The following is a 225,858-nucleotide window of genomic DNA, read 5'->3' as shown; positions in this document are numbered from 1 at the left end:
GTTACGCGCGCCGACGTACACGTTATTGACGTCGATAAGCAGCCGGCAGCCGCTGACCCGCGCCATCTCGTTGAGGAACTCGGCCTCGTCCATCTCGTGCGGCAGGGCAAGGTAATGCGCGGGGTGTTCGATCGCGATCGCACGGCCCAGCGCGTCCTGTACGCGGCCGATATTCGCGCACACCGACGCGAGCAACTGCCGCGTGCGCACGGCGGGCAGCAAGTCGGGCAGGTAGACGCCGTCAAGCCTTGACCACGCCAGATGCTCGGACACCAGCGCAGGCGCAAGTTCGAACACCAGTGCGGCCAGTTGCGAGAGGTGCGCGGCGTCCGGCGCGTCAGGACCTGCCAGCGACAGCGACACCCCGTGCAGCGACAAGGGGTGCGCCTCGCGCAGGCGGCGCAGCCACGCGCGGCGCGGCCCGCCCGCAGCCAGATAGTTTTCCGGGTGCACCTCGTACCACAGCCCCGTCTCACGCGCGGCAAGCGCGTCGTCGAAATGCTGCGGCTTGATGCCCAGCCCTGCGCCCAGTCTCATCGCTGCCCTCTTTTCGCGCTATTGCGCGCTGTTGCCGCCGTCCACCGGCAAGGCGACGCCGGTGATGTAGGCGGCCATGTCGCTGGCCAGAAAGACCACCGCGCGCGCCACGTCCTCGCCGCGCCCCAGCCGCCCGAGCGGCACCCAGTCCCTAGCGCGCGCTTCGGCCTCGGCCGCCGGCGTCACCGACGCCATCCCTTCGTACTGGCCGTTCGTCCACCACTCGACGACGGTGTCGCCCGGGCACACCGCGTTGACGCGGATCTGGTCGGGCCCCAGGTCGAGCGCCATCGCCTTGCTCATCTGCACCAGCGCGCCCTTGCTGCTGCAATAGGCGACCGCGCCGCGCCCGCCTTTCAAGCCCCAGTCGGACGCGTTGTTGACGATCGCCCCGCCACCTTGCGCGCGCATCACGGGGATGACCGCGCGGGCCATGCGCCACGCGCCGACGACGTTGATGTCGAGGATTTTCTGCCAGTCGGCCTCGGACGAGTGTTCGGCGTCGGCGAGGAAAATCCAGCCGGCGTTATTGAACAGTACGTCCAGCCTTCCGGCCTGCCGGACGACGCGCTCGACCACCCGTTCGCAGTCGTCGGCCACCTGGTGGTCTGCCGACAAGAAGCGGATGCCCTCGGCCTCGAGCGCTGCGCCGGCCTCAGCGCGCCGACCGGTCACGTACACGGTCGCGCCCAGGCTTTTGAACAGCTGCGCGGTCGCCTTGCCTATCCCCGAGGTGCCGCCGGTGACCAGCACCACCTTGCCGCCGAAATCCAGTAAGTCCAGCATCGCCCACACCGCCCCTTATGACTTGCAGATAACCCGACTCTATCGCAGATCAGGCCCGGGCCAGGCGTTGCCGTGTGGCACGCTGGCCCGGGTCCGGCGATCAATTGGCGGTCGGCGTCAGCGTGCCCATACCCTTGGGCGTCTTGATCGTCGTGCAAGTGCCCTTGGCGACGTATTTCCACGCATTGCCCTGATAGTCGGCCTTGGCGGAACCTGCGCAGCTGGTGCCGGCGCCGGCCTTGCAGTCGTTCTTGCCGGCTTCGGACACGCCGTAGCATTTCTCCTTGGCTGGCTCGCTCGCCAGTGCCGCGCCGCTTGCCATCGCCGCCAGCGCAGCGGCCAGGGTCAGTGTCGTTGTCTTGTTCATGGTGTACTCCTTTGTATGCGTGAAGCCACAGGCAGAATGCCCGCGACAGCTTGCCAATTCGCACCGCACCGCCCGGCGGTTACAGTGGGGGAAAATTATTTCGTGCCGGCTGTAACCTGCACGGGCTGGGCCACGAATCCACCATCACAAGGGGGACTATGCACGACAAGGAAGAGGCGCTGAGCGCGCTGTTTGCAGCTGCGCTCGGCGGCGACGCCGCGGCGTACCGGCGCTTTTTGCAGCTGGCGGCGCAGGTGTTGCGCGCCTGGCTGCGCCGGCGGATGGCGCAGACGCCGGACGAGGTGGAGGACGTACTTCAAGAGATCCTGCTCGCGCTGCACAACCAGCGCGCGAGCCACCTGCCCGGTCAGCCGCTGGGGCCCTGGCTGTTCGCCATCGCGCGCTACAAACTGGTCGACTACTGGCGACGCCACGGCAGGCGCGCGCCGCACTTGCCGCTTGACGACGAACATTTCGAGCTGGCCGCCGCGCAGCCCGAAGAGGAAAACACCGCGCACGACCTCTCAAGGCTGCTCGCAGCCCTGCCCGAGAAACAGCGCGAGCCGATCCGGCTGGTCAAGCTCGCCGGGCTTTCGGTCAGCGAGGCTGCGGCTGAAACCGGCATGAGCGAGTCGGCGGTCAAGGTCGGCATCCACCGCGGGCTGAAGGCGCTCGCAGCGCTGATAAGGAGAGAGAAATGAAGACCGACGAGCTGATCACCCTGCTCGCCGCCCGCGAAGGCGGCGTTGCCCCGGCGCGGCCACTCGCGCGCGTCTCACCCGCGCTGGCGGCAGGACTGGCCCTCGCCCTCGCGGGGACGCTCGCGCTGTTCGGGGCCAACCCCGACCTCGCGGCCGACGCAAGCCACGCCAGCTTCTGGGCGAGGCCGCTGTTCGCGCTCGCGCTGCTGGCTGCCGTACTGCCGCCGCTGGCTGCCTGCGCGCGGCCAGCCGCCCGTGCGCGCCTGTGGCCGCTCACGCTACCGCTTGCCGTCCTGTGGCTGGCTGCCGCGCAGCAGCTGATGTCCGCGCCCGAGGGCACGCGCGCCGCGCTGCTGCTGGGCGACAGCTGGCAGGCCTGCGCGGCGAGCATCCTGCTGCTTGCGCTGCCGTCGCTGGCATTGATGCTTACGGTGCTGCGCACGATGGCGCCGACCCGGCTTGCCTTGGCCGGCGCGCTCGCCGGGTTGGCCTCCGGCTGTCTCGCCGCGCTCGCGTACTCGGTGCACTGCCCGGAGCTGGCGCTGCCGTTTGCCGCGCTGTGGTATGTACTGGGGATCGTGCTGTGCGCACTTTCCGGCGCCTGGCTCGGCCCGCGGGTGCTCGCGTGGTAGCGTCAGCGCACGCTCGCAAGCCAGTCGGTCACGCGCGCGGCGGGTACCTTCTGCAGCGCGCACAGCAAGGCGTGGTCGGTCCGCTTAATGCCGTGGCGTTGGGCCAGCAGCGCCTGCAGGCGAATCAGCAGGTGCGCGGTCATCTCGCTGTCGGCCAGCGCGCGGTGGGCGCGGCCGCTGACGGGCAGGCCGAGCCAGCGGCCCAGCGTGCCCAGCTTGTGGTCGGGTGCCTCGGGCAGCAGGCGGCGCGCGAGCAGCAGCGAACAGGCGAAGTCCTGGCGGCGGGCGGCGCCGACCAGCGACAGTTCGTGGTCCCAGAACTTGCGGTCGAACGCCGCATTGTGCGCGACAAGCGGCGTGTCGCCGACAAAGTCCGCCACCTCGCGCATCACCCGCGCCGCCGGCGGCGCCTCGCGCAGCATGGCGTTGCTGATGCCGGTCAGCCGCTCGATGTCGCGCGGCACAAACACGCCGGCGTTCATCAGGCTCTGGTAGTGGCCGACGATGCGGCCCTCCTCGACCAGCACCGCCGCGATCTCGGTCGCGCGGCAGGCGGTGGACGGCGACAGGCCGTTGGTTTCGAAGTCGATGACGGCGATGCGGCCCATGTTGAAACGTACCGGTGGCAGGAAAGCCGGCTAGGATGCCGCGATGCGCGGCAAAAGGCAAAGGACTCCGCATGCTGATCAGGCTGACCGACAGGACGGCGCCCGCGCCGTCCGAGATCACTCCCGAGGCGCTGTGGCGCAGCCGGCGCGACGTACTGCGCGGCGCGGCCGCCGGCGCGCTTTCCCTGTGGCTGCCGCCGGCGCTTGCCGCGCCGCTCAAGGCCAGCCCCGGCCCCTTCCAGGCCAGCGAAAAGCCGAGCACCTTCGACGAGATCACCCGCTACAACAACTTCTACGAGTTCGGCAGCGGCAAGGAAGACCCCGCCAAATACGCGGGATCTCTGGTGGTCCGCCCGTGGACGCTGACCGTTGGCGGCCACGTGCAAAAGCCGCTGACCCTCGACTACGACGCGCTGTTCCGCGTCGCGCCGCTGCAAGAGCGCGTCTACCGGCTGCGCTGCGTCGAGGGCTGGAGCATGGTGATCCCCTGGGTCGGCTTTGAATTGTCCGCGCTCCTGAAGCAGGCACAGCCAACCTCGAAGGGCCGCTTCGTGCAATTCGTCACACTGGAGCGCCCGTCGCAGATGCCCGGCCAGCGCACCGGCCTGTTGCCCTGGCCCTACCGCGAGGGCTTGCGTATCGACGAGGCGATGCACCCGCTGACCCTGCTCGCAGTGGGCCTGTACGGGCAGACCCTGCCCGCGCAGAACGGCGCGCCGATCCGGCTGGTGGTGCCGTGGAAGTACGGCTTCAAGAGCATCAAGAGCATCGTCGCCATCAACCTCGTCGAGCACCAACCGACGACGACCTGGCAGAGCGTCAACCCGCGCGAGTACGGTTTCTTCGCCAACGTGAACCCGGCGGTCGACCACCCGCGCTGGAGCCAGGCCAACGAGCGGCGCATCGGCGAGTTCGGCCGCCGCCCGACGCTGCCATTCAACGGCTACGCCAGAGAGGTTGCCTCGATGTACAGCGGCCTCGACCTCAAGCGCTGGATATGAGCGCGAGGCGTGTCTGGCAGGCGCTGCTGATAGCGCTCGCCGCGTTGCCGGCGCTGATCACGGTTGTCGAGGTGCGGGCGGGCGTCGCCGACCCGGCCGACTACCTGACCCGGCAAAGCGGCTGGTGGGCGCTGGCGTGGCTGCTGGCGACCCTTACCGTGTCGCCGCTGGTGGCCGCCCTTCACGCGCCGGCCCTGCTGCCGTTTCGCCGCACGCTGGGGCTCACCGCCTTCGCGTACGCGAGCGCCCACCTGTCCGTCTACGTCGCGCAGGTCGCGCCGACGCCGTCCGTCGTGCTGGACGACCTCATCGGCAGCCCGTATATCGTCGCCGGCTTCGCCGCGTGGCTGCTGTTGCTGCCGCTGGCCGTCACCTCGAGCAAATACTGGATGAAACGGCTGGGTCGTACCTGGGCACGCCTGCACCGCCTGATCTACCCGGCGGTGGCGCTTGGCTGCCTGCACTACCTGTGGCTGACCAAGTCAGACTACCGCGAGCCTGCGCTGTTCGCCTTGCTCGCCGCCTTGCTTCTGGCGTGGCGGGTCTGGCGCTGGCGGCGGCGGGCGGGCACGCCTTGACGTGACAGCGGCATGCACTGAGGGCGCCTTTCGGATATGCTCGCTGCGGGGCAAACCATAAAAGGAAAAACCATGAGCATGATCCGATTCGAGGTGTCCGCCGGCGTCGCGTCGCTGACGCTGGACAGGCCCGCCGCCTTCAACGCGCTGGACACCAGCGGCATCCTCGAGCTCTCCGCGATCGCCGCCGAACTCGCCCAGCGCCGCGACGTGCGCGCGGTGCTGATCACCGGCAGCGGCAACAAGGCGTTCTGCGCCGGCGGCGACGTGTCCACCTTCGTGCGCGAGTCCGACCGCGTCGGCACCTTGCTGCAGGAGATGACCGACCCGCTGAATATCGCCGTCGCCCGCCTGATGCGGCTGGACGCGCCGGTGATCGCCGCGGTCAACGGCGTGGCCGCCGGCGTCGGCCTGAGCCTGGTCGCGCTCTCAGACCTCGCCATCGCCGCCGACAGCGCGCGCTTCACCACCGCGTACACGCAGATCGGCTACACGCCGGACGGCGGCTCGAGCTGGCTGTTGCCGCGGCTGGTCGGCCAGCGCCGCGCGATGGAGCTCTACCTGACCGGGCGCACCTTGAATGCCGCCGAGGCGCTCGACTGGGGTCTCGTCAACCAGGTGGTCGCCCCCGAGGCGCTGGAAGAGAGCGCACGCAGCCTCGCCGAGCGCATCGCCCGCGGGCCGACCGGCGCGTACGGCAAGGTCAAGTCGCTGCTGCTGGAGACGCTCGCCAACCCGCTGGAAGCGCAACTGGCGCTGGAAGCGCGCACCATCATCGCGCAGAGCCAGACCAATGACGGCCGCGAGGGCGTGCGCGCCTTCGTCGAGAAGCGCACACCCGACTTTCGCGGCGGCTAAGGCGTGCGTGCGGCCGGCAACGCGCTGATGCGCGCGCTCTTCGCGCTGGCTGGCACGCTCGCGCTTATCGCCGGCGTGTTGGGCATTTTCCTGCCGCTGTTGCCGACCACGCCCTTCGTGCTGCTCGCCGCGTTCTGCTACGCGCGCAGCTCGCGCCGGGCGCACCGCTTCCTGCACGAAAACCGGCTGACCGGCCCCATCCTCACCGAGTGGCACACCCACCGCGCAATGCCGCCCGGCGTCAAGCCGTGGGCGATCACGCTGACTCTCGCCTCGTTCACGCTATCGATCGCGCTGGTACCCGCCACAGGCCACCGGCTGATGCTGCTGGCTTTGCTGGCGTGCATTTTGTGGTTCTTGTGGCGGGTGCCGGTGCGCGCGGACGCGCCGCGCGCCCAGCCGCCTGCCTGGCTCGCCGCGCTCGCCTCGCCCGTGCTGTCGCTCGCGCGCGACTTCCGGCCCGCCTACCTGCCGCCCTTGCTGGTTTACCTCGCCGCCGGCCTGCAGGGGATCACCGGCATCGTCGGCACCTTCTTCGTCAAGGAGCAACTGGGGCTCTCTGCCGAATTCCTCGCCGCGCTGGGCTTCTGGACGCTGGTGCCGTGGTCCTTGAAGATGCCGATCGGTCATCTGACCGACCTCATGTGGCGCTACAAGGCCCTGCTGGTTTACCTGGGCGCGCTGCTGGTCGGCGCAAGCCTCCTCATCATGGCGCTCTTGTTGGGCGAGCCCGCGTACATGGCAGGGATCATGACGCCCGCGCGCTGGTACGTGCTCGCCAGCCTGCTCGCGCCGACCGGCTACGTGCTGCAGGACGCGGTCGCCGACGCGATGACCGTCGAGGCGGTGCCGCACTTGCACTCGGACGGCAGCGCGCGCAGCGAAAGCGAGACGCACGCGATGCACGCGACCGTACAGACGCTCGGTCGCGTCGCGCTGATCGGCGGCACCGTACTGGTCGCGCTCGCCAATATGTGGATCTTCGACGGCGCCGACGCGCTGCCCGCCATCGAGCGCGCCGCGCTCTACCGCGACGTTTATCTGGGTGCGCTGGCAATCCCGCTGGTTTCGGTGTCGGGGGTATTGTTCGGCGCCCACCTCAAGCGGCGCACACGGGCGCGGGCCTTCAAGGCAGGCCTGTCGCTGGCCGACGCCCGTGCGCTCTCGGGCGACTTGCCCGGCAGCACGCGGCCGAACTGGCCGCTGCTGGCGGGCAGCGCGCTGTTTGCCGCATTTACGCTAGCGATGGGGCAGTCGGGGCTCGCCTACGCGCAGGAGATCGTGTTCGGCGGTTCGCTCGCCATCCTCGCCTGGCTGATGACGCGGCTCACCCGCGAGCAGGACAGGGCGACGCGCGCGACGCTGTGGGGCACCGCGCTGGTGGTGTTCGCGTTTCGCGCGGCGCCGTCACCCGGCGCCGGGGTGACCTGGTGGAGCATCGACGTGCTCGGCTTTGACGCGCAGTTCTTCGCGCTGCTCTCGCTGATCACCGGGGTGCTCACGCTCGCCGGCATGTTCGCGCTGCGCAGCTTCATGGGGCGGCACGGCATGGTACGCATCGTGCTGACGCTGACCGTGGCGCAGGCGCTGCTGTCGCTGCCGACGCTCGCCATGAGCGTGGGGCTGCACGAGTGGACGCGTGAGGTAACCGGTGGGGTGGTCGACGCGCGCTTTATTGCGCTGGTCGACACCGCGTTGTCCGGGCCGTTCGGCCAGATCGCGATGATCCCGATGCTCGCGTGGATCGCCGCCAGCGCGCCACCCAACCTCAAGGCGACCTATTTCGCGGTGATGGCGTCGTTCACCAACCTTGCGCTGTCGGCGTCCGACCTGCTGACCAAGGCGCTCAACCGCCACTACGTGCTCAGCCGCGAAGTGCGTGACGGCGCAGGCAAGTTGCTGACCGCCGCCGACTACACGGCGCTGACCCCGCTGCTGGTCGCAACCCTCCTGCTGGGCGTACTGCTACCGGTGCTCGCCGTGGTGGCGGTGCGTGTGATGCGGCTGCGGACCGCGTAAAAGCAGACGGCCGCGCAAGCGCGGCCGTCGTCGGTCAGCTTTGCCCCTGCAGGCTCAGAACAGCATCTCTTTCTCGATGCCGTGCTGGCGCAGGAAACGGCGCAGCCGGTCCAGCCCCTCGAGCTGGATCTGCCGCACCCGCTCACGGGTCAGCGCGAGTTCCTGCGCGAGTTCTTCCAGCGTCGCCGCCTCGCCGCCGTCCAGCCCGTAGCGGCGCTGGATCACCATCCGCTGCTTTTCGGGCAGCTGGGCGAGCCAGTCCTGCACGTAACGCTCGACGCGCTGGCCGTGCAGGCTGACGTCGGCGTCCTCGTGCTGCTCGTCGGGGATAGACTCGCCGACCGTCAGTTGTGGGTCGATATCGAGCGGCGCGTCGAGCGAGGTCACCCGCTCGTTCAAGCCCAACAGGCGGGTCACCTCTTCCAGCGGTCGGCCGACTTCGGCGGCCACTTCCTCCGCGCTCACCTCGCGGCCGAGCTTCGCCTCCAGCCTGCGCGACGCACGCAGGCAAACGTTGAGCTCCTTCACCACATGCACCGGCAGGCGGATGGTGCGCGACTGGTTCATGATCGCGCGCTCGATGCTCTGGCGGATCCACCAGGTCGCGTAGGTCGAGAAGCGGAAGCCGCGCTCGGGGTCGAACTTCTCCAGCGCATGCATCAGGCCCAAGTTGCCCTCCTCGACCAGGTCGAGCAGCGGCAGGCCGCGGTTGTGGTAGTGCTTGGCGATATTGACGACCAGCCGCAGGTTATGGCGGATCATCTTCTGGCGCGCCTCGAAGTCGCCGGCCACCACCTTGCGCGCGAGCTCGAGCTCTTCATGCGGCTTGAGCAAGGCGCTGCCGCCAATCTCGGTCAGGTAGATCTGCGTGACGTCCTCGGACAGGTAAAGCTCGCCTGCCTCCTTGCGCGTAGTCGCCTCTTCGGCCGGCTTGCCCTCCTCGGCGGCCTCTTCGATGACTTCTTCTTCGAGTTCCTGTACCTCGTCCAGATCGAATTCGTCTTGCATCGCTTCTCCCCCTTGTTGTGATGTAAGCGACCTGCCCTACCCGGCAGATGGATCAGATCATATCCATCTAAAACCATCCTCATCAACTAAATTAACCACAAAGACAGAAATGTTCATTCAAGCCATGCCAACAGTAACATGCCTCTGAAAAACCACTTCATATTCAAGGCCTAACCCACTCCGAACCCGCCCTCGTTGTTGTCGCCATCCAACAGCCACACCGCTCAGCGGGTTGCAGCGGGCGCCGACGCCTGGGCACCGCCGAGGTCCGGGAACAGCGTGTATTCGACCGGAGAGTCCTTTTTCAGTTGCGCCAGCAAGCGGGAAACCTGTTGCTGCCGCTCGCGCGAGAGCAGGAACTGCTCGATCTCGCCGGCCGCCTGTGCCTCCGTGCGCGGCGCCTGTTCGACACCGGCTACCCGCAAGACGACCACCCTGTCTCCCTCGGCCAGGGTCAGCGACTGCCCGGGCGCGAGGGCGGCCAGCTTCTCCAGCACCCCCAGCGGCACCTGCTCGGCAGCGACGGTGCCGGCCTCCGCGTTGAACGGCAGCTTGCGCTCCGATGCCCACTGCGCGAGCGACTGCAGGCTCCCCCCGCCGGCCAGCAGGCGGTCCACCTCCTCGGCCACGCCCTTGCGGTTTTCCAGCGTCAGTTTCTGCAACTGGTACAACTTGCGCTGGGAAAACAGCGCCGGATTGTCCGCGTAGTAGCGGGCCACCTGCTCGGGTGTCGGCCGGGCCAACTGCGCGACCTGCGTATCCAGCCACGCCTTGGCCAGGATGTCCTGCCGGGCACTGTCGAGCGCGAGCATGATTTTCGGGTCCTGGTCGAGCTTGTCGGACAGCGCGCGCTGCACCAGCAACTCCCGTTCGACCATGCGCTTGAGCACCGACTTCTGCACCTCCTCGCCCTCGCCCGCCAGCCCCGCTGACAGGGTCGGCATTGCCGCGTTGAGCTGGTGGACGGTCAGCTCCGTCTCGCCAACCCGGGCGGCGACTTGCGAGGCCGGTGCCTTTTTCTCGCCGCAAGCTGCCAGCGCCAGCGCCACCGACAAGACCAGCACCCCCTCTTTCAATCGGAACTTCATCATCGATCATCCGTTTCCATCACAATTAGGTTCAATCGGTATGAACGCTGCCGGCGCGGCAAGACAACCAGGACTGGAACATCAGCACGCACCATAATTGCAGCGGCCAGTGCCGGCGGCCGCTCAGGTGTTCAAGCCAGGCCGCACGGACCCGCCCGGCGTCGAAATAGCCTTCGGCACGCAGCCTGCGCTCGTCCAGCAAGCCCTCTGCCCATTCACGTAGCGGCCCCTTCAGCCACTCGCCCACCGGCACGCTGAAACCCTGCTTGGGCCGGTCGACCAGCGCTTGCGGCACATGCCGGTACAAAAGTTGCCGCAAGATCCACTTGCCCTTGCCGTCACGGATCTTCATCGACATCGGCAGGCGCCACGCAAGCGCCGCCACACGGAGATCCAGCAGGGGGACCCGCGTCTCCAAGCTGACCGCCATGGCAGCACGATCAACCTTGACCAGCATGTCGTCCTGCAGCGAAGCCTGGGCGTCGACCAGCATCATCCACTCGGCGAACGACAAGCCCGACAGCGTTGCGTGCTCCGCGTCGATCAGCACCGGGGGCTCCCGGCTGCCCAACACCAGTTGGCCGGGCGACTTCCACAAGGACATCACGCCCCGATAGAGTTCGGCGGACGAGCGTGCCTCCAATGCGTCGGCAAGCTTGTGCATCTTGTCCCCCAGATGGACCATCCTCATGGATGCCGGCAGCAAGGGAGAGAGCCACTTGTTCATGGCATCCCAGCCCCCGACAGGCACGCCCACCATCCCGCTGGAGACCAGCCCTCGCATCGGGCCAGGCAACCACTGCAAACGCCGGTTCACTTTCTGTGCCCACGGGTAACGGTTGTAACCGGCAAACAGTTCGTCTCCGCCATCCCCGGAGAGCGCAACGGTGACTTGCGCACGGGCAAGTTTGGCGACCAGATAGGTCGGGATCTGGGAGGGGTCCGCAAAAGGCTCGTCGTAGATCTGCGGCAGCGCTGGGATCAGCCGCAATGCGTCTTCGGGCTTGACCCTGAATTCGGTGTGCTGGGTGCCCAGGTGAACAGCGATCGCTCGGGCGTGAGCGGCTTCGTCGAACGCGGCCTCGTCAAAACCGATGGTGAACGTCCTGACCGGCTGGCTGCTCTGAGACTGCATCAGCGCCACCACCAGCGACGAATCGATGCCGCCCGACAAGAAGGCGCCGACCGGGACATCCGCCAGTTGCTGGCCCCGCACCGCCTCGGACAGGGTCTGCGCGAGCAAGTCGATCGCCTGTTCGTCCGTCCCGGTAAAGGGCGCACGCCGGCCGGACTCGCTGACCGCCTCGAGCGACCAGTAGGGGACCGGCTGGATCGAACGGGCGTCGTCGGACGTACAGGCATACGGAATGGTCAACGAACAGCCCGATCCCAGTTTTGAAATCCCCTGATAGATCGAGAAGGGCGCCGGCACATGCCCGAAGCGCATCATCAGGGCCAAGGCGTCTCGGTTGACCGGCGCCGAAAACGACGGGTGCGCTTCGATGGCCTTCAGCTCAGACGCAAAAAAGAACCGCCGCCCGTTCCAACCGTAGTAGAGGGGCTTCTCGCCGAAGCGGTCCCTTGCGAGAACCAGGGAACGTGTCTGCCGGTCCCATAGCGCCAGCGCAAACATGCCGACGCATTCGCGCAGCGTGTCCTCCACGCCCCAAGCTTCAAAACACGCGAGCAGCGTCTCGGTATCGGAATGGCCGCGCCAGGCATAGGCGGAGCCCGCCAGCCGCGCCCTCAGTTCGAGGTGGTTGTAAATTTCACCGTTGAAGACGATGACGTAGCGCCCTCCGGCCGAAACCATGGGCTGGTGCCCGGCGGGTGACAAATCCAGGATGGACAGCCGGGCGTGGCCGAGGGCAACCCCTGCATCGGCATCCATCCATACGCCGGAATCGTCCGGGCCTCGGTGATCCAGCGCTTTGGTCATGGCCTGAATGACCGCCGAGTTGTCAGGGTGCAGACACTCAGGCTGGGTGAAGCCGACAATTCCACACATACGCCCTCCAGACTCCCATCACGCGTAGGGGGAGCAAAAAAATGAGCCGGTCACATCGCCTTACAAGCGCCACACGGAAAAACCGGCGTCGCCGAGCGTGGCTGGGTCAAATACGGATTTGACGTCGACAAAAACCCCGCCAGGTACCAGTTTCTGGGAAAAGTCCGCCGCCCCCATGGAGAGAAACTCCCGGTGCGCCACCGCGGCTACCAGCAGCTGGGCTTGCGGTACGTCCGACCACCGGCAGGTTTCCACGCCGTACTCGCGGGCCACCTCATGCGGGTCGGCCAAGGGATCGACCACCTTCACGTCAACACCGTAACTTTCAAGCTCGCTGACGATGTCGAACACCTTGGAATTGCGGATGTCCGAACAGTTTTCCTTGAAAGTCGCACCCAGCACCAACGCTCGCGCACCCTTCACAGGGAAACCTGCCGCGATCAGCCGCTTGACCGATTGCTCCACGATATATTTGCCCATGCCGTCATTGATACGACGGCCGGCGAGAATGATCTGCGGGTGGTAGCCGAGCATTTCCGCCTTGTGCGTCAGGTAATAGGGATCCACCCCGATACAGTGCCCGCCGACCAGACCGGGGCTGAAGCGCAGGAAATTCCACTTGGTGCCTGCGGCACGCAGCACTTCAGCCGTATCAATGCCGATCCGGCCGAAAATGATCGACAACTCGTTCATGAAGGCGATATTCAGGTCCCGTTGCGTGTTCTCGATCACCTTGCACGCCTCGGCCGTCTTGATCGAACTGCAACGGTGAACCCCCGGCTCTACGATCGATTCGTACAAGGCAGCCACCCTGTCCAGAGTCGCCCCGTCATCACCCGACACAACCTTGATCACATTGTGCAGGCGGTGATCCTTGTCGCCCGGATTGATCCGCTCCGGCGAATAACCGACATGGAAATCCTGCAACCAGCTCAAGCCTGACGTCTTTTCAAGCTCGGGAATGCAGACTTCCTCGGTCGCGCCCGGATAAACAGTCGACTCGTAAATCACGACACAGCCTGGCTTCATGTGCCGCCCGACCGTCCTGCTCGCCAAGAGCAACGGGTTCAAGTCGGGAATGCGGGCGGCGTCCACCGGAGTCGGCACCGCGACGATGATGAAGTCGGCCTCGGCGAGCATGGCCGGGTCAGACGTATATTCGGCAAGCCCTGCCGAGGCCATTTCCTCGTCGGATAACTCTCTGGACGGGTCCTGCCCGGCCTGGCAACTCATGACCTTGTCGGGCAGCACATCAAAGCCGATGGTGCGCCTCGTCTGCCCGAAGGCGACCACCAGAGGCAAGCCAACATATCCCAAACCGACTACGGCGACCGTTTCCATCGCTCCCCCTCAAATCCATGCCAGTGATTGCGGCGCCCGGATCAAGCCAGACACCGGGAGAAATCAGCCCGTTTGCTTGTCTGCCCGGCGGACGGCGGAAAACCCATTGCGCATAGCCGTGCAGCACCAACGCACCACACACCAACCACTCCGGGTTTACCTCAACCAGTAACAACCCGTTATGGGTTTTGTTGATCCAGCCCTCCGTAAAACCCTATGTCATGAACCTATGCCCGGCAAGGCCGCCCGCTCGCCTCACAGCGATTAACAACAAAAATATAAATAAAATCAAAGCATTTCAATGGTTTACACCTACGAAAACATACGCGATAGTGCCTGCCTTCTAGCTACTTGTGCGCAGCGGGTCGTCATGCCCGGGCGCAGGAATGATGTGGATGCAGTCTAAGAATTTATTGCTGGTAATGTTGTTATCGTTCGCTGTGACCGCCTGTGGTGGCGGTGGCGCAGCCGGGTCGTCCGGCCCGAATGACAGCGGGAATGTTACCCCTCCCACCACGAGCAACCCCGACACGGGTGGTAGCAACCCAGACACCGGTGGTAGTAATCCCGACGCCGGTGGGAGCAACCCCGACACGGGAGGCAGTAACCCTGACAACGGAGGCACCTATCCGGATGCGGGCGGCAATGGAAATTCGGGCAGCGGAGGCGAGGAAGTTACGCCGCCGGAAACGTTACCGCCGATGACGGGCAATACGTTCATCGCCTACGCACCTTACTGGGCGACTATCGGCGACAATCAGGTACTGGTCGATTTGGGTGCGAGCAAAATCACGCATGACTTCGGCGGCAGCGTCCCTTTCTTCAACCCGGAAATTGGCCGTTCGGACATTATCACCATCAACGTATGGAACCCACAGACCCAGTCGGCCCAAAATGTGATGGGGCACAGTCTGACCAACGAGGGCGTCAAGGATCGCGTGTTCAAGGACGGCGATTTCACCGCGATCGGCGTGGTGGCGGGCGACGGCATCGTAGAGGAAAAGCTGCGTACACAGGTCAACGCGTTTCGGATTTCGACCCGCAAACACTATGAATGGCAGATGAAGTTCCGCTTGGGGGGGCGTCGCCTCGGCCAACCGTGGCATATGGCACCGGCGGGTGAGTCACCGGGAACCATCTGGCAACTCAAGACCATCGGCTTCGGTCCCGCGTTGGGAATGGTGGTTGACACTGACCCGAACAACCCGAACAGGATTCAACTGCACTTTGACGCGCGTATCGACCCGTCGCAAGGTGGCAAGCGTCTCACACAGATCGGTAACCTCGACCCGAACGCCGAACAGGACGTACGGATCGAGACCTACCTCGATGAGCGCACGGTAGCGCAGGGCGGCCGTGGCTTCCTGAAGATCACGGTCAACGGGCTGGTGCTCTTCGACCAACAGATGCCAACCGTGCAGGCTGGTGCGACCAGTCCGTACAACTGGTCGATGGGGATGTATCTGTACACGAACACCCGCCCGCTGTCGTACGACCGTTTCATCTACTTCCGGACCGCGCGTCTGGTCGACCTTTCGTAATACTTCAGTCCAAAGCCGGGGGGTCAGCGGCCACCCGGCTTTTCGCGCAGGCGAAAAACGTGGCGCCCGGCCACTCCGTTAAAAAGGGCAAGTTCTTCATCACTGAAAGCCCTGCAGATCAGACAGGACAGGGTGAACCCGGCAGCCGCGGCGAGCCCAGTCAGCACAAGCTGCCAAACAGCAGCCCCTGCGAACGGGAGTGCCACGAAATAGGCGGCCACGGCGGACGCCAGCATGCGCAGAAACCCTTGGGCGTCAAGGAGAAAATGCTGCCTGAGCGTCAACATGAATATCAACGCACCGACAAAAACATAAGCCGAAAACAGGATCGCTGCCACGGTCGACCAGATACCCAGCGCCAGTTCTCCCCCCAGCCAGAATACAGCAAGCCCCAAGGGTGTCAGACACGACGCGTAAAAACACAGCCGACTCTCGTCGTTGACCATCGCAACGGTCTCCAGTAGCAAGCGTTGCGAGTATGGCAACAAGAACAGCATCAAACCGAACGACAAGAGTCCTGTCCCCTTGACCTCCCCTCCGGACAAGTAGAAGACAATCGGCTCGCCGGCGACCAGAAATACCACGAGCAAAGGCAGCAGCACGAACAAATTGACCTTGCCAGCCATGTTGACCATTGCCGAAAGCCCAGACTTAGATTCCAGTCCGCTCGCCACCAACTTCGGTTGCAGGATGGAAAAAAACAGTGTCGCTGGCAGGTAACGGGCGACCATTTCGACCAGGTTCTTAACGAAACCAAACACACCGGCCGCCTCCGGCCCCATGGTCTTTTGCAACAGGACAGTCAACAGCGTCACACCGCTCGCTTGAGTCACGAGCGTGGCAAGATACAAGTTGAAGCCAGCTCGCCACATACTGTCCCAACCTGGCTCACGCCAGCCTGGCACTGGCGTGGCAGCGCGATGGCGCAGGAAGTGGCGCAGGCAAAACAAGGACCACGCGAGCGCCAGCGACGACGCCAGAATTTCAAGCCAGATGACTTGCTGCAAAGAAACCCGTCCCTGCATCCATAGAAAGATCAGACCGGCGAGTTGGATGAGCAGTTTGATCAGCAGGACTTTCCTAGTATCGTTTTGCCGCATGCAGACGCTGAAGGTCTGGTCACGGATCAGCCTGCCCACGCCCTCCACCAGCATCAAGAACGGTAGCCAGACAAATACCTGACTGTACTCGCTCAACGCCAGCCACTCGACCACCCAGCCAAGGAAGACTAGCGTCAACGAGGAAACCAGCACGATGCTTCCCGCGTACACGCTGATCTGTCGGCGCAGGAAGCGCCTCAGGGCACGGTCAGGTGCATGCAGCACGAACTCGGGCAGGTAGCGATAGCCGGCGCCGTGCATGCCCATGTCAGCGAGGGTCAACATCAGTTCCATTGACGCGATCATGGCGACGTACGCCCCATACTCGGGCAGGCTCAGCGCACGCACCATCACCATCAGCAGCAGGAAGGTGAGCACCGCGGAAAGCAGTTTGCCGCCGACAAAGTGCCAGGCATTCCGCTTGAGGACGTCCGCCGAATAGAACTGGGGCATTCTATTGCGCTCGCGCACCCTTCCCCAGCGTGGCGTACAAGCCCGCCAGCAAACACTCGGCAACGCCCTGCACGCTATGCAACTCCCGTACTGTCCTGCTGCCCCCCTGTGAAAGCTTGCGCCACAAAGACCCGTCGTCGCGCAGACGCCTGACTGCCGCGACAAAGTCTTGCGCCTCGCGGCAGACCAGGCAGTTTTCTCCGTCGTCAAGGTCGTAGTGCGCGTTGGGCGAGAGCACAGGCGTTCCGGCATTCCACGCGTCGCCGATCAAGCCCCAGTTGCTGGAGACACCGGCAGAAAAAACAAAACTGGCCGAGGCAAGCTGCTGCATGGCTTCGCTGCGCGAGCAGGACTTCAGGTAGCTGACCCGGTCCGGCCATCCCTCCCGCAAGGCGCGTAGGGCATCCTCGCCTTGCCTGTCCGTCGCGGGGCCAATGATCCGTACCCGGATGTGCGGGTCGCCCGCCAGCAAGGCACTGACGTGACGCTTCAGGTTTGCCGCACCCTTTGGCTTGCTGATTGAACCGATGTAGATGCCGAGTTCCGGGTCGCGTTCAGCGACAGGCATTCCGGAAGTAACGGCCGGATGCGGCCACGGCAGGTAGAACACCTTCTCGCCCAAAGGGTGCCTTGAATTACAGTCAAACTCTTTGGGGTTCGAGCACACCATCGCGTCAATTTCCATGAGTAGACGCCGGGCACGCCGCTGAACCGCAAAAGGACGCAAGGCCTCGATACCGAGGTACTGGCGACGCGGTAACGCCAGATGTCGATCTGACAAAAACTCGTCATGCACCAAGACGGGCACGGAGAGCCGCTGCCTGATTTGCTGTGCGGCATCCAGGATCGGCGAAGTCGCACAAAAGATCAGGTCCGGCCTCTCCTGTTCGGCCACCGCGATCATCTTGTCTATAGATTCCTGTGAGACCAGCGAAGCGTCCAGCCTGAACACTTCCAGGTTTTCACTGCTTTCGTGGTCAAGCGCAGCGACATGCCCCTTTAAGCGATCCTTACGGGACGCAAATACAGAGCACTTCACCTGCCCGCTCTGGCACAGCAGTTGCCAGACCATCGCCATCTCGTTCAGTCGCCAGTCGAACGCCGGGTAGATCGCCAGTACCTTGATCATGCTACCCCCCGACGCTGACTAGCGGCTGTTGAAAGCCCGAGCCGGCGCCCTGTGATGCGGCAGCCGGCATCAGGCGCTCGACCAGCTCCCGTGTCGAACGGATGTTCGAGGCGGAAGAGGCGCCGAACACCATGGCTTCGACGTTCGGCAATTGGCCCAGCCAGCGGATCGCCTCTTCGGCGGGGATCGCACCTGAGGCAAAAACCGACATCGCGACCGCCCTGAACCCGCCGCCGCGCAGCAAACGCTCGTATTCGTCGACGCCGCCACACATGCGAAAACCGATCTTGTTGATGTTGGAGCAAACGATCGGATTCTCGACGCCGGCTTCACGCAAGACCGGCAGCAAGGCCGGAAGATTCATGGTGATAAAGCCCGGCTCGGCCCCATAACGTTTCCTCACATGCTGAGCGAACACCCGGAACGCATCCTTGAAGCCCAGTCCGAGCAAGAGGTCGACCACCACGTTCTGCAGGAAGACCACCGGCGTATTCAGCCCCTCGAACATCTTCATCTCGGAATCGATCAAGAGCGTGGTGATGCCCTCGATATCCTTGGTCGCCAGCGACTTGCCACCACGCAAGGCCGCATTCAACAGCCCTTCGCTTGGCAAGAAGCGCCGGATGGCCCCGACCATGCCGTCTTCGGTGACCGCGTTCGCATACTTGTGCGCGTAAGGCATACACGGATAGAACTGGTAGCTTGCATAGCGGCTCGGGTTGGCCCGCATATGGTCGGCCACCTGGGCGATCCGGTCATGCGTCGTACACATGAAGGTGCGGATACCCTGGTCGAACGCGCAGTCGAGCACGTCGATCACTGCAGAAATTTCCTGGAAGCGCATGCTCTGCGCACGCGCCTTCTCTTCGGACATATGGTTGATACCGAAGAACTGGTTGTCGCCAAACAGTAACCTGTCCATATTCCCCCCTCGCCGTCTTTGTTCAGCCGAAAATGAAGCGCTTCTTCTTGGGTGCCGTCACCGGTGCCCCGCTGGTCGTCGACGCGCCCTTGGCCGCATCGGCGACCAGCATGGCCAACACCTTGTCGGTGGCCAGCGCCGAGGCGAAGTCGTTGACGTTGTCCGCGGCGGCCTGCATCTTGATCTTCGCAACGAAATAATCGATCTGTGCGGAATACTCCTCGCCGCGCACGTAGAACCACACGGGCAGGGTCAGGTCGGTCGTGTAGCGGATATTCCAGCCCTGCGTGTAGCCCTCGGGCAACACGGCGTTGTTGCGCAGGAAAACCTGACATTCCTGGCGGTCGGCACGGATCCGTCCCAGCTTGCCCAGCACGGTGACACTGGTGCTCATCTTGCGGAACGATTCGTCGCTCCAGCTGACCGAGAGCTGGGCGCTCACTCCGTCCGGGTAGTACAGGGTCGAATACACCTCGTCGTCGACATGCTCGGAGAACACCGGGTTGAGGATGGTCCCGCCCACGCCCTGCGGGGTACCCAGATACCAGGTCAGCAGGTTGAGCGGGTGTGCCGCGTAGTCGTACAGGCAACCGCCACCCTTGCCGTGCTCCGCCCGCCAGGTTCCCCCTTTTCCCTTCAGGACGACCGGGCCGTAAGCCTCGACCTTCACATGGGTCACCTCGCCGATCACGCCTTGCGCGAGCAGGCGCTGCACCTCCTGGAAGGCACCGACAAAGCGGTTGTGGTAACCGACCTGGTTGACCAGCCCGTTTTGGGCGGCCATCTGCACCAGCGCCTCGCCCTCGTCACCATCGAGACAGAACGGCTTTTCGCAGAACACGTGCAGGCCGCGCTCCAGCGCCTGCCTGACCATGGTCGCGTGCAGGCTGGTCGGCGTCGCGATCACCACCGCGTCCAGCTCGACCTCGGCGAGCATCGACTGGTAATTGGTATACGTCTTCAAGCCGGTGTACTTGCCCAGCACGTCAAGCACGTACCCGCTGGCGTCGCAAATCGCGCACACGCGCACGTCGGGGTGCGCGTTGATGATCGCCAGATGCGACAAGCCCATTTTGCCAAGCCCCACTACCGCAACCCTGATCGGTAACGTCGTCATGCGCCCCACCTCAACTTGAATGAATGAATTGCCGGACGGCCTGCAACAGGTCCGTTCGCGCATGGCTTGCCACGTCTATCCTGCCCGCGCGCCAAGCGCCCGCGTCCAGCAACGACACCAGCTGCGCTGCCTCTTCGGCGATCGTGATGCCGGGCTTGTCGCGCAGCCACTGCGCGGTCGCCAGTTGATGGCCGCTGGTCACCTCGCCCAGATCTGGCCGTCTGGGCAACAGCAACAGCGGCCGGTCAAGCTCGGCGGCGGTGATCACCGTCCCCATGCCAACATGCGACACAACCAGGTCCGCCTCGGCAAAATGCTGGCGGTACGACTTGGGCGTGAGCATGGGTGAGGACGAAAAATTTTGCGGCGTCTCGGCGCCGTCGCCGATCTGGGCGAACACCTCGGCCTGCGGAGTGCGGGCGGCCCAAGCGTCGACCGCCCGCACAAGTCGCGGGAACGGCAGCATGGAACCGACAGTGAGGAAGACTTTCACAGCAGGCTTCCCCGGTACTCGGGGCCCTGCTCTTTGGCCAGATGCGGCCACTGGGTCAGCCAGAGGTCGGCATAGCGCCTGGCCTTGCGCCCCGACAAGGACAACTCTTCGACGTTGGCGACGCTGTCTATCCATACGGTGCGCATGCCCAACAGCCGCGCAAGCCTCAGCGCCAGCAAGCCGGGCGCCGACCCGGTCGTCACCACGACCTGCGGACGCTCACGCAACAGGATGCCGACCAGGGCAAGCAAGGCCCGAGGAAGGCTCGCAAGATGCAGGCGGCTGACGTCCGAGATGGCGTAAAAGCGCGCATCGGCCACGTCGTCCCGATACATCGCCTTGACCCCGACGAAGACCACCTCGCAGCCGGAAAAGGCCGGAACCAGACGCATCATCTGCGTCCAGTGTCCACCGCCCGACGCGACCGCAAGCACCTTGAGTTTCATGTTCACCCCGGCAGATTGAGTTAAGCGGCAGGCTGCAAGCGATGGCGGCTGGGATTACTTGATCGCGCACTCGCGGTAGACCTTCTCCAGCCTGTGGATGACAGGCTTTACCGCGTAATGCTGGTTGACCCGCTCGAGCCCCAATGATGAAAGCATAGATGCAAAACAACTGTTTTCAAGAAGGCTTTTCAATCCATCGGCCAGGGCATCCACGTCGCCCGGTTGGAACAGCACGCCGCAGCGCCCGTCTTCCAGCGCCTCCGGGATGCTGCCGACCCGCGAGGCGATGACAGGAACGCCGGCAGCCATCGCTTCCAGGATCGAGATCGGCAAACCCTCGAAATAGGAAGGCAAGGCCAGGACTTCCGCCCCGGACAAGAGCCGCTGCTTGGCGTCATCCTCCACCCACCCTGTCAGGCGCACAGCGTCGGCCACGCCAAGTTCGGCCGCCAGTTGGCCGACCTCATCCAACTCGCCGTCTCCCGCCAGTACCAGCGACACGTCCGGGAATTCGGAACGGATGCGGGCGAACGCCCGCACCAGGTCGTATACGCCCTTTTTCTGCCGCAAGCGGCCAAGGAACAGGATGTAGCGCGTCGTCGCTGATACTTCGCACATGCCTTGGACAGGCTCGACTGGGTTGGTCAACACTTCGACCTGTGCACGGGGGAAAACATCCGAAAACCTATGTTTCCAGCCTTCGGACAACACCAGGACCAGGCGGGCATGGTTCAAGGTCTGCTCAATCAGGTAGCCAGACAGCTTTCCGCGCCGCTGTTGGTAAAAGTCGAGGAATTCGCCGCAATGGACGTGGACGATGTACGGGACGGAAAAAGCCCGCGCGAACGCGCACAAAATCGACTTGCGACCGAAGCTCCCGTAGGACGCCGTATGCACATGCAACAGCGCCACTTCTCGGCCAAGCAGCATGGCCAACAGCTTCCATACCGCAGGAACGAAGACCCTGAGCTGGCTGAGCAGGCCCGGGTTCCGGTAGGTTTCCAGGTAAACGACATCGTGCCGCTCGAACAGGCCGAACTTGCGGTAGCAGCGCACCACGCTGGTCATTCCACCAGGCGATTGCAAGGCCACACCTGCCATCACGATTTTCTTGTCGCCAACCACACCTAACTCCCCTGGACAAAGCGATCGAAAGCCAGCGTGCCATCAACTACCAGCCAGCCGCAGCCACCGTGCAAACTGCGCATTATCTAGTTCAGACCTCAAAAAGCTCGGCCAACTGCCCCCGCTTTTCCAGCGCGTGATACACCGCAGCCAGTTGCCGGCCCAATACGTCGTAACTCCTGAGCGCGTAGACCGCCTGCGGCGCGCGTTCAGCCATTTGGGCGAGCCTGTCCGGGGTGGACAGCAAGCCCAGGATCGCGTCGGCAAATGACTGCGCGCCAAAGGGCACGCTGACCCCGCAGCCGGTTTGGGCCAGCAGCCAGGCCTGGTCCGGCTGGTCGTTGGCGACCACCGGCAGGCCATGGGCCAGATATTCGGCAACCTTGGTCGGCGAACTCACCTCGTACACCCGGCTGCGTGGAATCTGCGACAGGCCGATCGCGGCTGCGCGCAGGTAGCGGTGCGCGTCGGCCTGCGACAACCAGCCGGTCACCCGCACACAATCCGACAACCCTCGGCCGGAGATCTGCGCGGCAAGCCACGCCCGGTCAGAGGCCAATTCGGAGTCGCCGACCAGCATCAGCACGGTATCGGGGCGTTGCGCCCGTACGAGCAGCATCGCATCGAGCAACACCTCGGGGTGGCGCAGGCGCTCAAGCGCGCCCAAGTAGACGAGCAGCGTCTTGTCCCGATAAAAGGGGTCGTCCATGGCCTCGGGCTGTGGCTGGCCTGGCTGCATGTCCACGCCCATCGGCACCGCGCTGATGCGCTGGGCCGGTACGCCGTAACCGGCCAGCACTGATTTCATTGCCTCGCTCTGCGCGAATACATGGTCGGCGCGCGGCAGCACCACCCGGTAGAGCAGCCAGAAGGCGAGCCCCCCGCGGATGCGCCACAGCAGCCGCTGCAGGTGCGACGAGCTACTGGGCACCCGTCCGCCCCCCAGGTCCTGCCACATCTCGGGAAACGGCAGGGACAGCCAGTAGTAGAAAGGCAGGCCGAACAGGCGGGCGATCAACAGCCCTGCCGCGGCGCCCAGGATGCGGTCGCGCACCTGCAAGGCGTCGTAACCGCCTTGCCGGCACAGGCGGTAGGCGTCGATCAGCGACAGGAACTTGACCGCCACCCGTCCGATACGCGAGTACACCGACCGCGCGAAGACGCGCCCGCCGCCCCAGGTGGCGGGAAGCTTGGGGTCGCGCTCGCCAACAAGGTCCGACTGGATGCCGGATTGCGGCAACACCTTGCCGAACAGCACGGCAAGGTCCGGCCGCAGGCTAGGACAGGGCTCGCGGGTCAGGTACAGCAGCTTCATCGCGCACGCGCTCCTTCTTGACCAGCCAGGCGAGATACCCGGCCGCGAAAGCAAACAACACCTCGAAACTCGACGCGACGATCAGCGCGTCGCTGTACCACAACATCAGCAGGAAGCAGCACGCCGCCGTCTGCAGCGCGGCCGCCAGCCCCGGCGCAACCGTTACTCGCATCGCGGCACGCAGAATGCCGAGCAAGGCAAGGCAGAACAGCAGCGCGCCGGCGAGGCCAGCGTCCCATAACAGTGTCGAGAGCGTGTTCAGGTTGATATTCATCAGCGGGTAGCGCAGCGACAGGAAACCGGCCTGTAGCGTATGTGGGGCGCTGTACGAGGCGCCAAGACCGTGGCCCAAAAAAGTCTGCAGCGGGTTGTGCCAGCCGTGCTCGGCAAACCAGAAGGTGATCGCCGTCGTGCGGTTGAGGCTGTAGCGGTCGGCGTAACCATGGGTACCGAAGTTGTACGCGATCGCCTGCATGAACTGCTGTTCGGGCGTACGCTCCCCTTCGTTGAAGAACACGAAGTACACCCACATCAGTGCGACCATCAGGCAGGCGAGCAACAGCACCAGCAACACAGCTAGCCAAGGGCTGCTCCTGATCACGTCGCGGTACGCGAACAGCAGCACGACAGGCAGCAGGATCAGCACCACCTTGGTTTCTCCCAGCAGCAGCGGCGCGCACAGCACGACCGTCGCCGCCAGCGCGGCGCCTGCCGAAAGGCTTTTCTTGTGCCAGGCGGCCAGGGTGCCCGCCAGCACGCACAAGAGGAACATCGCCATCGTGCCGCTCGCGCCGCCGCCGGTCATGCTCGCCTCGAAGCTGCCGCTGACGATGTCGATCGGCACCACCCCGCCGGCCATGCCGATGCGCAAGGGAACGAGGAACAGGTACTGGTAGAGCGCGAATGGCAGTTGCAGCAGCGCAAGCCAGAACAGGAAGCGGCAGCAGCGCGCCAGCAGCCGCTCGCTGTCGGCGTTGACCGGCAGTGCAGCGATAAACAACAGCAAGCCAAAAAACTGGAAGATCCGTTTCCAGCCGGCCGCCGACTCATTCAGCGTGCTGTCTGCGGGCAAAGAGGCGAGCACGGCGTAAACCGGCAAGGCAGCCAGCAGCCAGACAAAGACCGGCATACCCTCGCGTGCATCGGCCTCCAGCAGCAGGCGGACGAGGGCGATACCCAGCAGCATTACGCCCAGCAGCGAGAATGCCCACGACAGTTTGACGAGGCTGGGGAAAAACAGGCCGACCGGCCCCATCACCAGCAAGGTGCCCACCAGCAGCAGCCAGACGATCAGCTGGGGGTTCAGAAGCAGCGCAAGGCCCGCGACCGTGCCGAGCAGCAAGCCGAGGTGGACCGGGTTGCCGCGGGCGATCAGCATGCCGGCGGCCACCGCCAGCAGCGCCGACACGGCAAAGGCCACCATCTCGGGGAGGTACGCCTTGAGCCGGGAGAGGGTTTCCGGCCACCTGTCGCGCAGCGTCAGCACGCTAGCCATGCGCCCTCCCGAAGAACCTGGCGCAGGCGTGCGCGTCAAGCACGCCGTACAGCGCCTGTGCGAAGTCGCGGTGCAGCGCGTAGGAGGCCGCGTCGTCCGGGCCGATGCTCGAGACGCGGAACAGCAGCCCATCCGGGATCACCCCGGACAAGCCATACGCCATCTCGGCCATCTTCTTGCTGCGCCGACCGCGCACCACCTCGTCGCCTACTAGCGACCAGTAGGTGACCGGCTCGCGACGGTAGCCACCCAGCGTCATGAAGAGTTCGCGCACCGGCAATTGCCGCCCGGGCAGCGCGAGCGTCGCGTCGCGCGCGGCCTCTTGGCGGAAGCCCTGCGCCGGATAACACACCTCCGGGTAGTGCAGTTCCATGCCGTCGCGCTGGTCGCGCCCGTAGGCGAGCGACAGCATGATGCGCTGCCCCTCGTCGTTGACGTAGACACGCGAGAGCGTGTCGGCGTAGATGCGCGAGAGTTCGCTTTGCTGCTGCGGGTTCACCACCTGCCGCGCGGCACCGGTATCCACCCGCCACGCGCCGAAAGCCTGCGGCAGCTGCGACGAGAGCGCAGCCGCGGGGCGGCCGGCGGCGAGCAGGCGGGTCGGTGTCGCCGCCCACGCGGCCAGCGCGGCGCCGCCCATCAACGCCGAAGCAAGGAAAGCCCGCCGGGTTTGCCTGCTCATGACGTACTCCTGGCGGGCAGGCGCAACAAGGCGTCGGTCGCGATGATCATCACGAGGGCAAGCATGAACAGCACGAGGCCGGAGAAGCCGTGCAGGAAGCCCTGCCCGGCGGCGTCGCCGAAGTAATAGGTGATCAGCACCAGGATCAGCACCCTGAGCACGTTCGCCATGAAGCTGATCGGCACGATCAGCAAGGCCAGCACCACATTGCGCGACCAAGAGGCCGTACGCACCAGGTTCAGGTACAGAAGCCCCATCGCCTCGAGCGTGAACAGCGTCTGCAGCCCGGCGCAGGCGTCGGCGACCAACAGCTGGTAGGGTCCCACCTGCAGGATCACCCCGCTGCGGGCCGCCGGGTAGCCGAAGAGCTGCAGCAGCCACTCGACGACGACCGATACCGCAAGCTTCATCGGGCCGGTCAGCGCGTCGACCACGGCCAAGGGCAGCGGGATCAGGAACAGCATGAAAAAGAGCGCGAACCATACGAGACGCAACGCCTGCGCACCGAGAAAGAGCAGCAACAGCGCGGCGAGCAGCACGGGAAAGGCCCCAACCTCGAACAGCAGGATGCCCTGCGAGCGGCCGAGCACATAGCCAAGCAGGGCAAGGATCAGCAGGCTCCAGCCGGAGCGCGGCGCGGGACGCGCTTCAAGCGCCAGGAGTTCGCCCCGCTTTTGCCAGAACAGCCAGCACACGACGGCCAGCACCAGCGGGCCGTGCCCCTGCTGCTCGTGCTGCCACACGCCACCGTACAGCCGCCATACGGTCGGCAGCAGCAGGGCGGCGAGGCCGGCAGCCACCAGCCAGCCTGCGGGCGGCAAAAGCCGGATCGGTGTGGAAAGCGGCTTGCTGGTCGACATCGCGCCCCCCTAGCGGTTCATCACGCAACCGGCCAGCTCGACGCGTGCCTGGCGCAACTGGGAGACCAGGCTTGCGAGCGGACGCGCACCGGTCTGGCCGGCGCGCGCCAGCACCACCGCCAGCCCCGCCGCGTGCGCGACGCGGATCGCGTCGCTGCCCTCGCCCGCCGCAGTGGTATCGATCAGGATCACGTCGAAATGCTTGCGCACCAGCTCGATCAGCTCGCGCAGGCGGCCCCGGCTCAGCAGTTCGAGCGGGTTGGGCGGCACCGCCCCGCCCTTGAGCACGGTCAGGTTGGGCAACTCGGGAATCACGTCGATCGCGTCGTTGAGCGCGCAATGCCCGGCCAGAAGGTTGGAGAGGCCATAACGGTTGTCCAGGCTAAAGAGCTGGTGCAAGGCGGGCTTGCGCAGGTCGGCGTCGATCAGCAAGGTCCGCTCGCCCATCTGCGAGAAGAGCACCGCCAGGTTGGCCGCGACGTAGCTGCGCCCTTCGCCGTGCCCGGGGCTGACCAGCGCCAAAGAGCGCGTGGTGCGGCCCTGGCCGAACACGTCGATCAAAAGCTGGCTGCGCAGGCTGCGCAGCGCCTCGCAGCCGGTCGCGAACGGGTCGAACAGCGCGAGCAGGGACGGATGCAGCTTGCTGTGCCCGGCCGGCAGGTAGGCATAATCGTAGCGGCGGGACAGCGCGCGCATCAGCTCGTCCTGACTGATCAGGCCGAGGCTGACTGCCGCCTCGCCAAAGCGCGCGCCGCTTCTGGCCTGCTCGTCGGCGACCTGCTCAAGCTCCCCGGGACCAAGCAGGCCTTCGGCCTGCAGCAGCTCGCCCAGTCTGGGCTCGCTGCCGTTGGCGATTTCACGCGCGCCCAGGCGCTGACCGGTCTCAGCCATGCGATTTCTCCCCTAATTGTGGTGCGCCCGGCGAGCCCAGTCGCTTGGCCGTTTTCTCGGCCGCCGGCCTCACCCGCTGCAAAGACCCGATCTGCGCCACCCCGCAAATCTCGACCAGCTCGCCGTCGAGGCGGACGCGCCTGTCGGAGAGCTCGCGCACCAGCATCGCGACGATCGCGAGCACCAGACCGACCACCGCCGCCACCACCAAGTTGAGCAGGATCTTGGGGCTTGCCGGCATCAGCGGCGGCTCGGCGACGCTCAGCACGCTGACGTTGGTCTGCACCATCTGCGACTCCAGACGGCTTTGCGCGGCGCGCGCGCTGACCGCGTCGTACGCCTTCTGCGCGTTGGCGACTTCCAGCTGCAGCACGCTGATCTCGTCGCGTTCCTTTTTCAATTCGAGGATCTTGGTCTTTTGCTGCGCAATGGCCGCCTGCAGGTCTTCGGCGCGATAGAGGCCGGCCTTGCCGCTGGCGCCGAGCGAGGCACGCACGCGGGCGATCTCGGCCGACAGCGAACCCTTGAGTTCGGCGAGCTGCGCCTGCAACTGGCGCACCTGCGGGTGGTTGACCCCGGTGCGCGCGACCTGCTGGCGCAGTTCGGACTCCAGCCTCGCCACCTCCCCGCGCAACTGGACCACCAGCGGGTTTTGCAGCACCTCGGGCAGGTTGCCCGATTGCGCGGTACGCGCCTTGCTGTCGGCTTCCATCTTCTGCGACTCGACCTGGGTCAGCAGCGAAGACAAATCGTTCAAGCGCGCCGTCTCGAAGTCGAGCCGCTCGTCGCTGGCGACGATGCCGGTCTTCTGCTGGAACGCGGAGAGCGCCAGTTGCGCCTGCTCCAGCTGTTCGCGCTGCAGGCGCACCTGTTCGTCGAACCAGCCGGCGTACTGCTGCGCCGGCGCCGCGCGCAGCTGGATGCTGGTGTCGATATACGCGCGGGCAAACGCGTTGGCCGCCTGCGCGGCGAATTCCGGCGATTTGGCGACGAAGTCGATATTGAGCACCGTGCTGTCGCGTACCGGGTTGACCGACAATGCCTCCCTCAACTGCTGGCCGACCCAGCCCGCAAAATCGGCCTTGCCGCCGGTTTCTGCCATCCACTCGCCGCGCAGTACGGGGTCCTTCTGCAGGCCCAGCATCTGCGCGGCACGTGCGGCGACCCGCTCACTCTTGATGATGTCCATCTGGGTCGCGAGGTAGCTCGGCTGCATCAGGCCGGGCAGCACCATGCCGGCGACCGGGTCGGGCGACTTCACGTCGAGCACCACGGCGGTCGACGCCACGTACTGCCTAGGCAGGGCCAGGCTGATCGCCAAAGCCGAGAGCACGGTCAGCGCGAGTACCCATACGCCGAGCTTCCAGCGGGCACGTACGATCAACAGCAGGCGTTGCAGGTCCATGGTTCCTCCCGCGCTCAGAACAAGCTTTCCGGCACGTAGATCACGTCGTCCGGCTGTATCTGCGCGTTCATGTCGAGCTTGAGCGGCTGGAAGCTGCCGTCGGCCGCGCGGCGCTCGACCTTGAGCGAACGTTCGGTACCGCGTACGGTCGGTCCGCCGCCTTGCGCCAGCGCCTGCCTGAGCGTCATGCCGCGCTCAACCCGGTAGGCGCCCGGTCGCTGTGCCTCGCCGTAGATGTAGTAGACCGGCGCGCGGTCGACGAAGAGCACGTCGCCCGGCTGCACCACCAGCGTGCCGGCGCTGCCGCCTTGCGCCGCACGGTAGATCGCCGGCACGTCGATTTCGGTACGGAAAGGTTTGCCGTCGCGCGCGCCGGTCAGCACCACCAGGTCGGCGCCGCCTGGCGCGACGCCCCCCGCCTGCGCAAGCAGGTCGGTGACCGTGGTGTTGGCGGTCTCCAGCGGGAATCGGCCGGGGCGGTTGACCTGGCCCAACACGGAAGCCTGGTTGCCGCGCACCTGCAGCAAGGCGATATTGACCTGCGGCTGCTGCACATAGCCGCCTTTCTTGAGGGCGGCGGCGAGCAGCGCCTCGGCGCCATCCAGCGGCAGGCCGCCGACCTTGACCTTGCCAACCAGCGGGTAGCTGATGAAGCCGCTCTCGCCGACGCGGGCGTCGAGCGTCAAATCCGGGTTCTGGAACACCTGCACGCGGATCTGGTCACCCGGCGCCAAGCGGTACTCGTCGGCTTGCGCCGCCTGGGCGGCGCCGGACAAGGCCGCTGCGCACAGCAGCAGGGCCTGGCCGCCACGGCGATAGACTGACTTCGACATGTTTGTCTCCTCGTTAGGACCAAGCGGCCATTGCCTTCGCCTGACCGGGCAGCAATAACGGCCGATGATTATTGATAGAACACCGACAAGTTCTTTCAATATGTAAATCAAATTGACATGGCAGGATCAGAATGCCAACGCCACGCCCAGCCAGTAACGCTGCCGCGCATAGTCAAGTCCCGGGTAGCTCGAACTGCGCTTCTCGTGCTGCCACTGGGCACTGAGGGCGAGCGGATCGGTCAGCTGCCAGTCAAGCGCAAGCCCGGCCACCCGCGTGCGGTCGTCGCGCTGGCCAAGCCCGGGCAGGGCCTGCTCGTAATCGGCGCGCGAATGCTGGTAATTCGCCCGCGCGCTCAGGCGCTGGCTGATCTGCCAGCGCGGCTCGACCAGCCAGTTGCGCACCGTCCGCGAGCGGAACACGAGCTGCGACTCGACCGCCTGGTCGGCCGATACGGTCAAATCGACCTTGCTCGTGATCTGCCAGCGCGCCCCGGCTTGCCAGGTATTGCCCGAATAGTCGGCGCCGCCTTGCTCGTAGCTGCGCGACAGGCGCCCCCAGCCCAGATGGGCCTTGAGCTTCGCGCTGTACGCCCACTCGGCGTACAGCCGGGTATGCCGCTCGTCAAAGTCACCCTGCACCTCTTCTTCGCCCTGCCCCATGCGCTGCATAAGCTCGACGTAGCTGCCCTTGCCGCTCAGGTAGCGCAGGCCGAGTTCGGCCGTGCGTACGGTTTCGTCCGGCGTCGCGGTGAGCGCGCTATAACTTGTCTTGTCGCGACCGAGTGCGCCGTTCAGCGCCCACGACGGGTGAAACTGCCATTGCACGGCCGCACGCTGGGTGTCCTGTTTTTTGACGTTGACCGCGCGCGCGCCGAACGCCGGGTCGGTCAGGTCCGGACTCTCTTCGCGCGAGAGCCTGAACTCGCCGCCCAAGTCGTTGCCCAGCCCCCATTGCCACTGCGCCTGATACGGGGTCGCGGTGAAGTCGTTGTTGTCGTAGTCGCGGTAGCGGTAGTCGACGACGCCTACATCCACCAGCACGCGCTGCCGGCTCCACTGTTTGTCCAGCCGCACGCCGGCGTCGAGCCGGGTCAGCCAGTCGCCGGCCGGGTCCTGCGGCCGGGCGAACAGGTTGTCGTCGTGCTCCAGACGCAAGCCGGCCCGCCACTGCACGGTGTCCAGCGCGTCGGCGCCGGCCTGCCCGTACAAGCCCAGCAACAGCGCCGCCAGACCGACCCTTCCGGCACGACGCCGCAAATGCATTACCCGCTGTTGACCTGACATCCCGGATCCCCCCTTGCTCTGGGCACGCATAGCGGCCCGCTCAATGACATTGCTCTTTTTTATGAATCGTAGAACAGGCTTGGCAATTGTCATTGCATGCGCGTCAATCGGCGGGACAAGCGTCTCGCGCAACACAAGGCGCGAGTATCTTCAGGCGCCACCCCGTTCTCGCAGATGAACGGCGGACACGCCTCCCCGGCCGGCACAGCGGCGCTGGCGACGAGCATGACTGCCGTGCACGGGGCAAAAAACCACCTCAATGCCCGGCTTCCTCTGCCACCGGCAACCGATGGCTGCCCGGGTCGCTCGCCGGACGCCCAAGCAGTTCGCTGTCTATCCGGTCGAGCAGCCGCGCGCTTTTCACCGCGTCGAACTTGCGCGCGAACAGCGCGCCCGAGGCGGAAAACCGTTCGAAGTCATCGTCGGCGGTCAGCACGGCCGGCGAGCCGTCGTGTCCGCACTCCCAGTCGAGGTACCAGGGCAGCGGACGGTGCGGCGCAGGGAGCGCGCCATGCAAGGTCGTGAAGAAGAGCTCGCCACTGATCAACACCTTACGGAAGAAAGCCTCGAATTCCGGGTTTTCGGCGAGCCAGGCAAAGATGCGCCGCCAGTAGTCGGCCGGGAAGATGGTCCACCCCTCGCCGCCGCTGATCTTGCCGACGCACGGCGGCACCTTGCGGCGGACAAAATAGGCATCGAGGTTACAAAGCCATAGGCGAAAGGTCTCGAACGAAGCAAAAATCTTTCGCGGGTTGAACGTAGGCAGCAGCAATACGTCCATCCCCTTGCGGGGCGGACTCTGCAGCGGCAAGAGGCGACGGCTGAGGCGCCAAGAGAGGTGGTGGCGGTGAAACCTCTCCCCGAACCAGCTCAGATAACAGGTACCGGGTGACGCCTCGAGGAAATGGCGGATCGCCTGCGGCGGCTGCAAGGGGTAGCTGCTGCCGCACATGGTAACGATGTAGCCTTCGCAGGCGTCGGCGAGCGCGGCCCGCGCGCCGGCCAGGAAGGCCTCGACCAGGCCGTAGCCCCCCCAGTGGCAGCCGTAGCGCGTCTGGACGTAATGCACGTCGGCGGCGGGCGGCAGACACGCCTCGAACGGGGCAAGGTCGACGCGCGCGTCGATATGTATGTAGAAAAACACGTCGGGCGCGCGCAGCGCGTCGACCAGCCGGCTGAGGAAGGCCGGCTGATGGTAGGCGACGATCACATAGCTGATCAAGGCCAGCCTCCCGTTGCGCCCGCGGCCTGCGCCAGGCCGATCGCCACCGCCGGGTGGTCGGCCAGCTCAACCCCGCCCCGCATCAACATCTCGCCCGCTTCGACGGCGCGGGTGAGCCGCGCACCGGCGAGCAAGCCCAGCGGCACATGGCGCGGATGGGTGGCCAGCTCGATGGCGACGCCGCGCACCTCGAAACTGCCCGCGCCACGGTCAAGGCAGGTACCCGCCGGCAGATCGCGCTTGGCAACGGCTGCCATCCCAAGGCGCGGCCGGGTACCGTTGTTGAGCAATACCGGGCCGCCGGCGAGCAGGCGGCGCACCGTCTTGGCCACCTCTAGCGAGCAGAGGTGGTAGGGCTTGACCAGCAGGTAGTCCGGCCCCGGCCCCAGCTTGAAGTACTCGAGCAAGGCGGCCTGGTCCTCGTCGTGGCGGGCGACCACGAACACGCCGGTCGGCGCCCAGCCGTCGGCGAGCACGTAGTCGGACAGCACCCCGCCGCGCGCACGGGCAAGCTCCGCCAGGCTGGCCGCGCCAACGGCCAGGCTCTTGGCCGCTGGACCGGCCAGCCCCGCGCACGCGATGCCCGCGCCCAGGCCGTTGCCGACCAGCACCTGCTCGACCTGCACCTTGCTGCCGTCGGTCGCGCCGGTCGCGTTGGGCACGCTGATGCCCTGACGCGCAGCCCAGTACGCCATGTTCTCCGGCGAGGGGTTCAAGTCGAGAAAGCCCTTCATATTGCCGTACACCAAGGGCGAAAAACCCATCGCGCGCGCGTCCTCGGCCAGCGCGGCGAGCGAGCCGGGCTGGTCGCCCTCGGCTTCGCTGAACGCGCCCAATGTGGCGAGATACGAGCCGGTGGTGACGTGCAACTCGGCGTTGAGCGTCGCCACCGGCCGGCCGGCGCCAAGCGCGCGCGCGCAGACGTCGGTGCCGTGCAGCACATCGCCCGTCATTTCCACCACGATGTCGGCGCTCTCTATCAGCGCGTCGGCCGAGTCCGTCAGCAAAGCAGGCGCGAAGCCCGTCACGCTGCCCAGCGGGCGCCGGGTGAGCACGCCGGACAACGCAAGGTCCGGGCAATGTTTGGAGAGCATACGCGCGAAGCTGGCCGCCATCGGCCCGGTGCCGACCAGGCCGACGCGGGCAACCCTGCCGCCCTGCCCGCCATGCCAAGGCCCGACGCTCATTCGATCACCTCGATCTCGGGGCAGAACACCACGAAGCGCCCGCCCCACTCGCGGATGCCGGCAAATTTCTGCATCAGCTCGTCGCGCCAGTTCCACGGCAACAGGATCAGGTAGTCAGGCCGGTCGATGAACACCTGCTCGGGCGACTTGACCGGGATGTGCGAGCCGGGCAGATACATGCCCTGCTTGGCCGGCGTATGGTCGACCGTGTAGCGCACCGTGTCGCCACGCACCCCCAAGTAATTGAGCAGGGTGTTGCCCTTGGCCGGCGCGCCGACCGCGGCGATGCGCTTGCCCGCGCGCTTGGCGTCGATCAGGAATTGCAGGATCTCCTGCTTGCGCGCGACTACCCGCTCGTTGAAGTCGAGATAGGTCGCAAGCTGGTCCAGCCCCGCCTCGCGCTCCTTGGCCAGCAGCGCGGCTACGCGCGGGCTGAGCGCGTGACGGCCGGTGTCGGCGCGCTGCGCGTAGACGCGGAGCGAGCCGCCGTGGGTCGGCAACTCCTCGACGTCGAAGAGCGCAAGGCCGTTCGCTTCGAGGATCTGCTTGAAGGTCGTCAGCGAGTGGTAATAGAAATGCTCGTGGTAGATGGTGTCGAACTGCAGCTTCTCGAGCAGGTTGAGCGCGTGGTGGAACTCGAAGGTCGCGACGCCGTTTTCTTTCAGCAGGATGGCGAAACCGCCGACAAAATCATTGATGTCGGGCACGTGGGCGACCACGTTGTTGGCCGGCATCAGGTCGGCGGCGAAGCCCTGTTCGCGCAGCCGCGTGGCGTACGCGCGGCCGAAGAACTCGACGTTGACCGGGATGCCGAGCGCGCGCGCAGCCTGGGCGGTATCCAGCGTCGGCTCGACGCCGAGCACCGGAATGCCGGCTGCAAGGAACCAGCGCAGCAAGTAACCGTCGTTGCAGGCGATCTCGACGACCAGGCTGTCGCCGTTCAGGCCGAAACGCCCGGTTACCTCGCGCGCGTAGTCGCGGGCGTGGGCAAGCCAGGTGTCCGAGCAAGAGGAGAAATACGGGTAATGCTCGGAGAAGATCTCGCTCGCCTCCTCGCTGCCCGGCGCCTGCACCAACAGGCAGTGCTCGCATACCAGCGCGCCCAGCGGATAGAAACGTTCCATATCGTTGGACTGCTTCTCGGCGCGCAGCGCGTTCGACAGGGGCTGCATGCCCAGGTCGGCGACCACATGGTGTGCGGAATGTCCGCAGAAACGGCAGTTGGTGTGCATGTTTTCCCCCTCTCGCTGGTCTGAGGCCTGTTCAAAGTCGATACGACGGTTGAGGCCCGGATTGTGTATGGCGGGTTCTGCCCGCGCGCCTAGTACGCCTGCTTGTCGCCACCCACCACCGTCAAGACGGTGCGCAGGATGATCTTGATGTCGAGCAACAGCGACCAATGGCGCAGGTAGTCGAGGTCGTAATCGATGCGCCGGCGCATCTTGTCCAGCGTGTCGGTCTCGCCGCGGCAACCGGAAACCTGGGCAAGCCCGGTGATGCCGGGGCGCACCTTGTGCCGCACCATGTAGCCCTTGATCAGCTTGCGGTACGCCTCGTTGTGCGCGATGGCGTGCGGGCGCGGGCCGACGATGCTCATCCGCCCCTGCAGCACGTTGATGAACTGCGGCAACTCGTCGAGCGAGGTGCGGCGCAGAAAGGCGCCAAACCGCGTGACACGCTGGTCGTTACGGCTGGCCTGCCGGATCTGGCCGCCGTCCTCGCACACCGTCATCGAGCGGAACTTGTAAACGACGATCTCGTGGCCATCGAGGCCGTAGCGGCGCTGGCGGAACACCACCGGCCCCGGCGAGGTGAGCTTCACACCCAGCGCGATCAGCAGCATCGGCACCGAGATCAGCACGAGGATCAGCGAAGCGAGCACGAGGTCGCTGCCGCGCTTCAAGAGCGCGTTCCAGCCGACGAAGGGCGAGTCGCACACCGCGATCACCGGCATGCCGCCAACCGTCTCGATGCGGCCCTGGATCAGGTCGGTGACGAACACGTCGGGGACGAAGTGGATGGAGGCGGTGGTGTCGCGCAGCGCGTCCAGCAGTTGCAGGATGCGCGGCTGGCTCGACATCGCCAGCGTGATGTAGATGTGGCCGACATGGTGTTCGCGCACGTACTGGGCGACTTCCGCCATCTTGCCCAGCCTGGGCAGGCCGGAGTGGGCGGTGCGCTCGCTCGGGCGGTCGTCGAAGAAACCGAGCACCCGGCAAGCCGCGCTCGGGCTGCACGCAAGGTAGCGCGCGAGCACTTCACCATGCGCGGTAAGCCCGATGAAGATCGCCTCTTGGGCGAAGCGCGCGCGCAGCGGCGGCAGCACCAGACGCAGTAGCAGCTGGCCGAGCACGGCAAACAGGGGCGGCAGCGCGAGGGCAAGCTCAAGGTGCGGGTGACCGAATACCCCGGCCACGCCGAACAGCCGCACCAGCGCGGCCAGCGCGGCGACATTCAGGAGCCAGCGCCAGATGATCGCCGAGAACAGCGCGGGCAGGCTGTCTTCCAGACGGCTGCGCCCGGGCAGGTTGCACGCGAACACCAGCGCGGCGAGCAAGACGGCCGGCAGGCCCACGCGCCCCTGCACCAGCAGCGCAGCGCACAGCATGCCGAGCGCGAAGGCGGCCGGGTCGGTCAGCGCCGACACCGACGCGGCGACGCCGGCACGCCTTGCCGGCCTCAGCAGCGGGGACAGCTGCTGGGCTGGGTGCGGCTGCTGCGAGAAGAAGGATTGCTTGTCCATGACGCCTCGCTGGGTTAGACGGTTGCACTTGCTGCATGCATGTTTCATAGGCAGGCAAAAAACACGTGTCAAACCAATACGCACATTCAAAACATGTGCTTATCAGGGCAGCGGCAGGTAGCGATAGGGCAAGACGAAAGCCTTACGGATAAATGGTTCCGAGACGTGAAAAAGCAAACCGCCCGCAGGCTCGGTACGGCCTGCGGGCGGTTCGGGAGGTGGGTGAAAAGCTTAGCGCAGCCGGGCGATGTCCTTCGCCTCCCAGTGCGGGAAGTAGCGGCGCACCAGCGCGTTGAGCTCGACCTCGAACGCGCGGTAGTGGGCGAGTTCGTCGCCCGCTGCGCCGGCCGCGTCCGCGAGCGGCTCGCGCACCATGCCGGCGGCGGCGGTCGCGTTGCTCGCGCGGTCGATCAGGATGAAGCTGCCGGTGCCGCGGCACGCGGCGTACGCGTCGACCACCACCGGCGCGTTAAGCAGCAGTTCCACTTCGGCGATCTCGTTCAGCTGCAGGGTGTCGGCCGCCACCTTTTCGCGGGTGTTGACGTCGACGCGGTGGCGGATCGCGCTGACGCGGCCGGCCACCGTCTTGCCGGCGAATTTCACGCGGTATTCGCGGCCGACTTCCAGTGCGCGGGTGTCCAGCCACACCAGGTCCGCGGCGAGCGCCTGCACGGCCCACGGCTGGGCTTCGACCGCCTTCACCAGCATGTCGCCGCGCGAGACGTCGATTTCGTCTTCCAGTTGCAGGGTGACCGCCTGCTGCGCGAAAGCCGCCGGCAGCGCCGCCTCGAACGCGACGATAGCCTTCACCCGGCTCTCGGTGCCGGCCGGCAGCACGCGTACGGTGTCGCCGACGGCGACACTGCCTGCGGCGATGGTGCCGGCAAAGCCGCGAAAGTCGAGGTTGGGCCGGTTCACGTACTGCACCGGCAGGCGGAACGCCGAGAGCGCCGTGTCGTGGCCGACCTCGACCGATTCCAACAGCGACATCAGCGTCGGGCCGTCGTACCACGGCGTGTGCGCGCTCGGCTCGACTACGTTGTCGCCACGCAGCGCCGAGATCGGCACGAAGCGGATGTCGGCAAGCCCCAGTTCGCCAGCGAAGGCCAGGTAGTCGGCGCGGATGCGCTCGAACACCGCCTCGTCAAAGCCAACCAGGTCCATCTTGTTGACGGCGACGATCAGGTGGCGCACGCCCAACAGGCTGACGATATGGCTGTGGCGGCGGGTTTGCGTCTTCACGCCGTAGCGCGCGTCGATCAGAATCACCGCGAGGTTGCAGGTCGACGCGCCGGTCGCCATATTGCGCGTGTACTGCTCGTGCCCCGGGCAGTCGGCGATGATGAACTTGCGCTTGTCGGTGCTGAAGTAGCGGTACGCGACGTCGATGGTGATGCCCTGCTCGCGCTCGGCGGCCAAGCCATCGACCAGCAAGGCAAGATCAATGTCGCCGTCGGTGGTGTTGAACTTCTTCGAGTCGCGCTCGATCGCGGCCAGCTGGTCCTCGAAGATCAGCTTGGAGTCGTGCAAGAGGCGGCCGATCAGCGTGCTCTTGCCGTCGTCGACGTTGCCGCAGGTGATGAAGCGCAGCAGGTCCTTGTGCTCGTGCTCGGCGAGGTAGGCGTGGATATCCTGGGCGATCAGTTCCGATTGGTGCGACATGGGGTGTTCCTCGTTGTGCTGCGGACGCGGCCGCTCAGAAATAGCCTTCGATCTTCTTCTTTTCCATCGACGCGCTCTGGTCGTGGTCGATCACCCTGCCCTGGCGCTCCGAGGTGCGCGTGAGCAGCATCTCGCGGATCACGTCGGTCAGGGTGTCGGCCTCGCTCTCGACCGCGCCGGTGAGCGGGTAGCAGCCGAGCGTACGGAAGCGCACCTTGCGCTTATGGATGCGCGCCTTCTCCTCGTCGCTCAGGTAGTCGAGGATGCGCGCGTCGTCGATCATGATCAGCGCGCCGTCGCGTTCGATCACCTCGCGCTCGGCCGCGAAATACAGCGGGACGATGTCGATCTTCTCCAGCCAGATGTATTGCCAGATGTCGAGCTCGGTCCAGTTCGACAGCGGGAACACGCGGATGCTCTCGCCACGGTTCACGCGGGCGTTGTAGAGGTTCCACAGCTCGGGGCGCTGGTTCTTCGGGTCCCAGCGGTGGTGGCTGTCGCGGAAGGAGAATACCCGCTCCTTGGCGCGGCTCTTCTCCTCGTCGCGGCGCGCACCGCCGAAGGCGGCGTCGAAACCGTACTGGGAGAGCGCCTGCTTGAGCGCCTCGGTCTTCATCACGTCGGTATGCCGTGCCGAGCCGACGGTGAACGGGTTGACGTTGTCGCGCACGCCCTGCTCGTTGGTGTGCACGATCAATTCCAGCCCCATCTCGCGGGCGACGCGGTCGCGGTGCGCGATCATGTCGCCAAACTTCCAGGTGGTGTCGACGTGCAAGAGCGGGAACGGCGGCTTGCCCGGCCAGAACGCCTTGCGCGCCAGGTGCAGCATCACGGCGGAATCCTTGCCGATCGAGTAGAGCATCACCGGCTTGTCGAATTCGGCCACCACTTCGCGGATGATATGGATGGACTCCGCCTCCAGCTGCTTGAGGTGGGTCAGTCTGTGTTCGCTAAGCGTCATCGGTGCTCCCGGCCGGCCGCGCCGGCTATTATCCTGTCATGACGGGCAATCTACCCAAGTGGGTCGGCCCGCGCAAAACCGTCTGGATATATCCATATGGCCGGGCATTATTCAATCAATAGACACTTCGGGAATAACAAGTAGGCGGGCGGCGGCGACCTAGACTGTTATCATTGCGACCTGACCCATGACCGCCATGCACACCCAGCCCGACCCCGTGCGTCGCACCCTGCTTGAGGCCCTGGCCGCCGCCGGCGCGCTGGCCCTGCTCGCCGGCTGCCGATCGCCCGTCAAGACGATGACCGCCCAGACTCCGACCCCGACACCAACCCTGCCCAACCTGCCCGCCTTCACCGCAGCCGGCCCGACGCTGCGCGTGGTCGCGCCGTCCGGGCTGATGCCCAGCGCCGCACGCGCCGAGCGCGGCGTGCTGCGCCTCGCCCGTGCCGGCTACCAGCTCTCCAACACCCAGTGCTTGGCGCGGCGCTACCAGCGCTTTGCCGGGACGGACGCCGAACGCGCGGCCGACTTCAACGACATCCGCGCGGGCGACGTGCCGAAATTCATCCTCGCCGCGCGCGGCGGCTACGGCGCGATGCGCCTCCTGCCGTGGATCAACTGGCAGCGGCTGTGCCCGCTCTTGAAGGAGGCCGGTACGCTAGTGATGGGCTTCAGCGACTTCACCGCGATCCAGATGGGCCTGCTCAGCCAGGGCGGCGTGGTAAGCTTCGCGGGGCCGATGCTCTACAGCGACTTCGGCGCCGAGGCACCCAGCGTGCTGACCATGAGCGACTTCGTCAGCACCACCACCGCCCGCCCGCTGGCGATACGCGTCGAGGCGCCCTTCTCGCCGACGCTGAAGGCCGAGGGGGTACTGTGGGGCGGCAACCTGACCGTGCTCGCCCACCTGGCGGGCACGCCCTACCTGCCGAAGATCGACGGCGGCATCCTGTTCATCGAAGACGTCGGCGAGCAACCCTACCGCGTCGAGCGCATGCTGCAACAGCTCAACCTCGCAGGCGTTTTAAGCCGCCAAAAGGCGATCGTGTTCGGCGACTTCGACCAGACGAACATCCGCGACTACTACGACAGCTCGTACACGCTCGCGACCGTCGCGTCGCATGTGGGTCGCGTCACCGGCGTGCCGGTGCTGACCGGCTTTCCGTTCGGCCACACCAGCAACAAGGCGACCTTCCCGCTGGGCGCCCACGCAAGCCTCACCTCGGACGGCGCGGGCTACCGCGTCACCTTCCCCGACTACCCGACCTACCCGCTCGCGGGCCTGAACACCGCCGCGCTGACCGAACTGATGTAGCGACCGGGCGGGGCGGCGCCTTGGCGGGTATAATCCGCGCCTTGTCTGTCGCCTGCCGCTCCCGCACCATGTCCCTGAACGTCGCCGCCCTGAAAAAAGCCCTGTCCGACTGCCTGATCCGCGACCGCCACGCCCTCAGGCGGCGCCTCGCGGACGCCGAGAAGCGTGTCGCGCGCGGCCAGGACGCACAGCGCCTGTTGAAAGAGACCGCCGAGCGCATCGAGCGCTCGCGCCAGAAGGTTGAGACGCGGCGCGCGGCGCTGCCCGTGCCGCGCTTTGACGACGCGCTGCCGGTCAACCAGCGCCGCGACGAGATCCGCGACGCCATCGCCCAAAACCAGGTGGTGATCGTGTGCGGCGAGACCGGCTCGGGCAAGACCACCCAGCTGCCCAAGATCTGCCTCGAGCTTGGCCGCGGCGTGTTCGGGCTGATCGGCCACACCCAGCCGCGGCGCCTGGCCGCACGCTCGGTCGCCAGCCGTATCGCCGACGAGCTGGGCAGCGCGCTTGGCGAGACGGTCGGCTTCAAGGTGCGCTTCACCGACCAGCTCTCCGACAAGAGCCTGGTCAAGCTGATGACCGACGGCATCATGCTCGCCGAGACGCAGACCGACCGCTACCTCGAAGCGTACGACACGATCATCATCGACGAGGCGCACGAGCGCAGCCTGAACATCGACTTCCTGCTGGGCTACCTCAAGCAGCTGCTGCCGCGCCGCCCCGACCTCAAGGTGATCGTCACCTCGGCGACCATCGACGCCGAACGCTTCTCCAAGCATTTTGACGGCGCGCCGGTGATCGAGGTGTCCGGCCGTACCTACCCGGTCGAGGTACGTTACCGTCCGCTCAAGTCGCGCGACGAGGACGACCGCGAGACCGAGATGGAAGACGCGGTGGTCGACGCGGTGGACGAACTGTCGCGCCTAGGCGCGGGCGACGTGCTGGTGTTCCTGCCCGGCGAGCGCGAGATCCGCGACACCGCCGAGAAGCTGAGGAAGTCCGGCATCAAGGGCTACGAGATCCTGCCGCTGTTCGCCCGCCTCTCCAACGAGGAGCAGCAGCGCATCTTCAAGCCGTCAGGCGGCCGCCGCGTGGTGCTGTCGACCAACGTCGCCGAGACCTCGCTGACCGTGCCCGGCATCCGCTACGTGGTCGACACCGGCCTCGCCCGCGTCAAGCGCTACAGCCCGCGCGCCAAGGTCGAGCAGCTGCTGGTCGAGAAGATCTCGCAGGCGGCGGCGCGCCAGCGGGCCGGCCGTTGCGGCCGCGTCGAGGCCGGGGTCTGCGTACGCCTGTATGACGAGGAAGACTTCAACGCGCGCGCGCCGTTCACCGACCCCGAGATCGTGCGCTCCAACCTCGCCGCGGTGATCCTGCGCATGGCCTCGCTCGGCCTTGGCCGTGTCGACGCCTTCCCCTTCCTCGAGGCGCCGTCCGGCCGGCTGGTCGCCGACGGCTACCAGGTGCTGCACGAACTGGGCGCGGTCGACGACGCGGGCGAACTCACCGCCACCGGCAAGGAGCTCGCGCGCATCCCGGTCGACCCGCGCGTCGGGCGCATGCTGCTCGCCGGCCGCGACTTCGACTGCGTGCGCGAGGTGCTGATCATCGCCTCGGGCCTGTCGATCCAGGACCCGCGCGAGCGCCCGTTCGACGCGCGCGAAGCGGCCGACCGCGCGCAGGCACGCTTCGCCGACGAGCGCTCGGACTTCCTGTCCTACCTCGCGCTATGGGACTTCTTCCAGGACGCGGTGCGCCACAAGAAGTCGAACCGCCAGCTGATCGACGCCTGCCACGCGCACTTCCTGTCGCACCTGCGCCTGCGCGAATGGCGCGACCTGCACGCGCAACTGGCCGAGATCGCCAACGACATGGGGCTGATCCGCCGCGAAGACGCGCACGCGGCCGCGCCCGAAGTGCCGCAGCAACTGGGCGACAAGAAGCGCCGCCAGCAGGAGGCGCTGCACTACGAGAAGCTGCACAAGGCGCTGATCACCGGCCTGATCGGCAACGTCGGCCAGAAGGCGCAGGAGGGCGACGACTACACCGGTGCGCGCGGCAGCCACTTCCACGTTTTCCCCGGCTCCGGCCTGAAGAAGGCCAAGCCGAAGTGGCTGGTCGCCGCCGAGATCGTCGAGACCAGCCGGCTGTACGCGCGCTGCGTCGCCCGCATCGAGCCCGAGTGGATCGAGCCTTTGGCACCGCACCTCGTCAAGTACCACTACTTCGACCCGCACTGGGACAAGGCGCGCGGCGAGGTGGTCGCCAGCGAGCGGGTCACGCTGTTCGGGCTGACGCTAATTGCGCGCCGCCCGGTCAGCTACGGGCGGATCGCGCCGGAGGAGGCGCGCGAGCTGTTTATCCGCGGCGCGCTGGTCGACATGGCTTATGTCAGCAACGCGCCCTTCTTCCAGCGCAACGCGCAGCTGATCCGCGACGTCGAGGCGCTCGAACACAAGGCGCGCCGCCAGGACGTGCTGATCGACGAGGACGCGCTCTACGACTTCTACGCGCAGAAGATCCCGGCGCATGTCGTCGACGCGGCGAGCTTCGAGGCGTGGCGGCTGGACGCCGAAAAGGCCGACCCCAAGCTTTTGCACCTGACGCGCGAAGAGCTGATGCGGCACGCCGCGCAGCACGTGACGGTCAACCAGTTCCCCGAATGGTGGGAACACGCCGACGGGCGCATGCGTCTGCGCTACCGCTTCGAGCCCAACCATGTGCTGGACGGGGTGACCATCGACGTGCCGCTAACCAGCCTCAACCGGCTGGAGGCCGCGCCGTTCGAGTGGCTGGTGCCGGGCATGCTGCGCGAGAAGCTCACCCTGCTTATCAAGAACCAGCCCAAGCAGATCCGCCGCCTGTGCGTGCCGGTGCCCGACTTCGTCACCCGCTTCCTGTCGGGGGAACCGGACATGGACGCGCCGATCGCGCCGCAACTGGCACGCTTCATCCTGCGCGAGAGCGGCGGCGTGCGCGTCGACGAGGCCGGCTTCTACGCGCACCCCCTGCCCGAGCATTTGCTGTTCAACTTCCGCGTCATCGACGACGGCAAGCAGGAGATCGGCCTCGGCCGAGATCTTGCCGCCCTGCAAAAGCAGTTCGGCCAGGCCGCGCAGCTGACCTTCCGCGACACCAGCGCAGAATTCGAACGCGAGAACGTCATGGCGTGGGACATCGGCGAGCTGCCCGAATCGATCCAGTTCGCGCGCGGCCGCCAGCAGCTGACCGGCTACCCGGCGCTGACGCTGGAAGCCGAGGGCCGCGTCGCGCTGCGCCTCTACGACACTGAACTTGCCGCCACCCGCGCGCACCGCAAGGGCGTGGTGCGCCTGTTGCAGTTGCAGCTGAAGGAGCAGGTCAAGCAGCTGGGCAAGGGGCCGTCGGGCTTCCAGCAGGCAGCGCTGCAACTAAGGGCGCTTGGCAACGCCGACGTGCTGCTGGACGACGTGCTCGCGTGCATCTGCGACCGGGCATTTGTCGGCGACGACGCGCTGCCGCGCAGCGAAAAGGCGTTCAACGAACAGAAGGCGCGCGCGCGCGCGCGCCTGCCGGCGGTCACCCAGGCGGTGATGGGCTACCTTACGCAGGTCGCGGCCGAATACCCGCCGCTCGCCGCCCGCATCGCCAAACACAAGCTGGGGTGGGAGCTGAAGGGGCAGCTCGACGCGCTGGTCTACCCGGGCTTCCTCGCTGCGACGCCGTGGGCGCAGTTGCCGCACCTCACGCGCTACCTGAAGGCGATGGGGCTGCGCATGGACAAGCAGGTGACGAGCCCGCAGCGCGACGGTCAGCGCGCAGCCGAGATCCGCGAATTGTGGCAGCGTTGGGAGGCGCGCGTCGCGGCGGACAGCGAAACGGGCGAAGCGTCGGCCGAGCTGCTCGCGTTCCGCTGGCAGATCGAGGAGCTGCGGGTCAGCCTGTTCGCGCAGGAGCTCAAGACGCCGTACCCGGTCTCGCTCAAGCGGCTGCAGAAGGTGTGGGAGGCGCTTCCACGCGGCGGCTAACAGGTTTTACTACTTGATCTGGATCAAATATCCTTTCAGCATCAAGTATAAAATGACAACGAGAATAGTTAACACCTCCCGTCATGCAGTCACCCCGCGCTTCTACCGACCACACGCGCAGGCGTTTGCTCACCGGCTGCGCCTTGGCCGTGCTGTCCGCGGCTTTGCCTGCCTGCGTATCCGAACCGCCGCTCAAGCTGTCGACCCATCCGTGGCCAGGCCACGGCTTCTTGTGGCTGGCCCAGCAACAGGGCGTGCTGGCAGCCGGCGGCGTGCGCCTGATCGAGCTCGCTTCTGCCAGCACCTCGCTGCACGCGCTCTCGGCCGGCATCGTCGACGCGGCGACGCTGACGCTGGACGAGGTGCTGCGCGCGCGCGCCGGCGGCATCCCGCTCACCATCGTGCTGGTGCTCGATAGCTCGGCCGGTGCCGACATGCTCGTCGCCCGCGATAAGGTAGCCGACCTCTCCGCGCTCGCGGGCAAGCGCATCGGCTTCGAGCGCTCGGCAACCGGCGCGCTGATGCTCTCAGGTGTACTCAAGGCAGCCGGGCTATCCGCCGCCGACGTCGAACTGGTCGACGTCGGCATCAACATGCAGGAAGCAGCATGGCGGGCGGGCAAGATCGACGCGGCGATCAGCTACCCGCCGGTTGCCACCCGCCTGATCAAACACGGCGGGCACGTGCTGTTTGACAGCCGCAGCCTGCCGGACACCATCTTCGACGTGGTCGCCGTACGCGAGGAGGCCCTGCTTGCCAAGCCGGCTGCTGTCGCCACGCTGATCGACGCGCACCTGAAGGGCGTCGACAAATGGCGCGGCAGCAATGCATACCAGCAACACATGCTCACCCGCTGGTTGGGGCTGCCGCCTGCCAAGGCACGGCGGATTTTTGACGGGCTCAAGCCATGCGACACGGCGGAGAATCTGCGCCTGCTAGGCGGCACCTCTCCCTTGCTTGCCCAAGTGGCAGACACGCTGGTGTTAAAGCTCGCCGCCGAAAACATCGATGCACGCGCGAACGGCCCGACGCCACTGATCGACGCCACCCATTTCCCCGAGCACGCCCGATGAAACGCCTGCTAACCCTGCGTCTGATCCTGCCCCTGTCAGTCATGTTCGCAGCCACGCTATCCATCTTTGTCGTGTTCGTCGGCGTACGGCAAGCCGAACGGGGCGCCCTGGCTGAAGCCACCGAAGCACATCTGCGCGAGGAAGGCGCCCGCTTCGCCCGCCTCGCCGACGAACTGCGGCTCAGCCGACCTGACCTGCTGCAGTCTGAAATCCTGCTCGCACAGGCGCGGCATGACGACGTGCGCATCGCACTGGTCGACTCCGCAGGCAGCATCCTGCTCGGTGGTCCGAACATGCCCCGAGGCAAGGACGCCGCCGAGGTGCTGCCCGGCTGGGACAGCCGCCGCTTCGAGCGTGCCCGCCAGGGCCTGGAAGCGCAACTCGACCCTGACCCGGCCGCGCGTATCACCCGTATCATGGTGCCCTACCAGATGCCGGCACCGCCCGGCATGATCAGCAACCGCGAAAAGGGCGTGGTCTGGATCAGCCACAACTACCGGACTGAAGAAGCGCAACGGCTGCAGGTCCTGCTGGCAAGACGCCTTGCCGAATGGGGGGGCATGCTGCTGTTCGCCGCGCTGTTGTCATGGTGGCTGCACCGCTACGTCGCCCGCCCGCTGACGACCATCGCCCGCCACGCCGAAAACGCGCATCTGGTCGATGACTACCAGCCGCTGTCCGAGCAAGGCTTCGCTGAGCTGGCCACCCTCGCCCGCGCGCTCAACTCGGGGGTCAGACGCATCCGCCACGACCGCTCGCGTCTGATCGAAAGCAACGAACAGCTCAAACTCGCGCAGCAGGTGTTCGACAGCGCCGCCGAAGGCATCGTGGTCACCGACGCGCAAAGCCGCATCCTCGCCGTCAACCCGGCCTTCTGCGAGATCACCGGCTACAGCGCGGCCGAGGCCGTCGGCCAGAAGCCGTCCATGCTCTCCTCCGGCCGTCAGGACGTCACGTTCTACCGGCTGATGTACGCCGCCCTAGAGCGCGACGGACGCTGGCAAGGGGAACTGTGGAATCGCAGGAAGTGTGGTGAAATCTACCCCGAGTGGATGACCATCCGCGCGCTGCGCGCGCCCGATGGCGGCATCGAACGCTTCGTCGCGCTGTTCAGCGACCAGGGGCTGATCCGCCAGGCGCAGGAAGAGGCGTGGCGCGCCGCCCGGGTCGACGCGCTGACCAGCCTGCCCAACCGCCAGCAACTGATCGAAAAGCTCACCGAAGCGCATGACGACCCGCGTGCGCTGATGCTGCTTAATATCGACCGCTTCAAGGAATTCAACGAAGCGCGCGGCGTCGTCGCCGGCGACGAACTATTGAAGGCGCTGGCCGGACGACTACAGCAGGTCGCCCCGCACGCACTCGTCGCCAGGCTGACCGCAGACGAGTTTGCGATGCTGGAGCGCTCGACCGGACTGCGCGAGGAGGACGAGGCAACCCGCCTGCTGCAGCTGGCGGTCGCACTGCAACAGGCGCTCGGCGACGGCGTGGAAGTGGGAGACGAGACGCTCAGCCTGTCGGTCAGCATCGGCATCGCGCTGGGCGAGGCCGGCGACGACGCGCACGGGCTGATGCTGCACGCGCAGACGGCGCTCAGCCGCGCCCGCGCGCATGGCGGCGGCCAGATCGCGTTCTTCGAACAATCGATGGGCGAACACGCGCGCTCGCGCTATACCCTGCAGCGCGAATTGCGCCACGCGATCAGCGACCAGCAGCTCGAACTCTACCTGCAGCCGCAACTGGACGCCGACGGACGCACCGTCGGCTTCGAGTCGCTGGTGCGCTGGCGCCACCCCGAGCGAGGCCTGGTGCCGCCGGGCGCCTTCATTCCGCTCGCCGAAGAGAGCGACTTGATCGTCGAGATGGACAACTGGGTGCTCGAAGAGAGCGCACGCGCCCTCGCCCGCCTCGCCCGTGCCGGCCTGGCGCAAGGCATCTCGGTCAACCTGAGCCCCCGCCACTTCAGCCAGCCGGGCTTCGTCGACAAGATCCGCGCACTAATCAGGCGCCACGGCTTTGCCGCGCGCCGCCTGACGCTGGAGATCACCGAGGGGCTACTACTGGAAAGCCTGGGCGCCGCGCAGGAGAAGATGGCGAAGCTCAGGCAGGACGGCGTAAGGTTCTCGATCGACGACTTCGGCACCGGCTACTCGTCGCTCGCCTACCTGAAATCCCTGCCGATCGACGAATTGAAGATCGACCAGCGTTTCATCCGTCCGCTGCCGGGCAGCGAGGAAGACATCGCGCTGGTCGACGGCATCGTCTCGATCGCGCGCAGCCTACGCTTCACCGTCGTCGCCGAAGGGGTGGAGACCGCCGAGCAAAGCGCCTGCCTCGCTGGCCACCCGGGCCTGTTGCAGCAAGGCTACCTGCACGGACGGCCGGCGCCGGCCGAGGAATGCCTCGCACGCCTGCTCAGGGCGGGCGTGAACGCCTGAATCAGCGCAACAGCAGGAACTCGACCAGCACGTTCTTGAACACGAAGCCGGTCACGCCGGTGCCCAGCGCCAGGAACAGCACGAAAGTGCCGAAGCGGCCGGCGCCGGACTTCTTGCCCAGGTCCCAGATGATGAAGCCCATGAACAGGATCAGCCCGCCCAACAGGACGACCATCGACAATTGGGTGAATTGTTCTTCGCTCAGCGTGGCAAGGTTCATGGCGTGAAGCACCGCGTGGACAGGTATTGACCTGGATCATACCGCAACGCAGCAGCATGGTCTGCCCCGGCGAGGCCCGCGCTCACGCGCCAGTCCGGCACCAGTTGTTGGCTGCGACAATCCCGCCGTCCGGGGAATGGAACCCCGCACAGCCCAGAATGCTGTCGAACAGCTCTTCGTGGCGCCTGGGCACCGGCTGCTTCGCCAGTTCGCGCAAGCTGGCCAGCCGCGCCCCGCCCGCCGCCGCAAGGTAAGGGTCCGACATCCACACCATCATCGGCACACTGAACTGCTCGGGCGGCGCGACCTCGCGGGGGGTCGCATGGAAATGCATGCCCTCGTCGATCGATTCGCCGTGGTCCGCGGTATAAAACAGCACGGCCTTGCGCCCGCGCAGCGTGTCCAGCACCGACTTCAGGAAGTGGTCGGTATAGAGCAGGCTGTTGTCGTAAGCGTTGATGAGCTCCGCACGCGAGCAGCTGTCGTCGATGTCCGTACACTCGGGCGACCAGCGTGCAAAGGCGCGCGGGTAGCGCTGCGAGTACTGGTAGTGCGACCCCTTGGTGTGCAACACCACAAGATGGCGGCCGTCCGGGTGCGCCTGCAAGGAGCGCTGCAGTTGCGGGACCAGCAACATGTCGTCGACCGGCTTGCCCCGGTTGTCCTTTTCCGCGGCGATCATTTCGCGGAACAGGTAATTGTCTGCGTTCAGGCTGTTGTAGAACCACAGCTCGCTTTGCATCGCGAACAGCTCGGCGCTGAAGCCCAGTGTTTTCAGCGTGGAGAACACGTTCTTTTCACGCAGGGTACGCCCGGCGTCGTCTGCGGCGCCCCCCTCGCGCACGAACATGCAGCGCAGGGACAGCTTGGTCGCGGTATCGCAGGCGCGCCCGTCAAACAGCACGAGGTTGGGCTCCCTCGCCATATTGCGCATGGTTTCACGTCCGTACCCCAGCGCACCGACGTGGTCCGCGCGCGCGGTCTCGCCGATCACGAAGACAATCGTCACGTCCTCAAGCGCAGGCTCTGACAGGTAAGTGAAGCGCCGCGCGGGCTCGAAGAGCCGTTCGCTTGCCCGCTGCTCGGCCACCCGGTTGTAGGCGACCATGCCCAAGCCCGCGACCCAGTTCACCGGTAGGTAGCTATGCGCAACCACCCCCGCCGCGCTGGGCAGGTCGGCATGCAGGCTGCGCCCGGCTTCCGCCCGCGCCTCGATCACCTTCAGCGGAATCACCGCCGCCAGCAATGCAAAGGAGAGCCTGCCAAGCACAGGCCAACGCCTGCGCCGGCAACGGACGGCGTGCCAGAACGTCGAGGTCAGCGCGACCCGCCACAACAGCACGACAACCGGCAGCGCGGTGGCCAGCAGCCAGAGCAGGAAGTCCGCGCCGACCGACTCTCTGGACAGGTCGATGTCGGTCGTCAGCACGGACGCCATCACGCCGTAACCGATCACCACGTCAAACAGGGTCATGTAGTAGGCGGCCGCCGCCGAGAACAGCACCATCAGCGTCGCACCGGCGCGCCACAGCATCGAGCCGCCCAGCGAGAGGATGCCCAGCAGCAGGTAGCTGATGGCGACCATGCTCACCGCCTCCAGCGCCACGCCAGGCAAGGCGGCCGCCCCCTCCCCGCCGAAGAGGCGGCGGATGAAGACGTCCAGGTTGAGCAGGCCGCCGATATAGAGCGCCAGCCACAGGGAAACCGCGGATTCGGAAAGGGCGGGCGCAGGAAGCTTCATTGGATGGCAAGCCGTCGCGAGCGTCAGGGCCGCCATGCTAGCACGAAATGCCAATAGGATTTCAAGCGTCACTACCGACCGCACAGCCAGACCGCAGGTACAAAAAAACCCCGCCATCAGGCGGGGTTGTCCTGCTGACTTCCGGCTTACACCAAGACCGTCTTCGCCTCTTCCACGTATTCCTGGATCTGGTCGAAGTTCAGGTACTTGTACACCTCGGCGCCCTTCTCATTGATGATGCCGATGTTGGACTGGTACTCCTCGACCGACGGGATCTTGCCCAGCTTCGAGCAGATCGCCGCGAGTTCGGCCGAGCCCAGGTACACGTTGGTGTTCTTGCCCAGACGGTTCGGGAAGTTGCGGGTCGAGGTCGACATCACGGTCGCGCCTTCGCGCACCTGCGCCTGGTTACCCATGCACAGCGAGCAGCCCGGCATTTCCATGCGCGCGCCGGCGCGGCCGAGCACGCCGTAGTGGCCTTCCTCGGTCAGTTGCTTGGCGTCCATCTTGGTCGGCGGGGCCACCCACAGGCGCACCGGGATGTCCTGCTTGCCTTCCAGCAGCTTGGACGCCGCGCGGAAGTGGCCGATGTTGGTCATGCACGAGCCGATGAACACTTCGTCGATCTTGGTGCCGGCAACTTCGGACATGAACTTCACGTCGTCCGGGTCGTTCGGGCAGGCGACGATCGGCTCCTTGATGTCGGCCAGATCGATCTCGATCACCGCGGCGTACTCGGCATCGACGTCGGCCTTCAGCAGTTCACCCTGCTCGATCCACGTTTCCATCGCCTTGATGCGGCGCTCGAGGGTGCGCGCGTCCTGGTAGCCTTCGGCGATCATCCACTTCATCAGCGTGATGTTGGAGCGCATGTACTCGACGACCGGCGCCTTGTTCAGCGCGATCGCGCAGGCTGCGGCCGAACGCTCGGCGGCGGCGTCGGACAGCTCGAACGCCTGCTCGACCTTGAGGTCGGGCAGACCCTCGATCTCGAGGATGCGGCCGGAGAAGATGTTCTTCTTGCCGGCCTTGGCGACGGTCAGCAGGCCCTGCTTGATCGCGTAGAGCGGGATCGCGCCGACCAGGTCACGCAGGGTGACGCCCGGCTGCAGCTGGCCCTTGAAGCGCACCAGCACCGACTCGGGCATGTCGAGCGGCATCACGCCGGTGGCGGCGGCGAACGCCACCAGGCCGGAGCCTGCCGGAAAGGAGATGCCGATCGGGAAGCGGGTGTGGCTGTCGCCGCCGGTGCCGACGGTGTCCGGCAGCAGCAGGCGGTTGAGCCAGCTGTGGATCACGCCGTCGCCCGGGCGCAGGGACACGCCGCCGCGGGTGCTGATGAAGGCCGGCAGATCCTTGTGCATGCGCACGTCGACCGGCTTCGGATACGCCGCGGTGTGGCAGAACGACTGCATCACGAGGTCGGCCGAGAAGCCCAGGCACGCCAGGTCTTTCAGTTCGTCGCGGGTCATCGGGCCGGTGGTGTCCTGCGAGCCGACGGTGGTCATCTTAGGCTCGCAGTAGGTGCCCGGGCGCACGCCCTGGCCTTCGGCGAGGCCGCAGGCGCGGCCGACCATCTTCTGCGCCAGGCTGAAACCCTTGCCGGAGTCGGCCGGCTGCTTGGGCAGGCGGAACTCGGTGGACGCGGCAAGGCCAAGCGCCTCGCGTGCCTTGGCGGTCAGGCCACGGCCGATGATCAGGTTGATGCGGCCGCCGGCGCGTACTTCGTCGAGCAGCACTTCACTCTTGAGCGCGAAGTCGGCGATCTTCTCGCCGGCCTTCTCGACCTTGCCTTCATACGGGTAGATGTCGATCACGTCGCCCATCTCCATCCTGGAGACGTCGACTTCGATCGGCAGCGCGCCCGAGTCTTCCTGCGTGTTGAAGAAGATCGGCGCGATCTTGCCGCCCAGGCACACGCCGCCGAAGCGCTTGTTCGGCACGAAGGGGATATCCTCGCCGGTCGCCCAGATCACGCTGTTGGTCGCGCTCTTGCGGCTGGAGCCGGTGCCGACCACGTCGCCGACGTAGGCGACCAGGTGGCCCTTCTGCTTCAGATCTTCGATGAACTGGATCGGGCCGCGCTTGCCGTCTTCTTCCGGCTTGAACGCCGCGTCCGGACGGGTGTTCTTCAGCATCGCCAGGTAGTGCATCGGGATGTCCGGGCGGGTGGTCGCGTCCGGTGCCGGCGACAAGTCGTCGGTGTTGGTCTCGCCCGGCACCTTGAACACGGTAACGGTGATCTTCTGCTGCACGGCCGGACGGCTGGTGAACCACTCGGCGTTCGCCCAGGATTCGACGACTTCACGCGCGTGGGCGTTGCCCTTGTCCATCTTCTCCTTCACGTCGTGGAAGGAATCGAACATCAACAGGGTCTTCTTCAGGCCGGCCGCGGCGACGGCAGCCACCGCCTCGTCGTCCAGCAGGTCGACCAGCGGCTGGATGTTGTAGCCGCCGAGCATGGTACCCAACAGTTCGGTCGCCTGCGCGCGGGACAGCAGCGGCGTCGCGACCGAGCCTTCGGCGACGGCAGCCAGGAACGAAGCCTTGACCTTGGCCGCGTCGTCGACGCCCGGCGGCACGCGATGCGTGATCAGCTCGACCAGGAAGTCCTCTTCGCCGGCCGGCGGGTTCTTGATCAGTTCGACCAGGTCGGCGGTCTGCTTGGCGGACAGGGGCAGCGGCGGGATGCCCAGCTGTGCGCGTTCGGCGACGTGCTGGCGGTAGGCTTCGAGCATGGTTCTTACCTTTGCGTTTGTTGATTTGACTTGGGCGGCGGACGCACCACCGCGCTTTACGACACGGGCCTTAGCGTAACGCCAGCGACCCCGCTAAGACAAAGGATTATTCGCCACAGCATCTGTGAGTTAAACTCACAAGCATGAACACCTACCCACCGCTGAACGCCCTGCGCGTATTCGAGGCTGCGGCAAGGCTGGAGAGCTTTTCCGCCGCCGCCGAAGAGCTGTTCGTCACCCATGGCGCTGTGAGCAAGCAGATCAGGCAGCTGGAGGAATGGCTGGGGACCACGCTGTTCGCGCGCAGCGGCGGCCGGGTGCGCCTGACCGACGCCGGCTGGCGCTACCTCGTACAGGTGCAGGACGGCCTCGACCTGATCGCCAACGCGACCAGCCAGCTGAGAAACGCTGACCGCCCGCGCCGGCTAACCGTCAACTCGACGCCGACTTTCGCCATGTTCTGGCTGATGCCGCGCCTCCACCGCTTTCGCGCGCGCCACCCCGAGGTCGAACTGCACCTGATGAGCTCTGACCGCGACATCAGCCGGCTCGACACCCCGTTCGACATCGCGATCCGCCGCGGCCCGGGCGACTGGCCCGGCCACATCGCCAAGCCCTTCCTCGCCGAACACGAACTGCCGCTGATCCACCCGCGCCTCGCCGCCGGGCAGCCCATCCGCCACGCGGCCGACCTCGCCCGCCACACGCTGCTGTACGCCGACACCCGGCCGACTGCGTGGCAGCGCTGGCTGACGCTCGCCGGCGTCCCCGAACTCAATCCGCAGCGCACGCTGCACTTCGACCGCTTCTCGTTCGCGCTGCAGGCGGCCGCCGAAGGCCTGGGCGTGGTGCTCGGCCCGCTGCCGCTGGCCAGGCGGCTGATCGACGCGGGCATGCTCGTCGCGCCGCTGACAGGTCCCGAGATGCCGGTGCGCGGCTATTGCTGGGTCGCGCCGCGCGCGGCGAGCCACGACGCGGCCGCCGGCGCGTTCTGCCACTGGCTGGAAGAAGAGGCGGCGGCCGGCTGAACACCAGCCACGCGGCACGCATCAAACAAGGCCGCCAAGCTGCCGGCTGTCATCACAAGGGGCGCTTGCCGTATAATCGCGCGCAAACGGGCGCCAGGCCCGCGCCACCCAGACCCAAGGACCTCCGATGAGCCGCACTTCCCTCTCCCGCTTTTTGATCGAGCAACAACGCGAGGCCGGCGCGCTGCCGCCCGACTTGCGCCACCTGATCGAGACCATCGCCCGCGCGTGCAAGGCGATCTCGCACTCGGTGAACAAGGGCGCGCTCGCCGGCATCCTGGGCGAGGCCGGCACCGGCAACGTGCAGGGCGAGGCGCAGAAGAAACTCGACGTGATCGCCAACGACGTACTGCTGGAAGCCAACGAATGGGGCGGCAACCTCGCCGCGATGGCGTCCGAAGAGATGGAACTGCCGTACTCGATCCCGGACGGCCTGCCGCGCGGCCGCTACCTGCTGCTGTTCGACCCGCTGGACGGCTCGTCCAACATCGACGTCAACATCTCGGTCGGCACCATCTTCTCGGTGCTCGAATGCCCCGAATCGGTCACCGGCCACCCGACCGAAGCGGACTTCCTGCAGCCGGGCACCCGCCAGGTCGCCGCCGGCTACACCGTGTATGGCCCGCAGACCATGCTGGTGCTGACCTTCGGCAACGGCGTGTACGGCTTCACGCTGGACCGCGAACAAGGCGGCTTCGTGCTCACCCACCCGCAGATGAAGGTACCGGCAGCGACCGGCGAATTCGCGATCAACATGTCTAACATGCGGCACTGGGAAGCGCCGGTCAAACGCTACGTCGACGAATTGCTCGCCGGCAAGACCGGGCCGCTGAACAAGGACTACAACATGCGCTGGGTCGCGTCGATGGTCGCCGAGGTGCACCGCATCCTGACCCGCGGCGGCATCTTCATGTACCCGAAGGACGCGCGCGACCCGGCCAAGCCCGGCAAGCTGCGCCTGATGTACGAAGGCAACCCGATGGCCTTCATCGTCGAGCAGGCAGGCGGCCTGGCGACCAACGGCCACCAGCGCATCATGGAGATCGAGCCGTCCAAACTGCACGAGCGCGTCGCGGTGTTCCTGGGTTCGCGCGAGGAAGTCGAGCGCGTCACCGCCTATCACCGCGGCTGATCGTCCGCCCTGGCGGAACCCACCTGAGGGGACGCGGCGGCGTCCCCTTTGCCCGGGCACGGCTGCGCGGCCAGTGCCAGACGCCTGAGCAGGGCCCACAGGCAGAGCTGCACGCACAAGAACAGCAGGCAAGCCAGCAACAGCTTGAGCAGGACCATCGGCTCCGGCATCGGGCACCTCTTCGTCTGCGTTCGACGGTACCCCCACGATAACCTCGTCCGCGCAGCCTGCCCTAGGCTGCCATGCCCCAAAACGGGCGACCACAGGGCTTTTGTGGTTTTTATGCCTGTTTCAGGGCACCAGCAGCAAGGCGCGATCACCGTGCAGCAGGCGCTGGCAGGTCGACCCGGTCAGCGCGCGGCGCCAACCGTGCCGGCCGCGCACCCCCAGCACCAGCAAACTCGGGTCCAGCGCCTGCGCCTCGGCCTCGATCTGGGCGGCGGGGTGCCCGCCCAAGGGGCGGGTCACGCATTGAGCGGCGAGCGCGTGCGAGGCGAGATAGCGTGCAGCCACACCCACATCCGCCTCGGCGTCCGCCCCCAGCGACAGCAGGGTGACGCCTGCACTCCCTAAACCCAGCCACAGCACCTGCTGCAGCGCGCGCGCGCTGGCGCCCCCCCCGTCGTACGCGATGAGCACCGGCCCCGTTCCCTGCCGCCCCGCCAGCAGGCAGGGCCGGCTCGCGTCCTCCAGATAATGCGGCAAGAAGCGCAGGGTCGCGGCGCCGCGCTCGAGGACGACCATGTCGCAGGCTGCTTCGGCTGCGGACAGCAGCTCAAGCGGGTGGGCGGTCTCGACGTCGCGCGCCGTGAACGCCAGCCCCGCCGCCTGTGCTTCCTGGGCGACAGCCGCCGACAGCGCGTGCGCGTGGCGCCATGCGTCGTCTTCTTCCTGATGGGTAAACAGCGCCGTCACCGAAGCCTCGGCACCGGAGAGGCGCGACGAGGCGTCCAGCAGCACCACGACGTCGAGCCCGGCCGCGCGCGCACGCGCGAACGCGAGCGCCTGGCCTCGGGCCTGCGCTCGCGCGTCGAATGAAGAGGGATGGGCTTGCAGCAACAACAGTACGCGGCCGGGCATGGCAGCCTCCTTGCCTTGCAGGGGATGCCCCCGCTATAGGCTGCGCCCAGCCGCGCCGCCAGCCGCGCCGCTTACAGGCCGGTGAGGTGGCTGAAGTTGACGTCGGCCTCGATCACGCCGATCAGCGTGCCCTGGCGGTCTTTCAGCGGAGCAGACACGGTGAAGCAGTATTCGTTGGTGTCGACCGAACGGTACAGGTCGGAGACGACCACGTCATCCGCCGCGACGGCGTCGCGGAACCAGCTGCGATCGCTCCAGTTGTTCTTGCGGCCGTCCGCGTCGAAATGCCCCGGCGCGACGTCCGCGCTCAGCTGGCGGCCGTTGCGGTCGGTCACGCACACCATCTCGATCGCGCCCTGCGCGCGGCACAGCTCGACCAGCCGGCGGTCGATGTCGTCCGCCTCGATCCGCTCGAGGCGCCACGCGTCGATCACGCCCTCGATCATGCGGCGGCACTGCTGGTGCCCCTCGAAACGGAAGCGGCCGAGCGCGGACAGCAACTGGTCGCTGCGCTCGCGCACCTGCCCCGCGCTTTGCGAGAGCGCGTGCGCGTCGGCCAGTTGCGCCTCGCTTTCGCTGGCGACGGCGCCGATGCGGCTGGCGATGCCGGACACCTTCTCGCTCTGCGCGCCGCTCGCCTCGGCGATCGCGTGCACATGGCCGATCAGGGTACCGATATCGGCGGCGGCCGCCTCGACGGCAGTCCCGGCAGTCGACGACAGCTCGACGCCGCGCTCGACCAGGTGCGCCATTTTGTCGGCGGTCTCGCCCGACTCGCCGACCTGCTGCTGGATCGTCGCCAGCAGGGTCTCGACATTCTGCGTCGCCTGCATGGTCTGGTCGGCCAGCTTGCGCACCTCGTCGGCGACCACCGCGAAACCGCGGCCCTGCTCGCCCGCACGCGCCGCTTCGATTGCCGCGTTCAGCGACAGCAGGCGGGTACGGTCGGCGATCTGCTTGATCAGCTCGACCACCTCGCCGATCGACAAGGAGCTCTCGCGCAGCGCCTTCATCTGCACCGTCAGGGCCGCCGTACTCTCGCCGATCGCCTGCACCTGGCGGCTATTCTCCGCACCGTCCTCGCGCGCCTTGGCGACAGCCCCGGCGACCTGGCCGGAAAACGCGGACGCCTCGGCCGCGCCTTCGGCGATCGACTGCACGGTTTGCGCGAGGGCTGCGCTCGCCTCCGCAATCGCCTGCGCGCCCTGCTGCTGCGACTGCGCGCGCGCCTCAAGCTTGCCGGCCAGTGCCGAGAGTGCCGGCGCCTGGCGCGAGAGCTGGATGGCGGCGCCGACCGCCTTGCCGACGGCGTCGGCAAAACCCTTGATCCAGCCGTTGATCAGGCGGCCGGTGTCGGCAAGGCTGCCTTGCTCGGCCAGGCGCAGCGTCAGGTCGTAGCCTTCGCGGGCGGCCTGGGCCATCGGTTGCAGAAATGCCTTGAGGGTGCGGTGGCGGTAGAACATGGTCAAGGTCTCCGGCTGCGCCCTGACGGGCGTCATTAGATCCAAAATATGTAGATATTATTATCCACTTATAAAAAGAAGCGGGTTTTATATTAAGGATCTTTGACGCTCGACAAATTCTCGCTGCGAAGCGCCCGGCTGGGTTCTACCCGGCGCGGAGCACTACTGACCGCGCTTAAGCGCTCAACTTGTCGCTTGCGCGCGCGACCTTGCGCGCGACGTTGGCAAACTTGCTGACATAGCGCGGGTCGGTCGCGTAGCCGCCCTTCTGCAGGCCGCGCGCGAAACCCTGCGCGTTGTCCCCCTGTCCGAGTGCCTTGCTGTAGCGGCCATTTTGCTTGAGCAGGCGCGCGTAGTCGGCGAAAGCCTCCTCGTACGAGGTGTACGCACGGAAAGTCTCGACCTTCTTCACGCGGCGGCCGCCCTCATACTCGGTGGTGCGGACCTTCACGGTGTCGCCGTCCCAGTTGCTGTACGCCTTGACGCTGAACAGGTTGTGGCTGTTGCGCCCGTCCGGCAGCAGGATGGGCTTCTTGCCCCAACCACTCTCAAGCCCGGCGTGCGCGATGATCAGTTCGGGGTCGACCCCCAGGTGCTCGGCAGCCTCGGCCGCGTGCGGCAGCATGCGTTCGGTGAACGCGCCGATCGGGTCTGCGGAAAAATCGAAGACGGCCGGCTTGGCGGGCGCCGCTTCCGCCAGCGCTTCGCTGGCCGTGGCCTTGAGCTGGCCGCTGGAAGCCGCCTGGTCGGACGGCAAGGAGGTCTGGCTGCCACAGGCAGCCAGCAGGGAAATGAGGCAGAACGGAAGGAAGAAACGCTGACGCAAACCTGCTCCTGTCTAACCCTGACGAACGGGTGGGTGGAAAGGGGGCGCATCTTAGCGCAAGCGCCTGCATCATTGCAAGCGCTCACTTGTACGCAAATCGTTGATATTAATAGATATTCATATATAAACCCTATCAAACAGGCGCTTCACCCCGGTCCGGCGCACTGCTTTCGGGCAAGGCCAAGCCCTTCAGGAAACCGCTGACCCGCACCAGTTTTTCTACATAGGCAGGGTCTGTCGCGTAGCCGCCGCGGCGCAACGCGCAGGCAAACTGCCGCTCGTCATCCCCGGCGCCCAACACGCCCTGATAGCGGGTGAGTCCCGCGAGCAGGCGCGCGTAGTCGTCGAAGGCGTCGGTGTACGAATCGTACGCGCGAAAGCGCTCGACGCGCTTGACAGGCCGGCCACGCAGATACTCGGTGGTCAGGATGTCGACCGTCCGGCCCTGCCACGCCGGCGTCGCCTTCAGGCTGAACAGGTTGAAACTGTCCTCGCCGTCGGCCGAGCGGATCGGCTGGCTGCCCCAACCGCTCTCCAGCGCCGCGTGCGCGACGACAAGCCGTGGCGAGACGCCGAGCGACTCGGCCGCTGGCGCCGCCATCGGCAGCATCCGGCTGGCGAAAGCGTGCTGCACCGACCCCGCATCGCCAGTGGCGGGAATCCGCGGCGACTGGCAGCCGGCCAGCATCATGAAAGAGAGCAGGAAAAGCGCCGTCAGCGCCGGCCGGCGCACGGACGACGCCGGCAGCAAGCGCCACGCCGCCACCAGCATGCCCAGCGCCATGCCCAGCTCGAACACTTCCTCGAAACCCCAAAGGTAAGGCATCAGGCTCGCGGGGGCAGCGCCGAACAGCTTGTCCCACTTGTCGCCCAACTGCCCGAGCACGCCAAGACTCAGGGCGCCGGCCAGCCAGAAGGCGGCGGCATCCCCACGCCCCAGAGAGGCCAGCCAGTCCGGCAGGGCCCGCACAAGTTTGTAAAGCGCGTAAAGCGTCGCCACCAGCAGCAGCGCGGCACTGCATCTGAGAGTCAGCGGCAGTGCATCGTTCAGGTAATACGCAGGCGAGAGCCCGCTGCCGCCGAGCAAAGCCGAGCGTAGCCCCGCCTCGCGCACCGCCAGGTGCACCAGCAGCAAGGCCGCCGGCCAGTAGCAGGCGAGCCGGCCCCGCCCCTGCCACAGCAGCCAGCAGGCGGCGAATAGGTAAGAGAGCGCCGACAGCGATTCGACCGGCCCGTCTTCCTGCAGCAGCGCCAGGTGCAAGGGCGAGGGCAAGGCGCCGGCCAGCAGCGCGGCGCCCGCCAGGATGACAGTAAAGATCAAAAACCTGAATGAATTTTCTCTTGGCATTTTTTAACCCTGATAAACGCAAAATGCCGCCCGGCTTACGCCGGGCGGCATGATTGGATCAACGAAGCTCAAGCCAGCGCTGGCTCGCGCAGCATCAGCGTCGACAGTTCGGCGATACGCCGCTTGAGTTCACGGCGGTCGACGATCATGTCGACGGCACCCTTCTCCAGCAGGAATTCGGCGCGCTGGAAGCCCTCGGGCAGCGTCTCGCGCACGGTTTGCTCGATCACGCGCGGACCGGCGAAGCCGACCAGCGCCCTGGGCTCGGCGATCACGACGTCGCCCAGGAAGGCGAACGACGCGGACACCCCGCCCATGGTCGGGTCGGTCAGCACCGAGATGAACGGCAGCTTCGCCTGCGTCAGCAGGTCGAGCGCCGCGCTGGTCTTGGCCATCTGCATCAGCGAATTGAGGCCTTCCTGCATGCGCGCACCGCCGGACGCAGCCACGCAGACAAACGGCGCACGCGCGTCGACGGCGGCTCGCACGCCGCGCACGAAGCGCTCGCCGACCACCGATCCCATCGAGCCGCCGATGAAGCGGAACTCGAACGCGGCGACCACCGCCGGCATCGCATCGATGCTGCCCTGCATCACCACCAGTGCGTCATCCTCGCCGGTCGATGCGCGCGCCGCGGACAGGCGGTCCGGGTACTTCTTGCTATCCTTGAACTTCAGGATGTCGATCGGGCGCACTTCGGCACCGATCTCGCGCCGACCTTCGGCGTCCAGCAGCATGTCAAGGCGTGCGCGGGCGCCCAGCGGGTTGTGGTGGTTGCACTTCGGGCAGACCTGCAGGTTGTTCTCGAGGTCGGTGTGGTACAACACGGCCTCGCAGGCCGGGCACTTGCTCCACAGCCCCTCGGGGACGGTGGACGTCTTGTCACTGCGGTTTTCCCGCTTGATTTTCGGCGGCAACAGCTTGTTAAGCCAGCTCATCGGGATTCCTTGTCGGACCGGGCGCGACCGCGCCCGGACGGGTGTTCTAGCGGATGGCGGCCTTCAGCGAGGCCACCAGGATCTTCAACTGCTCTGCGGCAGTTTCCTGTGTAGCCGCCTCGATTTCCTGCACCAGCCGGCTGCCGACGATGATCGCGTCGGCGGCCGTGGACAGCGCACGCGCCGTTTCGGCGTCGCGGATACCGAAACCGACGCCGATCGGCAGCGTGATGTGCCGTCTGAGGGCGGCAATTTTACCTGCTACCGCGTCAATGTCCAGATTGCCGGCGCCGGTCACCCCGTTCAGCGACACGTAGTAGACGTAGCCGGTGGCGTGGCGGGCGATCTCGGCGACGCGTTCTTCGGTCGTCGTCGGCGCGATCAGGAACACCGGGTCCAGCCCCTCGCCCTTGAGCGCGCCGGCGAGCTCGCCCGCCGCGTGCGGCGGGCAGTCGACGGTCAGCACGCCGTCGACACCGGCACACGCCGAGTCAGCGGCAAAACGGGCAAAGCCGTAACGCAGCACCGGGTTCAGGTAGCCCATCAGCACGACCGGCGTCGTGCCGTTGTCCTTGCGGAATTCGGCGACCATCGCGAGCACGTCGGACAGCGAGACGCCGTGCGCGAGCGCGCGCTCGGACGCGCGCTGGATCACCGGGCCGTCGGCCATCGGGTCGGAGAACGGCACGCCAAGCTCGATGATGTCGGCGCCGCCGGCAACCAGCGCGTGCATCAGCGCCACCGTGCGCGACGGGTGCGGGTCACCCGCGGTGATGAAAGGGATCAGCGCCTTGGCGCCGGAAAGTTGTTCGAAACAGGCTGAGATACGCGACACGCTCGTCCCCTTACAGCGTGATGCCGGCAAGCCCGGCGACGGTATTGATGTCCTTGTCGCCGCGGCCGGACAGGTTGACCAGGATCACCTGGTCCTTGCCCATCGCCGGCGCGGCCTTGGCCGCCCACGCCAGCGCGTGGCTGGACTCGAGCGCCGGGATGATGCCCTCGTAGTGGCAGCAGTCGTGGAAGGCGGCGAGCGCCTCGGTATCGGTGACCGCGGTGTACTCGGCGCGGCCGCTGTCCTTCAGATGGCTGTGCTCGGGGCCGACGCCCGGGTAGTCGAGGCCGGCGGACACCGAATGCGTCTCGATCACCTGGCCGTTCTCGTCCTGCATCAGGTAGCTCTTGAAGCCGTGCAGCACGCCGACGCTGCCGGCAGACAGGGGCGCCGCGTGGCGGCCGGTCTCGACGCCGTCCCCGCCCGCCTCGACGCCGATGAGGCGCACGCCGTCGACCGGGATATACGGGTAGAACATGCCGATCGCGTTGGAGCCGCCGCCGACGCAGGCGACGACGACGTCCGGCTGGCGGCCGATCGCCTCGGGCATCTGCACGCGGGCCTCCTCGCCGATCACCGACACGAAGTCGCGCACCAACATCGGGTACGGGTGCGGGCCGGCGGCGGTGCCCAGGATGTAGAAGGTCGAGTCGACGTTGGTCACCCAGTCGCGCATCGCCTCGTTCAGCGCGTCCTTCAGCGTCTTCGAGCCGCTTTCGACCGGCACCACTTTGGCGCCCAAGAGCTTCATCCGGTACACATTGGGCGACTGGCGCTTGACGTCCTCGGCGCCCATATACACCACGCACTCCATGCCGTAGCGCGCGGCGACCGTCGCGGTGGCGACGCCGTGCTGGCCGGCGCCCGTCTCGGCGATCACCCGCTTCTTGCCCATGCGCCGCGCGAGCAGCGCCTGGCCGATCGCATTGTTGATCTTGTGCGCGCCGGTATGGTTGAGGTCCTCGCGCTTGAGCCAAATCTGCGCGCCGCCGAGCATCTCCGACCAGCGGCGGGCGTGGTAGACCGGGCTTGGCCGGCCGACGTAATGCTTGAGCTCGTAGTGGAACTCCTGCCAGAACAGGGGGTCGGCCTTGGCCTTGCCGTATTCGGCCTTGAGATCATCCAGCGCGGCCATCAGCGTCTCGGCGACAAACACGCCGCCGTGCTCGCCGAAATAGCCCCGTGCGTCGGGCAGATCATAGCGATCCATGTCTTGCTCCTGAAATGAAGGCTGCCATGCGGGCAGCGTCCTTGATGCCTTTGGCCGACTCCACGCCGCTGGAGACGTCGACGGCCGCCACCGCTACCGTCCGCACGGCGTCTTCGACGTTGTCCGGGCCCAAGCCGCCTGAGAGGATCAGCGGCAGCGGCAGGTCCGGCGGGATCAGCGACCAGTCAAAACTTGTTCCGGTGCCGCCGTGCACGCCCTCGACGAAGGCGTCGGCCAGCAGCGCGCGTGCACCGGCGTAGCGGCGCGCGGCGGCGGTGAGGTCCGCCGAGTCCTTCACGCGCACCGCCTTGAGATACGGGCGCTTGAACGACGCGCAAAATTCGGGGGTCTCCTCGCCGTGGAACTGCAGCATGTCGAGCGCGCATTCGGCGAGCACGGTATCGACCCACTCGCGCGTCGCGTCGACGAACAGGCCGACCACGGTCACGAAAGGCGGCAGCGCGGCGATGATCGCCGAGGCGCGCGCGATCGACACGTTGCGCGGGCTCTTCGGATAGAACACGAGGCCGATGGCGTCGACGCCGAGGCGCGCCGCCTCGACGCCGTCCTCGACGCGGGTGATCCCGCAAATTTTCACGCGCACCTTAAGTCATCTCCACAAGGCGAGCCGAGCCGGCTGGGCGCAGCTTGGCAGGCCGAAGGTTTCGGGGTAGCCGACGCCGGTCAGGTAGAGCCCGTCCGGCATGAAGGTCGGTGGTGCGTAACGGCGCTCTCGCCTGGCGAGCAGTTCGGCCAGGCCGTCGAGGCTGAGTCGGCCGCTGCCGGCATAAACCAGCGCGCCGACCAGGTTGCGCACCATATGGTGCAGGAAGGCATCGGCGGTCAGGTCGAAACGGATCAGCCCGTCCTGCTCGTCGACGTCGAAGCGCTGCAGGTGCTTCTCCGGGCTCTTGGCCTGGCACTCGGCGGCACGGAAACTCGAGAAATCGTGCCGGCCCAGCAGGAAAGCGGCCGCCTCGCGCATCGCGCCGGCGTCAAGCGGCGCGTGGTACCAGCCAACCTTGCCGGCAAGCAGGCTGGGTCTGACCGGGTGGTTGAGCAGGAAATAGCTGTAGCTGCGCGAGAAGGCGGAAAAGCGCGCGTGAAAGTCGTCGCCGACCTCGCGCGCCCACACCACGGCGACTTCCGGCGGCAGGTGGGCGTTGACGCCGCGCACCCACGCCGAGAGCGGCCGGCGCGCGGTGGTGTCGAAATGGGCGACCTGCATCGCGGCGTGCACGCCGGCGTCGGTACGACCGGCGGCCGCGCACACCACCGGCTCGTGCGCGATCACCGACAGCGCGCGGTTGAGCGCGTCCTGCACCGTATTGCCGTCCGGCTGGCTCTGCCAGCCGCTGAACGCGCGGCCGTCGTACTCGACGCCCAGCGCAATCCTTACCCCCACCTTGCGATCGTCCATCCACTCACCAGCACGCATACCGCGACCAGACACCATTCGCGTGTACGCCATTTGCAAAGTAACAACTCTACCCTATCCGGCCCCGATACCGCCACGTCCTGATCCAGCGCGCGACCCAGCCGCGCCCACAACGCCCTGAAGGGCACCCGACCCAACGCGTCGACCGCGTCCAACGTCAGCCACAGGCGCACGGCGAGCGTATCGGCGGGAAACCCCAGACGGGAGAGCGGGCGGAACGCCTGGTAGAACGCGCCGAGCAAGGCCGGCCGCGGGCTCGCGGCGATAATCGCGCGCACGGCGAGCACCGCGCACAACAGCCGCGCCGCTTGCGTCGCGCCGGCCGCCAGCCCCTGGCGGGTCGGCGCCCAGCGCGCGTCAAACAGCGCGTCGCCCGGCGTCGTCCACGCCATCACCGCCATGAGCGAGAGCAGCAACCAGCCCATCCGCCGCAGGGTCGAGCCGAGCAGCGCCGGCCGGAAACAGGCGGCAGCCGCCGCGGCAAACCCGGCCAGCCCCCATACCAGCGGCGCGGGCGCGAACGCGAGCAGCACGCAGAGGTTCAGCCACGCGAAAAGCCAGGCGCCGGGCAGCATGCACTCAGGCGCCGCCATCCGGCACGGGTCCGCTCATCAGAGCTTGGCCAGCATCTGGCGCGCCTCGTCGCGCAGGGCGCCACCGGCCTCGCCGAGCAGTTCGTTCAGCACTTCGCGCGCGCCCTCCTTGTCGCCCATGTCGAGGTAGACGCGGGCGAGGTCAAGCTTGGTCGACAGCGGGTCGTCGTGCAGCGCGCGCTCTTTCGCGTCGTCGGCACCGCCACCAAACTCGGTGTCGAGGTCGAAATCGAACGCGGCAGGCGCGGCCTTGACGGCTTCTTCGCCTGGCGCGGCAAACAGCGCGTCGACGTCCGCAGCCGCGGCAGCTGCCGGCGCCGCCTGTGCCTTCGGCGCGGGCTCGGCAAACAGCGCGTCGAACCCCTCGGGCTCGGCCGGCGCAGGCGCCGCGACCACAGGCTCGGAGACAGCAAAGAGGGCGTCGAAGCCCTGCCCTGTCGGCGCGGCCTTGGGTGCCGGCGCCGCTTCCACCTCGACCGGCGCGGCCAGGTTGAAGTCGAAGTCGAGCAGGTTGCTGTCGGCAGGCGCCGCCGCGGCCGGGGTGACCGGCGCGCTCGGCGCAGCCGGTTTTTCCTCGGCGAACAAGGCGTCAAGGTCGAAATCCAGCGTGTGCTTGTCGGCGGCCGGCTCGGGCGCCGGCGCTGGTGCCGCCTCGACGGCGATGACCGGCTCTTCCGCTGCCGGGGCAGGTGCGGCCTTGGCCTCGGGCTCGGCAAACAGCGCTGCGAGCGGGTCGGCGTCGGTGGCGGCGGACGCGGCGCGGGGCGCCGGCGGCGCTTCGGCTGGTACCGGCACGCCAAGCTCGGCATCCAGGTCGATCGGGCCGGACTGCGGCGTGGCCGCGAACAGGGGTTCCGCGTCGGCCAGCGCATAGAGCGGGTTGCCCGCGTCGAGCGCCTGCCCCAGCGCGACCGAGCGCGCCCACAGCGGGCCGCGCCCGTCGGTCGCCGCCTTCAGTTCGGCCGCCTGCTGCGAGAACGCGCCCTTGTTGCCGCGCTGCGCGTAGATCTCGAGCAGCTTGACCCGCGCCTCGTGGCGGGTCGGGTCCTTGGCCAGCGCGTCCTTGAGGATTTCCTCGGCCTGCTCGTCGCGGCCGTAGGCAAGATAAACCTCGGCCTCGGCGACCGGGTCGACCTCGCCCGCGTCCAGCCCGCCCAGGTTGCTGCGGGTGAAGTCGGTCAGGAAGGTGTTGCCGCCGGAGAGCGCGCTGGCCCCCAGCGGCCCCGCGCCCAGCGCGTCGACCTGGGTCAGCGAGCCGACACCGGCACCCAGGGTCGCGCCCAGCTGTTTTTGCGCGCGACGCTGGCGGGCCACGCGTACGCCCAACAACGCCAGCAGCAAGGCCGCCAGCCCGCCGCCTAACAGCGGCAGTTTCTCGAGCAGGAAGTCGACCATCGACGGCTCGGGCGTCACTTCGCGGAAGGGTTGCTGCGCCTGCGGCTTGGGCGCGGCGGCTGCCGGCGCCGAAGCGCCCTGCTGCATCGATTTGAGTTGCGCCTCGAGGCGGGCGATCTTGGCGAGGGTCTCTTCCATCTCGCGGTCGCGGCGGGCGATTTCCTGCTCCAGCGCGAGCTGGCGGGACGCCGGATCGCTCGCGGTCTCGGGAACGGTCAGCTTGACCACTTCGGCCGGCGCGTTGCCTGCCGGCGCGACTGCCGGCGCGGCAGCAGGCTTGGGCTGCGGCGCGGGCGCGGCCTTGGCCGGCGCACGCTCGACCGGCTTGACCGGCGTGGCGGACGTGCGCACGGCACCGCCGCGCACCGCGGCGTCCGACGGCACCCGGAGCACCGAACCCGCGAGCATTCGCGACGGGTCGCCCCCTGCAAACGCCTGCGGGTTGGCGGCGACGATCGCGTCCATGGTCTGCGCGAGGCTCGCGCCCTGCGGCCGCACGGCGCGCGCGACCGACATCAGCGTCTGGCCCGGCTCGACGCGGATGCGCCCGCCCATCACGCGCGGCGCGGCAGGCACGGCCCTGGCCGGCGCCGGCGCCGCGAGCGGCAGGTCCTGCTCGAGCACGCGCTGGCGCAAGGGGTAGTCGGCCGGGTCCAGCAGCACCGTGTACTCGCGCAGGCTGCGCCCGGACGGCGTACGCGCCTCGACGACGAAACGCAGGAAGGGCTCGTTCAGCGGCTGGCTGGAGGTGACGCGCACGTAGGCCTTGCCGCCCTGGCGCACCACCGAGAAGCGCAGCGAGGAGAGCGCCGGCGCGTAGTCGACACCCAGTTCGCCAAACGCCTCGCGGCTGGCGAGGCGGACCGACAAGTCCCCCGCACGCGCGTCTTCGCCGCTGAGCGGGATGCTGGCCCGCAAAGACTCGCCCAGGTGCGAATTGACCTGGATGCCGCCCAGCCCCGCCCATGCGGTCGAGGCAAACAACATCGACACCAAAACAGCGCCCAGTTTTCTTGTAGTTTGCACGGTCACAGCCTGCCTTCCGGTCCTCGGTTCGATTGGAATCGTGGCGGCCGCGTATCCCCTTACGCCGCCGCCACGATATTTGTTCGCGATAAATTACACGAAAGATTAATACATATCACTAATTAGCCACAGCAACCGGCCGCCAGCATGGCTTCTGCGCCACGCACGATCGCCTGCGCGGCGCCCGCCTTGACGTTGTCGGCGGCCAGCCAGAACTGCACGCGCCGGCCGTCAACCCGCACGCGGCTCACCCAGACCGCGTCGGTGCCGGTCGCTTCCATCGGCGTGATGTACGGGCCGTACGCGTCGTCCTTGCCGACCACACGCAGCCCGGCGCGCGTGAGCGTTTCTACCACAGTCGCCGCCGTGACCGGCTGATCCAGCTCAAGCGCGACCGCCCAGCCGTGGCCGAAGAACACCGGCACGCGCACGCAGGTCGGCTCGACGACGAGTTCGGGCAGGCCAAGCAGGCGGCGCAGTTCGCTCACGATGGATGCCTCTTCGGCCGACACGCCGGCCTCGTCGGTGTCGCCGATCTGCGGCAGCACGTTGAAGGCGATGCGCTTGGCGAACACGCCGACTTCGGCGTCGCGCTGCGAGAAGAGCGCGGTGGTCTGCTCGGCCAGTTCGCGCATCGCCTCGCTGCCGGCACCGGACACCGACTGGTAGGTCGCGACCGTCACCCGGCCCAAGCCCAGGCCGAACGGTGCGAGCGCCATAGCTAGCGGCGTCACCGTGCAGTTGGGCACCGAGATCAGCCGCTCGCCGTCGGACGGCATCGTCTCGGCCACGCCCGGCGCGTAAAACGGCACCGCCGGGTCGGCGCGGTACGCGCTGGAAAAATCGACCACCGCGCAGCCGGCAGCGAGCGCGTCCGGCACGAAGCGGCGCGCGGTGTCGGCACCGGCGGCCAACAGCACCATTTGCACGTTCTCGAAGTCGAAGTCGTCGGTGAAGGCGACGTCGAGTTCGAGGTTGCCGAAGGACACGGTCTCGCCCTCGTACTTTTCCTCGTCCAGCGCGTAGACCTTCGCCAGCGGCAGGCCGCGTTCGGCCAGCATCTCGAGCACGGCCTCGCCGACCAGAGTCTTGGCGCCGATCAGCGCGAGGGAAATCTTGGTGTCCATTTTTGTCTCCGAAAAAGCAGGAAAGGCGCCGCAGCGCCTTTCGGGGGTTCAAGCACAGGCGGCCATTGTAGCCGTTCAGCGCTCGATCAGGATGCGCAACATGCGGCGCAGCGGCTCGGCCGCGCCCCATAGCAGCTGGTCACCGACGGTGAACGCCGACAGGTAGTCGCCGCCCATCGCCATCTTGCGCAGGCGGCCGACCGGCGTCACCAGTGTGCCGGTGACCGCCGCCGGGGTCAGTTCCTTCATCGACGCCTCGCGGGTATTCGGCACCACCTTCGCCCACGGGTTGGCCGCGGCGAGCATGGCTTCGATCTCATCCAGCGGAATGTCGTTCTTCAGCTTGATGGTCAGCGCCTGGCTGTGGCAGCGCATCGCACCGACGCGCACGCACAGGCCGTCGACCGGCACCGGGTTCGCGCTGCGGCCGAGGATCTTGTTGGTCTCGACGCCGCCCTTCCACTCTTCCTTCGACTGGCCGTTACCGAGGTCCTTGTCGATCCACGGGATCAGGCTGCCGGCCAGCGGCACGCCGAAGTTCTGGCTCGGGAATTCGTCCGAGCGCAGGAAGTCGGATACCTTGCGGTCGATATCGAGAATCGCCGAGGCCGGGTTGGCCAAGAGATCCTTGACCTCGGCGTTGACCGCGCCCATGCCGTTGAGCAGCTCGCGCATGTTCTGCGCGCCGGCACCGGAAGCCGCCTGGTAGGTCATCGAGGTGACCCACTCGACATGGTCGTTCTGGAACAGCCCGCCCAGCGCCATCAGCATCAGCGACACCGTGCAGTTGCCGCCGACGTAGTCCTTCACGCCGCGCGAGAGCGCGTCGTCGATCACCGTGCGGTTGACCGGGTCGAGGATAATCACCGCGTCGTCACTCATGCGCAGCGTGGACGCCGCGTCGATCCAGTAGCCCTTCCAGCCGGCCGCGCGCAGCTTGGGGTAGATCTCGCCCGTGTAGTCGCCTCCCTGGCAGGTGACGATCACGTCCATCGCCTTCAGTGCGTCGATGTCTTTCGCGTCCTTCAGCGCCGGCACGTCGCGGCCGATATCCGGGCCCTTGCCGCCCACATTGCTGGTGGTGAAGAACACCGGCTCGGTGATCACCGCGAAATCGTTCTCCTCGCGCATGCGCTGCATCAGCACCGAGCCCACCATCCCGCGCCAGCCTACAAAACCTGCTCTCATCGTCTTTCTCTCTTTGATCCCAATGAATTCTTGTGTGTGCCAGTAGCCTGGCCGCGTACCGTGTAGGGTGGGTTAGGCCGCAGGCCGTAACCCACCAGGCACGCCACCCGGCCATTTACAGCGCCGCGACCACCGCGTCGCCCATGCCCGAGCAGCTGACCTTCTCGCAACCGGCCTCGAAGATGTCGGCGGTGCGCAGCCCCTGGGCGAGCACCTTCTTCACCGCGTCCTCGACGCGTACTGCCGCGGTCTCTTCTCCCAGACTGTAACGCAGCATCATCGCGGCGGACAGGATGGTCGCCAGGGGGTTGGCGAGGTTCTTGCCGGCGATGTCCGGCGCCGAGCCGTGCGAGGGCTCGTACAGGCCCTTGCCCTTCTCGTCGAGCGAGGCCGAGGGCAGCATGCCGATCGAGCCGGTCAGCATCGACGCCTCGTCCGACAGGATGTCGCCGAAGATGTTGCCGGTGACCATCACGTCGAACTGCTTGGGCCTGCGCACCAGCTGCATCGCCGCGTTGTCGACGTACATGTGCGTGAGTTCCACTTCCGGGTACTCGCGCGCGACGTCGATCATGACCTCCTTCCAGAACTCGGTGGTCTCCAGCACGTTGGCCTTGTCCACCGAACAGAGCTTCTTGCCGCGCTTCATGGCGGCAGCGAACGCGACATGCGCGATGCGGCGGATCTCGCCCTCGCTGTAGCGCATGGTGTTGTACGCCTCGCGCTCGCCCAGCTCGTTCACCGCGATGCCGCGCGGCTGGCCGAAGTAAATGTCGCCAGTCAGCTCGCGGATGATCAGGATGTCGAGACCGGAGACCACCTCGGGCTTGAGGGTCGACGCGTTGGCGAGCTCGGGGTAGAGAATGGCCGGACGCAGGTTGGCGAACAGGTTCAGATCCTTGCGGATCGCCAAGAGGCCGCGCTCGGGGCGCAGCGGACGGTCCAGCGTGTCGTACTGCGGGCCGCCGACCGCGCCCAGCAAGATGGCGTCGGCTTCGCGGGCGAGGTTCTGCGTGAGCGACGGGTAAGGCGAGCCGAACTCGTCGACCGCGGCGCCGCCCAGCGGCGCGAACGACCACTCGATGGCCAGGCCGTCGCGCTTGAGCACTTCGAGCACGCGCACGGCCTGCGCGATGATTTCCGGGCCGATGCCGTCGCCTGGCAGGATGGCGATTTTCTTCATATGGATTCTCCTTGAAACCTGTCTTAGGCGAACAGCCAGGGTTGCTCGGCGCGGCGCTTCTCTTCGAACGCGCGGATGTCCGCCGCGTGCAGCAGGGTGAGGCCGATCTCGTCGAGGCCGCCCAGCAGGCAGCGTTTGCGGTGTTCGGTGATCTCGAAGCCGAAGGCGGTGCCGTCCGGCGTCACCACCTGCTGCGCGGGCAAGTCGACCGTCAGCCGGTAGCCTTCGTTCGCCTCGCACTCGGCGAACAGGCGGTCGACCACCTCGGCCGGCAGCACGATGGGCAACAGGCCGTTCTTGTAGCTGTTGCTGAAAAAGATGTCGGCGAACGACGGCGCGATAACCACACGGAAGCCGTAGTCGTCCAGCGCCCACGGCGCGTGCTCGCGGCTCGAGCCGCAGCCGAAGTTCTCGCGGGCGAGCAGGATCTCGGCGCCCCGGTAGCGCGGGAAGTTGAGCACGAAGTCCGGGTTCTGCGGCCGCGCGGCGTTGTCCATGCCCGGCTCGCCGTGGTCGAGGTAGCGCCATTCGTCGAACAGGTTGGGGCCGAAGCCGGAACGCTTGATCGACTTGAGGAACTGCTTGGGGATGATCGCGTCGGTGTCGACGTTGGCGCGATCAAGCGGACACACCAGGGCGTCCAGGGTGGTGAATGCTTTCATGGCGTATCCCGTCAGAACTTGTTGGCGACGTCGCGGGCGGTGTTGCTGATCACCTGCCCGCCCTTCTGGATGTCCTGCCCCATGCCCTGCACGGTGTTGCAGCCGGTGGCCAGCACCGACGCGAACAGGAAGAAAAGGCTGCCCAGACGCTTCATGCGAGCGCCCTCACGTCGGCGAAGCGGCCGGTTACCGCGGCGGCGGCGGCCATCGCCGGGCTGACCAGGTGGGTGCGCCCGCCCTGCCCCTGCCGGCCTTCGAAGTTGCGGTTCGACGTCGACGCGCAGCGCTCGCCGCTCGCGAGCCTGTCGGCGTTCATCGCCAGGCACATCGAGCAGCCCGGCTCGCGCCATTCGAAGCCGGCCTCGGTGAACACCTTGTCCAGCCCCTCGGCCTCGGCCTGGCGCTTGACGAGGCCGGAGCCCGGCACCACCAGCACGCGCTTGACGGTGGCGGCCTTCTGGCGGCCGCGGGCGACGCTGGCCGCCTCGCGCAAGTCCTCGATGCGCGAGTTGGTGCACGAGCCGATGAACACCACGTCGACGCCGATATCCTGCATCGGCGTGCCGGCGGTGAGGCCCATGTACTCGAGCGCACGCGCCATGCCGGCGCGCTTGACCGGATCAGTCTCCTCGGCCGGGTCCGGCACCTTGCCGTCGATGCCGACGACCATCTCGGGCGAAGTGCCCCAGGTCAGTTGCGGGACGATGGCCGCGCCGTCGAGCACCACCTCGTGGTCGAACTGCGCGCCCGCATCCGACACCAGCGTGCGCCAGTAGGCGACGGCCTTGTCCCACGCCTCGCCCTTGGGCGAGAGCGGACGGTCCTTCACGTAGGCGATGGTCTTGTCGTCGACTGCGACCAGGCCCGAACGCGCGCCGGCCTCGATCGCCATATTGCAAAGCGTCATCCGGCCTTCCACCGACAGGCCGGCGATCGCCTCGCCGGCAAACTCGATCGCGTAGCCGGTGCCGCCGGCGGTGCCGATCACGCCGATCACCGCCAGCGCGACGTCCTTGGCGGTCACGCCGTCGCCCAGCTTGCCGGTCACGGCCACCCGCATGTTCTTCGACTTCTTGGCGACCAGGCACTGCGTCGCCATCACATGCTCGACCTCGGAGGTACCGATGCCGTGCGCGAGCGCGCCGAACGCGCCGTGGGTCGAGGTGTGGCTGTCGCCGCACACCACGGTCATCCCCGGCAGCGTCGCGCCCTGCTCCGGCCCCATCACGTGGACGATGCCCTGGCCCGGGTCCTTGAACGGGAAGTACGCGCGCGCGCCGAACTCGCCGATATTGGCGTCCAGCGTCTCGACCTGCAGCCGCGAGATCGGGTCCTGGATGCCCTGGTCCCAGTGGTCGGTCGGCGTGTTGTGGTCGGCGGTCGACACCACCGAGTCCTTGCGCCACAACGGACGGTTCGCCAGTTTCAGCCCTTCGAAGGCCTGCGGGCTGGTCACCTCGTGCACCAGGTGGCGGTCGATATACAGCAGACAGGTGCCGTCCGCCTCCTCGCGCACCACATGCGAGGCCCACAACTTGTCGTACAGGGTTTGTGCGCTCATGGTCTTGTCGTCATCGGTTTGCAATCTGGATAAGCCATTCTGTCATAGCGTCCAACCCTGTTACAAGCACCATATTCCGCACTGCAAAAGCATCGTCACACCCTAGGGCAAACCCTTGCCAGACAAGGCTTGCACCCGATTGGACAGCCTGTCCGAAAAATGGACACACCGTCTAATTTACGCAATCAGGGTCTCGAGGCGCCAGCGAACGCCAGCCCAGCGCACAGGCGGCCAGCGCCGCCAGTGCGCTTACGCCAAACACCAGCGGCGCGCCGCCTACCGGCCACAGCACGCCGCTGGCGAGCCCGCCCAGGCTGCCGCCGACGCCGAAGCCGGCGACGATGTAGAGCCCTTGCGCGCGGGCGCGCTGGTGCGGCTCGAAGGCGTCGTGCAGCAGCGCGACCGCCGCCGCGTGATGCACGCCGAAGGTCAGCCCGTGCATGAGTTGCGCGAAGATCGCGAGCGCGGGCGACGACAGCGCCGAGGCGATCAGCGCGAAGCGCAGCACCGCGGCCGCCAGCGAGAGCTGCATCAGCCTCGCCGCCGGCCAGCGCGCGGTGAGGCGCGGCATCAGCCAGAACATCAGCACCTCGGCGCCGACGCCGGCCGCCCACAGCAGGCCGACCGCGTCGCGCGGGTAACCCGCCCCTTCCAGCGCGATCGAATAGAACACGTAGTAAGGGCCGTGCGCGAACGCCATCAGGAACACCACGGCGAACAGCGCAAGCACCGGCCGCTGCGAGAGCACCCGGCCGATCGGCGCCCTGGGCCCGGCACGCTTGGGCGGCGCGACCTCGGGCAGCGCGCACGCGGCACCGGCCACCGCGACCAGCGTCGCGGTGGCGAGCCACGGCAAGGCGGCGATGCCCAGCGTATCGAGCAGGAAGCCCGCGCCGACCGACAGCACGATGAAGCCGACCGACCCCCACAGTCTCACCCGGCTGTAACGCCCGGGCGAGCCGCGGGTCAGCTCGGCGGTGCCCGCCTCGACCAGCGGCAGCGGCGCGGCCCAGAAGAACAGCGCGAGCGCGAGCGAGCCGAACAGCCAGTCAAAGTCGCTGCGCACGCCCACCAGCGCGAAAAGGCCGGCGGCGGCGAGCGAGGTCGCGACGATGATGGGCCGGCGCCACCCCAGGTGGTCGGCCAGCGCCCCCCACAGGCCGGGCGCGACGATACGCGCGAAGGTGGACAGGGAAATCAGCACCGAGATCTGCCACGCGGAAAACGACAGCGACGCAAGGTACGGCCCCCAGAACGGCGAAAACAGGCCGAGGAAGGCGAAATAGGCGAAATAGAACGCCGCGAACGGCGCGAGGGAGACAGAGGGATTCATGGGACGGGATTATAAGGGCGGCTGACAGCGCGCCGCGCGTCGTCCATAACCATGAGGTCGGCCCAGCGGCCACCAAGGGAGTCCGCGCATGAACGCAGCCAAACGCATCCGCCACTTCATCGAGTCTGGCGAAGACGCCGAACAGGTCGAGGTCCTCAAGGCGCTCGCACGCGCGCTCGAGTACGGCGACGCCTTCGACGTGCGGACGCTGTACGAGATCGACATGCGCTACTTCGAGGCCGCGCTGGAACTGATGCGCGACTGGCGTTTCGACCACCACATCCAGTCGCGCAGCCGGCTGATCGAGGCGCTGCAGGGCGAGGAGACGCCCCGCTCCGCCGCCTGACGCCCGCAGCACGCGCGGGCGGCACGGTTAGCCTCCCCGCAGGCAGGCCATCAGGATTCGCGCCAGCGCTCGAGCGCGCGGCGGGCCTTCTTGGTCGGCCGCCCTTCGCTATGTGCCTGACCGGCGTGCTCGGCCTTGATCAGCGCCTGGCGCGCCTCGCGCTCGGCGCGCACCGCCTCGTCCTCAAGGTACAGGAGACGCGCCTCGGCCGCCGGCCGCCGCTGCACCGCCAGCGCGAGCACCGTCAGCTGCCAGTGAAGCGCGCCCGAGCGCAGCGTGATCACGTCGCCGACCCTGACCGTGCGCGAAGGCTTGACGCGCACGCCGCCGATCTCGACTCGGCCCAGTTCGATCGCCTCGTTGGCGAGCGCGCGCGTCTTGTAAAAGCGCGCCGCCCACAGCCACTTGTCCAGACGTACCTTGTCCTCGTCCGCCGCGCTCATCGGGCGACCTGCCAGCTCGCCTGCACCACCCCCGCTAACGCAAGCAGCAGTGCGTCGCCCGGCTTGAGCGCGGCAACGCCCGCCGGCGTGCCGGTGTAGACAAGGTCGCCCGCGCTCAGGCCGAACACGCGCGACAGATAGGCAATCAGGCGCGCCGGCGGGAACAGCATGTGCGAGGTGTCGCCCGTCTGCCGGCGCTCGCCGTTGATGTCGAGCGTGAAGGTGAGCATCCCCGGGGCGGCGACCTTGCTGGCCGGCACGAAGGACGACACGCAGGCTGCGCCGCGAAAGCCCTTGCCCTTGGCCCACGGCAGGCCGCGCGCCTTGGCGGCGTTCTGCACGTCGCGGCAAGTGAGGTCCAGCCCCAGTCCGTAGCCGGCGACATGGGCAAGCGCGTCTTCCTCGGCGATATCGTTGCCGCCCTCGCCGATCAGGAGCACCAGTTCCGCCTCGTAATGCACGTCGGACGAGAAGGCCGGCAGCACGATGGCCTGCCCCTCGGGCAACAGCGCCGAAGTCGGCTTGAGGAACACCAGCGGCTCCTCTTCCACAGGGTTGCCAAGTTCGGCCGCGTGCGCCGCGTAGTTGCGCCCGATGCAGAAGATGTTTGCCGGGCGCACCGCGCGGCCGGCCAGGTCAAGTTCGTTCATGTTCCGTTCCCCCGGTCAATCTGCTGATTATCCCACGGCGCACGCGCGGGAGGCGCGCCGCTTGTGCGTCGCCGCAACACCCAGCTTGCGCCGCATCAATGAAAACGTCATCGAAGTAAACCTGTCATCGAAATATTGATACTCTGGAATTGGTCACTCGGCGTGCACCGGCCAACCCGGGACGCCGGCAGCAAACAACGAATTCAGGCATTACGACACCAAGGAGGACAAGCGTGACCCAGGAAGCCCCCGTATCGCTCGACCGTTTCTTCGCCAACCTGACCGAAGCGAACCAGAAGTGGATGCAGCAGTTCGTCAACACGATCTCGGCCAGGACCTGCAGCGAAGGGGAAAACCCCCTCGAACAGGGCTGGCAGCAGATGATCAGCGGCGCCACCCAGCTGATCGACCTGCAGACGCAGCTCTACCAGCAGCAGATGGGCCTGTGGATGCAGTTCCTCGGCCAGGGCAACGCCGGTGCGGCGCCCGCGCCGGCTGCCGACAGGCGTTTTGCCGCGTCCGAGTGGAACGACCACCCGTTCTACAGCTTCATCAAGCAAAGCTACCTGCTGACCGCCAAGTGGATGAACGAGCTGGTCGACAAGGCGCAGGTGCCGGACGACGAGAAGGAAAAGCTCGCCTTCGTCACCCGCCAGTACATCGACGCGATGGCGCCGACCAACTTCATGCTGACCAACCCCGAGGTGATCAAGCAGGCGATCGAGACGCGCGGCGAGAGCCTGGTCGAGGGCATGAAGAACATGCTCGCCGATATCGAGAAGGGCCATATCTCGATGTCCGACGAGAGCAAGTTCGAACTGGGCGAAAATATCGCGACCACGCCGGGCAAGGTGGTGTTCCGCAACGCGCTGATCGAGCTGATCCAGTACACGCCGACCACCGACAAGGTGCACGAGAAGCCGCTCTTGATCGTGCCGCCTTGCGTGAACAAGTTCTACCTGATGGACCTGCAGCCCGAAAACTCGATGGTCCGCCACTTCGTCGCGCAGGGCTACCGCGTGTTCCTGGTGTCGTGGCGCTCGGCCACCCCGGACATGAAGCACTTCAAGTGGGACAACTACGTCGAGGACGGCGTGTTCGCCGCCATCGACACCGTGCGCGACATCACCCGCCAGGACACCGTCAACGCGCTGGGCTTTTGCATCGGCGGCGTGATCCTGACCACCGCGCTCGCGGTGATGAAGGCCAAGGGCATCCACAAGGTCGACAACGCGATCTTCATGACCAGCCTGATCGACCACAGCGAGCCGGGCGAGATCCGCATGTTCATCGACGAGAAGCTGGTCGCCGAGCGCGAGGCCAAGGCCGACCAGGGCGGCATCGTCAGCGGCAAGGAAATCGGCCGCACCTTCGCGTCCTTGCGCGCCAACGACCTGATCTGGAACTACGTCGTCAACAACTACATGCTGGGCAAGACGCCGCCACCGTTCGACCTTCTGTACTGGAACAACGACTCGGTCGATTTGCCGCTGCCGATGCACACCACCTTCCTGCGCGAGTTCTACCTGAACAACGCGCTGACCCGGCCGGGCAGCCTCACCCTGTGCGGCGAGCCGGTCGACGTTGCCAGCATCGACATCCCGGTCTACATCTTCGCCGCGCGCGAAGACCATATCGTGCCGTGGAAGTCCGCCTACATGGGCCTGCCCTTCCTGACGGGCGCGCCGGAGAAACGCTTCGTGCTCGGCGCATCCGGCCATATCGCCGGCGCGATCAACCCGGTCACCAAGGACAAGCGCAACTACTGGGTCAACGACGCGCAGCCGGCCACCGCCGACGCGTGGTTCGAGAGCGCACAGAGCCTGCCGGGCAGCTGGTGGAAGGACTTGGACGCGTGGCTCGCGCCGCGTTCGGGCAAGGACGTCACCGCGCCGAAGAGCTTCGGCAACAAGGCGCACGCCCCGCTGTGCGACGCGCCGGGCGAATACGTGCGGGCCAAGGCGATGCTGCCGCTGGCCGCGCTGGTCGGCAACACATAACACACCGAGCAAACGCTCGAAAATGGCTGTTCAACGCGTTTGTTGCATGGCAACATCCGCGTTGCAGTCAAAACCCAGCCGCACCCGTACAAAAAGAGTCAGGAGAAACCCATGCAAGAAGTCGTCATCGTCGCAGCAAAACGTACCGCCGTCGGCAGCTTCGGCGGCAGCCTCGCCAAGATCGCCTCGCCCGAGCTTGGCGCGACCGTGATCAAGGCGCTGCTCGCCGAAACCGGCGTTAGCGCCGAAGCCGTCAGCGAAGTCATCCTCGGCCAGATCCTGACCGCCGGCACCGGACAGAACCCGGCGCGCCAGGCGCTGATCAAGGCCGGCCTGCCGGTCACCACCCCGGCCTCGTCGCTGAACGTGCTGTGCGGCTCCGGCCTGCGCGCGACCCATCTCGCCGCGCAGGCGATCGCGCTGGGCAACGCCGAGATCGTGATCGCCGGCGGCCAGGAAAGCATGTCGATGTCGCCGCACCTGTTGCCCGGCTCGCGCGACGGCTTCCGCATGGGCTCGGCGCAGCTGGTCGACCACATGATCCTCGACGCGCTGACCGACGCCTACAACGGCTACCACATGGGCATCACCGCCGAGAACATCGCAGAGAAATACGGCATCACCCGTGAAGAGCAGGACCGCTTCGCCGTCACCTCGCAGAACCGCGCCGAAGCCGCCCAAGCCGCCGGCCGCTTCGCCGACGAGATCGTGCCGGTGATGGTGCCGCAGAAGAAAGGCGACGCGCTCGCCTTCGACCAGGACGAGTTTATCCGCCAGGGCGCCACCTACGACGCGCTAGCGAAGATGCGCCCGGCCTTCAAGAAGGACGGCACGGTCACCGCCGGCAACGCCTCCGGCATCAACGACGGCGCCGCCGCGGTAATGATGATGTCGGCGAAGAAGGCCGCCGAGCTGGGGCTGACCCCGCTGGCCGTGGTGCGCGGCTACGCGCTGACCGGCTGCGCGCCCGAGATCATGGGCATGGGCCCGGTCGACTCGACCCGCAAGGCATTGGCGCAGGCCGGCTGGCGCCTGCAGGACCTCGACCTGATCGAGGCCAACGAAGCGTTCGCCGCGCAGGCGCTGGGCGTCGCCCGCGAGCTCGAGTGGGACCTCAGCAAGGTCAACGTCAACGGTGGCGCGATCGCGATCGGCCACCCGGTCGGCGCGTCCGGCGCCCGCGTGCTGGTCACCCTCTTGCACGAGATGAAGCGCCGCGAAGCCAAGAAGGGCCTCGCCACGCTGTGCATCGGCGGCGGCATGGGCGTCGCGCTGGCGATCGAAGCGGCCTGAGCCTGAGCCTGCTACCCGACAACGCCGCGCCGATGCGCGGCGTTTTTCTTGGCCCGACAAGGCGGGAACTTGTCGAATCTGCCATGCTCAGACTCTGGATTCCACAGCAAGAGAGCCTCCACGCATGAAACCCATGATCCCCGTCGCGATGACCCTGACCGTGCTGCTGGCCGCGTGCAGCGGCGAGGACACCGCCAAACTGCAGCAGGCCGCCTCCGCCGCCATCGGTGTCGCCAACAGCGACTCGAGCGCTTCCCTGAGCGACCTGAAGGCGCAGGCGTCCGCCGCCATTGGCGAATTGAAGGCACAGGTCAAGGACGGCAGCGCGCCGGTAGCCGAGCTCAAGTCGCAGGCGTCCGCCGCCTTCGGCGTCGCCAAGAAGCTCGGCGAGGCCGCCGCCATCGTCAACCCCGAGCTCAAGGAGCAGGTCGACACGCTCAAGCAGCAGGCGTCCGACGCCAAGGCCGTGCTCAAGATTCTCGGCAACTGAAGCTAGCAAGGCCGACAAGAAGCCGGGCAACGCCCGGCTTTTTTTACTGGCTCAACCCAAAGCGGGGATGCGTTCGCAGAGGCGGCGCGCCCAGTCGACCGTGGCGTAATCGCGCCCCATCGTCAGCACCGTGTAGCCGTCGCGCCCGAAGCGGGCGTCGATTTCGACCAGCACCTGGCAGGCGTCGCCGTCCGGGATGAAGGTCAACTCGATCTCCTGCAGCTGCCACTGCGAGCGGTACGGGCGCAGCTCGAACTCCTGATAGCAGCCAAGCGTGGTCGCGACCTGACCGGCACGCGCGGTGCCGGCCTCGACGTCGGTGCTGTAGAGCCCCCAGCCCAGCGTCTCGAACGCGGCGAACAGGGCCTGCATCTGCGGGGTCGGCGCCACTTCCAGCCAGTCGCGGTCGTCGTTGTCGCGCGCCTGCGCGATCGCGAGGTCGGTATGGATCCATACCGCCAACGGACGGCCATGGTGGTTCAGCAGGTTGACCGGCGTCTCGCGCGGCAGCGTCAGCGCGAACGGCAGCGCGCGTGTCTCGCCCGCCTCGATCTGCAGCCCGTCCGACACCCGCAGGCGACCCAGCGCGCGCTTCGCGATGCTCGTGGTCCCCCGACTCGACCTCGACTTCGGCCATCAGCAAGAGCTCGATCGCCTCGATGCGCTGCGCGACGCTACCGCCCTGCACCACCACCTCGCCGCTGAGCACCTCGCCCGGCGCGAGCCGCGGGTTGGCAAGCCGGATGTCGACCGTCGCACCGCCGACGCCGGCGGCAGCCAATAACTTCTTGAACATCGTTTGTCTCACTTCAAATGGGTGAAAACCGCCGGTAGGACATCCAGATTTGATGGCAGTTCCGGGTGCAGCCATGCTTGCCGCCCTGCCGATGCCGGCCGACAATGGTCGTTTGCAAACTACCGGAAACGGCCACGATGAATTCCGCCCTCCTTGCCCTGCGCGAGGCCATGCAGACACAAGGCTACGCCGCCTGCCTGATCCCGACCGCCGACCCGCACCTGTCCGAATACCTGTGCCCGCACTGGCAGGCGCGCGTCTGGCTGTCCGGCTTTACCGGCTCCGCCGGCACGCTGGTCGTCACCGCCGATTTCGCCGGCTTGTGGGCGGACAGCCGTTATTGGGAGCAGGCCGAGCACGAGCTTACGGGCAGCGGCGTCACCCTGATGAAGGTGCAGACCGCCGCCAGCCAGGAATACCTGCAATGGCTCGCCAACACGCTCAAACCCGGCGAGCGTCTGGCAATCGACGGCGACGTGCTGTCCAGCAGCGCCGCGCGCGCGCTGGAAGCGTTGCTGGGCACCGGCGGCGCACACATCGACTACGGCGTCGACCTGCCGGGGCAAGTCTGGGCAGACCGCCCGGCGCTGCCCGCCTCGCGCGTCTACGAACACATGGCACCGTGGGCGGGCGAGACGCGCGCCAGCAAGCTCGCGCGCGTACGCGCGGCGATGCGGGACGCCGGCGCCAGCTGGCACTGGCTCTCCACGCTCGACGACATCGCGTGGCTGACCAACCTCAGGGGCAGCGACGTCGAGTACAACCCGGTCTTCCTCGCCCACCTGTTGCTGTCAGAGGACAGCGCGACGCTGTTTGTCGACGCGTCGCGCATAGACCCGGCCCTTGCGGCCGTGCTCGCCGCCGACGGCGTCACCCTCGCGCCTTACGACACCGCCAAGGCCGCGCTCGCATCGCTGTCCGGCGGCACGTTGCTGCTCGACCCCGCACGCGTGACGCACGGCTTCGCGGCCGCGCCTGCGCCGGCCGTGCGCAAGGTCGAGACGATCAACCCGGGGACGCTTATGAAGTCGCGCAAGCTGCCGGCCGAGGCCGCGCAGATCCGCCGCACCATGGAAGCGGACGGCGCCGCGCTGTGCGAATTCTTCGCATGGCTGGAAGAGGCGCTTAAGCGCGGCGAGCGCGTCACCGAGCTGACCGTGGACGAGCGGCTGACCGCGGCGCGCGCGCGCCAAGCGGGCTTTGTCGGGCTGAGTTTCGCGACCATCGCAGGCTTCAACGCCAACGGCGCGCTGCCGCACTACCGTGCGACCGAAGCCGCGCACAGCGAGGTCAAAGGCGACGGCCTGCTGTTGATCGACTCCGGCGGCCAGTATCTGGGCGGCACCACCGACATCACCCGCGTCGTCGCCATCGGCACGCCCTCGGCCGGACAAAAGCGCGACTGCACCCGCGTCTTGCAGGGCGTGATCGCGCTCTCCAGCGCGCACTTCCCGGCAGGCACGCCCTCGCCTGCGCTCGACGCGCTGGCGCGCGCGCCCATGTGGCGCGACGGTGTCGACTTCGGCCACGGCGTGGGCCACGGCGTCGGCTACTTCCTCAACGTGCACGAGGGGCCGCAGAGCATCTCGCGCGCGGCAATCACCCCTGACAAGGCGATGCTCGAAGGCATGCTCACCTCGATCGAGCCGGGCATCTACCGCCCGGGGCAGTGGGGCGTGCGCATCGAGAACCTGGTGCTCAACGTGGCCGCCGGCAACGCGGGCTTCGGCGACTTCCTCGCCTTCGAGACGATGACATTGTGCCCGATCGACACCCGCTGCCTCGACCTTGCCCTGCTAAGCGCCGACGAGACTGCGTGGCTGGACGCCTACCACGCGCGCGTGCGCGAGCGGCTGTCGCCCCAGCTGGCAGGCGACGCGCTCGCGTGGCTGCTCGCCGCCACCGAGCCCCTACCCGCACGATGAACGGCCACCTGCTCTCGGCGCTGCCCGCGGCGCTCGACGCCGAGCGTTTCGAGACGCTCGTGCGCTCGGGTGGCGGGCGCGTCGAGCGCATCGTCTCGCACGGACAGGCCTCCCCGCCGGGGTTCTGGTATGAGCAAGACGAGGACGAGTTCGTGCTGCTGGTCAGCGGCGAGGCCGAGCTTGGGTTCGATGACGGCAAGCGGCTCACGCTCACCCCCGGCGCCTGGGCGTGGCTGCCCGCCGGCTGCCGCCACCGCGTCGAGCGTACCGCCAACGGCAGCGACACCGTCTGGCTGGCGGTGTTCTTCGGTGCGGCCTGACAACGCCCACGCCGTCCGTTTACAATCGCGCCCCCGCCGACTGGAGAGCCCCGTGCACTGCGACCTTTTCTGCAACGTCATCGACAACTTCGGCGACATCGGCGTCGCCTGGCGCCTCGCCCGCCAGCTCGACCACGAAAAAGGCTGGCGCATGCGGCTGTGGGTCGACGATCTCAAGAGCTTCGCGCGCATCGAGCCTGGCGTCGACGCGAACGCCGCGAGCCAGACGGTCGGCCGGGTCGAAGTCGTGCACTGGGTACCGGGTGTCGCCGCGCCCGACGCCATCGCCGACGTCGTGATCGAAGCATTCGGTTGCGCGCTGCCGCACCACTACCAGCAGGCGATGGCCGAACGTCAGGTGGCGCCGGTCTGGATCAACCTCGAATACCTGTCGGCAGAAAGCTGGGTCGAAGGCTGCCACGCGCTGCCCTCCCCGCACCCGCGCCTGCCACTGACCAAATACTTCTTCTTCCCCGGCTTCGGCGAGAAGACCGGCGGCGTGATCTGCGAAGCGGGCCTGACCCGTCAACGCGAGCGCTGGCAGGCCGACGCCGCCGGCCAGGCCGCCTGGTGGCAGGCACGCGGCGTCGCGCCCCGCCGGGGCGCCGAGCGCTGGGCCAGCCTGTTCTGCTACGAGAACGCGGCGGTCACGCCCTGGCTGCAACACCTCGCCAGCAGCGGCACCCCGTGGCGGGTACTGGTGCCGGCAAGCCGGGTGCTCGCCGACGTCGCGCGCGCGCTCGGGCAAGAGAAACTTGCCGCCGGCGACAGCGTGCGCCTGGGCCAGCTGCAGGTCGACGTGCTGCCGTTCACCGACCAGGCGGGGTTTGACCGCCTGCTGTGGAGCTGCGACGTCAACATCGTGCGCGGCGAGGACAGCTTCATGCGCGCGCAATGGGCGGCGCGCCCCTTCCTGTGGCACATCTACCCGCAGGACGAGGACGCGCACATGGTGAAGCTCGACGCCTTCCTCGAGCGCTACACCGCGTCGCTGGATGGCGCGACGCGCGACGCGCTGGTCACCGCGCAACACGCGTTCAACCGCCACCGAGGCCTCGCCGAACACTGGGACGCCTTCATCGCCAGCACGCCCATGCTGACCCGCCACGGCTGGCAGTGGGCCGGCCGGCAGCTCGTCGGCGGCGATCTTGCGACAAGACTGGTGCATTTCTGCGAAAACCGGCTACAATAGCCCGTTTCTCGGAACCGCTTTTCCGATTTAATTCAAGAGTTTGGGAACTTACACGCAATGAAAACCGCACAGGAACTCCGTCCAGGCAACGTATTCATGGTCGGCAACGACCCGATGGTTGTGCAGAAAGCCGAATTCAGCAAGTCCGGCCGTAACGCTTCCGTCGTCAAGATGAAGATGAAGAACCTGCTGACCGGTGCTGGCTCTGAAACCGTTTACCGCGCCGACGACAAGTTCGACGTGATCGTGCTCGACCGCAAGGACTGCACCTACACCTACTTCGCAGACCCGATGTACGTGTTCATGGACAGCGAATTCAACCAGTACGAAGTCGAAGCCGACAACCTGGGCGACACCATCAACTACATCGTCGACGGCATGGAAGACGTGTGCCAGGTGACCTTCTACGACGGCAAGGCGATCTCGGTTGAACTGCCGACCACCGTCGTGCGCGAAGTCGAGTACACCGAACCGGCCGTGCGCGGCGACACCTCGGGCAAGGTCCTCAAGCCGGCCCGCCTGGTAGGCACCACCTTCGAAGTGCAGGTTCCGGCGTTCGTGAACACCGGCGAGAAGATCGAGATCGACACCCGCACCAACGAATTCAAGAAGCGCGCCTAAGCAAGGCAGGCCGCATTCGGCAAGGCACCCTGCGGGGTGCCTTTTTGCTGGCCAAAGCAACGCGGGGTTGCCGCAGCACCAAAGAATGGGCGCAAAAAAGACAAAACCCGCGCGATACGGCTTAGCCATCATCGACACGGGTTTGTACTTGCAATCGCGGCCAATCAACAACCGCTGGTGCGAGGGATGAGACTCGAACTCACACGCCTTGCGGCGCTGGAACCTAAATCCAGTGCGTCTACCAATTCCGCCACCCTCGCCCCGTCTTGCCGGGCGCGCACGCCCGAAACAGGAGCGCGCAGCTTACACGCAGCGCCTGCCACTGGCAAGACAGCCACGAAAATTCCATCCATAATGGAAACCAATTACCATTGGTGAAGTCACACGCTCACCGCAACCCACAAGGAGACACAACCTTATGCAACCGAACCTTCACACGGCCTACACGAGCACCACTCAGGTCGGGTCCAGCCATAAGGTTCTGCGCAATACCTACGCGCTTCTGGCCCTGTCGATGATCCCGACCATCTTCGGCGCGGTGATCGGCACCAACATGAGCTTCGCGTTCATGGCGGGCAGCCCGATCATGTCCAGCCTGATCATGCTTGCCGTGCTGTACGGCCTGATGTTCGCGATCGAGAAGAACCGCAACAGCTCGATGGGCGTCGTGCTGATGATGGTGTTCACCCTGTTCATGGGCCTGCTGCTCGGCCCCTTGCTGCAGGTCGCGCTCAGCCTGAAGAACGGCGCGCAACTGGTGATGATGGCCGGCGGCGCGACTTCGGTCGTGTTCTTCGCGATGGCCGGCATCGCCACCACCACCAAGCGTGACCTGTCGGGCCTCGGCCGCTTCCTGACCGTCGGCGCGATCGTGCTGATGGTCGCCGTCGTCGCCAACATCTTCCTGCAGCTGCCCGCGCTGCAGCTGACACTGGCCGCGGCGTTCGCGCTGTTCAGCTCGCTGATGATCCTCTGGCAGGTCAAGATGATCGTCGACGGTGGCGAGACCAACTACATCTCCGCCGCGCTGACCATCTACATCGGCATCTACAACCTGTTCACCAGCCTGCTGCAGCTGTTCATGGCCTTCGGCGGCGACCGCGACTAAACTCGCGGCACAAATAAAAAGGCGGCCGAGGCCGCCTTTTTTCATGCCTTCAATCCGGCAGCCACACCGGCCGCCAACCCGCCTCCACCCTATCCTCCTGCGTGAACGCTACGCCCGGCACGGCGACCAGCGCCTCCCCACGGTAGAGCAGTGGCCAGCGCTCGCGCAGGCGCGGCAACACGCCCGCCTCCTGCAGCAATTGCTTGACCGTGCGCGTCCCCGCACGCTGCGCGAGGCGCTCGCCGCCCGCGCGCGCGCGCAGCGACAGCCCGCCCGCGAGCCACGCCATCGGCAAGCCCGGCGACGCGGGCTCGATACTGAGGCGCCCCGCCTCGCAGCGCAGCAACTGGGGACAGGCAAGCGCGGGTAGCGGCTGGCAGGCGGGCAGCACGCGCTCGCGCACCAGATGGATGCGGCCGCGGTAGTGCACCAGCGAGGCGCCGGCAAGCTCGAGCGCGACCGCGCCGGCGTGGCCGGCAACGAGCGCACCGCGGAACGATTCGAGCGCGGCCGGCGTCGGCAGGCCAAACCCGAGCGTCGCGCACCAGTGACGCAGAAGCTCGCGCTGGCGCGGCGGGGACAGCGCAAGCAAGCCATCCCGTGACAAGGCGTCTCCCGCCAGGCACGCGGCAAGGTCGGCGGCGGCGACTTCGTCCAGCACCGCGGCGGCGTCCGCCGCCAGTTGCGCCGAACGCGCAAGGTGCGCGCGGTAGTGCGGCAGCGCCGCGGCAAGCCCGGGCATCACCCGGTGGCGCAGCAGGTTGCGCCGCCAACGGGTATCCAGGTTGCTATCGTCGTCGACCCATCCGATGCCGTGCTCGCGCGCGTAGGCGAGCAGCTCGTCGCGGGTGCGCGCGAGCAGCGGCCGCCACAGCGCGAGCGCGCCGTCCTGCCGCCACGCCGGCATCGCCGCGAGCGCGCGCGCACCGCCGCCGCGCAACAGTTGCAGCAGCACGGTTTCCGCCAGGTCGTCCTGATGGTGGGCGAGCACCACCGCGTCGGCCGTGCTTTCGCGGTAGACGCGGTAGCGCTCGCGCCGGGCGACGGCCTCGAGCGACTGCCCGCCCTCGACCCGCACGGCCACCCGCCTGACGCGCAGCGGCACCTGCCACGCCTCGCACACGCGCGCGCAATGGGCGACCCACGCGTCGGCCTCGGCACTCAAGCCGTGGTGCACGTGCACGGCGCAAAGCTCAAAGCCGCGTTCCTTGCGCGCCGCGACCAACAGGTGCAAGAGCACCATCGAGTCGACCCCGCCGGAGAGCCCCACCTCCAAACGACACTGGCCGGACAATTCGTCCGGCCAGTGATCAGGAAGCAGGGACCCGGCCTTACGCGGCCTCTTCCTTGTAGCGTCCATAGTCCATCAGGCGATCGAAACGCTGGCGCAGCAGCTCGTCGATGCCGCGCGACTGCAACTCCTTGAGCTCTTCCTGCAGCACCCGCTTGAGCGCGACCATCATCGCCGCGTGGTCACGGTGCGCGCCGCCTGCGGGCTCGTTCACCACGCGGTCGACCAGGCCGAGCGACTTCAGGCGGTGTGCGGTGATGCCCAGCGCCTCGGCCGCGTCGGCGGCCCGCTCCGCGGTCTTCCACAGGATGGACGCGCAACCTTCCGGCGAGATCACCGAGTACGTCGAGTACTGCAGCATGTTCACGCAATCGCCCACCGCAATCGCCAGCGCGCCGCCGGAGCCGCCCTCGCCGATCACCGTGCAGATCACCGGCACGCGCAGTTTGGCCATCTCGTAGAGGTTGCGGCCGATCGCCTCGGACTGGCCGCGCTCCTCGGCACCGATACCCGGGTACGCACCCGGGGTATCGATGAAGGTCATCACCGGCAGGCTGAACTTCTCGGCCAGCTTCATCAGGCGCAGCGCCTTGCGGTAGCCCTCCGGACGCGGCATGCCGAAGTTGCGCAGCAACTTCTCCTTGGTGTCGCGCCCCTTCTGGTGGCCGATCACCACGACCGCCTGCCCGTTGAAACGAGCCAGGCCGCCGACGATCGCCGCGTCGTCGGCAAACGCTCGGTCGCCGTGCAACTCGTGGAAGTCGGTGAACATCGCGCCGATATAGTCGAGCGAATACGGACGCTGCGGGTGGCGGGCGACCTGCGAGACCTGCGCGGGCGAAAGCTTGGCGTACAGGGCGCGGGTCAGTTCCTGGCTTTTCTTTTGCAGGCGCTCGATCTCCTCGGAGATGTCGAGCACCGAGTCGTCCTGCACGTAGCGCAACTCTTCTATCTTGTTCTCGAGCTCGGCAATCGGCTGCTCAAAATCGAGAAAGGTCGTCTTCATTGTTGCCATCTTCCCTATAAAGGCGAATCGGGCGATGATACCGCCGGCAGATAGCACACGTCATCATGCTTGTCGGACAAAATGCGTGCAGGGCAGCGCAAATTGCCGACTTGCGCTGTTTTTGGAAAATATTTTCCAAATGCGCCTTGCGTGAAAAAACAGCATGTGTTTTAATGCCGTCCTCGCTGAACGACGCAGCATGTCGCGGCGAAGGGCGCTTAGCTCAGTTGGTAGAGCGTCTGCCTTACAAGCAGAATGTCGGCGGTTCGATCCCGTCAGCGCCCACCAGAAGGTCCATGGAGTGGTAGTTCAGTTGGTTAGAATACCGGCCTGTCACGCCGGGGGTCGCGGGTTCGAGTCCCGTCCACTCCGCCACACCTTCGCTATCGGTTTTCCGGGCGGTTAGTCTCAGTTGGTAGAGCACTGCCTTCACACGGCAGGGGTCGCTGGTTCGAGTCCAGTACCGCCCACCAGTTATGGAGTGGTAGTTCAGTTGGTTAGAATACCGGCCTGTCACGCCGGGGGTCGCGGGTTCGAGTCCCGTCCACTCCGCCAACAATAATTTAGTACCGGATCGGGCGCTTAGCTCAGTTGGTAGAGCGTCTGCCTTACAAGCAGAATGTCGGCGGTTCGATCCCGTCAGCGCCCACCAAGCAAGATGGTTATGGAGTGGTAGTTCAGTTGGTTAGAATACCGGCCTGTCACGCCGGGGGTCGCGGGTTCGAGTCCCGTCCACTCCGCCAACCTCACGCATAGTTTTCCGGGCGGTTAGTCTCAGTTGGTAGAGCACTGCCTTCACACGGCAGGGGTCGCTGGTTCGAGTCCAGTACCGCCCACCAGTTTTGGAGTGGTAGTTCAGTTGGTTAGAATACCGGCCTGTCACGCCGGGGGTCGCGGGTTCGAGTCCCGTCCACTCCGCCAATAACGCAAGCAGTACAAGGTCTGGGCGCTTAGCTCAGTTGGTAGAGCGTCTGCCTTACAAGCAGAATGTCGGCGGTTCGATCCCGTCAGCGCCCACCAGACAATTTGATTTTTGGAGTGGTAGTTCAGTTGGTTAGAATACCGGCCTGTCACGCCGGGGGTCGCGGGTTCGAGTCCCGTCCACTCCGCCAATAACGCAAGCAGTACAAGGTCTGGGCGCTTAGCTCAGTTGGTAGAGCGTCTGCCTTACAAGCAGAATGTCGGCGGTTCGATCCCGTCAGCGCCCACCAGACAATTTGATTTTTGGAGTGGTAGTTCAGTTGGTTAGAATACCGGCCTGTCACGCCGGGGGTCGCGGGTTCGAGTCCCGTCCACTCCGCCAGCCAGAAAGCCCTGCTTGCACGCAAGCAGGGCTTTTTCACGTCCCGCGCCGCCAAACCACGCAAGCGATAGAGGCACCGCATGGAAAACGCCACCCAACAAGCCCTGAGCGCCGACGAACTGCTCGCCGGCACCGAAGCGCAATCCGAGGCGGTGCTCGCTCTGCCCGCAGGCAGCCAGACCGTGTTCGCGCTGGTACGCAAGCTGCGCGGCCAGCGCGCCACGTCCGACACCTTCCGCGTGCAGCTGCGCGCGTGCATGCGCCAGTACGGTGAAGACTGGCAACTGCTCGACGGCGACGACGCGAAATGGTACGACACGCTCAACAGCGCGTGGGTGATCGCCGACCACGACAGCCGCACGCTGCACTTCGGTCCCAAGGGCGGCATCCCGGTCAGCGAGACGCTTGCCGGGCACGGCCTGCCGGCCTATCTGTTCGCGCAGACCATCCTGTGGGCGAAACAGCGCTACCCCGACTACGCCGTTGCCCGCATCCTGCTGCACCCTGACGAAGCCGCCGACGAGGAGAGCAGGCTGCGCCGCAACAGCTTCTACGCAAGCCAGGGGTTCGACTTCGAGTGGTTCGACCATGAACAGCGCGCCGGCTGCTGCTTCAAGGGCCGTGCCGACCAGTTGCTCGCGGTATGGGACCTGCAGACGGTGCGTGACTTGAGCTGCGAGGCGCTGATCGGCCTTGTCGCCGAGGAAAACACCCTGCGCGTCGAGGCGCAGGACGCGCGCGCGCGCATGGCCTCGCACAAGGAACACCTGGAGAGCCGCTTCGAGCGCGAGCGGATGATCAACCTGATCCTGACCGGCGTCACCTGTTTCGTGCTAACCATGGGCCTGATGGCTGCGCTCGGCGTCTAACCGCATACTCAAGCGCCGCTGCCGAACAGCACGTTGAGCGCCTCGGCGGCGGTCGGGTGCGCCAGCGGCAGCTCGGCCAGCGCCGCAGCGGGCAAGCCTGCGTGCATCGCGACCTGCACCGCCGAGGTCACGTCTCCGGCACCGATTCCCAGCATCGCGAAACCCAGGATGCGCCCGTCGTCCTCGGCGAGCACCGCCTGCATCAACCCGCCCAGTTCCCCTTCCGACCACGCGCGGGTCACCGCGTGCATCGGCAGCCGGCACACCCGCACCGCAATCCCCGCCTGGCGCGCCTCGGCTTCCGACAGGCCGATGCGCGCGTACTCGGGGTCGACAAAGGCGATGCGCGGCAGCACCCGCCCCGCGGTGGTCCGCGGCGGCGCGCCGTACAGCGACAGCGCGACACGCGCGTCGTCGCTGACCGCGTGCCCCGGCGTCGGGTACGCGGCGACGTCGCCCAATGCGTAGATGCCGTCGACCGAGCTCTTCAGCGTCTCGTCGACGACGATGCAGCCGTGCGCGTCAAGCCGCACGCCGACCGCCTCCAGGCCGATATTGCGGGTCAGCGGCTGCCGCGCGCCGGCGAGCAGGATGTCGCTCGCGTCGAGCTCGAACTGCTGCCGGCCCTGTTCGAGCGACAGCGTCACCCCCTCGCCGCTCAGCCCGGACACCCCGCTCACCCGGGTCGACGTCAACAGCCTGACCCCCTCGTGGCGCAACTGTTGGGCGAGCGCGTCGGAAAACACCGCGTCCTCGAAACGGGCGACCCGCTCGTGCTCGTCGATCAGCGTGACCTCGGCGCCCAGCGCCGCGAAGGCCTGCGCGTACGCCATGCCGCCGAAGCTCGCCCCCAGGATCACCAGTTGCGGCGGCACCCGGGTCAGGCGGAACAGTTCGCGCGGCGTCAGCGGACACGCGCCGGACAGGCCGGGGATATCGGGCGTCGCCACCGTGGTGCCGGTGGCGACAAAGACGCGCCGCGTGCGGACGCGGCGGAAGGTACCGTCGGCGAGCGCGACCTCGACGCGGTCGGGTTCGATCAGCCTGCCCTGGCCGATCACGAGTTCGACACGGTCGGCCGGCCATAACGCCAGGTCGTGCGAACGCGCGGCGCTGACGGTGGCGCCGACGGCCGAAAAGAGCCGCCCCAGGTCGACGCCGGCGTCGCCCTGCCCGACGCCGCAACCCTCGCCGCGCCGGATCTGCCGCGCGATCCGCGCGGCCCGCACCAGCATCGCGTCGGGCAGGCAGGCGACGTTGAGGGTCGCCCCGCCGAAGGCGTGGTATTCGATCAGGATGCCCTGCTGCCCGAGGCGGGCAAGGTCGCAGGCGAGGCGGCGCCCGGCAAGGCCGCCGCCCAGCACGACGAATTCGACAGGCGGCAGCATGCCCATGTCCGTTCACTCCCGGCTGAAGTCCATCCATCGAGACTAGCAGCTGGCAGGCGGCGCCGCGCCCTTATAGCGAGAACGTCCCCTGCGCGAGCATGTACAGCGCCGAACACGCGCCAAGTACCACCAGCGCGGCGAACGCCTGCTCGTGCGGCCCGGCGAACACCGGCAGGCCGCGCTCGCGGCGCGCCTGCCAGAAGAAGCCCAGCGCCGGCACGTAGAGGATCATTGACAGCAGCAGGTAGGAGAGCCCGCCCGCGTAGATCAGCCACACCCCGTAGGCGGTACCCAGCGCGGTGACCGCCAGCATGCCGCCCCGCCCTGCCGGCGCACCCAGCGCGAGCTTCAGCCCGAACGCCGCGCACAGGAAGTACGGGATCAGCGCCATCGACGAGGCGAGCTGGATCAGGATGTTGTAGCCGGCTTCGTTGAAGTGGTTGATCACCAAGAGGCAGCCGATCAGGCCGTTGGTCAGCCACAGCGCGTTGGCCGGCGTGCCGTTGGCGTTGAGGCGGCCGAACAGCGCAGGCGCGGTGTGCTTGTCGCCGCGCGCGGCGAGATAGAGCATTTCGCTGGAGATCAGCGACCACGCGAGGAAGGCGCCACCGACCGACAGGATCAGGCCGACATTGACCAGCGCCCCGCCCCACGGACCGACCGCGCGCGCCATCACCGCGGCCATCGACGGGTTCTTCATCGCCGCCAGCTCCTCCTGCGGGACGACCCCCAGCGACAGCACCGACACGCAGACAAACAGGCCGATGGTGATCAGAAAGCCCAGCAGCGTGGCACGGCTGACGGTCGCCATGTCGCGCGCGCGGTTCGCGTACACCGTCGCGCACTCGATGCCGAGGAACACCCACACCGTATACAGCATGGTGTTCTTCACCTGGTCGGCGATGCTGCCAAGTTCGGGGCTACCCCAGAAGTCGAGGTTGAAGGTCTCGACGCGGAAAGCGAGGCCGACGCAGACGATGAAGAGGCCGATCGGCACCACCTTGGCGATGGTGACCACCGTATTGAGGATGGCCGCCGAGCGCACCCCCATCAACACGAAGCCGTGCATCAGCGCGAGCACCACGAGGCCGCCGGCCATCGCCGGCAAGGTGGTGCCGTCGCCAAAGAAGGAGAGCGCGCCAAACGAACCCAAGGCGCTAAACATCACCACCAGGTAGCCGGTGCTGCCTATCCACACCGACATCCAGTAGCCCCAGGCGGCGCTGAACCCCAGATACTCGCCGAAGCCTTGCCGGGCGTAGCCGTACACGCCGTCGGTGATGTCCGGCCGGCTGAGCGTCAGCCACTGGAAGATGCGCGTCAGCGCGAACATGCCGACAAAGGTGACCGCCCACGCGATCAGGATCGCGCCGGCGCCGGCACCTTCGGCCATGTTCTGCGGCAGCGCGAACACCCCGCTGCCGACAATCGCCCCGACCACCAGCCCTGTCAGCGCCAGCGTCCCCAGTTTTCCCTGTTGCGATGCCATGATCGCCCCCTTACGCCAATGAAAATTCCGGGTGGCAGCCAGCCCGGGCTACGGCTACCACAGTCTGTTCTTTGCAATATTATGTCGCCATATCGTACATCAGGCGCCACGAATGTTCAAAAACGACCGTTGATCGAGGTCAACCTCGACCGGATTCGCACAAAAGCGCGCATTTGCTTTGCACTTGCCAGGCTGCAGGGCACAATGCCGGCAGAGTGAACATTCAGGCGATGCGCATGAAGGAAATCCACTGGCTGGCCGACAGCCTGGGCAAGGTATTCGACCACCTCGAGCAGCCGGTCACCATCGTCGACGCCGGCGGGGTATTCGTTTATTACAACCGCGCCAGCGCGCGCATGGACGGCGTAGACCCGAAAAGCATCATCGGCCGCCATGTGCTCGAAGTCAGCCCGTGGCTGAAGGCCGAGGACAGCACCTTGCTGCGCTGCGTGGAGGACGGGCAGCGCTTTGTCGACAATTACCAGGCGTATAGCGGCGCCGGCGGCGAACTGCTGCACTATGTGCACAGCGCGCAACCGCTGACCGGGCGCGACGGCACCATCATCGGCGCCATCGAGATCGGCCGCATCGAACGGCCGCCCGAAACCCGGGGCCGCGCCGAGAAGGCACCGGAAATCGTCGGCGAACACCCGGCGCTCACCGCGCAACTGGATGCGGTCGACACCTTCGCCGCGTGCGAGTTGCCCATCCTGATCCACGGCGAGACCGGCACCGGCAAGGAGCTGTTCGCGCGGCGCGCGCACGCGGCCAGCCCGCGCGCGCACCTGCCCATGCTGTGCCTCAATTGCGCGGCGGTGCCGGAAAACCTGATCGAGAGCACGCTGTTCGGCACCACCCGCGGCGCGTTCACCGGCGCCGAAAACCGCAAGGGGCTGTTCTCGCTGGCCGACGGCGGCACGCTGTTCCTCGACGAGATCAACTCGATGCCGATCGCGCTGCAAAGCAAGCTGCTGCGCGTGCTGCAGGACGGCAGCTTCCTGCCCTTGGGCGCCGAGAAGCCGCTGCGCACCGATGTGCGGCTGATCGCCGCGCTCAACCAGCCACCGCTTGCCGCCGTACGCGACGGCCGCCTGCGCGAAGACCTCTACTACCGGCTCAACGTCGGCGTGGTCGCCATCCCGCCGCTGCGCAAGCGCGCAAGCGACGTCGCGCTGCTCGCGCGCCGCTTCGTCGCCCGTTACGCGCCGCAACTGAACCCGCAGGTGACGTCGATCGGCCAGCATGCGCTGGATGAACTGATGGCGCACGACTGGCCGGGCAACGTGCGCGAACTGGAAAACGTGATCCGGCGCAGCCTGCTGCTCGCACGCGATCAGGGCAGCGTGCTGGCGCGGCTCTATTTCAACGAGGACGCGCTGCCCTCGCCCGGCCCGCTGCCGGCCGCGCTCGCGCCCGTCCGCCACGACACCGAGGGCCTGCGCGAACAATTGGCGCGCTTCGAGGGGCATCTGCTGCAAGGCGCGCTCGCCGAACACGCGGGCAACCTCTCGGCCGCCGCCCGCGCGCTCAAATTGCCGCGCACCACGCTGATCTCCCGGCTATCGAGACTGGGACTCGCCACCGACACCAGCGCCGATGGACAAGCTGCCAGCGGCTCGCCAAAATGGCACGCCCCCCCACCGGAGTCCGACCGATGACCGAACAGGACGCGCCCGGCCTCGCGCTGTACCGGGCCTTGCAAACGGCGTTCGACCACTTCAACCACACGCTGTTTGCCGGCGAGCTGCCGCCTTGCGTGCTCACCCTGCGCGCCGCGCGTACCCGTTACGGCCACCACCAGCCCGCGCGCTTCTCAGGCGCGAGCGACGAGCGCCTCGACGAGATCGCGCTCAACCCCGGTTACTTCGCGTTGCGCCCGCTTGACGAGGTGCTCTCGACGCTGGTGCACGAGATGGTCCACCACTGGCAGGAGAACCTCGGCAAGCCGACCCGCTCGAACCACCACAACGGCGAGTGGGCCGCCAAGATGCAGGAAGTCGGGCTGATGCCCTCGAACACCGGCGCACCCGGCGGCGACACCGGCGGCAACCGGGTCAGCCACTACATCATCGAAGGCGGCGCCTTCCAGGGTGCCTGCCGCGCGCTGCTCGCCCAGGGCTTCAAGCTGCCCGTCTACGACCGCCACGCGCCGGAGGCGCCGCAGGCGGTGCTCGCGCGCGTCGAGGCGCGCTTCGACCCGGTCGCCCCGCCGCCGCCGGACGGCATGAACGACATCGCACCGTGGACACCGCCCCCGCCGCCGGCTGCCCCCGAGGCGCAGGCGCCGCTGGCCGCCGCCGAGGCCGAAGGCCGCGCGCTGTCCATCGTCGCGCCGCCACCACCCAGGCCCAGCAACCGGCAGCGCCTCGCCTGCCCTGGCTGCCAGGCGAGCGCCTGGATCTCGCGCGGCGACGTCGCGCTGATCTGCGCGCGCTGTGCGCTGCCGCTGGAACCCGTGTAGGTACGCAAATAAAAACAGGACGGCGGACTTGAAGTTTGCATTTCCGACATAAACTGTCGGATTAGACTTTTCGCACCCCGCCGCACGCAAACGAGAAGAGGACAGCTTGTGAGCACCGAACATCCCAACTACCAGCCGGTTTCCGAACGCATCCGCGCGCGCATCCGCCAGAGCGGTCAGCGCTTCCACGCCAACGACAATATCGCCGACTTCATCGAGGGCGACGAACTCACCGCCCTGCAACAAGAGGTCGAGGCGCGCATGGGCGAAGTGCTGCGCAGCCTGGTGATCGACATCGACAGCGACCACAACACGCAGGAAACCGCGCGCCGCGTCGCCAAGATGTATATGCAGGAAGTGTTCCGCGGCCGCTACGTGAAGGCGCCGCCGGTCACCGAGTTCCCGAATGCCGAGCACCTGAACGAGCTGATGATCGTCGGCCCGATCACCGTGCGCAGCGCGTGCTCGCACCACCTGTGCCCCATCATCGGCCGCGTGTGGATAGGCGTGATGCCCAACGAGCACTCCAACCTGATCGGCTTGTCCAAGTACGCGCGGCTGGCCGAGTGGGTGATGAGCCGGCCGCAGATCCAGGAGGAAGCGGTGATCCAGCTCGCCGACCTGCTGCAGGAAAAGATGAACCCGGACGGCTTGGCGATCGTGATGGAAGCAGACCACTTCTGCATGCACTGGCGCGGCGTGCGCGACAGCGACTCCAAGATGATCAACAGCGTGATGCGCGGCGCCTTCCTGAAGAACCCGTCGCTCAGGCGCGAATTCCTGTCGCTGCTGCCCGGCCGCAAGGGCTGAGCTTAGGCAGCATCACCCTTTAACGAGAGGAGACCCCCATGCTCGTCCGACTGCTTTACGCCAGCCGCGCGGTCCAGCCGCACACCCAGGAGCTGCTCGACAGCATCCTCGCCCAGTCGCATACGCACAACCCGGCGCTCGGCATCACCGGCATCCTCTGCTACAGCGGCGACATCTTCATGCAGGTGCTCGAGGGTAGCCGCCAGGAAGTGTGCAAGCTCTACAACACCATCGCCGCCGACCCGCGCCACCATGGCGTAGAACTGTTGTGCTTCGAGGAGATCGACCAGCGCCGCTTCTCCAACTGGACGATGGGCCAGGTCAACCTGGCCAAGGTCAACCCCTCGCTGCTCTTGCGCTACTCGGCCAAGCCCGAACTCGACCCGTTCTCGATCAGCGGCCGCGCGTCGATGGCGCTGCTCGACGAGCTGATCGCCAACGCCGCCATCGTCGGCCGCGTAGGCTAGCCTCCCCTCGCGCCGGCCTCTTCGCCGGCGCGCCTTCCTCCCTGCCTCTTTCCTCGACTGTTGCCTGTCGGCAACGACTGCGCGCAGTTGCGCCTTGCGATGCTTGCCGCATTTTGAATTCGGGTGCAGAATTCAAATCAGGAGGAAACAGCATGACCGAACACACCCACGGCGGCGCCCGCACCGGCGCCGGCCGCAAGAAAGGCAGCGGCCGTTTCGGCGAGCAAGGCCCGCTGGTACAGATCCGCGTCCCCGAACAAGACAAGGGCGCGGTGATCGACTTTGTCGAGCGGCGCATCGCCGCGCGCAGCCAGCACCTTGCCGGCGCGGCGCGCCAGTTGCCGCCCTACCCTACCCGCTTGCTGCCCGCGCCGCTGGCTGCTGCGGCCAACGTGCCCGTCTTTGCGAGCAAGGTGCGCGCGGGCCTGCCCAGCCCGGCCGACGACCATGTCGACGACTATGTCGACCTCAACGCGCTGCTGCTGACCGGCGAGCGCTTCATGGTACGCGTCGAAGGCGACTCGATGACCGGCGCCGGCATCGACGAAGGCGACCTCTTGGTGATCGACCCGCGCCGCACCGCGCGCGACGGCGACATCGTGCTCGCCGGCGTTGACGGCGAGCCGACCGTCAAGCGCCTGCAAAGGCGGGACGGCCGCGTCGTGCTGTTGCCGGAAAACGCGCGCTACGCGCCGATCGTGCTCGGGCCGCACCAGGAGTTGACGGTATGGGGCGTGGTCTGCGGCTGCGTCAAACAATTCTGAACCCGCACCAGTAAAGGACGACGCGATGACTCCCTCTCTCGCCTCCACCGTGCAGGCTGGCGCACGCCGCTGCCCGCGCAAGCCAGGGCTGCGCCCCCGCCTGATGGTCGCCTTGCTGCTGTTGCTGGCGGCGAGCCTGTTGTTCGCCGCCGGTACGCCCAAACCCGACAGGCTGGTCTTGCGCGCGGCCGACCTTGGCGAGCGCTGGCCGCTGACGCTGACCGGCGGCACGCTGGCGTGTGACGGCAGCGGCGCGATCACGCTGACCGGCGACGACAACGTCAGCTACGCGCTGAACGACCGCGCGGTCGCCGCCGGCTACCCGGCGCCGCTGAAGGTCTGGAAGTACGACGATTCGATCGGCGGGGTGAACATGCCGCTCGCCCCGCTGATCGAGATCGGCAAGCCCCTGTGCCGGGGCGACGCAAGCTAGCGCCACTCGATCAGCGAGACGCCAAGCCCGATGCCCTTGTTGTGGAAGTTGTAGTTCTGCAGCGAGTCGCCCCAGCCGTTGAACGCCTGCACGTAGCCGTGCAGGTTGCCCGAGATCGGGAACGCCCACTCGAACTGGAAGAAGGAGCGGTTCGGCGTGCCGCTGCCGAACTTGAGGTTATTGCGCCAGGTCAGCGAGAACACGTTGTCGCGCCAGGGGTAGACGGCCACCGTCTCCATGCGCCCGACAAAGTCGCTGATGTCCGGGTTGTTGTCGCCGCTGCCGCTCTCCGGGATGCGCCACCACGGCTTGACGACTACCGACAAGTCGCCCGAGGTCAGGCCGAAGCTTGCATACAGGCGGTTCCACGAACGCGACAGCGGGTTGGTCTCGCCATTGGACTGGTGGACCGCGCCGAGGTTGACCATCCTGAGCTTCAGCCAGTCGGGCCCCGCCTCGACCGGGAAGGTCGCCCACACTTCCGGCTGGTAGTCCGTTTCACGGAAGGGCGAAGAGTTCTGGCTGTCGTACGCCTGCCAGAACGCCTGCTGGGTATACGCGGCCCACAGGTCGGCGTCCGACCCCAGCATGTCCTGCCATAGCTTGGTCTTGAGCGAGAGCTGGAACTTGAGCTCGGTGCGGTCGTAGTCCTGGTCGCCGCGCTGCGAGCAGTTAAGCGGGTTGAGCGAACACGGGTCGTTGTTGATCCGCTCGCGCCACGACAGGGGCAGGATGTACACCGGCTGGTAGGGCTTGATCTTGAAGGTGCCGTCCTTGAACTGCGGCTCGAGCTCCCAGCGGCGGGCGAATGATTCGGCGCCAAGGCCCGCCAGGTTACCCCAGCTGTCCCGTGCCTCCCCCTTGCCCTCTGCCGGTACCTGCAAGTCAGGCAGGCGGGTGGCCACCGGCTCCGCAGCGCCGGCCGGCGCGTCTCCCGGCGCCGCTTGCGGCATCGCCGGCAAGCGGCCGGCCACCCGGTCGTAACAGGCCAGCCGCGCGCCGGCGTCGCCCAACAGCGCGCACTCTCCCAAGCCCCCCGCCATCACCGGCGCGCCCGCGCCCACCATCAGCCAGGCCAAGCTCCGTAGCCTTCCCATGTTTTCCCCTTGCTACCCGTACCGACAATGTATCCAGACTAGCAAACACTAGCCATTTTGCTTTTCCAAGCAGTTTTGGTTTTTATTTGTCATTTATTGATTCAACTACCGTCTTCCAGGTAGTCGATCCGCCCGTCGAGCGCTGCGTCGCGCAGCGCCTGGTAATCGCGGGCGTTCTGCGCCGCGTAGTCGACCGCGAATTCGGCAAGCGCCTCGGCGAAGTCGCCGCCCTTGCCGATGTAGCCGGCGATCAGCGCCGCGTCGCCCGAGCGCGCGTGCGCGCGCGCCAGTGCCCAGCCGGTGTTGCGGGCGAAGCCCAGCATATGGCCCGCGTCGAAGATCTCGACCATCGGCTTGACCTTGACGTCGCGCAGTTGCCGCACGTAGACGTGCCGGCCGCCGACGCCGACGAAGTGGCCGAGGAACACGTCGGACGCGCCCTGCATCAGGCGCTGGCCGAACACCACGCGCTCGCCCTCGCTCGCGAACGGCGCGACGTCGACGTAGGGCGCGAGCACCGACTGCCTCGCCTCCTTCGCCTGCAGGAACAGCGGGTCGTCCTCGGCGGCAAAGAACAGGCACACCGCGCACAGCGTGCCGACGCTGCCGACGCCGACCACCTTGATCGCGGCGTCGGCAAACTCGAAACGGTCGAACAAGAGGCGCCGCTCTGGCGGCAAGGACGCACGGTAGCGCGCCAGGTTCTCGCGTATGGTTTCCTCGAAGTCTTCGCGTTGCCATTCCTGCGGGTGGAAGACCAGGGGCGGCGCGTCGCGGATGCGCGGCGTGCCTTCGTCGATCTGGCCGAGCTTGACGAACTCCGTCGCGCTGTCGTGGGCGAGCGCCTTGTCCAGCACCTTGCGCCGCCGCTTGCGCAGCACCTCGTCCTCGGTCTGCTCGATCAGCATCTCGTAGTCGAGGTCGCTGTACCAGGCCTTGAGCGCCGGCATCTGCATCAGCTCGCGCAGCTTGTCGCGGTAACACTCGACGACACGGCGCGCGGCGGCACGGGCGTCCGACAACTTGTGGCCGTTGTGCAGGCTGGCGATCACGAAGCTCGCCGCCAGACGCTTGAGGTCCCACTCCCACGGCGCCGGGTAGGTCTCATCGAAGTCGTTGATGTCGAAGATCACGCGCCGCTCGGGCGTCGCGAACGCGCCGAAGTTCATCAGGTGGCAGTCGCCGCAGGACTGCACCGCGACGCCGCTCACCGGCGTGCGGGCCAGGTCGGCCGCCATGATCGCCGCGGCGCCGCGGTAGAAGGCGAATTCGGACGCGAGCATCCGCCCCCAGCGGATCGGCAACAGCGCAGGGTCCCGCCCCTCGCAGGAGGCGAGCAGCAACTGGACCGGGTCGGCGCGCCCCGCGGGCGGCGTAAAGCCCGCGTGCGCCTCGCGCGGGGTCGCCACCCTGAGCGCGCGGCCGGCCTCGTAGCGCTCTTTGCGCGTACGCAGGTGGGCGGGCTTCTTGAGATAAGCCGCGTCCAGCGGCACCCGGTAGGCGCCGCTGTCTACGGAAGGGGTATGGTCGGTGTTGCGTCGCTGGCGCATGGCGGGCCTCCTGCTGGCAGTGTGACGCCGCCTTCACGACGGCGGCATTTCACTGTAGACAGGCGGCCGCCCCGCTACCACCAGCGGTAGAGGTGATGGACCGGGCCGGTGCCCCTGCCCACATCCAGCCGGTCGGCGGCCGCCAGTGCGCCGCTGAGCCAGCGCTTGGCGTCCGCCACCGTCTCCTGCCAACTGTCGCGCTGCGGGCGCAAGGCAGCCAGCGCGGCAGAGAGCGAACAGCCGGTGCCGTGACCGTGCCGCGTGGCGACGCGGGGCGCGGCGAAACGCAGGGCGCCCTCTGCGCTGACCAGCCAGTCCGCGCTCTCTGCGCTGAGAGCCAGATGCCCGCCCTTCATCAGCACCGCGCGCGCACCCAGCGCGAGCAGGCGTTCGCCCTGACGCAGCATCGCCTCCTCGTCGGCAGCTACTGCCTCGCCCAGCAGCGCGGCAGCCTCGGGCAGGTTGGGCGTGATCAGCGAGGCGCGCGGCAGCAACTCGTCGCGCAGCGCGGCCACCGCGTCCGCGTCCAGCAGCGGGTGGCCGCCCTTGGCGATCATCACGGTGTCGAGCACCACATGGCGCGACGCGTAGTCGTCCAGCACGCGCGCAATAGTCCGCACGATGCCCGCGTTGGCGAGCATGCCGCACTTCACGGCGTCGGCGCCGATGTCGGACAGCACCGAGTCGCACTGCGCGCGCACGAAGGCGGGGTCGACCGCCTGTACCGCCTGCACGCCCAGCGTGTTCTGCGCGGTCAGCGCGGTGATGGCGCTCGCGCCGTAGGCGCCCAGCGCGCAGAAGGTCTTGAGGTCGGCCTGGATGCCGGCGCCGCCGCCGGAATCGGAACCGGCGATGGTCAGTACACGCGGGATCATCGGTTGTCTCCGAAATGCTTGAGCAAGGCACGCGCCGCCGCGGTCGGGTCGGGCGCGCGGCACAGCGCGCCGATCACGGCGACGCCGGCCACGCCGGTTGCGGCGACGGCCGCCGCGTTGTTGAGATCAATGCCGCCGATGGCGACGCAAGGCCGGCGTGCGGCCGACACCAGCGCGCCGAGCGCCGGCAGATCCAGGGGCGGCGCGGCGTCGGGTTTGCTCGCAGTGGCGAACACCGGCCCGACGCCGAGGTAGTCGACGGCAGCAAGGTCGGCCTCAGCCAGCTCGGCCGCGCTGCTCACCGACAGACCTACGATCGCGTCCGGCCCCAGCAGCGCGCGCGCCACGCCCGCCGGCAAGTCGGCCTGGCCGACGTGCACGCCGTCGGCGCCGATGGCCAGCGCCACATCGACATGGTCGTTGACGATCAGCCGCGCACCCCGCGCGTGGCACAGGGTTTTCAGCGCGCGCGCGGCAGCGAGCCAGTCGCGCTTCTTCCAGTCAGGCGCTCGCAGTTGCACGAGCCCTGCCCCGCCGGCGATCGCTGCCTCGCTCACCCGCAGCATGCCCGCAAGCCCGCCGCACTGGCCGGGGTCGAGCACCAGGTAGACCCGGTAGTCGGGCGACCTCATGCGAACCACCGTGCGGCGAGGTCCTCGCCACCAAGCGTGCCCAGTTCGTCCAGCAGCGCGACGGCGAAGCTGCCCGAGCCGCGGCTCTCCGGCGCCGCACGTTCGCCGGCAAGCTTCATCAGCGCGCTCACCGCCGCCACCGCGTCCATGCGCGGCGCACCGCAGCCACAGGCGGCCGCCACCAAGGCAGAGAGCGCGCAGCCGGTGCCGGTGACCTGCTGCAGGCGCGGTGTGCCCCCTGCGATGGCGCGTACCGCGTGCGCGTCGACCAGGTAGTCGGTGGCGCCGGTGACCAGCACCAGCGAACCATGCTCGCGGGCGAGTGCGCGCGCGGCCTCGAGCGCGGCGTCGCTCTGGGCGGTGCTGTCGACCCCGCGCCCGGCGCCCGTGCCGCCGGCGAGCGCGATGATTTCGGACGCGTTGCCGCGGATCACCGCGGGAGAAAACGCCAACAGCTCGCGGCAGAACGCGGTGCGCCAGCCAAGCGCCCCCACCGCGACCGGGTCGAGCACCCACGGCGTACCCGTCAGGTTTGCCGCGCCGATCGCCGCGCGCATCGCGGCGGCCTGCGGCCGCTCCAGCGTGCCGACGTTGATCAGCAGCGCCGAGGCGAGCGCCGCGAATTCGCCCGCTTCCTCTTCGGCGACGACCATGGCGGGCGCGGCGCCGGCGGCGAGCAGCACATTGGCGGTGAAATTGGAAACCACCTGGTTGGTCAGGCAGTGCACCAGCGGCGCGGAGGCACGCAGCGCGGCGAGCGCGGCCGCGGCGGCGCGGGCGTCGAATGTTTGGGCAGGGAGCGTCATCTTGTTTGTCCTCGCGGGCGCAAGGACGGGGCAGCCAGGCCGCGGGCCTGTCTGTCGACATCCCTACGCTGGCATGATCCAGATCAGGTGGTGCGGGTCTTTCTCAGCCGCGCTTGCGGCACCCCGTGTCAATACAGTTGCGCGGCCGATTATGTAGGCGGGTTCCGGGACGGTCAACGCGGCGCGCGCGAAAAAAGGCCCGGCGCGCAGGCCGGGCCAGGATCACACACCCCAATTCTGTTCAGCGGCCGCTATGGTTGCCGGCCGACGCCTCGCCCCCCACAAAGCCGTGCGGCGCGTGCGTGTCGAAGAAGCTGATCTCGCGCGCGAAGTCGTCCAGCAACAGGCGCGCCATGTCGATCGACATGCCCTGCTTGACGAGGATGCGCTGCACGACCACTTCCTCGGCATTGGCCGGCAGGCTGTACGCCGGCACCAGCCAGCCGCGCGTGCGCAGGCGGTCGGCCAGGTCGTACAGGGTGTACGGCAGGGCGCTGCCTGCCTTGACGCGCCAGGCCAGTGCTGGGATGCCGCCTTCGGGGTTGCCGTCGTACAGCATCTCGAACGGCGCAAGTTTCACCAGTTCGCGCGCGAGGAACATCGCCGTGTCGTAGCACGCCTGATGCACGCGGCGGTAACCCTCGCGGCCCAGCCTGAGGAAGTTGTAGTACTGCGCAACGATCTGCCCGGCCGGACGCGAGAAGTTCAGCGCGAAGGTCGGCATGTCGCCACCTAGATAGTTGACGTGGAAGATCAGCCCCTCGGGCAGGTCGGCCGCGTCGCGCCAGACGACCCACCCCGCGCCCAGCGGTGCCAGGCCGAACTTGTGGCCGGAGGTGCTGATCGACTTCACGCGCGGCAATCGGAAGTCCCACACGATGTCGGGCGCGCAAAACGGCGCGAGCATCGCGCCGCTCGCCCCGTCGACGTGCAGCGCGATGTCGAGGCCGGTCCTGGCCTGCAGGCCGTCCAGCGCGGTGGCCAGTGCGGCGACGTCCTCGTACAGGCCGGTGAAGGTCTGGCCGAAAGTCGGTACCACCATGATGGTGTTCTCGTCGACGCGCGCGAGCATGTCGTCCGCGTCCATCCGCCAGTGGCCGTCGGCCATCGGCACCTCGCGCAACTCGACGTCCCAGTAGCGCGCAAACTTGTGCCAGCACACCTGCACCGGGCCGCACACCATGTTCGGCTTGTCGGCGGGGAGCCCCTTCGCCTTGCGCGCGGCGCGCCAGCGCCACAGCGCGGCCAGCCCGCCCAGCATGCACGCCTCGCTCGAACCGACGGTCGACGTGCCCAGCGTGCCCGCAGCGTCCGGCGAGTGCCACAGGTCGGCCAGCATGTGCACGCAGCGGCTTTCCAGCTCGGCGGTCTGCGGGTACTCGTCCTTGTCGATCATGTTCTTGTCGATCGACAGGTCCATCAGCCGGTGCACCTCGTCCTCTTCCCAGGTCTGGCAGAAGGTCGCCAGGTTCTGGCGGGCGTTGCCGTCCAGGTAGAGCTCGTCGTGCACCAGCTGGTAGACCGCGCGCGGCGGCTGTTCGGCGGCCGGAAAGCGCTTGCTCGCCGCGACATGGGCGAGCGTGTCGGAACCGAACACGGAATCGTTGCCAAGCGGATGGCTGACGCGATGCAAGGCCATGAATGCTCCTGATGACTGCCTGCCCGGGGCAAGAGCGCGGGCGGTTAATGACAGCCAGTCTAGACTATGAATCTGAAAAACTTTTGCGCATACGCCATATGAATCTCCAGCCGCTTTATCCGGCACATGGTCTGGGCTACACCGTCGTGCAGCGCCGGCTGCGCCGCTGCGCAGACGAAGGCCGGCGATGAAAGACACCGCCTCCCGCCCGCTTTCCTGGCTGACGCTCGCGCTGATGAACGTCGCCGCCGTCGCCAGCATCCGCACCCTGCCCGGCATGGCGATGTACGGCCTGGGCTCCGTCCTCTTGTTCGTGCTGCCGGCGCTGCTCTTTTTCATCCCGGCCGCGCTGGTGACCGCCGAGCTGGGGTCGACCTGGCGCGGCGGCATCTACGGCTGGGTGCGCCAGGCCTTCGGCGAGCGCGCGGGCTTTGCCGCAAGCTGGCTGATGTGGGTGCAGGCGGCGCTGTTGCTGCCGGTCATCCTCGCCTTCGGCGCCGACACGCTGGCCTACCTGTTCAATCCGGCGCTCGCCGGCAATGGCGCGTTCACCGCCGGCGTCGTCGTGGTGTCGATCTGGCTGATCACGCTATTGGCCTTGCGCGGCGTCGAAGCGCTCGCCCGGCTCTCCTCGCTGTTCATGCTCATCGGCACCCTGCTGCCGGCGCTGCTGTTAAGCGCGCTTGCCGTGCACGCGCTGATGGGCGGCATGCCATCGAGCACGCCGCTTCACATGGCCGCGCTGTGGCCGCAGCTCGAAGGCGGCGGCGTGCTCGCCGGCCACGGCAAGGGTGCCGCCTCGCTGTGGCAGCACTTCGAGGGCGACCTCGCCTCGCTGGTGCTGATCGTCAGCTGCTTCCTCGCCTACTCGGGCATCGAGGTGAACGCCGTCTATGCGCGCCGCCTGGCCGACCCGGTCGCCGGCATGCGCCGCGCGCTGATCCTCTGCGTGCTGCTGACGCTGCTGATCTTCATCCCGCCGACGCTGGCGATCGCCACCGCGGTGCCTGCGCACGAGATCAGCCTGACCGTCGGCGTGATGCAGGCGTTCGCGGCGGTGCTGACCGGCTCCTTGGCGCCCTGGCTCAAACCAGTCGGTCTGATGCTGATCGTCGGCGTGTTCGGCTCGATGCTCACCTGGGTCGCGGGCTCGGCCAAGGGCCTGCAATACGCGGGGCGTGCCGGCCTGCTGCCGCCCTGGTTCCAGCGCGAGAACCGCGCCGGCATGCCGGCCAACATCATGTGCCTGCAGGCCCTGGTCGTCTCGCTGATTTCCTCGGTCTACGTACTGATCCCCGACGTCTCCGCCGCGTTCTGGCTGCTCTCGGCGCTGGCCGCCCAGCTCTACCTCGTCGTCTACCTGCTGATGTTCGCCAGCGCGCTGCATCTGCGCCGCAGCCAGCCGAGCGTCACGCGCGGCTACCGGCTGGGCCGGCTGCCGCTTGTCGCCAGCACCGGCGCCGCCGCGTCGCTGTTCGCGCTGCTGCTGGGCTTCATCCCGCCCTCGAGCGAGCACTTCCCGCTGTCCGCCCCAGGCTACGCCGCCTTGCTGTGCGGCCTGCTGGTGCTCGCCGCGCTGCCGCCCTTCGTTTTTTACGCGCGCAAGCAGCCGGCCTGGCAACTGGCGCCGCCCGAGACCGCCGCCGCCGACTACGCGCCGCTCGAGCAGGATTCGCGCTAGCGATTTGCCACAGGCCGCCGGCCGCGTTAGCCTCGGGGGATGACCGACCTTTTTGCCGCCCGGGAACCCGAAAAGCCGCTGGCCGAAGCGCTCAGGCCCGCCTCGCTCGCCGAGGTGGTCGGCCAGCGCCACCTGATCGGCCCGGGCAAGCCGCTGTCGCTCGCGCTCGAGGCGAACGCGCTGCACTCGATGATCCTGTGGGGGCCGCCGGGCGTCGGCAAGACCACGCTCGCGCGCATCCTCGCCCGCGCCTTCGACGCCGAGTTCATCCCGGTCTCGGCGGTGTTCGCCGGCATCAAGGAGATCCGCGAGGCGATCGAGCGCGCGCATGTCGCGCTGGCCACCTCCGGCCGGCGCACCGTGCTGTTCGTCGACGAGGTGCACCGCTTCAACAAGGCGCAGCAGGACGCGTTCCTGCCCTTTGTCGAGTCGGGGCTGCTCACCTTCATCGGCGCGACCACCGAGAACCCCTCGTTCGAGGTGAACCGCGCGCTGCTCTCGCGCGCGCAGGTCTACGTGCTCGAACCCCTGAGCGAAACCGAGCTTGGCGAACTGTTCGAGCGCGCGCACGCAGCCGGCGCGCTCGAAGGCCTTGAATTTACCGGTGACGCACGTGCGATGCTGGCCGGCTACGCCGATGGCGACGCGCGGCGCTACCTGAACCTCGTCGAGCAGGCGCGCGCCGCCGCGCGCGCGCGCGCCGTGGCAGAGGTCGACGCTGATTTCCTCGCCGACGTGCTGACGCTCAACGCGCGCCGCTTCGACAAGGGCGGCGACGCCTTCTACGACCAGATCTCGGCGCTGCACAAGTCGGTGCGCGGCTCCAACCCCGACGCCGCGCTCTACTGGCTCACCCGCATGCTCGACGGCGGCGCCGACCCCAAGTACCTCGCGCGGCGCTTGGTCCGCATGGCGTGGGAGGATATCGGCCTCGCCGACCCGCGCGCCATGCAGATCGCCAACGACGCGGCGACCACCTTCGAGCGCCTGGGCAGCCCCGAGGGCGAGCTCGCGCTGGCGCAGGCGGCGATCTATCTGGCCGTCGCCGCCAAGAGCAACGCCGGCTACAAGGCGTATAATGCCGCCCGTGCCTTCGTGAAGCAGGACGCGTCGCGCCCGGTGCCGGTGCACCTGCGCAACGCGCCGACCCGCCTGATGAAGGATCTGGGCTACGGCCGCGAATACCGCTACGCCCACGACGAACCGAACGCCTACGCCGCCGGCGAGCATTACTTCCCCGACGGGATGGACACGCCGGCCTGGTACCAGCCGGTGCCGCGCGGGCTGGAAATCAAGATTGCCGACAAACTCGCGCGCCTGCGCGAACTCGACGAACAAGCCAAGAAACAGGACGAACTCTAATGCTGGACATCCAACTACTGCGCAACGATATCGATGCGGTCGCCGCCCGTCTGGCCGGCCGCGGCTACACCCTGGACACCGAGGCGTTCACCGCCCTCGAGGCCGAACGCAAGGCCCTGCAGACCCGCATGCAGGAGCTGCAGTCCCGCCGCAACAGCGCGTCCAAGCAGATCGGTATCGCCAAGCGCAACGGCGAGGACGTCTCGGCGATCATGGCAGAAGTGGCCAACCTGGGCGACGAGCTCAAAGCTGCCGAAACCGCGTTCGAGGCGGTGCAGGGCAAGCTCGACGCGTGGCTGATGAGCATCCCCAACCTGCCGCACGAATCGGTGCCGGCGGGCGCCGACGAGACCGGCAACGTCGAAGTGCGCCGCGTCGGCGAGCCGCGCAGCTTCGACTTCGAGGTGAAGGACCACGTCGACGTCGGCGCGCCGCTGGGGCTCGACTTTGACACCGGCGCCAGGCTCTCCGGCGCGCGCTTCACCGTGCTCAAGGGCGACATCGCCAGGCTGCACCGCGCGCTCGCCCAGTTCATGCTCGACACCCATACCGGCGAGCACGGCTACACCGAGCACTACACCCCGTACATCGTCAACGACAGCGCGCTCTACGGCACCGGCCAGCTGCCCAAGTTCGCCGAAGACATGTTCAAGGTCACCAAGGGCGGCGATGAAGGCACGGTCGACCAGTACCTGATCTCGACGTCCGAGATCACGCTGACCAATACCGTCGCCGGCGAGATCCTCAAGGCCGACGAGCTGCCGAAGAAGATGACCGCGCACTCGCCGTGCTTCCGCTCGGAAGCGGGCAGCTACGGCCGCGACACCCGCGGCCTGATCCGCCAGCACCAGTTCGACAAGGTCGAGATGGTGCGCATCGAGAAGCCGGAAGACTCGTACGCCGCGCTGGAAGAAATGGTCGGCCACGCCGAGAACATCCTCAAGGCGCTCGGCCTGCCCTACCGCGTGATCACGCTGTGCACCGGCGACATGGGCTTTGGCGCGGCCAAGACCTACGACCTCGAGGTATGGCTGCCGGCGCAGAACACCTACCGCGAGATCTCCAGCTGCTCGAACTGCGAGGCGTTCCAGGCGCGCCGCATGATGGCCCGCTACAAGGACGAGGCCGGCAAGAACCAGCTGGTGCACACGCTGAACGGCTCCGGCCTCGCGGTCGGCCGCACGCTGGTCGCGCTGCTGGAAAACTTCCAGAACGCCGACGGCTCGGTGACCATTCCCGCCGCGCTGCGCCCGTACATGGGCGGCAAGGAAAAGATCGGCGGCTAAGCGCCCTGCCCCACGTCAACACCCGGCCTCGCGCCGGGTGTTTTCTTGTCAGCCGCGCCGCGCGCCCGGCCGGCTGACCCACCACGCGGCGGCGACGATCAGCGCGCCGCCCAGCCAGCCTTGCGCGGACAAGGGCTCGCCCAGCCACAGCACCGCGACCAGCGCCCCCCACAACGGCTCGCTGCCGGTAAGCAGCGCGACGCGCGAGGCGGAGGTGCGGGACGCCGCGTAGTTCTGCGCGAAAAAGGCGAACAGCGTGCACAGCAGCACCAGGAAGGCCAGCGCCGCCCAGAACGGCCGGCTCACCGGCAAGGCCGGCCAGTCGGTGCCGAACTGTCCCGCCATCAGCGTCGCGCTGCCGGCGGCCATCACCCCCATCTGCACCGCCGTCATCGTCAGCGCCGGCCAGCCGTGCCGGTCGCCGTGGCGCCGGGTCAGGCACACCATCAGGGCGCGCAGGCAGGCCGCCAACACCATCAGCGCGTCGCCTATGCCCGGCAGGCGCAGCCCGTCCCCATGCGCGAACGCCAACAGCAAGGCGCCCAGCACCGACACCAGCGCCGCCAGCAGGACATGCCTGCCGGGGCGCTCGCCCAGCAGCCACCATTCGCACAGGGGGGTGAACGCGACGCACAGGCTGACCAGGAAAGCCGCGTTGGCGGCCGATGTCTGCGCGACGCCCCAGCTCTCGCACGCGAAGATCGCCAGCAGGTTGACCCCGAGCAGCAAGGCGCCGCCGGCCGCAGCCGCGCGCCACTGCCTTACCAGCACGCCCAGGGCGGGCAGCAGTAACAAGAAGGTCAGCCCGAAGCGCAGCAGCAAAAGTTGCGCGACGGACACCTCGGCGACGGCGACCTTGACGACGCTGTAGCTCACCCCCCAGATCAGCGCGACCGCGAGCAGCAAGCCTTCAACCCGGCCAAACGGCAGGCGCGCCGCAATGCCGCTACCCAGCCGGCCGCCCATGCCCAGCGCGCGCCTCATGCCGACCTCCCAGCGAGGCCCATCCGCGCGGCGTGCCACGCAATGCAAAAGGTATAATCTGGACGGCCGCTGCCCGTATCGGCGCGGCGGAACAAGGCGGAACGGGTCGTCATCGCGAGTCCTTTTCATTCGAGGGAATGCCGCGATCTTCGGCGCGCGCCGGCGCGCCGACTAGCCATTGGCCGCGAACAGGAGTGTTGCACGGTGGGAACAGACGGTTTTCTGGAAGTGATGCAAGAACTTGCCGCCTTCGTGCGCGTTGCCGACGCCGGCAGCTTCTCGGCCGCGGCGCGCGCGTGCGGGCAGACCCCGTCGGCCCTGAGCCGCCAGCTCACGCGGCTGGAGCGCGCGCTGGGCGTCACCCTGGTCCGGCGCAACACCCGCAGCCTGACGCTGACCGACGCCGGCGCCGAGGTGCTTGCCCACGGCCGGCAGATGGTCGCCGCCGCGCAGGCTTCGCTCGCCGTCGCCGCCGGACACCACAGCGCCCCGGCCGGGCGCTTGCGCCTGAGCGCGCCCAAGGCGTTCGCGCGTCATCTGCTGGACGCGCCGCTAATCGCCTTCCTGCACGCCTACCCCGACGTCGACATCGAGCTGATGGTCACCGACCGGCCGGTCGACCTGATCCGCGAACACATCGACGTCGCGATCCGCCTGACCGACGAGCCGCCGCCCGGGGTCGTCGCCCGCGCGCTGTTCCCGGTGCGCCAGCTGCTCCTGGCAAGCCAGGAATACCTGGCGCACCACGCGCCGATCGACACCCCGCACGCGCTCCCCGCGCACAGCTGCCTGACCATAGGCGAGGCGCCGGGCGACCGGCTGTGGCGCTTTGCCCGGGGGGAGACGCAGGTCTCAGTGACGGTCGGCGGCCGCTTCGCGGCCAACCATAGCGAGATGCGCCTCTCGGCGATCGAGGCGGGGCTGGGCGTCGGCTGCGTGCCGGACTTCGTCGCGCGCGACGCGCTAGCGGACGGCCGCGTCGTGCGGGTGCTGGCCGACTGGCAGTTCGACACCAACTACCAGGGCACCGCCTACCTGCTCTACGCGCGCGACCGCCACGCCGGCACCGCGCTGCGCGCGCTGCTTGCGCACCTGACGGCGACGCTGCAGGCAAAAACGGCGAACCCGCTTGCGCCGGATTCGCCGTGACCGCCCAGTAAGAGTACGAGGTCAGCCCAGATACACCCGCCGCGCGCGCTTGACGTTGCACAGCACCTCATAAGCGATGGTGCCCGCGTGCTGGGCGACCTCCCCCACCGATACCGTGTTGCCCCACAGCTCGACCTCGCTGCCCAGGCCGGCGCCCGGCAGGTCGGTCAAATCGACCGTCAGCATGTCCATCGACACCCGGCCGATCACCCGGGTTCGCACGCCGTCGACCGCGACCGGGCTGCCGGTCGAGGCGAGGCGCGGGTAGCCGTCGGCGTAGCCGCAGGCGACCAGACCGACACGGGTCGGCCGCGTCGCGACGAAGTTGTCGCCGTAGCCCAGCGGTTCGCCCGCGGCGATGTCGCGCACGCCGAACACCCGGCTCTTGAGCGTCATCACCGGCCGCAGCGCGGGCCACGGCCCGGCGGGCAAAGGATTGGCACCGTACAGCATGATCCCCGGCCGCGACCACGCGCGGCGCGTCGCCGGGTGCGCGATCAGCGCGGCCGAGTTGGCGAGGCTCTCCTCGCCCGGCAACTCGCGGCAGAGACTGTCGAACAGCTCGGCCTGCGCGTGCGTCATCGGCACGGCCGGCTCGTCGGCGCGCGCGAAGTGGCTCATCTTGACGATGTCGGCCACCTTGCCGCTGGCGGACAGGCGCTGATACGCACGCGCGTAAGTATCCGGCGCGAAGCCCGCGCGATGCATGCCCGAATCCATCTTCAGCCATACCGTCAGCGGCTTGGGAATGGACGCCGCCTCCAGCATCGCCAGTTGCGGCTCGCCCTGCACCACGCACCACAGGTTCTGCGCTGCGCAGAGGGTGTACTCGTCGGCGTCGAACACGCCTTCGAGCAGCAGGATGGGCGCTGAAACGCCCGCCGCGCGCAGCTCGAGCGCCTCCTCGATGCAGGCGACCGCAAAACCATCGGCCACGCCAGAGAGCGCTTCGGCGCAGGCCACCGCGCCGTGGCCGTAGGCGTTGGCCTTGACCACTGCCAGCGCACGGGAGCCAGCAAGCGACTTGGCCAGACGGTAGTTGTCGCGCAAGGCCTCAAGGTTGATTTCAGCGACGAGCGGACGCATCGCTTACGCCCCGGCCAAAGCGACGCGGCCGCCGGCGATCTGCGTGGTGGCCTGCCCGTAACGCGCGATCGACAGGCCATCGGCGCTGATCTCCGGGCGGGTGCCGGTGATCAAATCGGCCAGCAACTTGCCCGAGCCCGCGCACATGGTCCAGCCCAGCGTGCCGTGGCCGGTGTTGAGCGACAGGTTGGCAAGGCGCGTCGCGCCGATGATGGGCGTGCCGTCCGGCGTCATCGGGCGCAGGCCGGTCCAGAAGCTGGCCGCCGGCACGTCGCCGGCGCCCGGGTAGAGGTCGGACACCACCATTTCCAGCGTCGCGCGCCGCTTGGGGTTGAGCGCGAGGTTGAAGCCGGACAGCTCGGCCATGCCGCCCACGCGGATGCGGTTGTCGAAGCGGGTGATGGCGATCTTGTAGGTCTCGTCGAGCACGGTCGACACCGGCGCGCGCGTCTCGTCGACGATCGGCACCGTCAGCGAGTAGCCCTTGACCGGGTAGACCGGCACGTCGATGCCGACCGTCGCGAGCAATTGGCGCGAGTAGCTGCCCAGCGCCAGCACGTAGTGGTCCGCCTCGTAGCGCTGACCGCCGGCCACCACCGCGCGCACGCGGCCACTCGCCTCTTCGATGCGCTCGATTTGCGCGCCGAACACGAAGCGCACGCCGGCCTTCTCGCACAGGCGGGCCAATTCGGTGGTAAAGAGCTGGCAGTCGCCGGTCTCGTCGTTGGGCAGTTGCAGGCCGCCGGTGAGCTTGTGCTTGACCGCCGCGAGCGCCGGCTCGACAGAAGCGAGGCTGTCGCGGTCGTGCACGCGGTAGGCGACGCCGCATTCCTCGAGCACCTCGATGTCCTTGCCCATCGCGTCGACTTGCGCCTGCGAGCGAAACAGCTGCAGCGTGCCGCCCTGCCGGCCTTCGTAGGCAATGCCGGTCTCGGCGCGCATCTCCCGGATCTTGTCGCGGCTGTACTCGGCCAGGCGCATCATGCGCGACTTGTTGACGTTGTACGCGCGCGGGTTGCAGTTACCCAGCATCTGGGCCATCCAGCGCCACTGGAACAGGCTGCCGTCCGGACGGATCGCCAGCGGCGCGTGTTCCTGGAACAGCCACTTGGCAGCCTTCAGCGGGATGCCGGGCGCGGCCCACGGCGCCGCGTAGCCGGGCGAGATCTGCCCGGCGTTGCCGAAACTGGTCTCCAGCGCGACACCGTCCTGGCGCTCGATCACCGTCACCTCGCAGCCGGCCTTGGCCAGATACCATGCGGTCGACACGCCGATCACGCCACCGCCCAACACGACTACTTTCATGCTTGCTCCCCGTTCTTGCGACAGATTCACGTTCAGTGATTTGGCGTAGTATATTGATGGCATACCAGTTTTTTTCACCAAACATCGAGCACCGCACAGCGGGTTTCGCCAAAATTAACGCGTTAAACAGGTAAACATGGACAAGTCAGGCACGCTGGACAAGACCGACCGCAAGATCCTGCGCGAGTTGCAGGCCAACGGGCGCATCACCATGACTGAACTGGCCGACAAGGTCGGCCTGTCGACCACCCCGTGCACCGAGCGGGTACGCCGCCTCGAGCGCGAAGGCGTGATCGAGGGCTACTACGCGCGCCTCAACCCGCAGGCGCTGGGCGCGGGTCTGTTGGTGTTCGTCGAGATCCGCCTCTCCAGCAAGTCGAGCGACCTGTTCGAGGCGTTCCGCCGCGAGGTGCAGAAGATCCCCGCCATCCTCGACTGCCACCTGGTGTCCGGCGACTTCGACTACCTGATCAAGGCGCGCATCAGCGACATGTCGCAGTACCGCAAGCTTCTGGGCGACATCCTGCTCAAGCTGCCGGCGGCCAACGAGTCGAAAAGCTATGTGGTGATGGAAGAAGTGAAGGAGACGCTGCTGCTGCCGCTGCCGTAAGAGCGTGTTCACGATCTCGCAAGCGAGGGCGAGACAAGGCGAAAACGGCTGAGAAAGCGGAATGTACAGGTGGTACATGAGCATTTCGAAACCGTTGTGGGCGCCGTGTCGTCGATGCGCAGCAGATCGTGAACAGGCTCTAAGCCCCACGACGGTGCGCCGCGCACACACCACGCACCGTTTTCGTGCAACAAGGCACGCACCAGCGCCGTGCATCGCGCATTTTCCGTGCACCACGCGCTGGCATTCAATTTGCATTAGGCACCCCCACACAACAACAAGGGAGTGCGCCAGATGAGTGCCGACAATACCTTATTCCTGCTCCTGGGCGCGGTGATGATCCTCGCCATGCACGCAGGCTTCGCGTTCCTGGAGGTCGGCACCGTACGCCGCAAGAACCAGGTCAACGCGCTCTCCAAGATCATCACCGACTTCGCCGTCTCCGCGCTTGCCTACTTCTTCGTCGGTTACACGCTCGCCTACGGCGTGAACTTCTTCGGCAACGCGCACGCGCTCTCGGCGGACCACGGCGAGGCGCTGATGAAGTTCTTCTTCCTGTTGACCTTCGCCGCGGCGATCCCCGCCATCGTCTCCGGCGGCATCGCCGAGCGCGCACGCTTTCACCCGCAGACCATCGCGACCGCGCTGATCGTCGGCTTCGTCTACCCGCTGTTCGAGGGCATCGCGTGGAACGGCCGCTTCGGCGTGCAGGACTGGCTGACGCAGACCTTCGGCGCGCCCTTCCACGACTTCGCAGGCTCGGTGGTGGTGCACGCGGTCGGCGGCTGGATCGCGCTCGCTGCAGTGCTGCTGTTGGGGCCGCGCCGCGGCCGCTACAGCAAGGAAGGCCGCGTCGCCGCGCACCCGCCCTCGTCCATCCCGTTTCTGGCGTTGGGCGCGTGGATCCTGATCGTCGGCTGGTTCGGCTTCAACGTGATGAGCGCGCAAAAACTCGAGGGCATCTCGGGGCTAGTTGCCGTCAACTCGCTGATGGCGATGGTCGGCGGCACCCTCGCCGCCATGTGGCTGGGCAAGGATGACCCGGGCTTCATCCACAACGGCCCGCTGGCCGGACTGGTCGCCGTGTGCGCCGGCTCCGACCTGATGCACCCGGTGGGCGCGCTGGCGGTCGGCGCCAGCGCAGGCGCCCTGTTCGTCTGGCTGTTCACGCTGACGCAGAACCGCTGGAAGATCGACGACGTGCTGGGCGTGTGGCCGCTGCACGGCCTGTGCGGGGTGTGGGGCGGCATCGCCGCCGGCGTGTTCGGCCAACAGGTACTGGGTGGCACCGGTGGCGTCAGCCTCGCCTCGCAACTTATCGGCACCACGCTTGGCGTCGCCATCGCCTTTGCCGGCGGGCTGCTGGTTTACGGGCTGCTAAAGGCCACAATGGGCCTGCGCCTGACCGAAGAAGAAGAATTCATCGGCGCCGACCTCGCCATCCACAAGATCAGCGCGAGCCCCGAGCGCGAGACCAACTGGTAAACCCGCTTCCCCCCTGCAACAGGCCGCCGCTGGGCGGCCTGTTGCATTTTGACTGCATCCTGCCCGCCACCATAAACACGCCCTCATAGATGCTTCGGCTTCTTTCGATAGAAGTCGTTATACCCATTTAGGCTTTTAAAGAACATGCGTTTAAGCCTACTTGAACACATATTCGTATGAGCTAGTGTCAAAGCACAGGATCCGTCGAAACCCTGTCGACGACTGGCGCGGAAGCGCGGGCCGCACCTTCCCGTGCATCTTCAAAGGAGAAGTCTCATGAACAAACTGGTTAAAGGCATGCAGGCATTCTGGCAAGACGAAGAAGGCGTGACCGCGATCGAGTATGGGCTGATCGCGGCGCTGATTGCGGTGTTGCTCGTGGGGATTCTCACCAATACGGGCACCGCGCTGCAAGGTACTTTCCAAAAAGTATGCACAGCCCTCACAGGGGCTGCCTGCGCATTGACCTGAGGGTAAGCGGAGTTCGAAATCAAAAACCCTGCCGCATTGTGACATTGGAGACTTGCATGCCGGTCACCACCGATTGGATCACCCTGTCTTTTGCGGCAGGGCTTTTTTTTCCCGCCCTGTTGGTTTTGGCCGCCGCCTTGATCGACCTGAAAACCTTCAGGATCCCCAACCAGTTGGTCTTGGTCGGCGTGGCACTCGCGCTGTTGCTTAGCGAGTCGCCGACCGGCGTCGGCTGGCTCGACGCGCTGCAAGGGCTGGCGCTCGGTTTCGCGCTGCTGCTGCCCTTCTACCTGATCCGGGTGATGGGCGCCGGCGACGTGAAGCTGATGGCGATGGTCGGCGCCTTCGTCGGCGGCGACCAGATCCTGGCCGTATGGCTACTGACCCTGCTGTGCGGCGGCGTGCTGTCGCTCGCGCTCGCGCTGCGCCACCGCATGCTGGGTGCGGTGCTGCGCAACACCGGCTGGATCGCGTTCGCCACGCTGAACCGGCTTGGACGCGACGCGGCGCCGACGCTGGCAGCCGAACATGGCAACAAGGCGAGGCTGCCGTACGCGGTGGCGATTGCCGGCGGCACGCTCATGACGCTGGCGCGCCCGTGGATCGGTTTCTAGCGTCCGTTTCCGGCGCCCCGGGCGCCACAGCCAAGACAGAAGGGAGAGCGCCATGTCCGCCACACCGACTACCGACCTCAAACTGCCGCCTGCGCCGCGCACGCTGGCCGACAGTGGCCTGTCGCCGCTCTACGTCGTCGAGCATCTGGCCAAGCTCTTGTTCCTGCAGGGCGAGGCGACGCTGGCCGAACTCTCCGCGCTGTGCCGGCTGCCGCATACCCTGCTCGCGCCGCTGCTTGCCTTCATGCGCGACGAAAAGCTGCTGGAGGCGACCCGCTACGCCGACGCCGAAACCACCGTCAGCTTCAGCCTGGGCGAAGCAGGCCGCGCCCGCGCGCGCGACGCCCTGGCGCGCTGCCAGTACGCCGGGCCGCTGCCAGTGACGCTGGCCGCCTACCGCGCGCAGGTCGCGCGCCAGCGCCTGCGCGACGAGCGGGTCGGCCGCGCCGAACTGGACGCCGCGTTCGACGGGCTGACCGTGCGGCCCTCGCTGCTGGCGCAACTGGGCGCCGGCCTCAACTCGGGCCGCGCGCTGTTCATCCACGGCCCGGCCGGCAGCGGCAAGACCTTCCTCGCCGAGCACCTGGTCGGCCTGCTCGGCGGCACCATCTCGGTGCCCTACGCGCTGCTGGTCGACAACGAGGTGATCCAGCTGTTTGACCCGCTGGTGCACCAGGCGGTCGACGCGGAAACACCCGTTCAAGGGCTGGAGCGGCACGACGCGGGCGACACCCGCTGGCAGTTGTGCCGGCGGCCGCTGATTGTCAGCGGGGGCGAATTGACGCTGGAAATGCTCGAACTCGACTTCGACCACCACGCGCGCTTCTATCAGGCGCCGCCACAACTGCGCGCCAACAACGGGCTGATGATCGTCGACGACCTGGGCCGGCAACGGGTCAGCGCACAGGCGCTGATGAACCGCTGGATCGTGCCGCTGGACCGCCAGGTCGACTACCTGAGCCTGCACACCGGCAGCAAGTTCCAGGTGCCGTTCGACGTGCAGGTGGTGTTCTCCAGCAACCTCACCCCCGAGACGCTGGCCGACGAGGCCTTCCTGCGCCGGCTGCCGTACAAGCTGCATGTGGGTGAGCTGACCGAAGCCGAATACCGCGAAATCTTCGTGCAGGCCTGCCGCAGCCTGGGGCTGCCGTATACCGACGCCGCGCTGCGCCATGTGGTCGACCGCCTGCACGGCGACAGCGGCCGGCCGCTGTTGGCGTGCTCGCCGCGCGACCTGCTCTCCCAGGTGCGCGACCTGTGCCGCTTCGAGGGGCAGCCCCTCGTCCTGGACGAAGCCCGGCTTAACTGGGCGTGGGACAACTACCACGGCCAGGCGGCGACCCCTCCCCTCTGAGAGCCCCTTGAATGGCCGGCGGACACGGCTACGATCAAAAAATGCCAAAGGAGAATGCAATGCAGCTAATAAATCCGAAAAGGGTTGCCATGAAGTTGTTTAGCCGGCTGCAACGCTTTGCGCGCGACGACAGCGGGGTCACCTCGATCGAGTACGCGCTGCTCGGCGTACTGATCGCGGTCGCCATCGTCGGCGCGGTCGGCGCGACCGGCCGACAGGTGCAAGCCCTTTACGAATCCATCAGCGAGCAAGTCGTGGCTGCGCTTGGCTAACCCCGAAACCTGCGGAGGAACAAATCCATGAGAAACACCAAAGCCGTTGCCATGGTCGTGCTGTCGCTGCTGCTCGGCCTGATCGCCGTGCTGCTGGCTTCGCGCTGGATCAACCAGCAGGCCGGGCAGGCGTCCGGCAAGGTCGTGGTCGCCGCGGTCGACATCGACCTGGGCAGCCGCCTCACCCCCGAGATGCTGAAGATGGTCGACTGGCCGGCCGGCAGCATGCCGGAAGGCCGCTTCCACGACCCGGCCAAGCTCGACAGCCGGGTCGCCAAGATGCCGCTCTCGCGCGGCGAGCCGGTGCTGGAAGCCAAGCTCGCGCCGGTGGGCACCCAGGGCGGGCTCTCCGCGGTGGTCGCCGAAGGCAAGCGCGCGATGACGGTACGGGTGAACGACGTGATCGGCGTCGCCGGCTTCGCCTTGCCCGGCAACTACGTCGACATCGTGGTCAACACCCAGGACGAAAGCGGCCAGGCGACCGGGCAGAAGGTCGCCGACAACCGTGACCCGTCGATCTCCAAGATCGTGCTCGAACACATTCTGGTGCTCGCCGTCGCGCAGGAGGCCAGCCGCGACGACACCAAGCCCAAGGTCGTCAATGCGGTGACGCTGGAAGTCGCGCCGGAAGAAGCCGAGAAACTTGACCTTGCACGCAGCGTCGGCACCCTGTCGCTGGTGCTGCGCAACCAGATCGACCCCAAGCCGGCCGAGACGCGCGGCGCGACCAAGCTGACCTTGCTGGGCGTACAGCCGGAAACCGCGCTGCCCAAGCCGGTCAAGGCAAGCGCTACCGCGCCGAAGAAGCCGGCGCCGCGCAAGGCCACGGGCGGCGGGCGCGATTGTGTCGAGATCATCCAGGGCAGCAGCCGTAGCCTGAGCTGCTTCTGAGCAAAAAAGGGGAAATCAAGATGGACAAGCGCACCTACGCCCAACCCGCTTTTACCTTCGCCGCGATCGCGCTGGCGCTGGCTTGCCTGCCGGCAGTGGCCGCGACGCCAACGGCGGCAGCCGCCACCAGCCCCGCGACCTCTCCGCTCGCGGCGAGCACACCGGCCCCGACCGCCAAGGCCACCGCAGCCGCTCCATCCCGCACGGCCAACACCCCGGCGAGCGCACGCCGCCAGTGCAGCGAAGTGCAGAGCGGCCCGGTGATCCGGCTGTCGGTCGGCAAGTCGCACCGCTACCGCCCCGTGTCGCCGGTGGCCCGCATCGTGATGGGCAACCCGGAAGGTGCCGACGCCAAGAGCGGCGCGGCGAGCGTCAACGCGCTGTTGCTCGGCCCCAACGAAATCTACCTGCAGGCGCGCAGCCAGGGCTCGACCAATATCCTGATGCTTGGCCGCGACGGGCGCTGCACCATGCTGGACGTCGCCGTCGGCGCCGACCCGACGCCGCTACAGGGCGCGATCGACACCATGCTGCCCGGCCTCTCCGGCAAGGTGCAGGTAACACCCGCCGCCGGCTCGCTGATCCTCAGCGGCACGGTGCGCGACGCGACCCAGGTCGACAAGCTGGTGCAGCTCGCCGGCGCCTTCGTCGGCAGCACGGGCAAGGTGATCAACATGCTCGGCGTCGAAGACCCGCAGCAGGTGATGCTGGAAGTGAAGGTCGCCGAGGTGTCGAAGACAGTGCTCGACAAGCTCGGCGTCAACATCACCGCCAAGATCAGCAGCGGCGACTGGTCGTACAACGTGCTCAGCGACTTCCTGTCGAACGGCAAGGCCCTGATCAACGGCACACACTCGTCCGGCAACCGCAGCGTGACCGTGGACGGGCAGAAGGACGACGGCCTGGTCAAGATCCTCGCCGAACCGACGGTGATGGCCTTGTCCGGCCATCAGGGCAGCTTTCTCGCCGGCGGCAAGATCCTGATCCCCGTCTCCGAGAGCAACCAGATCGGCGGCACCACCATCACGCTGGAGGAGAAGGAGTTCGGCGTCGGGCTCTCGTTCACGCCGACCGTGCTGGAAGGCGGCAAGATCAACCTGGCGGTCACCCCGGAAGTGTCCGAGCTGTCGCGCGAGGGCGTGTCGCTGGTCAGCAATAGCGGCGCGTCGGTGCTGCCGCTGATCACCACGCGCCGCGCCAATACCACGGTGCAACTGCGCGACGGGCAGAGCTTCGCGATCGGCGGACTGGTCAAGAACAACGTGACCACCAATATCAGCGCCTTCCCCTTCCTGGGCGAGTTGCCGATCCTGGGTGCGCTGTTCAGGAGCACCAGCTTCCAGACCGACAAGTCCGAACTGTTGTTCGTGGTCACGCCGCGTCTGGTCAAACCGCTGGACGGCGACTACAAGCTGCCGACCGACAACTACATCCCGCCCAACCGCGCGCAGCTGATGCTGGGCGGCAAGCTTGAAGGCACGCTGAACAATGCGCCGGCCGCAGGCCAGAACTAAGGAGCCCGACATGAAAACCATCCTGTTGTCAGCCCTCACCGTGTCGCTGCTAGCGGCCTGTTCGACCACGCCGCGCTGGGACAAACGCTTTGGCGAGGCGGTACGCGAGAGCACCCAGGCGCAGGCGCTGCCGCCGACGGTGCCCGAGGCAGCGCTGCCGGCGCTGGACGGCACCAGCGCCGAGCACGCGATGCAGCGTTACCACGACGCGAGCAAGCAGCCGCCGCCGGTCACCAATGTGTTCAATATCGGCGTCGGCACCGACCAGTAAGGCAACGCATCCAGGGGGCGAGCAGGCGATGAAACGATTACTACGCAAACAGCAGCGGGGCGCGGTGGCGTTGATCGTCGCGCTCTCGCTGGTCGCGATGATCGGCTTTCTCGGACTGGTCGTCGACCTGGGGCGCCTCTATATCAACAAATCGGAACTCGCCAACGCCGCCGACGCCTGCGCGCTGGCGGCGGCGCGCGAGCTGGGCGTACCGCCGATCGCTGACAGCCTGCAAAGGGCGGTCGCCGCCGGCCAGTTGGTCGGCGGGCGCAACAACGTCGACTTTCAGGGCAACCCGGTGACGGTGAGCGCGTCCGATATCACCTTCAGCGACAAGCTCGCTAGTGAATACAAACCTTACGGCTCGGCCGACCCTGCGAAAGCCAAATACGTGCGCTGCGAGTTGCCGCGTAGCGGCATCCTGCCGTGGTTCATGCAGGTGTTGGGTATCGGTGCGCAGAGCGTCAGTGCACAGGCGGTGGCCAGCCAGCAACAAAGCCAGATCAGCTGCGGACTGCCCCTTGGCATCTGCAAACCGACCCCTCCCCAATGCCTGCATGGCGGCACACCCGATGCCTACGGATTCTGCAAGGGAGAGTGGTATGGCAGCAAACTCGAAGCCGGCATTACCGGCAGCTTCAACTGGATCGATTACACACCGTCCGGAGGGGGCTCAAATGAGCTTAGTGACCTGATTTCTGGTACTGGCGAGTGCAACCTGAAAGTCAAACAGGAAGTAGGCGCGCCAGGCAACAAAGACTCTCTGGACAAGGCATGGAACTCTCGCTTCGGGGTCTATCAGGGCAACCTGAGGGTCAGCGATGCCACGCCAGATTTCACCGGCCACGCATACACGCCCAAAAACTGGAGCAGCACGTACAACGCATTCGCTGACTTCAAAATACAAAGAAAAACCTACGAAAAGTATCAAAAAGACACAGAAAGCGAGCTCGGCCTGAATACCAATGGCAATCTCTACACGGGGGATCTCAGCCAGGTTGGTGCCGACCGTCGCGTCGTGACCATCCCGATCATGGATTGCAAGGACTGGGGAAAGACCAACCACAAGGCACCGATCCAGGCGTTTGCCTGCGTGCTGATGCTGCACCCGATGTCGAAGCCTTTAAAAGGTGAAGATCCGCCAGCGCTGGTGGAGTACCTTGGTCGCGCAGATGAACCCGGTAGCCCTTGCATCACTCAAGGCTTACCTGGCAGTGGCGTGGCCATCGGCCCCAAGGTCCCCGGACTGGTGCGCTAGAAGGAACACACAATGCGACACACACGCCCACCCCGCCAGCGCGGCGTCGCCGCGGTCGAGTTCGCGATCCTGCTGCTGCCGATGATGCTGATCGCCTTCGGCATCGTCGAGTTCGGCCGCGCCTTCTACCAGTACAACACGCTGGTCAAGGCGACCCGCAACGCCGCGCGCTACCTGTCGCAGCAGAACGCGGGCGACACGCAGGTGCTCGACAACGCGAAATGTCTGCTGCAGTACGGCAGCCACGAGTACTGCGTCAACCATAACGGTGCAAAACCGCCGAGTCTGCTGCCGGAGGCCGAGTTTGCCGATGCGAAGGTGACCGTCTGCGACTGGCAAAGCTGCCCGGCTACCCACAAGGTATCCGTGCCCGCCGCCAACCTGGTGTCGGTGTCGGTCGAAAGCTACCCGTACACCGTGCTGCTACCGTGGGTGTTGCCGCAGCAGGGCGTACGTTTCGGGCGCATCTCGACCACCATGAGGTCCAACCTATGAGCCGCCCATCCCGCCGTCAGGCCGGCACCACCAGCCTCGAATTCGCGCTGATCGCCGTGGTCTTCTTCAGCGTGCTGCTGGGCATCTTCGAATTCGGCCGCCTGCTGTTCACCTGGAATTCGGCGGTCGAGGCGACCCGGCGCAGCGCGCGCCTGGCGGTGGTATGCAATATGGATGCCCCTAGGGTCAAGCAGACCTTCCGCGAGATCCTGCCGGCCGTCAGTGCCAACGACATCAGCGTCGACTACACACCCGCCGACTGCAAGACCCTTGGCAATTGCCAGGCTGTCACCGTATCGGTGTCGCCCAACGCGCCGATGTTCCGCCTGAACGTACCGCTGCTGTCCACCCAGCTGAGGCTGCCGCCGTTCTCGACCACCTTGCTCAAGGAGAGCATGGCGACCGGCAGCGGCAGCGACCAGAACCCCGACTGCCTGTAAAACGGGAGATACCAGATGAAGATCGCCCTCTACTGCCTGCAAGCCGCCACCGCCGCCGACGCGCGCACCCTGCTGGAGTCCCTGCCCGGCGCCAGCGTCAGCGTCGCGACGGGGGACGCGCGCGCGCTCGAACAGCTAGCCGCGGGCAACCCCGACGTGCTGCTGTGCGAGGCGGCCCCCGGCAGCCACACCGTCGCGGCGCTCGCGCGCGTCTCGGCGTCCCGCCCGCCCCTGACCCCGATGCTGCTCAGCCGTGCGCCGACTCCGGAGTTGCTGATCGAGGCGATGCGCGCCGGCGTGCGCGAGGTGCTGCCGCTGCCGCTTGACCGGGTGACGGTCGCCGCCGCGCTGGAGCGGCTGCGCGTGCAAGCGCAGACCGTGCCCGGGCGCCACGGCAAGGTGCTGGCCTTCATCCCGTGCAAGGGCGGCAGCGGCGCGACCTTCCTCGCCACCAACCTCGCGTGGACACTGGCGCAGGCGCCGGACAACGCGCGCGTACTGCTGGTCGACTTGCACCTGCAATTCGGCGACGCTGCGCTGTTTCTCACCAGCGAGACGCCGCCGAGCAACCTCGCGCAACTGGTGCACAACACCGACCGGCTGGACGCGGCGCTGCTCTCGTCCAGCCTGCTGTGGCTGACGCCGAGGCTGGGGGTGCTCGCGTCGGCGGACGATCTGGGCGCCGGGCTGGAAATCCAGCCCGGGCAAGTCGAGGCGCTGCTCGCACTGGCGCGCCAGGAGTTCGACTTCGTGGTGCTGGACCTGGGGCGCACGCTCGACCCGGTCACCGTCAAGGCGCTCGACGCAGCCGACCGCATCTACCCGGTACTGCAGGCGACGCTGCCCTTCGTGCGAGACAGCCGTCGCCTGCTCGACGCCTTCCAGTCGCTGGGCTACCCGAACGAGCGCGTCTCGCTCATCGTCAACCGCGCGAGCAAGCACGGCGACATCCGCCAGCAGGACATCGAACGCTCGCTGGGGCGCGACATCGCGTACAGCGTGCCGAACAACTACCCGCTGGTCGCAAGCTCGGTCAACCAGGGCCTCCCGCTGGCAAAGCTCGCGCCTTCCAGCCCGGTGGTGCAGGCGCTCGGCCAGATCGCCACCGACCTCAAGCCACAGGCGGACAAACCCGCCAGTTGGTGGCAACGGCTGCGTCTGGGCGGCCGCAACGAAACCGTCGCCGCCAAGGCATAAGCCCTGGCCAGCCAGCCCCTTACGGAGAGCAAAATGTCACTCAGAGCCCGCATCGAAGCCTTCAGCCCACCCGCGCCGGCCGTCGCGAGTGCCGCCCCCGCCGCCAACCAGGGCAGCGGGCCGGATTTTGCCGCGACCAAGCAGCGCATCCACCAGCAACTGCTCGAGCGCATCGACCTCGCGGCGATGGAGAACATGCCGCCCGAGCGGCTGCGCCAGGAGCTCAAGCTGCTGGTCGAGCGGCTGCTCGCCGAATTGAACCTCGCGCTGAACGAGAACGAGCGGCGCATGCTGGTGCGCGACATTCAGCACGAGATGCTGGGGCTGGGCCCGCTGGAGATCCTGCTGGCCGACCCGACCATCTCGGACATCCTGGTCAACTCGCACGCGCAGATCTACGTCGAGCGCCGCGGCCGGCTCGAGCCAACCGACGTGCGCTTCAACGACGACGCGCACCTGATGAAGATCATCGACAAGATCGTCTCCCGCGTCGGCCGCCGCATCGACGAATCCAGCCCGATGGTCGACGCGCGACTCGCCGACGGCTCGCGCGTGAACGCGATCATCCCGCCCCTGGCGATCGACGGGCCGGCGATGTCGATCCGCCGTTTCTCGGCGGTGCCCTTGAAAATGGCCGATTTGATGGAGAAGAAGAGCCTGACCCCGGACATGGCGACCCTGCTCGAGGCGCTCGCGCGCGCCAAGGTCAACATCCTGATTTCAGGCGGTACCGGCAGCGGCAAGACCACCTTGCTCAACATCCTGTCGGCGGCGATCCCGCCGGGCGAGCGGGTGATCACCATCGAGGACGCGGCCGAACTGCAACTGCAGCAGCCGCACGTGATCCGGCTGGAAACCCGCCCGCCGAACATCGAGGGGCGCGGCGAGGTGACCCAGCGCGCGCTGGTCAAGAACAGCCTGCGCATGCGGCCGGACCGCATCATCCTGGGCGAAGTGCGCGGCGCCGAGGCGGTCGACATGCTGCAGGCGATGAATACCGGCCACGAAGGGTCGATGGCGACCATCCACGCCAATACCCCGCGCGACGCGTTGACCCGGCTGGAGAACATGATCGGCATGGCCGGGCTCAACCTGCCGCCCAAGGTCGCCCGCCAGCAGGTCAGCTCGGCGATCAGCGTGGTGGTGCAGGTGTCGCGCCTGACCGACGGGCGGCGCAAGCTGGTCAGCCTGCAGGAGATCACCGGCATGGAAGGCGAGATCATCACCATGCAGGAGATCTTCCGCTACGTGCAGACCGGCGTCGGTGCCGACGGTACGGTCACCGGCTACTTCCAGGCCACCGGCATCCGCCCGCAGTTCCTCGAGCGCTTGCGCACCCACGGCGCCAGCGTCAGCGACGCGATGTTCGACCCGACCCGCCGCATGGAATAGGAGCAAGGCCATGGACTTCGTGCTTTACGCCTTTATCGTCGCCGTGTTCGTCGCGGTAGTGCTGCTGATCGACGGCAGCTACCTGTGGTGGCGCGGCACGCACGGCAGCGAGATCCGCCGCATCGAGTCCCGCCTGCGCGCGATGGCCGCCGGGCAACACGAGCATGCGGCCGAGCAACTGTTGAAGACCCGCCTGCTCGACAGCGCGCCCGGGGCGCTCAAGCTGCTGCTGGGCGCGCCCAGGCTGCGACTCATCGAACGCTACCTGCAGCAAAGCGGGGTTAGGCTCAATGTCGCGAGTTTTCTGGCGCTGTGCGCGCTCGCCTTCCTCGTCACTGGCGGCGTGCTGTACGCGCTGGCGCTGCCTTGGTGGTTCGCGCTCGCCTGCGCGGCCCTCGCCGCGTCGCTGCCGGTGTTGTGGCTCACCCGCAAGCGCGCGCAGCGCCTGCAGCGCATCGAGGCGATGCTGCCGGACGCGCTGGACATGATGTCGCGCGCGCTCAGGGCCGGCCACGCCTTCCTCAACACCCTGAAGATGGTCGCCGACGACATGGACGGGCCGCTCGCCGACGAATTTCGCATCACCTTCGACGAGATCAACTACGGCTTCTCGATGCAGGACGCGCTGCAAAGCCTGGCCGAACGGGTGCCGCTGACCGACCTGCGCTTTTTCGTGTTGTCGGTGCTGATCCAGCGCGAGACCGGCGGCAACCTCTCCGAAGTGCTAGGCAATATCAGCACGCTGATCCGCGAGCGCCTCAAGCTGTTGGGGCAGGTCCGCGTGCTGTCCGCCGAAGGCCGGCTTTCGGCGTGGATCCTGACCCTGCTGCCCTTCGTGCTGGCCGGCGTGATCAACCTTGTCAACCCGGGCTTCATGAAGGTGCTGTGGGAGGATCCGGTCGGGCTGAACATGCTCTTGGCCATGCTGGTGATGATGGTGCTGGGCGTACTGTGGATGCGCCGCATCATCCGCATCCATATCTGAAACCGACAGGAGGCCCCTGATGGACACCCTGCAATGGTTGTACCTCGCGCTCGTGTTCGCCGTGGTGTTCGGCGTATCGATGTTCGCCTTCGTGCAGTTCTCCGGTAGCCGGCTGCAACAGCGGCTGGACCAGATCGGCAAGCCGGCGGCACAGGCCGCCGGCGCCGGTGACGCTGGCAACGGCTGGCTGCAAAGCGCGGAGCGCCTGTCGCGCCCGTTTGCCGGCCTGTCGCTACCCAAGGAAGGCTGGGAAGCGTCGCCGCTGCGGCAGCGCTTCATGCACGCCGGGCTGCGCGACCCGCTGCATCCGCCGCTCTTTTTTGGCGCCAAGACGCTGCTCGCGCTCGCCCTGCCACTGTCGCTGCTGGCCGTGCTGCTCGTCACTGGCAGCGAAGTCCGCCACGAGCGGCTGCTGCTGGGGCTGCTGTCCGCCGCCGCGCTAGGCTACTACCTGCCCAACGTCTGGCTCGCCCGCCGCATCCGCCTGCGCCAGCGCGAGATCTTCGAGGCCTTCCCCGACGCGATCGACCTGCTCTTGGTCTGCATCGAGGCGGGGCTGGGCATCGACGCGGCACTCGCCAAGGTCGCCGAGGAGATGCAGATCAAGAGCGAACTGCTCGCGCAGGAGCTGCACCTCGTCAACCTCGAACTGCGCGCGGGCAGCAGCAAGGAGAAGGCGCTGCGCAACCTCGCGCTGCGCACCGGCGTCGAGGAAGTCGACAGTCTGGTCGGCATGCTGGTGCAGGCCGAGCGCTTCGGCACCAGCATCGGCGACTCGCTGCGCGTGCACGCGGACACCCTGCGCACCAAGCGCCGCCAGCGCGCCGAGGAAGCCGCCGCCAAGATCCCGCTGAAGCTGCTGTTCCCGCTGATCTTCTGCATCTTCCCAGCGCTGTTGCTGGTACTGCTGGGCCCGGCGTTCATTTCCATCCACCGCGTGCTGCTGCCCACCCTCTCCGGCGGTGGCTGAAGCCCGCCCAGACCGGCCCGCGCCGGCAATCAGCCGGGCGCGGGCCCTGCCCTTACACCGACAGGTAGGACGACTGCTTGAGGCAGCGCGCGAATTCGGCGAGGAAGCTGCCGCGCTCGGCGACGTCGAGCACCGCGAGCTTCTGCCGGTAGCGGGTCAACAGCTCGTCCGGCGCCAGGTGCACGTAGCGCAGCATGTCCTCGACGGTGTCGTGCCCCTCGACGCCGGCGATCTCCAGTTGGCCATCCGCGTACTGCCAGACGTTGACCGAGTCGGTGTCGCCGAACAGGTTGTGCATGTCGCCCAGGATCTCCTGGTAGGCGCCGACCAGGAAGACCGCCAGCAGGTAGGGCTCGCCCGCGCGTACTTCGTGCACCGCCATGCTGCTCTCGATGCTCTGCCCGTCGACGTACTGGCTCACCTTGCCGTCGGAGTCGCAGGTCAGGTCCTGCAGCACCGCGCGGCGGGTCGGCGCCTCGTCAAGCCGGTGGATCGGCATGATGGGCAGCACCTGGTCGATCGCCCAGGTGTCGGGCAGGCTCTGGAATACCGAGAAATTGCAGAAGTACTTGTCGGCGAGGCGTTCGGTCAGGTCGTCGAAGGCCTGGCGCTGGCTGCGCGCGCCGGCGGACAGCGCAAGCTTCAGGCGGCGGCATAGCGCGGCGTGTGCCTGCTCGGCCAGTGCCTTCTCGGCGAGGCCAAGCCGCCCCTCGTTGTAGAGCTCGGAAACGTCGGCAAGGTAATGGCAGGCACGGTAGTAGGTCTCGGTGACCATCTCGGCGTCGGCAAGCTCGCCCATCTCCAACAGCTTCCTGGTCGGCGCGGCAAGCTGTGCCAGCTCGGACGCCGCCGGCTGCGGCTGCGTCTCGGGCAGGCGCTCGACGTCGGTGACGTTCATCACCAGCACCGCATGGTGCGCGGTGAGCGCGCGGCCGGACTCGGAGAAGAGTTCCGGTTCGGGCAGGCCGTTGGCGGCGCAGAATTCGCCGACCATGCCGACCACCGTCTGCGCATACTCGGCGAGGTCGTAGTTGATCGAGCTGTCGTTGCGCGAGCGGGTGCCGTCGTAGTCGACGCCGAGGCCGCCGCCGACGTCGACCACGCCGATCGGCAGGCCGAGCGCGCGCAGTTCGCCGTAGTAGCGGATCGCCTCGCGGAAACCGCGCCGGTAATCCTCGATATGTGCGATCTGCGAACCCATGTGAAAGTGCATCAGCCGCACGCAGTCGTCCAGGTTCGCCGCGCGCAACTGCGCGGCCACCGCGATCAGCTGCGAGGCGGACAGGCCGAACTTGGCCTTGTCGCCCCCGGTGTCCGCCCACTTGCCGCCGACGCTGGACAGGCGCACGCGCAGGCCGATGTTCGGGCGCACCTTGAGGCGCGCCGCCTCCTCGATCAAGAGCGCGACCTCGGACTCCTTCTCGATCACGATGAACACGCGGTGGCCGAGCTTCTGCCCGATCAGCGCCAGACGCATGAAGTCGCGGTCCTTGTAACCGTTGCACACGATGGTGCCGCCCGCGGGAGCGAGCGCGAGCACCGCCATCAGTTCTGGCTTGGAGCCGGCCTCGAGGCCGACGCGGGCGCCCTTGGCCGCGATCAGGCTTTTGACCACCGCCTCTTGCTGGTTGACCTTGATCGGGTAGATCGCGGTGTACGCGCCGCCGTAGCCTGCGTCGGCGATCGCCGTATCGAAGGCGCCGCACAGCCGGCGCGCGCGGTCCTGCAGGATGTCGGGAAAACGCAGCAAGAGCGGCACTTCCAGGCTCTTGAGTTTCAGCCGCTGCAGGAGGGCGTAGAGGTCGACTTCGCCGTGTGCGTTCGGCCGCACGCAGACGTTGCCGTTGTCGCCGATGTCGAAGTAGCCGTCGCCCCAGTGGCGGATGCCGTACAGGCTCAGGCTGTCTTGGATGTTCCAGGTCATCGATGTGCCCCAAGGGGAACCCGCACGCGGACACCGCCGGAGTGCCGGCCGCAGGCCGGCGCCCGGGCACGCCCGTCGCTACGAGGCTCCCCGCATTGATAAATGAAGGGAACGCTCCTTAGTGCGCGGCTTTCGGGCGCAATCGCTTGATGTGGGCCTGGGATGTCGGAGCAACACGCCACGCCTTGCGGCGTGGTCGGACGCGGATTCTAGCAAGCACGCCAGCGATGACAAGCGCGAAAAATTGGCCGTATAAATTATTGAACAGCATGTCAGGTAGCCGGCACACCAACCGGCGGCCACCAAGGAAAAGGCGGGGAAACCCCGCCTTTCGCCGTTCAAAATCCTCTACACCCGGATCGAAGATTGTTGCGCGTTCACCACAGCCAGCGCCAGCCCGCCTCCAGCCGCGCCTGCTGCTGGCCGCTGCCCCAGCTGCCGCCGACCAGGCCGTACCAGCCGCCCCAGCGGGTGTCCTTGGCGAGCCCTGCCTGCAACTGCCAGGTGGTCGCCGGCCCCGCGGCCGGCAGGTAGACGTCGGGGGCGGTAAGCGCCAGCGCCGGATCGTTCCCGAAGCGGTGGCTTACCCCGGGGCGCAGCCACACCTTCGCCTCGCTGGAGAGCGCGTGCTCGACGCGCACGCCGGCGCCACCGTACCAGTGCGCGGTGTCCTGATAGCGGCCCTTGATGCTGTCGTCGACCAGGTCCCACCCCAGGCGCGTATAGCTCGCGTTCAGCTGTGGCAGCACGCGCCAACCCTCGCGCGGCTCGAATGCCTTGCCCGCCGCCAGGTGCAGCGCCCAGATCGTCGCGTGCAGGGTGTTGAAGTAGCGGTCTTCGGTCGAAACCTTGGCCCGTTCGCGCCCACCCAGCGCGATGCCGCGCGCGAACCAGCCGTCCTTCTCGAGCTGGCCGTACACGCCGGCCTGCAGGCTGTCCAGGTGGATGTCCGAGGAGGCGCGCGAAGGGATCACCTTGCCCTCGCCGTTGACGTCGATCCAGCCGCGGTTCCACGCGGCAAATACCCCGGCGCGCCAGCGCCCGTTCTCCCGCCACACGCCGTTCTGGTCGGCGCCCGCGGTCAGCGAAGCGCCGTGTCCCTCGAACGAGAAGCCGTAGCGCGCGTCCTGCTGCAAATGGAAGCCGTCGGTCTTCAGCCAGACGTCGCGGTACACACCCGGCGCCGTGTCCAGCCTTTGCCCGAGCGACATCAGGTTGCCGCGCACGATCTGCTCGGACACCGCGGGCAAGGTGCCGTAGGCGGGGATCTCCGGCAACAGGCGTGCGGGCTTGAGCGGTTTGGACGGCTCGGGCGCCGGGGTAGGTGGCTCGGGGATAGGCGGGGTCACCGGCGCGGCCGGCGACTCGAGCAGCCACTCGTCGCCCGCGCGCACCATCTGCCATACGTAGGGGCTGCCCTTCAGGCGCACGTCGTAAGGGTTGTTCGCGCCGACCGGGTTGGCGGCGACGAAGTTGGCACTGCCCGAGGCGACCCTGGCGAACTCGAACTTCTCGCCAAGTTGGCCCGGCGTGCCGTCGTTGTCGAAGACGACGCGGGTGGTGCCGCTGCCCTCGCCGTCCACGATCAGCAAGGTGGCTGTTTTGCTGCCGGCCGATACACTGTCCTGCAGCACGCCGCCCGAGCCCGCGTAGTTGCCGGTCACCGTCAGGGGCGCGGACAGCGCGAGCACCCCGGCGTTGCCAAGGCTGCCGCTGACGGTGGCCGCCTGCGGCACCGCGAGCGTGCCGGACACGGTGAGCGCGCCGCCGGAGGCGAGCGTCAGGTTGCCGGCCAACCCCAGCGTGCCGCCGCTGTTGACGCGGATCGCCGACCAGTTCCGCAAGTCGAGCGCGCCGGCCACGCCCGCGCCGGTCTGCGCGCGCACGCTGGTGCCGGAGAGCACCACCAGCGTGTTGGCACCCGTACTGTCGGTCAGCGGCCCCCACGCCGACAGGTCGGCCTGGCCGAGGCCGACCCGGTTGCCGCTGCCGGCCACCGACAGGCTGCCGCTCGCTTGCCCGCCAAGCAAAGCCAGCTGGTTGTCGTCGCCGGTGATGCGGGTCTGCCCGGCCAGCGTGCCGCTATTGAGACGCAACAGGCTGCCGCTGCCGGCAAGCGTCGCATTCTCCAGCGTGCCGCCTGCTACCTGCGCCGCGCTGTCGGTCTCTATCGTCACGTCCCTGGCGAGGCCGCCGGCAAACACGGTCAAGCGGCCGCCGCCCTGCAAGGTGGTGTCCTGCGAGACGCCGCCGCTCTCGACAAACTGGCTGGCCGAACTCAGCGTGTTGCCGGTGGCCAGCCCACCGCTGTTGACCTGCTGGCTGCCGCCCGTGAAGGTGTTGCCGCTGGCGACACCGCCGGCGTACACGAACTGGCGCCCGCCGTTGACCTGGTTGGCGCTGGCGCTGCCGTAAATGATTTGGTCGCCACCGCTGCTGACCGTGGTCGAGGTGGCGATCCCGCCCGCCTCCACGCGCTGGCTGCCCGAAGAAACCGTGGTGCTGGTCGCCGAGCCGCCCGAGAACACGTCCTGCAGGCCGCCGTTGACGGTGGTGAGCACCGCGCTGCCGCCGGCGCTGACAAACTGCTGCCCGCCCGCCTGCACCACCGTCGCGTTGGCCACGCCCTGCACCGTCTGGTTGCTGCCGCTATTCACTTCGGTCAACAGCGCGCTACCGCCGGCGAGGATGTTCTGGAAACTCGCGTTGAGGATGGTCTGGTTGGCCTGGCCGCCGGAGAGCACGGTCTGGTTGCTGCCGCCGTTGAGCGTGGTGTTCAGCACCTGCCCGCCGCCGACCGACTGCGACCCGCCCGAATTGACCGTGGTGTCGAATGCCTCGCCAGAGAGCATGATCTGCGCGCCACCGTTGACGACGGTCGCACTGACGATTCCCTGCACGTTCTGGATGCCGGATACGCCGACCGTGGTCTGGGCCGCCGAGCCGCCGGCCGAGACGTTCTGCGTGCCGTTCACCACCTGCGTCGCGCTGGCGACCCCGCCGGACGACACCACCTGCTGGCCGCCCGAAGTCAGCGTCGTCGAGGTGGCCGATCCACCCGCGCTGACGTTCTGCAAGCCGCCGTTGACGGTGTTGCGGGTCGCCGTGCCGGCGATGTTCTGTGCGCCGCCACTCCACACCGTGGTATCGGTGACAAAGCCACCGACCGCCACCATCTGGCTGCCGCTGAGCACCTCGGTATTACTCGCCTGGCCGCCGCTGGCAATCGTCTGATTGCCGTCGTTCAGCGTGGTGCCTTCCACCCGGCCGGCAACCGACTGCGTGGCACCGCCATAGAGCTGCGTGGTGATCGCCGACCCGCCGGCCGCCACCGTCTGGCTACCGCCGTTGAGTCTCGTGCCGCTGGCCAGGGCGCCGGCCGATACGGTCTGCGAGCCGCCATTGAGGGTGCTGCTGGTCGCCGTGCCGGCGATGTTCTGTACGGCTCCGCTCGCCACCGTGGTGTTGCTGGCGGAACCACCGGCGGCCACCGTCTGGCTGCCGCCATTGAGCACGGTGCCGACCGCCTGGCCGCCGCTGGCGATGGTCTGGCTGCCTTCGTTCACCGTCGTCCGCGACACCTGGCCGGCCACCGCCTGCGTGGCACCGCGATCGAGCTGCGTGGTGATCGCCGCGCCACCCGCCACCACCGTCTGGCTGCCGCCGTTGAAGGTCGAATCGCTGGCCAGGCCGCCGGCCGACACGGTCTGCGTCCCGCCATTGACGGTGTTGCTGGTCGCCGTGCCGGCAATATTCTGCACGGTCCCGCTCCCCACCGTCGTGCCGGTGGCGGAACCGCCCACGGCGACGGTCTGGCTGCCGCCGTTGAGCAAGGTGTTGCCTGCCACTCCACCGCTGCCAACCGTCTGGCTGCCGTCGTTCACCGTGGTGTTCGACACCTGGCCGGCAACCGCCTGCGTGGCGCCGCTGTTGAGCTGGGTGATCGTGGCCGAGCCGCCAGCCACCACCGTCTGGCTGCCCCCATTGAGGGTCGAGTTGCTGGCCAGGCCACCCGACGAAACGGTCTGCGTGGCCCCGCTGTTGAGTTGCGTGGTGATGACCGTGCCGCCGGCCGCCACAGTCTGGCTGCCGCCGTTGAAGGTCGTGCCGCTGGCCCGTCCTCCGCCCGACACAATTTGCGCTCCGCCCTTGACGGTGGTGTCCGTCGCCTCACCCGCCACGCGCTGCACCCCTGCGTCGCCCACGCTGGTCGCGGCGACCACGCCGCCGGCCAGTACGTTCTGCGTGCCGCTCAACACCTGGGTCGCGCTGGCGCTGCCGCCGGACGACACCACCTGCTGGCCGCCGGAAGTCAGGCTTGTCGAGGTGGCGACGCCGCTCGACAGGATGCTCTGCGTGCCGCCGGCAAGCGTCGTAAGCACCACGCCACCTCCAAAAAACACCACTTGCTGACTACTTAGGCTCACCGTCGTCGAGGTGGCGGTGCCGCCGCCGCTCACGTTCTGCACACCGCCCGAATTCACCACGGCCGCGCTGGCCTGACCCCGCACATTCTGGATGCCGCCGCTATTGACCGTGGTGCCGACGGCCCGGGCGCCGGAACCGATATCCTGGTCGCTGGCGTTGAGGGTGGTATTGCTGGCCACGCTGCCGGAGAACAGGAATTGCGCGCTCTCGCCATTGAGCGTGGTGTCGATGGCCACCCCGCCACCGTCGACCTGCTGGCTACCGAACACGTCGATGGTATTGCTGCGTACCACCCCGCCGCTGAGCACCACCTGGGTGCCGCCGCTGACGACGGTGCCGGTCGCCTCGCCCGCAACGCGCTGCGCCCCCGCCTCGCCCACGTTGGTCGAGCTGGCCACGCCGCCGGCCAGCACGTCCTGCGTGCCGCTCACCACCTGTGTCGCACTGGCGTAGCCGCCGGACGACACCACCTGCTGGCCGCCGGAAACCAACGTCGTCGAGGTGGTGGAACCGCCCGCCAACACGTTCTGCGTACCCTCGACCTCGACCTGGATCGCCACGCCACCGGAGACGACATCCTGCGTCGCACCTTGCACCACCTGCCCGCCGCTGACCACGCCGGAGACGGTACCGGCGAGCGCCGGCCACGACAGCGGCAAGCCCAGCAGCAGGCACAGCAGGCGTGACCAGACCGGCACGCGGCCGAAGCGGCGCAGCCCGAAACGCAGACGTTGGCGGTGGTACTTCATCGGTCATTTTCCCTGGCAGGCTGCGCACGCGCTGGCACGCGGGCGATGGTGTCGGTCACCTGGGCGGCGGTGATCAGGCGCGTGCACTCGAACTGCCGCTCGCTGCCCTGGTGGCGCGGACACCAGAAGAAGTCCGCGTGGTCGAAACGGTGGCGCGGGTCGTTCCAGCAACTGTTGCAGGCGTGCGGGTTGAACACCCGGTACGGGGTGAAGAATTCGTTGGTCGGGTGGGTGAAGCCGCTGATCAGCACCACCGGCGTGCCGACCGACCACGCGAGCCACGACAGCCCGCTGGAGAGGCCGACGAACAGCTCGGCGTGCATAAGCTGCCGCGCGCGCTCGGCCAGCGGCACGTCACCGGTGAAGTCTTCGGCGCCGTTGGGCAGTTGCGTCCAGGTCAGGCCGTGGCCGTGGCAGGGCTTCTGGTCGATGCACAGTACGCGCAGGCCGCGTGCCTTGAGCGCGCGCACCACCTCAAGCCAGCCTTGCGGGTTGTTCCAGTACTTGCACTGGGTGGTGCTCTGCACGGCGATGCACGCGTAGGGCTCGGCGATCGGCCGCCCGGGCGGGCAGTCGATGCGGGCGGGGGTGTCGGCCGGGTCGACGCCGAGGATGTAGCCGGCGGTACGTGCGAGCCCCACCAGCCTGAAGTCTGCCGGCTGCCACGCGCTTTCGTCGTCGTCGAAGAAGAGGCCGAGGTAGTAGGTCGCGTAAAACTCGCCCGGGTCGACCTCGCCGGGCGCGAGGAAACGGATCTCGGGGTAGCACCCGGCAAACAGCGGAATCAGCGCCGGCGACATCGAACAGGACAGCCGACAGCCGTGCTGGCGCGCGAAACGGTCGGCGTACGGGAACCAGGCGAGCACGTCGCCCAGCGTACCGACCGGGCACTGCACCAGCACCTCGCGCCCGGAAAGCGACAGGGTGTGGTCGAACACCGGCTCGCCATCCAGCCACGCCTCGACGCGGAACGGCACGTAGTACTTCTTGCCGCTGGCAACAAAACCGCCTTCGATGGCGGTCTCAAACAGGGTGTTGTGGGTGGCGACGTCCGACAGGCGTACCCGCCAGTTGCCCGGCGGCAGGCTCAGCCGCGCGCCCAGGTTGAAGTCGTAGCGCAGCCCACAGGGCCCTGCCAGGACCGGCGCCGGCGCCGGGTCGATCAGGCCGCCGGCAACGCCGCTGCCCTGCTGGATTGCTGCCATCCGTCCCCCCGCAATGCAAAGGGCCGTCGCCGGCCCGATGCATACGGTTTAGGACGGATCGGCAGTATTGCCAGCCGTCGTGTTACAGGTAGTCGCGCAGCCGGTAGTACGCCATGCCCAGCACCAGGGCCGGTGTGCGCATCAGGCGCCCGCCCGGGAAGTCGCGGTGGCGGATGCGGGTGAACAAGTCGAAGCGCGACGCGCTGCCGGCAATCGCCTCGGCGACGACCTTGCCGGCGATCTGCGTGATGTTGACGCCGTGCCCGGAGAAGCCCTGCAGGTAGTAGACGTTGTTTGATAGCCGGCCGAAATCCGGCGCGCGGTTCATGGTGATGTCGCAGAAGCCGCCCCACGCGTAGTCGACCTTCACGTCGGCCAGTTGCGGGAACACCCTGAGCATGTCCTCGCGCATCGCGCCGGCCAGGTTGGCCGGCTCCTTGCCCGAGTAGCTGACCTTGCCGCCGAACAGCAGGCGGTGGTCGGCGGACAGGCGGTAGTAGTCGAGCACGAACTGGGTGTCGCACACCGCCATATTATTGGCGATCAGCGCGCGCGCCCTCGCCTCGCCCAGGGGCTCGGTCGCGATCACGTAGGTGCCGGCCGGCATGATGCGCTTGTCGAGCTTCGGCGCGAGCCCGCCGACGTAGCTGTTGCACGCGAGCACCACCTGGTCGCAGTCGACGTGACCGTGCCCGGTGAACACGCGCGGGCGCGCGCCGTGCTCGACGCGGGTGACCGCGGTGCCTTCAAAGATGCGCACGCCAAGCTTGAGCGCGGCGCGGGCGAGGCCCAGCGTGTAGTTGAGCGGGTGCAGGTGGCCCGAGTGCGGGTCGAACAGACCGCCCTGGTAGCGCTCGCTTGAGAGTTTGGTTTCGAGCGTCGCCTTGTTCCACAGTTCGGTGCCGGTGTAGCCGTAATGGGTTTCCAGCGTATCCTTCCACTTGGCCAGTTCGCCCATCGCCTGCGGCTTGACCGCCGCGTTGCAGAAGCCGCGCGTCCAGTCGCACTCGATGCCGAATTCGCGCACGCGGCTGTCGATCAGCTCGACCGCCTCGACGGTCATGTCCCACATCACGCGGGCGGTGTCCTGCCCTAATTGGTCGACCAGGGTGTCGATGTCGCAGGCGTAGCCAGCGATCACCTGCCCGCCATTGCGCCCGGACGCGCCCCAGCCGACTTTCGAACCCTCCAGCACGACCACCGACATCCCCTGCCGGGCAAGCTCGAGCGCAGCCGACAGACCCGAGAGGCCACCGCCGACCACGCACACGTCCGCGCTCGCGGCGCCGTCCAACGGCGGCTGGTCGTCCCAGGGGACGGCGGTCGCGGCGTAGTAGGACGGGGCGTGCGGCTGGCGGGTGAATTCGAGCATAAGAGTGCTTTCGGGTGGTTGAAAAAGGGGTAGATCAGGGGATTACAGTCATGGCAGGACTCCAGAAAAACACCCGCGCCTGGACGGCGCGGGCGCTTTGGGCTTTACGCGCGCCCCGGGCGGCCCAGGCTTTCGAGCGGTACGTCGGGCAATTTGGGCGCATCGGCGCGCATCGCCTCGGCGATTGCCCTGTCGCGCTTTCTTTGCGCGTTGAGCATGAAGTAGTTGGCGAGCACGACGAAGGTGCCGACCACCAGCACGGTGATCGTTGCCAGCGCGTTGATCTCCGGGTTCAGGCCCAGGCGCACCTTGGAGAAGATCACCTGCGGCAGGGTGGTCGAGCCGGGGCCGGACAGGAAGGCGGTGGTCACCAGGTCGTCCAGCGACAGCGTCACCGACAACAGGAAGCCCGACGCGATCGCCGGCGCGATCAGGGGCAGCGTGATCACAAAGAAGATCTTCAGGGGCCTGGCACCCAGGTCCATCGCCGCGTCTTCCAGGTTCTTGTCCATTTCCACCAACCGCGAGCGCACCACCACCGCGACGTAAGCCATGCACAAGGTGGTGTGGCCGACCCAGATCGTGAAGAAGCCGCGCTCGGTCGGCACGCCGATCAGCTGCTGCAGCGAGATGAACAAGAGCAGCATCGAGAGGCCGGTGATCACCTCGGGCATCACCATCGGCGCGGTGATCATCCCTGCAAACAGCGTGCTGCCCGGGAAACGCTTGAAGCGCGCCATCACCAGACCTGCGACCGTCCCCAGTACCACGGCCGCCGCAGCCGCCGCGAACGCGATGCGGATCGACAGCCACACGGCCGACAGGATCTGCTCGTTCTCGAACAGCGACGCGTACCAGCGTAGCGAGAAGCCGCCCCACACCGTCACCAGCTTGGACGCGTTGAACGAATAGACGATCAGGCTGAGGATGGGCACGTACAGGAACAGGAAGCCCACCACCAGCGCGCCCTTCAGGAAGGGCGAGAGTTTGCCGCCGTTATGCATGGTCCTTGCCCTCCAGTTCGCGGGTTTCAAAACGGTGGAACAGCGCGGTCGGCACAATCAGGATCAGTACCATCACCACTGCCACCGCCGAGGCCATCGGCCAGTTGTTGTTATCGAAGAATTCGTTCCACAATACCTTGCCGATCATCAGCGTCTCCGAGCTGCCGACGAGTTCCGGGATCACGAATTCGCCGACTGCCGGGATGAACACCAGCATCGAGCCTGCGATGATGCCGTTTTTAGACAGCGGCAGCGTGATCGAAAAGAACGCCTTCATCGGGCGGGCCCCCAGGTCGGCCGCGGCTTCCAACAGGCGCAGGTCGAGCTTCACCAGGTTGGAATACAGCGGCAGGATCATGAACGGCAGGTAGGCGTACAGCATCACGATGTACAGCGAGAAGTCGGTGTGAAACAGGTGCAAGGGCTCGTCGATCAGCCCGATGGACAACAGGAAGCTGTTGATCAGGCCGGTCTCGTTGAGGATGCCCATCCACGCGTACACCCTGAGCAGGAACGACGTCCAGAAGGGCAGCATCACCAGCATCAGCAGGATATTGCGGCGCGCAGGGTCGGTGCGCGCGATCGCGTACGCGATCGGGTAGCCCAGCAGCAGGCAGCCGATGGTGGTGATGAGCGCGACCTTCAGCGACGACAAATAGGTGTCGAAGTAAAACTCGTCGGTAAAGATGTACAGGAAGTTCGACAGGTTCAGCTTGAAGTTAAGGTAACCGTCGGCGTACTCGGCCAGCGCGGTGAACGGCGGAATCGCGATGTCCTGCTCGGCGAAGCTGATCTTGAGCACGATCAGGAACGGCACCAGGAAGAACAGCGTCAGCCACAGGTAGGGGACGGCGATCACGCTGCCCCGGCCCGGGGCCAGTTTACGCAAGAGGCTCATGACCATCTCCTTACGCGGTCAGCACGACCGGCATGTCATCACGCCAGCTGACCCAGACCTCGTCGTTCCAAGTCGGTTCGGCCTCGCCCGCCTCGTACCAGCGGTTGGCCGGCACCATCGCCTTGACCACCTTACCGCTGGCAAGCTGTACGTGGTAGACCGAGTAGCTGCCCAGATACGCGATCTCGCGCACCTTGCCGCGCGCGCGGTTGGGGCCCGGCTCGACCGGACGGATGTCGACGCGGATGTCTTCCGGGCGCACGCTCGCCCACACTTCCATGCCCTTGGGCCCGGTGATGCCGTGGCCGATGCGGATGCGCCCGCCCAGTTCCGGCGCCTCGATCTCGACGCGGTCCGCCTCGTCGACGGCGACCGCGCCGCCGAACAGGTTGGTCTCGCCGATGAATTCGGCGGTGAAGCGGCAGTTCGGGTAGTCGTAGATCTGCGAGGGGGTGCCGACCTGCAACAGCTGGCCCTCGCTCATGATGCCGATGCGCGTGGCCATCGTCATCGCCTCTTCCTGGTCGTGGGTCACCATGATGCAGGTCACGCCGACTTTCTCCAGCGTGTTGACAAGCTCGAGCTGCGTCTGTTGCCTGAGCTTCTTGTCAAGCGCACCCAAGGGCTCGTCGAGCAGCAGCAGCTTGGGGCGCTTGGCGAGCGAGCGTGCCAGCGCGACGCGCTGCTGCTGGCCGCCGGAGAGCTGGTAGGGCTTGCGCGTCGCGTACTTCTTCATCTGCACCAGTTCCAGCATCTCGGACACCCGCGCCGAGATCTCGTCCTTGGGCAGGCCGTCCTGCTTGAGGCCGAAGGCGATGTTCTGCTCGACGCTCATGTGCGGGAACAGCGCGTAGCTCTGGAACATCATGTTGATCGGCCGGTTGTACGGTGCAAGGCGGGTGATGTCCTGGCCGTCGAGCAGGATCTTGCCAGCGGTCGGCGTCTCCATGCCGGCCAGCATCCTGAGCAAGGTCGACTTGCCGCAGCCCGAACTGCCCAACAGGGCGAAGATCTCGTGCTGGTGGATCTCGAGGTCGACATGGTCGACCGCGGTATGGTCGCCGAACTTCTTCACGACTCCGGCAATCTTCAGGTACGCCTGCTGGCCGGCCTCCTTGGCCGCTCCTTGGGCGCTTGCGACGGCATCCTTCATGATGGCTGTTCCCTCTGCTTGTTCTGCGTGCGGCATTGGCCGCACGGCGGGGTTGCGTCAAACGGCTACGTCATCTGTTTAAGCAAACATCATTCCAGCGAATTCTCCTGCCGCACTGCCGGCCCCTTCCCGGCAAGCCGGATCGGCCATACGCGGCATCTCGCTGGCATTGACCAAGCTTATTCCATGTTTAATAAATTTGACAACGATCAAAGATTGTTCATTGCAACAGCAGATTACACACCGAAATCTATTTTTCATAAAGCGCGTATTGTCAAAGAATCGGCATTTTCCTGCCGGATTGTCAGACATATAACGGTTTTCTTGCGCGACAGCACGCACCATCCTGACGTTTAAGGCATCCAACACGCACCATTATTGCGCATCGCACAACAAAAATAATGCCCATCCGGCATCACGTTGGCATCGGTGGAAGTAAACTTGAATCAAAGCCCGCGACAGGAGCGAAGCGCATGCCCTACCTGGAAGTCGACCACCGCCGCCTGTTTTACGAACGCAGCGGGCAGCCGGACGCACCGGCCCTCATGCTGATGAACGGCATCACCATGAACACGTCCGCGTGGACCTGGCTGATGCCCGTACTGGAAAAGAGCTTCGACGTGATCCGCGTCGACTTCTGCGGGCAGGGCTTGAGCGACAAGCCGGACGAGGCGTTCTACCCGCTCGCGCGCCAGGCGTCCGACGCGGCGGCACTGCTCGCACAACTAAAGGTCGGACTCGCGCATGTGCTGGGGCTCTCCTACGGCGGCATGGTCGCCCTCCACTTCGCCCGCCACCACCCCGAACGCGTCGACCGCCTGCTGCTGGCGGCGACGCTGGCGTGGTCGGACCCGGTCAACGCGCTGATCGCGCGCAACTGGGTCGACAGCGACAAGGCCGGCGGCTTCGCGCTGCGCTTTGACAGCGGCCTGCCTTGGCTCTTCTCCAGCCGCTTCCTGGCCGCGCAGGCCCATCTGCTGCCGACGCTCAGGCAGTTCGCCGAGGCGGTCGACTGGCCGGCGGCGCAAAGGCTCAGCCGCGGCGTGCTCGAACACGACGCGCGCAGCTGGCTGGACGAGATCCGTTGCCCGACACTGGTGGTGGTCGGCAGCGAAGACCGGCTGACCCCGCGCCACCAGGCCGAACTGCTCGCGCACGGCATCGCCGGGGCACGGCTCTTGCTGCTGGACGGCTGTGCGCACGCGCTGCACCTAGAGGCACCGGACGCACTCGCCGGCGCCGCCCAACGATTCCTGCTCCAACCATGAGGACACCCGCCATGGACCGCATCCAGATGAAACAAGCCGAGGGCGTGCTGTCGCTCAGCCTGAACCGCCCCGACCTGCACAACGCCTTCGACGACGTGATGGTCGACGAACTGACCCGCGCCCTCGAGGCCGCCGGCGCAAACCCGGAGGTCCGCGTCGTCGTGCTGACCGGCAACGGCATCAATTTCTCGACCGGCCACGACATGGCGTGGCTGCAGGCGATGGCCGACATGGACGCCGAACGCGTCGAAGCGCAGGCGGTGCGCATCGGCCGCATGCTGCATACGCTCGACACCCTGCCCAAACCGACCATCGCCCGCGTGCAGGGCTCGGCGTTCGGCATCGGCGCCGCGCTGATCGCCTGCTGCGACATCGCCTGCGGCGTGTCCGGCGCGCTGTTCAGCTTCCCGGACGTGAGGCTGGGCGCGGTGCCGGCTGCGGTCGCGCCTTTCGTGATCAGGAGCCTGGGCGCACGCGCCAGCCGTCGCTACTTCGTCAGCGCCGAGCGCTTCAACGCCGGCAAGGCCAAGCGGCTGGGGCTGTTGCACATGGTGGTCGAGGAAGAAGAACTGGACGCGGTGATCCGCCAGCAGGCGGGCAACCTGCTCGCCAACGGCCCGCAGGCGATGGCCGCGGCCAAGGCGCTGCTGCAAAGCCTGTCGGGTCTGGGCACCTCGCCCGCCGCGCTCGCGCTGGCCGCCAGCGAGGCCGCCCGCGTACGCACGTCCAGCGAAGGTCGCGAGGGGCTGGCCGCCTTTATCGAGAAGCGCCCGCCTTCCTGGGTGGGCTAGACCTGTGCGGCGGGTCGCCCCGGCGCAAGGCCGGGGCGCATTATGGCAAGATCATGACAGGGACGCGGGGTATCATCGGCGCACTGCGCCGCACCCCACTGAAAGGATTGATGTGTCCGCGTCCGGTTTTCTCGCTGCCGCCCTGTCGGCCGCGCCCCTCGCCGTCAGCCAGCGCGGCGGCCCCCTCTGCCACGAACTTGCGCGCGGCGTGCTGGAACTCTCCCCGCGCGGCGCGCACGCCGCCACGCCTGCCTTCGTCGTGTCGGCCGGCGTGCACGGCAACGAGACCGCGCCGGTCGAAATCCTCGCCGCCATCGTCGACGACGTGCTCGCCGGGCGGCTGCCGCTTGGCGTGCGCCTGCTCGCCGTGCTCGGCCACCCGGACGCGCTGCAAAGCGGCGAGCGCTACCTCGACTACGACATGAACCGGCTGTTCTGCGGCCGGCACGCGTCACAGGCTGATGCGCGCGAAGCGGCGCGCGCGGCCGAACTGGAGGCGGTGGTCGGGGAATTTTTCGATACCGCGCGCGGCCCGCGGCTGCACTACGACCTGCACACCGCGATCCGCGGCTCGGTGTACGAGCGCTTCGCGATCGTGCCCTACTTGGGTGGCGAACGCCCGGCGCGCCAGCGCCTGGCCACGCTCGCCGGCGCCGGCATCGAGGCCGTGCTGCTGCACAGCGCGCCCGCGGCGACCTTCAGCTACCACACCAGCCACCATCACGCCGCCGAGTCGTACACGCTGGAACTGGGCAAGGCGCGCGCGTTCGGCCAGAACGACCTTGCGCGCTTTGCCGCGATCGACGCGCAATTGAGGCGCCTGGTCGCGGGAGAGGACGCGCGCGAGTGCGAGATCCCTCCCTGCTTTGCTGCCAAGTACGACCTGATCAAGCAGAGCGAGGCGTTCCGCCTGCATCTTGCCGCCGACGTCGAGAACTTCACGCGGCTTGCCGCCGGCAGCGTGATCGCCGAGGACGGGGAGACCCGCTATGTCGCGGCAGACGGCGACGAGCGCATCCTGTTCCCCAACCCCGGCGTCAAGCCGGGGCTGCGTGCGGGAATCGTGATCGGGCCGGTCAGCGCCTGAACGCCGTGCCCGTTACAGGTAACGGAACAGGTTGAGTTCGGACACCAGCTTGTAGGTCTTCTGCGTGGTGTCCATCGCCAGCAAGGCCATGTTGAGGTCGCTGACCGCCTGCGCGTAGTCAAGGTCCTGCAACTGGCCGACGGTCGCCTTATACTGCACGTCCAGACCCTCGCCGGTCTTGGCGAGTTGCTCGACCTCGGCGCGGCGCGCACCGACCGCAGTATGCGAGCGCAGCAATTGCTCGTGCCCGCCCTTGAGCCCTTCGATCGAAGCGGCCAGCGACTCGTCGTAGGTCGGCGGCAAATCGGTGGTCTGCGCCTGCATCAAGGGCGTGACGCCGTCCGGCCCCAACACGGGGTCGCCCGCGTTATCCAGCACGGGTTCGAGCAAGGGCGCGCCTGACGCATCCAGCCTGGGCAGGCCGTCCTTGAACGTCATCGGTTTGCCGTCGGCGCCAAGCACGGTGTCGCCTGCCGCATCTTTCACTTCCGAGCCTTCCGGCCCGCCTGCCTTGGCCATCCCGTTCGGCCCGTCGGCCAGGATCTTGTCCAGCCGTGCCAGCGACTGCCACAACTGGTTGCCGTCGCTGAACGCGTCCGGCTTGTTCGGGTCGGCCACGGCGGAGCCGCCGCCAAACACCAGCCCGCCCGGCTCGGTCACCGCGATGTCGCGGGTACTGGACGCCTGGATCTCCTGCCGCCCCCAGTCGCCGTGATACTCGACCTTCATCTCGGGTTCGAGCTCGAGGCTGAACGGCGGCGTCTGCGAGCGGGTGCCGCCGAACACGTACTTGCCCTGCCCGTCCGTGCTGTTGGCGAGGCCGACCAGCGCCTTGGTCTGCTCCTGGAGCTGGGTGCGGATATACGCCCTGTCCTCGTCCTTGAGCGAAGCGTTGCCCGCCTGCACGGCGAGCGACTGGATGTTCTGGATGATCTCGCCGGCCCGGAACAGATATTCCTCCGACAAGGCGAGGCTCGACTCGATGGTCTTGCTGTTCGCCACCATCTGGTCGTTGCGCGAAATCGACTGCTGCAGGTTGATCAACTGTGCGGAGGCCACCGGGTCGTCCGACGGACGGTTGATCCTTTGCAAGGACGAGAGTTGCTCGTTGAGCCTGGAGAGCCGGTACTGGTTGCTCTGGATGCTGTAGGTCGACGCGATGTACTGGGTATTCGAACTGATACGCATGGTTTGGCCTTTCTATCAGCGCATCTGCAGGAGGTCGGAGAAGATCTGCTGCGCGATCTGGATCACCTTGCTCGACGCCTGGTAAGCCTGCTGGTAACGGATCAGGTTGGCCGCCTCCTCATCGAGGTTGACGCCGGAGAACGATTCGCGCGCGAGATAGGTCTCCTTCAGGGTGGTGACCTGCGCCTCGGCGGCGACCTTGACCTCGTTGGTCTTGCTGCCGACAAAGCTGACCAGTTGCCCGAAGAAGCCCTCGAAGTTGGTCGTTTTGATCGCCGAGCCAGGCGGCGTGAAGTTGGTGGTGCCGTTCGGCGTGCTCGACATGGTGTCCTTGGTCTGGATCTTGATCATCTCGAGCATGTTGGCGTTGTCGGCCGGCTGGAAATCGGCCTTGCCCTCGGCCGTGTCTAGGCCGGACGCTTTGTTGCCGATGGTGAACGTCTTGTCGTCCTTGCCCATCCCCTCGGCCTTGAACTCGATCGTGAGCTTGTTGGCCGGATCGGTCGCGCGCAGGATGAAGCCGCCGGCCGCCTGCCCGTTGGGGACGATCTCGTAGCCGGTCGCCGGCTTGGCCACCACAAAGCTGCTGCTCGCAGCGTCGTAGCGGACCTCGAACCCGCCCGCAGGCAAGTCGGGCGCCTTGCCGGTCGGCGCGTAGTCCTCGTGATTGCCGGGTGCGGTTTGCCAGATCGACGTGATGACCGGCTGCACCGGCTGCGTGGCGTCGAGCGAGCCGGCCTTCAGCGAGCTGCCAACCGCCAGGCGCGACGGGTCGGACACCACCACCGAGAAGTTGGCCGCAGCGTCGCGGTACGCCTTCATCTGCGACTCCAGCGTCTCGACCTGGCCGGTCGCCGGGTTCACTTCGCCGACCGCCAACGGCCGGAAGCCGTTAAGGTCCTTGAACAGCGGGCCGCCCTGCTCGTTGTAGAGGTCGCGCCCGAGCGAAGACTGGCGGTTCATCTGGTCGGCGACCTCGATCACCAGCCGGCCAAGGTCGGCCTGCGCGCGGTTGATCGCCTCGGCCTTGCTGTTGATCAGCCCGGACAGCGAGCCGCCGTCGAACAGTCTGTCCGGGATGCGGACCGTACCGTTGCTGCCGGCGTATGCGATTTCGAGCTTCTGCGGGTCGACCGCGTTCTCCACCACCTCGAGCGGAAAATGCTCGCCCGAGGCGACCAGCGCCTGCCCGCTGCCGATGGAAATCGTGTAGCGGCCGTCGGACTGCACCGTCACGTCGGCCTTGACCAGCTTGTTGAGGTCGAGCACCAGTTGGTCGCGCTGGTCCAAGAGGTCGTTCGGCATCGCGTCGGCCTGCGACAGCGACTGGATCTGCACGTTGATGTCGGCGATCTGGCTGGCGATCGCGTTGACCTGCGACACCGTCGCGCGGATCTGCGTATTGGTGCCCTGCCTGAGCTCTTCCAGACGGGTGTTCAGCAGTTGTACGTTACCGGCAAATGCCTGCATGCCGTTGATCGCCGCCTGGCGCGCCGGGATCGACTCCGGGCTCGCGTTGATGCCCTGCAGCGACTTGAACATGCCCGAGATGCTGGTCGACAGGCTGGTCGCCGGGTCGCCCAGCAGGTCGTCCAGTTGCGCCAGCGTATTAAGCTGGGTCGCGTAATTCGCGTCCTGCGTGGTCGCGTTGGCGAGCTGGCGCTCGAGGTAGCGGTTGTAGACGCGGTTGACCGCGGTCAGCTCGACGCCGCGGCCCAGGTAGCCGTAACCCTCGAAGCTCGGGAAGGCTGCGGCCTGGCTGACCCGCTGGCGGTGATAGCCCGGCGTGTTGACGTGGCCGATATTGTGGCTGGTCGTCGACAGCGCCGCCTTCGCCGAGTTAAGGCCGGAGAGGCCGATACTGAAAATGCTGCTCATCGTGTCTCCTTGATATTCCCTTATCGGCGCAAGGGCTGCATTACTTTAGCGGGCACGCTCAAACCCCCGCGTTGCGGGCGACCGCAACCAGCTTGCCGGCGTACGCCGGATCCGTCGCGTAGCCGCCGTCCTTCAGCGCGCGCGCGTACGCACCCATGTCGTTGCCGCTGCCCAGCGCCGCGCGGTAGCGCGGGCTGCCGGCAATCAGCGCGGCGTAGTCGTCGAAAGCGGCCGCAAGGCTCGGGTAGGCGCGGAACGGCTCGACCTGCTTGCGCGCGCTACCGCCGACAAACTCGGTGGTCAGCGTCGCCACCGCGTCGCCCTGCCAGTTTCCGGTCGCTTTGATGCCGAACAGGTTGTAGCTGTCGCGGCCGTCGGCGTGGCGGATCACCCGCTTGCCCCAGCCGGATTCGAGCGCGGCATGGCTGACGATCAGCATCGGGTCGACGCCGAGTTTCTCGGCCGCGCGGCGTGCGTGCGGCAACACCGCCTCGACGAAGTCGCGCGCCCCGTCTCCGTAGCCCTGCGCCGCCTGCGCACCAGCCGCGGCAGCCCCTTCGACGCCCTCCGGCGACTTGCGGGTACGCGCCGTCAGCGCGGCGCGCGTGAAGGTCTCGTCCAGCTGCGGCACGCCGCCGGCGGGCTTGGCCAGGCGCTGCACGTCGCGCGGCGCGATGTCGAGCTGCTGCAACTGGCCGATCTCGCGCGCGAGCATGTCGCCCAGGCCGATGCCGCCCGAGGCGACCATCGCCTGCACCATCTGCTGGTCGAGCATGCCGCGCCAGGTCTGCATGCTCGAGCTGTCTTCCTCGCCGTCCTCTTCGGTGGTCACCCGCATCGCGCGCACCAGCGTCTCCATCAGCATCGACTCGAACTGGCTCGCCACCTCGCGCACGCCCGCCTCCGGGCTCTTGCGGGCGATGTCGGACAGGCGGCTGGCCGCGGACGGGTCAAGCGCGAGCTGCCGCGACAGCTCGGCTGGGTTGAAACTGGCGGAAATGGACATGCGTACTCCGGTTGGTCACCGACACCAAGCAAAAAGAGTGCCTGCAACCAAAACAAAAGGGCGGGGTTGCCCCCGCCCGCAAACGGTGCGGCCGCTCAGATGATTTCGAGCTCGGCCTTGAGCGCGCCGGCGGCCTTCATCGCCTGCAGGATCGCGATCAGGTCCTGCGGGCCGGCGCCCAGCGCGTTGAGCGCCGCGACGACCTTGGCAAGGTCGGTGCCGCGCGGCACTTCGATCACCTTGCCGCCCTGCGCCTTGATGTCGATATTCGCCTGGTTGGTCACCACGGTCTGCCCGCCGGCGAGCGCATTAGGCTGGCTGACCTCGGGCGTGTTGCTGACGGTGACCGACAGGTTGCCGTGGGCGACCGCGCACGGCTCCAGGGTCACCGCCTGGTTCATCACGATCGAGCCGGTGCGCGCGTTGACGATGACGAGGGGGGACGCTTTTGCCGCCGTGACGGCAATATTTTCCAGCCGCGACACGAACCGCACCCGCGCGTTGCTGTCCTGCGGCGCGCTCACCTCGATCAGGCGCGCGTCGATCGCGCGCGCGACCGGCCCCAGCGCGCGGTTGATCGCGTCGACCGCATTGCTCGCGGTGCCGAAGTCGGCATCAAGCAGCTCGACGGCGATGGTCGGGCCGGACAGCTGGGTCGGCACCTCGCGCTCGACCGTCGCGCCGGCCGGGACGCGCCCGACCGACAGATGGTTGACCTTGGCGCTACTGCCGCCAGCCTGCGCGCCGGCGCCGCCGACGATCAGGCTGCCCTGCGCGATCGCGTAGATCTGCCCGTCCGCGCCCTTCAACGGCGACATCAGCAGCGTGCCGCCGCGCAGGCTCTTGGCGTCGCCGATCGACGACGCGGTGACGTCGATCTTCTGCCCGGCGCGCGCGAACGGCGGCAGTGTCGCGGTCAGGCTGACCGCGGCGACGTTTTTCGGGTCGAGCTTGAGCCCCTGCGGGATCTGCACGCCGAGCTGGTTGAGCATATTGCCCAGCGACTGCGTGGTGTAAGGCGTCGACGTGCCCTTGTCGCCGCTACCGTCCAGGCCGACCACCAGGCCGTAACCGATCAGCTGGTTGTCGCGCACGCCGCCGATGCTCGCCAGGTCTTTCAGGCGCGCTGCCGAAACCGGCAGCGCCAGCGCCAGCGAGAACGCCAGCAGGAGGATTCGTTGGATCATGATTCGCCCCTCAGAACGGCAGGATCGACAGGAAGAAGCGGCCGAGCCAGCCTGTCTGGTTATAGAGGCGGTTGCTGCCCTCGTTGACCTGCTCGAGGCGCGCGTCGGCGACGCGGGTCGACGAGACGAAGTTGCCGGCCTTGATGTCGCGCGGGTTGACCACGCCTGACAGGCGCACGATCTGCAGCTCCTCGTTGATGCGCATCTGCTTCTCGCCGCTGACCATTAGGTTGCCGTTGGGCAACGCATCGATCACGGTGACCGTGATCGAGCTGTTGAAAGAACTGGTGTTGGTATTGCTGCCCTTGCCGTTGCGGCTGGCTTCACCCGAACCGTTGAATGCCGCGCCGCCGAGCTTGTTTTCGATGTAGCCGGGGAAGAACGGCAGGTTGATGCCGGCGTCGATGCCGCCGGTGATGCTGGCGTTGCGGCTGCCCTTGCTCTCTTCGGACAGGGACGCCTGCGTCTTCTCCTCGATCTGCACGGTCAGAATGTCGCCGACGCGCACCGGCACCCGGTCCTCGAACATCGGCCGGTAGTTCGCGTTCTGGAAGATCGAGCCGGTGGCAGGCAAGGCCTGCGGCACCGGCTGCGGACGCGCCGACACCGGCTGCGCGACAATGGAAGGCTGCTGGCTCGCGCACGCGGCGAGCAACAGCGGCAACAACAAGAAAATTCTGGACACGGCCTGGATTCCCGCGCGGCCGTTAAACGGCCGCCTTACAATTGCGCGACGCGCTGGAGCATCTCGTCGGCGGTCTTGATCGCCTTGGAGTTCATCTCGAACGCGCGCTGCGCCTGGATCATGTTGATGAGTTCCTCGGTCACGTTGACGTTGGAGTCTTCGAGGTAGCCCTGGCTGATGGTGCCACGGCCTTCGACACCCGGGTCGCCCTCGATCGCCGCACCGGAGGCGGCTGTCGGAAGATACAGGTTCTCGCCCAGACTCTCCAGCCCCTGCGGGTTGACAAAGCTTGCAGTCTGGATATTACCGGCGACCACCGGGTCGGGGTTGCCCTTGAGGAAGTACTGGACGACCCCCGACGCGGACACGCTCACCTGCGTCGCGTCCGACGGGATGGTCACCGCCGGGTCGAGCAGGTAGCCCGCGCTGTTGACGATCTGGCCGTCCTGATTGCGCTTGAACTCGCCGTTGCGGGTGTAGGCGATGGTGCCGTCGGCCAGCGCCACGCGGAAGAAGCCGTCACCGACCACCGCCAGGTCGAAAGTCTGCTCGGTGCGCACCAGGTTGCCCTGGGTGTGGATGCGCGCCGAGGCGACTGCCGCGGCGCCGGTGCCGACCTGCAGGCCGGTCGGCAAGGTGCCACCGCCGGCGATCTGGCTGCCCGGCTGCCTGAGCGTCTGGTAGTAGAGGTCCTCGAAGATCGCGTTGGAGCGCTTGAAGCCCTTGGTGTTGACGTTGGCCAGGTTGTTCGAGGTGACGTCCAGCCGGAACTGGCTGGCGTCCATGCCGGTCTTGGCGATATACAGCGAGCGCATCATGGTGCGGGTTCCTTATCTTTCTCAGCCCATCGACAACAGCTGGGTCGCGCGCTGCGCGTTCTGGTCGGCCGTCTGCATCAGCTTGACGGTCAGGTCGTAATGGCGGGCGTGGCTGATCATCTGCACCAGCGACTCGACCGCATTCACGTTGGACGCCTCGAGCGCACCCGACACCACCTTGACGGTATCGTCCTGCGGCGCGACGCCGCCGGCGGACAGGCGGAACAGGCCGTCCTCGCCCTTGTACACCGCGCGCGCACCCGGTTTGACCAGCTTGATCTGCCCGACCACCTGCGCCTGGCGGTCGCCTCCGTCAACCGGCACCGCGCTGACCGTGCCGTCGCGGCCGATCAGCACGCGGCTGTTCTCCGGCACCGCGATCGGCCCGCCGTCGCCGACGATCGTCAGCCCCGAGCGCGTGCGCATCACGCCCGCCTCGTCGAGCACGAAGCCGCCGTCGCGGGTGTACGCCTCGGCGCCGTCCGGCGCGGTGACCGCGAAGAAACCTTCGCCGGAGAGCGCGAAGTCGCGCTCGTTGCCGGTCTGCTGCAGGCTACCCTGCGCGAGGTCGTGGCCGACGGTATGGTCGACCTGGTAGACGCGGGTCGGCGAGCCGTCGCCGACCACCGGCAGCGCACGGAACGCGACCTGATCGGCCTTGTAGCCGTTGGTGTGGACGTTGGCTAGGTTGTGCGCCGTCGTCGACTGTTGCAGTTCGACATGTTTGGCGCCGTTCATCGCCACGTACAGCATGCGGTCCATGGGCTACCTTAGCGGATGTTGATCAGCGTCTGCAGGACCGTATCCTGCGTCTTGATGGTCTGCGCGTTGGCCTGGTAGAAGCGCTGCGCGGTGATCATGTTGACGAGTTCGGTGGTCATGTCGACGTTCGACTCCTCGAGCGCGGCGCCCTGAATCAGGCCGACGTTGCTGCTGCCCGGCGCATTGAGCTTGGGGCCGCCCGACGCGTAGGTCTCGGCCCAGCGGTTGTCGCCGATCGGCTGCAGACCCTGCGCGTTGGCGAAGTTGGCGAGCACCACCTGGCCGATGATCTTGGTCTGGCCGTTCGAGTAGCGCGCCTCGACGTAGCCCTCCTTCGAGGTGCTGACGCTGGAGAGCACACCGTCGGCCCAACCATCGACGCGTTGCTCGGCGTTCGCGTACGGGCCGGCGTTCTGCGTGAAGCCGGACAAGTCGATAGAGATCGACAGGTTGGCCGCGCCGTTGTCGAGCAGATGGTTGAGCGTGTACGGCTGCATCGGCGACTGCACCTTGCCCGAGGTGTCGAACACCAGGTCGGGGTTCATCGCCTCGGGGGCGCCGCCGTCGACCCGCGAGAAGACCTTCCAGGTATTCGGCGCGCCTTCCTGCTTCACGTAGTAGTACGACACCTGGTGGCTGACGCCGAGGCTGTCGTACGCGGTCACCGTGTTGGTGTAGTTGTAGGTATCCGGGTCCGGCGTGCCGGCGATGCCGACCGGGAACGGCTTGCCGGTCGTCGGCGAACCGTCCTGCGTCATCGCGGCCAGCGAGGTCGGCTGGCTGGTGCTGGTCAGGCCATTCAGGCTGACCGTCGCGTTGACGGCCGGCGCCGTGCTGGCCAGCGCCAGTTGTCCGCCTGCCGGCGCGGTGAGCTTGCCCGCCGCGTCAAAGGTCAGCGTCGCTGGCGTCAGCGTCACCGCGGTGCCTCCGACCGTCCCCGACACCGTCCACTGCCCAGGCGTGGCGGTCGGCGTATACGTCAACTGCAGCGACTGCGCCTTGCCCGCCGCGTCGAACACCTGGATGGGTTGCGAAGTCACCGCCGAGGTCGGCGCGGTCGACGACAAGTTGGACTGGCCAACCGCGAGCGAGCCGGTCGGCTTGAACACGGAATACGGCGGCTCGGCGCGCGCGTCGAGGTTAGAGCCCAGGATCATCTCGGTCGTCGCCTTGGCGCCGATGTTCGAGGTGTCGACACGCAGCCTCTGCGGCGGCCCGACAATCACTTCGCCGCGGTCGTTGACGCCGTAGCCGGTCAGGTAGTGGCCAGCGTTGACGAAGTAGCCGTCGCGGTCGAGCTGGAACTCGCCGTTGCGGGTATACATCGCCTGGCCATCCCCCCCCTCCATGCGGAAGAAGCCCTGGCCGGAGATTGCCAGGTCGAACGGGTTGCCGGTGCTGTTGATGTTGCCCTGGTTGAACTGCTGGCTGACGTTGACCGTACGCGCGCCGATGCCGGTGGCGGTGGCGGCGACGCCGTACATGCTCGCGGCGTACAGGTCGGCGAACTCGGCGCGCGAGCGCTTGAAGCCGATGGTACTGGCGTTGGCAACGTTGTTGCCGATCACGTCAAGCTGCTTGGACGCGGCACCCAGTCCGCTCAGGCCTTGCTGGAAACTCATTGTCTACTCTCCGCTTGTTCTTCTGGCTCTTCAGACGATCTGCACGATGTCGGCGAGCGACGAGGTCTTGCCGTTGGCGAGCATCAGCATCGGCACGCCCTGCTCCCAGGTCACGCCGTTCACCTGCTGGAAGGCCAGCGGGTTCGACTTGACCGCGACGCCGGCGTTGCTCGCCTCGACCTTGAAGCTGTACTCGCCTTCCGGCAGCGCCTCGCCGTTGCCGTCCTTGCCGTCCCACTCGAAGTGGTTGATGCCGAGCTTGGGCTTGTCGATCGACAATTCGCGCACCACGTTGCCGTCCTTGTCGGTGACCGTGACCTTGACCTGGTCTGCCGGGCCGGCCAGCTCGACCGCGCCGGCCCCCTTGCCGCCTTCGCCCAGGGTGAGGCCGTTGCCGTCGGTCATCACCTGCTTGCCGATCAGCGTCGCCGCCATCATCGACTGGTTGGCGAACTGCGACTGCAGCAGCATGTTCATGGTCTGGTTCATGTTCTCCATGCCGGTGACGGTGCTGATCTGCGCCATCTGGCTGGTGATCTGCGCGTTGTCCATCGGGTTCATCGGGTCCTGCGCCTTCAGCTGCGCCATCAGGAGCGTCAGGAAGCGGTCCTGGATGCCCGCGGCCGAGTTGTCGTTCTGGCTGCCGGCGCGTGCGTTGGAGACCTTGTTCAGGTCCGCGATGATGTCGGAGTTGACGGTGGTCATGGGTTTCTTCCGGTTACTGGCCCAGCTGCAGCGTCTTCTGCATCAGGGTCTTGGCAGTGTTCATCACTTCGACGCTGGTCTGGTACGAGCGCGCCGCCGAGATCATGTCGGCCATTTCCTCGACCGGGTTGACGTTGGGCAGTCGGATATAGCCCTTGTCGTCGGCGAGCGGGTGCGACGGGTCGTACTTCAGGCGGAACGGCGAGGTGTCCTCGACGATCTGCGTGACGCGCACGCCGGCGACCTGCGGGTCTGCGGCGGTCACCGGCGTCGCCGAGAACACCACATGGCGCGCGCGGTAGGGCTCGCCGGTCGAACTGGTCGCGCTCTCGGCGTTGGAGATATTGCTCGCGACGAGGTTGAGGCGCTGCGACTGCGCGGTCAGCGACGAACCTGCAATGGTAAATACGTTGGCAAGCGACATGCTTACTGGCCTCCCTTGATCGCGTCGGACAGCCCCGAGATGCGGCGGCTCAGGAAAGTGAGGGTGCTCTGGTAGCGCAGCGCGTTCTCGGTGAACGCGGCGCGCTCGACGTCCATGTCGACGGTGTTGCCGTCGAGGCTGGGCTGCACGGCGGTGCGGTACTTGAGGTCAGCACCGCCGGCGTCGGCATGGCTGCCGGCCAGGTGCGAGCCGTCGGTACGCGCGAGCGCCATCGTGCGCTGCGCGTCGGCGGCGCCTTGCAGCGCCTGCCCGAAGTCGAAGTCGACCGCCTTGTAGTACGGGGTATCGGCGTTGGCGAGGTTACCCGCCAGCACTTCGGTGCGGTACGCGCGCAGGTTCAGCGCGTGCTGCTGGAAATCGAAGTGTTTGCCTATCTTGTCGAGCATGCCTGCCTCCGTTTGACCACGGCACCAAAGCAGGAATCATGCCAGTAAATGAAAGATGGCGAAACCTTGTAATAGTCAAAGCTTTACAATTACCAGCACGGCAGTGGCGGCAAGATTTGCCGCCGCTGCCGGCAAAGCCCGGCTCAGTCCTCGCGCAACTCAAAGTCGTGCGTGATGTCGGCCGTCTTGCCCAGCATGATCGACGCCGAGCAGTACTTGTCGGCCGACAGGCGGATCGCCCGCTCGACGGCGTCGGCCTTCAGCGCGCGGCCGGTCACCACGAAGTGGAAGTGGATGCGGGTGAACACCTTGGGTTCGGCGTCGGCGCGTTCGGCGTCGATCTCGACCCAGCAGTCGCGCACGTCCTGGCGCGCCTTATTCAGGATGGTCAGCACGTCGTAGCTGGTGCAGCCGGCGGTGCCGACCAGCAACAATTCCATCGGCCGCGGCCCCAGGTTGCGCCCGCCGCCTTCCGGCGCGCCGTCCATCACCACCGCGTGGCCGCTGCCGGTCTCGCCGACAAAGCACACCCCGTCGACCCACTTCAATCTGGCCTTCATCATTTGCCCTTCATTCGCATGACAAAACGGCAGCGTACCACCGGGATTTGGGCTGACAAAGATTAGCCGGTAAAATCTTTATTCCAGTCTCGTCAGACCCCACCCAGCAGCGGAACCCTTGTCCAGCAAGCCTTTCAGACCACGCGCTAAAAAATAGACCACTACCTAACATCCAGAATGGAACAACACTTTGGAACAGTCAGGTGCGGCAAAAGGTCAGCTTACCGCAGTCACGGCGACTGTTAAATGTTAGGGAGTGCTAATACACAGAGGCGTCACGTCTATAGCGGCCAGCAAATGCCGCAGACGCGCCGTAGGTGTCGGCTTGTGGGATGGGTAACAGGGAAGGAAGAACGCCGCTCTAACATATGCCTATGAAGCAGGGCACCTTGAATACAGCCCGCCGCTCACCTTGAGATAATTTTTGGGGAGCATGCACCTCGAAATTCCTAACCAACTTCATAAAATTGCAACAATCGACCTATCGGCTATTACTGTTTATTCATAAAGCTGTAGGCATTCGAGGCGCATTACTTTAACCACTTAAAAACAAATCACAGCGACAGATAATTCAAAGCCATATCCGCCTGCTTTTGATCAAAAGAAGCCCCAATTCTTGCCATTTCATCATTCACCCTCTTGGCAGGGTCTTCCCGAAACTCTTTACTAGTAGCCTTAGAAGCTCCGATTATTCCCATTGTTTTCTCTCCACGCCTAGTATTAACATCAACCAGAACATTAGAGGCGTCAAACAAAAATTCAGTTTGAGTTATCTCATAATTTGTTTGAACCGCCAAAGCCAACGGCCAAATAAGCACCCCTAAGACAAATGTCGCTGGTTCAGGGGATGTTTTAGCCTGAATATATCGCCAACCTGTTTTATCGCTTACCTTAACAACATCATGAGGCTGACCAAATTTTCTGTAAATATCTTGAATATTGGTCTGGCCAGATTTCATTGAAACAAAATTACTCTGCTCTCTTATTGAATTTGCACCAATAGACATACAACCAGAAAGCAGGGATGCCACCAAAACAAGAACAAGAGATTTTTTCATCAGCGTTTCCTTGAACAAAGTCGTTAGAATACTATTTGCAAACAATGACAATGGCAACTAGAACATTAATTGCAATTACTCACCACCAACAAACCACAATGGAACATTCTAGGAAACGCTGTAATATGCTGAATTCTACGGCTGACAAAGAAATGAAAGGACTCTAACAGCCCTACATCTATTAAGACCGTTTGCTGCCCGTGCTTCGATCAAGATCATGCACGGCCGCAGTCAGAAGGTAACTGATGTGGCGTTGGTAAGGTCTTCCAAGCACTGCCGCCTGCTCTCTGATGCGTGCTAGCAACGCTTTGTTGATCCTGATACTGATCTTCTCGCTGGTGTGACTGCTGGGACTTCTGGTGGCCTCTGGCGTGGCTCTGGTGGGTGCTGCTGCCGGAGGCTCTAGGTCTGTCTCTAGGAGGCCTTCTAAGCCTCCAAGACCTTCTAAATCCGCTGTCCAATCTAGGTCTATCTCTAGGTCTGACTCCATTAGAATTTCCTGATTTATGGTGGACTTTGCTCTGGTGGTTCATCCTGCACTTCCGCAGCTTTCCCTTGTCTGGCTTGGGTCTTGGCCTGTCTGGTCTTCGGATACCCGTTCTGCGCTGATCCCGTATGGACACTTCATGGGATCTGGAAAAAATTTCTAACCAGTGGATACAGGGTCTCCCAAATCCTCTAGGACTTCGGGTTCTTGGTGGTGCTCTGTTGCTGTCTATCCATCCCCTGTCTCTGGTCGCCTGACCTGATCCTGTTGCTTGGACTGTTTCAGGCTCTTGAATGGAGTATCTGTAACCCATATAAGTTAAGGATTGGCCTTTCTGGAGGCCGCTTTCCTTGCTGGGCTTGGCTTTGCGGGTGGTTGGGGTGTCAGAAAAAGGTGCAGTTTTCTGCACTGGTGCTTCGCTGTGGTCTTCGCTGCCACGGCGTAGCTTGTCGGTCAGACGTTCCAGACGGCGCTTGATGATCTTGTTTAGCTCGGTGTTCGCTTCCGTGCGCTTGTCGAACTTCCTGCGGCTGTTGGGTCTGGCCTTGCCGATTCGGGGACTGATGGCGTCCAGTAGGCTACCCAGTTCGATACCCGCCTTTAGCTGGCGGGTGTAGAGGTGGTGGGCATATTTGGCGAGGCTGTAGCGCTTGAAGCTCTCCCACTCGGTGACGGGCAAGGCTTCGCCTCTTAGTGTGACTTCAAAGCGTGCTCTGTGCTGATCGTCTGGTAGAGTCAGTGCCTTGTCTCTCGTCTTCCAGTAGGCACGGTAAGCAATGGGGCTGGCCTTGCGTGTTCCGTGACCTCTGTGGTGTCCGATGGCTGTGGTCTTGCCTGCCGCAACTCCTCGCTTTAGCTGCGGCGTGGTCAGGGTCATGCTTGCGCCTTTTTTGTTGTAGCTGCGGGCGTGCATGGGGCTGGGACAGAAGCGGACAAGGTGAGCCAGGAGCGCTTCGGCTTCGGCTTTCGTGGCGCTCTCTCTAGGGTAGAAGTCCAACGATAGCTCTACCCCCTCAACATCAAAGCGTGTGAAGCCCTTGCGTTTCATTTCGGCAACCCAAGCGTCAGCGGCGGCATAGCTGGTGAGGTCGTGAAAGGTCTTTCCCTTCACCTCACCAGCTTGTCCGCTCGCTTTCACCGTCACAAAATCAACGACGGTTTTTAGCTTGAAGTTCCTATAATTAATTTGTGTATCCCCTGAAGTTCCGGCTCTGGTTCTTTGCCAGAGCCATTTTTTTTAGACGGTAAGTGGCTCGAACAATGATTTTAGCTCCGCCTTGCTGGGATGGAACATAAAAATCAACTTAGAAGGGTCTGGCCGCTTCCGCTTGGGCTTCCCCTTCCTTGTGGCGACGATTGCGGCAGCAAGCGCTTCAACGTCCGTCCGCCTGAAGTAACGGCGCATTCCCTTGAGCGCATAGGGAACTGCCGGAATCTTCCGTTCCATGGCTGTAGAGGCTCTAATTGAGTCATCTAGGAGGTCTTCCGCCGATAACTCAATGCCGTGCTTCTCGAACTCACATGAAAGCAAATAGACGGCCTCATGGGTGGTCAGAATGGCGCTCATGCTGCAACCCTCCCCTGCCACTCTTCAGGCGTCATTGGGGCTGAAATGATGAGGTGGGAACAGTCCGCAAGCAGGTTGCGGAAGAAGAAGGCAACATTGCCGTTCTCGTCTGTGCCTGTGGTCAGCCTGAAGCCTCCAAAGTCAATGGAGGCGTGGGTTTCAGCCATAGCTAGGGTGCGCTTGAAGTCCTCATCGTTGCACTGGCTGGCAAGCTCTAGCCCTAGTGCTGGTGTCAGTTCTTCGGCTCTCTGGCTGAACACAATTGAGGCATACAGGGATTCCACGACACGCTGCCGGATGTGTGCCGACTTAGAGCCGGTTTCAAGGTCTGACAGGGTGTAATCCACCCATTCCCCCGTGGTCATTCCAGAGGCTTTGGCGACGTAATCCAGCGCACCGGATTCAAGGTCAGAGAGAACAATTCTGACTTCACCGTTCTCTTTTGTTGCGATTCTTCTATTCGGCATTTATTAGACTACCTTTGTTTATATTCAACACAAAGCAAACACTACCACACTTTATGTGAACGTCAAAATCACGCCGTCTGGCGTTATCTCCTGAAGTCTATTTGGCGCTGGTCTTCATCACCTTTCCGATGCTTGGCACAAATAATCTTCACTTGCCTGTCAGAACACACGCCTTGAATCCGGATTGCAGAAAAACCACAGACTGTCTCAAAAATTACAAATTTTGAGACAGCAGCAAACAAGGCTATACTCTTGTATCAAAATTCGTCTCATAATTGATTCCAACAAATCCTAAGATTTTTGAGACAAAGGAGAACACCATGAAAGTCGGCTACGCACGGGTCAGCACTACCGGACAGGACTTGGACACCCAGCTAGCGAAGCTGGAAGGCATGGGCTGTGAAAAGGTCTTTCAGGAGAAGGTCAGCGGCAAGACGGCAGACAACCGGACACAACTAGCTGCCATGCTCGACTTTGTGCGTGAGGGTGACTGTGTGGTGGCCTGCAAGCTAGACCGTCTGGCTCGCAGCGTGCTCGATCTGAACACCATCGCCAAGCGGCTACAGGAGAAGGGTGTAGACCTGATTGTTCTGGATCAGAACATCGACACCACAACACCTACCGGACGCCTGTTGTTCAACATGCTCGGTTCTATCGCTGAGTTTGAGCGTGACCTCATCAACGAACGCACGGCAGAAGGCAGGAAGGCGGCTGTAGCCAAAGGCGTGAAGATGGGACGCAAACCATCACTGACGGAGAAGAAAAAAGAAGAGATGCTAACTGAGGCTGAAAGCTGGGAAGGCAGCAAGGGTGAGCTAGCCAAGAAATACGGGGTTACTAGGGCTACTCTTTACAGAGCACTCTCCGAAAAAATATAGAACACTCATTAACCAACTAGCCCGCCATAATAATGGCGGGCTTTAACATTATCATCGCTTAGCTTGCCATCGCTGTGAAAATCATATACAAAACGCCCATAGCAACCATAACCCAAACGAACGCGAGCGAATTATTTGTCGCCTTAACCGGCTGAGCAAGCTGCACCTCTCGAAGTTTCTCCTCTCTTCTCAACTTCTCTGAAAATCGCTCAATGCGAGGTTCAGCTTCAGGCACATTTTCTCCACAGAACCGACATTTTGTTGCTGCTCGCTTGATAAGCTCTGCACAGACGGGACACGGCCTATCGTCAGAATCCTTCTTGACTGCAATACCAGTTGCTTTCATGGAGCGCCAAGAAGTAACCGAAACACCTGTGTCATACTTAACGTCAATTACTGCATTTGCGCCTAGCCCGGCAGCCATCTCCCTGAGTTTTGCATTTGCTTCATCAATAGACGGCGCAGAGGAGAATTGAGTCGCAGATTCACACTTAGCCTCTACTCGACGGATTGGCGTAAATGGAAAATTCGGCTCGCCGACATGAATTTCGATATCCTGAACCTTCATAAATACTCCAAACGTTAAGTCAGAACTGACTGATAAGAAAAGCCGTAAGGAAGAGGGGTAAACCCCTTCCTTACGGCTCTCGCATTATTCAAGCGTTATCAATACTCCTTCTTCAAAGCAGCTATTCATCAGCACAGCAGGCTTACCCTGTTCATCGCTAAAGACATAGATAATGCTGCTCTTAGTGTGTCGTTTCTCCATGATCGCCTTGCGATCAAACGCAGAGCCAAGCAAATCAGCGAACTCGTCGCCAGTAAGTTCCCTTACCATGTAACACCTTCATGATTGAGTTGATCGGAGTCAACATTCAACCATGCCATCGCCATGGTAGCAATAACTTTTTTCTTACTGTGACTTTTGCGCCAACCGTGTTACTCACCATGCTTACTCGTCCTTAGCGTATTTTGTCTTATGAAAACGAAGGTCATAAGACAGTGCATTAATAGCCTTTACTCTTTGCGAAATAGGCCTGCCCCCATCATAGTCACGCTTATTCACGGAACTTCCACCATTCAGATGCCCAAGCACGTCCTCTATCAACGCCCTAGAACCTTCATTTGCAGTTATCGCCATGGTATTAAATGTCTTCCTAATAGCATGAGCACCCCTAATAGAACCTTCAATATCTCCTACACTTTCCACATCTTGAACAAGAACCCCTGCACTTCCAAATAACAACCTAATTTTCCTACCAGCGGCTGAATTTGGCTTACCACATGCAGCTATGCGAGGGAAAAGCGTATTAAACACATTTCCACAATCTTTCCTCCGGCCTTTAATATCTTCTACATAATTCAGAAAACCAAGCCTAATCAGATCATTGCGAATAGGTATCACCCTACCAGAACCATTTTTTATGCTCCCAACACCATTCCCCTCTTTCTTAGACTTCTCGTTTAAATCAAAGAAATAAACACCATCTTTATGTTGAATATCAAAATGAGGATTTATCAGCAATGGTTCAGAAACCCTCATTCCAGTTAAAAGCAAAATATGAGCAAGCCAATACAATTCTTCATTCTCTTGGGAGGCCTTCCGCATAGCCTCGCCTTCAAAAACAGCTTTCAACTCGCTCTCAGTCATGACTCTGTTATTGAGCTGCCTATTCTTAACCACAGCACATAGAAAATCTATTTCAATATTAGGCAAAATCCTGCCGTTCATCTCATCAACATACTCCTTATTAGCCCAATTAATAAAAGCCTTAATAGGTGAAATATGTGAAACCTCAATACTTTTAACAGAAGAAATACCTTCTTCTGGTATCTCAAATTTTTCCACACAATCTAGAAAATCATCTATAGTCACACACCCCGAAAATATTTCCTTGTTTTTATCTCTTCTTGGCATTCCACCCAGCTTTTCCGCATAAACTCGCAAGGCGCGAGATTTAATTTCCGACAAATCAATATCACCCAGTGAGGACAAAAAAGATTCAGGGCAAAATAATCTTTCTTTAATTGCGTCTTACCGTTATCGGTAGTTTTTCCATTACATGCTCTTTCTCGAATAGCCAACCATTAACCAACTGCTCTTCCAAGCGTAATTCCGCAGGAGCCTCCCTTACCAGACATACGCAAATATGGAAGCGCCACTTCTCCAATTTTCGCCTCAGCCACTGCCAACCTAATGAGATTTTCAGTGCTCTTCTCATTTGCCAATCTTAGCTCACATTCAACCTTCATCTTTTGATGAATAAGCTCAATTCTTTTATCATACTCAGATTCCTCAAGCTCAATTTGCTTTGCCCTGTTGCTAGCCCTAATCATCATCTCTCTAAAATTTTGACGAGCCTGAAAATTTTCCAGCTCTTTCTTAAGACGATCTATTTCTAATTGCTTTTCGTGCTCAGACATATGTTTTATATGGTTTGTCAGATTAAAAATCCTCCCCGCCAACTCAAGAGCCATTGCCTTCGCTGCCGCACGGTTGCCCGTGCCTAGCGAACAGGCCACCTCTCGACGGTTGAACAGGGAGCGTAAGTGCTCGGGCAACACCAGCCGGAAGTGGTAGGTGCTGCCACGAAGACGCAGATATGATGCCATTGTCACTCCTCACAAGAGGCGTGCCAGAAAAGCTTTTGGAACAACGCTTTGGAACAAATGAGGTGACCGAAGCTGGCTTGACCAGCCAGAACCCAGCACTGGCGCGGCAAACCGCCACATAGCGGCCATTAGCCGGTAAAATGCGCCGTTGTTTTGCTTATAAGAAGCCACGCCATGCGAGTTCTGGGGTACGAATCTTCCTGCGACGAGACCGGGGTCGCGCTGTACGACACCGAAAAGGGCCTGCTCGCGCACTGCCTGCACACGCAGATGGCGATGCACGCCGAGTACGGCGGCGTCGTCCCCGAGCTTGCCAGCCGCGACCATATCCGCCGCGTGGTGCCGCTGACCGACGCCTGCCTTAAAGAGGCCGGCCTTACCCTCGCCGACGTCGACGCCGTCGCGTACACGCAAGGGCCGGGGCTGGGCGGCGCGCTCTTGGTCGGCGCGGGCTTCGCCAACGCGCTCGCCTTCGCGCTGGGCAAGCCGGTCATCGAGGTGCACCACCTCGAAGGCCACCTGCTCTCGCCGCTCTTGGCCGACGAGCGGCCGGAATTCCCCTTCCTCGCGCTCTTGGTCTCCGGCGGACACAGCCAGATCATGGCGGTGCGCGGCGTCGGCGACTACGAAGTCCTCGGCGAGACGCTGGATGACGCGGCGGGCGAGGCGTTCGACAAGACCGCCAAGCTGATGGGGCTCGACTACCCGGGCGGCCCTCGCCTGTCGAAGCTCGCCGAGGAAGGCGACGCCTCGCGCTTCACGCTGCCGCGGCCGATGCTGCACTCGGACAACCTCGACATGAGCTTCTCCGGCCTGAAGACGGCAGTACTGACGCTGGTACGCGACGTCGAGGCGCAGGAAGGCGGCCTCAAGGAGCAGACGCGCAAGGACATCTGCCGCGCCTTCCAGGACGCCATCGTCGACGTGCTGCTCGCCAAGTGCCTGAAGGCGCTGAAGCAGACCGGCTTCAAACAGCTGGTGGTCGCCGGCGGCGTCGGCGCTAACCGACAGCTGCGCGAGGCGCTGAACGGCGCCGCCGCGCGCCGCAAGTTCAAAGTGTTCTACCCGCCGCTCGCGCTGTGCACCGACAACGGCGCGATGATCGCGTTCGCCGGTGCCTTGCGCCTGAAGTACGCGCACCCGGTCGCCGGCTACACGGTCAAGCCGCGCTGGGACCTCGCGTCGCTCCCCAAGGCCTGACCCCTTCCACGAACTTCGCGGCAGGGTCCGCCCTGCCCGCCCCATACCATGATCCAGCTCAAGAATGTCACCCTGCGCCGCGGCCTCAAGGATTTGCTGACCGGCGCGACCCTCACCCTCAACCCCGGCTACAAGGCCGGCGTGGTCGGCGCCAACGGCGCCGGCAAGTCGAGCCTGTTCGCGCTCTTGATGAACCAGCTGCACCAGGACGCGGGCGACGTCGAGGTACCCGCCCACTGGAAGGTCGCCCACGTCGCGCAGGAAACCCCGGCGCTCGACGCGTGCGCGCTCGACTACGTGCTCGACGGCGACACCGAGCTGCGTGCGCTGCAGGCCGAGCTTGCCGAAGCCGAACACGCGGGCGACGGCATGGCGATCGGCCGCCTGCACGGCGAGCTCGAGCATGTCGGCGCGTACACCGCCGAGGCGCGCGCCGCGCGCCTGCTGACCGGGCTGGGCTTTGCCACCGACGCGCAGCAGCGGCCGGTCTCCTCGTTCTCCGGCGGCTGGCGGATGCGTCTGAACCTCGCGCAGGCGCTGATGTGCCGCTCCGACCTGCTGCTGCTGGACGAGCCGACCAACCACCTCGACATCGAGACGGTGCTGTGGCTGGAAGACTGGCTGAAGGCGTACCCTGGCACGCTCCTGGTGATCTCGCACGACCGCGACTTCCTCGACAGCGTCGCCGACCATATCGTCGAGGTCGCCGACCAGACGCTGACGCTTTACACCGGCAACTACAGCGCGTTCGAAGTGATGCGCGCCGAGAAGCAGGAACGCCAGCAATCGGCGTTCGAGCGGCAGCAAAAACAGATCGAGCACCTCGAATCCTTCATCACCCGCTTCAAGGCCAAGGCGAGCAAGGCCAAGCAGGCCCAGAGCCGGGTCAAGGCACTGGAAAAGCTCGAGCGCATCGCGCCCGCGCATGTCGCCTCGCCGTTCGACTTCTCGTTCGCCGAACCGGACAAGCTGCCCAACCCGCTCTTGGTGCTCGACAACGTCGCCGTCGGCTACGGCGAGCGGGTGATCCTGGACAGGGTCACGCTGTCGGTCGAATCGGGCGCGCGCATCGGCCTGTTGGGCGTCAACGGCGCCGGCAAGTCGACGCTGGTCAAGCTGATCGCCGGCGAGCTCGCGCCGCTGTCGGGGCATGCCACCGGCTCGCAGATGCTGAAGATCGGCTACTTCGCGCAGCACCAGCTGGAGACGCTGCGCCCGGACGAGAGCCCGCTGTGGCACCTGCAAAAGCGCGCGCCCGACGTGCGCGAGCAGGAGCTGCGCAACTTCCTGGGCGGCTTCAACTTCCGCGGCGACACCGTCAACGACCCGGTCGGCCCGATGTCGGGCGGCGAGAAATCGCGCCTCGCGCTCGCGCTGATCGTGTGGGAGCGCCCCAACCTCTTGCTGCTGGACGAACCGACCAACCACCTCGACCTCGAGATGCGCCACGCGCTGACCCTCGCGCTGCAGGACTTCGTCGGCGCCCTGATCGTCGTCTCGCACGACCGCTCGCTGCTCGAATCGACGACCGACACCTTCTGGGTGGTCAAGGGCGGGCGGGTGACGCCGTTTGACGGCGACCTCGAGGACTACCGGCGCGAGCGCATGGCCGAACTGGCCGACGCCGGCAAGCCCTCGCAGGGCGACGCCGCGCAGCCCAACCGCAAGGAGCAGAAGCGGCTGGAAGCCGAGGCAAGGCAGCGCCTGTCGCAGCAGAAGAAGCCGCTCGTCACGGCGCTTGGCAGGCTCGAGAAGGAAATGGACAAACTGAACAAGGAGAAGGAAACGCTCGACGCCTTCCTGTGTTCGGAAGACGCCTACGGCGACGCCAACAAGGCGAAGCTTGCCGAGTCGGTACGCCGCCAGGGCGAAGTCGCCACCCGGCTGGCCGTCGTCGAGGAGGAGTGGCTGGCCACGCAGGACGCGATCGACGCGCTGGACGCCGAAGCGGGCTGAGGCCCGCTGCCTGCACGCCGGGCCGGCGGCAGCCATGCCTTCAAGCGCTGGCTGCCGCACCCTGAAGGCAAGCGGGCAGCAACATTGCGGGACGATGAACCATAAAAGGGGACGAGACATGCAAGGCGGCTGCCACTGTGGTGCAATCCGCTACCAGATCTCTGGCCGGCCGTTTGACGCCGATTTCTGTCATTGCCGTGACTGCCAGAAGATCACCGGCGCACCTGTCGCGGCGTGGATGGACTTCAAGATACAGCAAGTGCAATGGATCAAGGGCGCGCCCACCGAATACGCGTCCTCGCCCTCGATCCGCCGCGGCTTTTGCCCCGCCTGCGGCTCGACCCTCAGCTACCGCAGCGTTGCCCACCCCGACTACCTGACGCTCGGCATCACCACGCTGGATGCGCCCGACGCGGTCCAACCCTCGTACCACCTGTTCACGGACAGCCAGGTTGGCTGGCTAAAGCTCGCCGATACCTGCCAACGGCATCCCGGCGCGAGGTAAGGCCGGACTCCGCTGCTGCATGCCGCCCCGGGCGCCCAAGCGGGCCAAGGCTCAGGCCTCGATGGCGACGATCTTGTAGTCGAACAGCTGGTAGCGGGTGGTCTGGCTGCGCAGGCGCGTCGCCTGGACGGTCTTGCGCCCCGCGCCGTCGGCCAGCGAGAAGGTGCGCATCGCCTGGAACGGCCGCCCTTCGGCCAGCAGCATGTTGCCGCCGCCGAACCAGCCGTCGCCGTGCAGGGTGATGGCCGCTTGCCACGCCTCCTGGTTGCCCAGCGAGTGCTCGACGCGCAACAGCCCGGCAGCGGCGCGCTTGCCCAGGTATTCGACCCCGTACAGCACCGTCCCGCCGGCCTGCCGGCGCACGCGGCGCACCAGTGCGCAGCGCAGGCGCCCGCCCGGCTTGCCCAAGAGCAGCACCGAGCCTGCCTCGACCCCGGCGTCGCCGCCTTCGAGCTGCAGCCCGGACAGGCTCAAATCGACGATACGCCAGCGCAACGGCACGGCGGCGGCTTCCGGTTCGAAACCGGCGGCCAGCTCGTCACCGCCGAGCTGGTGCCAGCCTGCGGCAAACCCGGGCAAGACGGTCAGCGACTGGCGCTGCAGGCGCTGGTAGCGCAGGTGGCGCCGCCTGGCCAGCCCGCCCCACTCGCTGCGCAGGCGCAGCAACAGCTGCAGCTCGGCGACCGGCAGCACGTCGCCGCTGGCGTTCAAGCGCGCGCAGACCGCCGCGAGTACCGCGGACAGCTCCAGCCGCACGACCTGCGCCGGCAGCGCTTCGGCGGCCTCGTAAAACCTGGGCGGCGCATCCGCCGCCAGGTTGGCGGCAAAACCGCCCGACCATGCCGCACCTTCCTCCGCCAGCGCCACCGCAGAGGCCTGCGCATCGACCCACGCGAACAGCGTGGCGAGCTTGGCCGGCTCCAGGCTGCCGCTCGCGGTCAGCCCCAGCAACGACAGGCGCGCGTAGCACAGCGCCGGCGTCAGGGTGTCGGCGCGGCCGCGTTTGTCCTGCCAGCCACGCGCGAGCACCTGCGCGAACAGCGCGTGGACCTGCAGCCACAAACCGGCCGGAACGCCCGCGTAGCGGCAGACGGCCAGCCGTTGCACCAGGTCGGCCGCGTGCAGCGCCCATACCACGGGCGCTACGTCGTCACGCCCGCCGGCAAGCCAGCCGCGGCGGCCAAGCGCGGCAAGCGCTTCTGCGTGCCACTGCTCGAACAACAGTTCGGCGAGCGCCTGCGCCTGCCCGCGCAAGCCTTCGTCCACTGCCCCGCCCGCCGCGACACACGCCTCGCACGCGGCCAGCGCCGCCTGGCCTGCTTCGGCAAGGCGCGCCGAAGCGGCGCCCGCCGCCGGAGGGCGCAAGGACTGCAAATGGCTTTCGATCAGGGACAGCGAAGGCGGCGGCACCGACGGACGCGCGACAGAGGCGACAGGCATTCCGGAACATTTCGCGGCGGCTTGCACGGCCGCGATCCACATGAAGACAACGCCCCGATATTCGCAGATTTCCGCGATAAATTCATCGATATTCGATAGGTTTTATTATCACTGCACGCCATGCCGGCAGCCATCCACCACCGGCTGCGCGGCCAGCGGCGCGTCGCTGAGGCCGTCGACGATCACGCAGGCGTCGCTTCCCCCGCCGCAGCGCGCGCGCAAGGCGCCCAGGGTGTCGCGCAGCGTCGACAGTGCTGCGATGCGCGCGTCGAGGTGGCCAATATGCGCGTCGATCAGCGCGTTCACCTCGTCGCAGGCCTGATCCGGCGTATCGAGCAGCGCGAGCAGGGTGCGGATCTCGTCGTGGCTCATGTCGAGCAGGCGGCAGTTGCGGATCAGGCGCAACCGCGCGAGGTGCGCGTCGCCGTAGACCCGGTAGTTGCTGCCGTCGCGCACGGCACCCGGCAACAGGCCGGCCTTCTCGTAGTAGCGGATGGTCTCCACCGTGGCGCCGCAGCGCGACGCGAGTTCGCCTATCTTCATTCCGGTCTCCCTCTGTCCCTTGCCCCCACCGTCCACAGCCCCTGCGCACAACGCTGGGGAGAAACTGTGGACAGCACGCCGCAGGGCAATACCCGTGCGGCCTGGCGATTGCTGCCCAAAAAACGGGCGCCTCAGCGCCAGCGGCGCAGCAGCAGCGAATTGCTGACCACCGACACCGAGCTGAACGCCATCGCCGCGCCGGCGATCACCGGGCTCAGGTAGCCCAGCGCCGCCAGCGGGATGCCCAGCGTGTTGTAGATGAAGGCGAAGAACAGGTTCTGGCGGATCTTGGCGAGCGTCGCGCGCGACAGCGCGACCGCGTCGACCAGGTGTTCGAGGTCGTCGTGCATCAGCGTCACGTCGGCCGCCTCGATCGCGACGTCAGACCCCGCGCCCATCGCGAAGCTGGCGTCGGCGAGCGCCAGCGCCGGCGCGTCGTTGACGCCGTCGCCGACCATGCCGACCTTCAGGCCCTCGGCCTTCAGATGCGCGACCCTGTCGGCCTTGCCGCGCGGCTTCACCTCGCCTTCGAATTCGTCTATGCCCGCCTCGCGCGCGATCGCGGCGGCGGTCGCGCGGTTGTCGCCGGTGAGCATCAGCACGCGGATGCCCATCTCGCGCAGGCGTCCAACCGCGCGGGCGGAGCCCGGCTTGAGCCGGTCGGCGATCGCGAAGAAGCCCGCCGGCGCGCCGTCGACGCAAGCGGCGACCACCGTCTTGCCCTCGTCGCGCCACGCGCGCGCGGCGTCGGGCAATTCGAGCCCTAGCCAGCGCGGGTCGCCGACGGCCAGCCGGCCGACCCCGGCGACATCGGCCTCGACGCCGGCGCCGGCGTGTGCGGCAAACCCGCTCACCGCAGGCAGGGTCAGCTTGCGCGCGGCCGCCGCGCCGATCAGCGCGCGCGACAACGGGTGTTCACTGCCCGCCTCGACCGCGGCGACCGCGCCGAGCAGCCCGTCTTCGTCCGGCACCAGCACCAGCATGGCGTCGACGGTCGGCTTGCCCTCGGTCAGCGTGCCTGTCTTGTCGAGCACCACCGCCTGCAGCCGCCCGGCCGTCTCCAGCGCCGCCGCGTTGCGGAACAGGATGCCGCGCCGCGCGCCGTTGCCGATGCCGACCATCACCGCCGTCGGCGTCGCCAGCCCCAACGCGCACGGACAGGCGATCACCAGCACGGCGACCGCGTGCACCAGCGCGACCGTCCAGTCGCCCAGCCACCAGCCGGTCGCGGCAAAGGTGAGCAGCGCGATGGCGACGACCACCGGCACGAACACGCCGGAGATCACGTCGGCCAGCCGCTGGATCGGCGCCTTCGAGCCCTGCGCCTCGCGCACCAGGCGGACGATCTGCGCCAGCTGGGTGCGGTTGCCGACCCCGCTGGCACGCAGGCGCACGCTGCCGGCCACCGCGCGGCTGCCGGCGACCACCCGGCCGCCGACGCCGCGGGCGACCGGCAGGCTCTCGCCGGTCATCAGGCTCTCGTCGAACGCGCCCTCGCCGTCGACCACCTCGCCGTCCACCGGCACCGACTCGCCGTTGCGCACCACGACGACGTCGCCCAGCACCAGTTCGCCTACCGGCACCTCGAGCAACTGCCCGCCCCGCTCGACGCGCGCCACCTTGGGCGCGAGCCTGACCAGCGCTTCGATCGCGCTGCCGGCCTTGCCCTTGGCGCGCGCCTCCATCAGCTTGCCCAGCACCACCAGCGTGATCACCGCGGCCGACGCCTCGAAGTACACATGCTGGCCGTCCAGCCCGGCGAGCGTCACCCACGCCGAGAAGCCCCACGCCATGCTGGTACCCAGCGCGACCAGCACGTCCATATTCGCGCCGCCACCCTTGAGCGCCGAGCAGGCGCCCTTGTAAAAGCGCGCGCCGACCCAGAACTGCACCGGCGCCGAGAGCAAGAGCTGCAGCATGCGCGGCAGCATCAGCGCGTGCACGCCGAACAGCATGGCGACCATCTCCGCAATAAAAGGCAGGGTCAGCAACGCCGACACCACGAAGACGCGCAGCTCGTGCCGGTAGTGCTCGACGTGGCGGCGGGTGGCCGCCTCGTCGTCAGCCTCCCCCGCTACCACGCGCGCGTCAAAGCCTGCCTTCTGCACCGCGGCCACCAGCGCCGCCGGCGCGTAACTGCCCTCGGGAAAACCCAGGCTGGCGCGCTCGCTGGCAAAGTTGACGCTGGCCGTGACGCCGGGCAGCTTGCCCAGCACCTTCTCGATGCGCGCCGCGCACGCGGCGCAGCTCATGCCCTCCAGCGCAAGCTCGGCGTGCGCCATCGGCACCGAGAAACCCGCCTTGCCGATCGCTGCCACCGCGTCGGCGGGCGTGGCGCCGCCCTCTGCCAGCGAGAGCTCCGCGCTCTCGCTGGCAAAACTTACGCTGGCCGCGACACCGGGCAGCTTGTTCAGCACCTTTTCGATGCGGTTCGCGCACGCGGCGCAGCTCATGCCGTCGATCGGCAGGATCAGTTTCTGGCTAGTCATCGGGACAGGATGGCACAGGCGGGCCGTATTCAGGTGGCCAATATTGCCGCCGCCTCGGCTCGCCGGCAACGGCGAAGGGGTGACAACACGGCGTCAGCGCGTAGCCTGAAGGAGAAGTCCGTCACCAAGGAGAGTGTCATGCCGCTGCCCCGCCGCGCCTTTCTCGCTTGTCTCGCCGCCACCGGCTACGCGCTGGCCGCCGCCCCTCTGGCCGCCTCGCCCATCGTCACGCCCGACACCGGCCTCGAACAGGGCGACGCCCTGGTTTTCACCGAGGACGGCTTCCGGCTGCCGGTGTACTGGGCGCGCCCGGCAAAGGCAGGTGGCAAGTGGCCGGTGGTGCTGGTCGTGCAGGAGATCTTCGGCGTGCACGAGCATATCCGCGACGTCTGCCGCCGCCTCGCACGCCAGGGCTACTTTGCGCTCGCCCCCGAACTCTTCGTGCGCCAGGGCGACCCGCGCGGCAAGGCCGACGTGAAGGCCATCCTGGCCGACATCGTCTCCCGCGTGCCCGACCGGCAGGTGATGGACGACCTCGACGCGACACTGGCGTGGGCGGGACAGCACGGCGGCGACCGCGCACGCGCCGGCGTGGTCGGCTTTTGCTGGGGCGGCCGCATCGTCTGGCTGTACGCGGCGGCGCGCCCCAACCTCAAGGCGGGCGTCGCCTTCTACGGCCGGCTCGCCGGCAAGCAGGACACGCTTACGCCCAGGCAGCCGCTCGACGTGGCGGGCGAACTCAAGGTACCGGTGCTCGGCCTGTACGGCGGCAAGGACGAAGGCATCCCGCAGGCCGACGTCGACGCGATGCGCGAGCGCCTGCCCGCATCCGGCAAGATCGTCGTCTATCCGGACGCCGGGCACGCCTTTCACGCAGACTACCGCGCGAGCTACCAGTCGGTCGCTGCCGGCGACGCGTGGGCACGCACGCTGCAATGGCTGCAGCAAATGGGCGTCGGCGGTTAAGAGCGCCCCGGCGCGAGCCTGGGGCTGATCGGGCAGCGCACTTCGTCGGGGCTGGCCGCCTCTTCGGCCTTGCGCGAGCGCGACACCAGCACCACCCCGGCGATCACCAGCGCGGCGCCGGCGATCTGCGTCCACGAGAACGACTCGCCGAGCACCGTCCAGCCCATGGACAGGGTCAGCACCGGCCCCAGCGTGCTGATCGACGCCGCGCGCCCGGCGCCGAGCAGGCGGATCGCCTGCGTCAGCGCCCACACCGGGAACACCGTCGAAAAGAGCGCCATCGAGAGTGTGATCAGGTAGACCTCGCCCGGCAGCACCAGCGTCTCGAGCGGCTGGGTAAGCACAAAATGCGCGAGCACCGCGAAGCAGGCGACGAGCGTCGCCAGCGCCGAAAAGGGCGTCGCGCCGACCCGGCCAACCACCTCGCCTGAGCCGGCCACATAGACGGCGTAGCAGAGCATGCTCAGCGACACCCAGCCGACACCGACCCAGACGTCCGCCCCCAGCGCCGCGTCGGAAAGGTCGTGGCTGAGCGCGAGCCCAGCCCCCAGGTAGGCCAGCGCGACCGCCAGCCACACGCAGACCGAATAGCGCTTGCCGAGGAAGATCACCGACAGCAGCAACACCAGCGTCGGGTAGAGGAACAGGGTCAGCCGCTCGAGCGCCGACGAGATATAGCGCAGGCCGATGAAGTCGAACAGGCTGGACAGGTAGTAGCCGCACAGGCCGAGCAGCACGATTAACGGCCAGTCGCGACGGCCGATCCGCCGCAAGGCCCCCTCGCGCATGCACAGCCACAGCATGGCGGCGAAAAACGGCAGCGCGAACAGCATGCGCAGCGCGAGCAGCGCCTCGGCGCTCGCGCCGTAGCGGAAGCCCAGCTTCACGAAGATCGCCTTCGCCGAAAAGCCGGCTGCCGACAGCACGGCCAGCGCCACCCCTTTGTGATTCAAGAAGGCGGTTCGCCAACTCTCCAGCGCGTGACCCGACATGCGACAGCCTTTGACTGCAATGAATGGAGCGGGGATTATGCAAGCAATAAGGCGAGCCAAACTGCTTGATTGGCAGAGCAAGCCTTCACGAAAACAGAAGGCTTAGCGATGAGACTGGACTTTGTCGACCTGAAATTCTTCCTGCTGCTCGCCGAGGCCGGCAACCTGACCGTCGCCGCCGAGCGCGCCCCGATGGCGCTGTCGGCGGCGAGCCAGCGCCTGAAGAAGCTCGAACAGCTGTACGGCGTGCCGCTGGTCGAACGCCACTCGCGCGGCGTCACCCTGACCGAGGCCGGCGAGACGCTGCGCCTGCACGCCAAGGGGCTGATCCGCGGCACCGAGGCGCTGAACGACGAGATGGGCAGGCTCAGCAGCGGCGTGCGCCGCGAGATCCGTGTGTGCGGCAACACGATGGCGACCAGCGTGTTCCTGCCCGAACGGCTCGGCGCCTTCCTCGCCAGCGAACCGGACGTCGACGTGCGGCTCACCGAACGCCCCAGCCGGCAGATCGTCCCCCTGATCGAACACGACGAGATCGACATCGGCGTGATCGACGGCAGCCTGGGTGTCGAGCGGCTGACGCTGCTGCCGTTCGCGCGGGATCGCCTGGTGCTGGTCTGCGCGGCGGGCCACCCGCTCGCGCGCCGCGCCACGGTCGCGTTCGCCGAACTGCTCGACGAGCCCTTCGTCGGGCTGGTGCCCGGCATCGCGATGCAGCGTTTCATCGAGGGGATGGCCCAACTGAAGGGGCACAGCCTGCGCATCCGGGTGCGCACGCCGGGCTTCGCGTCGCTGGCCGCCATCGTCGGCAGCGGCGCCGGCGTCGGCATCCTGCCCGAACGCAGCGCACGCCAGCTCGCGCCGGCGCACGGCCTGGCCGCCATCGCGCTGACCGACCCGTGGGCCGAGCGCGAACTGAAGCTCTGTTTCAAGGAGGAAGTACTGGGCACCCCTGCCCGCCGCCTGCTCTCGACCCTGCTGGGCACGCGGGAGGTCAGGCCAGCAGACGGCGCAGCACGCTGAAACTGGCGAGCCCCAGCGCGGTCATCGCGAGCGAGCCGAACAGGTGGGCGCCGGCGGTCAGCATGGCCCAGGACAGGCGCCCCTGCTGCAACAGGCCGACCACCTCGGCCGAAAACGAGGAAAAGGTCGTCAGCGCGCCGAGAAAACCGGTGATCGCGAACAGCCGCCATGCGGGCGAGAGCTCGCTGTGCGCGAACAGCGCGATGGCGACGCCGATCAGGTAGGCACCCAGCAGGTTGGCGACCAGCGTGCCCGGCGGCAGCAGCGGGAAATGGCGGTTCAGAAGCTCGGACAAGCCCCAGCGCGACAGCGCGCCCAGGCTCGCCCCCGCGCAAATGGCGAGGATCTGCTGCATAGGCTCTCCTGCATCAAGAAACCATGCAGTCTACCGCGCCGGCACGGCAGGCGGACAAACGACGACTGTTGCTTGAGGGCCACGGTGTGAACTTTGCGCACCCATGTCTGACAAACATCATGTTTTAGCAAGAAAATTCATGATATTTTCAGTCTTGCGTTGCAACACCTCTGCCGGAGAAGCGACCATGAGCCGAAGCATGTACCTTTTCGAGCGCGACCGCATCCATGCCGTCCACGCGATCCGCAACCGCACCGTCGGCGGCCCCAACCGCCCCAACCCCCAGGACAAGCTGCGCAACGACGCGCGCCGCGAGATCGAGTCCCGCCGCTGGGACATCGAGATGGGGTTGCGCCCGCAGCGCGACTGAACGCGGCAGGCTTGACGCACGTCAAGGCCAAGACTTCCCAAACGCATAAAATCGACACCCAGACGGCTGCGCGCGCAGCCGCCGGACGCGGGCGCATAAAGAATGCCGAACAAGCCCGCGGGCAGCCCCATTACAAAGCACGCAACCGCAAGGAGTACCACGCATGACCAGCCGCAGAACCTTCCTGATGAAAGTCATTCCCGCTGCCGGCGCCCTCGCCGTCCTCGGCAACCAGGCGATGGCCGCTCCGGCCACCGCAACCGAAGCCGACCCGCAGGCGAAGGCACTCGGTTACGTCACCGACGCCAAGAAGGTCGACAAGGCGAAGTACCCGAAGTACGCGGCCGGCCAGACCTGCAGCAACTGCCAGTTCTATCAGGGCAAGCCGACCGACGCGTCCGCCCCGTGCCCGATGCTCGGCGGCAAACTGGTTGCCGGCAAGGGCTGGTGCAATGTGTGGGCAAAGAAGGCCTGATCGGCTCTCACCCAAAAAAACGGACCGCAGCGCGGTCCGTTTTTGTTTGCGCGCGGGCGCTCAGCGCTCAGCGACCACCTTGATCTCGACCTTCCAGGCCGGGTTGGCCAGCCGCGCCTCAACCGTCGCGCGCGCCGGGGTCTGCCCCGGCACCACCCAGGCGTCCCACGCCGCGTTCATCGCGTCGTAGTCGGCCAGGTCCGCAAGATAAATGGTCGCGTCGACCAGCTTGTCCTTGCCCGAGCCCAGCTCGGCGAGCAGCGCGTCGATCTGCGCGAGCACGTCCTCGGTCTGCGCGCGCGCGTCGGCGTCGGTGTTTTCCGGCACCTGCCCGGCCATGAAGATCAGGCCGTTGCTGACGACGGCTTCGGCGAGGCGGCTGCCCGCCTTGTAACGGTAAAGCGACATGGTGCGTCCTTGTGTGCAAGTGATGACAGCAGATTGTAGCGCGGACCCGCCAGGCGCCAAAACGGCCCCACATGGGGCCGTCGTCGGCAAGACCGGGTACTGCCGGCAGGTCAGGCCAGCGCCGCGCCGCGCAGCTTGCGGCTGAACGACTGCAGCGACTCGATGCCGCTTGCCTCGGCGCGCACGCACCAGTCGTGCATCTCGGCCAGCAACTGGTCGCGGGTCAGGCTCGAGCGCTCCCACAGCCGCGACAACTCCTGGCGCATCGCGTACACCTTGGCCAACAGCTCGCTCTGCTCGAGCAGACGCGCAAGTTCTGCGCGCTCGGGCTCCGGGGTGTCCTTGGCTTCCTGCTTCAACCACACCTTCATCTGCGCGGCGAGCGAGGAATGGCCCAGCCGCGTGAGCTCCGCCCGGTAGACGACCTTCAGTTCGCGCGCATAGCCCGCCGCGATCGCGTAACGGTTGGCGATCACCGCCTGCAGGCTGTCCGGGGTCACCACATTGCTCGCGCCGTCGACGATCAGGCGCGGCGCGACCTTGCGCACGCGGGCGAGCCCCAGCATTTCCATGATGCGGATGTACATCCAGCCGATGTCGAACTCGAACCATTTGTACGACAGCTTGGCCGAGGTACCGAAGGTGTGGTGGTTGTTGTGCAGTTCCTCGCCGCCGATCAGGATGCCCCACGGCACCAGGTTGGTCGACGCGTCCTCGTTCTCGAAGTTGCGGTAGCCCCAGAAGTGGCCGAGTCCGTTGATCACGCCGGCGGCGAAGAACGGGATCCACACCATCTGCACGGCCCAGATGGTCAGGCCGGCGGCGCCGAACAGCACGAGGTTGATCAGGAGCATCAGCACGATGCCCTTGCCGCTGTACCGGGTGTAGACATTGCGTTCTAGCCAGTCGTCCGGCGTTCCGTGGCCGTACTTCTCCATGATGGCGCGATCCTTGCACGCGGCGCGGTACAGCTCGGCGCCCTGCCACAACACCTTGCGGATGCCGAGCACCTGCGGGCTGTGCGGATCCTCGGCGGTTTCGCAGCGTGCGTGGTGCTTGCGGTGGATCGCCGCCCATTCCTTGGTGACCTGGCCGGTGGTCAGCCATAGCCAGAAGCGGAAAAAGTGACTGGGGATCGGGTGCAGGTCAAGCGCACGGTGCGCCTGGTGCCGGTGCAGGAAGATGGTCACCGAAGCGATGGTGATATGGGTGAGCCCCAGCGCCACCAGGATATAGCCCCACCAGGGCAGGTCGACCAAGCCGTTAAGCCATTGCATCTTGAAGCGCTGCCTCATGTTTCGAACAATTGCTCGATTGTACATGTCATATGGCGGGCGTCCAGTCCTACGCGCTCGAGACGGTCGTCAGTTTGAATCCCTTATTGTAAGATGACCCGCTGGATTGACAGGTAGAGCCATAGTGAACTTCAACGCACACCGCTGGACCCTGGCCGCCGCCGGCGTCGCCACCTTTGCCGTGTTTTACGGCGGTTTCTCGTACTGGGCGGGCGTCAAGGCCGAGCAGACGCTGAACGAGCAGTATCGCCTGCTCTCGACGATGCCGGCCTTCACCGTCAAGTCACACAGTTATGAGCGCGGCTGGTTCTCGTCGACCGAGACCACCGAGCTTGAGCTGAACAAGAAGCTGTTCGGCCCCTACCTCGCGACGCTGCCGGACAACCTCAAGCCGCTGCTCTCGGGCACGCTGCGCTACACCAACCATATCGAGCACGGCCCGCTGCCGGGCTTGTCCCGCTTCAACTTCGTGCCGGCGCGCGCGCTGGTGCGCACCGAGTTCGACATGAGCGCGGCGACCCGCAAGACGCTCGCGCGCTTCTTCGGCGACGCCGAGCCGATCACCGTGACCAACCGGCTGGGCTTCGGCGGCGGCGGCGAGCTGAGCGTCGCCATCCCGAAGTTCGACTACGAGGAAACGCTGGCCGGCGTGCAGATGAAGTGGCAGGGCTTCAACCTGAAGGTCGACTACGGCAAGGGCTTCAAGGAATACCGGGTCGACGCGCTGTCGCCGGGCTTCATGCTCGACGCGGCAAGCAAGGGCAGCTTCACCTTCAACGGAGTGCGCTACGCCTCCGACGTTCGCCCCGGCGCGACCGGCGTGCGGCTTGGCAGCAGCGAGCTTGCGATCGGCGACATCCGCTTCGCGTGGAAGGAAGCGATCCCCTACAGCATCAAGCTCAACGAGCTGATCTACCTGGTCAGCCGCGTGCGCGTCGGCGAGTTCATCAACCCTTCGGGCGAGCTCAAGCCCTCCAGCGTCGAGCTGAAGAAGCTGAACTACCAGATCGTCACCAGCGAACAGGACGACTTCGTCAACACGCGCGGCAAGCTGACCTTCGACAGCTTCCGCTACGACGAACAGAAATACGGCCCGCTCAAGCTCGACGTGTCGGCCAACCACCTGCACGGCCCGACGCTGGTCAAGCTCGACGAGGCGCTGTCCAAGGTGCCGTTCGAGAAGCTGCCGCCGGCCGAACTGCGCAAGCGCTATATCGACACCATCCTGCAAAACGGCGTGCCGCTCCTGGAAAACGACCCCAAGCTGGTCGTCCACGAGTTCAGGCTCGGCCTGCCCAGCGGCATGAGCACGCTCACCGGCACGCTGGCGATCAAGGGATTGAAAGAAGCCGACCTCAAGTCGCCGCTGGCCTTTATCCGCCGCTTCAACGTCGACGCCGCGGTATCGCTGCCCAAGCCGGCGCTGGAGACCCTGGTCGTCGCGCAAGCGCGCAACCTGTTCACCGTCGACGCCAGCGCCGAGGAGCAGCCGGACATGGCCGAAATCGACGAGCTGGCACGCAGCCTGCTCGACGCCCAGCTCTCCGAGTGGGCGCGTCAGGGCTTGTTAAAACTCGACGGCAACCAGGTCGCGACCACGCTCGACTTCAAGGAGGGCGCGCTGAAGATCAACCAGAAGCCGGTCGCCCTGCCCTGGCAGGCCGACAACCCGGAGGAAGCCTCCGCACCGGTGGCCGCCAGCGCCGCCCTGTAAACGCAAAAACCGGCGCAGCGCGCCGGTTTTTTTCTGGCAACGTCCCCGTCAGGATGCCGCGTCGCCCATCTGGCTTTGCAGCCAGTTGGCCAGCCCGACGCGGCCGATCAGGCCTTGCTGCGTCTCCAGCCAGTCTACATGCTCTTCCTCGCCCGCCAGGATGTCGGACAACAAGCCGCGCGACACGTAGTCGGCGACCGTCTCGCAATACGCGATCGCCTCGCGCAGCAGCACGATGGCCTCGCGCTCCAGCCTGAGGTCACAGCCGATGATTTCCTCGGGCGATTCGCCGATATAGAGCTTGCCCAGATCCTGCAGGTTGGGCAGCCCCTCGAGGAACAGGATGCGCTCGATCAGGCGGTCGGCGTGCTTCATCTCGTCGATCGACTCGTGGTACTCGTGCTCGTCAAGCCGGGCGAACCCCCAGTTGCGGCACATCCGCGCATGCAGGAAATACTGGTTGATCGCGGTCAGCTCGTTCTTGAGGATCTTGTTCAGGTAATCGATGACTTTACGGTCGCCTTGCATGGCATGCTCCTGCGGGATCGTCCCTGAGCCGCAGTATGGCAAGCGCCGGGCCGATCACAAGGACGGCGGCGTTGCCGCAGGCAGCAATTCGCGCGCGGCCTGCCTCAGCAGCGCGTGCGCGCAACGCGCGCATTTGCCGCACTGGGTCGCCACCGGCCGGATGTCGCGCAGGCGGCGGGCACCAGAGAGCGCCGCGGCGCGGATCTGCCGCTCGGTCGTGGGGTAACACAGGCAGACGTACATGGCAGGCGCGACTCGCGGTAAAGTCAGCCCATCTTAGACGACAGGGAAGCTCGCGACATGAGCGAAAGATTCCGCCCGAACACCACCGTCGCCGCCGTGATCGAACGCGGTGGCCGCTTTCTGCTGGTCGAGGAGCAGACCGACGCCGGCGTGCGCCTGAACCAGCCGGCCGGCCACCTCGAAGCCGGCGAGAGCCTGCTGGACGCCGTGCGCCGGGAGGTGCTCGAGGAAACCGGCTACGCGTTCACCCCCGAGGGACTGGTCGGCGTCTACCTCGCGCCCGGCAAGACCACCTACCTGCGCTTCGCCTTCTACGGCAGCGTGGGCGCCGCACCGGTCAGCACGCAGCTGGATTCGGGCATCATCGCCGCGCGCTGGCTGGATTACGACGCGCTTTTAGCGTCTGCCGACCGCCTGCGCAGCGCACTGGTGACGCGCTGCGTGGACGACTGGCGCGCCGGCGCGCGCCACCCGCTGTCGCTGCTGCACACCCTGCCCTGAACGGGCTCAGTCCCCGCGGGCGCCATGCGCCCAGCGCCGCACGCGCAAAGCGCCGGAGCGCTGCAATTGCGCGAGCGCGTAGCTGACCCCGTGGCTCCAGTGCGGCAGGTTCAGCCCGAATTGCCCGGTCAGCTTGTCGCAACAGAGGCGGGAGTTCAGCGGCCGCACCGCCGGCGTCGGCCAGGCCGAGCTGGGGATGGGCTGCACGTTCCCGGCCGTGCACGCGAGCTTGACGCCGGTGAACTCGAGTTCGCGCACGATATGGCTGGCGAAGCCGTGCCAGCTCACCTCGCCGCCGGCGGTCAGGTGGTAGACGCCCCACGGCGCGTGGTTTCCGGCTGACAGCAGCGTGCGCAACAGGTGCGCCGTGGTGTCAGCGACCAGCTGCGTCGAAGTCGGCGCGCCGACCTGGTCGTCGACGATCTTGAGCACGGGCCGCTCGAGCGCGAGGCGCAGGATGGTATGCAGGAAGTTGTTGCCGAACGCGCTGTAGAGCCAACTGACGCGCAACACCAGCGCGCGCGGGCAATCCGCGAGCACCGCTTCCTCACCGGCCAGCTTGCTCGCGCCGTACACCATTTGCGTGCCGGCCGTGTCCATCTCCACGTAAGGGCGTTCGGCGCGGCCGTCGAATACATAGTCGGTCGAGAACTGCACCATCGCCGCGTCGTGCTCACCGGCCCAGCGCGCGAGTACCTCCGGCGCGGTCGCGTTGATCGCCCAGGCGTGGGCGGTTTCGCTCTCTGCACGGTCGACCGCCGTATACGCGGCCGCGTTGACGATCAGGTCCGGACGCACCCTGTCCAGCCACGCGCGCATGCGCTCGGGCGACTCGAGGTCGAACTGCGCGCGGGCCGGCGCGTGGACGGTCCCCAGCGGCGCGAGCGCGCGCATCAGTTCGAAACCGAGCTGGCCGCCGGCGCCGGTCACCAGTATCGTGGGCATCTGCTTGTTCATTCAGGCTCCTGCGCGGTGCCCCCTTGCGGGCCGCCGCCTCTCTTTGATTGGAATGACACAAATGATACCCGCCGCCCCTATTGAACGCGAACCCCGGTGCAGCTCCCGCCTGGCACAGCTCGCGGCGGCATCGTGCATGCTGCTGGCCAGCGCACAGGGGTGGGCTGACAGCCTAAGGCTTTGTTATCACTATGTCCTTCCATAAAAAGGCTTGCAGGCTAGGCCAAAACGAAATGTAAGCAGTTTGTAAGCAGAGTCAGTCCATGTAAGCGGCTGCCGACGCCGCTCCGTGCCGCAGCTCGGTCTCCGCAGGCTGGCTGTCCGGCCCCTGAAAAACAGGTAGCACCCACACCATCATTTTGCGCACCGTCCCGTTCCCGCGAGGGGGTGGCGAGGGCAGGCCGGCCCCGCAATGCCGAGATGCCATCCAGTACGCATAGCAGCCGCTCCCCACTCCTGCCCGCCCGTCTCGCGCGCGCACGCCACACCCACCACCCCACCCGCCCTCCATTTGCGCCAGCGCATAGCCAGCGCGCCGCCGCCCCGCTTACAATCGACCCCATACTTTTGGCATCGGTCGGTGCGTGCGCTTATCGCCGCGTGCTGGCCCGCGTTTTGGAAAATCTGATGAATCCCTCCGCACTGTCCGCCTTTATCTGGTCGGTCGCCGACCTCTTGCGCGGCGACTACAAGCAAAGCGAATACGGCAAAGTCATCCTGCCGTTCACCGTCCTGCGCCGCCTCGACTGCGTGCTCGCTGACACCAAGCCGGCGGTGCTCGCCGAGTTCCAGCTGCGTAGCGACGCCGGCATCAACCCCGAGCCTTTCCTGCTACGCAAGGCTGGCCAGAGCTTCTACAACACCTCGCCGCTCGACCTCTCCAAGCTGCTGGGCGACCAGGACCATATCCGCGAAAACCTGTACGCCTACATCCAGAGCTTCTCGCCCGCCGCGCGCGACATCTTCGAGCGCTTCGACTTCTTCACCCAGGTCGAACGTCTGGCCAAGGCGGGCCTGCTGTATCTCGTGACCGAGAAGTTCGCCAACATCGACCTCCACCCCGAGGTGGTCGACAACGCCTCCATGGGCCTGGTCTTTGAAGAGCTCATCCGCAAGTTCGCCGAAATCTCCAACGAGACGGCGGGGGAACACTTCACCCCGCGCGAAGTCATCCGCCTGATGGTCAACCTGCTGTTCATCGAGGACGACGACGTGCTGACCGCCGGCAACGCGGTGGTGCGCACGCTGTACGACCCGACGGCGGGCACCGGCGGCATGTTGTCGGTGGCCGGCGAATTCCTCGCCGAGCACAACCCGCAGGCGCGCCTCACCCTGTTCGGCCAGGAACTGAACGACGAGTCCTACGCCATCTGCAAGGCGGACATGCTTATCAAAGGGCAGGACGTCGGCAACATCGTCGCCGGCAACACGCTCTCCGACGACGGTCACGGCGCGCGCAAGTTCGACTACATGCTGTCCAACCCGCCGTTCGGCGTCGAGTGGAAGAAGGTCGAGAAGGCGGTGCGCGACGAGCACGAGCGAAAGGGCTTCGACGGCCGCTTCGGCCCCGGCCTGCCGCGCGTCTCCGACGGCTCGATGCTGTTCCTGATGCACCTCATCAGCAAGATGCGCCCGGCCAGCGAGGGCGGCTGCCGCTTCGGCATCGTGCTCAACGGCTCGCCCCTGTTTACCGGCGGTGCTGGCAGCGGGGAGAGCGAAATCCGCCGCTACGTGCTGGAGAACGACCTGGTCGAGGCCATCATCGGCCTGCCGACCGACATGTTCTACAACACCGGCATCGCCACCTACGTCTGGGTGCTGTCCAACAAGAAGCCGGCCGACCGCGCGGGCCAGGTCCAGCTCATCGATGCCGGCAGCTTCTGGCAGAAGATGAGGAAGAGCCTGGGCAGCAAGCGCAAGGAAATGGGCGACGAGCACATCGCCACCGTCACCCGCCTGTTCGGCGACTTCACCGAGGCGGAAATGGTCACCGTGCTCGACGCCGCAGGCCAACCGCAGGGCGAGCCGCAGCTTATCACCAGCACCGACCCACAGCCGGTGGCGCCGGAGGGCGGCCGCCTGAAACGGGTGCCGATTGCCCGCATCTTCGACAACGCAGACTTCGGCTACACCACCCTCACCATCGAGCGCCCGCAGCGCGACGAGGCCGGGCAAATCGTGGTCGGCACCCGCGGCAAGCAGAAAGGCAAGCCGCAGCCCGACAGCAGCCTGCGCGACACCGAGAACGTGCCGCTGAAGGACGACATCGACGCCTACTTCAAGCGCGAGGTGCTGCCGCACGCGCCGGACGCGTGGATAGACTCCGACAAGACCAAGGTCGGCTACGAAATCCCGTTCAACCGCAACTTCTACGTGTTCGAGCCGCCGCGCAGCCTCGCCGCCATCGACGAAGAACTGAAGGCCGTCTCCGCCCGCATCATGGCCATGCTCGGGGAGTTGGCGGAATGAGTTTGCCCAAGTATCCGGAATACAAGGACAGCGGGGTGGAGTGGTTGGGGTCTGTACCCAGTCATTGGAAGGTCGACCGTCTAAAGGCAGCGGTCCAGTCGTGCAAGAACGGCATATGGGGAGATGAACCCAAGGGCGACGAATCAGACATCCCCTGCGTCCGCGTTGCCGATTTCGACCGAATCCGACTCGTCGTCAATGAAGATGTACCCACACTCCGTTCAGTTACTGACAAGGAGCGCATCGGCCGACTTTTAAAAAAAGGCGACCTACTCCTAGAAAAATCTGGTGGTGGCGACTTAAAGCCAGTTGGCCAGGTTGTCCTTTATCAGTCGGAAAACGCCGCCGTTTGTTCGAATTTTGTTGCCCGCCTTCAATTGAAGGAACACCTTGTTTCGGGATTTTGGAATTACGCATTTGCCGCTACATACGCAGCAGGGCTGAACACTCGCTGCACAAATCAAACATCAGGCATTCAAAATCTTGACCAAGAACGGTACTTCAACGAGACAGCTATCTTCCCACCCGTTGCGGAGCAGGCCGCCATCGCCGAATTCCTCGACCGCGAAACCGCCAAAATCGACGCACTGATTGCCGAGCAGGAAAAGCTCATCGTCCTGCTGGCCGAGAAGCGCCAGGCCACCATCTCCCACGCCGTCACCCGCGGCCTCAACCCCGCCGCGCCGATGAAGGACTCCGGTGTCGAGTGGCTGGGGCAGGTGCCGGCGCATTGGGAGGTGATGACATTCCAACGATGCGTTTATGTGCAAGAGGGGCAGGTCGACCCTGAGTCAGATGAATACAGTTCGATGGTGCTCATTGCACCAAATCACGTTGAATCTGCCTCAGGTCGTCTGTTGTACGTTGAGACTGCACAAGAGCAGGCTGCACAGAGCGGTAAATACCTGTGCCGTGGTGGCGATGTTATTTACAGCAAAATCCGCCCCGGCCTAAGAAAAGCCTGCATCGCTCCCTCTGATTGTTTGTGCAGCGCGGACATGTATCCCTTGCGAGGCAATGAAAATCTTTCAAATACCTTCTTGCTTTGGTTCATCCTTTCCGAGCAATTTTCGGCACTGGCAGTTTTAGAGTCCGAACGTGTTGCCATGCCAAAAATCAATCGAGAGTCACTCAAAGCGGTCTGGCTTCCTATCCCACCGATTAACGAGCAAATTGCTATTGGGAATTTTCTAAACTCGGAAGCAACCCGGCTTGACGCTCTCGGAGAAGAAGCTCAACAAGCTATCGAACTCCTCAAAGAACGCCGCGCCGCCCTCATCGCCGCAGTCGTCACCGGCCAGATTGACGTACGCGGTCTGGTCGATGCACCACAGGAGGCCGCATGAGCGACATCCAGCTGTTCCGCATCCAGGACGGGCAGGCGGCCGAGCTGCCGGGGCGTTCGGCGCAGGTCGAGAAGGCGCTGCAGCAGCTGATTGAGGCGCAGATGGAGGTGTTGCTCGGCGTGCGCTTTCTCGCCTCCGAATACGCGACAGGCAAGACGCACCGCGGCCGCATCGACTCACTGGGGCTGGACGAGAACGGCTGCCCGGTGATTGTCGAGTACAAGTGCCGCGTCAACGAGAACGTCATCAACCAGGGGCTGTTCTACCTCGACTGGCTGCTCGACCATCAGGCCGAGTTCCGCTGGCTGGTGCTGGAAAAGCTCGGTGCCGAGGCCGCCCAGCAAATCGAGTGGTCGGGCACCCGCCTGTTATGCATCGCCGCCGACTTTACCCGCTACGACCAGTACGCGGTACAGCAGATTCCGCGCAATATCGAGCTGCTGCGCTACCGGCTGTTCGGCGACGACCTGCTGCTGCTCGAACTCGTCAACGCGCAAAGCGTCGCGCCGGTACCGACGACCGATGGCCAGGCGACACCGAACGAGACCGACACCAGCGCCGACGCGCCGGCCAAGCCCAAGGCAGCTGGCAAGGACAAGTCGCTGGCCGAGCAGCTTGAACTGGCCACCCCCGACATCCGCACACTGTACGACGACACCCGCGCTTGCCTGTTGGGCATGGGTGACGATGTGCAGGAGAAGCTGCTCAAGCTGTACACCGCGTTCCGCCGGCTGAAGAACTTCGCCTGTGTGGCTGTCTACCCCACCCGCCTGCTGGTGACGCTCAAACTCGACCCGGCCAGCCTGAGCTTCGACCCGGACGACACTTTCATGCGCGACGTCAGCCAGGTTGGCCACTGGGGCACCGGCGACGTCGAACTGTGCCTGCGCACCCCGGCCGACCTCGAACGGGCCAAGCCGCTGTTGGAGCGCAGCTATGCGGAAGGTTGAGTGCGGCTAACCGCCGCTTGCAGCCCCCTTTCACCCCCTTGCAAACTTTTTGAAGAGATGAAGACGCTACGCAAAGAACTGGCCAAAGCCCTGCACAACGCGGCCACCAAGGCAGACCAGCGAATCGGCAAGAGCCTGAACGATGTGCCCGAGTACTACATGAACGTGCTGATTGCCGAGCATGTCTACGACGCCTTCGAGACCTACACCTTCTCGCTGGAAGACCAGTTGAGCGACTTGGCCAAAGACATCGGCTTCGCTTTGGACGACCTTGATGAGGCGTATCGCGGCAACGGCCGCGTCGACCTGGTATTCCGCAGCAAGCGCAGCAAAAAGGTCAAACACATTGTCGAGATGAAACGGACTCTGGCCGCGCCGGCCCTGCGCAGCGATGCCTTGCGCTTGGCGATGCTCTGCGCCAAGGCGCCGAACGGCCACCGCATGGAGAAAAACTTCCTGGTCGCCATCGGCCATCACTCCGCGGACACCGCAGCCCAACGCGCGCAGGAAATGCAGGACTGGCTGGCCAAGAGCGATGCAGAACTCGGCAAGTGCATTGAAGTGCGTTTCGAACCGGTAGACTTTGGCGAGTTGGTCAGCACCCGCGGCAGGGGCGTCGACAACCCACTGGTCGGCGGCGTCTGGGAATTCAAGTACGCAGCCAAGTAAGCATGCGCAATGCCAGCCCACCCACCCCGACCGACGCCGCGCTGTTGCAGACGGCCACCCGCGCGCGTGAGGCAGACGGCGCCGTGCTGGTGGAGGTGGCGCAGGTGAGCTGGCCGCACCCGCATGAGCCGGCAACAAGGTGGGTCACCGTCACCCGCCTACCCCTGCCTGCCGAACCGGCCACGGTGGACGCCGCCCGCGCCAAGCTGCTGCGCTCGCGCCGCTATTTCGGCGTCTGCGCCGAGTGCGGAGAGCGGCACCTGCGCGGGCATATGTTTGGCCGCGACCTGTGCGCTGGCTGCGCCGAGCGGGTGTTGCAGGTGAGGTTCTGAATGAATCACCACCGCTCCGCCCGAATCGTAGCAATAATGGCTTCATTCGTAACCAAAACGGCTTTGACATGAACCTGCTCGACACCCTGTTCGGCGGGCAGCGCCAGCGCGTGCTGGGCTGGCTGCTGCTGCACCCCGATGAGGCGCTGCATGTACGCGAACTGGCCCGCTTGACCGGCAGCCACGCCGGCTCGCTGCACCGCGAGCTTGCCCGGCTGGCCGAGGCGGGCTTGCTCATCCGGTCGACGCGCGGCAACCAGGTGCTGTACCAGGCCAACCGCAGCTGCCCGGTGTTTGCCGAGCTGGCCGGCCTGTTCCGCAAGACGTCGGGGGTGGCCGATGCGTTGCGCTCGGCACTGGCGCCGCTGTCCGCACAGATTGAGTTGGCGCTGGTATTCGGCTCGGTTGCCCGCGGCGAGGAAACCGCCCGCTCCGACGTGGACGTGCTGGTGGTCGGGCACGCCGGTTTTGCCGAAGTGGTGGCCGCGCTTTACCCCTGCCAGGAGACGCTGGGGCGCGACATCAACCCGGTGGTGTATTCGCCCGCCGAATGGCGCACCCGGCAGGCCAACGACGACCACTTCGTACGCGACATCCTGTCCAAGCCCACCTTGCCGCTATGGGGAGAACTGAATGACGCTGGATAACCTGCTGGCCATCCACAAGCTGGTACGCCAGGCGCCGGACAAAGGCGGCATCAACAAGCTGCTGCACGCGGCGGCGCGCAACCTGACCGACGCCGGCGTGACCGCGCTGAGCAACGACAACCGTTTCGACGCGGCGTACAAGACCATCCTGCAATGCGCGATGGTCGCCCTGTGGGCCAACGGCTACCGCACCTCGACCAGCCAGCCCGGTCACCACCAGACCGCCATCCAGACCCTGCCCAAGACGATGGGCGTGCCCCCGGCCACGGTCATCGTGCTGGACGCCCTGCGCAAGCAGCGCAACGTCAACGATTACGAAGGCGACCCGGTGTCGGATGCGGCGCTGGCCACTTGCCTCGACGAGGCGGCCAAGCTGCTGGCCCTGACCCGCCGTTACCTCACCACCGAACACCCCGCGCTTTTGGAATAGCCCCATGCACCTGCACCGCGAACACCATTTTGAAGCCGAAATCTGCGCCCACCTTGGCAAGCATGGCTGGGCCTACGCCGAGGGCGACGCTGCCCTGTTCGACCGCGATAGCGGCCTGTTTCTGCCGGACCTGCTCGCGTGGCTGGAAGCAACGCAGAGCGAAAGCTACCAGCGTCTGGCCAAGACGCACGGCGCGCAGTTGCCAAAGGTGTTGGCCGAGCGGGTAAGGAAAAATCTCAACGAGCGCGGCACGCTGGACGTGCTGCGCCGGGGTGTCGAGATGCTGGGACTGAGCGGACCCTTGCGCCTTGCCCAGTTCAAGCCGGCGCTGGCGATGAACGAGGCCACCCTCGCTGCCTACGCCGCCAACCGGCTGCGCGTGGTGCGCCAGGTGCGCCACTCGCCCAATGCGCCGCAGGACGCACTCGACCTGGTGCTGTTCCTCAACGGCGTGGCGGTGGCCACCGCCGAGCTGAAATCCGACTTTACGCAGAGCGTGGACGACGCGGTGGACCAGTACCGCTTCGACCGCGTGCCCCACCCCAAGGGCGGCGTGGCCGAACCGCTGCTGGCCTTCCCCGGCGGCGCGCTGGTGCATTTTGCGGTGAGCCAGTCGGAAGTGCGGATGAGCACCAAGCTGGAGGGCGCGGCGACCCGCTTCCTGCCGTTCAACCGCGGCAACCACGGCGCGGCCGGCAACCCGCCAAGCCCCGACGGCTTCGCGACGGCCTACCTGTGGGAAGAAGTGTGGGCGCGCGAGAGCTGGCTCGACATCCTGCACCGCTACCTGATTGGCAAGCGCGACGACAAGAAGCAGCTGAAGGGCGTGATTTTCCCGCGCTACCACCAGCTTGCCGCCACCCGCGCGCTGGTGGCCGACGTGCTGGAGAACGGCCCCGGCCAGCGTTACCTGATTCAGCACTCGGCAGGTTCAGGCAAGACCAACTCCATCGCCTGGAGCGCGCACTTCCTGGCCGACCTGCACGACGCCGAGCACCGCAAGTTGTTCGACAGCGTGCTGGTGGTCAGCGACCGCAACGTGCTGGACGCGCAGTTGCAGGAGGCCATCTTCGACTTCGAGCGCACCACCGGCGTGGTGGCCACCATTACCGGCGAGCACGGCAGCAAGAGCCAGCAGCTCTCCCAGGCGCTGAAGGACGGCAAGAAAATCATCGTCTGCACCATCCAGACCTTCCCGTTCGCCCTGCAGGCGGTACAGGAACTGGCGGCGACCGAGGGCAAGCGCTTCGCGGTGATTGCCGACGAGGCGCACAGCTCGCAGACCGGCGAGGCGGCGGCCAAGCTGAAGCAGCTGCTGTCGGCCGAGGAATGGGCGGCACTGCAGGACGGCGGCGAGGTGGACACCGAGGCGCTGCTCGCCGCACAGATGGAGGCGCGCAGCAGCGCGGCAGGCCTCACCTACATCGCGTTCACCGCCACACCCAAGGCCAAGACGCTGGAGCTGTTCGGCCGCAAGACAGAACCCGACGGGATGCCGCAGCCCTTCCATGTGTACTCGATGCGCCAGGCCATCGAGGAAGGCTTCATCCTCGACGTGTTGAAGAACTACACCAGCTACAAGCTGGCGTTCAAGCTCGCCAGCAATGGCGAGGAGTTCGACGAAAAGGCGGTCGAGCGCAGCACCGCCATGAAGGGCATCATGCAGTGGGTGCGCCTGCACCCCTACAACATCGCGCAGAAGGTCGCCTGCGTGGTCGAGCACTTTCGCGACAACGTACAGCCGCTGCTTGAGGGCCGCGCCAAGGCGATGGTGGTGGTGGGCAGCCGGCGCGAGGCGGTGCGCTGGCAGAAGGCCATCCGCGCGTATATCGCGGCGCGCGGCTACCCGCTGGGCGTACTGGTGGCGTTCTCCGGCGAAGTGGAGGACGAGGAAAGCTACCCGCAGCCGGTGACCGAGACCAGCAGCGAACTCAACCCCGGCCTCAAGGGGCGCGACATCCGCGACGCCTTTGCCGAGCCCGATTACCACCTGCTGCTGGTTGCCAACAAGTTCCAGACCGGCTTCGACCAGCCGCTGCTGTGCGGCATGTACGTCGACAAGATGCTGGGCGGCATCCAGGCGGTGCAGACGCTGTCGCGCCTGAACCGTGCCCACCCCGGCAAGGACACCACCTACATCCTCGACTTCGTGAATGACCCGCAGGACATCCTCAAGGCGTTCAAGACCTATTACGAAACCGCCGAACTGGAAGCGGCGACCGACCCGCACCAGGTGTTCGATTTGCGCGCCAAGCTGGACGCTGCCGGCTGCTACGACGAGTACGAAGTCGACCGCGTGGTGAAGGTGGAACTGGACCCGCAGGGCACGCAGAAGCAACTCTCCGCCGCCATCGCGCCGGTGGCCGACCGCCTGCTCAAGCGTTACGCGGCCGCGCAGCGGGATGTCCGCGCCGCGCAGGCCGCCGGCGACGACAAGGCCGAGCGCGCCGCCCGTGACGCGATGGATGCGCTCTTGCTGTTCAAGAACGACATGGGCGCCTTCGTGCGGCTGTACGCCTTCCTCAGCCAGATTTTCGACTACGGCAATACCGACATCGAGAAGCGCCACCTGTTCTACAAACGGCTGCTGCCGCTGCTGGACTTCGGCCGCGAGCGCGACACCGTAGACCTGTCGCGCGTGGTGCTCACCCACCACAAGCTACACCAGCAAGGCCGGCAGGCGCTTGCCCTCGGCAAGGGCGACAAGCTCAAGCCGATGGACGGGGTGGGCAGCGGCGCGGTGCAGGACAAGCAGGCCGCGCTGCTCGCAGAAATCATCGACAAGGTGAACGGCCTGTTCGAGGGCGAACTGACCGACGACGACCAGCTCATCTACGTGAACGGCGTGCTCAAGGGCAAGTTGCTGGAAAACGAACTGCTGGTGCAGCAGGCGGCCGGCAACAGCAAGGAGCAGTTCGCCAACTCGCCCGACCTCAAGGACGCGCTCCTGAACGCCATCATGGACGCGCTCGACGCGCACACGCTGATGAGCACCCAGGCGCTCGGCTCGGAACGGGTCCGCGACGGCCTGCGCGACACCCTGCTCGGGCCAGCACAACTGTACGAAGCGTTGCGCGCCAGGGCGGGAATGGACGGCGCTAGGGCCTGAGTATCTCTCCTTCCCTCCGGCAAGGCCACAAAGCCACACCCCTAAAGGGGTGTGTGGCTTTTGTGGCTGCCACAGCCGGCCACAGTGGCCTTTTGTGGCTTTTGTGGCCGCGCTTCAGAGCATCCATACCCAACCGTCGGCGCAATCCATCAGGCTATTGTCGCGCAAGGCCGTAATGGCCCGCTGCGCGTAGGTGCCCCGGTCTTTGTCGCGGGTGCATTCCATCAACGGCTTGATGGCCTCCGTGTACTCACCCAAATCAATACAGGGTCTGTCGGCTGGCGCACGGCCACGGCCGCGATAAGGGCTCGCCTTCAGCATCTCGTCCAGTTTGGCGAAGGCCGCCTTGTGGCTGGCCTTGGTCGGCAGCTTGCGGCGGCTCTGTACCGTGACCGGCGCAGCATCCGGCAACGCGACGCAGGAGGTTACCGGCTCACCTTCGTCGTCGCTGCCAAGCTCGATTACGCGCAGCTTGAACGGGTGCGCGTCGCCGTCTGCCGAATCCTTGACTTTTTCAATGCGCCAGCTACGTGCTTCGCCATCGCGGGCCACTTCAATCGCGCAGTCCAGCGCGCCACGCAGAGATGAATGCCCGCGCATGCCGCGCGTGGTGTCCTTGCCGGTGTGATGCACGGCCAGCACCAGCCCGCCCAAGCGTTGCTGTAACGCCTGCAGGCCGCGCACCATCAGGCCCATATCGCCGGGTGCGTTCTCGTCGCGTCCCGGCGCGCTTTGCGCCAGCGTGTCGAGAATGACCACACCCACCTGCCCCACAGCTTCGGCCACGGTCGACACCAGCTCTTCCACGTCGGCGCGGTTGGTCAAATCAAAGTCAGACAGCAGCATGAAGTGCAAGCCAGACGGGCACGGCAGACCGTGATGCGCTTCCCATGCCGCAATGCGGTTACGCAGGCCGGCAGCGCCTTCCAGCGCCAGATAAAGCACGTCGCACGCCTTGGCCTTGTGGCCAAACCATTCAGGCAGGCCGGCAGCCAGTGACGCCGCCATGTCCAGCGCAACGAAAGACTTGCCAGCGCTCGATGCCCCGAAGATTGCGCCCACACCTTCCAACGGCAGCACGTTGTGAATGCGCCAGCGCAATGGCGGCATGGCCAGCAGGTCACGCGCGCTTGTAACGCGGTAGCGCGGCGCGGGCGTGGCTTCCGGCACTTCTGGTGCGTCTGGCTGGTGTTCCGGGTAGCGCACGCCGGCCAGCAGGTCGGCCAGCACGTCCGCGCCATGCTCGGCGGCAAAGTCGCCAACGTCTGCATTGCTCGGCATGTCGGCGGGCAGTTCACACCAGCCAATCCCCGGCAGGCTCGCGGCAATCGCGGCAGCCTCGGTCTCCTTACCAACGTCGGGCAGCAACACCAGCGGCAGCCCTTCGTGCTTCTGGCGCAAGGCTTCGGCCACCCGGCGCACGTTGCCGGAGCCAAAGCACACCACGGCGGCGTGCCCGGTCGCCTGCCAGACTGCCCACGCAGCTGAAATTCCTTCGCACAGGTAGGCCGGCCCCTCTCCAAGTTGTCCGACGACGTGCAGCCCGCCCGCCATGCTCGCGCCGGGCAGGTTCAACTTCTTTGCTCCAGCCTGCGGCGGAATGAATTGTAGGCTTTGCAACTCTCCTCCCGGCGCACGACACGGAAGAACGAGCCAGCCGGCGACGCTCAGCCCGGCAATGGTCAGGCGCGGCGCGCTTGCCGGGTACAAGCCCAAGCCGTCAGGGTGTCCCCCCTTGCGCACGATGTAGCCGTGGCCAGCATCAGCAGGCACGCAGCGGCCCCACACTTCGGCAGCGCTCACGGCAGGCGCTTTGCGAGCTGGCTCGGCCACCACCGGGCGCACCGGGCGGACGTGCTCGATGCGCTGGCCGTCGTCGCGCCAGCCATGCTCACGCGCCACATGGAACAGCGTGCCGGCGCGTACCTTGCCGTCCGGCTGGATGCTACGCCATGCGCCCTCGACGTCACGCCGGCCACCGTAGTTGGCAGCGGATACGCTCCATTCATCGGCGTCGTCCACCGTCAGCCCGGCATCCTTGGCCGCGGCCAGCAGGCGCACCCATTCGATACGCGGGACGCCGGGGTCGCAGGCGAACAGGGCGCTGCGTGCGCGCTCGATGTCGGGCGTCATCATGCGCTCCCCTTGGCGTCCGGCATGCCGCCACGCAAACTGATGGCTGCTTGTACGGGCGCGGCTTGAAAATCAAGCCGATAAGCCGCAATCGGCCGTACCCGACCAGGACTGTTCACTCTGCGCTTTGACATGGCCCAGCCTGCTTCAATAAGGTCAAACACGATTGCCGCGAGCCGCCACGATGGCTCGAAATCGTCTTGTCTTAGCTCCTCGCCTGCCAGCAAGCGCTGCAAAACCATCCAGGCCAGCGTTTGCGGATTTGGCCAAAGTGCCGGCTCCGCAAATGGGCATTCAAACCCCGGCAGGTGAAGTTGTTCGTCGGCAATGTTATAATTAACTTTGACCTCTGCGCTCTGTTCATTTTTTTTGGATGGGGCGTTTTCTTTTTTCATTTCTACGCCTCCCCCACTAGCCTTGCCAAATCGGAGACGCGCCAAAGCAAGCGTCTACCGATGCGCACAGGCTGGATTGGCCCATTGCCGTAGCAGGCCCATTTATACAGCGTCTGTGGCTTATGCAGAATTGCGGGAGCCGCCTCATCGGTCAAAACAAATTCCCGCCCGGAAGCAACAAATTCCTTAATGGTCGACATATTGCATGCCCTACGCGGCCATTGCCGCTTATTGATACAGCACGAACAATATGCGCAAAAAAAACCCGCTTCATCTAAGCGGGCCTTAGCGGCCTTAACGGGCTTTAGCGGTACTTAGCAGCCTACCTATACACCTTTTTTAGCCTAGCCAGCCGTTTTGCCACATCCTTTTTTTTGACAGCTTTACCCCGCGAAAGCTCATCATCAACCCAAAGTCCTTCTTCATTTACGTCGTAGATACACGAACCAGGCTTACCGGCACGGACAACAAGCAGACTCCAAAGTTTCGCCGCACAAATTTCGCTGATTGGTATGCCAGACTCTTTAATAACATGCAAAATCTCAGACTTCATTGCATCGAATCGTTGCCGCTTACCTGATTGTAATTTCCTAAGTGCCTCATGGCGTTGTGCGCCAGACACCTGCCCACCCTCCGCCTTTTCACTAGTCGGCGCAACTTGCGACCCATACTCTCTCCACTGAATCAGCTTTTCATGGCGGCGCTTGGCAGCATCTACCATCGCCTCGTCGGCAAACTCAAGAACCTCCCAATCAACCGGTTCTTCCGGGGCGACCAACATTCCACTTCGCAACTGTTCTATCAGCCCCAACCACCATTTGAGTTTCGCCAGTTTTTTATCAAGCTCTGCCTCATTCTCATTCGGCAGATTGGCAGCCATTCGCCCCCTCAGCTTTTCAAGCTTATCGTTCACACAATCGGTCAACGCCCAGAGATTGAATGACTCTTCCATTTCAAGTGGCGGAACACACAACTGACACACCACTTCCAAATCATCATGACAAGCTCCGGAGACAACTGCATCACCGTCATCGAAAAGTTCGGCGGCGCTCTGATTCACCCCCTTCGCCTGCCCTTCACCGCTCTCAGCGTGCGTGTCATTGGTCTCTAGTGTGACAATGGGTTCTCTCCCCTCGCCCGGCTTTACCAGTTCATCGTCTATTTTTCCCTCAACCTTCTTTCCCGTCGATTCAATTGCCGTCATGGCTGCATCCTTACAGTAATGTGCTTATTGCACAGGAACATCACCACCTCCTTGCAAGGAACCCTTACCTGAAATTGACATAATAAATTAATGAGGCAGCCGCACTAACTCCCGCACTAACTATGCATACAGAGCCTGCTTCCGCCTGCTATCGCAACTGCACATCACCAGCAATTATCCCGCGCCACAGGTAATGGTGTATGTCTTGGAAGAATTCCCTAGCACCCTGACAGTTGCTTGTAACGCCTAAGCTATTCACAGGCAACTACGGGCAAAGACCGCTACGGCCACGGAGGAAGTATTGGTCGTAAGTTTTCGGAAGCCAAAAAAAAAGCAATAAAATCCGGCCGCGAACTCGCGATGGATTCGGCAGGACAGGCGAATTGCCTCAAGCTACCACACGCAATCCCGGCGCGGCTGTCCCGGCTTCCGGCTGCTGAATGCCTGCTTCGGTCAGGATGAACTTCTCAATGCGGTCGTGCCATAGGCGGAGCATGTCCAGCGGGCGCGGCTTGTAGTTTATTTCGCTCGCACCGACTGCGGCGTGCCCCTGTATCTGGCGCGTCACCCCCGCCGGACACTCCGTCCAATCGGCCAGTACCGAAAAACTGCGGCGCAAGCCGTGGATGGTCACATGCGGCAGTCCGGCCATCTGGATGGCCTCCTGCATGCGCGCACGCGCGTCCCTAATCCGCCCGGTACTGGATTGCTTGCTGGCGAACACGAAGCCGTTGATGCGCGGCAGCGATTGCAGCAGCGCGCACAGGTAGGGTGGCAGCGGCACGAAACGCCCGTCTTCGCTGGTCTTGTCCTGTACGATGTGGATGTAGCGCCACTCAAACGAAATGTGCTCCCAGCGCAGGCGGGCGATTTCCTCCTTGCGTGCCCCGGTGAGCAGCAACGTTTGCAGGAAGGCGGACGCGGTCACGTTCGGGCATTGCCGGATGGCCTTGAACCACGCGGCCAGCATCTCGCGCTGCAGGCAGTCGTGCCGCACCTTCGCCTTGGCGACATGCTTGCGCACACGGTTCATGCCGAACGCCAGAATGTCGACAAGCCCCTTAGTGTCGTCCTGCTCTTCACACCAGCTCGCAAAGCCTCGCAGGAAACGAAACGCCAGCCGGGCAGCTGCCGGACGAATGGCCGATTCCTGCTGCAGCCACTCTTCCAGCTTGGCGGCATCCAACTCGCGCAGGGGGACGTCAAACAGCGCGTATAACGCGCCCGGCGTGCGAGGCTTGCCGCCACGCTGTCGTGTGAGTCCGGGGGCTAGCGCGGCCTTCTCCATCGCTTCGATGGTGCGGGGGCGCCACGTCGGATTCGACACCATGTAGCGTGGCCACAATTCCCCCACGGTGACGGATTCGCGCATGGCGGCTATCTTGCGCTGCTCGGCCTCCTGCTTCTTGGCCGCTTTTTGCTCGCGCGGGTCGATGCCTTGGTCGCACAGCGTCTGCAAGCGTCGCGCTTCCTTGCGCGCGCTGGGCTCGCCGCAGCCGGCAGGTACGTCCAGGCGCCACGCTTTCACATCGCCAATCACGACACGGCAGCATGAGCCGTTCACGCGGCTCTGGAAGATGAACGCCTTGCTGCCGGAGGGTGTCGCACGTACGCCAAGCCCCTTCACTTCTGCGTCCCACAGGAAGGCTTGCGCCTTGCCCGGCTCGCACTTGAATTTTTCAATGCGTGGTATCGTTAGGTTCACGTTGGCCTTGGTTGACATGACCACCTCCATGGCCGGTTTTCATGTAAGCACTTTGTAAGCAGAATGTAAGCAAAAAGGTCCATGTGTGTCAAAGTCATCATGCCATAGACATTCTGCAAAAACCGCGCAAAGCCTTGTGTTTATTGGGTTTTTCGCAACAACATCCATATTTGTCAATGCGACGGAATTCACAAATGAGCTAAGGCTTTGTTATCATTACGGCTGCAGCAAACAGGTGTCGTTTGAGGTGAGCGAGGCGGGCCGCGCGCGGCTCGCCGAAATTTTTTCGGACGTCGGCCACGCGAACGCCGAGCGCAAAGCGATCGCCGACGCCATCGTCGAACTCTATCGCGAGGCGGCCGCCCACGCGCCGATCAGCGCGGACAAGGGCGGCAACTTCGGCGACGGCAGCGCGGACGGCCGCATGGATTGCGTCGACCACAGCGAGAACGACACGACGTTCATGCGCTACCTTGCAGGGCAAGGCTGGTTGCGTCACCACCGCGTCGAAAAACCGGCGTGGCGCGCGCCGTGGATCGTCGATTTGCACTACGCGAGCCGCCTGACCGATGCCCAAAGCGGCGAGGCGTGGATCGTCGACAGCTGGTTTTTCGACTTCGGCCACAAGCCGGTGGTCTTACCGTATCAACAGTGGAAGAAGGGCTATACCCCGTGACGGGAAAAAAACGCATCGTCGTCGGCATGTCCGGCGGCGTCGACTCGTCGGTCACCGCCTGGCTGCTCAAGCAGCAGGGGCATGAGGTGATCGGCGTGTTCATGCAGAACTGGGAAGACGACAACGACGACCAGTACTGCTCGATCAAGCAGGACGCGCTCGACGCCTTGAGCGTCGCCGACATAGTCGGCATCGACATGGAAATCGTCAACTTCGCCGGCGAGTACAAGGACCGCGTGTTCAAGTACTTCCTCGACGAATACTCGGCCGGCCGCACGCCGAACCCGGACGTGTTGTGCAACGCCGAGATCAAGTTCAAGGCCTTCCTCGACTACGCGATGTCGCTCGGCGCCGACTGCATCGCGACCGGCCACTACGCGAGAAAGCTCGAGCAAGGCGGCGTCCACTACCTGATGAAGGGTCTGGACGAAACCAAGGACCAGAGCTACTTCCTGTACCGGCTGACCCAGTCGCAGCTCTCGCGCGCGATCTTCCCTCTGGGCGATATCCGCAAGAGCGAGGTGCGCCGGCTGGCCGAGGAAGCGAAACTGCCGACCGCCAAGAAGAAGGATTCGACCGGCATCTGCTTTATCGGCGAGCGGCCATTCCGCGAGTTCCTGCAACGCTACCTGCCGACGCAGCCGGGCGAGATGGTCACCCCCGAGGGCAAGGTCGTCGGCGAACATATCGGGCTGATGTACTACACGCTCGGCCAGCGCAAGGGACTGAACATCGGCGGCGCCAAGGACGGTAGCGGCGAGCCGTGGTTCGTCGCCGGCAAGGATTTGCCGGCCAACCGGCTGGTCGTCGTGCAGGGGCACGACCACCCGCTGCTGCTCAAGCCGGTGCTCGAGATGTCGCAACTGAGCTGGACGCTGGACGCAGCGCCCGCCCCCGGCGCGTACAGCGCGAAGAACCGCTACCGGATGCCGGACGCGCCTTGCACGCTGTCCGCCGTGGCGGACGGCCGCGCGACGCTGACCTTCGCCGAGCCGCAATGGGCGGTGACCCCCGGCCAGTCGGCCGTGCTGTACGACGGCGATATCTGTCTGGGCGGCGGCATCATCCTCTGACAGAAGCACACAAGACAAAGGGCAGCCCGAGGGCTGCCCTTTTTTGTCGCGACCAGCCTGCTCAGCCGGCGATGCTGCGCGCCTTGCCGATCTTGAGCTTGCCGGTCAGCCAGGTGTAGTCGTAGCTGACGATCTCGTACGGGTTGCCGAAGGGGTCGACGAAGGCGACCGACAGGTAACTGCCGTGATCCTCGACCGAGTCGCGGGCGATGGTCTCGCCCTTGGCGTCCTTCACCCGCTCGCCGGCGAGCTGGTCCAGCCACTCCATGAAGTCCTGCCCGCCGACGACAAACGACACCGACCCGGGCGGGCATTCGGGCGCGGCGTGCTCGGCAAGCGCGAGGCGGATCGAACCGGAGGCGTTGGCCAGCATGGTCGTGCCGTTGGTCTTGCGAAAACGCGCGTCCGGCCCCAGCCCGAGCACGCGCTGGTACCAGCCCAGCGCTTGCGTCAGGTTATCCACCCTGACGTGGATATGGTCGATCTTGCCCAGGTTCAACATGTCTGCCCCTTGTAACGGCACGTCACGCACCGTCTTATGACTTTAGACTTATTCTAGTGACAAAACCCGGCCAACCGAAACCGCTTATTGTTTTTCCTGCAACAGCGGCGCGAGGTAGCGGCCGGTATGGCTCGCGGGGTTGGCGGCCACCGCCTCGGGCGAGCCCTCGGCGAGGATGGTGCCGCCGCCGGCACCACCCTCCGGCCCTAGGTCGACCAGCCAGTCGGCGGTCTTGATCACGTCGAGGTTGTGCTCGATCACCACCACGGTATTGCCGTTTTCGCGCAGGCGGGTCAGCACCTTGAGCAAGAGGTCGATGTCGTGGAAGTGCAGGCCGGTGGTCGGCTCGTCGAGGATGTACAGCGTGCGGCCGGTGTCGCGCTTGGACAGTTCGAGCGCGAGCTTGACCCGCTGCGCCTCGCCGCCGGACAGCGTGGTCGCGCTCTGCCCCAACCGGATGTAGCCGAGGCCGACGTCCATCAGCGTCGAGAGCTTGCGCGCGATCGATGGCACCGCCGAGAAGAACTCGAACGCCTGCTCGACCGTCATCTCGAGCACTTCGGTGATGTTGCGGCCCTTGTACTGCACCTCCAGCGTCTCGCGGTTGTAGCGCTTACCGTGACAGACATCGCACGGCACGTAGATGTCGGGCAGGAAGTGCATCTCGACCTTGATCATGCCGTCGCCCTGGCACGCCTCGCAGCGGCCGCCCTTTACGTTGAAGCTGAAGCGGCCCGGGCCGTAGCCGCGCTCGCGCGACAGCGGCACGCCGGAGAAGAGCTCGCGGATCGGCGTGAAGAGACCGGTATAGGTTGCCGGGTTCGAGCGCGGCGTGCGCCCGATCGGGCTCTGGTCGACGTTGATCACCTTGTCGAGCTGCTCCAGCCCCTTCACCTCGCGGTAGGGAGACGGCTCTTCGCCCGCGCGGTTCAGCTCGCGCGCGGCGAGCTTGTAGAGCGTGTCGTTGATCAGCGTGCTCTTGCCCGAGCCGGAGACGCCGGTCACGCACACCATCATCCCCAGCGGCAGGCTGAGCGTCACGTCCTTCAGGTTGTTGCCGGTCGCGCCGATCAGCTCGAGCATGCGCGCAGGATCAGGCACCCGCCGCGCATGCGGCACGCCGATGCGCCGCCGCCCGGACAGGTAGGCGCCGGTCACCGAGCCTTCGCAGGCGGCGACCTCGGCCGGCGTGCCGGCCACCAGCACCTCGCCGCCGTGCTCGCCGGCGCCCGGCCCCATGTCGACCAGGTAGTCGGCCGCGCGGATCGCGTCCTCGTCGTGCTCGACGACGATCACGCTGTTGCCCAGGTCGCGCAGGCGCATCAGCGTCGAGAGCAGGCGGTCGTTGTCGCGCTGGTGCAGGCCGATCGACGGCTCGTCGAGCACGTACATCACGCCGGTCAGCCCCGAGCCGATCTGGCTGGCCAGCCGGATGCGCTGCGCCTCGCCGCCGGACAGGGTGTCCGCCGAGCGCGCGAGGCACAGATAGTCGAGGCCGACGTTGTTGAGGAAGGACAGGCGCTCGCGGATCTCCTTGACGATCTTGTCGGCGACCTGCTGGCGCTGGCCCTCGAACACCAGACCCGCGAAGAACGACGACGCGTCCTTCAGCGACAGGGTGTTGATCTCGTAGAGCGGGCGGCCGCCGACCAGCACGTTGCGCGCCTCCAGCCTGAGGCGCGAGCCGTGGCAGCTCGGGCAGGCCTGGTTGTTCTGGTACTTGGCCAGCTCCTCGCGCACCGCGGACGAGTCGGTCTCGCGGTAGCGGCGCTCGAGGTTGGGCAGGATGCCCTCGAACGGGTGCTCGCGCGAGAAGCGGGTGCCCTTCTCCGACAGGTAGCTGAACGCGATCGCCTCGCGCCCCGAGCCGTGCAGCACCACGTGGCGCACCTTTTGCGGCAACTCCTCGAACGGGGTGTCGATGTCGAAATCGTAATGGGTCGCCAGGTTCTGCAGCATCTGGAAGTAGAACTGGTTGCGCCTGTCCCAGCCCTTGATCGCGCCGGCCGCGAGGCTCAACTCGGGGTGGGCGACCACCCGCTTGGGGTCGAAGAAGGTGATCTCGCCCAGTCCGTCACACTTCGGGCACGCGCCCATCGGGTTGTTGAACGAGAACAGCCGCGGCTCGAGCTCGGGCAGGCTGTAGCTGCACACCGGGCACGCGAACTTGGCCGAGAACCAGTGCTCCTGGCCGCTGTCCATTTCCACCGCGATCGCGCGCCCATCGGCGTGGCGCAGCGCGGTCTCGAAGCTCTCGGCCAGCCGCTGCTTCGCGTCGGCACGCACCTTCAGGCGGTCGACCACCACCTCGACGGTGTGCTTCTTGTTCTTGTCGAGCTTGGGCACCGCGTCGATCTCGTGCACCTCGCCGTCGACGCGCACGCGCACGAAGCCCTGCGCACGCAACTCGTCAAACAGGTCGACGTTCTCGCCCTTGCGCCCGACGATCACCGGCGCGAGCACCATCACCTTGGTCTCGGCCGGCAGCGCGAGCACATGGTCGACCATCTGGCTGACCGTCTGCGAGGCGAGCGGCACATGGTGGTCCGGGCAGTACGGCTCGCCGACCCGCGCGTACAGGAGGCGCAGGTAGTCGTGGATCTCGGTGACGGTGCCGACGGTCGAGCGCGGGTTGTGGCTGGTGGCCTTCTGCTCGATCGAGATCGCCGGCGACAGGCCCTCGATCAGGTCGACGTCCGGCTTTTCCATCAATTGCAGGAACTGGCGGGCGTAGGCGGACAGGCTCTCGACGTAGCGGCGCTGCCCCTCGGCGTACAGGGTATCGAACGCCAGCGAGCTCTTGCCGGAGCCGGACAGGCCGGTGATCACGATCAGCCGGTGCCGGGGCAGGTCGAGGTCGACGTTTTTAAGGTTGTGCGTGCGCGCGCCGCGGATGCGGATATTGTCCATGCCTTACCCACAATGAATCGGTGAACCTGATAATATACCCGACTTACCGAGTCGGGCTCCAGCCAAGCCGGCCGCCCGGATACCGTCCCCCGGAACCACCGTCATACCATGAATTCTCTGGAATTGCGCGCAAGCCTAGGCCTGGCGGGCGTCTACGCCCTCAGGATGCTGGGCATGTTTCTGATCCTGCCCGTGTTCGCGCTTTACGCGCACACCCTGCCCGGCGGCGACAACGCCGCGTGGATCGGCTTCGCGCTGGGCAGCTACGGGCTGACCCAGGCGTTGCTGCAGCTGCCGCTGGGCATGCTCTCCGACCGCATCGGCCGCAAGAAGGTCATCTACGGCGGCCTCTTGCTGTTTGCCGCGGGCAGCTTTGTCGCCGCCGGCGCGACCGACCTTGTCTGGCTGACCATCGGCCGGGTGATCCAGGGCGCCGGCGCGATCTCGGCCGCGATCACCGCGCTGCTGGCCGACCTGACCCGCGAGGAAGTGCGCACCCGCGCGATGGCGATGATAGGCATGAGCATCGGCACCACCTTCGCCGTGTCGCTGGTGCTCGGCCCCCTGCTCGCCAGCGTGATCGGCGTGTCCGGCATCTTCACGCTCACCGGCGTGCTCACGCTGATGGCGCTGGTCGGCGTGTGGCGGCTGATCCCCGACCCTGCCCGCTCGCGCTTTCATGCCGACGCCGAGGCAAAGCCGGCACGCCTGCTGCCGGTGCTCAAGGACGGCCAGCTCGCCCGCCTGAATTTCGGCATCTTCGCGCTGCACGCCGCGCAGATGGCGATGTTCGTCGCCCTGCCCTTCGCGCTGACCGCCACCGCCCACCTCGACAAGGCGCACCACTGGCAGGTGTACCTGCCAGTGGTGGTGGTCGGCTTCGTGCTGATGGTGCCGGCGATCATCTACGGCGAGAAAAAGCACAAGCTCAAGCAGGTATTCGTCGGCGCCGTCGGCCTGATGACCGTCGCCCAGCTGGGCATGGCCGCCACGCTCGACACCTTCTGGCAGATCGTGCTCTGGCTCGGCCTCTACTTCATCGCCTTCAACATCCTCGAGGCGACGCTGCCCTCGCTGATTTCCAAGATCGCGCCGGCCGACGCCAAGGGCACGGCGATCGGCGTGTATAATACCGCCCAGTCCTTCGGCCTCTTCGTCGGCGCCGCCGCCGGCGGCTGGCTGTACGGCCGCTACGGCGCGGCGGGGGTATTCGCCTTCACCGGTATCCTGATGGCGCTGTGGCTGGTGCTGGCCTCGTCGATGCGCCCGCCGATGGCGGTACGCACGGTGATGCTGCGTATCGGCAACGGCTGGCAGGGCGACGCACAAAAGCTGTCGCAGAAACTTGCGGCACAAAGCGGGGTGCGCGAAGCTGTCGTCGTGCCCGAGGAACGTGTCGCCTACCTGAAGGTCTCGCAGCAAGCGTGGGACCAGGCAGCCGTCGAGAAGCTGATCCGGGAAACCTTCCCGACCTGAACACCCGGCCGCCGGCGTTGCCGCCGGCCAAGAAACGAACGGAGACGAGAACATGAACAGCATTTCCTTTGACGGCCGTGTCGCCGCCGACGCCGAACTGCGCTACACCCCGAGCGGCGAGCCGGTGCTGAGCTTCCGCGTGGCCAGTGATATCGGCTTTGGCGAACGCAAGACCACCAACTGGTTTGCCTGCCAGGTATGGGGCAAGCGCGGCGAAAGCCTGCAGCGCTTCCTCTCCAAAGGCCAGCAGGTCACCGTTTACGGCCAGCTGACCCTGCGCGAATGGACCGACAAGGACGGCGGCAAGCGCCTGTCGCCCGACGTGCGCGTCAACGAGTTGAGCCTGCAAGGCGGCAAGCGCGACGAAGGCGCGCCGATGGACGATGGCTACTACGGCAGCGCGCCGGCCCGCAGCGCACCGTCCGCGCCGCCGGCTGCACCGCGCCGCCAGGAAGCCCCGGTCGCCCCGCCCCAGCGGATGGACGACCTCGAGGACGACATCCCCTTCTGAGGTATACCTAAGACATTAGGTGTAAATTTTTTCTTCCAAGGCCCTGTATTTACAGGGCTTTTTATTTTCCCCTCACTCACACCGATTTGTTAACTCTTCGACGCAAACCGAGCCGATTCCGATCTTTGCTTAAACACCCCGACCAAAGAAAATGATCGACCCCGCAATTAAAAAATTCGAAATACAAATAGAGCAGACCGAACCACGCAAGACGGCACATGAGCAAAAATACGATTCGACAGCACGACCACGAACGGATGACCGGCTGATTGCGACCACGAAAAATAAAAAAGCCGGAGAGCTTATCTCCGGCTTTCAAATGCGGGCATTGCTGCCCGGATCCATTAGCGCTTCGGCGAGGTGCCTTCAGCATTTGCCACAACTACGTCGATCTGGATCAGCGCGTCTTTCGGCAGGGCCGACACACCCACGGTACGGCGGGCAGGAACGCCACCCGGGAAGAAGCCTGCGTACACTTCTTCAACCGCAGCCATGTCGTCGATGTTCTTCAGGAAGACGTTGACCTTGACCACATCGGCGAGCACGTGGCCGATGCTCTCCACGATGGCCTGGATGTTCTTCAGGCACTGGCCAGCCTGCTCTTTCACGCCGCCAGCCACGATGGCACCGGTCTTGGCGTCCAGCGGCAGCTGGGCCGACAGGTGGTTGTAGTGGGAGAACGCGACGGTCTGGGTCGAGAGCGGGCACTTCGGTGCATTGTCAGTGTTATGCGCCCAGATCACGATGCCGTGACGGTCTTCCACAGCCTGCGGCGGGGTGCCGTCACCGTGCGACACGACCGCCTCGACTTGCACCAGTGCGTCCATCGGCAGTGCAGCGGCGGCGATCATGGTGCGTGCCGGCACGTAAGCCACGGCACGGGCGATTGCGGAGTCCGGGAAGAAGGTCTTGTAGACTTCGTTCACGGCCTCAACGTCAGCAAAGTTCTTCAGGAAGATGTTGACCTTGACGATATCGTCGAAAGGCACGTCGATCCCTTCGAGGATCGCCTTGACGTTTTTCAGGCACTGGGCAGCCTGCTCTTTGACGCCGCCTGCCACCAGCTTGCCGGTCTTCGGGTCGACCGGCAGCTGCGCCGAGATGTTGTTGTAGTGGGAGAACGCAACCGTCTGGGTCGACAGCGGGCTGACCGGAGCGTTGGCCGTATTGCGGGACAGCTTGATCAGGTCGCCTGCTTGCGGGGCATTCGGGATGGTGCCTTCGCCGTTTGACAGCAGTGCATCCACCTGCACCAGTGCGCCCATCGGCAGCGCGTCAACGGCCACGGTGGTCAGCGCAGGCATGTAGCCATTGGTAAAGCAGGACGCATAGACTTCGTTGACAGCGTCGACATCCGCAATGTTCTTGACGAAGATCGAGATGCGAACCACGTCGTCCATTACATGGCCAATGCTTTCAACAACAGCCTTGATGTTCTTGAAGCTCTGGACGGCCTGCTCTTTGACACCACCGGCAACCAGCGCGCCGGTTTTCGGGTCAACCGGCAATTGCGCGGAAAGATTGTTGTAATGAGAAAAAGCCACAGTCTGCGAATATGCCCCGATAGCCTTGGGTGCATTTTCGGTATTTCTTGCTAGCACTGCGTTGAAGCCGCTCATAGTCTTACTAAACCTTTCTGCTGGATTCTGGTTAAACGCGTGGCCATCACTTCCATACGTCTTTATCGGGCAGCCGCCACGGCTATATTCGGGCTACGCGAGGCTTTAAAATAAACACATAAAAACCGCACGAAAACCCCATGTAAATTATCCAATGACTTAGGCGTTAATCAAAACAACACCAAAATCAGGAATCGCCAATATAGACTCCAAAAATCATAAGCGTCAACACTTCACACCAGACAAAAATTTCTAACACGTTAATAAATGACATGATTCTATCTGGAAAATAAAATCAACAACTGAAAAATTTTAATACGCACAAAAAAACTGCAAAATAAAATAATATAACAATGGTATTTAAAGCAAAAGGCACACAAAAATCTCTTTGTCATCATGCTTGACAGCCAGCTCTGGTCGATCGTCCGCTGCAGATAGACAGCATTTGAAAGGTATTCGGCGGAGATGCCTCGTCAAGAAACGCTACTCCTACCTTTACTAAATTACGACGCAAAAACTCATTGGCATAATCGCCGGATGCATGCATTGAAGACTTTTCGCACACAGCAATCCCCTCAGCGCCTTCCTGCGCTGCAGTGAAGACTGGCGTTCAACATGCTCAGGTAACCGCGCATGACCGCCCGCCGAACCCAGCCCCCGTTCCAACCATCGGATTGCAAGGACCAAAAGCAGGCTTGACTTGCAGCCACCTGCATCCTGCCCCCTTTCCGGGAGCCGGTCCTGCCGCAAAACGGCCAGTGCAGCGACCTTGCCGACGGCCTACTACCCATTTGCAATAAGAGTGCGTCAAATCCACCCTGCCATCGTTCGGAAAATTTTTTCTCGCCTCACGCAGCGTGAGGCAGCAGACCTCCCCCCACTTTCCTTCCACGTGGCGCGCGCACGCAGGTCGAAACCTGCGCCGCCAAAAACCTTTCGTCATGGCACAATACGCGCCGCACCCCAAGAACGGAAAACCGCAGCATGCTTCACCTGACAGATACCCGCGCCGACATTGCACAGGCCGTTGCCCTGTTGCGCGCTGGCGAACTGGTTGCCATCCCTACCGAAACCGTATACGGGCTCGCCGCGCTGGCGAGCAAACCAGACGCGGTCGCCAAAGTCTTCGCGGCCAAGGGCCGCCCGGCCGACCACCCCCTGATCGTCCATTTGCCTTCCAAGAGTCACCTTGCACATTGGGCCGCTCAGGTGCCCGACGTCGCATGGCAACTGGCCGACGCATTCTGGCCAGGCCCGCTGACCATGGTGTTGCCGGCAGCGACGCACGTCTCGCCGCTGGTCAATGGCGGACAAGCCACCGTCGCCGTGCGCTGGGCCGACCACCCCCTGCTGCAGGCGGTACTCGACGAACTGGGCGAAGCCCTGGTCGCCCCGTCCGCCAACCCGTTCGGCCGGATCAGCCCCACTTCGGCCCCCCATATCCTCGAACACATGGCAGGCCGCATTCCTGCGGTACTCGACGGCGGCGCTTGCCGCATCGGCATCGAGTCGACGATTGTCGACCTTTCCAGTCCTACCCCGGCCATCCTGCGGCCCGGACAGGTTTCCGCGGACGCGCTTGCCCCCTGGCTCTCCGTCGCCGCGCACGCCCCCGCCAACGCACCACGCGTGCCGGGCGCGCTGGCTGCCCACTATGCGCCGCGCCACCGCTGCTACCGGCTGGAAGCGGGTGAACTGGCTACGCTTCCGTCAGACTGGGACTGGAACCACACCGCGCTGCTCGCTTTTGGCCGCCCGCATGCCGCGGCAGGCTGGCAGCGCGTACTGCCGGCCGACCCGGCAGGCTACGCACAGACGCTGTACGCGACACTGCATGAGGCGGACCAGAGCGGTTGCGAGCTGATCCTGGTCGAGATGCCTCCGGACACGCCCGACTGGGCCGCGGTACGTGACCGACTGGGCCGCGCCAGCGTCGGCTTCGCACAATACACGGCGTAAGCTGCAACAGACCGGCCACGAAAAACTGCCCCCCGGCCGGTTTTTTATGCTCAGGCTGGTCAACAGGCACTCTGCGGCATTTCCAGCCCCCGGATGCGTCCCGCCTGACGGACACGGTCAGGCCTGAGCACGCCGCTAACCGTCCATGGCAAGCAGGCCTTGCGAGCATCGGTCTCCCAGCCGCTACGGCATGGATGCCGGCATGCCGGTACACCAGCACATTCCCCAAAAATCACCTGCACGGCCATCCCGCCCCCGCAACAGCCAGCGTCTGCAATTCGTCGATAGCCAACCAGACAATCCGCCCCCCTTGGGCAAGGAGCCGCCTGCACGTGGGATTGGCATTGCCTTTAACTTGATCACGGTCAATTCATGCCTCCATGGATAAAACATCTAATGAATACTGGTTATTAACGTAAAGGCGCGCAGGTCTGTACGCCGGACAAGGGGAAACATGTCATTGAAGAAGCAAATCTTGCTGGCGTTTATCAGCTCGCTGGCACTGATGGCCGCAGCGGTTTTGCTATCGCTATACGGGCTAGGCCAGATCAATGCGGGGTTCACCCGGCTGGCCCAACACGAGCAAGTGCTCTCCGACGCTTTTTCATCGATGTACGCACAAGGCCTGCAAAGCGGGCAGGCACTGCGCAACGTGATGCTCGACCCGGAAAACCAGACCGGCCACAAGAATCTGGCCAAGGCGCAACAGGCTTTCGCGGAGGCATTGGCCCAGGCCGAGGCGCTGGGTGACTCCCCAACGGCGAGCGCGCTGTCTTCCATCCATAAAAAAAGCAAGCAGCGCAACCAGCTGATCACCGAAGTTGCCCGCCTCGCGTCGATCGACGGCACCCAGGCACGCAGCCTGCTCAATACCAGGGAAACGCCCTTGTGGCGTGAAATCCGCCAGTTGCTGATCGACGGCAGCAAGGCGGTCGACGCCCGGGCTGCCGCACAGCGCGAGCAGCTCGGCGAACAGCTGCAACAGTTTGAGCTTGCCTGCGCTGCGCTCGCGGTGCTGGCCGTCCTCTGCGCAGCTGCCTCGGTCGCATGGATGCTGCGCGGGCTCAAGGCAAGCCTGGGTGCAGACCCGCGCGAACTGTCGGATGCGGCAAGGCAGGTCGCGGCCGGGCATCTGGACATTGAATTGCCTGCGGCCACACAGGGCAGCGCGATGGGGGCCATGGCGCAGATGCAGCAGGGCCTGCGCGAGCTGGTCGGCGCGATCCGCACCCGCACCGACGAGCTCTCCAGCCAATCCGGACAGCTTCGCGAGCAATGCGACGGCCTGTTCGGCCGCCTGGCGGCGCAGGGGGACGCGGTCTCGTCGATGGCCAGTTCGGTTGAAGAGCTGACGGTCAGCGTCAACCATATTGCCGAATCGGGCGAGACCATCCTCGCACGCGCAGGCGAAGGACGCGGACAGTCCGGCGAAGGGCTGGCCGCGATCGGACGGGCGCAGGCCGGGATGGGCGACGTCGAGGCCACCGCCAGGGCGGTCGGCCAGGTACTGACCGAGCTGCACGCCGAATCGGAAAAAATCGGCAATATCGTCAACGTGATCCGCGATGTCGCCGAGCAGACCAACCTGCTCGCCCTGAACGCGGCTATCGAGGCGGCCCGCGCCGGCGAATCCGGCCGGGGGTTTGCCGTGGTCGCCGACGAGGTGAGGAAGCTTGCCGAGCGCACGGCCCGCTCGACCGGCGAGATTGAAAGCACGATGGCGCGGATCATACGGAGCATCGAAGGCGCCAACGACGCGATGCAGGCCGGCAACGAGGCAGTCGTGACCCAGCAGAAACTGATCACCCAGGCCGGCGATACGCTCGGGCAACTCGCGACGGTCAGTCAGGATGTCGAAGTTCAGGTCGCGCAGATCGTCGATGCCATCGGCGAACAAGGCGCAGCCAGCCGGGAGATTGCGGCGACTGTCGAGCAGCTGGCGCAACTGTCCGACCAGAACCGACAGGCATTAGACCACAGCCATGCGGCCATCAACGAAAGTGCGGAACTGGCCGCGGCACTGCGCGACACGACAGGCCGCTTCACGCTGGGCACGGCAGCCTGAGCCTCATCGGGTAGCCATCCTCAACAAGCGGGAAAGCCAGGTGCCGGCAACGGTGCCTGGTTTCGGCGCCATACCCCCGCTTATCATTGCCTCGCAGGGCACCCATGGGGTTGAATGACTTTCACCCTCCAAATCCACTCAGGAGCTGCGCATGAGCCACCCCGTCAAACCACTGGTCACGCTGGCCGACCTGGACAAGCTAGACATCCGCTGCGGCACCATCACCGCGCTCAATGACGTGCCGCGCTCGGATAAAGTGGTCCAGCTATCCGTCGACTTTGGCGACTTTGAGCGCACCATCGTGTGCGGCATCAAGCAGGAGCGCGCAGACCTGCAAGCACTTGTGGGGCTGCAGGCGCTGTTTGTGGTGAACCTGGCGCCGAAGAAAATCTGTGGCGTGCTGTCGGAAGGAATGATGTTCGATATCGGGTACGCCGATGGTTTGCTGCCGGCAGCGCTGGCACAGCCCGAATTTCCCGTCCCCAACGGGGTACGTGCAGGCTGAACCGTCGGTGAGGTCGGCTAGGCCATGACAAGGCCCGCCCCCTGGACTAGCCGGATGCCCATCAGGCACGTCATGGCTAGCGAGCCCGTTCCGCAGCGCTGGGGACAATAAACCCGCAAACGCGGTGAAATGCGTGCCACGTTAGACAAAACGGGCTGCGTGATGGCTACACGGCGCAGAAAAGCAAAAAGGACAACCCTTGCGGATTGGCCTCAGTGCTTGATTACTATGGTGCCGATAATAGGAGTCGAACCTACGACCTTCGCATTACGAATGCGCTGCTCTACCAACTGAGCTATATCGGCAAACCAACTTGTTAAAATGGCCTTGATTCAAACTATCAAATCAAGGCCATCTTGAATCTGGTCGGAGTGAGAGGATTCGAACCTCCGGCCTCTACGTCCCGAACGTAGCGCTCTACCAGGCTAAGCTACACTCCGATGCTTCAACTTGTTTCCGTTGAAGAGCCATTAATTTACCGGAAGATCCGGACAATTGCAAGCATTTCGTTTCAAACCCTTCAAAATTCTGGTCGGAGTGAGAGGATTCGAACCTCCGGCCTCTACGTCCCGAACGTAGCGCTCTACCAGGCTAAGCTACACTCCGCTTCCGAATTTTGTTTCTCTAAAACTCCGTCTGCCACCGCTTCTGCGGTACAATCGTTGCTTCAGAGGACGCGCATTATGTATCAAATATGTGGATTAAGCAACTATCTTTTTATCGATTGAGTGGCGAGTCGCTGACTGACTCCGAAAAACTCTCTACCGCGCTTGCCAAGCGTCCCTTCCACGCCTGCTCCGGCCTTGACTGGTTCAGCGAGGGCTGGGTACCGCCGGCAGGCTTCCTCAGTGATCCGGTCTACCCCGCGCAGGGCAAGCTGATGGTCTCGCTCAAGCGCGAGGACAAGGTGTTGCCCGCCGGCGTGATCCGCGACTTCCTTGACGCCAAGATCAGCGAGATCGAGGCGAGCGAGCTGCGCAAGGTCGGCCGCAAGGAGAAGCTCGAACTGAAGGAGCAGATCACCGACGACCTGCTGCCCCGCGCCTTCACCCGCTCCAGCCGGCTGAGCGCCTACCTCGACCTTGGCCGCGGCTGGCTGATGGTCGACAGCGGCACCGCCAGCAAGGCCGAGGCGCTGGTCTCGCAGCTGCGCGAGGCGCTGCCGCCCTTCCCCGCCGCGCTGCCGCGCACCCAGCTCTCGCCGCACGCGGCAATGACCGCGTGGGTCGCCGACGGCGAAGCGCCGGAAGGCTTCGAGCTGGACGCGGAGTGCGAGCTGAAGGACCCGGCCGAGAACGGCGCGGTGATCCGCTGCACGCGGATGGACCTCACCAGCGAGGAGATCCGCCAGCACATCGCGAACGGCATGCTGGTGACGCGCGTCGGCCTGATCTGGCGCGAACAGGTCCGCTTCGTGCTGACCGACACCCTGCAGCTGAAGCGCATCCAGTTCCTCGACGTGCTGCAGGAAGAGGCCAGCGGCGCCGGTGACGACGTGGAAAGCCTGTTCGAGGCGAGCTTCCTGATCGGCAGCGAGGCGCTCGGCGAGATCGTCGACGCGCTGGTCGAGGCGCTGGGCGGGCTGACCGAAGACCAGCAGGCGGCACCGGCACCGGCCGGCACGGCCGCTGCGCCCGCTGCGCAGCCAGACCCCGGCCAGGCCGCCGGCGGCAGCGACGTACCCTGGGACTGAATACCCCGACACCCGCAAAGGAGGCTATGTCTCCTTTTTTTGCGATAGCGAAATACTAACTATCGACATTAAACAATCAATTTAACAAAGCTATAACAAGCCACCATAATCGCTCCACACACAGCAGGACAGCACCATGGACAACCACCGCAACTGGCTGGAACACTGGTTCGAGGTCTACGCGAACCTGGTCTGGCTGCAATGATCAAGACGGAGCGAAACATGCAAAAACTGACAACCCAGGCCGGCGCACCGGTCCCCGACAACCAGAACGTGATGACCGCCGGCGCGCGCGGCCCGATGCTGCTGCAGGACGTGTGGTTCCTCGAGAAACTCGCGCACTTCGACCGCGAAGTGATCCCCGAGCGGCGCATGCACGCCAAGGGCTCCGGCGCCTACGGCACCTTCACCGTCACCCACGACATCAGCCGTTACACCCGCGCCCGCCTGTTTTCGGCCGTCGGCAAGCAGACCGAGCTGTTCGCGCGCTTCTCGACCGTCGCCGGCGAGCGCGGCGCAGCGGACGCCGAACGCGACATCCGCGGCTTCGCGCTGAAGTTCTACACCGAGGAAGGCAACTGGGACCTGGTCGGCAACAACACGCCGGTGTTCTTCCTGCGCGACCCGCTGAAATTCCCCGACCTCAACCATGCGGTCAAGCGCGACCCGCGCACCAATATGCGCAGCGCCAACAACAACTGGGACTTCTGGACGCTACTGCCCGAGGCGCTGCACCAGATCACCTACGTGATGGGCGACCGCGGCATCCCGGCGAGCTACCGCCACATGCACGGTTTCGGCAGCCACACCTTCAGCCTGATCAACGCGGCGGGCGAGCGCCACTGGGTGAAGTTCCACTTCAAGACCCAGCAAGGCATCCAGAACCTGAGCGACGCCGAGGCCCAGGCGCTGGTCGGCCGCGACCGCGAGAGCGCGCAGCGCGACCTGCTGGAGAGCATCGACAATGGTGACTACCCGCGCTGGACGATGTTCATCCAGGTAATGACCGAGCAGCAGGCCGCCGAGTGCCCGTTCAACCCGTTCGACCTGTCCAAGGTCTGGCCGCACGGCGACTACCCGCTGATCGAGGTCGGCGAATTCGAGCTGAACCGCAACCCGGCCAACTACTTCGCCGAGGTCGAGCAGGCGGCGTTCAACCCTGCCAATGTGGTGTCCGGCATCAGCTTCTCGCCCGACCGCATGCTGCAGGGCCGGCTGTTCTCCTACGGTGACGCGCAGCGCTACCGCCTGGGCGTCAACCACGGCCAGATCCCGGTCAACGCGCCGCGCTGCCCGTTCCACAGCTACCATCGCGATGGCGCGATGCGCATGGACGGCAACCACGGCAGCACGCTCGCCTACGAGCCGAACAGCTACGGCCAGTGGCAGCAGCAGCCCGACTACAGCGAGCCGCCGCTTGCGCTCTCCGGCGCCGCCCAACGCTGGAACCACCGCGACGACACCGACTACTACAGCCAGCCGCGCGCACTGTTCCGGCAGATGGACGCCGACGAGCGGCAGCGCCTGTTCGACAACACGGCCCGCGCGATGGGCGACGCCGACGTCGAAATCAAGCGCCGCCATATCGCCAACTGCACGCAGGCAGATCCCGAATACGGCGCAGGCGTCGCGCGCGCCCTCGGCCTGTAAGCTGCCCCAGCCCCGCCGCCCCCTGCCCCGGGGGCGGTTTGACAAATCTTTAGACAGGAATGATTATCATCACCATTCATCTAAAAGGACTTTTGCCATGTTCGCCTGGATCGGACGCCACCCGCTGCAACGCGGCAGCGGCATCGCCATTTTCGCCCTCGGCTGGCTCAGCCTGCTGTGCCGCTGAGCCCAGCGCAAAAAAACGCCCCGCAATGCGGGGCGTTCTCGTTGCGGCAAAAACCGCTCACATCGTCTTGAGCTTGCCGCGGAAGTCGGCCAGCGTCGCGTAGCCCTTCTGCTGCATCAGCGCGGCGAGTTCGTCGCGGATGCGCGCGAAGCAGGCCGCGCCCTCCTCGTACAGGCAGGTACCCACCTGCACGGCGGTCGCGCCGGCCAGGATGTGCATGAACGCCTCGCGGCCGCTCTTGACACCGCCACAGCCGATCACATGCTTGTCGTCCAACAGGCGGTAGAACTCGCGCACGTTGGCGAGCGCCGTCGGCAGCACATAGTCGCCGCCGATGCCGCCCAGGCCGCCCTTGGGCTTGATCACCACCGACTCGCTGTCCAGGTCGATCACCAGGCCGTTGCCGACCGAGTTGATGCAGGTCACGTACTTGAGCGAGGGGAAGCTGTTGAGCACCGACGCCATCTCGGCGAAGTGTACCGGGTCGAAGTAAGGCGGCAGCTTCACGCCGAAGGGCTTGTGGTAGACCTTGACCACTTCGGAGAGCACGTGGCTGGACGCCTCGAAGTCGTAACCGATCTGCGGCTTGCCCGGCAGGTTCGGGCAGCTGAGGTTCAATTCGACCAGGCACGGCAGGTCGGCGTCGCGGAACGCGGCCAGCATCTCGAGGTTGTCTTCCAGCGACATGCCGGACACTGAGACGAACAGCGGCTTGCCGCCCTGGTGGTCGTACGCCTTCGCGTAGTCGAGGTAGTACTGGTAGCCGGCGTTGGGCAGGCCCATCGAGTTGATGCTGCCATGCGGCGCCTTCGCGTAGCGCGGCTCGGGGTTGCCTTCGCGCGGCAGGAGCGTGCAGCTCTTGGTGATCAGCGCGCCGGCGGCGGACGCGGCGACGGCGTCGAGTTCTTCACGCGAGCGGCACATCACGCCGGACGCGTTGTAGAGCGGGTTCTCCATGTTGACACCCAACCAGGAGACGGAAAGATCGACAGCCATGTGCATTCCTTGCAAAACAAAACCTAAACCGGCCAAGTCTAGCAAGCGATCACCCCCTTCGCCCTGACCTGCGTCAAAACACTATTGCGCGACCGGCCGCTTGGCGAGCATGCGCTGCAGGGTGCGCCTATGCATGCCCAAAGCGCGCGCGGTCTCCGAAATATTGCCGCCGTGCTCGGCGAGCACCCGCTGCAGGTGCTCCCAGCCCATCCGCTTGAGCGACATCGGCGGCGCGGTCACCGCGAGCCCAGGGTCGGCCGCCTCGCGCCCGAAGGCGGCGACAATCGCCGCGACGTCGGCCGGCTTGGCGAGGTACTGCACCGCGCCCAGCTTGGTCGCCTCGACCGCGGTGGCGATGCTCGCGTAGCCGGTGAGCACGACGATGCCCGCCCCGGGCGCCACCTCAAGCAGCCTGGGCAACAGGCGCAGCCCCGAGTCGCCGGCAAGGTTCAAGTCGAGCACCACGCGTGCGTCAGGCGCGTCGGCCATCGCCGCGAGCGCGCCGTCCGCGTCGTGCGCGTGCGCCACACGGTGTCCGCGCCGCTCAAGCGCGCGCCTTAACACGCGCACGAAGGCTTCATCGTCGTCGACCAGCAAATAGTCCGTCATCCCCACTCTCCGGTTTGCGTCAGCGGCACGCGCACACAGGCACGCACGCCGCCGGCAGCGTCGTTCGTGAGCGTCAGCGTGCCGCCCAGCCGCGACAGCGTCACATGGGTCAGCATCACGCCCAGCCCCAGCCCGGCCGGCTTGGCCGACACCTGCGGTGCGAGCCCCGCGCGCGCCAGTTGCGCGTCGCTCAGGCAGCCCTCGCGGTTGACGATGTCGAGCGCGAGCACGCCGCCCGCCACCTCGGCCGACACTTCGACATGCCCGCCGCCCGCCTCGGCCGCGTTGTTCAACAGGTTGCAAACCGCCGGCCACAAGGCCGGCGGCAGCGCCGCGCACGTGCCGGCGTCCCCGGCAAGACGGGCCGCCAGCACCACGTCGGGCCTGAGCGTGCGCCAGCCCTCCAGCTGGTGCGCGAGCGCCTGCAACACTGGTTCGGGCGCGCCCGGCGGCTCGGCGCCGTGGCGCAGCCGGGCCAGCGCGTCGCGGCAATGCGCGAGCTGGCCGCGCATCAGGGCGAGGTCCTCGCCGAGGGCCGGGTCGTCGCCGTAGTCGGCGCCCAGTTCGTCGCACAACAGCGTCAGCGTGGAGAGCGGCGTCGACAGCGCGTGCGCGGCGATCGCCGCCTGCACGCCCAGCGCGACCATCTGCTCGTTGGCAAGCTGCGTCTCGCGCGCGGCCCTGAGCTCGGCCTCGCGCCGCGCGAGCGTGCGCGAGAGATACGAGACGAAGCCGACGATCAGCGCGATCGACAGCGCCAGCGTCCACCACATGCCGACCAGGTGCAGGCTGAACGCGTACGCCGAGTCGCCGCCGGCGACCGGCCACGGCAAGTGCCAGACAAACAGCACGCCGTAGCAGGCGAGCGCGAGCGCGCCGAGCAGCCAGGGCGCGGCGCCCGGCGCGAGCAAGGCGGCGAACAGCACCGGCGGCAGGTAGAGCGAGGCAAGCGGGTTGGCCGCGCCGCCGCTGGCAAACAGCAGCAGCGAGAGCGCGAGCACGTCGGCGGCCAGCCCCGAGAGCAGCGCGCCACGCGTGCCGACACGCGACAGCATGAAATTGGCCAACGCCAGCAGCGCGAGCGCGGCAAGGCAAGGCAGCCAGGCAAGCTCGACGCCGGAGAACCCGGCCGCGGCCAGCGCCAGCAGGCCCAGCGCCACCATCGCGTAGCGTAGCTGGACCAGCCGCTGCTCGGGCAAGACGGAAACAGGCAAAGACATGCCAGGGAGTTTACCCGAGCGCGCGCGCGCGGGCAGCCCGGACTGCACTTCCCCATGGGACCAGACAGAGCGGTACTGTCAGTGAGTCAAGCCACTTCAACCGCACGACGGCCGCCGGCAAGGTAGAAGAGTCCGCCTGCGGCGTAGGCGAGCGCAAACCACTCGAACGACGCCTGGCCGACCCTGAGGTAGAGCAATAAGGCGAGTGCACCGCCGCCGACGTAGCCCGCGATCTCCAACAGGCTGAACCAGACCTTCCAGCCGACCTCGCGCTGGCCGGCGGCCAGATAGCCCAGGTTGACGCCGAAGTCGGTCAGGTTGCCCGTCATGTGGGTGGTGCGCACCACATTGCTGCGGTACTGGATATGGAGGCCGTTCTGGCAGCCCATGGTGAAAGTCAGCGCGTAGAGAAAGCCCGCCTGCTCGTGCCCGGTGCGCGACCACAGCCACAGCAGCAAGCCCAGCGCCAGCATCAGGTAGCCGTACAGCGGCCGGTAACCCGCCCGCCCCTCGCGCATCAGTACGCCCGAGGCAAAGGCGCCCAGCGTAAAGAAGCCGACCAGCGAGAGGATGCGCCAGCCTTGCTCGAGCGTGTGCCTGAGCAGCATGTCGTCGGCGATGTCGAGCAGGTTGCCAGAAAAGTGGGAGACCGAGTACGCGAAGCGCAGCAGCGTGAAGATATTGAGTGCGCCGCTGTACAGGCACAACAACACGATCCACGCGAGCAGCCAGGCGGAAGAAGCGGGACGGGACATAGGCGACAGCTTAGGCGGACAAGCCGCTCCCTGCCCGTCGCCACGGGTTTGCCAAGCAAAAACCCCGCAGAACTTGCGTTCTACGGGGTCTTGTCTGGAGGCGGGGGGCGGAATCGAACCGGCGTAGACGGATTTGCAATCCGCTGCGTTTACTTACAGATCAGATACTTATAAAAAAAACCACCCAATACACCCCTCTCAGAACTCTTCCTCGCTCGCCTCGCAACGCCGCCGAACGACCTTACGTACATCACATTCATATTTCACCTCTTTAATCCTGTGGACTGCAACCGAATGCGGGTCGATCAGCAGAGCGGCATCCTCATAATCATCCGCAGAACCAGTCCTAAGCGCCATAAGACTCGACTCAACGTCGCTGCTGCCTTCTGCAGTCTGCGGAACCACCTCGGAGACGTGATATTCCACCTCTTCGTCATAGTCTAGATATGGATAGGATTCGATTATCGCGTCCTTGGGCAAGTCCAGTTCTGCCACCTTCGACGCCTTGTGGAACAAGACGACATTGCAGCCTTCACTCACCTGGACTGAAGGAAAGACGATGCCGTCAAATTTTGGTTCATCCTCACTGGCCAAAAAGTCAGCGATCGCCTGTGTCGCCAGGTAGTCGAAGGCCTCATCGTCCGGCATCACTGGTCGCGTCATCTTCTCTCCCAGCGTTCGCAGGAACGCCACCCGCTCCAGTCTTCGTTTGAGCGTAGGATCAAAAACGCTTCCCTGATCCCGCACCGTCGCCAGACTAGTCAGATCCAGTAGCCTCAATGGGCGTGTGAAGTCAAAACGCGCGATCGCGACACTACTACCCACCGGCGGACGAACCTCAGCAATCGCGGTCTCCATGGCTGTCGCGCCATAAAAAACCGAGATGCCCCGAGCGTTCATCCGCCCTGCGCTAGCCAACTTGGCGGGTGGCGGGCCAAGATGCAGGTCAGGCCTGCGAAGCGCCTCCAGCAGGTTTTTCTCAGACTGAAATACCCTGGCCCGGTAGAGGTGATCAAGCGGCCACCCAGGCCCAGCCATGGTAACTGGAGGATGGCCACCCCTGGTTAGCAACCCATCTATACCGGCAAAAATCTTGGTCAGCAGCTCTGCACCTGTGCGGCTGAAGAAGCGCGCCTCCGTCTGGAGAGCACGCTCAAATGCTCCCCACTCCCAGTGCCAGTCAGTAGCATCCACACCCTTCAAATCGTAGTGTGCATCTGAAGCGAACTCCGTTTCCTCCCCTAGGCAGCTGGCTTCGTAGTCACAGTAACTATCCTCAAGTAGCTGCTGCACATCCATCGCAGCGTCTTCAGGGATTTGGGCAGCCTCGCCAATGGCATAAACAACCTCGACCCCGCTACGCTCCCACTCGTAGCGCTCTTCACGGTCAGCCAGCAAGGCGTACTCCCAAGGCTCCGGCTCCGTGGATGTCCGTTCGTAGTGCTCCTCGAAGGCACGCTCGACGCACTCTGCCAACTCACCGATGGTCCAGGTTTTCTCTTCTGAGTCGTAACAATAATCACAACAAGCTTCCCCTCCCGCACGTTCGATCTCAGCACGCAGGAATTCTTCACCGACGCAGTTCTTGCAGATATTTTTTGCGGCTAACCCATCATGATTGCTCGGAAACACAAAAACCTCTCTTGGGAAAACTGGTTGGCCAGAAGTTTGCACCCGACCCACACAGCATGTACAGACAAGGCCAGCAATAGCATGTGGGTTGTAGGGAGCCGGTCATCCTCGCGCAGCTCACAGCGCGCCGATCGACTTGCGTAGACGGATCACCAGGCCGTCTTGAAGTGGATCTCGGCCACTTGCGGGGTGGTTGGAGTGGTTTTTTTCAATTTTCTGTAAAAAAATCTTCGGAAAATTGCATAAGAAAAGCCCCGTAAGTCTTTGACTTACGGGGCTTTTACTGGAGGCGGGGGTCGGAATCGAACCGGCGTAGACGGATTTGCAATCCGCTGCATAACCACTTTGCTACCCCGCCTTGAGGGGTTGGAACCACCTTGCGGTGACACCTTAATTTGGAGCGGGAAACGAGGCTCGAACTCGCGACCTCAACCTTGGCAAGGTTGCGCTCTACCAACTGAGCTATTCCCGCATTGGTCCAACAATACCAGCATGAAGCTGGAGCGGGAAACGAGGCTCGAACTCGCGACCTCAACCTTGGCAAGGTTGCGCTCTACCAACTGAGCTATTCCCGCATTTTTGGTCAAACAGTGCCAGCGTGAAGCTGGAGCGGGAAACGAGGCTCGAACTCGCGACCTCAACCTTGGCAAGGTTGCGCTCTACCAACTGAGCTATTCCCGCATATCGAAACTTGGCCGGCAAAACAAGTTTTGCTGGAGCGGGAAACGAGGCTCGAACTCGCGACCTCAACCTTGGCAAGGTTGCGCTCTACCAACTGAGCTATTCCCGCGTCAAATTTCTTTTCCTGATAACGTTGCCGCCTCAAGAGACTGCGAATTATAAGGATTTTCGGAAGGCCGTCAACACCTCACACGTCGATTTTTTTGCCGGAGAACTCGTGCGCGGCCATCCGCAGGTAGTAAACCATTGACCACAAAGTCAAAATCACCGCGACGACCATGAAAATATTCCCGAGCGCGAGGGTGGAAATCCCCGGCACGATGGGCGCCGCGTACAACAGCAGCAGGATCGCGAACATCTGCGCGGCGGTCTTGAGCTTGCCGATGGTCGCCACCGCGACGCTCTTTCTCGCGCCCATCTCGGCCATCCACTCGCGCAGCGCGGAGATGGTGATCTCGCGGCCGATGATGATCATCGCCATCCAGCCCTCGGTGCGCCCCAGTTCGACCAGCAGGATCAGCGACGCGGCGACGATCAGCTTGTCGGCGACCGGGTCGAGGAAGGCGCCGAAGGCCGAGGTCTGCCCCAGCCTGCGGGCGAGAAAGCCGTCCAGCCAGTCGGTCACCGCCGCCAGCGCGAACAGGGTTGCACCGGTGACGTTCGCCACCCGCGAACTCATCAGCTCGGGCGGCAGGAAGAAGATCGCGACAAAGATCGGGATCAGGGCAACCCTGAGCCAGGTCAGGAAAATCGGCAGGTTGAACGGCATTGTCCGGTGTTTTTCTTAGTGCAGGGCGTTGTAAATCGCGGTCGCGAGCTTGTGGCTGATCCCCTCGACCCGCGCCAGGTCGTCGACGCTGGCGGCCTTGACGCCGCGCAAGCCTCCGAAACGGGTCAGCAGTTGCTGGCGGCGCTTAGCGCCGATGCCGGGAATTTCTTCCAGCGTCGACAGCGTGCGCGCCTTGGCGCGGCGGGCGCGGTGGCCGGTGATCGCGAAACGGTGCGCCTCGTCGCGCACGGTCTGGACCAGATGCAGGGCGGGGTGATCGCTGGGCAATTGTAGCGTCTTTTCCAGGTAGGGGAGGATCAGCGTTTCCAGGCCGGGCTTGCGCGCCTCGCCCTTGGCGACGCCGCAGATCGGTAGGCTCACGCCCAACTCCGCCATCACCTCGAGCGCGACCCTGACCTGCCCCTTGCCGCCGTCGATCAGCAAGAGGTCGGGCAGCTTGCCCTCGCCCTGGACCAGTTTGCCGTAGCGGCGGGTCAGCGCCTCGCGCATCGCCGCGTAGTCGTCGCCGGCCTTCGCCGTGGTGATATTGAAGCGCCGGTACTCGGACGGCTGCATGTCGCCCTTGTCGTACACCACGCAGGAGGCGACGGTCGCCTCGCCCTGGGTGTGCGAAATGTCGTAGCACTCGATGCGCTCGAGCGCGTCGATTTCCAGCACCTGCGCGAGCGCGGCCAGGCGCGCGGCCTGGTTGGCCCGGCTGCCGGCGCGCTGGCTTGCGGCCAATAGCGCGTTCTTCTCGGCCATCTCCAGCCAGACGCGGCGCTCGCCGATCGGGTTGCACACCAGGTGCAACACGCGCCCGCCCTGCTCGCCCAGCCACAAGGCCAGCGTCTGCGGCAGGTCATGGTTGACGATCAGCGCGCCGGGCAAGGGCGCACTGAGGTAATGCTGGCCGAGGAAGGCCTCGAGCGCGGCGGCGGCGTCGCAGTCCTCGGCGTTGTCGGGGAAGAAGCTCTTGTCGCCCAGGTGGCGGCCGCCACGGATCATCACCAGGTTCACGCACAGCACGCCGCCTTCGCTGACGGCGGCGACCACGTCGGCGTCCAGCTGCGAGGTATTGCTCGACACATATTGTTGCGCCTGCACGCGCGAGAGCGCCTGCACCTGGTCGCGCAAGGCGGCCGCCTCCTCGAACGCCAGCGCCTCGGACGCGGCGAGCATGCGTTCGGTCAGCGACTGGATCAGTGCGTCCTGGCGGCCGGACAAGAAGTCGACCGCCGAGGCGACGTCGCGCGCGTACGCGGCGTCTTCTATCTCGTGCGTGCAAGGCGCGCTGCAGCGCTTGATCTGGTAGAGCAGGCAGGGGCGCGAGCGGTTGGTGAACACCGAGTCTTCGCAGGTACGCAGGCGGAACACCTTCTGCAGGATCTGGATACTCTCGCGCACCGCGTAGCTGTTCGGGAACGGGCCGAAATAGCGGTGCGGCTTCTTCGGTTCGCCGCGGAAATACGCCAGTTGCGGGTAGGCGTGCGCCGACACCATCAGATAGGGGTAGCTCTTGTCGTCGCGGAACAGGATGTTGTAACGCGGCGCGAGCGCCTTGATCAGGTTGTTCTCGAGGATCAGCGCCTCGGCCTCCGAACGGGTGACCGTGGTCTCGATGGCGGTGATCTGGCGCACCATCAGCTGGATGCGCGGGCTGAGGTCGGACTTCTGGAAATAGGAGCTGACCCGCCGCTTGAGGTCGATCGCCTTGCCGACGTACAGCACCTTGCCGTCCGCACCCAGCATCCGGTAGACGCCGGGCAGTTGCGGCAGCGACGCGAGCACCGCTTCGGCGTCAAACGCTGGCGTCACTCGGCGCACCACTCTTTCTGCACGGCCAGCGCGCTTTGCACCAGCGCGTCGTTGCGCGGCTTGGCCGACTGCAGGCGCTCGACATTGCCGCGTGCGTTTCGGCAGTTCTCGGCGCGCACCTGCTTGTTATAAGCGTCGACCTTGCCGTTCAGCGCGTCGCTCTCCGCCTTCAGCGCCGCCGCACCGGTCAGCGGCGCGCGGGCAGCCGGCGCGCTCGCGTCGGCCTTGGGCAAGGGCGCCGCGCGCACGCCCAGCTTCTGCGCGGAAACGCCGGAGGGAGGCCTGTCCGAGAAGACGGTACGCCCGCTGGCGTCCTGCCACTTGTAGACGTCCGCGCCCACCGCGATGCCGCTTGTGGCCAGCAGCGAAAATGCCAACAACGCGCCAAGCTTCATGCCGTACTCCCCCTGTCAGGACAAAAGCCTATGAGAACACAACTTGTCCCATGGAAAAAGGCGGCTGGCGCTCTTTGCCTCGCCCCCCTATAAACCGATATAATCTCGTTTTGCTGCCAAGGAAGCGCCAGATGCGTATCATCGAGAAAGCCTACACCTTCGACGACGTTCTCCTCGTGCCGGCCCACTCCAAAGTCCTGCCGCGCGACGTCTCCCTCTCGACCATTCTCACCCGCAACATCAAGCTGAAACTGCCGCTGGTCTCCGCCGCGATGGATACGGTCACCGAAGCGCGTCTGGCCATTTCGATGGCCCAGGAAGGCGGCATCGGCATCGTCCACAAGAACATGAGCATCGAGCGCCAGGCGCTCGAGGTCTCCAAGGTCAAGCGCCACGAAAGCGGCGTGGTCAAGGACCCGATCACCATCGCGCCGGACATGCTGGTACGCGACCTGGTCCTGCTGACCCGCCAGCACCGTATCTCCGGCCTGCCTGTGATCGAGCAAGGCAAGGTGGTCGGCATCGTCACCAACCGCGACCTGCGCTTCGAGACCCGCCTCGACCAGCCGGTGGCGTCGATCATGACCCCGCGCGAGCGTCTGGTCACCGTCAAGGAAGGCGCGAGCATCGACGAAGCGCGCGAACTGATGCACCACCACAAGCTCGAGCGCGTGCTGGTCGTCAACGACGCGTGGGAGCTCAAGGGCCTGATCACCGTCAAGGACATCATCAAGACCAGCGAACACCCGAACGCCAACAAGGATGCGCAGGGTCGCCTGCGCGTCGGCGCGGCAGTGGGCACCGGCGGCGACACGCCGGATCGCGTCGCAGCGCTGGTGGCAGCCGGCGTCGACGTGCTGGTGGTCGACACCGCGCACGGCCATAGCGAAGGTGTGCTCAGCCGCGTGCGCTGGGTGAAGGACAACTTCCCGCAAGTCGACGTGATCGGCGGCAACATCGCTACCGCCGACGCTGCGCTCGCGCTGGTCGAGGCTGGCGCGGACGCGGTCAAGGTCGGCATCGGCCCGGGCTCGATCTGCACCACCCGTATCGTTGCCGGCGTCGGCGTGCCGCAGCTGACCGCGATCCATAACGTGTCGACCGCGCTCAAGGGCACCGGCGTGCCGATGATCGCCGACGGCGGCATCCGCTTCTCCGGCGACATCGCCAAGGCACTGGCTGCCGGCGCCAACTGCGTGATGCTGGGCGGCATGTTCGCCGGCACCGAAGAGGCACCGGGCGAAGTCGAGCTGTACCAGGGCCGCTCGTACAAGTCCTACCGCGGCATGGGCTCGCTGGGCGCGATGGCGCAAGGCTCGTCCGACCGCTACTTCCAGGACAACGAAGCCAACGCCGACAAGTTCGTGCCGGAAGGCATCGAAGGCCGCGTGCCGTACAAGGGCCCGATCGCCCAGGTGATCCACCAGCTGATCGGCGGCCTGCGCTCGTCCATGGGCTACCTCGGCTGCGCGACCATCGACGAGATGCACGAGAAGGCCGGCTTCGTCGAGATCACCTCGGCCGGTATGCGCGAGAGCCATGTGCACGACGTGCAGATCACCAAGGAAGCGCCGAACTACAACGTCGACCGCTAAGCGCCGATCGCTCCTTGCAAGGCCCGCCTGTCTGGCGGGCCTTTTTCATGTCCGGCTGGCCGCCCGCACGCCATGCCAATAAAATGCACGGCATGAACGCCCTGCTCCCCCCAACGCCCACCACGCGCACGCTGACCTTGCGCGGCCGCCGCCATCGCCTGCTCCACTGGGGTGACTCCGACGCGCCCATGCTGTTCCTGCTGCACGGCTGGATGGACTGCGCGGAGACCTTCAGCTTTATCGCCGAAGACCTGGCCCGCGACTGGCAGCTCGTCGCGCCAGACTGGCGCGGCTTCGGCCACAGCCAGTGGAACGACGGCCCCTACTTCTTCCCCGATTACCTGGCCGACCTCGACGCGCTGCTCGAGGCACTCAGCCCCACCACGCCGGCGCGCATCGCCGGGCATAGCATGGGCGCGATGATCGCCGGCCTCTACGCCGGCGCCCGCCCCGAGCGCGTAGCGCGGCTCGCGCTGATGGAAGGCTTCGGCCTGAACGCGACCGAGCCGGGCCAGGCGCCCGGACGCTACGCACGCTGGCTCGCCGAGCAGCGCACGGCCCCCGCATTCCAGGCGCCGGCGTCGCAGGAAGCCCTCGCCGCGCGGCTTTTGGCACGCAACCCGCGCATGCACGCCGAACACGCCCGCCTGATGGCCCGCGCGCTGACCCGCGACGTCGATGGCGCGCTTGCCTACCGCGCCGACCCCTGGCACAAGGGCGTGAATCCGGTGCTGTACCGGCTGGAAGAAGCGAAGGCGTGCTGGCGGGCGATCACATGCCCGGTGTTATGGGTGATCGGTGGCGACGAGGGCGAGCACCCGATGGCCAAGGGCGTGCAGGCAACACTGGACGCCCGGCGCGCGTGCTTTGCCAGGCTCAGCGAGGTGACCGTCGCGGACGCCGGCCACATGCTGCAGTGGGAACAGCCCGCCGCGGTGGCGGCCACGCTGGCCGGCTTTTTCGCTCAGGGCTGAGCGTCGGCCAGCCGCTGCGCGGCAGCCGGAAACTTCAGCCACCAGTAGAAGTATTCGCGCGCGAGCCCGAGGAAGAAGGTGCGCTCGGACTCGTCCGCCAGCATGGACAGCATGTCGTCGACCGCCTCGCGGTAGCAGGCTGGGGCATGGTCGCGGGAAGCCAGCAGGTGCAGCAGAACCTGCAAGAGCTGGCTGCCTCGTGCCGACGCCGCCTCGTCCACCCCCGCCTCGAACAGGCGGTCAAGGTAGAGGCCGAGCGACGGCGGGTAGGCGCCACTATCGGGTGCAGGCAAGTCGCGCAGCAAGGCATCGAGTGAAGGCAAGACGCGCGCATCGCCGCCCCGCCACGAGACGATCTCGCCTTGCGAGAGCATGCGCGCGATACGGCCGATATCGCCGAGCCAGAAATAATAGAACTCGCGCACCACCGGCAGCAGCGCGCGCCGTTGCACCGCATCCAGCGGCAGCAACAGCGCGTCTACCGCCTGACGGTAAGCGTCGGGCGACGGCGCCAGTCCTTCCAGCCGGGTAAGCAGGCCAGCAAGCTGCGAGCGCCGCGCCTCGCACAGCGCGGCATCAGCGCCCTGCCGCGACAACAGTGAAAGATACGCCGTCAACGCCTGCTGGGGATCGGACATCCGTTCTCCTAAACGCCGGCCCGCCGGCACGCATCCTCGATCGCCGCCCACTCGGCGTCGGCGATCTCGACGCCCTCGGCCTGCCGCACCGCTCGGCGCGCAAGCTCGGGCTCGCCGGCCATCAGCACCGGTTGCGCCGGGTCGGGCGACGGCGAGGACTTGATGTAGCCGACCATCGCGTCGTATTCGGAGGCGAGCCAGTCAAGGTCGGCCAGCCGCGCCGGGTCGACGATGAACGCGGTCAACTGGTTGACGATGCCGCCCTCGCGCGGGTTACCCGGCTGCAAGGTCCCGCCACCGGAGAGCAGGCCGGCCAGCAGCTCGCACGCGGCGACCAGACCGCCCCCCTTGTGTTCGGCGATCGGCCGCAACGCACCCTTGGGCTCTTCGTGCATCGCACGCGGGTCGGCGGTCGGGTGGCCCGCCGCATCGAGCATCACGGGCTGGTCGAACTGTTTGCCGGCGAGGTAGGCGACCCGCGTCTTGCCGTAGGCGACCATGCTGGTCGCAAAATCCAGCACGAAGGCAGGATGCGTGTCGGTCGCGGGGAAACTCACGCACACCGGGTTGGTGCCGAAGCGCGCGGCCGAGCCGCCGAACGGCGCGACCAGCGGTTGCGGAAAATCGGTGACGTTGACGAAGAACAGCCCGACCTTGCCGGCCGCGGCCACCTGTTCGCCGTAGCTGCCGATCCGCCCCATGTGGTGGGCGTTGCGCACGGTCAGCAGCACCACGCCGGTCGTGCTGGCTCGTTCGAGCGCGGCGTCGACCGCCTCGCGCACCACGCGCTGGCCGAAACCGCGGTCGCCATCGTACTGCAGGATCGCGCCGGCGTCGTTGGTCAGCCTGGCCGGACGGTTCGGGCATAGCGTACCGCGCTGGGCACTGTCCACATAAAAGGGCAGCATGCCGACGCCGTGGCTGTCATGCCCGCGCAAGTTGGCTTCGACCAGATGCGAGGCGACCACCGCCACTTCGTCCGGCGTACACCCCAAGCCGGCCAGGGTGCGCTGCGCCACCTCGTACAATTGCTGTTCGCTGACTTTCACCTGCCACCTCCACCCATCCGGGAATCAAAACGCAAGCTTACCCCCTGCCCCGCTGGCCGACAGTCAGGGAAAGCCTGAGGTCGGGGCCGACGCGGTCCACTTCCTTGAACGAGAGTTCGACCTTGTCGTCCAGCGATTGCAAAGCAGGCAAGGCAAACAGCCCGCGCGCGTCGGCGCCCAGCAGCATCGGCGCCATATAGAGGATGATCTCGTCGACCAGACCTGCCGAGAGCAAGGCGCCGTTCAGCGTCGCCCCCGCCTCGACCATCAGTTCACCCACCCCGCGCGCGGCAAGCGCGCTTAGCAAGGCGTCAAGGTCGACTCGGCCGTCCGCGCCAGGCAAGGCCAGCACTTCGACGCCTTGGACCAGATAGGGTGCATGGCGGGACGGGTCGGTACAGGCGGTCGCCAGAAAAGTCGGTGCATCGGCGCGGTAGATCGCGGCTTGCGGGGAGGTCGTGAGCGCACTGTCGAGCACCACGCGCATGGGCTGGCGGGAAGTCCCGAACTCGCGGACGGTCAGCCGCGGGTCGTCAGCCAGCACGGTGCCGCTGCCGGTGAGCACCGCGCAAGAACGCGCGCGCAGCCGCTGCACGTCCAGCCTCGCTTCGGGCGAGGTGATCCACTGGCTCAACCCGTTGGCGAGCGCGGTGCGGCCATCGACGCTGGCGCCGGCCTTGAGCGTGACCCAGGGCCTGCCGCGGCTCACGCGGGAAATAAACCCTTTATTGAGGCGGGCCGCCTCGTCGGCCAGCAGGCCGCTCTCGACGGTGATGCCTGCCGCATGCAGTTTTTCCAGGCCGCGCCCGGCCACTTCGGGAAACGGGTCGACCATCGCCGCGACCACCCGCGAGACCCCCGCACGCACCAGCGCGTCGGCACAGGGCGGCGTGCGGCCATGGTGGCTACACGGCTCGAGCGTCACGTACGCGGTCGCGCCACGGGCGCGCGCGCCGGCCTCGGCCAGCGCGTGCACTTCGGCGTGCGGCTCGCCGGCACGGCGGTGCCAGCCTTCGCCGACCACCTCGTCCCCCTGCACGATCACGCAGCCGACCCGCGGGTTTGGAGAAGTGGTATTCACGCCGAGCGCCGCCAGACGCAGCGCGCGCTGCATGAACGAGTGGTCATTCGCGCTGAAGGCCGTCATCGCTCAGTCCTGGTTCTTTTCGATCTCGCGCACGGCCGCGGAAAACTCGGACACGTCCTGGAAGCTGCGGTAGACCGACGCGAAACGCACATAGGCAACTTTGTCGAGCTTGGCCAGCTCGTTCATCACCATCTCGCCGATCGCGCGCGAGTCGACTTCTCGTTCGCCCAGTTGCAGCAGTTTCTGGCAGATGCGGTCGATCGCGGCGTCGACCAGCGTGGTCGGCACCGGCCGCTTGTGCAGCGCACGCAGGAAGCTGGTACGCACCTTGTCGACGTCGAACTCGGCACGATGCCCGCCCGCCTTGACCACCTGCGGCATACGCACGTCCGCCGTCTCGAAGGTGGTGAAGCGTTTTTCGCACAGCAGGCAGCGACGGCGGCGGCGGATGCTGGTGCCGTCTTCGTTCGCGCGGGAGTCGATCACCTGGGTGTCAGCGTGACCACAGAAAGGACATTTCATCGGCTAATCACCGTTCGGTTTCAATAGCCGAATATTATCACGCCGGTGATGCGCCAATAGCAAAACCCCCAGCTCATTGAGCTGGGGGTCTGCGGATGGGGCGTCTGGCGGTGTCCTACTTTCACATGGCGAATGCCACACTATCATCGGCGCTAAGGTGTTTCACGGTCCTGTTCGGGATGGGAAGGCGTGGGACCACCTCGCTATGGCCACCAGACATTAACTTGTCAAATTGTCGAAGCCGAATCGTGGTCACACCACGACGGTAGAATCTTGTATCGCGCACTCTGCCTTCTCTGGCAAAGCCACTCAAATGATAG

The 225,858-nt window shown here is 65.9% G+C and carries 203 protein-coding genes, 22 tRNA genes, 1 rRNA gene, 1 pseudogene and 1 riboswitch (1 of these 228 only partly in view); of the genes and pseudogenes, 93 read left to right on the top strand and 134 right to left on the bottom strand.

The genetic code is table 11. From position 1 onward, the window contains the following. The 3 genes from bufB to E5K04_RS05020 all read right to left on the bottom strand — a co-directional run. Nucleotides 1–537 carry the 5' portion of an MNIO family bufferin maturase gene (gene bufB, locus E5K04_RS05030; RefSeq protein WP_136551795.1) on the bottom strand. It extends 291 nt beyond the left edge of the window, so 537 of the gene's 828 nt are visible here — the first part of the coding sequence; its start codon is at nt 535–537; its stop codon lies beyond the left edge, outside the window. A gap of 18 nt (nt 538–555) precedes the next feature. After that, nucleotides 556–1,323: an SDR family NAD(P)-dependent oxidoreductase gene (locus E5K04_RS05025; RefSeq protein WP_136551794.1), complete on the bottom strand. Its 768-nt coding sequence runs from the start codon at nt 1,321–1,323 to the stop codon at nt 556–558. A gap of 100 nt (nt 1,324–1,423) precedes the next feature. Next, the gene (locus E5K04_RS05020; RefSeq protein ID WP_136551793.1) at nt 1,424–1,690 is read right to left on the bottom strand and encodes a BufA1 family periplasmic bufferin-type metallophore; all 267 of its coding nucleotides are present in this window, start codon (nt 1,688–1,690) and stop codon (nt 1,424–1,426) included. Between the two features lie 158 nt (nt 1,691–1,848). Between E5K04_RS05020 and E5K04_RS05015 the strand changes: the two genes are divergently transcribed. Then, nucleotides 1,849–2,391 carry a sigma-70 family RNA polymerase sigma factor gene (locus tag E5K04_RS05015; protein ID WP_136551792.1) on the top strand — a complete coding sequence of 181 codons (543 nt, stop codon included), beginning with the start codon at nt 1,849–1,851 and terminating at the stop codon, nt 2,389–2,391. After that, nucleotides 2,388–3,023: an NrsF family protein gene (locus E5K04_RS05010; RefSeq protein ID WP_136551791.1), complete on the top strand. Its 636-nt coding sequence runs from the start codon at nt 2,388–2,390 to the stop codon at nt 3,021–3,023. Before E5K04_RS05015 ends, E5K04_RS05010 begins: the two co-directional genes overlap by 4 nt. A 2-nt stretch (nt 3,024–3,025) precedes the next feature. Here the strand turns inward: E5K04_RS05010 and E5K04_RS05005 are convergent, their stop codons facing one another. Further along, nucleotides 3,026–3,631 (bottom strand): 3'-5' exonuclease, encoded by a 606-nt coding sequence (locus tag E5K04_RS05005; protein WP_136551790.1) that lies wholly within the window; start codon nt 3,629–3,631, stop codon nt 3,026–3,028. Nucleotides 3,632–3,702: 71 nt separating this feature from the next. Between E5K04_RS05005 and msrP the strand changes: the two genes are divergently transcribed. From msrP to E5K04_RS04985, 4 genes are all read left to right on the top strand, one after another. Next, nucleotides 3,703–4,632, top strand: coding sequence for a protein-methionine-sulfoxide reductase catalytic subunit MsrP (gene msrP / locus E5K04_RS05000; protein ID WP_136551789.1), 930 nt, complete (start codon nt 3,703–3,705; stop codon nt 4,630–4,632). Continuing rightward, on the top strand, nt 4,629–5,210 hold the full coding sequence (locus E5K04_RS04995) for a protein-methionine-sulfoxide reductase heme-binding subunit MsrQ (RefSeq protein ID WP_136551788.1): 582 nt from the start codon (nt 4,629–4,631) through the stop codon (nt 5,208–5,210). The genes msrP and E5K04_RS04995 overlap by 4 nt, the downstream gene beginning before the upstream one ends. Nucleotides 5,211–5,282: 72 nt before the next feature. Next, on the top strand, nt 5,283–6,068 hold the full coding sequence (locus E5K04_RS04990) for an enoyl-CoA hydratase/isomerase family protein (protein ID WP_136551787.1): 786 nt from the start codon (nt 5,283–5,285) through the stop codon (nt 6,066–6,068). Between the two features lie 3 nt (nt 6,069–6,071). Beyond that, a complete protein-coding gene (locus E5K04_RS04985) occupies nt 6,072–8,087 on the top strand; it encodes a DUF454 family protein (protein WP_205700297.1) in 2,016 nt (671 codons plus the stop codon). A 54-nt stretch (nt 8,088–8,141) separates the two neighbouring features. Here the strand turns inward: E5K04_RS04985 and rpoS are convergent, their stop codons facing one another. From rpoS to E5K04_RS04965, 4 genes are all read right to left on the bottom strand, one after another. Further along, nucleotides 8,142–9,095, bottom strand: coding sequence for an RNA polymerase sigma factor RpoS (gene rpoS, locus E5K04_RS04980; RefSeq protein WP_136551786.1), 954 nt, complete (start codon nt 9,093–9,095; stop codon nt 8,142–8,144). 224 nt (nt 9,096–9,319) lie between these two features. Further along, a complete protein-coding gene (locus tag E5K04_RS04975) occupies nt 9,320–10,186 on the bottom strand; it encodes an EpsD family peptidyl-prolyl cis-trans isomerase (protein WP_136551785.1) in 867 nt (288 codons plus the stop codon). A gap of 28 nt (nt 10,187–10,214) precedes the next feature. Next, complete coding sequence (gene asnB, locus E5K04_RS04970) at nt 10,215–12,191, bottom strand: asparagine synthase (glutamine-hydrolyzing) (protein WP_136551784.1); 1,977 nt, start codon at nt 12,189–12,191, stop codon at nt 10,215–10,217. A 60-nt stretch (nt 12,192–12,251) separates the two neighbouring features. Then, the gene (locus tag E5K04_RS04965) at nt 12,252–13,532 is read right to left on the bottom strand and encodes a nucleotide sugar dehydrogenase (protein ID WP_136551783.1); all 1,281 of its coding nucleotides are present in this window, start codon (nt 13,530–13,532) and stop codon (nt 12,252–12,254) included. Between the two features lie 386 nt (nt 13,533–13,918). Between E5K04_RS04965 and E5K04_RS04960 the strand changes: the two genes are divergently transcribed. Beyond that, nucleotides 13,919–15,073, top strand: a complete 1,155-nt coding sequence (locus E5K04_RS04960) for a hypothetical protein (RefSeq protein WP_136551782.1) — start codon at nt 13,919–13,921, stop codon at nt 15,071–15,073. 23 nt (nt 15,074–15,096) lie between these two features. Here E5K04_RS04960 and E5K04_RS04955 read toward each other — a convergent pair whose 3' ends face one another. From E5K04_RS04955 to cysD, 21 genes are all read right to left on the bottom strand, one after another. After that, nucleotides 15,097–16,626 carry a lipopolysaccharide biosynthesis protein gene (locus tag E5K04_RS04955; protein ID WP_136551781.1) on the bottom strand — a complete coding sequence of 510 codons (1,530 nt, stop codon included), beginning with the start codon at nt 16,624–16,626 and terminating at the stop codon, nt 15,097–15,099. Nucleotide 16,627: 1 nt separating this feature from the next. Continuing rightward, nucleotides 16,628–17,755, bottom strand: coding sequence for a glycosyltransferase family protein (locus tag E5K04_RS04950; RefSeq protein ID WP_136551780.1), 1,128 nt, complete (start codon nt 17,753–17,755; stop codon nt 16,628–16,630). Nucleotide 17,756: 1 nt separating this feature from the next. Continuing rightward, nucleotides 17,757–18,677 (bottom strand): hypothetical protein, encoded by a 921-nt coding sequence (locus E5K04_RS04945; RefSeq protein WP_205700296.1) that lies wholly within the window; start codon nt 18,675–18,677, stop codon nt 17,757–17,759. A gap of 22 nt (nt 18,678–18,699) precedes the next feature. Then, nucleotides 18,700–19,794, bottom strand: coding sequence for a Gfo/Idh/MocA family protein (locus E5K04_RS04940; protein ID WP_136551779.1), 1,095 nt, complete (start codon nt 19,792–19,794; stop codon nt 18,700–18,702). 10 nt (nt 19,795–19,804) lie between these two features. Beyond that, complete coding sequence (locus tag E5K04_RS04935; RefSeq protein ID WP_136551778.1) at nt 19,805–20,287, bottom strand: glycosyltransferase; 483 nt, start codon at nt 20,285–20,287, stop codon at nt 19,805–19,807. Next, nucleotides 20,284–20,733: a glycosyltransferase family protein gene (locus tag E5K04_RS04930; RefSeq protein ID WP_136551777.1), complete on the bottom strand. Its 450-nt coding sequence runs from the start codon at nt 20,731–20,733 to the stop codon at nt 20,284–20,286. The genes E5K04_RS04935 and E5K04_RS04930 overlap by 4 nt, the downstream gene beginning before the upstream one ends. 54 nt (nt 20,734–20,787) lie before the next feature. Continuing rightward, entirely contained in the window at nt 20,788–21,858 is a 1,071-nt protein-coding gene (locus E5K04_RS04925) for a glycosyltransferase family 4 protein (protein ID WP_136551776.1), read from the bottom strand. A 91-nt stretch (nt 21,859–21,949) separates the two neighbouring features. Further along, on the bottom strand, nt 21,950–23,173 hold the full coding sequence (locus E5K04_RS04920; RefSeq protein WP_136551775.1) for a glycosyltransferase family 4 protein: 1,224 nt from the start codon (nt 23,171–23,173) through the stop codon (nt 21,950–21,952). After that, the gene (locus E5K04_RS04915; protein ID WP_136551774.1) at nt 23,136–24,668 is read right to left on the bottom strand and encodes a hypothetical protein; all 1,533 of its coding nucleotides are present in this window, start codon (nt 24,666–24,668) and stop codon (nt 23,136–23,138) included. The genes E5K04_RS04920 and E5K04_RS04915 overlap by 38 nt, the downstream gene beginning before the upstream one ends. Next, nucleotides 24,661–25,350 (bottom strand): exosortase-associated protein EpsI, B-type, encoded by a 690-nt coding sequence (epsI, locus tag E5K04_RS04910; protein WP_136551773.1) that lies wholly within the window; start codon nt 25,348–25,350, stop codon nt 24,661–24,663. The genes E5K04_RS04915 and epsI overlap by 8 nt, the downstream gene beginning before the upstream one ends. Then, on the bottom strand, nt 25,347–26,210 hold the full coding sequence (gene xrtB / locus E5K04_RS04905; RefSeq protein ID WP_136551772.1) for an exosortase B: 864 nt from the start codon (nt 26,208–26,210) through the stop codon (nt 25,347–25,349). Before xrtB ends, epsI begins: the two co-directional genes overlap by 4 nt. A 9-nt stretch (nt 26,211–26,219) precedes the next feature. Continuing rightward, the gene (locus E5K04_RS04900) at nt 26,220–27,101 is read right to left on the bottom strand and encodes a polysaccharide biosynthesis tyrosine autokinase (RefSeq protein WP_136551771.1); all 882 of its coding nucleotides are present in this window, start codon (nt 27,099–27,101) and stop codon (nt 26,220–26,222) included. Next, entirely contained in the window at nt 27,094–28,506 is a 1,413-nt protein-coding gene (gene epsF / locus E5K04_RS04895) for a chain length determinant protein EpsF (protein ID WP_136551770.1), read from the bottom strand. Before epsF ends, E5K04_RS04900 begins: the two co-directional genes overlap by 8 nt. A gap of 14 nt (nt 28,507–28,520) precedes the next feature. Beyond that, nucleotides 28,521–29,339: a polysaccharide export protein EpsE gene (gene epsE, locus E5K04_RS04890; RefSeq protein ID WP_136551769.1), complete on the bottom strand. Its 819-nt coding sequence runs from the start codon at nt 29,337–29,339 to the stop codon at nt 28,521–28,523. 126 nt (nt 29,340–29,465) lie between these two features. Then, nucleotides 29,466–30,602: an outer membrane beta-barrel protein gene (locus tag E5K04_RS04885; protein ID WP_168929160.1), complete on the bottom strand. Its 1,137-nt coding sequence runs from the start codon at nt 30,600–30,602 to the stop codon at nt 29,466–29,468. 277 nt (nt 30,603–30,879) lie between these two features. Continuing rightward, a complete protein-coding gene (locus E5K04_RS04880; RefSeq protein WP_168929159.1) occupies nt 30,880–31,845 on the bottom strand; it encodes a beta-1,6-N-acetylglucosaminyltransferase in 966 nt (321 codons plus the stop codon). Beyond that, complete coding sequence (locus E5K04_RS04875) at nt 31,842–33,032, bottom strand: SAF domain-containing protein (RefSeq protein WP_136551766.1); 1,191 nt, start codon at nt 33,030–33,032, stop codon at nt 31,842–31,844. The genes E5K04_RS04880 and E5K04_RS04875 overlap by 4 nt, the downstream gene beginning before the upstream one ends. Beyond that, nucleotides 33,029–34,264, bottom strand: coding sequence for a class I SAM-dependent methyltransferase (locus E5K04_RS04870; RefSeq protein WP_136551765.1), 1,236 nt, complete (start codon nt 34,262–34,264; stop codon nt 33,029–33,031). Before E5K04_RS04870 ends, E5K04_RS04875 begins: the two co-directional genes overlap by 4 nt. An 89-nt stretch (nt 34,265–34,353) precedes the next feature. Then, on the bottom strand, nt 34,354–35,775 hold the full coding sequence (locus E5K04_RS04865; protein WP_205700295.1) for an undecaprenyl-phosphate glucose phosphotransferase: 1,422 nt from the start codon (nt 35,773–35,775) through the stop codon (nt 34,354–34,356). Nucleotides 35,776–36,006: 231 nt separating this feature from the next. Next, nucleotides 36,007–37,437, bottom strand: coding sequence for a sulfate adenylyltransferase subunit CysN (cysN, locus tag E5K04_RS04860; RefSeq protein ID WP_136551764.1), 1,431 nt, complete (start codon nt 37,435–37,437; stop codon nt 36,007–36,009). A 34-nt stretch (nt 37,438–37,471) separates the two neighbouring features. Next, a complete protein-coding gene (gene cysD / locus E5K04_RS04855) occupies nt 37,472–38,398 on the bottom strand; it encodes a sulfate adenylyltransferase subunit CysD (RefSeq protein ID WP_136551763.1) in 927 nt (308 codons plus the stop codon). Between the two features lie 187 nt (nt 38,399–38,585). On the opposite strand from cysD, the gene E5K04_RS04850 reads away from it, so the two are divergent. From E5K04_RS04850 to E5K04_RS04835, 4 genes are all read left to right on the top strand, one after another. Next, the gene (locus E5K04_RS04850) at nt 38,586–39,713 is read left to right on the top strand and encodes an LD-carboxypeptidase (RefSeq protein WP_235844270.1); all 1,128 of its coding nucleotides are present in this window, start codon (nt 38,586–38,588) and stop codon (nt 39,711–39,713) included. 68 nt (nt 39,714–39,781) lie between these two features. After that, nucleotides 39,782–43,720, top strand: coding sequence for an ATP-dependent RNA helicase HrpA (hrpA, locus tag E5K04_RS04845; protein ID WP_136551762.1), 3,939 nt, complete (start codon nt 39,782–39,784; stop codon nt 43,718–43,720). A 149-nt stretch (nt 43,721–43,869) separates the two neighbouring features. Then, nucleotides 43,870–44,793, top strand: a complete 924-nt coding sequence (locus tag E5K04_RS04840) for an ABC transporter substrate-binding protein (protein WP_235844278.1) — start codon at nt 43,870–43,872, stop codon at nt 44,791–44,793. Then, complete coding sequence (locus tag E5K04_RS04835) at nt 44,790–47,231, top strand: EAL domain-containing protein (RefSeq protein ID WP_168929158.1); 2,442 nt, start codon at nt 44,790–44,792, stop codon at nt 47,229–47,231. The genes E5K04_RS04840 and E5K04_RS04835 overlap by 4 nt, the downstream gene beginning before the upstream one ends. A 1-nt stretch (nt 47,232) precedes the next feature. Here E5K04_RS04835 and E5K04_RS04830 read toward each other — a convergent pair whose 3' ends face one another. The 3 genes from E5K04_RS04830 to acnB form a co-directional block, all read right to left on the bottom strand. Beyond that, nucleotides 47,233–47,436, bottom strand: coding sequence for a DUF2788 domain-containing protein (locus E5K04_RS04830; RefSeq protein ID WP_136551842.1), 204 nt, complete (start codon nt 47,434–47,436; stop codon nt 47,233–47,235). A gap of 97 nt (nt 47,437–47,533) precedes the next feature. Then, complete coding sequence (gene eptB, locus E5K04_RS04825; protein WP_136551759.1) at nt 47,534–49,192, bottom strand: kdo(2)-lipid A phosphoethanolamine 7''-transferase; 1,659 nt, start codon at nt 49,190–49,192, stop codon at nt 47,534–47,536. Between the two features lie 146 nt (nt 49,193–49,338). Further along, a complete protein-coding gene (gene acnB, locus E5K04_RS04820; RefSeq protein WP_136551758.1) occupies nt 49,339–51,930 on the bottom strand; it encodes a bifunctional aconitate hydratase 2/2-methylisocitrate dehydratase in 2,592 nt (863 codons plus the stop codon). A 143-nt stretch (nt 51,931–52,073) separates the two neighbouring features. Here acnB and gcvA point away from each other — a divergent pair, with 143 nt between their 5' ends. Next, nucleotides 52,074–52,958, top strand: coding sequence for a transcriptional regulator GcvA (gene gcvA / locus E5K04_RS04815; protein ID WP_136551757.1), 885 nt, complete (start codon nt 52,074–52,076; stop codon nt 52,956–52,958). Between the two features lie 127 nt (nt 52,959–53,085). Next, on the top strand, nt 53,086–54,090 hold the full coding sequence (locus tag E5K04_RS04810) for a class 1 fructose-bisphosphatase (protein ID WP_136551756.1): 1,005 nt from the start codon (nt 53,086–53,088) through the stop codon (nt 54,088–54,090). On the opposite strand, the gene E5K04_RS04805 is transcribed toward E5K04_RS04810, so the two are convergent. The 19 genes from E5K04_RS04805 to E5K04_RS04715 form a co-directional block, all read right to left on the bottom strand. Continuing rightward, nucleotides 54,078–54,260: a hypothetical protein gene (locus E5K04_RS04805; protein WP_136551755.1), complete on the bottom strand. Its 183-nt coding sequence runs from the start codon at nt 54,258–54,260 to the stop codon at nt 54,078–54,080. The two genes, E5K04_RS04810 and E5K04_RS04805, sit on opposite strands and share 13 nt — an antisense overlap. A 121-nt stretch (nt 54,261–54,381) precedes the next feature. Then, entirely contained in the window at nt 54,382–55,170 is a 789-nt protein-coding gene (locus E5K04_RS04800) for a universal stress protein (RefSeq protein ID WP_136551754.1), read from the bottom strand. A gap of 71 nt (nt 55,171–55,241) precedes the next feature. Then, a complete protein-coding gene (locus E5K04_RS04795) occupies nt 55,242–56,633 on the bottom strand; it encodes a methyl-accepting chemotaxis protein (protein WP_168929157.1) in 1,392 nt (463 codons plus the stop codon). Between the two features lie 175 nt (nt 56,634–56,808). Continuing rightward, a complete protein-coding gene (flgJ, locus tag E5K04_RS04790; RefSeq protein WP_136551752.1) occupies nt 56,809–57,459 on the bottom strand; it encodes a flagellar assembly peptidoglycan hydrolase FlgJ in 651 nt (216 codons plus the stop codon). 133 nt (nt 57,460–57,592) lie between these two features. Further along, nucleotides 57,593–58,780 (bottom strand): glucosaminidase domain-containing protein, encoded by a 1,188-nt coding sequence (locus E5K04_RS16730; RefSeq protein ID WP_205700293.1) that lies wholly within the window; start codon nt 58,778–58,780, stop codon nt 57,593–57,595. Nucleotides 58,781–58,875: 95 nt separating this feature from the next. Then, the gene (gene accD / locus E5K04_RS04780) at nt 58,876–59,745 is read right to left on the bottom strand and encodes an acetyl-CoA carboxylase, carboxyltransferase subunit beta (RefSeq protein WP_136551751.1); all 870 of its coding nucleotides are present in this window, start codon (nt 59,743–59,745) and stop codon (nt 58,876–58,878) included. Nucleotides 59,746–59,791: 46 nt separating this feature from the next. After that, complete coding sequence (gene trpA, locus E5K04_RS04775) at nt 59,792–60,580, bottom strand: tryptophan synthase subunit alpha (protein WP_136551750.1); 789 nt, start codon at nt 60,578–60,580, stop codon at nt 59,792–59,794. Between the two features lie 10 nt (nt 60,581–60,590). Further along, entirely contained in the window at nt 60,591–61,790 is a 1,200-nt protein-coding gene (gene trpB, locus E5K04_RS04770) for a tryptophan synthase subunit beta (protein ID WP_136551749.1), read from the bottom strand. Next, a complete protein-coding gene (locus E5K04_RS04765; protein ID WP_136551748.1) occupies nt 61,777–62,394 on the bottom strand; it encodes a phosphoribosylanthranilate isomerase in 618 nt (205 codons plus the stop codon). Before E5K04_RS04765 ends, trpB begins: the two co-directional genes overlap by 14 nt. Nucleotides 62,395–62,400: 6 nt before the next feature. Further along, on the bottom strand, nt 62,401–63,210 hold the full coding sequence (gene truA / locus E5K04_RS04760; protein WP_136551747.1) for a tRNA pseudouridine(38-40) synthase TruA: 810 nt from the start codon (nt 63,208–63,210) through the stop codon (nt 62,401–62,403). Then, nucleotides 63,186–63,821 (bottom strand): hypothetical protein, encoded by a 636-nt coding sequence (locus E5K04_RS04755; protein WP_136551746.1) that lies wholly within the window; start codon nt 63,819–63,821, stop codon nt 63,186–63,188. The genes truA and E5K04_RS04755 overlap by 25 nt, the downstream gene beginning before the upstream one ends. Before the next feature lie 18 nt (nt 63,822–63,839). Then, a complete protein-coding gene (locus E5K04_RS04750) occupies nt 63,840–66,203 on the bottom strand; it encodes a FimV/HubP family polar landmark protein (protein WP_168929156.1) in 2,364 nt (787 codons plus the stop codon). 161 nt (nt 66,204–66,364) lie between these two features. Next, on the bottom strand, nt 66,365–67,369 hold the full coding sequence (locus E5K04_RS04745; protein ID WP_136551744.1) for an aspartate-semialdehyde dehydrogenase: 1,005 nt from the start codon (nt 67,367–67,369) through the stop codon (nt 66,365–66,367). A 75-nt stretch (nt 67,370–67,444) separates the two neighbouring features. Further along, the gene (asd, locus tag E5K04_RS04740; RefSeq protein WP_136551743.1) at nt 67,445–68,557 is read right to left on the bottom strand and encodes an aspartate-semialdehyde dehydrogenase; all 1,113 of its coding nucleotides are present in this window, start codon (nt 68,555–68,557) and stop codon (nt 67,445–67,447) included. 115 nt (nt 68,558–68,672) lie between these two features. Next, nucleotides 68,673–69,740, bottom strand: coding sequence for a 3-isopropylmalate dehydrogenase (gene leuB, locus E5K04_RS04735; RefSeq protein WP_136551742.1), 1,068 nt, complete (start codon nt 69,738–69,740; stop codon nt 68,673–68,675). 23 nt (nt 69,741–69,763) lie between these two features. Then, nucleotides 69,764–70,402, bottom strand: a complete 639-nt coding sequence (leuD, locus tag E5K04_RS04730; protein ID WP_136551741.1) for a 3-isopropylmalate dehydratase small subunit — start codon at nt 70,400–70,402, stop codon at nt 69,764–69,766. A gap of 11 nt (nt 70,403–70,413) precedes the next feature. Continuing rightward, entirely contained in the window at nt 70,414–70,557 is a 144-nt protein-coding gene (locus tag E5K04_RS04725; protein WP_136551740.1) for an entericidin A/B family lipoprotein, read from the bottom strand. Continuing rightward, nucleotides 70,554–71,963 (bottom strand): 3-isopropylmalate dehydratase large subunit, encoded by a 1,410-nt coding sequence (gene leuC / locus E5K04_RS04720; RefSeq protein ID WP_136551739.1) that lies wholly within the window; start codon nt 71,961–71,963, stop codon nt 70,554–70,556. Before leuC ends, E5K04_RS04725 begins: the two co-directional genes overlap by 4 nt. A gap of 172 nt (nt 71,964–72,135) precedes the next feature. Continuing rightward, nucleotides 72,136–73,296, bottom strand: a complete 1,161-nt coding sequence (locus tag E5K04_RS04715; RefSeq protein WP_136551738.1) for an MFS transporter — start codon at nt 73,294–73,296, stop codon at nt 72,136–72,138. A gap of 88 nt (nt 73,297–73,384) precedes the next feature. Here E5K04_RS04715 and E5K04_RS04710 point away from each other — a divergent pair, with 88 nt between their 5' ends. Further along, entirely contained in the window at nt 73,385–73,642 is a 258-nt protein-coding gene (locus tag E5K04_RS04710) for a hypothetical protein (RefSeq protein WP_205700292.1), read from the top strand. A gap of 50 nt (nt 73,643–73,692) precedes the next feature. Here E5K04_RS04710 and E5K04_RS04705 read toward each other — a convergent pair whose 3' ends face one another. After that, entirely contained in the window at nt 73,693–74,085 is a 393-nt protein-coding gene (locus E5K04_RS04705) for an RNA-binding S4 domain-containing protein (RefSeq protein ID WP_136551737.1), read from the bottom strand. Further along, the gene (locus E5K04_RS04700) at nt 74,082–74,735 is read right to left on the bottom strand and encodes a fumarylacetoacetate hydrolase family protein (protein ID WP_136551736.1); all 654 of its coding nucleotides are present in this window, start codon (nt 74,733–74,735) and stop codon (nt 74,082–74,084) included. The genes E5K04_RS04705 and E5K04_RS04700 overlap by 4 nt, the downstream gene beginning before the upstream one ends. A 233-nt stretch (nt 74,736–74,968) precedes the next feature. Between E5K04_RS04700 and E5K04_RS04695 the strand changes: the two genes are divergently transcribed. The 3 genes from E5K04_RS04695 to E5K04_RS04685 all read left to right on the top strand — a co-directional run bounded on the left by E5K04_RS04695 (nt 74,969) and on the right by E5K04_RS04685 (nt 78,518). Next, nucleotides 74,969–76,735 carry a PHA/PHB synthase family protein gene (locus tag E5K04_RS04695; protein ID WP_136551735.1) on the top strand — a complete coding sequence of 589 codons (1,767 nt, stop codon included), beginning with the start codon at nt 74,969–74,971 and terminating at the stop codon, nt 76,733–76,735. Nucleotides 76,736–76,846: 111 nt separating this feature from the next. Continuing rightward, nucleotides 76,847–78,028, top strand: a complete 1,182-nt coding sequence (locus E5K04_RS04690) for an acetyl-CoA C-acetyltransferase (protein WP_136551734.1) — start codon at nt 76,847–76,849, stop codon at nt 78,026–78,028. Nucleotides 78,029–78,152: 124 nt separating this feature from the next. Further along, nucleotides 78,153–78,518, top strand: a complete 366-nt coding sequence (locus E5K04_RS04685) for a hypothetical protein (protein WP_136551733.1) — start codon at nt 78,153–78,155, stop codon at nt 78,516–78,518. Between the two features lie 51 nt (nt 78,519–78,569). On the opposite strand, the pseudogene E5K04_RS04680 reads toward E5K04_RS04685, so the two are convergent. Next, a pseudogene (locus E5K04_RS04680) lies at nt 78,570–79,314 on the bottom strand (sporulation protein). Nucleotides 79,315–79,418: 104 nt separating this feature from the next. Here E5K04_RS04680 and E5K04_RS04675 point away from each other — a divergent pair. From E5K04_RS04675 to efp, 4 genes are read left to right on the top strand one after another with little or no spacing between them, the layout of a single operon-like run. After that, complete coding sequence (locus tag E5K04_RS04675; RefSeq protein ID WP_136551732.1) at nt 79,419–81,239, top strand: aminopeptidase P family protein; 1,821 nt, start codon at nt 79,419–79,421, stop codon at nt 81,237–81,239. After that, nucleotides 81,236–81,559: a cupin domain-containing protein gene (locus E5K04_RS04670; protein WP_136551731.1), complete on the top strand. Its 324-nt coding sequence runs from the start codon at nt 81,236–81,238 to the stop codon at nt 81,557–81,559. The genes E5K04_RS04675 and E5K04_RS04670 overlap by 4 nt, the downstream gene beginning before the upstream one ends. A 52-nt stretch (nt 81,560–81,611) precedes the next feature. After that, nucleotides 81,612–82,751, top strand: coding sequence for an elongation factor P maturation arginine rhamnosyltransferase EarP (gene earP / locus E5K04_RS04665; protein ID WP_136551730.1), 1,140 nt, complete (start codon nt 81,612–81,614; stop codon nt 82,749–82,751). 57 nt (nt 82,752–82,808) lie between these two features. Further along, a complete protein-coding gene (gene efp / locus E5K04_RS04660) occupies nt 82,809–83,372 on the top strand; it encodes an elongation factor P (protein WP_136551729.1) in 564 nt (187 codons plus the stop codon). Nucleotides 83,373–83,547: 175 nt separating this feature from the next. Here the strand turns inward: efp and E5K04_RS04655 are convergent. Continuing rightward, nucleotides 83,548–83,632, bottom strand: a tRNA-Leu gene (locus E5K04_RS04655). A 158-nt stretch (nt 83,633–83,790) separates the two neighbouring features. Between E5K04_RS04655 and E5K04_RS04650 the strand changes: the two genes are divergently transcribed. After that, nucleotides 83,791–84,480: a Bax inhibitor-1/YccA family protein gene (locus E5K04_RS04650; protein ID WP_136551728.1), complete on the top strand. Its 690-nt coding sequence runs from the start codon at nt 83,791–83,793 to the stop codon at nt 84,478–84,480. 49 nt (nt 84,481–84,529) lie between these two features. Here E5K04_RS04650 and tilS read toward each other — a convergent pair whose 3' ends face one another. Further along, nucleotides 84,530–85,750 carry a tRNA lysidine(34) synthetase TilS gene (tilS, locus tag E5K04_RS04645; RefSeq protein WP_235844276.1) on the bottom strand — a complete coding sequence of 407 codons (1,221 nt, stop codon included), beginning with the start codon at nt 85,748–85,750 and terminating at the stop codon, nt 84,530–84,532. A gap of 61 nt (nt 85,751–85,811) precedes the next feature. Beyond that, a complete protein-coding gene (locus E5K04_RS04640; RefSeq protein ID WP_136551726.1) occupies nt 85,812–86,777 on the bottom strand; it encodes an acetyl-CoA carboxylase carboxyltransferase subunit alpha in 966 nt (321 codons plus the stop codon). 212 nt (nt 86,778–86,989) lie between these two features. Between E5K04_RS04640 and E5K04_RS04635 the strand changes: the two genes are divergently transcribed. From E5K04_RS04635 to E5K04_RS04575, 13 genes are all read left to right on the top strand, one after another. Next, nucleotides 86,990–87,065: transfer RNA gene (locus E5K04_RS04635), tRNA-Val, on the top strand. A 10-nt stretch (nt 87,066–87,075) separates the two neighbouring features. Then, nucleotides 87,076–87,152: transfer RNA gene (locus E5K04_RS04630), tRNA-Asp, on the top strand. A gap of 21 nt (nt 87,153–87,173) precedes the next feature. Further along, nucleotides 87,174–87,250, top strand: a tRNA-Val gene (locus E5K04_RS04625). 5 nt (nt 87,251–87,255) lie between these two features. Further along, nucleotides 87,256–87,332 (top strand) — tRNA-Asp (locus E5K04_RS04620). Nucleotides 87,333–87,353: 21 nt separating this feature from the next. Next, nucleotides 87,354–87,429, top strand: a tRNA-Val gene (locus E5K04_RS04615). Between the two features lie 14 nt (nt 87,430–87,443). Beyond that, a tRNA-Asp gene (locus E5K04_RS04610) sits at nt 87,444–87,520 on the top strand. Between the two features lie 19 nt (nt 87,521–87,539). After that, a tRNA-Val gene (locus E5K04_RS04605) sits at nt 87,540–87,616 on the top strand. A gap of 5 nt (nt 87,617–87,621) precedes the next feature. Beyond that, nucleotides 87,622–87,698: transfer RNA gene (locus tag E5K04_RS04600), tRNA-Asp, on the top strand. A 23-nt stretch (nt 87,699–87,721) separates the two neighbouring features. Beyond that, nucleotides 87,722–87,797 (top strand) — tRNA-Val (locus tag E5K04_RS04595). Between the two features lie 15 nt (nt 87,798–87,812). Then, nucleotides 87,813–87,889 (top strand) — tRNA-Asp (locus E5K04_RS04590). Nucleotides 87,890–87,912: 23 nt separating this feature from the next. Then, nucleotides 87,913–87,988, top strand: a tRNA-Val gene (locus E5K04_RS04585). Nucleotides 87,989–88,003: 15 nt separating this feature from the next. Beyond that, nucleotides 88,004–88,080: transfer RNA gene (locus E5K04_RS04580), tRNA-Asp, on the top strand. Nucleotides 88,081–88,160: 80 nt separating this feature from the next. After that, nucleotides 88,161–88,949, top strand: a complete 789-nt coding sequence (locus E5K04_RS04575; protein ID WP_136551725.1) for a hypothetical protein — start codon at nt 88,161–88,163, stop codon at nt 88,947–88,949. Between the two features lie 8 nt (nt 88,950–88,957). On the opposite strand, the gene E5K04_RS04570 is transcribed toward E5K04_RS04575, so the two are convergent. Both E5K04_RS04570 and E5K04_RS04565 read right to left on the bottom strand, forming a co-directional pair. Then, nucleotides 88,958–90,337 carry a dihydrolipoyl dehydrogenase family protein gene (locus tag E5K04_RS04570; RefSeq protein WP_168929153.1) on the bottom strand — a complete coding sequence of 460 codons (1,380 nt, stop codon included), beginning with the start codon at nt 90,335–90,337 and terminating at the stop codon, nt 88,958–88,960. Between the two features lie 70 nt (nt 90,338–90,407). Then, on the bottom strand, nt 90,408–91,826 hold the full coding sequence (locus tag E5K04_RS04565; protein ID WP_235844269.1) for a basic amino acid/polyamine antiporter: 1,419 nt from the start codon (nt 91,824–91,826) through the stop codon (nt 90,408–90,410). Between the two features lie 236 nt (nt 91,827–92,062). Here E5K04_RS04565 and E5K04_RS04560 point away from each other — a divergent pair, with 236 nt between their 5' ends. From E5K04_RS04560 to E5K04_RS04535, 6 genes are all read left to right on the top strand, one after another. After that, on the top strand, nt 92,063–93,484 hold the full coding sequence (locus tag E5K04_RS04560; protein ID WP_136551722.1) for a sigma-54 interaction domain-containing protein: 1,422 nt from the start codon (nt 92,063–92,065) through the stop codon (nt 93,482–93,484). Next, nucleotides 93,481–94,287 carry a SprT-like domain-containing protein gene (locus E5K04_RS04555; protein WP_136551721.1) on the top strand — a complete coding sequence of 269 codons (807 nt, stop codon included), beginning with the start codon at nt 93,481–93,483 and terminating at the stop codon, nt 94,285–94,287. The genes E5K04_RS04560 and E5K04_RS04555 overlap by 4 nt, the downstream gene beginning before the upstream one ends. A gap of 108 nt (nt 94,288–94,395) precedes the next feature. Further along, on the top strand, nt 94,396–95,097 hold the full coding sequence (folE, locus tag E5K04_RS04550) for a GTP cyclohydrolase I (protein WP_136551720.1): 702 nt from the start codon (nt 94,396–94,398) through the stop codon (nt 95,095–95,097). Between the two features lie 38 nt (nt 95,098–95,135). Beyond that, nucleotides 95,136–95,564, top strand: a complete 429-nt coding sequence (locus tag E5K04_RS04545) for a BLUF domain-containing protein (protein ID WP_136551719.1) — start codon at nt 95,136–95,138, stop codon at nt 95,562–95,564. 152 nt (nt 95,565–95,716) lie between these two features. Then, a complete protein-coding gene (locus tag E5K04_RS04540; protein WP_136551718.1) occupies nt 95,717–96,328 on the top strand; it encodes a LexA family protein in 612 nt (203 codons plus the stop codon). Nucleotides 96,329–96,353: 25 nt separating this feature from the next. After that, the gene (locus E5K04_RS04535; protein WP_136551717.1) at nt 96,354–96,761 is read left to right on the top strand and encodes a DUF2511 domain-containing protein; all 408 of its coding nucleotides are present in this window, start codon (nt 96,354–96,356) and stop codon (nt 96,759–96,761) included. On the opposite strand, the gene E5K04_RS04530 is transcribed toward E5K04_RS04535, so the two are convergent. The 6 genes from E5K04_RS04530 to E5K04_RS04505 all read right to left on the bottom strand — a co-directional run bounded on the left by E5K04_RS04530 (nt 96,758) and on the right by E5K04_RS04505 (nt 103,360). After that, nucleotides 96,758–97,858 (bottom strand): phospholipase A, encoded by a 1,101-nt coding sequence (locus E5K04_RS04530; RefSeq protein ID WP_136551716.1) that lies wholly within the window; start codon nt 97,856–97,858, stop codon nt 96,758–96,760. The genes E5K04_RS04535 and E5K04_RS04530 overlap by 4 nt on opposite strands. A gap of 101 nt (nt 97,859–97,959) precedes the next feature. Further along, nucleotides 97,960–99,408, bottom strand: coding sequence for a DUF2252 domain-containing protein (locus E5K04_RS04525; protein WP_136551715.1), 1,449 nt, complete (start codon nt 99,406–99,408; stop codon nt 97,960–97,962). Nucleotides 99,409–99,482: 74 nt separating this feature from the next. Then, the gene (gene thiD, locus E5K04_RS04520; protein ID WP_328591021.1) at nt 99,483–100,283 is read right to left on the bottom strand and encodes a bifunctional hydroxymethylpyrimidine kinase/phosphomethylpyrimidine kinase; all 801 of its coding nucleotides are present in this window, start codon (nt 100,281–100,283) and stop codon (nt 99,483–99,485) included. Then, nucleotides 100,280–100,915: a thiamine phosphate synthase gene (gene thiE, locus E5K04_RS04515; RefSeq protein WP_136551714.1), complete on the bottom strand. Its 636-nt coding sequence runs from the start codon at nt 100,913–100,915 to the stop codon at nt 100,280–100,282. The genes thiD and thiE overlap by 4 nt, the downstream gene beginning before the upstream one ends. Then, nucleotides 100,912–101,721 (bottom strand): hydroxyethylthiazole kinase, encoded by an 810-nt coding sequence (gene thiM / locus E5K04_RS04510; protein WP_136551713.1) that lies wholly within the window; start codon nt 101,719–101,721, stop codon nt 100,912–100,914. The genes thiE and thiM overlap by 4 nt, the downstream gene beginning before the upstream one ends. Before the next feature lie 43 nt (nt 101,722–101,764). Further along, nucleotides 101,765–101,857: riboswitch (TPP riboswitch) on the bottom strand. 105 nt (nt 101,858–101,962) lie between these two features. Beyond that, nucleotides 101,963–103,360 (bottom strand): glutamate decarboxylase, encoded by a 1,398-nt coding sequence (locus tag E5K04_RS04505; protein ID WP_136551712.1) that lies wholly within the window; start codon nt 103,358–103,360, stop codon nt 101,963–101,965. Between the two features lie 187 nt (nt 103,361–103,547). Here E5K04_RS04505 and E5K04_RS04500 point away from each other — a divergent pair, with 187 nt between their 5' ends. From E5K04_RS04500 to serS, 3 genes are read left to right on the top strand one after another with little or no spacing between them, the layout of a single operon-like run. Continuing rightward, complete coding sequence (locus tag E5K04_RS04500) at nt 103,548–105,041, top strand: APC family permease (RefSeq protein ID WP_136551711.1); 1,494 nt, start codon at nt 103,548–103,550, stop codon at nt 105,039–105,041. A 39-nt stretch (nt 105,042–105,080) separates the two neighbouring features. After that, nucleotides 105,081–106,403: a replication-associated recombination protein A gene (locus E5K04_RS04495; protein ID WP_136551710.1), complete on the top strand. Its 1,323-nt coding sequence runs from the start codon at nt 105,081–105,083 to the stop codon at nt 106,401–106,403. Further along, nucleotides 106,403–107,689 (top strand): serine--tRNA ligase, encoded by a 1,287-nt coding sequence (gene serS, locus E5K04_RS04490; RefSeq protein WP_136551709.1) that lies wholly within the window; start codon nt 106,403–106,405, stop codon nt 107,687–107,689. Before E5K04_RS04495 ends, serS begins: the two co-directional genes overlap by 1 nt. A 48-nt stretch (nt 107,690–107,737) precedes the next feature. Here serS and E5K04_RS04485 read toward each other — a convergent pair whose 3' ends face one another. Beyond that, nucleotides 107,738–108,673, bottom strand: a complete 936-nt coding sequence (locus E5K04_RS04485; protein ID WP_205700291.1) for a DMT family transporter — start codon at nt 108,671–108,673, stop codon at nt 107,738–107,740. A 231-nt stretch (nt 108,674–108,904) separates the two neighbouring features. Between E5K04_RS04485 and E5K04_RS04480 the strand changes: the two genes are divergently transcribed. Then, complete coding sequence (locus E5K04_RS04480) at nt 108,905–109,822, top strand: LysR family transcriptional regulator (RefSeq protein ID WP_136551708.1); 918 nt, start codon at nt 108,905–108,907, stop codon at nt 109,820–109,822. Between the two features lie 21 nt (nt 109,823–109,843). Here E5K04_RS04480 and alr read toward each other — a convergent pair whose 3' ends face one another. Together alr and E5K04_RS04470 are read right to left on the bottom strand one after the other, a co-directional pair. Next, on the bottom strand, nt 109,844–110,908 hold the full coding sequence (gene alr / locus E5K04_RS04475) for an alanine racemase (protein WP_136551707.1): 1,065 nt from the start codon (nt 110,906–110,908) through the stop codon (nt 109,844–109,846). Nucleotides 110,909–110,911: 3 nt separating this feature from the next. Then, nucleotides 110,912–112,213: a D-amino acid dehydrogenase gene (locus E5K04_RS04470; RefSeq protein ID WP_235844268.1), complete on the bottom strand. Its 1,302-nt coding sequence runs from the start codon at nt 112,211–112,213 to the stop codon at nt 110,912–110,914. A gap of 136 nt (nt 112,214–112,349) precedes the next feature. Between E5K04_RS04470 and E5K04_RS04465 the strand changes: the two genes are divergently transcribed. The 16 genes from E5K04_RS04465 to E5K04_RS04390 all read left to right on the top strand — a co-directional run bounded on the left by E5K04_RS04465 (nt 112,350) and on the right by E5K04_RS04390 (nt 126,432). Then, nucleotides 112,350–112,823 (top strand): winged helix-turn-helix transcriptional regulator, encoded by a 474-nt coding sequence (locus E5K04_RS04465; RefSeq protein WP_136551705.1) that lies wholly within the window; start codon nt 112,350–112,352, stop codon nt 112,821–112,823. 294 nt (nt 112,824–113,117) lie between these two features. Further along, nucleotides 113,118–114,308, top strand: a complete 1,191-nt coding sequence (locus E5K04_RS04460) for an ammonium transporter (protein ID WP_136551704.1) — start codon at nt 113,118–113,120, stop codon at nt 114,306–114,308. A gap of 276 nt (nt 114,309–114,584) precedes the next feature. Further along, the gene (locus tag E5K04_RS04455; protein ID WP_136551703.1) at nt 114,585–114,779 is read left to right on the top strand and encodes a Flp family type IVb pilin; all 195 of its coding nucleotides are present in this window, start codon (nt 114,585–114,587) and stop codon (nt 114,777–114,779) included. Beyond that, entirely contained in the window at nt 114,740–115,393 is a 654-nt protein-coding gene (locus tag E5K04_RS04450) for an A24 family peptidase (protein ID WP_328591020.1), read from the top strand. The genes E5K04_RS04455 and E5K04_RS04450 overlap by 40 nt, the downstream gene beginning before the upstream one ends. 52 nt (nt 115,394–115,445) lie before the next feature. Beyond that, complete coding sequence (locus tag E5K04_RS04445; protein WP_136551701.1) at nt 115,446–116,747, top strand: P-loop NTPase family protein; 1,302 nt, start codon at nt 115,446–115,448, stop codon at nt 116,745–116,747. Between the two features lie 89 nt (nt 116,748–116,836). Further along, the gene (locus tag E5K04_RS04440; RefSeq protein WP_136551700.1) at nt 116,837–117,019 is read left to right on the top strand and encodes a Flp family type IVb pilin; all 183 of its coding nucleotides are present in this window, start codon (nt 116,837–116,839) and stop codon (nt 117,017–117,019) included. Nucleotides 117,020–117,046: 27 nt separating this feature from the next. Further along, nucleotides 117,047–117,910: a Flp pilus assembly protein CpaB gene (gene cpaB, locus E5K04_RS04435; protein WP_136551699.1), complete on the top strand. Its 864-nt coding sequence runs from the start codon at nt 117,047–117,049 to the stop codon at nt 117,908–117,910. Between the two features lie 20 nt (nt 117,911–117,930). Then, nucleotides 117,931–119,424 (top strand): type II and III secretion system protein family protein, encoded by a 1,494-nt coding sequence (locus E5K04_RS04430; RefSeq protein WP_136551698.1) that lies wholly within the window; start codon nt 117,931–117,933, stop codon nt 119,422–119,424. Nucleotides 119,425–119,434: 10 nt separating this feature from the next. Further along, complete coding sequence (locus tag E5K04_RS04425; protein WP_136551697.1) at nt 119,435–119,695, top strand: hypothetical protein; 261 nt, start codon at nt 119,435–119,437, stop codon at nt 119,693–119,695. Between the two features lie 28 nt (nt 119,696–119,723). Beyond that, nucleotides 119,724–120,953 (top strand): pilus assembly protein TadG-related protein, encoded by a 1,230-nt coding sequence (locus E5K04_RS04420; protein ID WP_136551696.1) that lies wholly within the window; start codon nt 119,724–119,726, stop codon nt 120,951–120,953. Between the two features lie 12 nt (nt 120,954–120,965). Beyond that, nucleotides 120,966–121,448, top strand: coding sequence for a TadE/TadG family type IV pilus assembly protein (locus E5K04_RS04415; RefSeq protein WP_136551695.1), 483 nt, complete (start codon nt 120,966–120,968; stop codon nt 121,446–121,448). After that, nucleotides 121,445–121,888: a TadE/TadG family type IV pilus assembly protein gene (locus E5K04_RS04410; RefSeq protein ID WP_136551694.1), complete on the top strand. Its 444-nt coding sequence runs from the start codon at nt 121,445–121,447 to the stop codon at nt 121,886–121,888. Before E5K04_RS04415 ends, E5K04_RS04410 begins: the two co-directional genes overlap by 4 nt. Before the next feature lie 15 nt (nt 121,889–121,903). Then, nucleotides 121,904–123,085 carry an AAA family ATPase gene (locus E5K04_RS04405; RefSeq protein ID WP_136551693.1) on the top strand — a complete coding sequence of 394 codons (1,182 nt, stop codon included), beginning with the start codon at nt 121,904–121,906 and terminating at the stop codon, nt 123,083–123,085. Between the two features lie 33 nt (nt 123,086–123,118). Next, complete coding sequence (locus tag E5K04_RS04400) at nt 123,119–124,477, top strand: CpaF family protein (RefSeq protein WP_136551692.1); 1,359 nt, start codon at nt 123,119–123,121, stop codon at nt 124,475–124,477. Nucleotides 124,478–124,487: 10 nt separating this feature from the next. Beyond that, nucleotides 124,488–125,462, top strand: a complete 975-nt coding sequence (locus E5K04_RS04395) for a type II secretion system F family protein (protein ID WP_136551691.1) — start codon at nt 124,488–124,490, stop codon at nt 125,460–125,462. Between the two features lie 19 nt (nt 125,463–125,481). Next, complete coding sequence (locus E5K04_RS04390; protein WP_136551690.1) at nt 125,482–126,432, top strand: type II secretion system F family protein; 951 nt, start codon at nt 125,482–125,484, stop codon at nt 126,430–126,432. A 52-nt stretch (nt 126,433–126,484) separates the two neighbouring features. Here E5K04_RS04390 and speA read toward each other — a convergent pair whose 3' ends face one another. The 8 genes from speA to E5K04_RS04350 all read right to left on the bottom strand — a co-directional run bounded on the left by speA (nt 126,485) and on the right by E5K04_RS04350 (nt 139,477). Then, on the bottom strand, nt 126,485–128,356 hold the full coding sequence (speA, locus tag E5K04_RS04385) for an arginine decarboxylase (RefSeq protein ID WP_136551689.1): 1,872 nt from the start codon (nt 128,354–128,356) through the stop codon (nt 126,485–126,487). 377 nt (nt 128,357–128,733) lie between these two features. Next, the gene (locus E5K04_RS04380; RefSeq protein ID WP_136551688.1) at nt 128,734–133,533 is read right to left on the bottom strand and encodes an AIDA repeat-containing protein; all 4,800 of its coding nucleotides are present in this window, start codon (nt 133,531–133,533) and stop codon (nt 128,734–128,736) included. Next, complete coding sequence (locus E5K04_RS04375) at nt 133,530–134,738, bottom strand: autotransporter strand-loop-strand O-heptosyltransferase (protein ID WP_136551687.1); 1,209 nt, start codon at nt 134,736–134,738, stop codon at nt 133,530–133,532. Before E5K04_RS04375 ends, E5K04_RS04380 begins: the two co-directional genes overlap by 4 nt. Before the next feature lie 82 nt (nt 134,739–134,820). After that, nucleotides 134,821–136,110, bottom strand: coding sequence for an NAD(P)/FAD-dependent oxidoreductase (locus E5K04_RS04370; protein ID WP_136551686.1), 1,290 nt, complete (start codon nt 136,108–136,110; stop codon nt 134,821–134,823). A gap of 104 nt (nt 136,111–136,214) precedes the next feature. Then, nucleotides 136,215–137,114, bottom strand: coding sequence for an ABC transporter permease subunit (locus E5K04_RS04365; protein ID WP_136551685.1), 900 nt, complete (start codon nt 137,112–137,114; stop codon nt 136,215–136,217). Then, nucleotides 137,107–138,018: an ABC transporter permease subunit gene (locus tag E5K04_RS04360; RefSeq protein ID WP_136551684.1), complete on the bottom strand. Its 912-nt coding sequence runs from the start codon at nt 138,016–138,018 to the stop codon at nt 137,107–137,109. The genes E5K04_RS04365 and E5K04_RS04360 overlap by 8 nt, the downstream gene beginning before the upstream one ends. 4 nt (nt 138,019–138,022) lie before the next feature. Beyond that, nucleotides 138,023–139,165 carry an ABC transporter ATP-binding protein gene (locus E5K04_RS04355; protein ID WP_136551683.1) on the bottom strand — a complete coding sequence of 381 codons (1,143 nt, stop codon included), beginning with the start codon at nt 139,163–139,165 and terminating at the stop codon, nt 138,023–138,025. A gap of 78 nt (nt 139,166–139,243) precedes the next feature. Further along, the gene (locus tag E5K04_RS04350; RefSeq protein WP_136551682.1) at nt 139,244–139,477 is read right to left on the bottom strand and encodes a hypothetical protein; all 234 of its coding nucleotides are present in this window, start codon (nt 139,475–139,477) and stop codon (nt 139,244–139,246) included. A 161-nt stretch (nt 139,478–139,638) separates the two neighbouring features. On the opposite strand from E5K04_RS04350, the gene E5K04_RS04345 reads away from it, so the two are divergent. The 3 genes from E5K04_RS04345 to astE all read left to right on the top strand — a co-directional run bounded on the left by E5K04_RS04345 (nt 139,639) and on the right by astE (nt 142,311). Next, a complete protein-coding gene (locus tag E5K04_RS04345) occupies nt 139,639–140,433 on the top strand; it encodes an alpha/beta fold hydrolase (protein WP_136551681.1) in 795 nt (264 codons plus the stop codon). An 11-nt stretch (nt 140,434–140,444) separates the two neighbouring features. Beyond that, the gene (locus tag E5K04_RS04340) at nt 140,445–141,224 is read left to right on the top strand and encodes an enoyl-CoA hydratase-related protein (protein WP_136551680.1); all 780 of its coding nucleotides are present in this window, start codon (nt 140,445–140,447) and stop codon (nt 141,222–141,224) included. 112 nt (nt 141,225–141,336) lie between these two features. Further along, nucleotides 141,337–142,311, top strand: a complete 975-nt coding sequence (astE, locus tag E5K04_RS04335) for a succinylglutamate desuccinylase (RefSeq protein ID WP_235844266.1) — start codon at nt 141,337–141,339, stop codon at nt 142,309–142,311. A gap of 12 nt (nt 142,312–142,323) precedes the next feature. Here the strand turns inward: astE and flgL are convergent, their stop codons facing one another. The 15 genes from flgL to E5K04_RS04260 all read right to left on the bottom strand — a co-directional run bounded on the left by flgL (nt 142,324) and on the right by E5K04_RS04260 (nt 157,132). Then, the gene (gene flgL, locus E5K04_RS04330) at nt 142,324–143,499 is read right to left on the bottom strand and encodes a flagellar hook-associated protein FlgL (protein ID WP_136551679.1); all 1,176 of its coding nucleotides are present in this window, start codon (nt 143,497–143,499) and stop codon (nt 142,324–142,326) included. Nucleotides 143,500–143,514: 15 nt separating this feature from the next. Further along, nucleotides 143,515–145,377 (bottom strand): flagellar hook-associated protein FlgK, encoded by a 1,863-nt coding sequence (gene flgK / locus E5K04_RS04325; protein WP_136551678.1) that lies wholly within the window; start codon nt 145,375–145,377, stop codon nt 143,515–143,517. A 58-nt stretch (nt 145,378–145,435) separates the two neighbouring features. Beyond that, nucleotides 145,436–146,383: a flagellar assembly peptidoglycan hydrolase FlgJ gene (gene flgJ / locus E5K04_RS04320; RefSeq protein ID WP_136551677.1), complete on the bottom strand. Its 948-nt coding sequence runs from the start codon at nt 146,381–146,383 to the stop codon at nt 145,436–145,438. 95 nt (nt 146,384–146,478) lie between these two features. Next, nucleotides 146,479–147,570: a flagellar basal body P-ring protein FlgI gene (locus E5K04_RS04315; protein ID WP_205700290.1), complete on the bottom strand. Its 1,092-nt coding sequence runs from the start codon at nt 147,568–147,570 to the stop codon at nt 146,479–146,481. Between the two features lie 10 nt (nt 147,571–147,580). Further along, nucleotides 147,581–148,255, bottom strand: coding sequence for a flagellar basal body L-ring protein FlgH (locus tag E5K04_RS04310; protein WP_235844264.1), 675 nt, complete (start codon nt 148,253–148,255; stop codon nt 147,581–147,583). A 35-nt stretch (nt 148,256–148,290) separates the two neighbouring features. After that, the gene (gene flgG, locus E5K04_RS04305) at nt 148,291–149,073 is read right to left on the bottom strand and encodes a flagellar basal-body rod protein FlgG (protein WP_136551675.1); all 783 of its coding nucleotides are present in this window, start codon (nt 149,071–149,073) and stop codon (nt 148,291–148,293) included. Between the two features lie 21 nt (nt 149,074–149,094). Then, complete coding sequence (gene flgF / locus E5K04_RS04300) at nt 149,095–149,835, bottom strand: flagellar basal-body rod protein FlgF (RefSeq protein ID WP_136551674.1); 741 nt, start codon at nt 149,833–149,835, stop codon at nt 149,095–149,097. Nucleotides 149,836–149,843: 8 nt separating this feature from the next. Then, the gene (locus E5K04_RS04295; protein WP_136551673.1) at nt 149,844–151,457 is read right to left on the bottom strand and encodes a flagellar hook protein FlgE; all 1,614 of its coding nucleotides are present in this window, start codon (nt 151,455–151,457) and stop codon (nt 149,844–149,846) included. Between the two features lie 30 nt (nt 151,458–151,487). Beyond that, nucleotides 151,488–152,162 carry a flagellar hook assembly protein FlgD gene (locus E5K04_RS04290; RefSeq protein ID WP_136551672.1) on the bottom strand — a complete coding sequence of 225 codons (675 nt, stop codon included), beginning with the start codon at nt 152,160–152,162 and terminating at the stop codon, nt 151,488–151,490. Nucleotides 152,163–152,175: 13 nt separating this feature from the next. After that, nucleotides 152,176–152,586, bottom strand: a complete 411-nt coding sequence (gene flgC, locus E5K04_RS04285) for a flagellar basal body rod protein FlgC (protein WP_136551671.1) — start codon at nt 152,584–152,586, stop codon at nt 152,176–152,178. A gap of 2 nt (nt 152,587–152,588) precedes the next feature. Then, complete coding sequence (flgB, locus tag E5K04_RS04280) at nt 152,589–152,993, bottom strand: flagellar basal body rod protein FlgB (RefSeq protein ID WP_136551670.1); 405 nt, start codon at nt 152,991–152,993, stop codon at nt 152,589–152,591. 143 nt (nt 152,994–153,136) lie between these two features. Next, nucleotides 153,137–153,553, bottom strand: coding sequence for an OsmC family protein (locus tag E5K04_RS04275; RefSeq protein WP_136551835.1), 417 nt, complete (start codon nt 153,551–153,553; stop codon nt 153,137–153,139). A gap of 554 nt (nt 153,554–154,107) precedes the next feature. After that, on the bottom strand, nt 154,108–154,611 hold the full coding sequence (locus tag E5K04_RS04270) for a hypothetical protein (protein ID WP_136551669.1): 504 nt from the start codon (nt 154,609–154,611) through the stop codon (nt 154,108–154,110). Between the two features lie 1,724 nt (nt 154,612–156,335). Next, nucleotides 156,336–156,665, bottom strand: a complete 330-nt coding sequence (locus E5K04_RS04265) for a hypothetical protein (protein ID WP_136551668.1) — start codon at nt 156,663–156,665, stop codon at nt 156,336–156,338. Next, on the bottom strand, nt 156,662–157,132 hold the full coding sequence (locus E5K04_RS04260) for a hypothetical protein (protein WP_136551667.1): 471 nt from the start codon (nt 157,130–157,132) through the stop codon (nt 156,662–156,664). Before E5K04_RS04260 ends, E5K04_RS04265 begins: the two co-directional genes overlap by 4 nt. A gap of 320 nt (nt 157,133–157,452) precedes the next feature. Here E5K04_RS04260 and E5K04_RS04255 point away from each other — a divergent pair, with 320 nt between their 5' ends. Next, entirely contained in the window at nt 157,453–158,010 is a 558-nt protein-coding gene (locus E5K04_RS04255) for a recombinase family protein (protein WP_136551666.1), read from the top strand. A gap of 58 nt (nt 158,011–158,068) precedes the next feature. Here E5K04_RS04255 and E5K04_RS04250 read toward each other — a convergent pair whose 3' ends face one another. The 4 genes from E5K04_RS04250 to E5K04_RS04235 all read right to left on the bottom strand — a co-directional run bounded on the left by E5K04_RS04250 (nt 158,069) and on the right by E5K04_RS04235 (nt 160,623). After that, nucleotides 158,069–158,578 (bottom strand): heavy metal-binding domain-containing protein, encoded by a 510-nt coding sequence (locus E5K04_RS04250; protein WP_136551665.1) that lies wholly within the window; start codon nt 158,576–158,578, stop codon nt 158,069–158,071. A gap of 84 nt (nt 158,579–158,662) precedes the next feature. Next, nucleotides 158,663–158,848, bottom strand: coding sequence for a hypothetical protein (locus E5K04_RS04245; RefSeq protein ID WP_136551664.1), 186 nt, complete (start codon nt 158,846–158,848; stop codon nt 158,663–158,665). A gap of 114 nt (nt 158,849–158,962) precedes the next feature. Then, the gene (locus tag E5K04_RS04240; protein WP_136551663.1) at nt 158,963–160,006 is read right to left on the bottom strand and encodes a site-specific integrase; all 1,044 of its coding nucleotides are present in this window, start codon (nt 160,004–160,006) and stop codon (nt 158,963–158,965) included. 92 nt (nt 160,007–160,098) lie between these two features. After that, entirely contained in the window at nt 160,099–160,623 is a 525-nt protein-coding gene (locus E5K04_RS04235; protein ID WP_136551662.1) for a DUF6538 domain-containing protein, read from the bottom strand. Nucleotides 160,624–160,797: 174 nt separating this feature from the next. Between E5K04_RS04235 and tsaD the strand changes: the two genes are divergently transcribed. The 3 genes from tsaD (at nt 160,798) to E5K04_RS04220 (ending at nt 164,284) form a co-directional block, all read left to right on the top strand. Further along, the gene (gene tsaD / locus E5K04_RS04230; RefSeq protein ID WP_136551661.1) at nt 160,798–161,823 is read left to right on the top strand and encodes a tRNA (adenosine(37)-N6)-threonylcarbamoyltransferase complex transferase subunit TsaD; all 1,026 of its coding nucleotides are present in this window, start codon (nt 160,798–160,800) and stop codon (nt 161,821–161,823) included. A gap of 48 nt (nt 161,824–161,871) precedes the next feature. Then, nucleotides 161,872–163,779: an ATP-binding cassette domain-containing protein gene (locus tag E5K04_RS04225; protein WP_136551660.1), complete on the top strand. Its 1,908-nt coding sequence runs from the start codon at nt 161,872–161,874 to the stop codon at nt 163,777–163,779. 118 nt (nt 163,780–163,897) lie between these two features. Further along, nucleotides 163,898–164,284: a GFA family protein gene (locus E5K04_RS04220; protein ID WP_136551659.1), complete on the top strand. Its 387-nt coding sequence runs from the start codon at nt 163,898–163,900 to the stop codon at nt 164,282–164,284. Nucleotides 164,285–164,335: 51 nt separating this feature from the next. On the opposite strand, the gene E5K04_RS04215 is transcribed toward E5K04_RS04220, so the two are convergent. From E5K04_RS04215 to E5K04_RS04205, 3 genes are all read right to left on the bottom strand, one after another. Then, the gene (locus E5K04_RS04215; protein ID WP_136551658.1) at nt 164,336–165,724 is read right to left on the bottom strand and encodes a hypothetical protein; all 1,389 of its coding nucleotides are present in this window, start codon (nt 165,722–165,724) and stop codon (nt 164,336–164,338) included. A gap of 108 nt (nt 165,725–165,832) precedes the next feature. Further along, nucleotides 165,833–166,267: a Cd(II)/Pb(II)-responsive transcriptional regulator gene (locus tag E5K04_RS04210; RefSeq protein WP_136551657.1), complete on the bottom strand. Its 435-nt coding sequence runs from the start codon at nt 166,265–166,267 to the stop codon at nt 165,833–165,835. A gap of 131 nt (nt 166,268–166,398) precedes the next feature. After that, nucleotides 166,399–168,756 carry a heavy metal translocating P-type ATPase gene (locus E5K04_RS04205; RefSeq protein ID WP_136551656.1) on the bottom strand — a complete coding sequence of 786 codons (2,358 nt, stop codon included), beginning with the start codon at nt 168,754–168,756 and terminating at the stop codon, nt 166,399–166,401. Nucleotides 168,757–168,894: 138 nt separating this feature from the next. Between E5K04_RS04205 and E5K04_RS04200 the strand changes: the two genes are divergently transcribed. Beyond that, nucleotides 168,895–169,722, top strand: a complete 828-nt coding sequence (locus tag E5K04_RS04200; RefSeq protein WP_136551655.1) for a dienelactone hydrolase family protein — start codon at nt 168,895–168,897, stop codon at nt 169,720–169,722. On the opposite strand, the gene E5K04_RS04195 is transcribed toward E5K04_RS04200, so the two are convergent. Then, nucleotides 169,719–170,675, bottom strand: coding sequence for a DMT family transporter (locus E5K04_RS04195; protein ID WP_235844263.1), 957 nt, complete (start codon nt 170,673–170,675; stop codon nt 169,719–169,721). The two genes, E5K04_RS04200 and E5K04_RS04195, sit on opposite strands and share 4 nt — an antisense overlap. A gap of 147 nt (nt 170,676–170,822) precedes the next feature. Here E5K04_RS04195 and E5K04_RS04190 point away from each other — a divergent pair, with 147 nt between their 5' ends. Then, entirely contained in the window at nt 170,823–171,737 is a 915-nt protein-coding gene (locus E5K04_RS04190; protein WP_136551653.1) for a LysR family transcriptional regulator, read from the top strand. On the opposite strand, the gene crcB is transcribed toward E5K04_RS04190, so the two are convergent. Then, a complete protein-coding gene (crcB, locus tag E5K04_RS04185; RefSeq protein ID WP_136551652.1) occupies nt 171,709–172,092 on the bottom strand; it encodes a fluoride efflux transporter CrcB in 384 nt (127 codons plus the stop codon). The two genes, E5K04_RS04190 and crcB, sit on opposite strands and share 29 nt — an antisense overlap. Nucleotides 172,093–172,279: 187 nt before the next feature. On the opposite strand from crcB, the gene E5K04_RS04180 reads away from it, so the two are divergent. Both E5K04_RS04180 and E5K04_RS04175 read left to right on the top strand, forming a co-directional pair. Next, complete coding sequence (locus E5K04_RS04180) at nt 172,280–172,462, top strand: hypothetical protein (protein ID WP_136551651.1); 183 nt, start codon at nt 172,280–172,282, stop codon at nt 172,460–172,462. 163 nt (nt 172,463–172,625) lie between these two features. Continuing rightward, nucleotides 172,626–172,937: a high-potential iron-sulfur protein gene (locus E5K04_RS04175; protein WP_136551650.1), complete on the top strand. Its 312-nt coding sequence runs from the start codon at nt 172,626–172,628 to the stop codon at nt 172,935–172,937. Between the two features lie 60 nt (nt 172,938–172,997). Here E5K04_RS04175 and E5K04_RS04170 read toward each other — a convergent pair whose 3' ends face one another. Both E5K04_RS04170 and E5K04_RS04165 read right to left on the bottom strand, forming a co-directional pair. Beyond that, nucleotides 172,998–173,345, bottom strand: a complete 348-nt coding sequence (locus E5K04_RS04170; protein ID WP_136551649.1) for a RidA family protein — start codon at nt 173,343–173,345, stop codon at nt 172,998–173,000. 110 nt (nt 173,346–173,455) lie between these two features. Continuing rightward, a complete protein-coding gene (locus E5K04_RS04165; RefSeq protein ID WP_235844262.1) occupies nt 173,456–174,640 on the bottom strand; it encodes a DesA family fatty acid desaturase in 1,185 nt (394 codons plus the stop codon). 124 nt (nt 174,641–174,764) lie between these two features. On the opposite strand from E5K04_RS04165, the gene E5K04_RS04160 reads away from it, so the two are divergent. After that, on the top strand, nt 174,765–176,354 hold the full coding sequence (locus E5K04_RS04160) for a YdgA family protein (protein WP_235844261.1): 1,590 nt from the start codon (nt 174,765–174,767) through the stop codon (nt 176,352–176,354). A 48-nt stretch (nt 176,355–176,402) separates the two neighbouring features. Here the strand turns inward: E5K04_RS04160 and bfr are convergent, their stop codons facing one another. Both bfr and E5K04_RS04150 read right to left on the bottom strand, forming a co-directional pair. Then, nucleotides 176,403–176,882 carry a bacterioferritin gene (bfr, locus tag E5K04_RS04155; protein ID WP_136551648.1) on the bottom strand — a complete coding sequence of 160 codons (480 nt, stop codon included), beginning with the start codon at nt 176,880–176,882 and terminating at the stop codon, nt 176,403–176,405. A 54-nt stretch (nt 176,883–176,936) separates the two neighbouring features. Beyond that, the gene (locus E5K04_RS04150) at nt 176,937–177,125 is read right to left on the bottom strand and encodes a (2Fe-2S)-binding protein (protein WP_136551647.1); all 189 of its coding nucleotides are present in this window, start codon (nt 177,123–177,125) and stop codon (nt 176,937–176,939) included. 57 nt (nt 177,126–177,182) lie between these two features. Here E5K04_RS04150 and E5K04_RS04145 point away from each other — a divergent pair, with 57 nt between their 5' ends. Next, complete coding sequence (locus tag E5K04_RS04145; RefSeq protein WP_136551646.1) at nt 177,183–177,626, top strand: NUDIX hydrolase; 444 nt, start codon at nt 177,183–177,185, stop codon at nt 177,624–177,626. Nucleotides 177,627–177,632: 6 nt separating this feature from the next. Here the strand turns inward: E5K04_RS04145 and rfbD are convergent, their stop codons facing one another. Beyond that, nucleotides 177,633–178,583 carry a dTDP-4-dehydrorhamnose reductase gene (gene rfbD, locus E5K04_RS04140; RefSeq protein ID WP_235844259.1) on the bottom strand — a complete coding sequence of 317 codons (951 nt, stop codon included), beginning with the start codon at nt 178,581–178,583 and terminating at the stop codon, nt 177,633–177,635. Nucleotides 178,584–179,210: 627 nt separating this feature from the next. On the opposite strand from rfbD, the gene E5K04_RS04135 reads away from it, so the two are divergent. From E5K04_RS04135 to E5K04_RS04100, 8 genes are all read left to right on the top strand, one after another. After that, complete coding sequence (locus E5K04_RS04135) at nt 179,211–181,052, top strand: type I restriction-modification system subunit M (protein WP_136551645.1); 1,842 nt, start codon at nt 179,211–179,213, stop codon at nt 181,050–181,052. After that, nucleotides 181,049–182,398, top strand: coding sequence for a restriction endonuclease subunit S (locus E5K04_RS04130; protein ID WP_136551644.1), 1,350 nt, complete (start codon nt 181,049–181,051; stop codon nt 182,396–182,398). Before E5K04_RS04135 ends, E5K04_RS04130 begins: the two co-directional genes overlap by 4 nt. After that, entirely contained in the window at nt 182,395–183,348 is a 954-nt protein-coding gene (locus tag E5K04_RS04125) for a DUF5655 domain-containing protein (RefSeq protein ID WP_136551643.1), read from the top strand. The genes E5K04_RS04130 and E5K04_RS04125 overlap by 4 nt, the downstream gene beginning before the upstream one ends. A 57-nt stretch (nt 183,349–183,405) precedes the next feature. Continuing rightward, on the top strand, nt 183,406–184,017 hold the full coding sequence (locus tag E5K04_RS04120) for a hypothetical protein (protein WP_136551642.1): 612 nt from the start codon (nt 183,406–183,408) through the stop codon (nt 184,015–184,017). A 2-nt stretch (nt 184,018–184,019) separates the two neighbouring features. Further along, entirely contained in the window at nt 184,020–184,349 is a 330-nt protein-coding gene (locus E5K04_RS04115; protein ID WP_136551641.1) for a hypothetical protein, read from the top strand. Between the two features lie 68 nt (nt 184,350–184,417). Then, entirely contained in the window at nt 184,418–184,996 is a 579-nt protein-coding gene (locus E5K04_RS04110) for a MarR family transcriptional regulator (protein ID WP_136551640.1), read from the top strand. After that, nucleotides 184,983–185,426, top strand: a complete 444-nt coding sequence (locus tag E5K04_RS04105; RefSeq protein ID WP_136551639.1) for a DNA-binding protein — start codon at nt 184,983–184,985, stop codon at nt 185,424–185,426. Before E5K04_RS04110 ends, E5K04_RS04105 begins: the two co-directional genes overlap by 14 nt. Before the next feature lie 4 nt (nt 185,427–185,430). Next, nucleotides 185,431–188,535: a type I restriction endonuclease subunit R gene (locus E5K04_RS04100; RefSeq protein WP_136551638.1), complete on the top strand. Its 3,105-nt coding sequence runs from the start codon at nt 185,431–185,433 to the stop codon at nt 188,533–188,535. Between the two features lie 114 nt (nt 188,536–188,649). On the opposite strand, the gene E5K04_RS04095 is transcribed toward E5K04_RS04100, so the two are convergent. The 4 genes from E5K04_RS04095 to E5K04_RS04075 form a co-directional block, all read right to left on the bottom strand. Beyond that, nucleotides 188,650–190,671, bottom strand: a complete 2,022-nt coding sequence (locus E5K04_RS04095; protein ID WP_136551637.1) for an AAA family ATPase — start codon at nt 190,669–190,671, stop codon at nt 188,650–188,652. Continuing rightward, nucleotides 190,668–191,063, bottom strand: coding sequence for a hypothetical protein (locus E5K04_RS04090; RefSeq protein ID WP_136551636.1), 396 nt, complete (start codon nt 191,061–191,063; stop codon nt 190,668–190,670). Before E5K04_RS04090 ends, E5K04_RS04095 begins: the two co-directional genes overlap by 4 nt. Before the next feature lie 322 nt (nt 191,064–191,385). Then, a complete protein-coding gene (locus E5K04_RS04080) occupies nt 191,386–192,267 on the bottom strand; it encodes a hypothetical protein (RefSeq protein ID WP_136551634.1) in 882 nt (293 codons plus the stop codon). A 388-nt stretch (nt 192,268–192,655) separates the two neighbouring features. Further along, entirely contained in the window at nt 192,656–193,990 is a 1,335-nt protein-coding gene (locus E5K04_RS04075) for a tyrosine-type recombinase/integrase (RefSeq protein WP_168929151.1), read from the bottom strand. A gap of 217 nt (nt 193,991–194,207) precedes the next feature. On the opposite strand from E5K04_RS04075, the gene E5K04_RS04070 reads away from it, so the two are divergent. Next, a complete protein-coding gene (locus E5K04_RS04070; RefSeq protein WP_235844257.1) occupies nt 194,208–194,648 on the top strand; it encodes a hypothetical protein in 441 nt (146 codons plus the stop codon). Then, nucleotides 194,645–195,721 carry a tRNA 2-thiouridine(34) synthase MnmA gene (gene mnmA, locus E5K04_RS04065; protein WP_136551632.1) on the top strand — a complete coding sequence of 359 codons (1,077 nt, stop codon included), beginning with the start codon at nt 194,645–194,647 and terminating at the stop codon, nt 195,719–195,721. Before E5K04_RS04070 ends, mnmA begins: the two co-directional genes overlap by 4 nt. Before the next feature lie 61 nt (nt 195,722–195,782). Here the strand turns inward: mnmA and E5K04_RS04060 are convergent, their stop codons facing one another. Together E5K04_RS04060 and uvrA are read right to left on the bottom strand one after the other, a co-directional pair. Beyond that, nucleotides 195,783–196,223, bottom strand: coding sequence for a VOC family protein (locus E5K04_RS04060; protein WP_136551631.1), 441 nt, complete (start codon nt 196,221–196,223; stop codon nt 195,783–195,785). Between the two features lie 84 nt (nt 196,224–196,307). Next, nucleotides 196,308–199,133, bottom strand: coding sequence for an excinuclease ABC subunit UvrA (gene uvrA / locus E5K04_RS04055; RefSeq protein WP_136551630.1), 2,826 nt, complete (start codon nt 199,131–199,133; stop codon nt 196,308–196,310). 108 nt (nt 199,134–199,241) lie between these two features. Here uvrA and E5K04_RS04050 point away from each other — a divergent pair, with 108 nt between their 5' ends. Further along, on the top strand, nt 199,242–200,609 hold the full coding sequence (locus E5K04_RS04050) for an MFS transporter (protein ID WP_136551629.1): 1,368 nt from the start codon (nt 199,242–199,244) through the stop codon (nt 200,607–200,609). Between the two features lie 52 nt (nt 200,610–200,661). Next, complete coding sequence (locus tag E5K04_RS04045; protein WP_136551628.1) at nt 200,662–201,120, top strand: single-stranded DNA-binding protein; 459 nt, start codon at nt 200,662–200,664, stop codon at nt 201,118–201,120. Between the two features lie 344 nt (nt 201,121–201,464). Here the strand turns inward: E5K04_RS04045 and E5K04_RS04040 are convergent, their stop codons facing one another. Next, a complete protein-coding gene (locus E5K04_RS04040) occupies nt 201,465–202,739 on the bottom strand; it encodes a Rid family detoxifying hydrolase (RefSeq protein WP_136551627.1) in 1,275 nt (424 codons plus the stop codon). 984 nt (nt 202,740–203,723) lie between these two features. Between E5K04_RS04040 and E5K04_RS04035 the strand changes: the two genes are divergently transcribed. The 3 genes from E5K04_RS04035 to E5K04_RS04025 all read left to right on the top strand — a co-directional run bounded on the left by E5K04_RS04035 (nt 203,724) and on the right by E5K04_RS04025 (nt 207,268). After that, nucleotides 203,724–204,698: an L-threonylcarbamoyladenylate synthase gene (locus E5K04_RS04035; RefSeq protein WP_136551626.1), complete on the top strand. Its 975-nt coding sequence runs from the start codon at nt 203,724–203,726 to the stop codon at nt 204,696–204,698. Nucleotides 204,699–205,152: 454 nt separating this feature from the next. Then, nucleotides 205,153–206,763 carry a methyl-accepting chemotaxis protein gene (locus tag E5K04_RS16630; protein WP_168929150.1) on the top strand — a complete coding sequence of 537 codons (1,611 nt, stop codon included), beginning with the start codon at nt 205,153–205,155 and terminating at the stop codon, nt 206,761–206,763. Between the two features lie 151 nt (nt 206,764–206,914). Next, nucleotides 206,915–207,268 carry a tRNA-binding protein gene (locus E5K04_RS04025; RefSeq protein ID WP_136551625.1) on the top strand — a complete coding sequence of 118 codons (354 nt, stop codon included), beginning with the start codon at nt 206,915–206,917 and terminating at the stop codon, nt 207,266–207,268. Nucleotides 207,269–207,497: 229 nt separating this feature from the next. Here the strand turns inward: E5K04_RS04025 and E5K04_RS04020 are convergent. The 3 genes from E5K04_RS04020 to E5K04_RS04010 all read right to left on the bottom strand — a co-directional run bounded on the left by E5K04_RS04020 (nt 207,498) and on the right by E5K04_RS04010 (nt 207,874). Beyond that, a tRNA-Thr gene (locus E5K04_RS04020) sits at nt 207,498–207,573 on the bottom strand. Nucleotides 207,574–207,631: 58 nt separating this feature from the next. After that, a tRNA-Pro gene (locus tag E5K04_RS04015) sits at nt 207,632–207,708 on the bottom strand. A gap of 89 nt (nt 207,709–207,797) precedes the next feature. Then, nucleotides 207,798–207,874: transfer RNA gene (locus tag E5K04_RS04010), tRNA-Pro, on the bottom strand. Nucleotides 207,875–207,962: 88 nt separating this feature from the next. Between E5K04_RS04010 and E5K04_RS04005 the strand changes: the two genes are divergently transcribed. Together E5K04_RS04005 and E5K04_RS04000 are read left to right on the top strand one after the other, a co-directional pair. Beyond that, on the top strand, nt 207,963–208,961 hold the full coding sequence (locus E5K04_RS04005) for a recombination-associated protein RdgC (protein ID WP_136551624.1): 999 nt from the start codon (nt 207,963–207,965) through the stop codon (nt 208,959–208,961). A 222-nt stretch (nt 208,962–209,183) separates the two neighbouring features. Then, nucleotides 209,184–210,611: a catalase gene (locus E5K04_RS04000; RefSeq protein WP_136551623.1), complete on the top strand. Its 1,428-nt coding sequence runs from the start codon at nt 209,184–209,186 to the stop codon at nt 210,609–210,611. 244 nt (nt 210,612–210,855) lie between these two features. Here E5K04_RS04000 and E5K04_RS03995 read toward each other — a convergent pair whose 3' ends face one another. The 14 genes from E5K04_RS03995 to E5K04_RS03935 form a co-directional block, all read right to left on the bottom strand. Next, nucleotides 210,856–211,794 (bottom strand): dihydroorotate oxidase, encoded by a 939-nt coding sequence (locus E5K04_RS03995; protein WP_136551622.1) that lies wholly within the window; start codon nt 211,792–211,794, stop codon nt 210,856–210,858. Nucleotides 211,795–211,875: 81 nt separating this feature from the next. Further along, nucleotides 211,876–212,403, bottom strand: coding sequence for a response regulator transcription factor (locus tag E5K04_RS03990; protein ID WP_136551621.1), 528 nt, complete (start codon nt 212,401–212,403; stop codon nt 211,876–211,878). Beyond that, on the bottom strand, nt 212,400–213,617 hold the full coding sequence (locus tag E5K04_RS03985; protein ID WP_235844255.1) for an ATP-binding protein: 1,218 nt from the start codon (nt 213,615–213,617) through the stop codon (nt 212,400–212,402). The genes E5K04_RS03990 and E5K04_RS03985 overlap by 4 nt, the downstream gene beginning before the upstream one ends. Nucleotides 213,618–213,709: 92 nt before the next feature. Further along, nucleotides 213,710–214,378, bottom strand: coding sequence for a DUF1275 family protein (locus tag E5K04_RS03980; protein WP_136551619.1), 669 nt, complete (start codon nt 214,376–214,378; stop codon nt 213,710–213,712). Between the two features lie 95 nt (nt 214,379–214,473). After that, a tRNA-Cys gene (locus E5K04_RS16625) sits at nt 214,474–214,611 on the bottom strand. Continuing rightward, complete coding sequence (locus E5K04_RS03975) at nt 214,577–216,010, bottom strand: RES family NAD+ phosphorylase (protein WP_136551618.1); 1,434 nt, start codon at nt 216,008–216,010, stop codon at nt 214,577–214,579. Before E5K04_RS03975 ends, E5K04_RS16625 begins: the two co-directional genes overlap by 35 nt. 284 nt (nt 216,011–216,294) lie before the next feature. Continuing rightward, nucleotides 216,295–216,368 (bottom strand) — tRNA-Cys (locus E5K04_RS03970). Nucleotides 216,369–216,406: 38 nt separating this feature from the next. Then, a tRNA-Gly gene (locus E5K04_RS03965) sits at nt 216,407–216,482 on the bottom strand. A 27-nt stretch (nt 216,483–216,509) separates the two neighbouring features. Further along, nucleotides 216,510–216,585 (bottom strand) — tRNA-Gly (locus E5K04_RS03960). A 30-nt stretch (nt 216,586–216,615) separates the two neighbouring features. Then, nucleotides 216,616–216,691: transfer RNA gene (locus tag E5K04_RS03955), tRNA-Gly, on the bottom strand. Between the two features lie 33 nt (nt 216,692–216,724). Further along, nucleotides 216,725–216,800, bottom strand: a tRNA-Gly gene (locus E5K04_RS03950). A gap of 78 nt (nt 216,801–216,878) precedes the next feature. Continuing rightward, a complete protein-coding gene (pgsA, locus tag E5K04_RS03945) occupies nt 216,879–217,460 on the bottom strand; it encodes a CDP-diacylglycerol--glycerol-3-phosphate 3-phosphatidyltransferase (protein ID WP_136551617.1) in 582 nt (193 codons plus the stop codon). Nucleotides 217,461–217,475: 15 nt separating this feature from the next. Further along, nucleotides 217,476–219,278 carry an excinuclease ABC subunit UvrC gene (gene uvrC / locus E5K04_RS03940; protein WP_136551616.1) on the bottom strand — a complete coding sequence of 601 codons (1,803 nt, stop codon included), beginning with the start codon at nt 219,276–219,278 and terminating at the stop codon, nt 217,476–217,478. Further along, nucleotides 219,275–219,673, bottom strand: a complete 399-nt coding sequence (locus tag E5K04_RS03935; RefSeq protein WP_136551615.1) for a DUF4124 domain-containing protein — start codon at nt 219,671–219,673, stop codon at nt 219,275–219,277. The genes uvrC and E5K04_RS03935 overlap by 4 nt, the downstream gene beginning before the upstream one ends. 131 nt (nt 219,674–219,804) lie before the next feature. Here E5K04_RS03935 and guaB point away from each other — a divergent pair, with 131 nt between their 5' ends. Next, nucleotides 219,805–221,268, top strand: a complete 1,464-nt coding sequence (gene guaB, locus E5K04_RS03930) for an IMP dehydrogenase (protein WP_136551614.1) — start codon at nt 219,805–219,807, stop codon at nt 221,266–221,268. 92 nt (nt 221,269–221,360) lie between these two features. Then, nucleotides 221,361–222,242: an alpha/beta fold hydrolase gene (locus E5K04_RS03925; protein WP_136551613.1), complete on the top strand. Its 882-nt coding sequence runs from the start codon at nt 221,361–221,363 to the stop codon at nt 222,240–222,242. Here the strand turns inward: E5K04_RS03925 and E5K04_RS03920 are convergent. The 5 genes from E5K04_RS03920 to rrf all read right to left on the bottom strand — a co-directional run bounded on the left by E5K04_RS03920 (nt 222,233) and on the right by rrf (nt 225,755). Beyond that, on the bottom strand, nt 222,233–222,880 hold the full coding sequence (locus E5K04_RS03920; protein WP_136551612.1) for a hypothetical protein: 648 nt from the start codon (nt 222,878–222,880) through the stop codon (nt 222,233–222,235). The two genes, E5K04_RS03925 and E5K04_RS03920, sit on opposite strands and share 10 nt — an antisense overlap. A gap of 8 nt (nt 222,881–222,888) precedes the next feature. Then, nucleotides 222,889–223,929: a malate/lactate/ureidoglycolate dehydrogenase gene (locus tag E5K04_RS03915; protein ID WP_136551611.1), complete on the bottom strand. Its 1,041-nt coding sequence runs from the start codon at nt 223,927–223,929 to the stop codon at nt 222,889–222,891. Nucleotides 223,930–223,966: 37 nt separating this feature from the next. Then, nucleotides 223,967–225,076, bottom strand: a complete 1,110-nt coding sequence (ribD, locus tag E5K04_RS03910) for a bifunctional diaminohydroxyphosphoribosylaminopyrimidine deaminase/5-amino-6-(5-phosphoribosylamino)uracil reductase RibD (protein WP_136551610.1) — start codon at nt 225,074–225,076, stop codon at nt 223,967–223,969. 3 nt (nt 225,077–225,079) lie between these two features. After that, nucleotides 225,080–225,538, bottom strand: a complete 459-nt coding sequence (gene nrdR / locus E5K04_RS03905) for a transcriptional regulator NrdR (RefSeq protein WP_136551609.1) — start codon at nt 225,536–225,538, stop codon at nt 225,080–225,082. A 102-nt stretch (nt 225,539–225,640) separates the two neighbouring features. Then, nucleotides 225,641–225,755, bottom strand: a 5S ribosomal RNA gene (rrf, locus tag E5K04_RS03900). Between the last annotated feature and the right edge of the window lie 103 nt (nt 225,756–225,858).

Source organism: Crenobacter intestini (genome assembly GCF_004919095.1).
GTDB classification, from domain to species: Bacteria; Pseudomonadota; Gammaproteobacteria; order Burkholderiales; family Chromobacteriaceae; genus Craterilacuibacter; species Craterilacuibacter intestini.
Note: the sequence above shows the minus strand (reverse complement) of the source record. Positions and strands in the feature narration are given on the sequence as shown.

What these genes read in the sequence shown, in the direction of transcription:
- E5K04_RS05025 (WP_136551794.1), bottom strand. Translation starts at nt 1,323, where the DNA reads ATGCTGGACTTACTGGATTTCGGCGGCAAGGTGGTGCTGGTCACCGGC.
- E5K04_RS05020 (WP_136551793.1), bottom strand. Translation starts at nt 1,690, where the DNA reads ATGAACAAGACAACGACACTGACCCTGGCCGCTGCGCTGGCGGCGATG.
- E5K04_RS05015 (WP_136551792.1), top strand. Translation starts at nt 1,849, where the DNA reads ATGCACGACAAGGAAGAGGCGCTGAGCGCGCTGTTTGCAGCTGCGCTC.
- E5K04_RS05010 (WP_136551791.1), top strand. Translation starts at nt 2,388, where the DNA reads ATGAAGACCGACGAGCTGATCACCCTGCTCGCCGCCCGCGAAGGCGGC.
- E5K04_RS05005 (WP_136551790.1), bottom strand. Translation starts at nt 3,631, where the DNA reads ATGGGCCGCATCGCCGTCATCGACTTCGAAACCAACGGCCTGTCGCCG.
- msrP (WP_136551789.1), top strand. Translation starts at nt 3,703, where the DNA reads ATGCTGATCAGGCTGACCGACAGGACGGCGCCCGCGCCGTCCGAGATC.
- E5K04_RS04995 (WP_136551788.1), top strand. Translation starts at nt 4,629, where the DNA reads ATGAGCGCGAGGCGTGTCTGGCAGGCGCTGCTGATAGCGCTCGCCGCG.
- E5K04_RS04990 (WP_136551787.1), top strand. Translation starts at nt 5,283, where the DNA reads ATGAGCATGATCCGATTCGAGGTGTCCGCCGGCGTCGCGTCGCTGACG.
- rpoS (WP_136551786.1), bottom strand. Translation starts at nt 9,095, where the DNA reads ATGCAAGACGAATTCGATCTGGACGAGGTACAGGAACTCGAAGAAGAA.
- E5K04_RS04975 (WP_136551785.1), bottom strand. Translation starts at nt 10,186, where the DNA reads ATGATGAAGTTCCGATTGAAAGAGGGGGTGCTGGTCTTGTCGGTGGCG.
- asnB (WP_136551784.1), bottom strand. Translation starts at nt 12,191, where the DNA reads ATGTGTGGAATTGTCGGCTTCACCCAGCCTGAGTGTCTGCACCCTGAC.
- E5K04_RS04965 (WP_136551783.1), bottom strand. Translation starts at nt 13,532, where the DNA reads ATGGAAACGGTCGCCGTAGTCGGTTTGGGATATGTTGGCTTGCCTCTG.
- E5K04_RS04960 (WP_136551782.1), top strand. Translation starts at nt 13,919, where the DNA reads ATGATGTGGATGCAGTCTAAGAATTTATTGCTGGTAATGTTGTTATCG.
- E5K04_RS04955 (WP_136551781.1), bottom strand. Translation starts at nt 16,626, where the DNA reads ATGCCCCAGTTCTATTCGGCGGACGTCCTCAAGCGGAATGCCTGGCAC.
- E5K04_RS04950 (WP_136551780.1), bottom strand. Translation starts at nt 17,755, where the DNA reads ATGATCAAGGTACTGGCGATCTACCCGGCGTTCGACTGGCGACTGAAC.
- E5K04_RS04945 (WP_205700296.1), bottom strand. Translation starts at nt 18,677, where the DNA reads ATGGACAGGTTACTGTTTGGCGACAACCAGTTCTTCGGTATCAACCAT.
- E5K04_RS04940 (WP_136551779.1), bottom strand. Translation starts at nt 19,794, where the DNA reads ATGACGACGTTACCGATCAGGGTTGCGGTAGTGGGGCTTGGCAAAATG.
- E5K04_RS04930 (WP_136551777.1), bottom strand. Translation starts at nt 20,733, where the DNA reads ATGAAACTCAAGGTGCTTGCGGTCGCGTCGGGCGGTGGACACTGGACG.
- E5K04_RS04920 (WP_136551775.1), bottom strand. Translation starts at nt 23,173, where the DNA reads ATGAAGCTGCTGTACCTGACCCGCGAGCCCTGTCCTAGCCTGCGGCCG.
- E5K04_RS04915 (WP_136551774.1), bottom strand. Translation starts at nt 24,668, where the DNA reads ATGGCTAGCGTGCTGACGCTGCGCGACAGGTGGCCGGAAACCCTCTCC.
- epsI (WP_136551773.1), bottom strand. Translation starts at nt 25,350, where the DNA reads ATGAGCAGGCAAACCCGGCGGGCTTTCCTTGCTTCGGCGTTGATGGGC.
- xrtB (WP_136551772.1), bottom strand. Translation starts at nt 26,210, where the DNA reads ATGTCGACCAGCAAGCCGCTTTCCACACCGATCCGGCTTTTGCCGCCC.
- E5K04_RS04900 (WP_136551771.1), bottom strand. Translation starts at nt 27,101, where the DNA reads ATGGCTGAGACCGGTCAGCGCCTGGGCGCGCGTGAAATCGCCAACGGC.
- epsF (WP_136551770.1), bottom strand. Translation starts at nt 28,506, where the DNA reads ATGGACCTGCAACGCCTGCTGTTGATCGTACGTGCCCGCTGGAAGCTC.
- epsE (WP_136551769.1), bottom strand. Translation starts at nt 29,339, where the DNA reads ATGTCGAAGTCAGTCTATCGCCGTGGCGGCCAGGCCCTGCTGCTGTGC.
- E5K04_RS04885 (WP_168929160.1), bottom strand. Translation starts at nt 30,602, where the DNA reads ATGCATTTGCGGCGTCGTGCCGGAAGGGTCGGTCTGGCGGCGCTGTTG.
- E5K04_RS04875 (WP_136551766.1), bottom strand. Translation starts at nt 33,032, where the DNA reads ATGAGCGTCGGGCCTTGGCATGGCGGGCAGGGCGGCAGGGTTGCCCGC.
- E5K04_RS04870 (WP_136551765.1), bottom strand. Translation starts at nt 34,264, where the DNA reads ATGCACACCAACTGCCGTTTCTGCGGACATTCCGCACACCATGTGGTC.
- E5K04_RS04865 (WP_205700295.1), bottom strand. Translation starts at nt 35,775, where the DNA reads ATGGACAAGCAATCCTTCTTCTCGCAGCAGCCGCACCCAGCCCAGCAG.
- cysN (WP_136551764.1), bottom strand. Translation starts at nt 37,437, where the DNA reads ATGTCGCACCAATCGGAACTGATCGCCCAGGATATCCACGCCTACCTC.
- cysD (WP_136551763.1), bottom strand. Translation starts at nt 38,398, where the DNA reads ATGACGCTTAGCGAACACAGACTGACCCACCTCAAGCAGCTGGAGGCG.
- E5K04_RS04850 (WP_235844270.1), top strand. Translation starts at nt 38,586, where the DNA reads ATGACCGCCATGCACACCCAGCCCGACCCCGTGCGTCGCACCCTGCTT.
- hrpA (WP_136551762.1), top strand. Translation starts at nt 39,782, where the DNA reads ATGTCCCTGAACGTCGCCGCCCTGAAAAAAGCCCTGTCCGACTGCCTG.
- E5K04_RS04835 (WP_168929158.1), top strand. Translation starts at nt 44,790, where the DNA reads ATGAAACGCCTGCTAACCCTGCGTCTGATCCTGCCCCTGTCAGTCATG.
- eptB (WP_136551759.1), bottom strand. Translation starts at nt 49,192, where the DNA reads ATGAAGCTTCCTGCGCCCGCCCTTTCCGAATCCGCGGTTTCCCTGTGG.
- acnB (WP_136551758.1), bottom strand. Translation starts at nt 51,930, where the DNA reads ATGCTCGAAGCCTACCGCCAGCACGTCGCCGAACGCGCACAGCTGGGC.
- gcvA (WP_136551757.1), top strand. Translation starts at nt 52,074, where the DNA reads ATGAACACCTACCCACCGCTGAACGCCCTGCGCGTATTCGAGGCTGCG.
- E5K04_RS04810 (WP_136551756.1), top strand. Translation starts at nt 53,086, where the DNA reads ATGAGCCGCACTTCCCTCTCCCGCTTTTTGATCGAGCAACAACGCGAG.
- E5K04_RS04805 (WP_136551755.1), bottom strand. Translation starts at nt 54,260, where the DNA reads ATGCCGGAGCCGATGGTCCTGCTCAAGCTGTTGCTGGCTTGCCTGCTG.
- E5K04_RS04800 (WP_136551754.1), bottom strand. Translation starts at nt 55,170, where the DNA reads ATGCCCGGCCGCGTACTGTTGTTGCTGCAAGCCCATCCCTCTTCATTC.
- E5K04_RS04795 (WP_168929157.1), bottom strand. Translation starts at nt 56,633, where the DNA reads ATGTTCTACCGCCACCGCACCCTCAAGGCATTTCTGCAACCGATGGCC.
- accD (WP_136551751.1), bottom strand. Translation starts at nt 59,745, where the DNA reads ATGAGCTGGCTTAACAAGCTGTTGCCGCCGAAAATCAAGCGGGAAAAC.
- trpB (WP_136551749.1), bottom strand. Translation starts at nt 61,790, where the DNA reads ATGGATCGCTATGATCTGCCCGACGCACGGGGCTATTTCGGCGAGCAC.
- truA (WP_136551747.1), bottom strand. Translation starts at nt 63,210, where the DNA reads ATGGACGATCGCAAGGTGGGGGTAAGGATTGCGCTGGGCGTCGAGTAC.
- E5K04_RS04755 (WP_136551746.1), bottom strand. Translation starts at nt 63,821, where the DNA reads ATGGCGGCGCCTGAGTGCATGCTGCCCGGCGCCTGGCTTTTCGCGTGG.
- E5K04_RS04750 (WP_168929156.1), bottom strand. Translation starts at nt 66,203, where the DNA reads ATGTTGTTTGCCTCGACCGCATGGGCGGGGCTGGGCGGCATCCAGGTC.
- E5K04_RS04745 (WP_136551744.1), bottom strand. Translation starts at nt 67,369, where the DNA reads ATGGACACCAAGATTTCCCTCGCGCTGATCGGCGCCAAGACTCTGGTC.
- asd (WP_136551743.1), bottom strand. Translation starts at nt 68,557, where the DNA reads ATGAGAGCAGGTTTTGTAGGCTGGCGCGGGATGGTGGGCTCGGTGCTG.
- leuB (WP_136551742.1), bottom strand. Translation starts at nt 69,740, where the DNA reads ATGAAGAAAATCGCCATCCTGCCAGGCGACGGCATCGGCCCGGAAATC.
- leuD (WP_136551741.1), bottom strand. Translation starts at nt 70,402, where the DNA reads ATGAAAGCATTCACCACCCTGGACGCCCTGGTGTGTCCGCTTGATCGC.
- E5K04_RS04725 (WP_136551740.1), bottom strand. Translation starts at nt 70,557, where the DNA reads ATGAAGCGTCTGGGCAGCCTTTTCTTCCTGTTCGCGTCGGTGCTGGCC.
- leuC (WP_136551739.1), bottom strand. Translation starts at nt 71,963, where the DNA reads ATGAGCGCACAAACCCTGTACGACAAGTTGTGGGCCTCGCATGTGGTG.
- E5K04_RS04715 (WP_136551738.1), bottom strand. Translation starts at nt 73,296, where the DNA reads ATGAATCCCTCTGTCTCCCTCGCGCCGTTCGCGGCGTTCTATTTCGCC.
- E5K04_RS04710 (WP_205700292.1), top strand. Translation starts at nt 73,385, where the DNA reads ATGAACGCAGCCAAACGCATCCGCCACTTCATCGAGTCTGGCGAAGAC.
- E5K04_RS04705 (WP_136551737.1), bottom strand. Translation starts at nt 74,085, where the DNA reads ATGAGCGCGGCGGACGAGGACAAGGTACGTCTGGACAAGTGGCTGTGG.
- E5K04_RS04700 (WP_136551736.1), bottom strand. Translation starts at nt 74,735, where the DNA reads ATGAACGAACTTGACCTGGCCGGCCGCGCGGTGCGCCCGGCAAACATC.
- E5K04_RS04690 (WP_136551734.1), top strand. Translation starts at nt 76,847, where the DNA reads ATGCAAGAAGTCGTCATCGTCGCAGCAAAACGTACCGCCGTCGGCAGC.
- E5K04_RS04685 (WP_136551733.1), top strand. Translation starts at nt 78,153, where the DNA reads ATGAAACCCATGATCCCCGTCGCGATGACCCTGACCGTGCTGCTGGCC.
- E5K04_RS04675 (WP_136551732.1), top strand. Translation starts at nt 79,419, where the DNA reads ATGGTCGTTTGCAAACTACCGGAAACGGCCACGATGAATTCCGCCCTC.
- E5K04_RS04670 (WP_136551731.1), top strand. Translation starts at nt 81,236, where the DNA reads ATGAACGGCCACCTGCTCTCGGCGCTGCCCGCGGCGCTCGACGCCGAG.
- efp (WP_136551729.1), top strand. Translation starts at nt 82,809, where the DNA reads ATGAAAACCGCACAGGAACTCCGTCCAGGCAACGTATTCATGGTCGGC.
- E5K04_RS04650 (WP_136551728.1), top strand. Translation starts at nt 83,791, where the DNA reads ATGCAACCGAACCTTCACACGGCCTACACGAGCACCACTCAGGTCGGG.
- E5K04_RS04640 (WP_136551726.1), bottom strand. Translation starts at nt 86,777, where the DNA reads ATGAAGACGACCTTTCTCGATTTTGAGCAGCCGATTGCCGAGCTCGAG.
- E5K04_RS04575 (WP_136551725.1), top strand. Translation starts at nt 88,161, where the DNA reads ATGGAAAACGCCACCCAACAAGCCCTGAGCGCCGACGAACTGCTCGCC.
- E5K04_RS04570 (WP_168929153.1), bottom strand. Translation starts at nt 90,337, where the DNA reads ATGCTGCCGCCTGTCGAATTCGTCGTGCTGGGCGGCGGCCTTGCCGGG.
- E5K04_RS04565 (WP_235844269.1), bottom strand. Translation starts at nt 91,826, where the DNA reads ATGGCATCGCAACAGGGAAAACTGGGGACGCTGGCGCTGACAGGGCTG.
- E5K04_RS04560 (WP_136551722.1), top strand. Translation starts at nt 92,063, where the DNA reads ATGAAGGAAATCCACTGGCTGGCCGACAGCCTGGGCAAGGTATTCGAC.
- E5K04_RS04555 (WP_136551721.1), top strand. Translation starts at nt 93,481, where the DNA reads ATGACCGAACAGGACGCGCCCGGCCTCGCGCTGTACCGGGCCTTGCAA.
- E5K04_RS04545 (WP_136551719.1), top strand. Translation starts at nt 95,136, where the DNA reads ATGCTCGTCCGACTGCTTTACGCCAGCCGCGCGGTCCAGCCGCACACC.
- E5K04_RS04540 (WP_136551718.1), top strand. Translation starts at nt 95,717, where the DNA reads ATGACCGAACACACCCACGGCGGCGCCCGCACCGGCGCCGGCCGCAAG.
- E5K04_RS04535 (WP_136551717.1), top strand. Translation starts at nt 96,354, where the DNA reads ATGACTCCCTCTCTCGCCTCCACCGTGCAGGCTGGCGCACGCCGCTGC.
- E5K04_RS04530 (WP_136551716.1), bottom strand. Translation starts at nt 97,858, where the DNA reads ATGGGAAGGCTACGGAGCTTGGCCTGGCTGATGGTGGGCGCGGGCGCG.
- E5K04_RS04525 (WP_136551715.1), bottom strand. Translation starts at nt 99,408, where the DNA reads ATGCGCCAGCGACGCAACACCGACCATACCCCTTCCGTAGACAGCGGC.
- thiD (WP_328591021.1), bottom strand. Translation starts at nt 100,283, where the DNA reads ATGATCCCGCGTGTACTGACCATCGCCGGTTCCGATTCCGGCGGCGGC.
- thiE (WP_136551714.1), bottom strand. Translation starts at nt 100,915, where the DNA reads ATGAGGTCGCCCGACTACCGGGTCTACCTGGTGCTCGACCCCGGCCAG.
- thiM (WP_136551713.1), bottom strand. Translation starts at nt 101,721, where the DNA reads ATGACGCTCCCTGCCCAAACATTCGACGCCCGCGCCGCCGCGGCCGCG.
- E5K04_RS04505 (WP_136551712.1), bottom strand. Translation starts at nt 103,360, where the DNA reads ATGGCCTTGCATCGCGTCAGCCATCCGCTTGGCAACGATTCCGTGTTC.
- E5K04_RS04500 (WP_136551711.1), top strand. Translation starts at nt 103,548, where the DNA reads ATGAAAGACACCGCCTCCCGCCCGCTTTCCTGGCTGACGCTCGCGCTG.
- E5K04_RS04495 (WP_136551710.1), top strand. Translation starts at nt 105,081, where the DNA reads ATGACCGACCTTTTTGCCGCCCGGGAACCCGAAAAGCCGCTGGCCGAA.
- serS (WP_136551709.1), top strand. Translation starts at nt 106,403, where the DNA reads ATGCTGGACATCCAACTACTGCGCAACGATATCGATGCGGTCGCCGCC.
- E5K04_RS04485 (WP_205700291.1), bottom strand. Translation starts at nt 108,673, where the DNA reads ATGAGGCGCGCGCTGGGCATGGGCGGCCGGCTGGGTAGCGGCATTGCG.
- E5K04_RS04480 (WP_136551708.1), top strand. Translation starts at nt 108,905, where the DNA reads ATGCAAGAACTTGCCGCCTTCGTGCGCGTTGCCGACGCCGGCAGCTTC.
- alr (WP_136551707.1), bottom strand. Translation starts at nt 110,908, where the DNA reads ATGCGTCCGCTCGTCGCTGAAATCAACCTTGAGGCCTTGCGCGACAAC.
- E5K04_RS04470 (WP_235844268.1), bottom strand. Translation starts at nt 112,213, where the DNA reads ATGAAAGTAGTCGTGTTGGGCGGTGGCGTGATCGGCGTGTCGACCGCA.
- E5K04_RS04465 (WP_136551705.1), top strand. Translation starts at nt 112,350, where the DNA reads ATGGACAAGTCAGGCACGCTGGACAAGACCGACCGCAAGATCCTGCGC.
- E5K04_RS04460 (WP_136551704.1), top strand. Translation starts at nt 113,118, where the DNA reads ATGAGTGCCGACAATACCTTATTCCTGCTCCTGGGCGCGGTGATGATC.
- E5K04_RS04455 (WP_136551703.1), top strand. Translation starts at nt 114,585, where the DNA reads ATGAACAAACTGGTTAAAGGCATGCAGGCATTCTGGCAAGACGAAGAA.
- E5K04_RS04450 (WP_328591020.1), top strand. Translation starts at nt 114,740, where the DNA reads ATGCACAGCCCTCACAGGGGCTGCCTGCGCATTGACCTGAGGGTAAGC.
- E5K04_RS04445 (WP_136551701.1), top strand. Translation starts at nt 115,446, where the DNA reads ATGTCCGCCACACCGACTACCGACCTCAAACTGCCGCCTGCGCCGCGC.
- E5K04_RS04440 (WP_136551700.1), top strand. Translation starts at nt 116,837, where the DNA reads ATGAAGTTGTTTAGCCGGCTGCAACGCTTTGCGCGCGACGACAGCGGG.
- cpaB (WP_136551699.1), top strand. Translation starts at nt 117,047, where the DNA reads ATGAGAAACACCAAAGCCGTTGCCATGGTCGTGCTGTCGCTGCTGCTC.
- E5K04_RS04430 (WP_136551698.1), top strand. Translation starts at nt 117,931, where the DNA reads ATGGACAAGCGCACCTACGCCCAACCCGCTTTTACCTTCGCCGCGATC.
- E5K04_RS04425 (WP_136551697.1), top strand. Translation starts at nt 119,435, where the DNA reads ATGAAAACCATCCTGTTGTCAGCCCTCACCGTGTCGCTGCTAGCGGCC.
- E5K04_RS04420 (WP_136551696.1), top strand. Translation starts at nt 119,724, where the DNA reads ATGAAACGATTACTACGCAAACAGCAGCGGGGCGCGGTGGCGTTGATC.
- E5K04_RS04415 (WP_136551695.1), top strand. Translation starts at nt 120,966, where the DNA reads ATGCGACACACACGCCCACCCCGCCAGCGCGGCGTCGCCGCGGTCGAG.
- E5K04_RS04410 (WP_136551694.1), top strand. Translation starts at nt 121,445, where the DNA reads ATGAGCCGCCCATCCCGCCGTCAGGCCGGCACCACCAGCCTCGAATTC.
- E5K04_RS04405 (WP_136551693.1), top strand. Translation starts at nt 121,904, where the DNA reads ATGAAGATCGCCCTCTACTGCCTGCAAGCCGCCACCGCCGCCGACGCG.
- E5K04_RS04400 (WP_136551692.1), top strand. Translation starts at nt 123,119, where the DNA reads ATGTCACTCAGAGCCCGCATCGAAGCCTTCAGCCCACCCGCGCCGGCC.
- E5K04_RS04395 (WP_136551691.1), top strand. Translation starts at nt 124,488, where the DNA reads ATGGACTTCGTGCTTTACGCCTTTATCGTCGCCGTGTTCGTCGCGGTA.
- E5K04_RS04390 (WP_136551690.1), top strand. Translation starts at nt 125,482, where the DNA reads ATGGACACCCTGCAATGGTTGTACCTCGCGCTCGTGTTCGCCGTGGTG.
- speA (WP_136551689.1), bottom strand. Translation starts at nt 128,356, where the DNA reads ATGACCTGGAACATCCAAGACAGCCTGAGCCTGTACGGCATCCGCCAC.
- E5K04_RS04380 (WP_136551688.1), bottom strand. Translation starts at nt 133,533, where the DNA reads ATGAAGTACCACCGCCAACGTCTGCGTTTCGGGCTGCGCCGCTTCGGC.
- E5K04_RS04375 (WP_136551687.1), bottom strand. Translation starts at nt 134,738, where the DNA reads ATGGCAGCAATCCAGCAGGGCAGCGGCGTTGCCGGCGGCCTGATCGAC.
- E5K04_RS04370 (WP_136551686.1), bottom strand. Translation starts at nt 136,110, where the DNA reads ATGCTCGAATTCACCCGCCAGCCGCACGCCCCGTCCTACTACGCCGCG.
- E5K04_RS04365 (WP_136551685.1), bottom strand. Translation starts at nt 137,114, where the DNA reads ATGCATAACGGCGGCAAACTCTCGCCCTTCCTGAAGGGCGCGCTGGTG.
- E5K04_RS04360 (WP_136551684.1), bottom strand. Translation starts at nt 138,018, where the DNA reads ATGGTCATGAGCCTCTTGCGTAAACTGGCCCCGGGCCGGGGCAGCGTG.
- E5K04_RS04355 (WP_136551683.1), bottom strand. Translation starts at nt 139,165, where the DNA reads ATGAAGGATGCCGTCGCAAGCGCCCAAGGAGCGGCCAAGGAGGCCGGC.
- E5K04_RS04350 (WP_136551682.1), bottom strand. Translation starts at nt 139,477, where the DNA reads ATGTCTGACAATCCGGCAGGAAAATGCCGATTCTTTGACAATACGCGC.
- E5K04_RS04345 (WP_136551681.1), top strand. Translation starts at nt 139,639, where the DNA reads ATGCCCTACCTGGAAGTCGACCACCGCCGCCTGTTTTACGAACGCAGC.
- E5K04_RS04340 (WP_136551680.1), top strand. Translation starts at nt 140,445, where the DNA reads ATGGACCGCATCCAGATGAAACAAGCCGAGGGCGTGCTGTCGCTCAGC.
- flgL (WP_136551679.1), bottom strand. Translation starts at nt 143,499, where the DNA reads ATGCGTATCAGTTCGAATACCCAGTACATCGCGTCGACCTACAGCATC.
- flgK (WP_136551678.1), bottom strand. Translation starts at nt 145,377, where the DNA reads ATGAGCAGCATTTTCAGTATCGGCCTCTCCGGCCTTAACTCGGCGAAG.
- flgJ (WP_136551677.1), bottom strand. Translation starts at nt 146,383, where the DNA reads ATGTCCATTTCCGCCAGTTTCAACCCAGCCGAGCTGTCGCGGCAGCTC.
- E5K04_RS04315 (WP_205700290.1), bottom strand. Translation starts at nt 147,570, where the DNA reads ATGATCCAACGAATCCTCCTGCTGGCGTTCTCGCTGGCGCTGGCGCTG.
- flgG (WP_136551675.1), bottom strand. Translation starts at nt 149,073, where the DNA reads ATGATGCGCTCGCTGTATATCGCCAAGACCGGCATGGACGCCAGCCAG.
- flgF (WP_136551674.1), bottom strand. Translation starts at nt 149,835, where the DNA reads ATGGACCGCATGCTGTACGTGGCGATGAACGGCGCCAAACATGTCGAA.
- E5K04_RS04295 (WP_136551673.1), bottom strand. Translation starts at nt 151,457, where the DNA reads ATGAGTTTCCAGCAAGGCCTGAGCGGACTGGGTGCCGCGTCCAAGCAG.
- E5K04_RS04290 (WP_136551672.1), bottom strand. Translation starts at nt 152,162, where the DNA reads ATGACCACCGTCAACTCCGACATCATCGCGGACCTGAACAAGGTCTCC.
- flgC (WP_136551671.1), bottom strand. Translation starts at nt 152,586, where the DNA reads ATGTCGCTTGCCAACGTATTTACCATTGCAGGTTCGTCGCTGACCGCG.
- flgB (WP_136551670.1), bottom strand. Translation starts at nt 152,993, where the DNA reads ATGCTCGACAAGATAGGCAAACACTTCGATTTCCAGCAGCACGCGCTG.
- E5K04_RS04275 (WP_136551835.1), bottom strand. Translation starts at nt 153,553, where the DNA reads ATGAAGGCCAGATTGAAGTGGGTCGACGGGGTGTGCTTTGTCGGCGAG.
- E5K04_RS04270 (WP_136551669.1), bottom strand. Translation starts at nt 154,611, where the DNA reads ATGAAAAAATCTCTTGTTCTTGTTTTGGTGGCATCCCTGCTTTCTGGT.
- E5K04_RS04265 (WP_136551668.1), bottom strand. Translation starts at nt 156,665, where the DNA reads ATGAGCGCCATTCTGACCACCCATGAGGCCGTCTATTTGCTTTCATGT.
- E5K04_RS04260 (WP_136551667.1), bottom strand. Translation starts at nt 157,132, where the DNA reads ATGCCGAATAGAAGAATCGCAACAAAAGAGAACGGTGAAGTCAGAATT.
- E5K04_RS04255 (WP_136551666.1), top strand. Translation starts at nt 157,453, where the DNA reads ATGAAAGTCGGCTACGCACGGGTCAGCACTACCGGACAGGACTTGGAC.
- E5K04_RS04250 (WP_136551665.1), bottom strand. Translation starts at nt 158,578, where the DNA reads ATGAAGGTTCAGGATATCGAAATTCATGTCGGCGAGCCGAATTTTCCA.
- E5K04_RS04245 (WP_136551664.1), bottom strand. Translation starts at nt 158,848, where the DNA reads ATGGTAAGGGAACTTACTGGCGACGAGTTCGCTGATTTGCTTGGCTCT.
- E5K04_RS04235 (WP_136551662.1), bottom strand. Translation starts at nt 160,623, where the DNA reads ATGGCATCATATCTGCGTCTTCGTGGCAGCACCTACCACTTCCGGCTG.
- tsaD (WP_136551661.1), top strand. Translation starts at nt 160,798, where the DNA reads ATGCGAGTTCTGGGGTACGAATCTTCCTGCGACGAGACCGGGGTCGCG.
- E5K04_RS04225 (WP_136551660.1), top strand. Translation starts at nt 161,872, where the DNA reads ATGATCCAGCTCAAGAATGTCACCCTGCGCCGCGGCCTCAAGGATTTG.
- E5K04_RS04220 (WP_136551659.1), top strand. Translation starts at nt 163,898, where the DNA reads ATGCAAGGCGGCTGCCACTGTGGTGCAATCCGCTACCAGATCTCTGGC.
- E5K04_RS04215 (WP_136551658.1), bottom strand. Translation starts at nt 165,724, where the DNA reads ATGCCTGTCGCCTCTGTCGCGCGTCCGTCGGTGCCGCCGCCTTCGCTG.
- E5K04_RS04210 (WP_136551657.1), bottom strand. Translation starts at nt 166,267, where the DNA reads ATGAAGATAGGCGAACTCGCGTCGCGCTGCGGCGCCACGGTGGAGACC.
- E5K04_RS04205 (WP_136551656.1), bottom strand. Translation starts at nt 168,756, where the DNA reads ATGACTAGCCAGAAACTGATCCTGCCGATCGACGGCATGAGCTGCGCC.
- E5K04_RS04200 (WP_136551655.1), top strand. Translation starts at nt 168,895, where the DNA reads ATGCCGCTGCCCCGCCGCGCCTTTCTCGCTTGTCTCGCCGCCACCGGC.
- E5K04_RS04190 (WP_136551653.1), top strand. Translation starts at nt 170,823, where the DNA reads ATGAGACTGGACTTTGTCGACCTGAAATTCTTCCTGCTGCTCGCCGAG.
- crcB (WP_136551652.1), bottom strand. Translation starts at nt 172,092, where the DNA reads ATGCAGCAGATCCTCGCCATTTGCGCGGGGGCGAGCCTGGGCGCGCTG.
- E5K04_RS04180 (WP_136551651.1), top strand. Translation starts at nt 172,280, where the DNA reads ATGAGCCGAAGCATGTACCTTTTCGAGCGCGACCGCATCCATGCCGTC.
- E5K04_RS04175 (WP_136551650.1), top strand. Translation starts at nt 172,626, where the DNA reads ATGACCAGCCGCAGAACCTTCCTGATGAAAGTCATTCCCGCTGCCGGC.
- E5K04_RS04170 (WP_136551649.1), bottom strand. Translation starts at nt 173,345, where the DNA reads ATGTCGCTTTACCGTTACAAGGCGGGCAGCCGCCTCGCCGAAGCCGTC.
- E5K04_RS04165 (WP_235844262.1), bottom strand. Translation starts at nt 174,640, where the DNA reads ATGAGGCAGCGCTTCAAGATGCAATGGCTTAACGGCTTGGTCGACCTG.
- bfr (WP_136551648.1), bottom strand. Translation starts at nt 176,882, where the DNA reads ATGCAAGGCGACCGTAAAGTCATCGATTACCTGAACAAGATCCTCAAG.
- E5K04_RS04150 (WP_136551647.1), bottom strand. Translation starts at nt 177,125, where the DNA reads ATGTACGTCTGCCTGTGTTACCCCACGACCGAGCGGCAGATCCGCGCC.
- E5K04_RS04145 (WP_136551646.1), top strand. Translation starts at nt 177,183, where the DNA reads ATGAGCGAAAGATTCCGCCCGAACACCACCGTCGCCGCCGTGATCGAA.
- rfbD (WP_235844259.1), bottom strand. Translation starts at nt 178,583, where the DNA reads ATGAACAAGCAGATGCCCACGATACTGGTGACCGGCGCCGGCGGCCAG.
- E5K04_RS04135 (WP_136551645.1), top strand. Translation starts at nt 179,211, where the DNA reads ATGAATCCCTCCGCACTGTCCGCCTTTATCTGGTCGGTCGCCGACCTC.
- E5K04_RS04130 (WP_136551644.1), top strand. Translation starts at nt 181,049, where the DNA reads ATGAGTTTGCCCAAGTATCCGGAATACAAGGACAGCGGGGTGGAGTGG.
- E5K04_RS04125 (WP_136551643.1), top strand. Translation starts at nt 182,395, where the DNA reads ATGAGCGACATCCAGCTGTTCCGCATCCAGGACGGGCAGGCGGCCGAG.
- E5K04_RS04120 (WP_136551642.1), top strand. Translation starts at nt 183,406, where the DNA reads ATGAAGACGCTACGCAAAGAACTGGCCAAAGCCCTGCACAACGCGGCC.
- E5K04_RS04115 (WP_136551641.1), top strand. Translation starts at nt 184,020, where the DNA reads ATGCGCAATGCCAGCCCACCCACCCCGACCGACGCCGCGCTGTTGCAG.
- E5K04_RS04110 (WP_136551640.1), top strand. Translation starts at nt 184,418, where the DNA reads ATGAACCTGCTCGACACCCTGTTCGGCGGGCAGCGCCAGCGCGTGCTG.
- E5K04_RS04105 (WP_136551639.1), top strand. Translation starts at nt 184,983, where the DNA reads ATGACGCTGGATAACCTGCTGGCCATCCACAAGCTGGTACGCCAGGCG.
- E5K04_RS04100 (WP_136551638.1), top strand. Translation starts at nt 185,431, where the DNA reads ATGCACCTGCACCGCGAACACCATTTTGAAGCCGAAATCTGCGCCCAC.
- E5K04_RS04095 (WP_136551637.1), bottom strand. Translation starts at nt 190,671, where the DNA reads ATGATGACGCCCGACATCGAGCGCGCACGCAGCGCCCTGTTCGCCTGC.
- E5K04_RS04090 (WP_136551636.1), bottom strand. Translation starts at nt 191,063, where the DNA reads ATGAAAAAAGAAAACGCCCCATCCAAAAAAAATGAACAGAGCGCAGAG.
- E5K04_RS04080 (WP_136551634.1), bottom strand. Translation starts at nt 192,267, where the DNA reads ATGACGGCAATTGAATCGACGGGAAAGAAGGTTGAGGGAAAAATAGAC.
- E5K04_RS04075 (WP_168929151.1), bottom strand. Translation starts at nt 193,990, where the DNA reads ATGTCAACCAAGGCCAACGTGAACCTAACGATACCACGCATTGAAAAA.
- E5K04_RS04060 (WP_136551631.1), bottom strand. Translation starts at nt 196,223, where the DNA reads ATGTTGAACCTGGGCAAGATCGACCATATCCACGTCAGGGTGGATAAC.
- uvrA (WP_136551630.1), bottom strand. Translation starts at nt 199,133, where the DNA reads ATGGACAATATCCGCATCCGCGGCGCGCGCACGCACAACCTTAAAAAC.
- E5K04_RS04050 (WP_136551629.1), top strand. Translation starts at nt 199,242, where the DNA reads ATGAATTCTCTGGAATTGCGCGCAAGCCTAGGCCTGGCGGGCGTCTAC.
- E5K04_RS04045 (WP_136551628.1), top strand. Translation starts at nt 200,662, where the DNA reads ATGAACAGCATTTCCTTTGACGGCCGTGTCGCCGCCGACGCCGAACTG.
- E5K04_RS04040 (WP_136551627.1), bottom strand. Translation starts at nt 202,739, where the DNA reads ATGAGCGGCTTCAACGCAGTGCTAGCAAGAAATACCGAAAATGCACCC.
- E5K04_RS04035 (WP_136551626.1), top strand. Translation starts at nt 203,724, where the DNA reads ATGCTTCACCTGACAGATACCCGCGCCGACATTGCACAGGCCGTTGCC.
- E5K04_RS16630 (WP_168929150.1), top strand. Translation starts at nt 205,153, where the DNA reads ATGTCATTGAAGAAGCAAATCTTGCTGGCGTTTATCAGCTCGCTGGCA.
- E5K04_RS04025 (WP_136551625.1), top strand. Translation starts at nt 206,915, where the DNA reads ATGAGCCACCCCGTCAAACCACTGGTCACGCTGGCCGACCTGGACAAG.
- E5K04_RS04005 (WP_136551624.1), top strand. Translation starts at nt 207,963, where the DNA reads ATGTGGATTAAGCAACTATCTTTTTATCGATTGAGTGGCGAGTCGCTG.
- E5K04_RS04000 (WP_136551623.1), top strand. Translation starts at nt 209,184, where the DNA reads ATGCAAAAACTGACAACCCAGGCCGGCGCACCGGTCCCCGACAACCAG.
- E5K04_RS03995 (WP_136551622.1), bottom strand. Translation starts at nt 211,794, where the DNA reads ATGGCTGTCGATCTTTCCGTCTCCTGGTTGGGTGTCAACATGGAGAAC.
- E5K04_RS03990 (WP_136551621.1), bottom strand. Translation starts at nt 212,403, where the DNA reads ATGACGGACTATTTGCTGGTCGACGACGATGAAGCCTTCGTGCGCGTG.
- E5K04_RS03980 (WP_136551619.1), bottom strand. Translation starts at nt 214,378, where the DNA reads ATGTCCCGTCCCGCTTCTTCCGCCTGGCTGCTCGCGTGGATCGTGTTG.
- pgsA (WP_136551617.1), bottom strand. Translation starts at nt 217,460, where the DNA reads ATGCCGTTCAACCTGCCGATTTTCCTGACCTGGCTCAGGGTTGCCCTG.
- E5K04_RS03935 (WP_136551615.1), bottom strand. Translation starts at nt 219,673, where the DNA reads ATGAAGCTTGGCGCGTTGTTGGCATTTTCGCTGCTGGCCACAAGCGGC.
- guaB (WP_136551614.1), top strand. Translation starts at nt 219,805, where the DNA reads ATGCGTATCATCGAGAAAGCCTACACCTTCGACGACGTTCTCCTCGTG.
- E5K04_RS03925 (WP_136551613.1), top strand. Translation starts at nt 221,361, where the DNA reads ATGAACGCCCTGCTCCCCCCAACGCCCACCACGCGCACGCTGACCTTG.
- E5K04_RS03920 (WP_136551612.1), bottom strand. Translation starts at nt 222,880, where the DNA reads ATGTCCGATCCCCAGCAGGCGTTGACGGCGTATCTTTCACTGTTGTCG.
- ribD (WP_136551610.1), bottom strand. Translation starts at nt 225,076, where the DNA reads ATGACGGCCTTCAGCGCGAATGACCACTCGTTCATGCAGCGCGCGCTG.
- nrdR (WP_136551609.1), bottom strand. Translation starts at nt 225,538, where the DNA reads ATGAAATGTCCTTTCTGTGGTCACGCTGACACCCAGGTGATCGACTCC.